This is a genomic window from Microbulbifer sp. A4B17 (genome assembly GCF_003076275.1).
GTDB lineage: Bacteria > Pseudomonadota > Gammaproteobacteria > Pseudomonadales > Cellvibrionaceae > Microbulbifer.
On record NZ_CP029064.1, the window covers coordinates 1,844,386 to 2,075,071 of the forward strand.

The window sequence follows — 230,686 nt, forward strand, 5'->3', positions numbered from 1 at the left end:
CCTTGAAATTTTCTCTTGCTTCTACACAGGGTGATATGCGGGCGGTAGGAGCTGCTTTCAGTCGATATGGATAGACTCTCTATGAGATATTTAACGGATAGCTGCAGGGTCAGCAATTGTTCCGTAGCTGCGAGTTCTGCAGCGATTAGCTGGGAGGAATTTCCGGGGAATGTGCCAAGTTTAAATAGGTTGGTTTCCAGCTCCGTGGTGCCTTGGGCTATAGAGGTCAAGCCGGTTTTTAGCGCTGGAATTATTTCAGTTGGGATTTGGCCGAGAAAGCAAAGGGTTATATGGCGGTTTTCTAGAGCTGTCCAGCGGACATTGGCAAATAATTTGGTGTTTTGCTCGCGCTTGATAAGGGTAGTTAACTTGTTTAAGTATTCTTGTGTCTTTTTATCGAGCTGGATGCCGATAAAACCTCTGAGACTAGACCTTTGAGGGTTTTTGGTAGTTTCTGGCATAAAATTTATCTTTTACCCTTGAATAAAAAAATCCTGCCCGCATCTCTTTTATACAGGCGGTAGCTTGATTGATAAGTGCCTCTGGAAAGCATCCGGTCATTTGACGGATACACTCTTAGATATTGCTCTGAATTGAGGATATGATAATGCGTAATTTTGATTTTTCTCCACTTTACCGTTCAGCAATCGGTTTTGACCGTATGGCCAGCCTTCTCGATGCGATGACAACCAGCGAGCAAAAGCAGCCTTCCTACCCCCCTTACGATATAGAATTAACTGGTGAGGATAGCTATCGAATCACCATGGCTGTCGCCGGTTTTGAGCAATCGGAACTCGATATTCAAGTGGAGCAGAATCGCTTGGTGGTTAGTGGTACGAAACCAGAAAGCAATAGTCAGGGAAATTATTTGCATCGTGGTATCGCTGCAAGAAATTTTGAGCGACGTTTTCAACTCGCAGACCATGTAAAAGTGACCGATGCAAAATTAGCTAATGGGCTGCTACATATAGAATTGGTGCGTGAAATACCTGAAGCGATGAAACCGAGAAAGATTTCGATCACGGAGGGTAATGTTCTGCAGCATGCAAAGGGTAATGCCGAGTCTGGTGCGGCAGTAGCGTAAATTGTCACTCCAGTGCCCCCTGTGCCGCCATCGTGCGGCACAGCTTTACCATAAGGATAAGTTTCGCAGTTATTACCAATGTGATAACTGCGACCTCGTTTTTGTTCCTTCGCAATTCCACTTGGCGCCCGATAAAGAGCGAGCCTACTACGACCTTCATGAGAATTCGATGGAAGATGAAGGTTATCGCCAATTCCTCAGTCGCTGCGCACAGCCCCTGCTCAAAGAATTGGAAAGCCCCTGTCATGGGTTGGACTTCGGTTGTGGTCCGGCCCCTCTGCTAGCTAAAATTCTGGCGGAAAACGGGCATAGAGTGGATTTATATGATTACTTTTACATGCCCGCCCGAAAGGCGCTGCATAGGAGTTACGATTTCATAGTTGCAACTGAGGTGATTGAACATCTCGTGCAGCCCGGGGTGGAAATTGAGAGTCTTTGGCAGAGGTTGCGCGCTGGAGGTGTAATGGCCCTGATGACGAAGCTGGTTATTTCTGCTGAGCGTTTTGCGAACTGGCATTACATCAGAGATCCGACACATATTTGCTTTTTTAGTGTGAATACTTTTGAGTGGTTGGCTCGATCTCTGGGGGCTGAGCTCCAGTTTGTCCACAGCGATGTTATTTTCTTGCGAAAAATAAGGGGCCTCTAATTAATTGCGCAATACTTGTGCGATCATTAAAGCCCCTCGTGCAGAATCTTAAGAATTATTCATAAGCGCCTTAAGTATTCACCCTGAATAGTTTGGCTCGCACTGTAGTGCGGTATTCACTGGGGGTTGTCGCCAGGAATTTTTTGAATAGCGCAGTAAAGTGCCCCATATCCTGGTAGCCGACTTTTTCAGCAATTTCATTAACTGAGAGATTGCTTGACTGAAGCAGTTCACGTGCCATATCAACCCTGACATTTTGCAAGTACTGTAAAGGTGTCTGCCCCGTGGCAAGTTTAAAGCGGCGATTGAAGGATCGAACGCTCATATCGAAAAGCTGTGCTACTTCGCTGAGGCGCACTTCGGTGTCGCAGTGCTCTTTGAGCCAGGCTTGGGCCTGTACAATATCTTCGTCTGGATGAAGGTGAACTGATCCTTCCGAGTATGCTATTTCTTCAAAAGGCCGGCGAATTTCGTGGGAGAAATTACGCTCCACATGGCTGGCAATAGCCGGCCCATACAGTTGGCGAATCATATGGACCGTAACATCAGCTAAGGCATTGACGCTGGCCGCACAGAACAGTTTGTCCGCCTGGGTAATAAAATACTGACGCTTTAGTTTCACCTCTGGGTAGTCTGAGCTGAATTGATCAAAGTAATGCCAGTGAGTGGTGGCGGGTTTGCCATTGAGAAGGCCCGCTTCTGCTAAGAAGCAGACCCCGGTACCCACTGCGCTGATAGCTGCTCCTTGTTGTTCCTGGCGGCGCAGCCATTCCAGTATCTTTCCGCTTCGCTTGAGAGCGGGGCGGGGGTTGCGCCACATGGTTGGGATATAGATCAGATCGCTATCTGGTGCATCGCTCAGGGCGACGTCTGGTTGAAGGGTAAATCCGCACCGAGTATTAACCGGCCCCCCATCTAAGCTTGCTGTCACCAGCTTTAGACTGCTCTTAATGCCCTCCACTCTGGCGCGGCTCTCTGCGCCACGAAGCATTTCAAGTGGGAGAACGGTACCGGTTGCCAGCATCTGGTCGATAAGTAGAAAAGTTACTATTCGCATTACACATCTGTGCGCACTTGCGCGATTGGCCAAAACACTCAATTTTGCTGGCCAGTATGCCCATAACTGGACAGATTCGCCACCCCCTACACTCCCATCTCTTATTTTTATAGTGTTAAGTACTTGGCTGGAGGTCAGGATGCAGCGCCTTCCCGTAATCACCGCATTCGGTGGATTCAACCCTGCTGGACGTAGTTCTTTCCATAGGGGGTACTCCCGCCTCGTGCTGGACAAGCTGGGCAAGGAGGAGCGGGATAGCACTCTTTCCGACCTGGCAGCCTTGATGGGCCTACGCTCCGGTGACGATGCTGGAGGCGCGTTGGAACCTGCCTTGGAGCAACAGGTATTGGACGGTACTCTGGTGCGCGAACTTGAGAGTCGCTATTACGATTACCGCAAATGCCACTTTCATCAGGCCGCCCATCTTGCTAACCCCCAGGGTTTGACATTCGAAATTTCCACTCGACAGCTTCCGCAGCCAGTACCTCCTCATTGGCAACTGGAGCCAGTTCAGGGTGGCAAGGTTCGCGTAACCACGACTGAACTCTCAGTTATGCTGGATAGTCACCGTGAAATTACCGTAGCGGCTGCCGGGCAGCTTCCGACGGGCTTTGAGCCGGGGACTAAATACAACTCTCGATTTCACCCGAGAGGCTTGCAGCTGGCTCTGTTGGGTGCCTCAGATGCGGTGCAGTCAATGGGCATTGACTGGGATACTGTTGTGTCTGCGGCTGGGCCGGGAAATATTTCGCTATATGCGGCCTCGGCCATGAGCCAGCTGGACCCATTCGGTAACGGCGGTTTATTGCAGTCTCGCCTGCGCGGTGGCCGTGTTAGCTCGAAGCAGTTGGCGTTGGGTTTAAACAGCATGCCTGCGGATTTTGTTAACGCCTATGTTCTCGGGAATGTTGGCTCTACCGGCGCTGTAGCGGGCGCTTGTGCGACCTTCCTGTATAACCTTCGCGCAGGGGTGGAAGATATTCGCTCGGGTAGGGCTAGAGTCGCAGTGATCGGTGCGGCAGAGGCGCCATTGGTTCCTGAGGTTGTTGATGGCTACTCGACGATGGGTGCTCTCGCCACCACTGAGAATTTGCGCAAGCTGTTTCCGGGAGAGGTTGATTACCGCCGTACCAGTCGCCCATTTGGCGAGAATTGTGGTTTTACTCTCGGTGAGGGCACCCAGTGGGTCATATTGATGGATGATGCTCTGGCTCTTGAGCTGGGCGCTTCGGTATATGGTTCTGTTGCCGGCGTGTTTACCAATGCCGATGGGACAAAAAAATCCATCTCCGCGCCCGGTCCCGGAAATTACCTGACGATGGCCAGAGCGATGGCGGAGGCTCGGGCAATTGTGGGTGAAGATAGTTTGCGACGTCGCAGTTTCATACAGGCCCATGGTTCCAGTACGCCGCAAAACAGAGTTACTGAATCCGCAATTTTCGATCGTTTAGCCGGCGTATTTGGCATAACAGAGTGGCCCATTTGTGCGGTTAAGGCATTTTTAGGGCATACCGTTGCCTCGGCTAGCGGGGATCAATTGGTCACGGCGCTGGGTGTGTTTGATCGGGGAATACTTCCCGGAGTAACCACTGTCGATCGTATCGCTGACGATGTTCATTGTAAGAATCTGGATATCTCCCTCGAGCATACCGACAGGGGGCGTGGGGCGCTGGATCTTGCGTTCCTGAACTCAAAAGGTTTTGGCGGCAATAATGCGACGGCAACAATCTTGTCTCCCCAGATTACAAAATCAATGATGGAAAAACGTCATGGCAAGCCCGCGATTACGGCGTCTCAAGTATTCAACGAGAAGGTTGTAGAGCAGAGTGAAAAATACAACGCCAAGGCTTCTCGTGGTGATCTTGATGTTATTTATCGATTTGGTGAGGGCATGATCAATGAAAGCGAGATTGCTATCTCAGAAGAAGAAATATGCCTGCCCGGAATGCCGCCGGTGAAACTGCCAAATGGAAATCCCTTTGAAGATATGGTGTGATTGGCTTTCAAATAACACCTCAATTGTGGTGATTTTTACCTGAGGGGAGATTGCACAAAAGGAGCTAATGGGGAACATGGATGATCCTGAAGGGGATGTTGGCGCCCGCTTGAAAGTGGTGCGCCACATTTACGGTATCTCACAGAGGGAGTTGGCAAGACGGGCTGGAGTAACCAACGCAACAATTTCTTTTATTGAACTGGGAAAGGTTAGTCCTTCTGTAAGCTCCCTAAAGAAAATATTAGGCGCCATTCCTATGTCGCTAACCGATTTTTTTTCCTTGGAAATATCGGGCGCAAAGCAAATTTTTTTTCGCGGAAGTGAGGTGCCTGATATCGGTCGCGGTGCTGTGTCCTGTCGTTTATTTGAAGGGGCAATGGCAAATTCCGGTATGTCGCTTTTGTGGAAGGTGTTTCCCGCTGGGGAGGACTCCGGTTTTTCTCTGGAGCCTGCCGAAGGGGAGATTGGCGGGGTGGTTGTCAGTGGCAACCTGGAGGTGACTGTCGGCTCTGACTTTGCTTTGCTAAGCGCAGGGGATGGATACTATTTTGATGCCCAGCGCCCTCATCGCTTCCGAAATTCTGGCAATTGTGACTGTGTGGTTATCAGTGCCATGACGCCGGCCTATAGGGCGGCCTCTGTAGATGAGTCCTCCTCCTGATCGGTTGGTAAAAAGAGGAAGTTTGTGCCAGATAGCTGATAAAGCGGCATAAACCGAGATAGACTAGCCCCGCTTCAATTTCTCGCTATTCGTCGATCTGGCGAATTTCTGTACTTCCGCACCTTTGGTGCCATTCCATTTGTAAGAAATAGTATTCAAACAATCGTTTGAATCTGGCTATACTACGGCTGACCATATTGGGCCAAAGTGTCACCGCACCTTGCGGTACGGCCCGTGGTTGCACAAAAATTCCGACCCCGGGCCCAGGATCACGGCCCAGAATAAAAGAGGTCAATCAATGTTATTTAGTGGCAAAGCGCTCACGGTACAGATGCTGGACAACGGCATCGCCGAGCTCAAATTCGACCTGCAAGGCGAATCCGTCAATAAATTTAACCGCCAGACGGTTTCTGAATTCTCCCAAGCGCTGGATGCTATCGAGGCAGCGGACGGTGTGAAAGGCGTACTGCTGACCAGTGGTAAAGGCGTCTTCATAGTTGGTGCTGATATCACTGAGTTTGGCGATGCTTTCTCTGCGGGTGCAGAGGGTGTTGCAGATCTGATGAATCAGAACAACGAAAATATTAACCGCCTGGAAGACCTGCCGGTTCCGACCGCGGTGGCCATCAATGGCTACGCACTCGGCGGTGGTTTTGAGGTGTGCCTGGGCTGTGACTTCCGCCTGATGGGTGAAGAAGCCAAAGTTGGCCTTCCCGAAGTTAAGCTGGGTCTGATCCCTGGGTGGGGCGGTACTGTTCGCCTGCCGCGAGTGGTGGGTGTTGACGTTGCCGCTGAGTGGATTGCAGCGGGTAAAGAGCAGAAGCCCGCCTCAGCGCTGGAGGCTCACGCAGTTGATGCTGTAGTTCCTACCGATAAGCTTAAAGATGCTGCGATCAAGTTGCTTGAGCGCGCCATCAATGGCGAACTGGATTACAAGGCCAGTCGCGAGACCAAGAAATCCCCGATTCCCTTGAATGACACTGAAGCGCTGATGGCCTTCTTTACCACCAAGGCTTTTGTGGGGCAGCAGGCGGGTAAAAACTACCCTTCCCCAGTAGCTGCGGTTGAGTCTATCGAGCAAGGTTATAAGCTGACCCGCGACGAAGCGCTGAAAATTGAGCAAGAGAAGTTCATTTTCTGTGCGCAGACTGGCACTGCAAAGTCTCTCGTAGGGCTGTTCCTGGCAGACCAGGCAATCAGCAAGGTTGCCAAGGGTTGGGAGAAGAAAGCCGATAAGCCGATTGAGCGTGCTGCAGTATTGGGTGCTGGCATCATGGGTGGCGGTATCGCCTACCAGTCCGCCTACAAAGGCACCCCAATTAAGATGAAGGATATCGACCAGAAGGGTATCGACCTCGGTCTGAATGAAGCGAATAAGCTGCTGTCCAAGCTGGTTGATCGCAAGCGCCTGACTCCGGTGAAAATGGGTGAAGTACTTAATCGCATCGAGCCGACCCTGAGTTACGACGGCTTCAACGATATCGACGTTGTTGTGGAAGCTGTAGTTGAAAACCCCAAGGTGAAGCACGCTGTACTGAAAGAAGTGGAAACCAAGGTAAGCGAAGATACCGTAATCGCTTCTAACACCTCCACCATCTCCATTAATCACCTGGCAGAGCCGCTTTCCCGCCCGGAAAACTTCCTCGGTATGCACTTCTTCAACCCAGTGCACAAAATGCCGCTGGTTGAAGTTATTCGTGGCGAAAAGACTTCCGACACCGCTGTAGCTCGCGTTGTCGCCTACGCTAACAAGATGGGCAAGAAGGCCATCGTTGTACGCGACTGCCCTGGATTCCTGGTTAACCGCGTTCTCTTCCCTTACTTTGCTGGTTTCTCCATGCTGGTGCGCGATGGTGCTGATTTCCAGGCCGTTGATAAGGTTATGGAGCGCTGGGGCTGGCCGATGGGCCCAGCTTACCTGATGGACGTTGTCGGTATTGATACCGGTGTTCACGCGGAAAGCGTAATGGCTGAAGGATTCCCTGATCGTATGGGTAAAAACTTCACTGCGGCTTCCGACGTAATGTATGAGGCGGGTCGCTACGGTCAGAAGAACAACAAAGGCTTCTACAACTACGAGCAGGACAAAAAAGGTCGCCCGAAGAAAGTGGCTACCGAAGAGTCCTACGAGCTGCTGAAACCGCATGTAGCTGAGCGTCGTGAGTTCGAAAAAGACGAAATTATTGAGCGCATGATGGTGCCTATGGCAACCGAGCTGGCTCGTTGCCTGGAAGAGGGTATCGTCGACTCCCCGGCTGAAGCCGATATGGCACTGATCTACGGCATTGGCTTCCCTCCATTCCGCGGTGGAATCTTTGCGTGGCTGGATAGCATCGGCTTGGATGAGTTCGTGAAGATTGCCGATAAGTACGCCGATCTGGGTGAGCTGTACAAGCCGACCGATCGCATGCGTGAAATGGCCGCAAGTGGCAAAACCTACTACGGCGACAAGTAAGGAGAATAGCGATGAGTTTAAATCCTAGAGATGCCGTAATCGTCGACTACGCGCGCACGGCCATGGGTCGCTCGAAGAATGGTGTATACCGCCATGTTCGCGCCGACGATATGTCTGCTGAGCTGCTGAAAAAATTCCTGCAGCGCAATGACAAGCTCGATCCCGCTGAGATCGATGACCTGATCTGGGGTTGCGTTATGCAGCGCGACGAGCAGGGCTTCAACGTAGCTCGTTTTATCCTGCTGCGCGCTGGCCTGCCGCATACCATCCCAGCCCAGACCGTCAATCGTCTGTGTGGCTCCTCTATGTCCTCCCTGCATACTGCAGCTGCCAACATCCAGGCTGGCGTTGGCGATGTGTACGTTGTGGGTGGTGTTGAGCACATGGGTCACCTGAACATGATGGAGCATGTCAGCCCCAACCCAATGCTGGGCCGCTATATGGCCAAAGCTGCCGGCTCCATGGGCATGACTGCTGAATACCTGGCAATGATGCACGGTATCCAGCGTCAGCAGATGGATGAGTTCGGCGCTCGCTCTCACCACCGTGCTGCCGAAGCTACCAAAGCTGGCAAATTCAATCGCGAGATTATTGCCATTGAAGGTCACGACGATGACGGCGTGCCTTTCCTGGTTGAGACTGATCAAACCATCCGTCCCGACACCACCGTCGAAGGTCTGGCCCAGCTGAAGCCGGCATTCGATCCCAAGCATGGCCAGGTGACTGCCGGTACTTCTTCCCAGATCACCGACGGTGCTTCAGTGATGCTGGTTATGTCCGCTGAGCGCGCTCAGGCTTTGGGTGTGACTCCTATTGCTCGAGTGAAAGAGATGGCGCTGGCTGGTGTTGATCCATCCATCATGGGTTACGGTCCGGTACCATCCACCAAGAAAGCGCTCAAGAGATCGGGCCTGACTGTCGGCGATATCGACAAGTTTGAGCTTAATGAGGCATTTGCGGCCCAGGCGTTGCCAGTGCTGAAGGATCTGGATCTGCTTGAACAGATGGATGAGAAGGTCAACCTGTACGGTGGCGCTATCGCTCTCGGCCACCCCTTTGGTTGCTCTGGTGTGCGTATTACCGGTACTTTGCTGAGTGTTATGCAAAATGAAGGTGGCAACCTGGGTGTATCCACTATGTGTATCGGTCTGGGGCAGGGTATTACCACTGTCGTAGAGCGAGTCTAACCTAGTTAGATCCCGAAAAAGGCGCCTTTGGGGCGCCTTTTTTTATTTTGTGAGGAAAGTGTTCAGTAAAGTGTTGAAGCCCTCAAAATGCTGTGGCACAATCTGCACCCCTTGTCGCGATAGGCTCTGAAAAAGTAGCGAAAGCGCTTAAATATCAAAGAGTTAGCGGCAGGTTCGATTTGGGGACGTGGTGAAATTGGTAGACACGCCAGATTTAGGTTCTGGTGCCGAAAGGTGTGGGAGTTCGAGTCTCCCCGTCCCCACCAAATTAAAAGCCTTGAAGTCCGTGTGACTTGCCCTGGAGGGGTGGGTGCGGGCTTCTTGTGTATTTGGCGGCAGCTCAAAATAATGTTTTGATGCTGCGCCCACGAGGTTGCTGGCTAAGTCTCGGCGACCCGGTATTCGTTGGCGCTGCGGCGCGATTACAGAGATAGTCTCACGAGGATAAACATGCAGGTTTCCATCGAAACTACTTCCGGTCTGGAGCGTCGCTTAACGGTCAACTTGCCGGCGGAAATCGTCGACAAAGAAGTGGACAAACGCCTCCAGCAGGCTGCTAAGACTGTTCGCATCAACGGCTTCCGCAAAGGCAAAGTGCCGATGAAAGTTGTTCGTCAGCGTTTTGGTGCTGGCGTTCGTCAGGAAGTTCTGGGTGAGGTAATGAGCCGTTCTTTCTACGAAGCTGTACAGAAGGAAGAGGTTAAGCCTGCTGGTCAGCCCAGCATCGAAGCTAAGCAGACTGCTGCTGGCGAAAATCTCGAATACGTAGCGACCTTCGAAGTTTACCCTGAAGTTGAACTCTCTGATCTTGCTGAGATTACTGTAGAGCGCCCTGTCGCAGAAGTTACTGATACAGACGTTAAGAACATGATCGATGTTCTGCGCAAGCAGCAGTCCTCCTGGAAAGACACCAAGCGTAAAGCGCAAAAAGGTGATCGTGTTGTTATCAATTTTGTTGGCCGCAAAGACGGTGAAGAGTTCGAAGGCGGTAAGGCCGAAGGGCACCAGTTGGTGCTGGGCTCCGGCCAGATGATCCCCGGATTTGAGGAAGGCATTCAGGGTATGAAGCCTGGTGAAGAGAAAGATCTCGATCTGACCTTCCCGGAAGATTACCAGGCAGAAGAGCTTCGCGGTGCTGCAGTTACCTTTAACATTAAAGTAACCTCCTCTGAGAAGCCTGAGCTCCCCGAGCTGAACGAAGATTTCTTCAAGGCTTACGGTGTTCAGGAAGGTGGCGAAGAGAAGTTCCGCGAGGAAGTTCGCAATAACATGCAGCGCGAGCTGAAGAATGCGGCTCTGAACAAAGTCAAGACCCAGATTATGGATCAGTTGTTCGAGAAGCATCCGGTAGAGCTGCCCTCCGCTCTGGTTGCCAGCGAAGTAACTACTCTGCGTGGTCAGATGGTTCAGCAGTTTGGTGGTCAGATTAAGGCTGAAGATGCAGAGCGTATGCTCCCTGACACTATGTTCGAAGAGCAGGCCAAGCGCCGCGTAGTTCTAGGCTTGGTGGTTGGTGAAATCGTTAAGCAGAACGAAATTTCTGTTGACGCAGATCGTGTAAAGGCAAAAGTTGAAGAGCTGGCCTCTACCTACCAGCAGCCACAAGAGGTTGTTGATTACTACTACAGCAATCGCGAACTGCTCTCTGGTGTTGAGTCTGTTGTGCTGGAAGATCAGGTTGTTGATCACGTACTGGCTTCAGCTAAAGTATCTGAAGTTGACAGCAGCTACGACGAAGTGATTAAGCCGCAAAAGCAAGGCTAATCTCTCACTTCAATCAGGTGTGGGGTGGCGTCTGCTCAAGCGTGACGCCCCTACATCTCCTTCCTTTTTACCGGCTGGCTTTCTCTCGCCTGACCGGTTAAGCTCTGAAAACCAAATTTTCAGCATGGGCAACGATGCCTATTCGCTGACCTGCCGAATACGCCACAAAAGGAAGCAATGGTACCTATGGCACGAATTGATTTTCCAAAAGGTTCAATAGAGCCCTCAGCATCCGGCTTAGTCCCCATGGTGGTAGAGCAAACCGCCAGGGGTGAGCGCTCATTTGATATTTATTCCCGTTTGTTGAAAGAGCGTGTGATCTTTCTGGTCGGGCCTGTAGAAGACCATATGGCCAACCTGGTTGTTGCTCAGCTGCTGTTCCTTGAAGCTGAGAATCCGGATAAAGATATTCACCTGTACATCAATTCACCGGGCGGTTCGGTAACTGCCGGCATGTCTATCTATGACACCATGCAGTTTATCAAGCCGGATGTCAGCACTATGTGTATCGGGCAGGCCTGTAGCATGGGTGCCTTTTTACTGACAGCAGGTGCTGAAGGTAAACGCTTCGTAACACCTAACTCCCGTGTAATGATTCACCAGCCCAGCGGTGGTGCTCAGGGGCAGGCGAGTGATATTCATATTCACGCCCAGGAAATTCTAAAGATTCGCCATCGCTTGAATGAATTGATGGCACACCATTCTGGACGTCCAGTCAGTGATATCGAGAGAGATACGGAGCGGGATAACTTTATGAGTGCCGATGAAGCCAAGGAATATGGCTTGGTCGATGATGTGCTGTCTCGCCGACAAGCTTTCGATAAGTAGATTTTTCTACGAAAAAAGCTTGCCAGAGGCGGATTTTTGCAAAAGCTGGTTTTTTTATAGACTGGCTTTCCGGGGGACTTGAAAATTACGCCAAAAGGCAGCATCTTGCTGAGTAAGCTGAATTTAAGGCCCTGGCCGGCCAGTGACGACGGAGTATTTTGATGACCGACAAAAGCAGCGGAGAAGACAGCGGAAAATTGCTGTACTGCTCTTTCTGTGGCAAGAGCCAGCAGGAAGTGCGGAAGTTAATCGCTGGGCCGTCAGTCTTTATCTGCGATGAGTGTGTCGAGTTGTGTACCGACATTATTCGTGAAGAAGTGCAAGAGACTGCGGAGGGGCCCGAAGGGCGCCTGCCGACACCCCGTGAGATTACTGAGATCCTCGATCAGTATGTGATTGGGCAGGAGAGAGCCAAGCGTGTATTGGCGGTCGCTGTTTACAATCACTATAAGCGTTTGCGCACCAAGTCTGGTGTGAAAGGAAAGGATGAAGTAGAGCTCAGTAAATCCAATATTTTGCTGGTTGGTCCTACCGGTAGTGGTAAAACCCTGCTTGCCGAGACCCTGGCTCGCCTGCTCAATGTTCCTTTCACAATTGCCGATGCAACCACTTTGACCGAAGCGGGTTACGTGGGTGAGGATGTTGAGAACATTATCCAAAAGCTTTTGCAAAAGTGTGATTACGATGTAGAAAAAGCCCAGCAGGGTATCGTCTACATCGATGAGATCGACAAGATTTCGCGTAAATCAGACAACCCTTCAATTACCCGCGATGTATCTGGAGAAGGTGTACAGCAGGCGTTGCTGAAACTGATCGAAGGCACTGTAGCATCGGTACCACCGCAAGGCGGACGCAAGCATCCGCAGCAGGAATTCCTGCAGGTCGACACCTCTAATATCCTGTTTATTTGTGGCGGAGCTTTTGCTGGCCTGGACAAAGTCATCCGCGATCGCTCAGAGAAAGGCGGTATTGGCTTTAGCGCTGAGGTTAAGTCGAAGGACGGCACCAGTAATTTCGGTGAGATCCTTCGTGACCTGGAGCCCGAAGATCTTGTCCGCTACGGCCTGATCCCCGAGTTTGTCGGACGCCTGCCGGTGACTGCCACTCTGGAGGAGCTGGATCGTGAGGCCCTGGTACAGATCCTGACTGAACCGCGCAACGCCCTGACCAAGCAGTACGCAAAACTGTTTGAGATGGAAGATGTTGAGTTGGACTTCCGCCCCGATGCACTGGATGCGGTTGCCACCAAGGCAATGGAGCGCAAGACTGGCGCCCGTGGCCTGCGCTCGATCATGGAATCTGTACTGTTAGAGACTATGTACGACATACCATCTACGGATAATGTAGTGAAAGTAGTCATCGACGAAGCGGTCATTAAAGGCGAGTCTGCTCCGCTTCTGGTCTATGAGAGTGAATCCCAGCCGCAGAAAGCGGCGCCGGAAGAGTAGCTCAAAGCCCACCTTAAAAAGCCCCAATATCGGGGCTTTTTTTATAGCATTTTCTGATTACGCAGGCACCTGATCGCTTATCTTGGCATTCCTGGCTTGATTCGCACTATGAACTCGGCACAAATTGGTCGCGAGATTAGACTTGTATTTCGGGCCCTTCCCCCCCATTACTAGCATCTGAAGGGCGGTGGCCCAGGTTAAGCTGTCATTTCCAACAGCAGCATGATGCCGCGCCAAATACCCAGTGATAGGGCCGAGAGGAGTTCTATGGATCAGTCATCCGACACCACACTTGAATATCCGTTGTTGCCATTGCGCGATGTTGTTGTTTACCCCCATATGGTGATCCCGTTGTTTGTGGGCAGGGAAAAGTCCATAGAGGCTCTGGAAGAAGCCATGCGCAGGGATAAGCAGGTATTGCTTGTGGCGCAGCGAAAGGCATCTGAGGATGACCCTGGCGCAGATGATATCTATCGCGTTGGCACCATTGCCAGTGTCCTGCAGTTGCTCAAGCTTCCCGACGGTACCGTGAAGGTACTGGTAGAGGGAGGTGAACGCGTAAATATCCACGAAGTGATGGAGAGGGATAATCACTTCGAAGCGACAGTGGAAGCGATGGAGACTCAGGAGTTACCTGAAGGCGAAGCAGATGCCCTGGTACGCTCTGTAATGTCCCAGTTTGAGCAGTATGTCTCTGTCAGTAAAAAAGTGCCCAATGAGGTAATAACCTCCCTGTCGGGAATCGATGAGCCCGGCCGCCTGGCGGATACCATTTCTGCTCATATGTCCCTCGAGCTGGCTCAGAAGCAAGAACTTCTGGAGACTGTTAGCGTAAAGGAACGCTTGGAGCATTTGCTGGGGCTGATGGATGCCGAAATCGACCTGATTCAGGTGGAAAAACGCATTCGCGGGCGCGTAAAGAAGCAAATGGAGAAAAGCCAGCGCGAGTATTATCTCAATGAGCAGATGAAAGCGATTCAAAAAGAGTTGGGCGAGATCACCGAAGAGCCCAATGAAATTGAAGAGTTGGAAAACAAGATTGCCGAATCCGGCATGAGTGCAGAAGCGGAGAAAAAAACCCGCGCCGAGCTGGCAAAATTAAAGATGATGTCGCCTATGTCTGCGGAAGCTTCGGTTTTGCGCAGCTACATCGACTGGATGTTAAGCCTGCCTTGGAAGAAAGCCAGTCGGGTAAGACACGACCTTATAAAAGCTGAGGAAATTCTTGAGAAAGAACACTACGGCCTGGAAGAAGTTAAAGAGCGGATTCTGGAATACCTTGCTGTTCAGAAGCGTGTGAAGAAAGTGAAGGGTCCGATCCTCTGTCTGGTCGGGCCGCCGGGAGTTGGTAAAACTTCACTTGGTCAATCCATTGCTCGAGCAACAAATCGCCAGTATATACGTATGGCTCTGGGTGGCGTGCGTGATGAGGCTGAAATCCGCGGGCATCGACGCACTTATATTGGCTCACTGCCGGGCAAGCTGATTCAGAAAATTTCGAAAGTTGGAGTGAAGAATCCCCTGTTCCTGCTCGACGAGGTCGACAAAATGGGGATGGATCAGCGCGGCGATCCCGCCTCAGCGCTTCTTGAGGTTTTGGATCCAGAGCAGAATAAAACCTTCAATGACCACTATTTGGAAGTGGACTATGACCTTTCCGATGTGATGTTTGTCTGCACCTCTAACTCGATGAATATTCCAGGTCCATTGCTGGACCGTATGGAAGTTATTCGAATCCCTGGTTATACCGAGGACGAAAAACTGAATATTGCACAGCGCTATCTTGTGCCGAAGCAGCGCAAAGCCAACGGTCTTAAAGATGATGAGCTGGATCTCTCCGATGACAGTATTCGAGATATTGTCCGCTACTACACCCGTGAAGCGGGTGTGCGTGGCCTGGACCGGGAGATTGCCAAGATCTGCCGCAAGGTAGTAACCGAGCACGTTCGCAATCCTTCAGAGAAGAAGGCTGTAATACAGCCAGAGCAACTTGAAGAGCTTCTCGGTGTTCGCAAGTTTGATTTTGGCCGTGCAGAGGAAGAGGACAAAATCGGAATTGTCACCGGTCTCGCCTGGACCGAGGTGGGTGGTGAGCTTCTTAACATTGAGGCGTCAGCTGTGCCGGGTAAAGGGCGCATGATCAAAACCGGCTCCCTCGGCGATGTTATGCAGGAGTCTATTCAAGCGGCCTTGACGGTAGTGCGTTCGCGCTCTCAAGCGCTGGGAATAGGTCCGGATTTCCACGAGACCCGTGATATTCATATCCACGTACCAGAAGGTGCCACCCCCAAGGATGGCCCATCGGCGGGTATTGCCATGTGCACCGCTTTGGTGTCTGTGTTAACGGATATTCCCGTGCGCTCAGATGTAGCGATGACCGGAGAAATTACTCTGCGTGGAGAAGTTTTAAGAATTGGTGGTCTTAAAGAAAAGTTGTTGGCAGCGCATCGGGGCGGTATAAAAACTGTACTGATTCCTGCTGATAACGAACGAGATCTGAAGGATATTCCCGATAATATTCTTCAGGACTTGGTAGTTAGGCCCGTCAAGTGGATCGATCAGGTACTTGAGCTGGCACTCGAGCACAAGCCTGAATCCCTGTCTGATGAAGAGTATTCCGCCTTACAGAAAAAGGCAGAGGAGCGCTCGCAGCGCGGAATCCAAACTCACTGACTCTTGTAAAGGGGTGACTTTTGTCGCCCCTTTACAACTTGCAAGGCCAAAACTTCGCCAATCAGGCTATATACGCTGCTTGAAAAGTGTGCATCTGCCCGGAAACCCGCATGGTTCCTTGACCCGCTTCTGGGCAGTTGGTATAAAACGGGGCTTATTGCCCGGCGCGTAAATTGCCGAAGGCTAAAAAATTTAAAGTATGGGTGTCTTTTGTAGACCACCCGAAGCATATTTAAAAAGAACAGAGGGATTAAGCGTGAATAAGTCCGAACTGATTGAAGCAATTGCCGCATCTGCAGATATTCCAAAAGCAGCAGCTGGCCGTGCTTTGGACGCAATGGTTGATAGCATCACTGATGCCCTGAAAAAGGGTGATCAGGTTGCTCTCGTAGGCTTCGGCACTTTTGCTGTTAAAGAGCGTGCAGCCCGTACTGGCCGCAATCCTCGCACTGGCGATCCTATTGAAATTGCAGCGGCAAAAATTCCTAACTTCAAGGCCGGTAAAGCCCTGAAAGACGCTGTAAACTAAGTTTTCAGCAGGCTTTGAGACTTTGTAAAAGAGTCTGATTGTCAAAGAGGCGTGTCAGTTGGGATACGCCTTTTTTGTATCTGATAGCAGTTAAAACAATTAATTTTCGGAGCTGAGCATGCTTCAGTCCATGCGTGACAACCTGAAAGGGACAGCCGCGATTATTGTCGCAGCCTTTTTCGGTTTTATTATGGTCATTGGGGGAATTGATTTCTTCACCGGTGCCAGTGGAGGTGCTGCCGATGCGGTAGCCGAGGTTAATGGCGAAAAAATTACAAACCTGGATTTGCAGCGCGCAATTCAAAATCGCCGCAATATGATCATTAGTCAGTACGGCGAAGATGTGCCCGCTGATTTAATCAGCGATGAGCAGTTGCGTGAGCCAGTTTTACGCCAGTTGGTTTCCAGTGCTGTAATGCGCCAAGCCGCCCAGGACAGCGGTATGGTGATGAGCTCTGCGGCGGTCGATAGAGCGATCGTGGGAATCCCGGCTTTTCAGGTGAATGGCAGTTTTGATCCGCAAATGTACCGCGATGCTTTGCGTCGTATGGGGTATAGCCCCGCAGGCTTCCGCCAGATTATGGAAAATGATATGGCGCTGGAGCAGTACGCAAACAGTGTGGTTGAAAGTGCTTTTACTACCCAGGCGGACGCAGAACAAATTGTTGCGGCCTCTATGGAAGAACGTGATTTTGATTACGTGGTGATGCCGGTTGAAGGCCTGTTAGCAGAGACTCAGGTTTCGGATGCTGAGATAGAACAGTACTATCAAGAGAATCAAGGGCAATACCAGCGTCCGGAGCAGGTGGCGGTTGAGTATATCGAGCTAACTCCTGAAGTATTTGCCGGTAACATTGATATTTCTGAAAGCGATATTCGCGCTCAGTACGAGCAAGAGCTGACAGGATTCGAATCGAAACTTCGTCGTCGCGCTGCACATATTTTGCTTGAAGAAGCTGACGCAGAAAAGATTGCTGAGATTCAGGGCAAACTGGATGCCGGCGAAGATTTTGCCGAGTTGGCAAAGACTTACTCCCAAGACGTAGGCTCTGCGGAGGAAGGTGGTGAGTTGGGTTACACCACGGGTGATGTATTCCCAGAGGCATTCGAGCAGGCCTTGGCCGCACTTGAAGTTGGGCAGGTTTCTGCTCCAGTGACCACTGATAGTGGAACTCACTTTATCAAACTGCTGGAAGTGGAACAGAGTGAGCCACCGAGCTTTGAAGAGCGACAGGTGGCGATTGAAAATCGACTGCGTGAATCTGTTGCCGAGCGCGAGTTTGTTGATGCCTTGTCCCGGCTTGCCGACCTGGCATACAACGCAGATAACCTGGCTGAGCCCGCTGAAGAGTTGGGTGTTCCCCTGAAGACTGCCAATCTGTTTTCTCGCGAGAGCGCATCTGGTGTGCTTTCTAACGGGCAGGTAATTGAAGCTGCTTTCTCTGCGGAAGTGAAAGAGGATGGCAATACTTCAGATGTGATCAATTTGAACAACGAGCACTCTGTCGTTTTGAGGGTCACCGACTCTAAGCCCGCGGGTACGTATCCTCTGGAAGAGGTTCGCCAGCAAATTGTTGACCGTTTGAAGCGTGATAAGGCCAGTGAGCAATTGGCTAAGCAAGCGGAAGAGCTAAAAGAGAAACTCGCTACTGGTACCAGTTTTGCAGAGCTGGCGGAAGCGCAAGGTTTAACCCTGGAGACCAGTGATAAAACTCGTCGCGGAGGTTTTGCTCAGCGCGGCGAGATTAATGCCAAGGCATTTGCATTGCCTGCACCATCTACAGGCAAAGATGAAGTGACCAGCTTCGCTACAAATAATGGTGACCTGGTAGTTCTCGACCTGCGCAGCGTGCGCCCGGGCGAACTGTCCAAGCAGAGCAAAGAGCAGCGTCAGGCACTGATGCAGCAATTGGCCTCTGTAAATGGCGGGGCCGAGTTAGCGGCTATCCAGCGCTACTTGTCCGATCAGGCAAAAATCGACCTGACCTCTTCTGCCGAGTAACGGTTGTTATCGAGCCATAAAAAAAACCCGGCAATTGCCGGGTTTTTTTATGGCTAACTCCCTGTAGGGAAGTGCGCGCTTTAAGTGTTGCTGGCACTATCCACAAATAAGGTTAAGCGCTGTCCGGGTTGTAAATACTTGGACTTGTTTATTTTATTCCAGCGGAGAATATCATCGATTTCGATACTGAATTTATTGGCTATCCGATATAGAGAGTCACCGCTACGTACCTGGTAAGAAACCTTGCGGGTAGTGCGGTTGTTCTCTGATGCTGCGGGGGAGCCGCTGTAAGCTACCAGGGTGCGCCCAGGGCGCAGGGTGTCTCCCGGTGCCATGCTGTTCCAGCTGGCCAGTTGCTTTACGGTCACATCCAGCTTGCGTGAAATCCCCCAAAGGCTGTCGCCAGGGCGTACAGTGTAATTAACTTTCTGGCCCTTGCCGGAAGACTGCTTGCGTTTAACTCGCTGATCGAGTGCGTAGGCATACTGTCCCGCAGGGCCCGATGCGCTGGGGATTAACAGTGTTTTACCGGCGCGAATATTATTGTTGCGCAGTTTGTTTGTCTCGCGTATCGCTCCCACGGTGGTCTGGTAGCGGCGAGCGATAGTGGAAAGAGTGTCGCCTCGGGCAATGGTGTAGCGCTGCCAGCTTACCCTCTCTTCCTTGGGAAGTTGTGCCAGGGCGCTCTCAAACTTTTCCTGGGTCTCTATTGGAATCAGTAGTTGGTGGTTTCCGTTGGGGTCGGTTGCCCAGCGGTTATAGCCTGGGTTCAGTAGGTACAGCTCTTCAATCTCAATTTCTGCAAGTTCTGCAGCTTGGGCCAGATCGATCTGACTGCCTACATCGACACGGGCGTAGTAGGGCTCATTGGAGACATCATGCAGTGGGATTTTGTAATGGTCCGGGCGGGATATAACCTCGGCCAGAGCCAGCAACTGGGGTACATAGCGCTTGGTTTCCCGCGGCAGTTTGAGATCCCAATAACTGGTGCCAAGCCCGTTGCGACGATTGCGCTCTACGGCTCTGCGAACCGTTCCCTCACCGGCGTTGTAAGCAGCGAGTGCCAGCTCCCAGTCCCCATCAAAGCGATCGTGCAGGTAGTTGAAATACTTTGCAGCAGCCTGGGTGGATTCATGGACATCGCGGCGTCCGTCATACCACCAGTTTTGCTCGAGTCCAAATGAGCGACCGGTAGCCGGGATAAACTGCCACATACCGGAAGCCCGGGCATGGGAATAGGCGAAGGGGTCGTAGGCGCTTTCAACAATAGGCAGCAATGCCAGTTCAAGGGGCAGGTTTGCCTGTTCCAGCTGTTCGGCAACATGGAAAATATAGCGACGGGAGCGCTCGGTTACCCGAGCCATATAGCCCTCATTGCGGGCGAAGTAGGCAATATATTCCTTTACCTTCGGATCACTGGTGTGATGATCCAAAGCGAACCCTTGGCGCAGTCGGGCCCAGATGTCCACGGGGGGAGGGGCGGCCTTTGTGGGTTCGTGTTTTTTAACAACAGGGTCACTCGCGACAGAGGTTTCCTCTGCAGGGATATTTTCAGTTGCGGGCGCAGAGCCCTGTTCCGGTAATTGCGAGCAGGCTCCTACCGCAGCAGCTAATAATGCTACGGCAAAATTCTTGTGAACCATGTGTGATATCCGCGAGTCTTTCTTGTAATTCATCCTGACGCATATCAGAACAATTATTGGTAAAGCGTCAGGCATTTGGTCGATTACTTTTGATTCTAATTAGGCAAATTAGTTTCGGTCAATATTGCCGGGTAAAAAGTATACGAATTGGTAGTTTATCATCCAGTCAGAGGGAGTTTAGGTGAAGTTGGGTGCTTAGAAGTTATCCTTCCAGCCGCGCAAGCGTGCAAAAACGTCAACCTCATCGTTTTCGTTAAATAAATCCGCTTTTGAATGGGCTGCTGCTTGCCTGACTTCTGGATACCTGCAGCGAAGAAACGGGTTTGTGTCCAGTTCGAGGGCGATGGTTGAGGGTAAAGTTGGTTTGTCGTTTGCTCGCAACGCTTTGCACTGGGAAACCCTTGTGGCAATGGCTTGGTTCTCAGGCTCTACCGTTTGGGCAAACCTCAGGTTGGCGAGTGTGTACTCATGTGCAGGATAAACGAAAGTTGCTGGAGGTAACTTGCTGAGTTTTTGTAGAGAGAGATACATCTGCTCAGGAGTGCCTTCGAATAACCTGCCACATCCAGCGGAAAAGAGAGTATCACCGCAAAAAAGGTGTATTTGTTCCCCGTCGGCAGCTGTGGTTTCATTCAAAACCAAAGCCAGGTGGTCTAGAGTGTGCCCTGGAACGGCGAGTACCTGGATGGGCATGTCGAGTATCTGTAAGGAAGTTCCGCCTGCGATTGGGTGGGTGACACCGGGCACGCTTTCGGGCCCATAGACAGGGCACTGGTGAAGGCGGTAGAGCTTTTCGATGCCGCCAGTATGGTCAAAATGATGATGGGTTATAAGAATGCCGGTGAGCTTATCCCCTCGCAAAGCCTTTACAACGGGCTCTGGATCGCCGGGATCGACTACCCAGTGTTCACCATCTTTTTGCAGGTGCCAGATATAGTTGTCATTGAAGGCTGGAATTGGCGAGATGGATAGCATAGTCGGGTCGTTTTCTCACTGAATAGAAGAACGATATCATGGAAGAGTGAAAGTGGTGAGAATTGTTGCATTAGGGCTGTTCTACTCAGTGTGAGGTCCTGGCAGGATCAACCGAGTGTAGAATGATAATAACGTAGTCGAATAGATCTATGGAGATATGATGACCGGTAAGTACAGACCTGGTAATGATGAGGAGCCATCCCCTCTTGGTAAGGTCTGCCCGGCGCTGTCCCATTGGTTTTCCAGTTCACTGGGTGAGGAAATTCTCTCTCAGCAACTTGCGTTAGCCCAACCTCTAGTGGAGGGCTTTTTTGGCTACCACCTTTTACAGGCTAGCGTGATTCAATCTGTTGACTTTGCGGCCTCCAGTCGTATCAATCACCGTTTTCGTCTAGGGGCAACAGCGGAGCAGGGAGGAGCCGCAGTAGTTGAGTTCGAGCAGCTTCCACTCCCATCCGATTCAATCGATGTAGTATTACTGCACCACCTACTGGATTTCTCCAGTCACCCCCATCAGGTATTGCGGGAAGCGGCCAGGGTATTGATACCCGGTGGTCATATGCTGCTGATCGGGTTCAATCCATTTTCCCTGCTAGGCCTGTCCCGCTTGTTGTTTTCCAGGGGAGCCTACCAGCGTGGAAATCAACTGAGAGCGGCGCGTGTTGCCGACTGGATGAACCTGCTGGACCTGCAAGCTGAAAGGGTAGATAGAGGATTCTTCCGCTTGCCGCTACAGCAAAAGGAGTTGCTATCCAAGACGGCCTGGATGGAGCGTGCCGGTTCCCGGATGCACTTGCCTTGGGGAGGCTTTTACATCATAGTCGCCCGCAAAGAAGTGGCACGTGTTCGCACTATTAAAATTAACTGGCGGGCCGAGAGAAAGCCCGCTCTGGTTGCCACCCCGTCGAGCCCTCGCGTCGCAGCGCGCGGGAAGCATCAAAAGCGCTGATTTCACTTAAGATCGGCCTCATTTCTACTTTTGGCGTAAGTTTTGAAACAAATTACTATCTATACGGATGGCGCTTGTCGCGGTAACCCCGGTCCTGGCGGTTGGGGAGCCTTGTTGGTTTACGGCGAGCGGGAGAAAGAATTGTTTGGTGGAGAGGCTCACACTACTAATAATCGCATGGAGTTGTTGGCTGCGATAAAAGCTTTGGAAGCTCTTAAGCAGCCTTGTAAAGTTGATTTGCACACCGATTCGCAGTACTTGCGGCAGGGAATTACCGGTTGGATAAATAACTGGAAGAAGAATGGCTGGAAGACGGCCAGTAAGAAGCCTGTAAAAAATGCGGACTTGTGGCGACAGTTGGATGACAGTGTTTCACAGCATGAGGTGCAGTGGCACTGGGTAAAAGGCCATGCGGGTCATCCAGGTAATGAGCGGGCTGACCAGTTGGCAAATCGCGGTGTCGATGAACTGGAGTCCTGAGGGAGAAAATAAAAATGCGTCAGGTGGTTCTTGATACTGAGACAACAGGTCTCGACCCAAAAAGCGGCCATAGAATTATTGAAATTGGTTGTGTAGAGCTGGTCAATCGAAAGTTGACTGGTCGTCACTACCACCAGTACATCAATCCTCAGCGCCAAGTGGAAGACGGGGCAATTGAGGTCCACGGAATCACTAATGAATTCCTGGCTGACAAACCCGTATTCGCTCAGGTCGCCGAAGAATTTATGACTTTCTGCGAAGGTGCAGAGCTGGTCATTCACAATGCACCCTTCGACGTAGGTTTTATCGATGCTGAGTTGAGACTTCTGGGTAATCCGCGCTGGCGCAATGTAAATGCGCACTGTGGGGTTTTGGATACCCTGACAATGGCCAGGGAAAAGCACCCTGGACAGAAGAATAACCTGGACGCCCTGTGTAAGCGTTACTTTGTCGACAACTCCCAACGGGATTTGCACGGCGCCTTGCTCGATGCGGAGATTCTCGCCGACGTCTATCTAATGATGACCGGCGGCCAGACTGATCTGGTATTGGCACAGGGAGGGGATTCTCAGGAGGGGGAGGAAGGCAAGCAGGTGGAGAAAGAGTCCCCCGGAGAAACTATCCGTCGTCTATCTGCCGATCGGGCGCCTTTGTTGGTTGCTCGAGCTACGCCACAGGAGGCGGAAGCCCATCAATCTATGCTGGGCCTGCTGGAAAAATCAGCGGGTAAACATTTCTGGTAAGAAGCCAGAGAGTAAGTACTCTCAATGGCCTTGATACTCTGCTGAGTGGGAGCGGACCAGCCGACTCCCATTCAGGTTCTCTCTATTGCGACCTTTCCTTAGATTGCGTAAATCACACAAATCAAAGCAACAATACTCAGTACGATGGTGTAGGGCAAAGCCATGATCACCATGCGGCCGTAAGACAGGCGTATTAGCGGAGCCAAGGCTGAAGTCAGCAGGAATAAAAACGCAGCTTGTCCATTCGGGGTGGCAACACTGGGCAGGTTTGTTCCGGTATTGATTGCAATGGCCAGCTTATCAAAATGCTCCCGGGTGATATCGCCTGCAGTGAGGGCTGCCTTAACTTCGTTGATATAAACCGTCGCCACAAAAACATTGTCGCTGATCATTGATAAGATGCCGTTTGCCAGGAAAAGTAATCCTGGTTGTTGCTCAGGTTTTTGTGCAAGCACAAAGTTGGTTACCGGCTCAAAGAGATGCTGCTGGTGGATCACTGCAACAATTGCGAAGAAAACCACGAGCAGTGCAGTAAAGGGAAGGGCTTCTTCAAATGCGTGACCAATCCGGGCTTCCTGGACGACGCCATTGAAAGACGTCAGTAAAACGATAATCATCAAGCCGATTATGCCAACTTCGGCTACATGAAATGCCAGGGCGAGTACCAGTAACACAGCGACAATACCCTGAATCCACAGCTCGGCAACCTGTGCAGAGGTACGTTTTTTCTCTTCCTCTTTAGAGAAGTTAACCAGTACTTCTCGCACAGCACTGGGGAGCTGGGCGCCATAACCAAATAGCTTCACTTTTTCCAGCAGAAAGCAGGTAATCAGGCCGGCAAAAAAAGTTGGGATGGTTACCGGAGCCATCTGCAAGAAAAACTGTACAAATTCCCATCCGGCTTTTTCCGCAATTAACAGGTTTTGTGGTTCACCTACCAGGGTACAAACACCACCTAAGGCCGTGCCCACCGCACCGTGCATGATAAGGCTGCGAAGATAGGCCCTGAACTGATCCAGGTCTTCGCGGTGATATTCCACCACGCCTTCATCATTGGAGTGGTCGTGATCATGGTGGTGGTGGGGTTGCTGGGAGGCAACTCTGTGATACACGGAGTAAAACCCTACGGCAACGGCGATAAGTACGGCAGTTACTGTCAAGGCGTCTAAAAATGCTGACAGAACCGCTGCGACGGCGCAGAAAAGTAGTGACAGCAGTGATTTTGAATTCACATTTATCAAAATTTTAGTGAATACAAATAGCAGCAGGCTTTTCATAAAGTAGATGCCGGCTACCATAAACATCAGCAATAGAATAACTTCAATATTTTCTACCACTTCGTGGTAAACGGCATCCGTACTTGTCATCCCCATTAATACCGCTTCAATTGCGAGTAGTCCGCCGGGTTGAAGCGGGTAACACTTCAGGGCCATTGCCAGGGTAAAAATAAATTCTCCAATCAGTACCCAGCCGGTTGCAAAGGGCCCCGACACATACAGTATTAATGGGTTGAGGAGCAAAAAGGCGGCTATCGTTAATTTGTACCAATCAGGAGCTTCACCGAGAAAATTTTCGGCAAAGGCGCGGCCAAATCCGCCGCCGGATGCCGCGATGGTATTGTTGTAAGTGTTCATCATTTACTTCCTTGGTTAACCCATTAGTGTGGGTCAAAATGGAATTTTTGGGGGCTGGCGGTGTATGCGAAATAGACACCTGGGCTCAATTATCGCTGTGGTGCTACCCCGGGTTTATTGTGTACTGATTGATTGGTTTTTGTTCTTTAACTCAAAAAAACGTACAGCTTTAAACTTGAAAGTAGCAAACGCTACTGGGTTTTCCGGAAAATTCAAGTAATTTAGGGGCTCCACCACAGGCACCAAGCGATTTGTCGATTATTCGGTGGAAATTGTTTGGCGAAAGGTGGACTCTTTTATTTATTGGGGTAAATTGCCCTTAATGAGGCCAGTATCATCCTGATCTGGTTGTTTTTTGTTCGATTATAGGAAGAATGCAGCGGTGCAGCCAAAGACTGAATTGCGCAAGATCAATATCACTTCTGTCAATGTAGTGAAGGATGAGTTGGTAGCGACCATCGATAATGCCGCCTCGCATTTAGATAAATTTGCTGCCGACACTTCCCAAAAGCAGGCTCTGGAACAGAGCCTGGCTGCGCTCAGGCAGGTCAGCGGGGTGCTGCAGATAGTGCAGCTCCAGGCCGCAGAACTCCTTGCCCAAGAGAAAATTAAAGCGCTTACCGGGGTCTTGGAGGGTAACCAGAAAGCCTCGGAAGAATTGATGGAAGCGCTTGGCACAGGCTTCTACGTCATGGGGCGCTACCTGGACTTTGTACAGAGCCGTGCCATTGCCCGCCCGGAATTACTGATTCCTTACATCAATAATTTACGCGCAGCTCGGTCCCAGCCCCCGGTGCCGGAAAGCCATTTCTTTCGCTGTAACCTTGAAGGCTCTGTGCCAGGCACAGGGGCATCTGCGGTGATGTCGGAAGATTTAAAGAGCTTTGTCCGTCGATTCCGTCATATGTACCAGGTCGGGCTGCTGGCACTGTTGCGCGGTAAGCCCCGAGGTCCGGCTTATACAATGATGTCAAGGGCCCTCGAGAGAATTGCGAGTATCACCACGGGACGCCCTAATGGACGTCTGTGGGTGGTAGCAGGTGCCGCACTTGCGGGCATGGCCTCCCAGGAAATGCGCATCAGTCGCTCCCGAGTGATGGTTTTCAGCATGTTTGATCGTTGGCTGAGGGCTCTGCAGAAAGAATGTGATACAGCTTTAGACCAGCCTGCGCCCCCGATTCTGTTAAAAGAGTGCCTGTACTGGCTGACCCTCTCCAAGCCAGGGGGCTTTGGTGGCAAGTTACTGGAGGCTTTCTCCGCTGAGGACCTGGATTACAGCGAAGAGGAGTTGGAGCGGGAGCGCGCTACTCTCGGTGGTCCCGGCGCCACAGCTATCACGGCAGTCGCTAATGCCTTGGAGGAAGAGCTGTCAGGAGTGCGTCGGATGCTGGATGACGCTGAGTTAATTGATTCTTCCACCCTGGATGCCGAAGATGGCCTCGCTACTTCTTTGCAGAGAGTTGCGGGTACATTGCAGATGCTTAACTTTAAGCGGGTAGGGGAGAGTCTGCGCAGTGCTGTAGCTGAATACCAGAGTGCTGCTGGTGCAGGGGGCTCCATTGCGGATAACGCACTGCAAAAACTGACAGGCCAGGTGCTGATGGTGGATAGCACGGTAAGGGCGCTCAAGCAGAGTACCTCTATTGATCTGGATGAATACGGCCATGCGGATATTGCTTTTGAGCATAGCCAGCTGGCAGAGGCGGAAGTGGCGGTACTTAAAGAGGCCGAGGCCGGTTTGGCGCTGATTAAGAGAGCGTTGGCAGCTTATGCAGAATCCGATTTTGATCATGGGCATATTCGCAACGTCTCCACCACTTTGAACTCAGTGCGCGGAGGTTTGATTGTTCTAAACCTGAGCCGAGCGGCAGGCGTAGTTGAAGGCCTGCTTAACTTTGTTGAGACTGTGATCGATCGCCATGACGCAGGCCCTGAAGTAGAGCAATCTCTGGATATTTTTGCCGATGCTATTATCAGCCTCGAATACTATCTGGGTGAGGTTAAATTGCACAGGCAAGCCGATATCCAATCCCTCAGTCTCGCCATAGAGAGCCTGACCGCCCTGGGTTATCCCGTTGAGGCCGCATAATTTAAGGAGGCCTCCTTGGCAGACAAGTTTGTCCCGGCAGGGAATGTGTGGGCAGTTCCGGAATTTACACAGCATATCCTGATTGCTGATGGACTGATTCTCTGCCGAGGTGATTATTTCCTTCATGATGCTCAGGTATTGGTAGCAGGGGCTGTTCAATCCAGTCATTACCTGGGAGAGTTGAGTGGCAGCGCCTGTGGTGTACACGTTTTGTCTCGCCAGGTCGAAATCGCTGGCTATGAGTGGCGAAATTTACGCAGTTTGCTGACTCTGGTTGATGAGCCGACGTTCGCATTGGCCGGACGGGCTCTGCAGATTTCACATTGGGATAGCCAGCATCGATTTTGTGGTCGTTGCGGCACGCCAACTATCTATCACTCCAATGATCGTGCTCGTACCTGTCCCGCTTGCGATCTGACTGTCTACCCCAGAATCTCCCCCTGTGTAATCATGCTGGTAACTCGGGGAGACGAGTGTCTTCTGGCTCGTCATGCCTCGCGCCGAAACGCTAACTACACAGCTCTTGCTGGTTTTATAGAGCCCGGCGAGAGCGCAGAGCAGGCGTTGGTGCGTGAAGTGTATGAGGAAGTGGGGCTCAAAGTAGGTGCGTTGGAGTATGTTGGCAGTCAATCCTGGCCCTTTCCGGGGCAGTTGATGATCGGATATTTGGCTGAGTGGCAAGGTGGAGGCCTGTGCTTGGACCCGAATGAAATCGAAGAGGCAGGCTGGTTTCATTATAGCTCCCTGCCTGCCATACCACCCATACAAACCCTGTCCGGCCGTTTGATTCACACTTTTGTCGAAAAGGCTACAGCGAAGAACTGCTAAAAAGGTGGTTTGATGGTGTTGCGCAGTATCAGGGAGAAGAAATCATAATGTACATAGCGATTACTTTTATTATTGCCGTTCTGGCTCTGTTATTTGTATTTTGGGGTGCGCGAATCCTTCTGGGAGGGAACTGGTTTCTGGGCTTTATACGTGGCTCTGTGGGGCTTTTTCTTTTTGCAATGGCCCTTTGGATTGTTCTTGTTGCTGCGGATGTGTACAGCTATAGAAACCTGGCTGAAGAGCACAGTGTTGGTATTGTTTCCTTTCGAAAAGTTGCCGAGCAGCAGTTTGAAGTAAAGTTCTCTGACGCAGATGGAATTGCACAAAAGTTCGAATTGCTTGGGGATCAATGGCAGCTGGATGCCCGTATGCTCAAATGGCAGGGGCCACTCGCTCGCTGGGGGATTAAGCCTGCCTACCGTTTGGATCGGTTAAGTGGTCGCTATCTTACCCTCCAGGATGAACGTGCTCGTGAGCGTTCGGTCCACGAAATAGAGGGAGCGAATTACGGTGTGGATGTTTGGCAGTTTGTTCGCGGCATTGATCGACAGCTGCCATTTGTTGATGCGGTATATGGCAGTGCCACTTTCCTTCCCATGGAAGACGGTGCTGTTTACGAGGTACGAATTAGTCATAGCGGCTTGTTGGCGCGCCCTCTCAATCAGCGTGCTACCTCTGCTTTGGAAGGTTGGCAGTAAATTTTTGAAAGTAAAAATCAGTTAAGACGGCAAATGGAGTCTAAGTGGAATTTCTAATTGAGTACGGCCTTTTTCTAGCCAAGATTGTTACGGTTGTCGTAGCTTTAATGGTATTGATAGGTTTTATATTTGCAAACCGTGAACAGCTGAAAGAGCGTGTTCAGGGACACATAACAGTTACGCACTTGAATGATCGCTATGAGCAGTTTAAGGAAACACTGCTTGAAGCGGTGATGGATAAGCATGAGTTTTCCCGTCGCAAAAAACAAATGGCGAAAGAGAAAAAGTCTCAAGAAAAAGCCCTGGCTAAAAAGCACAAAGCCGAAAGTAAGAAACGTTCGGAAAAAAGTATAGTTTCCTCTTCAGATGCTACTAAGGAGGAGGAAAAGAAAGAGTCTAAAAGTGTAGAGGGAGAATTGGTCGCCGAGCGCAAGCGCGTTTTTGTTATGCAGTTTAATGGGGATATTAAAGCGAGTGCGCTTTCCCATCTACGCGAAGAAGTGACGGCCATTCTTCAAGTAGCCGAATCAGGTGATGAGGTCCTTCTCTGCCTTGAAAGCCCCGGAGGCATGGTGGCGAACTATGGTTTAGCAGCCAGCCAGCTGACCAGAATTCGCAGTGCCGGTATCCATTTGACCATTGCTGTCGATAAAGTGGCTGCCAGTGGAGGCTATATGATGGCCTGTGTTGCTGACCGTATTTTGGCCGCTCCGTTTGCGATGCTTGGCTCCATTGGTGTTTTGGCGCAGTTACCGAATTTTAATCGTTTGCTCAAACGCAATGACATCGACTATGAGCTGTTTACTGCCGGCCAGTACAAGCGCACCGTAACCATGTTTGGTGAAAATACTGATGAGGGCAAGCAGAAATTCCAAGAGGATTTGGATGAGATCCACGTTCTTTTCCAACATTTTATTGGGGAATATCGTCCGGAACTCGACGTCGATAAAGTTGCCACGGGCGAGGTTTGGTTTGGACAAAAGGCGTTGTCCCTGGGCTTGGTTGATGAACTGAAAACTTCAGATGAGTACTTGACCAGCTGTGCGGGGGACTGCGATCTATACCAGGTAGAGTTTAAAGAGCGGAAAAATATTGCTAAAAAATTAGGCCTGGCTGCGGAAGCTGGAGTGGAATCAGCAGTCACTCGCCTGTTTTCACGTTTAGCAGCGCTCCGCCACCAGGCTCAATAATTGTAAAACCACTTATTGATAGTGCTGCGGGATATACCCCATGGAAATAGATAAGGATGAAAATTTTCGGGCAATTCAGGTTTCTGAGGTGGCTTCGGGAAAATTTGACCAGTCCATTATTGAGCGTCGACTGTCTGATCTTCCCGATAACCCATTGTTGTTGGCCGTAAATTATTCGTCCTTGAATTTCAAAGACTCTTTGTCCGCTTTTGGTAATCGTGGGATAACCAGCTCTTATCCTCATACCCCCGGTATAGATGCTGTGGGTAAGGTATTATTCGATCGGAGTAATACATTTTCTGTGGGTGCCGAATTGCTGGTCAATGGTTATGATTTGGGAATGAACACCGCTGGTGGACTGGCAGAGCGTATTGCTGTTCCTCCTCAGTGGGCATTGCCAGTTCCAGAAGGATTGACGGAATGGGAATCTATGGCACTGGGTACAGCTGGTTTTACTGCGGCGCTCTGCGTTGAAAAACTGTTGGAATCGGGCGCATCCCCTGAAGACGGTGAAATTCTTGTAACAGGTTCAACCGGAGGTGTTGGTTCGGTAGCGGTTGCATTACTGGCAAAGCTTGGTTTTCGTGTAGCTGCGGTTACGGGCAAACTGGAGTCTGCTGATTATCTGGCAGGCCTGGGGGCCTGGAAGGTACTAGACCGGGATACCCTGGCGCCGTTTGCAAATAAGGCGATGGCTAAACCGTTGTGGGCTTGGGCTGTTGATACAGTGGGTGGGGAGACATTATTCAATGTTATTAAATCCCTGCGCTATGGCGGTGGAGTCGCAGCCTGTGGGATGGCATCAGGTGCCCAGTTCCATGCCAATGTGTTTCCATTTATCCTGCGGGGTATTAGCTTGTTGGGCGTGGATAGTGCTGTTTTGCCTATCGAAAAGAAAGCCGGTGTGTGGGGAAGGCTGGCGGGTGAATGGTATATCGGCGATAAGCTGAAAAGTATCGCGGAGAACATTAGCCTTGAACAGGCGCCGGAGTTTCTCGCCCGCTTAAATAGAGGCCATGGAATTGGTCGCTATGTTGTAGATATGACTCTCTAATATATCTACCGATTTAGAATAATAACTTTATTTCAAAGACTCTAATTATCATACCAAGTGCCTCCTGCGACTCGGAAACTGAGTTGTGTATGGGCTTTTTTCTCAATAGCCTTTAAGCGGACTCTGTTGTTTAGAGGCTTGTTGTATTGGAAGAACACTTTGTCGACAAGTAGCAACGAAAGTAAGAAACATGACCAGCGTAACGCTCTGGTACTTTCTGGGGGAGGGGCGCGTGCCGCTTATCAAGCGGGTGTTTTAAGAGCGCTTGCTGAACTCGTTCCCGAAGATAATCCTCGACCGTTTCAAATAATCTGCGGGACTTCCGCGGGTGCTATGAACGCTATGCTTCTCGCTTCCCATACCGGTACCTTCAAAGAAGCCGTCGACAGGATGTGCTCGGTCTGGTTGCAGCTCAGCGTTGAGCAGGTTTATCGCACCAGTTGGAGCAGCTTACTTGGGAACCTGTTTTCTATCAGCCGTTCGCTGCTAAACCAAGGGGTCGGTAGGGAAAAGCCATTGGCGCTCCTGGACAATAGCCCGCTACGGGATTTGGTGAAGCGTGAAATTAATTTTGACAATATTCACAAGAATATAGCGGCAGGTCATTTGCATGCTACAAGCGTTAATGCACTTTCTTACAGTGAGGGACAGTCTGTAAGCTTCTTTCAGGGAGCGGAAAATGTTAAAGGGTGGCAACGATTTCGTCGTTTTGGGGTGCCCACCCAGTTAACTTCAGAGCACTTGTTAGCATCGGCGGCGATCCCTGCCATTTTTCCTGCGGTAAAACTGGATGGAGTTTATTTTTGCGATGGTGCCATTCGTCTAATGGCTCCGATTAGTCCGGCGCTGCATCTCGGTGCCAGGCGTGTTTTTGTGGTGGGGGTATCTGATAATCGCTCCCCAACCCACTGGGGGAGTCGCAACAGCCCCGCTAAGATGGACTCCCCTTCAATGGCACAAATAGCTGCTCAATTATTCAATGCTGCATTTATTGATAGTTTGGAGGCAGACTTGGAGCATCTGGATAGGGTAAATATGCTACTTGATTATGTAGATCCATCGGATCACTCTGACTTGAAATTGTTGCGTTCGGTAGAGTCAGTTGTAATTGAGCCCTCGCAAAGTTTGGGGGGGCTTAGCGGCAGAAAACTCGGTCATCTTCCTTCCGCACTGCGCTGGCTATTTCGCTCTACTGGTGCCACAAGTCCTGGTGGTGGGGTTTCTGCTGCCAGTTACCTTCTGTTTGAAAGACCTTATATCGAGGAGCTTATCGATCTCGGTTATCAGGATGCCATGTGGGAGAAAGATAAATTACGTAGTTTTTTGAAGCCCGAACTGGAAAGTAAAAATGAGCGTAAAGGTTTGTTTGGGATTCGTGGTCGATCACAAGAGGAGGCTTCCCACGGCAATTCAGAGCGATGACCTTTCTTTCTACAGCTAATTGACGTTTTTACTACCTTTCATATTCATCCACATTTCTATTGCAGTTTTCCTGATGGGCGTTAAACGCCCTTAAATTCAATTATATGCTGCCAAATCGACGTGAATGCCTGCGAGCCATTTTTGTTTTGGCTGCTGTTATCTTTTATATGTCTGGACTTTGTGTGATCTCTTTCATCAGAGCAGACAGCTTCTATATTTAATAATGATGTCAGTGCTGTCGGGTATTATTGAAGATGTTTTCTGTATTTTTACTCGTGACTCTTTTTTCATTTGGCTCAGGTGGTCAGGATTTTGCCCAAATGATGGGGCGGGTTGAGCGAGTCGAATACCTGGGGGGAGGTTTAGTTATTTCTGGGTGGGCCTGCCAGAAAGGCCTGTTTAAATCAGTTTCCGTAGGGCTTTATCTCGGAGCTTCTAGTAGAAGGGGGGCTCCAGTAAAAATGGCCAAGGCGGACCGGGAGTCGGCGGAAGGTATTGCCAAAATATGTGATACTCATAATGTTCCTCATAATTTCACGTTTTACTTGAATTATGAGGAAATGGAAAGATTTATACGAAAGAAAATTTATATATATGGGATTTCTTCGGCTATAGGTGGGTTTCGTGCGCTTTCCAATTCCGGGCGGCATCGGGTTGGAATTCCCTATATGAAATATACGGATGCAACCCTGCTGAGAAGGAATTTTGACTCGCGACCGATAGCCACTTTTGATGATCGGCACTTGAATTTAATAGCTATGCCAGATTTTGGATATGCCCTGGAGGCTAAATATATTCCTTTTGAGAAGGGTTCCGAGAGAATTACTAAGTTGATTCAGTTGACCAAATCAGTATCGGCGGCAACGCTAGCTTACGATGTTAAATTTCATCGCGACTTTGAATTTGTTAAAGGTGGAAAATTGCATGGGCTGGCTGGAGGTGTTAAGGCGTCTGGCTGCCAACCCGTCAATCCCAAAGGTTGGAGTGTGCGGGTTATGTTTGGAGCTGAAGGTAAAGTCAGTCTCTACACCTATCACCAAGATAGGGCTGGTCGCTGCGGCGATGAATATGAAGGGGATGCTGGCTTTAGGTTTGAGCGGGATACCTGGTATCGAGTTGAGCTCTTTGTTCAGTTGAATAGTGATGCTAATAATACTGATGGATATATTTTGTTATTTATTAACGGAGAGGGAGTGGTAGAGAAGCGGGGATTGCGACTATCCGGCATTGATAGGGTGGCTATTGATAAATTTCAGTTCAGTACTTTTCATGGGGGAAGTAATGCTAAGTGGTCACCTTCCAAAAAAGTCTATGCCTATTTTGATAATATTTCGGTGCGGGAAGGGCGAAAAATATACGGCCTTAAAGGGGCTGTGTGCGAAAATGAAAAAGGGGGTATTTATAGCGGAAACGGTGCCTGTTGTTCAAGTTTCTGTGGGGCCTGTGGTGGCCCTGGATGCGGCCAGTTAAATGGCGGAAGCAGGGCTTGCTGTACGCTGGAGATACTTAATTCAGCTCCATTGTGCTCCTACCCTGGACAAACTGCCCCATGCTCTATGTAAGATCTGGGTGACTTATGAATAATTCAGCTGCTTTTTAGGGCTTGCCAATCAAATTGCTCAATTAATTGTAAGAAGTGACCTTGGACCGCGCATTGGATTATTAGTTGAGAGTCGCTAACCGGATGCTGTAGCTTCAATTCGGTTGCATGCAATAGCAGTCGATGGCAGTTGAATTCATTGGCAAAAAAACGATTATGGATAGATTTTCCATACTTCGGGCAGCCAATTAGTGGATGATGGATATGCTTGAAGTGTCTTCTTATTTGATGTCGTCGGCCAGTTTTTAATTGGATCTCAACCAGGGAATAGCGACTAGTGGGGTAGCGGTCAACTTCATGGGGTAATTCAATTGTCTCTAACCGTCGATAAAGCGTAATCGCCTGTTGTCGTGGCAAGTCCGCTTTTGGACGTTTCCTTTGGTGCTTAAAGTCGGCAACCGGTGTCAGGGCATGGTCAATAATGCCATCTATTGGACTGTATCCTCTGCAGACAGCAATATATTTTTTTGATGATAGATCACTTTCAAGTTGCTGTTGCAGTTGTGCAGCAGTATCTCCACTTTTGGCAAAAATAATAACGCCAGAAGTGGGTTTATCTAACCGGTGTACTGGATAGAGAAAGTTACCACATAGATTCCTCAGGTATTGCAGGAGCACCCGCTGTTCTTGGCGGTCTATTTCTGATCTGTGAACAAGCCATCCTTCTGGTTTATAAGCGGCAAGAAGATAGTCGTCTTCAAAGAGAATGGTTGGTTCTTGAGTAGTCATCTTTGTGGGGGAGACTGGGCTATTACTGCGGTGGGCAGATTTTATGGCATGTCGAAGCCCTAAGCTATGCTGGGAAGCGAAAATAAATTGGCGGTATCAGGATAAAATTTTAGAGATTGGTAAAAAACAGGCTTGACATGGTACTAAATAATAATAAACTGCACCTGAATTCTATTGCTGATCTGGGTTAAAGGTTGGCATTCTAATTTGCAATATTTTTGAAGTGGATCGCACCACTAAGGAGCCGTGAAATGCGAAATGTTGATATCAAGAGTTTATTTGTTTAATCGCTTTTCACGCGCTTGAGCTTGGAAAGTGATATTGCTTTCCAAGCCAGACCTTCCAAAAGCCCTGGCAAATGCCGGGGCTTTTTTATTTTAGCTTGGATTGCCATTTCAGTTAAGTGGGTTAATCCAGGGATAAAATATGCCTGTAAAAACAGTACTAAATCGGAATGCACCACCTGGCACGGTACCGGTAAAAATCTATACCGATGATATCGAGCCCAAGGCGATGCAACAGTTAAAGAATATTGCCCAGCTTCCTATTGTGCATTCCCATGTTGCTGCTATGCCGGATGTGCATTTGGGAAAGGGGGCAACGGTAGGATCGGTGATTCCAACGGTAAGCGCGATAATTCCCGCTGCTGTTGGGGTGGATATTGGTTGTGGAATGAATGCGGTGCGAACTTCGCTACAGGTCCATCAGCTGCCAGACAATCTTAAAGCACTGCGGGATGCCATTGAGGTGAAAGTGCCGGTTGGTCAGGGACGACATAAACTGATCAGCGCCAGGGAATCTGCCTGCAAACTTTTAGCTCCCGGTGTAGATAGATTGTTTTCCAAGCATCCAGGGCTTCTGAAGAAACTGCATCAGCCACAAAAAACCTGGGTGACCCAAATGGGTACATTAGGGGGTGGCAATCACTTTATCGAAATTTGTGTTGATGAGAGTGGTGCTGTATGGGTGATGTTGCATTCGGGAAGTCGAGGGATTGGCAATGCTATTGGCCAGCATTTTATCCAGCTGGCCCGACGGGATATGGCTGGGCATATGCACAACCTTCCAGATAAGGATCTGGCCTATTTTTCAGAGGGCTGCCAGAATTTTGATGATTATATTGAGGCGGTCAATTGGGCGCAGGAATATGCTCGATGGAACAGGCAGGAAATGATGAAGCTAGTGCTCGGGTGTCTGAAGGCAAGCTTGCCAAAGTTTACTTTGACTACAGAGGCAATCAACTGTCATCACAATTATGTTGTTCGCGAGCGCCATTTTAATAGGGATGTGTTCGTAACACGCAAAGGGGCAATAAGTGCCCGGAATGATCAGCTGGGAATTATTCCCGGCTCAATGGGAGCTAAATCATTTATTGTCCGAGGGCTTGGAAACAAGGAATCATTTTGCTCCTGTGCCCATGGTGCCGGGCGTAAAATGAGCCGCTCAGCGGCTCGTCAGCGATTTTCCAGAAAGGATTTGGAGGATCAGACACGAGGTGTGCAGTGCCGTAAAGATAATGGTGTATTGGATGAGATCCCTGCAGCTTATAAGGACATTGATCAGGTGATGGAAAACCAGTCTGATCTGGTGGATGTAGTGCATACCCTGCGCCAGGTAATTTGTATTAAGGGATGACTGATGAGGTATCAATTTAGATGTTGGGTGGGGGTTTCCCTTCAAATGCAGATTTATTGTTGGATGTGAAAAGGTAAATCCAAATGAAAAAGAAAGAAAAAATACGTAGTTACGTTGCCCGTAACCCGCTGATGAGGAAAGGTGGCCCTCATGTAAAGGCTAAATCTTCGGGCCGTTTCGCTGGCAAGCAGAAGCTTCGTAAAGAGGTGCGGGAGTTAGATGACTCCCGTTCCCAGACTATTTCCTTTGCGGCCATTTGGGTAAGGCCTGCAAATATACCCAGCGCTTTTTATATAGTTTAAAAAGTGAAATTTCGTGGATTAGGTGTTCTTGGTCATTCTCTGTATACCAGGCCTTAAACTCCACGATTGACTTTTTTAGCCCCGCTTTACTTTTTACAACTTCCAAACGTGTCCATTGGGTTTCAATGTCCTCAGGTTGCAGCTCAGGGCAGGTGTCGGGGTGCCAGGTTTTAATCAGGTATGGAATATTTCCATCAGCAAAGGCCGAATATCGACTGCGCATAACCGCTTCTGCTGCGTTGGGGTAAGCCTTCCCCGACAGATAGAGTCCGCAGCATTTCTCAAAGGGCTTGCCCGATCCGCAAGGGCAGTGCCGATCTGTCATAAATTGTGTCTCCAGGGTGAGTTTAAAACTCTCGTAACACTTTTTAACCATGTTTTGTGGTGAGCGATCGTAGCATAGCTTGACCTTTCCAATGATGCCGCTAAGATACCGACCAACCGGTTGGTTTTGCTTGGTGATGTCCTGGAGGTCATGTGTCGAGAGTTGACAAGGCTGCCATTGTGCGAGCAGCAGAAGAAGTAGTTCGAGAGCGTGGTGCGCGCAAGTTGACCCTGGATGCAGTGGCTACGCAGTGTGGGCTGAGCAAGGGCGGCTTGATTCATCATTTCCGGACTAAGCAGTCTCTTCTTAAAGCCATGCTGGAGGCGGCGATTTCCCGTGAAGATGGCACTGTTTCCAGCTTTGTATCCTCTGGGGACAGCCTTTTGGTTTCCCGTCTGAAGAGTATTTTTGAATTGATGGACGACGACGAAGGCCTGCCACGGTCACTGATTGCTGCCGTGGCTGAAGATCCTATGTTGTTGGGCCCGGTAAAAGATAAAGAGGAGCAATGGCGTCGTGACATATGCGATGCGTATCGTGACCCGGAGATGGCGGAATTGCTAATCCTGGCAGCCCAAGGAATGTTCCTGGGGCGGGTGCTGGGTGTGGTTAATTCTGAAGACCCGATTATTGAACGTTTACAGGGACGTCTGCTGGCGCTCTCTGCCGATCTGACCTGAAAGTCGGCCCCAGTTAATACAGTTTGTGGATGATGAATATGAAAGTATCGCCGAGATCGCGTTTCTCACTGACTATCCTGATGGCTGCTGTTGCAGTTCTCGCAGGGTGCTCAGAGTCGAAAACAGAGCAACAGCAGGCAGAGCATCTCTGGCCAGTAAAAGTGACTACTGTTGCCAGTAACGATCAAGTCAAAGATCGACAGTTTGCCGGCCGGGTTAGGGCGGTGCAAAGTGTCGATCTGTCTTTCCAGGTGGGCGGTAAACTCGAAAAGCTCAATATCCGCGAGGGTGAAATTATCCCCAAAGGAACCCTGATTGCGGAGCTGGATGACCGGGATTACCGACGCAGGGTAAAAGAAGCTCGTGTAAATGTGGAGTTGCTGGAAAAAACCCTGAATCGTCAACGCTCTCTCGCAGGTTCTAAAGTAATCTCACAGCAGCAGCTGGATGAAACGAAAAGTAACTTTGACCTGGCCAAAGTGACCCTGGAAAGTGCGGAGCAGGACTTGGCTTATACCCAGCTTAAGGTTCCGTTCGATGCCCTGGCAACTCGCCAGCTGGTTGAGAACTACACCAATGTCCAGGCGGGCCAGGCAATTGTCCGCTTGCAGAATATCTCCGAAGTCCGAATTCAAATCTCGGTTCCTGAAAAATTGTTGGCAACGGTTAACGAGGAGCAGGTCAACTCCATGACCGCTGAGTTTGAATTCCTGCCAGGCAAACAGTTTCCGCTCACTTACCGAGAACATCAGGCTGAGGCAGACAGCGTTACTCAGACTTACATTGTAGAGTTTGGTATGCCGCGCCCAGAAAATGTACAAATCCTTCCAGGAATGACGGCTCGCGTTAATGTGAAACTGAACAAAGCGAGTGGAGATCTGTGGATTCCCCTTTCAGCAGTACAAACTGGCCCAGAGGGCAAGCCTTATGTTTGGCAGATAAATGCAGATCAGTCGGTGTCCAAGGCTCCTGTTACTCTTGGGCGTACCGATGGAGAGTCTGTGCAGATTACAGATGGCATTAGCTCCGCTATGAAGTTGGTAGCTACCGGTGGCCAGCACCTTTATGACGGTGCGAAAGTACGCAATTACGCACAGCACTAATTAGTGTGTCAGCTCTGGCCCTGTAAACAGTGGGGAAAATGTTGTGAAAATTTCTGACGTATTTATAGAAAAGCCGGTTTACAGCTGGCTGTTAATACTGATTTGCCTGATCGGTGGTCTTTGGGGGCTCTCAGATATTGGTCGCCTGGAAGACCCTGCGTTTACGATCAAGGAAGCTCGTGTGTACACCTTTTACCCGGGGGCCAGTGCCCAGCGTGTAGAAGAAGAGGTCACCGAAAAGCTTGAAGTAGCTATCCAGCAGATGGGGCAGCTCGATAAGGTGACTTCTACTTCAAGTCCAGGAATGTCCGAAATTCGAGTGGAAATAAAGGACCAATATGCCTCACAGGAACTCGCCCAGGTCTGGGATGAACTGCGGCGCAAAGTCAATGATGCTCAAAGTGATCTGCCCAGCGGTGCTTTGCCTTCCGTTGTGAATGATGATTTTGGTGAGGTTTACGGCATTTATTATGCGATTACCGGAGAAGGGTTTTCGCTGACCGAAATGCGTGAGATTACCAAAGCGATTCGCCGTGAGTTGCTGGGGGTAGAGGGTGTTGCCAAGGTATCCCGCTCGGGCATTATCGACGAAGTGGCTTACCTGGATATCGATGAGTCGCGCCTGGCCCAGTTTGGTTTCTCCTTGGATGATTTAGCTCAGGTGCTGCAATCAGAAAGCTCGACCCAGAAGGTCGGCGAGATTGGTGGCCAGGATTTGCGTACCCGCATACTGGTTGATAACCCTGCAAGTGATTTGGAATCCATTCGAAATATTCTCGTCGGTGTGCCCGGTTCAACAGCGATGCTGGCAGTCCGGGATATCGCAGATATTTCTCTCGGCTACGATGACAGTCCTGGTTTTATTGCCCGCTTTGACGGTAAGCAGGCCATCCTGCTCGGTGTGGCTGGTGCCGAAAATACCAATATCGTTAATGTCGGTAAGGCAGTAGAGGCCAGGCTTGAGCAGATTAAACAGGCACTGCCCTTAGGTGTAGAAGTTCATCCTGTCTATGAGCAGCATCAGGTGGTAGAGGAGAGCGTTGACGGCTTCCTGTTTAACCTGGTGTCTTCCGTCGTGATCGTTACTCTTGTACTTTGCGTATTTATGGGGTGGCGTTCCGGCGTTGTAGTTGGCACTGTCCTCGGCCTGACTGTGTTGGGTACGGTGTTAATCATGAACCTGTTCGGTTTGAACTTGCAGCGGATCTCCCTCGGTGCCCTGATTATTGCGATGGGTATGCTGGTTGATAATGCCATCGTGGTTGCCGAAGGGATGTTGATGGGGGTTCAGAGGAAAGAAGAGCCGAAGAGTGCTGCCAGGCGCGTAGTGCGTCAGACCTTCTGGCCATTACTGGGTGCGACTGTCATTGGCATTATGGCCTTCTCCGGAATCGGCCTGTCCGATGATGCCACTGGTGAATTCCTCTTCTCCCTGTTTGCAGTCATCGGTATCTCCCTGCTGCTCAGTTGGATCCTGGCGATTACCATTACGCCTTATCTGGGGTATCACCTGTTTAAGCCAGGAAAACAAGCTGATTCGGAAGACCCTTACAACGGTCGCTTCTACAATATGTATTCTGGCGCTCTATCTGGAGCATTAAAGCTTCGAGGTCTGACAATTGCGGTGCTTGTGGTGGTAACCCTGGCCAGCTACTTTGCTTTTGGGTTTGTTAAGCAAGGGTTTTTCCCGAATTCAAATGCGCCGCTTTTTTATGTCAACTACTTCATGCCTCAGGGCAGCGATATTAAACGTACCGACAAAGCACTCCAGGAAGCGACTGCATTCTTCAAGGAGCAGGGTGAGGTTGTCTCCGTAACGGCAGTGGCTGGTCGCGGAGCCGATCGCTTTATGCTGACCTATGCTCCCGAGCCCCCCAATGCCTCTTATGGTCAGTTGATCGTACGCACAGAAAATCGAGAGCAAATCCCCCAGTTGATCGAGAGGGCGAAGGCGCAATTGCGAGTTGCGCAGCCGGAAGCACTGATCACATTCAAGCGGCTGGTGTTTGGCCCCGGTGGTGGATCGGACGTTGAAGTGCGAATTTCAGGTCAGGATTACCAGACACTGCGTGCCTTGGCTGTTAGTGTGGAGCAAAAATTCCGCGAGAAAGGTCTGGAAGATATTCGCCACGACTGGCGTAGCAGGGAGCCCACTCTCCACGCCCACCTGGATGATGAGCGGGCGCGTGTTGCCGGTGTTACCAATGCCGATGTCAGTCGCATGATTCAGTTTGCCACTGCGGGCTATACCGTAGGTGACTTTGAAAGCGGTGATCGCATTATTCCCATTGTTGCCCGTATGCCAGAGGGGGATCGCAATCAGGTTGGTTCATTGGAGGATCGTCTGGTATGGAGTCCCAATGAGCAGGGATATATTCCGGCTGGACAGCTGATAACCGATTTTGAACTAACCGCTGATGAAGGCCTGATTCAAAGGCGTGACAGGGTGCCGACTATTACCATCAGTGCAGATGCGCCTGAAGGGGTGACGGCGATGACAGCCTTCGGCCGTATACGCCCCTGGGTTGAGGAGATGAAGTTACCACCTGGCTTCAAGGTTGAATTCGGTGGTGAGTACGAAAGTTCTACCGATGCGCAGAAGTCATTGGGTAAAGGGTTGCCCTTGGGCTTCCTGATTATGATCCTGGTATCGATACTGCTCTTTGGCACTGTTCGCGAGCCGGTGATTATCTGGCTGGTTGTACCAATGTGTCTGGTGGGTGTGGTTGTCGGTCTGCTGGCGACAGGATTGCCATTCGGGTTTATGTCCCTTCTCGGCGTACTCAGCCTATCTGGTATGTTGATTAAAAACGCTGTGGTTTTGGTGGATGAGATTGAGGTGCAGACCCATGCGGGCTTACCCAGATTGACAGCAATCCAGCGGGCGAGTGTCAGCCGTTTGCGTCCGGTATTCCTCGCAGCCGTTACCACTATTTTGGGGATGTCCCCACTTCTGTTCGATGCCTTCTTTGCGGATATGGCCGTGACAATTATGGGTGGGCTTGGATTTGCCACGGTACTTACCCTGATTGCAATTCCCGTGTTTTATGCCGTATTTCATAAGGTCAAGCCCAATGAAATTATCGATGGTGAAGTAGAATCCAATCATAAGCAAAAAGAGGTAGCTGCTAGCGAACCTGTATCTGCTTAGTACTTTTTTGCCCTGTTGCAGGGCAGGCCTAAGAATCCTGCACTGAGCTATACTGCGCTTGGTGCAGGATTTTTTTGTTAGATTTTGTGAGTTCTCCCAGACATTCCCCGCTAAAAGAAAGCTTTCCCTTCAAAAATATGAATTTTTTCTTTTGAAAAAAGAAAATTTATTGAGTTAAATTTTATTGCCTGTAATGAAACCTTATTAAGCCTGTCATTTTGCATTACTACTCTATGGCGCCTTTATAACTAGAACTACCTTTGGGTGGGAAACAAGCGCATTGGAGCAGCAATGAAAAATTATACGTTTTTCAAACGGGCAGTGTTGGCTATCGCCATACCGGCAGTTTTGGCAGGTTGTAGCGACGATAATGATAATGATAGTCCAGTGGTGGAAATTCCAGATCCAGAAGTTCCTGAGGAAGTCAGTCTGTTCGAGTCTGTTGCTGAGTCTGAGGAGGCAGCGCACGTCGGCCCCTCAACAATGCAGCAACCACATGTTGTTGCGATGGCTGAAAACGTCAAGGTAATTAATCTGCTCAGCAATGGTTACCTTCCCACCGACTATACCAATGAAGATGTTCCTCAATCGGACATGCTGCCTATCTTCGAGGAGCACCCGAGTCTCGATGCTGCAGATACCGATGGCCTATATGTATTATCTGGAGAGCCAGATGGTCTGGGTTACCTGGATAATGATGATGGCACATTTACCCTGTTTATGAATCAAGAGCATTACAACTTTGTTGGTGGTGATGGGGTTGTCCTGGAGAACTCAAATCGTAGTCTCAGATCAACCGGTACCTTTGTTTCAAAATGGGTGATTAATAAAACCACGGGTGAAATTGAAGGCGGTGAAGATCTGATTAAAGGAGTTTATGCCTGGCGACGTACCCTGTACGACACAGAGGGTGCAATAGCCGAATCTCCGGGGTATACCTATGTAACACAGATGAAACCCTATTTTGATGCAGATGGGGATCTTGTGAATACCGGTGCATTCGAACGTTTCTGTTCAGCGACCCTGCCAGCTGAAACAGCTTTTTACAACGCTGAGAGCGGCAAGGGCACTCAGGTGCGGATGTTCCTGACCGGGGAAGAGAGCGATGGTGGTGAAAGTCTTAAAACCTATTACGATGGTTTGGTTGAGAAGCGGGGCTATGAAGGCCTTCGATTCGATGCCTTTGGTAGCATCAGTGGCAAAGCGAAAGCCAAGAGTGAAATCGAATCTGTTTATGAGTACGATAAATCTGAAATTTATATTGGTCGTGGTATAGCCGTCTTAACGACTGGTGATAATGCTGGTGATGCTTACGAGTTGCCGCTTCTCGGTAAATCTCGCTTCGAAAATATCGTACCCAACTATAAAGCACAGGATAAAACTGTACTGCTATCTGTCGATGATGAAAGGCCGCGTAGTGATGAGGATGACGCTTATCGCAATGGAGGCTTCCTCACGGTCTATGTTGGCGAAAAAACCAATGAAGGCAGTGAAGTTGATAAGGCGGGTCTAACCAATGGTGAGCTGTATGCGGTGCGGGTAGTGGATAGTGATGGTGCACCGGTAGTTGATTTTAGCGATAGTGATAATCGAGTCCTATTTGACGATAGTGAATTGATGTTTGAGCTGGTGCAACTCTCCAGCCAGGATACAGATGGCGATGGAAAGTCAGAAGATATTCGCGATATGAGCCAGGAGGCCTTTCGTATTCATACCACTGGAATGGAAGTTTCTCAGTGGCGTTCTCCTGAAGACGGTGATTGGGATCCATTAGACCCGAACATCTTTTACTTCGGAGCCAAGTACGGTGTTTACCAGCTTGAGTTTGCGGATATCACCAAGCCAACGGATGGTGGCTTGATCAAACGGGTAGTGAGTAGTAAATCTGACGGTGATATCACTGATAACTATGAAAATTTCGACAATATGGCAGCGGTAGCTGGTGTCGATAATAAAACCCGCTTGGTGTTGCAGTTTGATAAATCTAATTACTATTCGCCAATCTACGTCCTGGACCCTGAATCTGGAGAGATGATTCGTGTTGCCGAATTCAATCCAGAAATTATTGGTGATAGCGAGGACGAACTGGATCTGAAAATCGAAAAACAATTGGCAAGCGGAGAGCTGGAAGCTGAGCCTACCGATGAGGAGTACCAGGTACTTCTGGAAGAGCAAGTGGCTAGCAAGCCCTATCGTCAGTATTACTCGCAATCCTCTAAAGTGCGCAGCGGATTGGATGATACTGGAGTAGAGGCTGCAATCTCCACTGATGCCGAAGCTTCGGGGGTTATTTATGTTGGGGATATTCTGGGTGACGGTTGGTTCTTGAGTTCAACCCAGTTTCACTATGATTTTGAAGGTCGAGTGGATAGTTACCTGAATTCATTTAATGTGCGTGACCAAAAAAATGGCCCCTCTACACAATTGATCCAGGAAATGATGGCCGGCGGACAGTTGCACGCAATTTATATTCCTCAAGCGGTAGGGCTGGACAAGTAGCAAAACCTCTTTCTAAAAAATTATGCCCTGTCTAGCGTTAATCAGGCAGGGCATTTTTATCTCAGATGTTAAAAAACTGACCGAAATATCCTGCTCCTCATTGCCTTTGTTATAGCCCTATTTTTTCATTTGGGGTGTTTTTTATAACCTTTGAATCATTTCCTATTGATTTGAACCGGCGCATACAACTGGTACGCACTTTCTTGTAATCTAGAGCTCTGGTTTGATTGGTAGTTGATGTATGAGTGTTTGGTCGGTTTCTAGGTTTTTCTCCTTTGCTTTTGTTTTCTCCTTCAGTTTGTCCGCTTTTGCTGCGCCTTATGACCGGGCTGAGTGGCTACCCAAGTGGTCTGATCTCGACCGGGATTGCCAGGATACTCGCCATGAGTTGCTGATTCGCTATTCGCTGTCTCCGGTCACCTTTACCCGCTCGAACCATTGTAAAGTTGACACTGGGTTGTGGCTGGACCCATACACGGGCGGCTTCTTTGTAAAGGCTTCAGATCTTGATGTAGAACATATTGTGCCGCTGAAGTGGGCGCACGATCATGGGGGATCCGATTGGACACGCAAGCGAAAGCAGCGGTTTGCTGAGGACATTGAGAATTTATGGCTGGTTGATGACGGCCGTAATCAAAGTAAAGGCCACAAAGGGCCGGACAAGTGGATGCCGCCCTATGGACCAGTCAAGCAAGTTTACCTCAAGCGGTTTATGGCAATCGTAAATAAGTATGGACTTCAGTTGAGTGCTGGTGAGCGCCGCAAATATCAATCACTCATGGCGGATGGCTAGGGGCAAGTAATCTCTTGGGGTATTACAAAGTTCCGGTATCCGCTAGAATTTTGTTGTCCTCCAGGAGTCATCTGTTATGCAGCGCCACCCCAATAAGTTAATCGAATACTTTCGGCGCTGCTATCAAGCTGACAGTTACGACCTCTCCCTCAACAATATTCTAAATCTCAAAGCAAGTCGGCGCCTGTTCGTAGATGGGCGAGACTATTTGGGATCTGATGAGTTACCACGTGTACCTGTCTCCGCCACTGCGGGAGCGAAACTGCTGGAACAAGTGGATGCTTACCGAAAGGAGCGGCGACTAATTTATGGGTCCCTGTTTATTTGTGGAAATATCTCACAACAGGCTGGGTTGACCGCAAAGCGCAAACTTTGTGCGCCACTACTTTATTTCCCTGCCAAACTACATTTTGACGAAGATTATTTTGTAGAAATCAACTCTGCAAATATTTGCGTTAACCTTCCGATTTTGCGCCAGCTTTTAAAGCCAGATGTCGAGTCCTCAGTAACAGATAGCTTCCCGGTGCTTGCTTCACTGTTGTCCTGGACACAGCTGGCTGATGTTGGTCGCTGGCTAGCCCGTTACACCGTGTTGGAAAATGTGGAGGAATTGGGGTGTTGGCCCAAGTTGAGAGGACAGGCTGCGATTGAAAGCGCTTCAATGAATGCTCAGTTATCCCTGGTCTCTGCAAGTGCGGTAATTCTCGCGGACAGATCCAGGGGCTCTCGGGGAGTGTTGCACGAGCTGCGGCTCTTACATCGGGAAAAACATTTACCCGCACCGCTACAGGCATTATTGGGAGAGTGCCGCTGGCAATTTCCACAGAAGGCTTCTGAACCCGATATGTTACCGGGGCTGTTGAGTGAGGCTCAGGAGAGCGCATTGGAGAATGCTGCCCGCTTTCCATTGAGTCTTGTTTCAGGGCCACCTGGCACTGGGAAGAGCTTTACGATTGCCGCTATGGCTATTGATCGAGTGCTACAGGGCGAAAGCGTCCTGGTGGTATCGAAAACCCCGCAAGCACTGGATGTAGTGCGGGATAAATTGCGAAGTGAATACGGGCTTACCCAGGGGTATGTGCGCCAGGGAGAAAGGGGTTTTATTCCCAGTTTAAAAGCCCACCTCGATAGGTTGTTGAAAGAGGGGGTGGAGTCTCCAGGAAGAAAGCCTTCTCAGGCCAGGAGTATGGTAAAGAAGGCCTATCGCGATTTGCGAAGCCATGAAAGGCACTTTTCCAAGGCGTTGCGGACAGTGCGCTTTGTTGGCGCAGGTCGGCTTACCCGATGGGCGGTAAGACATGCCTGGAAGCTCTTTGCAAGCCGCTTGAGTGTGAAAAGCCTGTGGGGATTTCAAAGTGCGATTGATGATTGTCGGCGCCGCTTTGAGAATCTGGCCAGCCAATACCTGAATATTTACCGTCAAGAGAAAATGCGCAAGCTCCTGGAAAAGGACAGGGGCACCCTGAGCCAGTTTAACCAGGCGTTGCGATCTCGAACTTCGAAGGTACAGGCGGAGCGCTTTGCCAAGACCGATATGGGGGTGGTATTGCAGGCGTTCCCCATATGGCTGGTGGAGGCAGATGAGCTTAATGAAGTACTGCCGCTATTGCCCGCCATGTTCGATATGGTGGTGTTCGATGAGGCAACTCAGTGTGATATCGCCAGTTCTCTGCCTGCTCTTTTTCGGGCGAAGCGGGCAGTGATTGTCGGGGATAGTAAACAGCTGCGGCATGTTTCATTTCTCTCCCGTAAGCGGCAGCTGGGTATCTGGCTGGGAGTGATGAACGATAATGACTTGCCGGTAACGTTGAGCTACAGGGATCAATCACTTTTAGATTTGGTTTCTGATGCAATACCTACTCAACAGGCTGTAGTAATGTTGGATGAGCACTTTCGCAGCCATCCAGAGCTCATCGCATTCAGCAACCACACTTTTTATTCCGACCGCCTGAAAATTATGCGGGCCAGGCCCAAGCCATTGCCAGAACCGGCACTGGAGTTTCATCAGCTATCCGGTCGCCGAAGAAAAAATGGTAGAAACTCTGTAGAGTGCGACTGGGTTATTCAGCAGTTGGAAGCGCACTTTGAACGCTATGCTAGTGCTGAAATTCAGCCGTCAGTGGGTGTTTTGTCTCCCTATCGGGATCAGGCAGATTATCTGGAGGGAGAGCTTACCAAGGCCTTCTCTTCGCAGCAGTTAGATAGTTTTTCAGTGCGCGTTGCTACTCCCTATGGTTTTCAGGGAGAGGAGCGAGATTTGATGCTTATCTCTATGGCGATTGATAGTCAGTCGTTGCGCGCGGCCAGCTACTTAAACCGTGAAGATATGTTTAATGTTGCAGTTACCCGGGCAAAAGAAAAGCAATTGGTTGCACTGTCGGTTGACCCCCAAATCCTTCCCTCGAACCATCTTTTACGCCGATATACCGAGTTTTCACACTCCATTGGTGGTCACTTGGAGAGTGAAGAGATTGTCTGTCGTTTTTCCAGTGACGTCAGCCGGTTATTGACACAATATGAAATTACTCACTGGGTGGGTTTTCCTGTGGCTGGGCAAGTTGTGGATGTGGTTTGTTCTGTGGGCGGGCGCTTTATAGGTGTTGACCTGATAGGTTATCCCGGCGATTTCGAGTCTTATTTCAGTGTGAAGGTGTACAAGGCACTGTATCGGGCGGGTATCCCAGTTTTTCCCTTGCCTTATGTGAACTGGCTGAGAGATCGGCAGGATTGTATTACACAGTTGCTGGCGGCCCTTCAGGAGGAGGCGGTTCCGCTGCCCCAGTTGGCAGTTTCGGGCAGTCAGTAAAGCTGTTCTTAGGGGGCAGAGATGAAAGTTGCGCCGTAACTGCTAATCTTCAAGGAGATTTGAGCAAAATCCAGAGTTAACTTATGAAATCCTGGTTGCTGATTCTCTCTCTGAGTGTGGTAGCAATTGCTGGAGTGCAAGTCTGTTTCGCTGATCCCCAGCAGGTGCAAGGGGTGCGAAGCCCCACTTTAAGTTTCTGCCAGTTGCGATTCTATGAGGAGGATGATGGACGCCTCTACTGTAACTGGGCAGTGAATTTCAGGTATGCCTGCTTTGTTTGGTGGCCGACGAATAAGATTATCCCCGCCGGAGCTAAGCTCTCAGAGCCAGAAGTTGTTGGCAAATGCGGTAATGGTGAGCCTGTAGTTAAGTTGCATCACTATTAACTCACCGGTAATAGGAGTGATGCAGGTGAGTTGTTAATGCCTCCTCCAGCCAGTGGGTACGCATCATGGCTGACGACACAGTCAAAGTGTGACCGCGTGTACTGGTGTCCAACAAGGTGGCGTGTTAGCTTTTCTCCTGCTCGGCATAGAGTCCTCGATCTTGCAGCTCACGGGCCTGCTTGAGGATTTCAAGCATGGCGCTGTCTTCTACCGACATGGCATCGATGATGGCTGCCAGCAGATCTGCTGAAAACATGCACTTGCTGACTTTGCTGCGCAGGTTTTCCGGTGTCATTGAAATTCCTCTCTCAGCCAGTGCTTGGGCGAGATCTCCGTAACGCATGCCCTTTAGCGCCATTGATGCGCGTACATAGCGAGCAATAGCCTGCTTGTAAGGGGTCAGTGCTTGCTGGTTGCTCAAGCTTTGCTTGTGGTCCATGGGCTCTACTCCGTCCTATTAACTATCACCAATGTGGTAAATATTATCTTTGTGTGTATTATTTGCAACATTAGTTTGTAATAAGTTATTGACCGCAGATTTTTTGGTGCTATATTTGTGACCAATATTCCACAGCGAGGGAGTTGAGATGACCTGGAACAATGAGAACCTGCGCCAATTGGCGGAAAACCACTCCGGATGGGTGGTTGAGTCTGAGGGGGATTGCCTCAGTATTTCCAACGATGAAGGCGTCGATGCGTTTGTCTATGTTGGTGAGAAGCAGATAGTTGTAGAGAGCATACTGTTTCCCGTGAGCCAGGTAGATGATGTGGCAGCGCTCAATGAAATGGTTCTGCAGACACATCAGCTGGTTCCACTGACCGCTATTGCGATCAAGAATATTGGTGGTGAGAACTACTACGTCGCTTTCGGCGCACTGTCAGTATCCAGTAAGGACGAAGTTGTTATTGAGGAGGTTGAGACCCTGTTTTCCAATGTGGGTGACTTCCTGGATTTATTTGCCGATCATTTTGAAACGGAGGGTGTAGCATGAGCCTTAAAAGAATCTGGACTGCTTTGAAAGGCGCAGTAAACGAGGGAACAGAAGCAGTAGCGGATAGCCAATCCATTCGTATTCTTGACCAAGAATTGCGCGAGGCGAAGGCAGAATTGAAAGCTTGCGACGAAAATCTGACCAAAATCATGGCGAAGCGCAAACTGACTGAAAGTAAGGTTCAAGCGCTGCAGGCCGATATTGAAACTTATAGCACTCACGCTATTAACGCGAGTGAAAAGGGCGATAACGAACTTGCTCTTGAGTGTGCAGAGCGTGTGACCGAGCTGGAAAGCCAACTGGAGACTGAGCGCAGTATCCTGGATGGATTCCTGAGTTCAGAGAGTACCCTGAAAGGTAACATTACTCAGGCAAAAACCAATGTACGCCGCATGGAGCAGCAGATCGACCAGATCAAAGCGACTGAGTCTGTTCAAAAAGCGCAGGTAGCGGTTTCTTCCCGCCACATGGGTGCTAACAGCAAAATCAAGACAGCGCTGGATAGCCTGGACCGCATCAAAAGCAAGCAGGAGCAGCGCGCTGCTGAGCTTGAAGCTGCGGAAGAGCTGGCCTCAGAGGAATCTGGCTCCAGCCTTGATGCTAAGCTGAAAGCAGCGGGGATCAAGCCCGGCGGCCAGACCAGTGGCAGCGATAAGTTGGCCCAGCTGTTAGCGGGCCGCGAAAAGGCTTAATACAGTGCTGCTTTATCGAGTGCGACGCCTTCTGGCGTCGCTTTTCATTCAGGCCAACGTAACCACGATTCTCGTAGCTGTGGCCGGCTATGTCTTTATTTCCTTTTGGCTGCTCAAAATTGCTGGTGAAGCTGATATTGTCGCGGGCGAGAATTTCTTTTACTGGTTGGTCGTTACCGCATCGACAGTGGGTTACGGCGATTTATCCCCGGAAAGCTCCGAAGGTAAAATTGTAGTTGCCGCCTGGGTGATCCCGGTGGGCCTCAGCTTGTTTGCCATGGTGGTTACCAGAATTGGTTTTGCAATTTCAGAATTTGTGCATCGCGGCAAGAAGGGCTTGCGTATGACAAAGCATATTGATCACACAGTAATTATCGGCTGGAATGGTACCAGGACCCTCCGCCTGATTGAGTTATTACTCTCCAAAACAAACGGCAGTGCCGCAGAGATTGTTCTTTGTGTCGAAGCTGATATCGAAAACCCGATGCCGGGTAAAATTGATTTTGTCCGAGTCGAATCTTTTTCCCATGGGGAGGGGATGCAGAGGGCAGGGTTGGCAGATGCCGCTCGCATTATTATTGATAACCCCCTGGACGATGTAACTCTCACTACCGCCTTGTTTTGCGACAAACTCAGCCCGAACAGCCATAAAACGGCTTATTTCCAAGATGAAAATGTGGGCGAGCTGCTGCGTTCCCACTGCCCCAACATTGAATGTATCCCATCTGTCGCTGTTGAGATGCTGGCGAAATCTTCACTTGATCCCGGTTCCGCAAGGTTGCACCGTCAGTTGCTCGACAGCACTTACGGAATGAACCAGTACAGTATTGAATATCGGGGTGAGAAACCCCTGCCAGTGGAGGGACTGTTTGACCATTTCAAACGGGATCTTTCCGCTACCTTAATCGCAGTGCGCAGAAAGGGAATGGTTAAAATTGATGTGAACCCCGGTTTGGCGGACCTGATCACTGAGGGTGACATGCTGTACTATATCTCTGCAAAACGGCTCGATGAAAAAAGCTGCTTCGATATAAAAAGTAATGAAGAAGGTGTTGGTACATGTTTACCAAGCTGATCAATAAGATAAAGGGAAATGACGCCCCCAAAGTCAAGACTCCAGAAATCATGGGCTTGCGAATGGGAGCGAGCTTTGAGTTGGACCCCTTGGCTATTCGTCTGATACTCGATGAATTGACCATTGAATCCTGCTCGCCTACCCAGATTATTAAGGCGGCCGGTGTTGTCGAATTGGATGGCACCTGGATTTATCGCTTTTACACCGATGATGATGCCTGGCTGCAAGTAATTGCCGAGGGCGGACAGCAGGATGAGCACGTTGTCGATGTAAAGCTGTTCCATTTTTACGACACCTTGGATGTCGGTTCGGAACAAGCTTGGAACAAGCTTTTAAAGAGCGATATTGGCGCGCCCAGGTATCAACTCCAGGATCGCTCCTATAGCCGTGTATGGACTGCAGCAGGGGACTACCACAACCCGGTGCATATGGCAGAAAAGACTTACGATGAAGATGGTGATTATTCTGTAACGGATCAATTCACCATGCTTTTCGAGCGCGAACTGTCTGATCAGCAAACCGAATCCCTTTTTCTCTCAGCCGAAGAGAAAGAAGAAGATGCAGGCTATTTAAGCCGCAGCCTGGTGATTAGCACAGGCATTACTCTGACCCCCTCACAAATAACAATACACGGATAATAAAAGGAGATATTTAATGGACCAGCCTTATGATTTACTGACTGGTATCTTGCATTTTGCGGCTTACTTTGGCCTGTCGCTGGTACTCTTGATCGCGTTTAAATTTTTATATGCACTGGTGACTCCTCACGATGAGTGGAAGTTAATCCGCGAAGAAAAAAATACCGCGGCGGCCATTGGTTTTGGTGGTGCAGTTTTGGGCTTTGCAATCGCCGTTGGCGGTGCAGCCAGTAACTCTATTTCTATTATCGATTTTGCCATCTGGGCCCTGGTTGCACTGATTGCCCAGTTAATTGCTTTCGCTATTATCCGCTTCGGATTTATGCCGCGTATCGTAGAGCGTATCGAAGATGGAGAAGTGAGCGCCGGTGTTATGTTGGCTGCAACTACAATTGCTGTTGGTGTACTGAATGCGGCTTGCATGAGCTACTGATTGGGGGTGGTAATGAAACGTACCAAGAATATTAACCTGGCAAGGATGCGCAAGGGTGTTGGCACCAGCTTTTTACTGCGCCCACTTGCCCTGGGAGTAGCGGCGGCATTGGTCGGTTGCTCCTCCGATGAGGAGGTTAAAGTTGTCTCCTCGGTAGACGACTGTGTAGCTAACACCCAGTTGGACGAAGCCCAATGCGAAGCCGCATACCAGCGTGCGCTCGAGGAAGCGGAGCGCACTGGGCCGAAATACTCCCGCCTATCTCAATGCGAGTCGGAGTTTGGCAGCTGTCATCAGACCAGCAGTGGCGTCTGGATGCCATTGATGACGGGCTTTATGGTTGCGTCCCTGCTCAATGACAGGGACCGCCACTATAACTACGGCTACTACAACCCGGTCTATCGCTATTCGGGCTCCCGCTACCGCGACAAGCTGATGACTGCTGACGGCGGAATCATTGGCGACTATGGCCGCTCATCTTATAAGGTGGATAAAAGCGCTACGGCGCCCAAGCCAAAAGTTACCAAAACCGTTTCCCGTGGAGGCTTTGGCGCTGTTGCATCGGCCAAATCCAACTGGGGTGGTGGTCGCTCCAGCAGTGGCGGTTCACGCAGCTGGGGAGGCTAGTTTGTGCTGAGGTTGCCGATTGGTGAACGCCCGCGATGGCAGGAGCGGGCACAGGAGTTTGGGTTCCACTTCCATACTATGTATGGCGAGCCCTATTGGGATGAAAGTGCCTACTATCAGTTCTCCCTGGAGCAGATAGAAAAGCATATTGAAGACCCCACTGAAGAAATTCACCAAATGTGCCTGGAAGTCGTCTCCCGTGTGCTCGAGGATGAGGAGCTGTTAAGACGCTTTTGTATCCCCGAACAACATTGGGACTTTGTACGAACCTCCTGGCGCAATGGTGACCCCAGTCTCTATTCCCGCCTGGACTTTGCCTACTCTGGCCAGGGGCCGGCGAAACTCTATGAGAACAATGCCGACACACCAACTTCACTTTATGAAACTGGATTCTGGCAGTGGCTTTGGTTGCAGGACAATGTCGACCGGAGGTCACTGCCGTTACAATCGGACCAGTTTAACAGCTTGCAGGAGAAGTTGGTCAATCGCTTCCATGATCTGCAGTTCCTGACCCCAGGAAGGGAATTACATTTCGCTTGCTGTAAAGATACGGAGGAGGATCGAGGCACAGTCCAGTATTTACAGGATTGTGCATCCGAAGCGGGTATAAAGAATCACTTCATCTTTATCGAAGATATTGGTCGGAATGAAGTTGGCGAGTTTACTGATTTGAATGATCAGGTAATTACCTGGATGTTCAAACTTTACCCTTGGGAGTTTATGCTCCGCGAGGAGTTCGGAGCTTTGCTGGCAGGAAGCAATGTCCGTTGGTTAGAGCCGCCCTGGAAGGCGATTATCTCCAATAAGGCGCTTCTGCCAATGTTGTGGAAACTGTTCCCCGAACACCCCAATCTATTACCCTCATTTTTTGAAGATGAGTTAGACAAGGCTGCGGGTTTCCCTGAGCTGGTAAAGAAGCCAATCTTTTCCAGGGAAGGGGCGAATATTTCGGTAGTAAAGGGGGCGGATACCACTTTGCTGTCCGATGGTCCCTATGGACAAGAAGGGTTTATCTACCAGGCTTTGCACCCACTTCCCAAGTTTGGAGAGAATCATACCCTGGTGGGCAGTTGGCTGGTTGATGATCTCGCGGCCGGGATGTCTATCCGTGAGGATTCAAACTTGATCACCCAGGATATGAGCCGCTATCTGCCGCATATCATTCTTTAGCCCGGTGCCAAGTGTTCGCGCCGAAACAAGCCGGCGCGAACCTGTTCCACTCTTTAAAAGCTATAGTGCAACCTCAGCTCAAAGAAATTGACCCCTGAATTCTCAGAACAAGTCCCGGCATTTGAGTAATGCAAGGCGTAAGTTGTGACTCCCCAGCGTCTCTCACTACCAAAGTCAGAGCCCAGTCCAATTCGATCCTCAAACTGAAAATGACACCCGAGAGTCGTGTGGTTGGTATTTTTACTCACGATATTGGAGTCGGTTATATAGCTGGCACCCACCGCAACTTCGAAGTAGGGAAAAATTGGGGTGTCCCATTGAGGTAAATATTCAAACCTCCATACGGGGCTCAGTGACATGCCGTGGACCAAATCTTCTCCACGTTTAGATACATCTGAATCACCGTCGTCCAGACTGGATCGCCATTCAAAGTAACTGGTTTCCAGCCTGGTTTTTAGTGTCCATTTGTCGCTGAGGGACCACTGCCAGGGCAGGTCCTTGGATAGGGCAAGGCGGTACTGGGTAAGCTCATTGCGACGATTTGAAAACCCTGGCCCGGCACCGACTATTGCGACCCAACGTTTATCCGGATTATTTGCCGGCTCAGCCACAGAGCAGACCGGAAATAATAGTGAAGAGAAAAACAGGTACAGGCCGAGCCTGCGGATCATCCAGTACAACATCATCCCTGTTCCTACCTTTCCTACTACAAATTGCGACTACAAGAAAATGATTGGTAAGGGAAAACTCAAAATCATCCGAGTTATTTTCCAGTGTAGACAGAGGTGATTAGGTATAGGCATTTTATCCCAGTATAAATCTGTAATTAGGAATAAGTTACCAGGCTTCGGATGCTTTTATTGCCAGGAAAATGCTTATTGTGACAGTTGAAGTAAGGGGGTGACGAATTAAATCCGGAGAGGGAGAAGTGCTTTCCCTTTATTAGTTGAATGAGGTGTTCTGGCGGTTGAAGTGCCTGCCACCAGTGGGTTCCGAATGGTAAATGCCTGAGAACAAGGTTATCTGACAGGTTGCTGATGTTTGGGGGGTAGATATTTATGCTGATTTTTTCGGCCTTGATGGTTGAAGCTTGGGATGGTCGGCGCTGTCGCCTAATGATAATTTGTATTCGCAGGTAGGTTTAGAGTTTGAATATCAGGGATTTATTGTTGTCGGCCTTAAAGATTTTTTCACTCTTTATTTTATTGAGCTTGGGTAATGGACTTCAATTTTCTGGATCTATTTTTTATTTTATTTGCTGATTCTTAAGAATATTTTTCTCGAAATAGATATGTGTAGGAAAGTATTTCTTTTTTAGATCTTTGAGAATTGTAAAGCGTTATAAATAATTGTCAGGAACCGTACTGATAAGTGACGGTCCATAACTCTGTCGCCAACGTTACGCATTGAATGTGTGTAGTCAGGATAAGGATTCTGGTTCAACTGGGGAAGGAAGTTGGGCTAAATTGAATAACAGGCAGAGATATGATTTTACGAAAGACCAAATTCGCATCTGTAATTAAGCAACCTATATTAAATCGTACATTAATGGCTATAGCACTAGCCGGAATGAGTTCCAACGCACTTAGCCATGGTTATGTAGAAGCTGCTGATGGTGGAGTTGCATCCGCTCGTGGGACTCTGTGTAAATACGCTCTCGATACGGGCGAAATGAATATTGACTGTGGTGCTGTTCAGTGGGAACCGCAAAGTATAGAAGGGGATGAGGGTTTCCCTGAAAGCGGACCAGCCGATGGGCAGATTGCCAGTGCGGGAGATAGCTCCTGGTCAGAACTAAATGAGCAGTCCTCTGATCGCTGGGTTAAAAACTATATCAGCTCTGGCTGGCAAACCTTCAAGTGGTACTTTACGGCAAATCATGTAACCCGTGATTGGAAATATTACATTACCAAAGAAGATTGGAACCCAAATGCGGTCTTGACCCGTGACCAATTTGATCTAGATCCATTCTGTGAAGTTGATGGTAACTATGAGCAGCCTGCTGTAAACACGACACATGAGTGTCAGGTGCCGGAACGTGAAGGTTACCACGTAATTCTTGCCGTCTGGGATGTGGGCGATACGGTTAATGCCTTCTATAACGTTATTGATGTCGAGTTTGATGGTGATAATGTTGTCAATACTGACTGGAGCGTTGGAGGCACGATTAATCCAACTCAAGACTTGAACGTGGGTGATAAAGTTTATACTCGTGTATTTGATAGCTCTGGTGAAAATTCCTCTTACTCTACTGTTTTGGAAATTTCCTCAGACGAACAGGGTATCGCTGAAAACTGGTCTCACGACCTGGCTGAACTGATTAACCAGGAGCAGAGCAGTATTCGTGCGGGCGATTATGATGGTAGCAGCAGCTTTGAGCCCCTGTATGGGATCAATAGTATTTATTTGCTAGAAAGTAGCGGCCTGGAAAGTGTTGAGATCGGGTACGAACTCGTCGCGGACCAGGATGATGACACTACCGATGATAACGATTCGGGTGATAGTGACGATGCGGATGATGGCGGAGATTCAGGTGATTCTGACAACTCTGGAAATTCCAGCTGTGAAGCATTTGTGCAGCAGTATGGTGGTGATCCGGGTTATTCAATTGGTGACGTAGTTATCTATGACGGAGTCGCTTACGAATCCACTCATGAGCCAAACTGGTGGTCTCCGGGCGCGGCGCCGCAACTGTGGAGCGAAACTACCTGCGATGACTCGGATAGTGGCTCAGACGATAGCTCTGATAGCGGCTCCGACAACAGCTCTGATGATAGCTCCGATAACAGCAGCGGTGATGACAGCTCTGCCGTTTCCTGTCCTGAGTTCCAGCAGCCCTACGCGGGTGATAGCGGTTACCAGGTTGGAGATCGCGTAACTTTCGATGGCCAGGTTTATATCTCAACCTACGGTCCAAACTGGTGGTCCCCGTCAGCTGCACCTCAATATTGGGAGGAGAGCTCCTGCCAGTAACTTGTGCACTCGCTCACCTATTACCTGGATGATGGTTGAGTTGAGCCCGGCCAAAGGATAAAGTTTCCTGAGGCCGGACGTAGCTGGTGTGCCGCTTATTGCGATACGCCAGCCACATTCCTCTCTGTTGCGCTAAATAGCAATCTTATTATTCCATTCGCAATCATCTCTTCGTTTTCTTCATAAATAGTCAGAGCTTAATAATTTCCAAATACAATCCTGTATTTCATCAGAAATTACTTCCTGTATCTTATTGTCGATCCTGTAGTCCGTGGGAAGAATAGCCTTCAACTCCGTGTTATTCCGGTTTAGACAATCGTCTACTCACTCATGCTCGGGATAACCACTTCTAGAAGAAACGAATCTACTTCATCGCATATTCTACGATAGTGGATTATTGCCTGTTCCATCTTTGCAGAAGGTAGCAGTAGTTTGGCTATTTATTTCAATTAGAATTTTGAATCTGGTGCAGATAATGGCTTCGTCATCTATAACCTTAATATGCAATTTACGCTTATCATCCAATTTATTGGTTTGATAGATATTTTTTTCACTTAGGGCTTGGTGATGATTTGAAATAACTGCCTGTGTCGAACCGACTCTAATATCGTGTATCGCTTTTATGTAAATTGACGATACCACGCACAGAGGAAAGCCCCAGTTATGTGTCATGTCTGCTTTGCTTGGTGCTAGAAAATTAATCAAATACTTGCCTGTGCACTTCAGTGGGTATACCTGTGCCATTATTGACTATTCTGATCAAAAATTACTGGCCAGCAATGAATCTTTAAATTAACGATACAAAATGAGTCTTCAATTTAGTTATTGATGTACTCAATTATATTAATAGTTACTCTCAATGAGTTTCAGTTGGGTGGATACTTCCGAGACAATGCTGGTTAAAATTGGGCATAAAATTTCCTTTCAAATTTGATTGCCGTGTCAAAGCTCTAACAGTTTTTAGAGCTGGATTGCTACCACCAGTGGAGGTTTTTCTACCTTGAAATCATCTCGTAGCCATCGTGGTCGATAGCTTTTCAATAGTAAAATAGTACTAAGTGAAGCCATGGTGAACATTCAATAAATATAGCTGATTCACCGTTTAAGTGGCCTGGAAGTGGGGCAAGCTCTTATAAGTTGAACCCTTGCGTAATCTCAAGAATATCTTTTTATGGTGGTGCGGCCCTGTTTTGTCGTCTATTGATAATTTGATGGTTTTTTAATGCTCAGGATTTTGGAATTGGTAAATTTATTTTTTTACGCTTCCACAAATTTTTTGGCTTAGATTTTAAGTATGCTTACGGATTGATTAATATTTTTTTAGGGATGGATTTTTATTTGGAAATTAGTTGTTTTGACTTTTCTTGTGGTGGAAAATTTCACCGATTTCAATTTTCTATGTGTGTAAATTTGTGAAAATAACTGTCAGGAACCGTATTGATAAGTGGCGGTCTATAATTTTGTAATAATTATTATATTCGAGGATTACCTCGTCAGGTATTAAGGACCTGTTTCAACTGGGGAAGAAAATTAGGCAAATTCGAATAACAGGCAGACAAATGATTTCACGAAGAACCAAGCTAGTACCTGTAGTTAACCAATCCGCATTAAGTCGCACATTTATGGCTGGGATATTGGCCAATATCAGATCAAGCGCACATAGATCGTGGATCTGCCGATGGGTAAATTTCCAGTGTGGGAGGTAGCTCCTGGCCAGGCTTGAATCAACGATCTTCTGATCGTTGAGTGAAAAATTATATTGATTCTGGTTGGCAAACCTTTAATTGGCACTTTACTAAAATTCAATTTAATCACGATTCATTGAGTAATCGCAATCCCTTTGGCAGCAGAAATTAGGAGAACGAGCCACATTTCGCTTTGTCCAGTGGCTGATAACAAAACCACTTTTGTGTTTGGCCTTCTTTTTACTATTGGCGTGATGAGTATATGGAAGTCTGGCGCGAAGCAATGTGAGGTGGTAAGGATCGCACTGGCAGCATAAGGGGGCAAGTTTGTAATTTGCAAGTAGAGGTTTGCTTGGAATATTACACGGCGCGATCTCCATAATTAGATGCAATCAATGATAGCCAACTTGAAAACAAACTTATGGCCCACTGATAGATTTACTGATTCAGCGCGCCCTTCAAAATCAAAGGACGTAATACAATGAACCACATCTTTTTAAAAACATCGGCCTGTTTTCTGGCGGCTGGCTTGTTACTGGCAACGGATATCGTGCATGCTCAGCAGGCAAAAGGTAAACAGCCCAAGAGGCAAACCAGCGCTTACCTAGGCGAAACGAGCAGGTCCACGCTGTCCAAAGGCGTACTTGATCGGCTCGAGCAGACGTCGGGGAAAGCTGACAAACTTAATAGACCAAGAGATCGTGTTTTATTCTGGTTCAACACCATGCTCGATTCATCGGCTATTGACCACACACCAGACCCTGACACTGGCGAAGTGGACTTCTACCAGGGGGGACCCACTCGCTCCAGCCGCGCATTCGCGATAGTGCAAACCGCCGTGTTTGATGCTGTGAACGCATTCGACGGTAAATACCAACCCTATAATGATCTTGGTACGTTTGATACCAGGGATGCATCTAAAGATGCTGCTATCGCCTATGCCGCTTACGATACCTTGCGCGCACTCTACCCCGATCAATCAGAACGCTTGCTGGAAATACTGGAATCAGACCTGGACCAGTTAAGAGATAGTGCGGACAGGATTGCTAATGGCCAGGCCATCGGCGAAGCCGCAGCAGCAGCCATGCTCGCAGCGCGCAGCAACGATAAGGCCGACCATTTGGAACCTGCTTACGGAGAGGGTGGCGCAGTCGCTGACGGCGATGGCACCTATCATTCCACATCGGTCAACACCGGTGCCACGGTGCCCGGAGAATGGCAGCCGGATCCCGTCGATCCAGAGGGCCATGACTCCGTGGCGTTAGGAGCTTACTGGGGCAGTGTGACCCCCTTTTCACTGACTTCAGGTGATCAATTCCGAAGCCCGACTCCACCTGAAATAACGTCTGAGGAATATGCTGAAGCCTATGAGGAAGTGGCCGCGCTTGGTGGATCTCCAGCCAATACCATTACTCCGTCAACGTCCACAGCAGAGACGCGATTCATTGGAAATTACTGGGGATATGACGGTGTACCGCTGCTAGGCATTCCGCCGCGCCTTTATAACCTCATTGCCCTGCAGGCGGCGATAGACAACAATGTCGAAAATGAATTGGAGCTGGCCCGCTATTTTGCGCTGATCAATGTGGGCCTGGCGGACTCCGGTATCGCCGCATGGGACAGCAAATACTATTACAACTACTGGCGACCGGTTACAGGGATTCGTGTCGACGACGACAACTCCTTGACCTTACAGGATGAACAATGGCTGCCGGTAGGGGTATCGGTTATCAACACCACAACCGCGATTAGGCCTACGCCGCCGTTTCCTTCTTATCCATCCGGTCATGCCACCTTCGGTGCTTCCACCTTCGAGATCATGCGCAGTATGTTTGGAGACCAGCCATTTACCTTTGTGTCGGAAGAATACAACGGAGAAGGCTTTGATCCTTTCACGCCGGATACACCGAGGCCATTGGTACCTGTCCGTTTTGAATCCTATACCAACGCTCAACAGGAAAATGGTATCAGCCGAATCTACAACGGCGTCCACTGGAGCTTTGACAATATCGCGGGCCAGGTCATGGGCGAGCAGATCGCGCAGAACTTAATGAATAACGTCGAAGCATTTAGCCTGATCAGTAGATCAAGGACTCGTAGGTAACTATTTCTGCACTATGAGCTAAACGAGCGAGACTCGCTCTTACCATCAGACGCCGCCCTGTAAGGGGCGGCCATGCCTAGGGTAACTTACCGTATGAACAGCAATCGATATATAACACTGGCAGTGTTCGGAATAATCGCTTTTGGGTTTTTAGCCACGCACACATTCTTAAAGCCAGTCGAAAACGAGCAGGTCTGGGTAAGTGAACCGAAGTCCGGTCCGGTTGTTGAAAGCGTTATCCAATCTGCAAAAACGCCGGCGTCGGTGGCGCTGGCCAGTAACGATATCAAGGCGGCCTTCGAGCGGGACACTGTTATTAAGTTAAACAGCATTGTTCGTCGCTCTCTGGTTACCATTCGTCAGTACGATGCTGAGATAAAGACTGTCCGGGAGAATAATCTTGTGATGACTCGGGATAGTGTAAATGAAGATCAAGTGGCAGCTGCCAGATCAAGTCTTGCCAAATTGCAGGAGTGGAATCTCGAGGCATCCCAGGCACTCAAGGATATGAATGCCGCAGTTGCAGAGCTTGAAGCAAGTGATGAGTACTATAACGCCGCGATTTTAGCAGGCATGGTGCGCTTCGTTGAGACGGTAGCAACTGAGATAGGTGACGAATACCTCAAGCTGATAAAGTTAGCAGGGCAGGACACCGTAGCAGCAAAGTCGTGACAATCCGTTGAGATAGTAGCGGTTTGGAAATTGTCGAGAATGGCAGCGAGCTTATTACTGGTAAGTGAGTTGATTAAAAATTGGATGAAATTGATTCTGGCGATACCTTAGTTACAGAAAACTCTGCTTTTACGAGACTTAAGCTGAGGTCTCTATCGGTTACGCTGGTGTCTTAAAAAGTACTGCCTGTGAATCCAGGCATAAGCCATGCTGGTGGCTTCTGAGCACCGCGCCGCAACTTTATAACGAAGCTACCTGCGATGATTCAGGTGGTAGTCTTTCTATTATTTCGGAAGCCTTATTTTTCCATTGGCAATCATTTCTTCAATTTTTTTGCTGAGATTCTCAAACGTAAAGGGTTTCTGAATACAATCCAGTACCCCGTCAGCAATAACTTCCTGAACCTTTTTGTCCACACTGTAGCCCGTGGACAAAATAGCTTTTACATCTGGGTTAATCCTTTTTAGATAAGCGAAGAGCTCCTGACCATCCATACCTGGCATAATCATATCCAGAAGGACCAAATCCACTTCATCGCTATGTTTACGATAGTGGGTTATTGCCTGTTCTGCCGTTGCAAAGACAACGACGCTATGGCCATTCATTTCGAAAAGGGCCTTAGAGTAGGTGCGGACAATGGCTTCGTCATCCACAACCATAATGCGCAACTTGCGTTCACGAGCCAATTTCTTGGCCTGGTAGGTTCTCTTTTTACTTGATGGTTTGGAAATTGGCAGGTACAGCTTGAAACAACTACCTTGCCCTTCACGGCTCTGGCAGTGTATAGCGCCTTTATGTAAATGAACGGTACCGTGTACTGCGGCAAGGCCCAATCCAGCTCCGCGCCCGCTTTCTTTGGTGGTGAAAAATGGCTCAAAGATTCGGCGGCGTACGTCGTCAGACATACCGGTGCCATTATCAGTAATTGTGATTAGAAGGTACTGGCCTGGATGGACCTCAAAATCAGCGATAGAGGTCGACTTTTCAATAGCGATATTTGCGGTAACGAAGCTCAGGGAACCACCAGAGGGCATAGCATCTTTGGCATTTATTCCAATATTCAGCAGTGCACTTTTGAGTTGAGCGGGGTCGCCCACAATATGTGGACGGTATGCATTTAATTGCTGATCAATTTCGATTCTACGGTCAATAGTGCGGGTCAACATTGCACAGACATCGCGAATGATTTCGTGAGTATTGCAGTCCTTGAGTTGATAATTTCCCTTGCGGGCAAAAGTCAGAAGCTGTTTGGTAAGCTCTGCTGCATGGCGGGCGGTGGTCAGTATATGGTTGGTATATTCATTGATCCTGGCATCGGTAGATATCTGCCGAATAACTTCTGCATAACCATTAATGCCGTGGATCATATTGTTGAAATCATGGGCAATACCACCGGCAAGCTCACCGATGGCTTGCATTTTTTGGGCTTGCCGAAGTTCCTCTTCCAATAATCGCTGCTTAGTTATGTCGGAGCCAATACTGAGAATTCCCGCTGGACTTCCCTTTTCATCGGAAATAATTTTATTGGTCCAGGCGATCCATATTCGCTTACCGCTTTTGGTAATGTTCTCATTAATATTGTAACGGTGTTCTTCTGGGAACTGGCAAATACGGTCTATCAGCTGCCGCAGATCTCGGCCGCTGGTTTCGCTGGCGGGGACAATTGTGCCAATTAAATGTCTACCAATAATCTCGGCTTCGGTATAGCCAAATAGCTGTTGAGCGTACTCGTTAAAGGAAGTGATACGGCCGTGTTGATCACAGCGCATAATAATCGAGTTGGCATGCTCCACCAGCTCTCGGTAACGCTCTTCACTTTTACGTAAGGCTTCATAGACCTGGGTTGAGTCTTGATCTGGAGAAGTCGCAATTGTTAATGAAGGGGGAAAAATGGGCATATTGCTTTCCTTGATCACCTATTTCTCCTCCTGAGTGCGGCTGCCTGTTTTTCCACCAGAAATTCCACCATGAAGACGTACAAAAGTATATAGGTAGGGCAGTGTATTTTGACCAGGTAGACATTCTTTGCTGACTGGCTGTTATTTTTAGTTCGGAATGTCATCGAGTGTACTCTGGCATTGCAACATCAACTCAGTTGGCGAATTCAGGTCCTACAGGGGGGTGCCTGTATATCTCTTACTAGTCGTTTATGACAATTTGGACAGTGGCGTTGTCGTTACAAACTGGTAGCATTCACCGCCATACTCAAAACGATTGGATGAATGACTATGCAGCTGCAATCCCGATTTCTCGGGCGCAGTATCGCGGCTCTGTTAGGTGCCTCGTTATTGCTGTCCGCCTGCGGTGAGAACCGTGTTGACAGTGAGCCGAGATCTCTCGATTTTGCTCGTGTGGATGCCTTCCCCTCCACTTACTCAGTAACTCAATCCCGCCCGGTACTTATCCAGGGAGCAACCCTCCTCACTGGTACTGGAGAGCAGCGAGTTAACACAGACCTTTTGTTTGAAAATGGCAAAATCAAGGAGATCGGCAAGGGTTTGCAGGCCCCGGAAGGTGCCCTGATTGTCAATGGCAAAGGTAAGTGGGTCACTCCCGGCATTATCGATGTTCACTCTCATCTGGGGGACTACCCGGCTCCGGGGATCGAATCTGCCCAGGATGGCAATGAGATGACCTCGCCTAACACTGCCCAGGTTTGGTCGGAGCACTCTGTCTGGACCCAGGACCCCCAGTTTCCCCTGGCCCTCGCTGGTGGTGTAACAACCCTGCAGATCCTGCCGGGCTCGGCCAATTTGTTTGGTGGCCGCAGCGTCACCCTGAAAAATGTACCCGGCCGCAGTGTTCAGGATATGAAATTTCCCGGTGCTCCCTACGGCTTGAAAATGGCCTGTGGTGAAAACCCCAAGCGCGTTTACGGTGGCAAAGGTAGCTCTCCCTCAACTCGAATGGGTAACGTTGCCGGCTATCGCGATGCCTGGATTAAGGCGAGTGCCTATAAGCAGGAGTGGGAGGATTACGTTGAGAACGGAGGGGATGAGCCCAAGCGCGACCTGCAGATGGAAACTCTGGCGGGCGTACTCAATGGCGATATTCTCGTTCATAACCATTGCTACCGCGGTGAGGAAATGGCGGTGATGATGGATGTTGCCAAGGAATTTGATTTCAAAATTTCCACTTTCCACCACGCAGTGGAAGCTTACAAAGTTGCTGACCTGCTGGCAGAAAACAATGTTTGTGCGGCAATGTGGGCTGATTGGTGGGGCTTTAAGCATGAGGCCTACGATATGACCGAGGCCAATATCGCCATTGTGGATCAAGCCAAAGCCTGCGCAATGATTCACTCGGACTCCGGTGTTGGCGTACAGCATTTGCACGAGGAGACCGCGAAGGCAATGACTGCGGGTCAGCGTGCGGGCTTCGATATTCAGCCCAAGGATGCGGTGGTTTGGATGACCTTGAACCCCGCCAAGGCTCTGGGTATTGCCGATCAAACTGGCAGCCTTGAGAGCGGCAAGATGGCGGATATCGTTGTCTGGTCCGGCAGCCCCTTTAGTGTTTACACCCATGTAGATCAAGTATTCATTGATGGGGAATTGATGTTCGATCGCGCGGACAAGAAACGTCAGCCACGCACCGATTTCGAGTTGGGTGTTCTCGATGCAGAGGGAGAGCGACTGTGAGAAAAGTAGCTGTTTATTGTGCGCTGGCCCTGGGGTTGATATCAGCCGCTGGCCAGGCGGAGACCATCCTGATCAAGGGTGGCAAGGTACACACCTTGGCGGGGCAGGGCAGCCTGGAGTCCGCAGATATTCTGGTTGTGGATGGCAAGGTCCAGCAGGTGGCCTCCTCACTGGAGGTGAATGCAGACCAGGTAATTGATGCGCGCAACAAGGTGGTCACGCCCGGTGTGATAGCGCCCATTTCTGAACTGGGGTTGGTCGAGATCAGTGCGGCCAGCGCCACCAATGATCATCAGGTGACCGGCGATAGTATTGGTAGTGCATTTAATCCGGTACCTGCTTACAACCCCAAGTCCACCCTGATCCCATTCAACCGGGCGGGTGGAGTCACCAGTGCCGTTGTTTCACCGGGAATCAGCACTTGGGACAGCGGTGCTATCGATGCTCAGCAGATATTTGCAGGGCGCAGTTTTGCCATCAAGTTGAATGGTGAATTTGATAGCGTCGAAGCAAAGAATGTTGCGCAAAAAGCTTATCTGGGAGAGTCCGGAGGCGAGCTGGCCGGTGGCAGCCGTGCCAATGCTTATGCCAAGGTGGAGAGCGCTCTGCGTGAAGCTCAGGAGTATCGTGATAATCGCGCGGCGATTCACCGTGGAGAATGGCGAGAGCTGGATTACGATCTGGCAGATCTGCAAGCTCTGCAGCCGGTGATCGATGGTAAGGAGCCTTTGATGGTAACTGCCAACCGGGCCAGTGATATCCTCGCAGTATTAGAACTGGGTGAAGCCTTTAAGGTGAAGCTCATTATAATCGGTGCAGCTGAGGGTTGGATGGTTGCCGATAAACTGGCGCAAGCACAAGTGCCTGTAGTGATCGATGCAATCAACAACATTCCTGCATCATTCTCAAGTTTGGGCGCACGCCTGGATAATGCTGCACTTCTGGCCAAGGCTGGGGTGACGGTAGCTATCAGTGGCCCAGATATGGTGGCTAGCCACAATGTATACCTCTCGCGCCAGTCGGCGGGCAACGCTGTAGCCCATGGTATGCCTTACGAGGAAGCGCTAAAGGCAATCAGTAGCAATGTTGCTGAGATTTTTAATCTTGAGGGCGGTACGTTGGAGCAGGGCGCGGCTGCGGATATTGTGATCTGGAGCGGTGATCCCTTGGAAGTTACCAGCTACGCTGAGCAGGTCCTGATTGAGGGTGAGAATCAATCCTTGGTAAATCGCTCAACGCGCCTCAGAGATCGACACCTCAAGCCCGCAAAGGGCCATGAGTTTGGCTATAAGGACTAAGATGCAAAGAGCGGGCTTCTAGCCCGCTTTTCTTTTTCCGCGTATTGGTCTGAAAGGTCCATCGGCTTGTACAGGATTTGTGTGGCGGAATACTTGCTTTCGGGGATATATTCCCTGGCCAGATTGATAATAACAAGGAAAAAACATGGCGAATATCACAGCACTCTACACCGGCCTTTGTGCGCTTCTGATTATTTACTTGGCATTCAGGGTAGTCGAGTTTCGTCGCACAAAGAAAGTGGGAATTGGAACCGGAGATGATCGTTTCAATGAGATTAGGGTGCGAGTTCACGCTAATGCGATTGAGTACACGCCGATAGCGTTGCTTTTGTTACTGGCTGCTGAGTTGGGTGGTTTGCCCGCTTTGTGGTTACATCTCTTTGGGGCGCTCTTTTTTATCTCACGGGTATTTCATGCCTATGGACTGACCAAGGGCAAAGGCGGGCTGCACTTTGGACGCTTCTGGGGAACTTTAATCAGCTGGGTCGTTATCGTTGTGTTAGCGGTCATTAACATTGTTAATGCCGTAATTAATCTTTGAGGTTTATTGGTGAGGCTCAGTATGAGCCCCACGCAAAAAAGCCCGGTAGAACCGGGCAGAGTACAGGGATGAATCTATAAGCGTTTACTGATTGGCGGCGAGCGGAGTTACGCGATCATCTTCGCTCTCCTGCACCATGTTTTCGTCTTCTTCGAGCAGTACTTCAGGCTTCCCTTTACAGGCTTTAGCCAGGGCATCGCGGCGTTTGGCCAACAGCAGGCCGATCTCTTCGCCTACCTGCTCATCAATGCTGTCGATGTGGCGCTCAATCAGCGAAGTGATATTAGCCGCGAGCTCCAGCATTTTATCGTGTTCTTCAGCGTCTTTTTTGTTGTCGAACATTGCTCCGTCTCTATCGCATTTCCAAACAGCTACTACGGCCATCGTGTGCCTCCCAGTTGTCTATTAGACATTCCACTTAGTTTTTGTATGCAGGTACATTAACTGTATAAATATTCAGTGTCAACGATTGAGGGAATAAAGGGGGTTATGCGGTCAAAAGACCAGCAGGCACGATGATCGGACCGCCAGTAAGTGTGAACGGTGTCATAATATGCGGGCAGTCAGCTGCATACCCCCCGGGGCAGCTGGTTGTCTTCACATCATTTTTACAGGCCCGCAAGCGGGCCTGTTTTTTTCGGGGTACAGCGAAAGTATGGGTGTGAAAATCCTGGAGGGGTGTGATTTTAGATGCTGAGGATGAGCCGGGCTGCGAGCCCGATCAGCAAGACTCCAAATACCTGTTGGATGCGATGGCCGATATGTTTACTCACTAACTGACGCTTGCGACTGGCGTGCACGGCCAGCGCCACTATGCAATACCAGATGGTATCCACTCCGGAAACCAGGGCGGCCATGCCCAGCTTAGTACTCAGAGCCTGTTGCTCTGACACAAACTGGCTGAACAGGGCAGTAAAGAACACGGCAATCTTGGGGTTGAAGAAAGCAACACCAAAACCCTGAGCGATAGAGCGCTTCAGACTCTGGTGAGGGGGCTCTACCGCTGCGGCACTGGCACCTGGCGACGATGCACTTAGGGCTTTCCAGCCCAGATAGACCAGCATTGCTGCACCTGCCCACTGAAGGATATTGAACAGAAGAGGCGAGCTGGTAATCAGTACCGCTAAGCCAAATGCGGTGAGGATTGCGTAAATCGCGACCCCGGCTCCGTGGGCAATGGCGCTGGCCAGCCCTTGCTGCAGGCCGGAGGAGGCGCTGCGCAATACAATAAGAAGACTCGGTCCTGGTGACATTGCACCGAGGGCACAGATCCCAGCGAGAGATAACCAACTAAGTAAATCCATTATTTAAAGCCGCCCCCTTGAGCCAGCCATTCTGTTTCTGCTTGAGTGGAAATACGACCCAATGCCGCGTTGCGGTGAGGGAAGCGCCCAAATCGTTCGATGACCTCTTGATGGGCAAGAGCGTATCGAAAGTGAGTGTCGAGATAGGGTGCGGCAATTTTGTCTTCTGCGAAGGTTTGCTGCAACTGTCGGAAGTAGTCTACTGAGCGTTGCTGGGTCACAAGGTCTTCGCTGTGCTCCAATGGCATGCCAACGAATACCTGTTGGTAGACCCCAAGGCTGGAGCCTACTCCGCGCTGAATCAGCTTTTCGGAAATTGATAAAGCCTGGGGGTCCCCAGCAAATGCCAGTTGGGTGCCCCGATAAATATTCCTGGATAATTGGTCGCAAATCAGTAGCAGGGCGAGCTCGCCTTCCAATGTCTTCAGCCAATGGTTCAATTCTCCCTGCTGAGCCGATGCGGTAATCGCTCCAAATCTCGCTTTGATATCGGCATCTACTTCAGAAGAGGCGGCAAACCACAGGTCTTGTTTCCCCGGTGCAGCCGTGCTGCTACGGATATCGGTAGTACCAAACCAAAAAAACAGGACATCATCGGGGGTTGTCATATTGAAGTACTCATTCTTCGTTGTGCTGCGAGTTTATCCGATCGTTCCAACTCTGTGGTTGCCTGTAGAAGAGGATTCCAGGTGTTGGCGTAAAAAAAATTATCCAACTGCATCCAAGTGGGCTCCCCGCGTCGTCATAGTGGCGTACAAGGGAAAAACGGGAGATCACAATGTTTACTGCGAGATCAACTAAGAAGGTACAATTTTGCGTCGCTTTATCACTGATAGTTGCGGCTCTGCAAGTGGGCCAGGTTAAAGCCTCCGAGCTAACGGTCTCCCAGGATGGGATTCACCGGGAGCTCACCCAAAAAATTGACCAGCAGATGCTTAAAAAGCTAAGTGAGTGTACCGGCAAGAGCATGAAGGTTAACCGACTACCTCCAGTGCGTATCGCTGAGGAAAAGGCGCCGCGAGGAGGAATGGCTTACCCCTACTCCAAGGCTCGAATGATGGTGATGTAGATCGCTATCCCCCCAACGACGGTTCACAACACTGATAACGAAAAGATTAGAGAGTATGTAATGAGAGCGAGAAACAAATATTCATTCCAGGCAGCCATCTGCTGCTGGGTTGCCATTGTGGTATCCAGTATAAGTGCGGGCAGCTGGGCCCAGGAGGAGGATTCGTTGATTCCCGATCCGCCTGCACCACCAGGAGTGGAATCCTCCGAGTCTGAAACCCGTGTGCGCATATTGCGGGAAAATGGTGTTCTCACGATCAAATCCGAAGGCGAGAATGGTGAGAAAAGTGAAGTGCGGGTTGACTTGGGGCAGGACTTTGGCGGCCCCCTAAGCCAGGAAATTATTGAACGGCTGAAAAGCAAGGGCATTCTGGATGTAGACGGAAAGGTTACCGAAGATACCCTGAATAGCGTACCGGACAATGTCAGGATAAGTCTTTCTGGTGACCGTAACTATCGGGGCAGGGACAGGCACTGGGATCACAACTACTCACACCACGATCACGATAACGAAGATCTCGTATCGGGAGTCACCACAGTTGTACCAGTAGTAGCGCTCCTCTGTGTATTTGGAATGCCGGTATTTATTGTGTGGCTAGTGACACGCAGCAGCTATCGCAAGAAACAACTGGTAATGAGCAATATCAACCAGATGGTTGCTGATGGTCGGGATGTGCCCCCGGAGCTAATAGATCTTTTGGATGAGAGAGAGCCAAATAGCTCCAATGATCGCGGTATCAACCTGATTGCAATAGGCGCTGCGGTATTCCTCTCCCTCTCGGCTCTTGCGGGTATTGGAGTAGGCAGTCTCGGCTTGATCCCTCTGTTTATCGGTGTGGCTCGCTATGTGAACTGGAAGCTCGATAATAAGCAGGTGTAGGAAAGGCGAGTATGGACCTCAATGACGAGGAATTAATCAGGCGGGCCGTCAAAGACGGGGACCAGCGGGCATACGCCCAGCTGGTTCGTCGCTATCAATCTCAGCTGCGATACTCGCTCCGTCAGCTGTGTGATGGCGACCAGGGTCTGGCAGACGATATGGCGCAGGAGGCCTTTATTAAGGCCTATAAGGCGTTGCCGGCGTTCAGGGGGGATGCCCGCTTCAGCACCTGGCTGTACCGTATCGCCTATAATCTCGTCATGAGCCACAAGCGTAAGAATATGCCCGATGTGGACCAGGATGCGGTGGATAGGGCCCAAGCCGATGAAACTATAGAGGAATCCCGACAGCTGGGAATGGCCCGGGACCTTACTGCCGCGATGGATACCCTGAGTGGCCCTCAGCGCCAGGCAATCCACCTGTGTATGCACAGAGGCTTTTCCCATGAGGAGGCGGCAAGTATTATGAAATTGCCGCTTGGTACGGTAAAATCCCATGTCAATCGTGCTCGGGCCAAGCTGCGTAGCTTGCTGCAACCCTGGCGTGAGGAGGTGGTAAATGGTTAACTTTGAACAGCAAAACACGAAAGGTAACGCCTTGAGTGAAATGGCATTAGAGGGCAATGACCAGGAGTTTGACGCCTGGCTGAGTGAACAGCTCCAGTTCAATGAGCCCCATTTGGATAACGATGGATTCTGTGATCGTGTAATGGCCTCGCTCCCTGCGCAGTCTAAGCGCTCGAAGCGTCGTTCCAGTTACTCTCAGTGCATCGCGGTGGCAGCTGCTTTGGGTATCATTGCCTGGCAATTCCCGTTTAGTGAGGTGGTTGCAGAGGTGGCCAGTCAATCCATTAGCCTATATAACTTGGTGGGTGTTGGATTACTCTCTTCACTGGCTGTTATGACCGGGGGCATTTTCGCCGCACGTCGCTAATGGTAGCCTGCTCTCATAGGAACCCACTCCTAAAGTATATTGGAGTGGGCATCTACCTTGTCTTACTTGTATCCTTTGTCTCGTTTTCTAAGGGGAGCTCTCTTCATCGGGTAAATCACTAAACTTAAAGCAATATCCTTGATGTAATTTTTCAGCCTTTGCAACGGGTATGATCTTTAGCCTGGTTGCACATTTCTTTTAGTATGATTTCCCCTGCCTCTGCATAGCCATTGTTCAGCAAATAGTCTGCGGTCTCGATGGTGGCATCGATCCCTGTTGAGATTTCTTCGAGGGTATATGCGATATGCATTTTCAGTTCATTAGCTGCGTTTTCAGACTTGGAAATAGCATAGTGGGCCATTAAGCGCTGCAAGGTATTAGTGGGGATCAGTACTTTGAAACCAAATTTTTCGGATAAGTTACGATAGTGATTTGTCAGCTCGTTAAACCCGCTGACTTTTAACTCGTAAGCTGGCTCCCAGCCATCAAAGGTATGTTGCAGGGCGAATTGCATGGAGTGATGCTTAGTCGTTCTGTGGGATTGCTCCGGGAATTTCTGGAAAGTAAAGCTCGTATCAGAGAGACCCGTGAGGGCCTGGCTCAAGTTGTCAAACGGGGTTTGCATATGCTCCCCCTCGTTAGCGATAGTAACCGTCAATGGGGGCATTACTTTGAGTTTTTTTGCCGCTAAATTGGAAACGCGTCCATTAATATAGCTATCCTCTAGAGATGGGCTGAAGGCATAGTACTGTGAGAATGGAGCTTTGTTATTTAACCAGTAGTCCAACACAAAGCGGCCAGCGTTGGAGTGCCCGGATAAGATACTGAAATCTGCGGTTCTATAGTTATTGTTAACATAGGGCACAACCTCCCTGCTTAAGAATTGTGAGAAGGCCGTTGGTTTCCCCTGGTCTGGACGCAGTTCCATTCCCATACCTTCCACACCAATTACAATAAAGTTGGGCACCTGCCCCTCAAGCAAATCGACCGTAGATAGGGTAGAAAGCATGTCCCACTGTGCGTGTAATACGTAGAGTACAGGGTATTTTTTGTCGCTAACATCATATTGCTCAGGCAGTTTCACCAGAATAGTTCTTTTCTCACCAAGAAAATCCGATTCAAATTTCAATTTTTGTGCAAGAACAAGCTCTGAAGCATTCACTGCAATCGAAAAAGTACTTACAAGAACCAAGAATAAAACTTTCATTTCCCACACTCCATGTCGGTGTTATTGGGGGGGTAAAGCTGGATGTAAGCGTTCAAACGAAGAGCTAAGAACGGTTTTAAAACACCATTTTTGATTATTTATTAGATATTCTTGATAGAGAGATACTTCTACCGGCGTATACAGGCATCCGTACCAGGTGAAGCTGTCAATTTGTTGTTATATGACTCTAATTTATTTTATTACTTCTCGGTATGTCAAGTACCGATTGTTAGGGCAAACTTTTGTTCGGGCGCAGTACGGGAAGTTCCTAAAGAAACTTTCTCATTTCTCAAATTTAGAAATATTTTGAGCAGGCAAGGCAGATCTGAAATTTGGACTTTCTAAGGGGGCTTGGGCCTGATTAGAATTTGCAGAAGAATTGCGAATTCTTAAATGAATAATTCAGGGCTGACAGGATTAACCTTGTCAGCCCCTAATGCAATAACAAAACAAATAATAAATACTACTTGGTTTCCATATTTTCCAGGAATTGATCAATCACCGCATTGAACTCGTCGGGTCTTTCCCAAAACATCATATGCCTTCCCATGTAAGCGGTAGTGGCAGAGGGGGTGTTGGCTTTGATCCATTTGTCAGCCACTTCTTTTGCTTCATTTCTCACCACGTATAAAAGGGGTATTTTTCCTTCAAGGGCCTTAAGATCGTCGCTGTAGTCGAGGTAAAAACCGGTAGCATTGGTAATTGCAGCAACGCTGCTAGAGGTTTGATTAGCGATATCGGATACCCAGGCAACATTTTCAGGTGTTGGATTCTCAAGCATCCATTTAACGAACTCTGAAATTACAGCATCGCGGTCCTCAATAATGCCCTCAGTGAATGAGCGCGAGTATCCGTCTGAATCATCATTCAGATACCAGACCCACTCGTCCCGGCTGGCTCCAGAAATATCCGGGCCGGTGTCGATCATAATCATGGCTTTTATCTTGTCAGTGCCGAACTGGTTCAGGTAAGCCAGTTGCTCGGTCACGCCATAGGACCAGCCCGCGAGAATCACGCTATCAAGCTCCAGTTTTTCAATCAGTAGAGCCAGGTCCCGTGCGTGTTGCTGATAGGTGTGACCTTCAACAGGCTTGGATGACTTGCCCTGGCCTCGAGGGTCATAAGTAAGTGCGCGATACTTGGTAGAGTCTTCGAAATAGGTAAGTTGATGTTCAAAAACTTTTGTGGACATCATCCAGCCGGGAATAAAGATAATCGTAGTATCCCCCCTTCCGGCCTGCTCGTAGTGAATGGTAAGGGAGTCGTCAATCCTGACTTCCTTTGCTGCCGTATAACCAGTAAAAAAAGACAGGCTGCCTAATAAAAATACTAAATTCAGAACCTTCATAGCGCTTCTTGACCCAGTAAAATATCTATAAATTTAATAAGGGGTTCGAGTTTATAGAATCCATTATTGGTTGTTGGATAACATATTCATTGTATAGTGGAATCATTGCGAAATCGCTATTCTTTCTTGCGAAGCTCGTTTTTGATTCAAATGTCTGTTGGATTGAGTATTTGCCTATGTAGTGCAGATCTGTTTTTCACAGCCGAAGTAGGTGCAAGATTAATGTGGCTGGTTGCGATGAGGTTCTTCAGGGAAGCTGCTATTGAACACCCTGTATTTATCCAGAACGATAATAATGTAAAGCAAAGGAACAGTTGATAGCGCAGTAAAGTGTAATGCAATAAATTTATTTTCTCTCGTTGTGGGGGTGACGGAGAATACAATTATTTCTATGATAAATAAGAAAACAAGTAAAAAATACTTGTCGAGCGCAGATATTGAATCAAATACTTTAGGACCCATCACCCAGTATTTCCACGATTTGCGCGCCATAGCCTCAAGTAAATAATAGAGGCCGCAGGTGAAGCTCACCAATGTTGTAAGTAGTAGCTCGAATACCCAGGCAGGGGGCTTTCCGGGGGCAGGGGGCCAAACATTGGTTATCCCAAACTCTGTAAAAGAAAGAATTGCAAATAGTCCGGTTGTCATCAGTACAATTGGGAAACGAAATATTAAAATCACCATGCAGATGGCGGCAAAAATTTCAAATACCCGCTGGATTGGCATAAAAATTTCGGCGTGATTCGCCACCCAGGTTAACATGCTTCGATACCAAGTAGGTGTATTGCCGTATTCGGCATAGGAGTTAACCAGTCCTCGATACCCCTCCACAGTAAACCAATTTAACAGCGCATCCTCAAAAACTTGAAAAATTAACATTACTCCAATCGTGATGGTAAAAAGATCAATCCAGCGTCCTAACAGCAGGGTTGAATTTTGTCGCGGTGGAACAATGCGATACCTGTCTAGGAACTTTGAGATTATTGATAAAGCGGCAATGAGGATGCTGGATAGGAAGCTTACGGTGAATACGTAATCGCCACCATTACGTGACATCACAAAGATCCCAAACAAAAGAGCAGATGCTATAAAAACCCAATAACTCCAAGTGAGCAGGCTTATTTTTGGAGCTAGCACTGTCCCTAAAATCTGAGAGCGTAAATCGTGTAGAGGATTTCTATGGAGTGTATAAACGCTAATCGCTAAGATTAATGCAAATAACGCGGGTGACAAAAATTCGAAGTACCAGCTATTTTCTGCCGTGTAGGTTAGCCCCCAAAGCAGGATAAACCCAAAAAACATAAGTATTGCGCCCAGAACAATAAAAATACGTAATATTAATAGGGCTCCGGCAAAAAATAATGCCAGGTGGAGTGTATAGGTTGCGACAGTTACGTGAGAGCTAAGGTAGCTAGCAAATGATTTGATAAGAGGAGGTGTATCTCCAATCTGTACGAGCTGTCGTAATGAGCCCGCGAAGACTTCCGGTGCCATTTGTCCATTGAAATAGCGCATGATAACCAGCTGGATACAGGCCGCGCCTAGAAACAGGCTGATTACAGCTAGCCAAGTAGTTTGGGATATAGCATTTTCTGCTTGTTCAGTACTCAAAAGTAGGCTGGATATACGCATGCATGTGATCTCAGGCCCTTTTAAGATTAACTGCCTTGTTACTGATTATGGCAAAATAGACAGGCAACTTGAAATTACAACTTACTATTTCCCGCACTGTTAATAATGACGTAGACTAAAAGCCATAGCCAGCCCTGTAATCGTATAGATTTATACAGAACTCAAAAGGACTTTTGGCGACAATCATATTTTATGAGCCTTCCTACTTTGCAGTAAGGCCAAATGTCTACTGTAAAACTGGCCAGCCTATGGGACTTTGCTGGTATTTAGCAGCTTGCCCACTTAATGAAATGCCATAGGTATATAGCCTATAAGCAAGTATTGCGTAAAAGGCATCCTCAGCCCTGGCGGAATCGAACATAAAGGTGATTTTCCTTTGAGAAAATTGCTTCAATACTTTTTAACTCAGCTTGAATCTCAGAGCTTTTATTCGGAGGGGAGTTACTTTTATTAAGTGTGAATGGATAGTTGCTTCTTAAAACCATGAAGCCAGAATGGAGCTCGGCACACAGGTTTCTAGATTGCGCTCGCTCAATATCTGAAGATGGGTACAGGCTGCCCGAGGGCAGCCTTTAAAATATCTAGTTACTCAGTCCCAATTCCCGCTCAATCTGAGCCTTCCGCCAAACTGAGTAACTCGCCGGTATCCTCGCCTCTTTGGTTCCGTCAGCAATAATGGCTCGGCCTAAATTGGGCCAGCATAGGACGGCGAGTACTCTGGGGGCGATTACCTGGAAGACTTTGGGTGGGCCCATTAGGGATTTGAGCTTTTGTATTAATGGCAGCCAGGATGCGGGCACTACCTGTTCTGCAATTATCCAGGAGGCTTGGGGTTCGCTGCCCAGTTGCTTTGCCAGGGATTCATAGCGCAGTGTGGCTGCCCTTAGTGAGGCTTGGGGTGGTGCGAGTATAATGGCGCGGGCCCGTCTTTCTGCGCAGAGCAGGCAGATCTCTTTGGGGAGGCCGCTGCGTTCGGCAAGTTCTTGGTTTAGTGCCCATCCGCTGGTTTTGATATCGCACTGGCAAATAGAGCAGTTGTATTTCGGATTTTCAGGTGTGAAAACAGAGCTAACTTTTTGGGGACGTTCGCCATTTTTCCAGACTAGGGAATGTCTCTTAAAAATATTACTGGCAAAGTATCGGGTGTAAGTTATCCAGTCGATATCGGTTACATTACCGAAGCGGTCTTTGTGTACTACATCGGGAATATTATGGCTGTAGAGGTGGCGCAGACAGTGGGGGCAAGGCTTTAGCTGATCCTGGGGGAATGCCTTACGTGCTGCTTTGTAGTCACTGCTGATCCAAACGGGACCCTGGTAGTTATTCACTACTGAACATTTGGGATAAATATGGACTTGGCCAAAGGAGTTTGAAATCTGCTCCAGGCCAAACAGAAAAACCGGAATACCACGATAGCGATAAGCTACAGGAACGCATTCCAGGTCCCTGGAATCGAGCTGTATTCCAGAGCGGATTGCAGTGGCCAGGCTATTCCGATCCGGCATTTCAGCCAGGCGTTGTGCTTGTGGGCGTATACCAGTGGGGAGCGAATCTCTGTCGTTAGTGGCGGAGAGGACTGAGGGTACCCACGAGGCAGTTGGTGCCCCTATAAGAGCCTGCCGGTTTTGAATAGGCTGGAAGTTTTTGAAGTTCACAGAGCTTCCTCAAGGATTTGCAGGATATGACTTTCAGAGTCCCTGACTACCCTGAAAGCTACCCTGCGGGAGCGATCCAGATCTTCCATGCCATTCTTATCCAATACTGGACGGGCCGAGGAATAACCGACAGCTGCCACTTTGGCTCGCACCAGGACGGCTTGCTGTGAAGGCAGTAATGAATGGGCATATTGCATTACGGCTCGGGATCGCTGCTGCGAAAGTCGCAGGTTGTGGAAATAACCCACTTCTGGTGCAGATTGATCTCCCCATTCAGAACTCGTGTGTCCTTCAATCTGGATTGCAGCGATGGAATCCATATACGGCGTAAGCGCTGAGATGTAGCGGGGCACAAAGGAGGACATAATCTCACGGGCATTGTCGCTCAGAGTGAAGTCCCCGGTCTTAAATAGCGCATCACTGTTGTTAAATGAAATGGCCAGGGTTTTCTTATCCAGGGTGGCGCCCCAGCGGTTTAAGTCATGGGCGAATTCCTGCTGCAGGGTTTGGTAGATAGCCAGCTGTGTGTCCCGATAAGACTCGGCAAGCTCACGAATTTTTGCGCGCTCGTCGATAAGGGAGCGCATCACGAAGACAGCAATACAGAGAAATACCATCATTAGACCAGCCATCATGTCCGATAAGCTTATCCATTGGCTATCGCTGGATTCACTACTGGCTTGCGTGTTGTCAAACATGCGCCTCTCCAGTGACTTTCTGAGCCTGGGCATCTATCCGCTTCATTTGCTGAATGAGCTGGCGGAAGTCTCGGGAGAATTCACCGCTTAAAGTACCCAGGGCGTCGCCCATCGCGGCCATAACACTCTCAACTTCATCGCGCAGACGTTCATCCAGCAGCTCGTATTGGCGCTTGATGCTGACATCGGCGTTACTCAGGTCGCGGCTTATAACCTGTGATAGTTCGGAGATCATCTGGTTGTGAGTCTTGGCGATTAACTGGGCAAGTTCGGCCATAGATTCGCGATGACTGATAGCCTGTTCGTGGATCGCTTTGGAAAAGTGGTTGGGGTCCATGCTGGTGACCACATCGGCCAGTGCCACGACCTTGCTGGTCCTTTGGTTGAAGACTTCCGCCTGGGTCTTGCTAAGGGAGATCAGGTTGGAAACCTGGGCGCCCAGCTGTTGGTGCGCTTGATCAATTCCGCGAGTGAGGGCTTCAAACTTGGGAGCAATATCGGGGATCGATTGCTGTAGTACTTCAATAGAAGCCTGCTGTTCATTCAGCATAATCGATATCTGTTCTGCATGATTGCGCTGTTGCTCTACCAGTGCGGGAATCACATTGAAGATTTCCGGTAGCTCGGTAATACGCTGGTGCAGCAGCAGAAGATTTTCCTGGGCGCCATTAATTTCATTGAGCAGGGTTGCGGTCTGGTCACGATAAACGGTTGCGAGTTCTGCGTGCTGTTGGTGCTGATCTATTAAGGCTTGCAGGGCAGGGGATACGGCTTCCAGCTGTTGGGTAAATTGCTGCAGATTCTCGCCCATTTGGGCGTTCAGGCCGCTGTTAAATTTCTCTACAACAGCGGTGAGTGATTGTAAAACTTCTTCACTGATTTGCTGCTGGAATTTTGTCAGGTCTTCGCGCTGACCATTGATGGCCTGCAGAATATCATCTGCCGTCGCCTTCGGGGGTTGCTCTTTGGTGAATATTTGAAAAATAGTTCGCAATATCAAGGATAGGAAAAGCCCCAGGATACTGGTCATAAAGGCCGTTTCCAGGCCCTGCATCAACTCTGAAATTGAGGTGTCAATATCGTTGAGGTCAAAACCATAGATGCCGATAATGATACCGATAAAGGTACCTAAAATACCGAGAGCGGTTAGTAGTGAAGGTGTTTCTTTTACAAAGCGGGGAAACTTGCCTAAAGGGTAGAGGATTATGGCTATAGCACCAATGGCAAGCATGACCATAAGAAAGGTGTCGGTAACCTGTTCCGCAGACAACTTGGTTAACCAGTGATAGAAAAACTGGGTCATTATTTATCCTTTACAACTTTTTGCATTGTTATTTCGTGATAAAAAGGTCCGTTGGGTATCCGCCCGGTTCCCTGGCTGAGTACTTTCATTTCCGGTAGAGATTTCACAACATCGGTGATGGTGCGGAGCTGAATTTGTTTGCTACCGGAAGGATGGATATAGGTTCCTACCTGACCTGACTTCTGAATTTCAAATACACCGCATTTAACAGGAAGCTTATTTTGCTTAAACAGCAAAAAGTGCATCACGCTACCGTCGCTGAGGTATTGGTACAAAGCCATAGTGATAGATTGTATCTGTTCGATAGAAAAAAAATTGAGCAGATCCCACAGTAGAATACAATCGAGGTCCTTTGGCAGGGTTGCCTGTCTCAATGCAGCTTGAACTGCCTCTTCGAAGGGCACCTTGCGGCTGGCTTGCCAAGCGAGCGATGAGTAAAAATCAGAAATAAACAGCTCGCCCACCTCTCGCTGGAGATGCTCCATATTTCGTCCCGCTTTCTGTCCAATATCGAGGGCTTTACTGACAGGCGAGCGCTTCACGTGGGTCAGGGCAGTATTGAGAGCTGTTAACGGGATATCAGTTAAGCGGTTTTTCTGGAAGGCAGATACCGCTGCCGAAGAGCCACTGGCCATCACTGACGTTGGCGATTTTACATTGCCATACTCGAACATTAATTCGATAAGGTCTTTTCGCATACCCTCTCTCTGCAGGAGGGATGAGCGCAGGGAGAAGTTGCCCATGGTTTTCATCAAGTTCAAAGATGAGTATCTATAGGTGGGCAGCGGTTCTTCCTGGCCGAGTGGCTCTGTATTGAACGTGAAGCCGGAAAGGCGCTTAAAGTCAGCAGGTCCCTTGGGCATAGTGCCGGTGTACAGCATTGTATGGAAAATGGTCCGCGGCTTTAAGTGGGGTCGGATTTCCTCAATGAGCTTAGTAATAAGCTCGGGCTCCATAAAGTTGAACAAATCCCAGCAGAGTACAACATCAAGCTTGATTCGCTGTGGCTTTTTGGTGAGGTATTCAGAAAGCTGGACTGCCCTGTTTTCCTTGTCAAGGTTAGCAGTATCCAAAAGCAGGCTGCGTAAATCTTCGATAAATGTCTGGCAGGAGCGCTCCAATAAAGGTTGTGTGGTGCCAAATGAGAGGCACCCCAAATCCAAAACTTTACTACCTGGCTGAATGACCTCATCCACCAAAGCGGCAATACCAAACGAGTGATGCTGCAACATATTTTCCACACCAAAACTAAAGCCCCGGCATTAGCCGGGGCCCATATCGAGGACTACCTGAGAGTGTTTTCTCAGCTTTCCTCGGCTTCTTCTTCAGTCTCTTTAGAGCCGAAGAGGTAGTCGCTGGTGTCGGACAGGCGAGAGGAATCACTCGTGCTCGTGGTGCTGGAGGAGTAAGTAGAGCTACCGCGAGTACGGGCTGCGGGCTTCTCTTCTGCCGCAGGCAGGTCTGGGTGTACCAGACGATCAGAGAACTCCTTGTGGCGCTCTTTCATTTCGGAATCAGTATCAACCATGTCCATGGAGCCACGGAATTTACCGCCGTCGTCCAGCTTGATTCTTGGTGCAATCAGGTTGCCATTAACTTGTGCGGTGTTGCGGATTTCGATCAACTCATCGGCAAGGGCATCGCCATCCAAGGTGCCTTCTACAACAATATTTTTTGCGTGGATATTGGCAGTAACTGCACCGCCAGTGCCAACAGAAAGATTGTGGCCAACCATGATCACGGTACCATCAACAGTACCTTCCACGTGCAGATCTTCGGTGCCGATCAGCTCGCCACGAAAGTTAATACCTTCACCCAGCACTGACTTGGAGCCTGAGCCCGAAAGAGATGATTGCTGCTCAACAGCGCTCATGCCCGCTAAAAATGGTGTGGAGTCATTGCTTTTGTCAGTGCTCATAGAAATAAGTCTCTCTGTTTAGAAAAGTCAGCTGTTGCGTCGATTGTACCGATAACCGTGGTTACAAGGTTGTCGATACGTTGGGTTTTTGTTAAATCGGAAAATCAAAATTTTCAAAAGTGATAAGGCACTTTTAATGGCGGGTACGGATTATTTTGATACTGAATAAAACCTATCAAAACAAACGGCCCTACATTTATGTCAAATTTTTTTCTTTGCTGTGAGTGTTTTACTAAAAAAGAAAATTAGACTATCCGTGCTTTTGGTCACCTAAAATATCCCTGTCTCTGCCTTTTCCCTATTGTGCACATACCTTAAGAACGACTTCCTTTGTCCTTTTACAGTTTTCGTCTCTCTCGTAGAGTTGCAATGCCCGTTTTCTCGTGCTTGCATCAAGGTGAAGAAGAGGCTCTTCTGGCCTTAAGCTACGATCGATTTTTGCGATTGCTGTTGATATCGCTATATTCTCGCTATTTACTTCAGGCTCGACCTGTAAGTAAATATTTACTTCCTTTTGTGGAGGGCATACTTTTCTAATTGTCTGCTGATGGGTATCGAGCCTATTGGCACAAAACAATATATGATTGGAATACTACCTACAGCGAGCTTACCAGCGTTTTCGGTCTGGCAATCAATCAAGCTGACCTCGACTTGAATGCGCTGAATTTAGCACGGATTGCATGCTAAAAGTGTGACTTGTAGCACCTTTTGGTCGTGATGATCGTCGTTTCCTGTTTTTTAATCCGCTAATGATTTACGGCTTAAAATATTGTTGCAATATGCGATGTATTCCTATGTAAAGAATTGTTTATGTTGGCATTTGGATTAATGTCTGAGCCTTGCATTCTTGCGCTTTCAAAATTCTATCCTAAGTGTAAGTGTGCACTTATTTGCAATGACTATTGGGTGTCCTCAGGAAGGCTGTTTTCACAGGGTGGAGCTGCAGGCAGTTTTTGCTAGGATATATGTCACTCACCGCATACCTCTCAGTCCCACCCACAAAAAGGTAGGCCCAAGAGATATTTTTGGTGGCGTTGGCAGGGGTGCCAGCCTTGCTGGGCTGGCTAAATTTCAGGGGTAATTTGGATTTTAAACGGAGTTCCGTTTGAAGTTTTAAACTCTACCTCTGCAGCTTGGTTGAATCCTGTCACCAGAATGGGACTTGCTATCTGCTTGTAACCACTAGAAGCCCCAAATTCATATATTTTTGTCTGCAATCGAATTTGGTTTTCAGAAACTTGTTCGGCAGACACCTCGAACCTAAGTGTGTTTTCGATTTGGATTTCGCTTTCATCTCCTTCGTTATTGAGGAGGCGGACGGAGGCTAGGTTCTCGTTTCTGGTGCTGGCATCTACCCTAAGCATTATTGGAGAAGCTGACGATAAGAAAGTATATAAGAGCAAAGTCGTACTCAGGGCCAATATTGCGGTGAGATATTTTCTGCCCTGCTTGGCCATCGATATTTTTGGGTTTTCCTGAAGGATTATATCTATGGGCTTCAGTGAAAATGCTGAAGATATTGCTTTTATTGAATCTTGAGAGGCATTTCCACTTTTTTCTATCCGTTGAATGGTTCTAAGGCTTAATGATGCAACATCGGCTAGTTGTTGTTGACTCCAAGCCCTAGTTGTTCTCAGTTTAATAATTTTCTTTGAGTTAACTTTCACTTCCATACTTCTGTCCTCTGAAAATTGAGCTCCATTTTCAGGGGGCAGTCCTTATTGGTTACGATGTTCTTGCGACACCTGTCTGACAGCTATATGACTTTGTCCAAATAATGGGCTATCTGTGCAACTTGCGGTCAATGGTGGGCGTGTTTGAAGGTTAGGTGGTTCACTGATGTACTACAAGAGGCGCACAATCTTTAACTATTGCCCTGGATCCACTTTCTGGATCGGGAAGACATCTATAGGCTCTAAGTTCTCACTTTGAGATAAGTAAAAGGCTAGAGAGTTGAGTCAGGTTGTAACTGGAGGTTCGGATAGTGGCTCTTCTGTTTTTTTGGGGGGGAAGGTTACCACTAAGCAGAGCCGAAGAGCTTTCAATGAGAACATGTAGCAAGATGACTTATGGAGCTTCTGAACAATTCCGTAATATCTCTGTGAGCCAGAAGCATCACGGATTTATTTAGAGGCTCCTTATATAAATTTAACTCTCCAAGCCATTAAATCTTAATACTGCCGTGAAGATAATTTACAGCGCCTCCCTTGAGAGAGACTCTGTTACTATGCAGTTCGCAGTGAATTAGTCCAGTCCGCTTGGAGAGTTGCTTAGCTAAAAGTACATCCTTTTTAAATTGTTGGCTCCAATATGGTGCCAGTTGACAGTGCGCTGACCCGGTCACAGGATCTTCGTTTACCCTTAATTTTGGATAGAAGCATCGGCTAACGAAATCAATATCATTACTCATCCCAGGAGCGGTAATGACAACTCCTCGTTTATCCAGCTGGGAAAGTTTTATAAAATTTGGATTTACAGATTTTAGATCGGTTTCGCTACCCAACACAGCTATATAATCATATGCACACAGAACTTCTCGCGGAGTGATGCCGAGGCCATCAATAAGAGCATCTGGTGCTTCTGTGGATACCGGAATGCTAGCCGGAAAGTCCATGCTATAGACAGCTCCCGATCTCTGGGCTAACAGTGGGCCGCTTTTTGTATCAAACTGGATGGTTTGGCCTGAGTATCTTAAATGAGTAAATAGAACGTGGGCAGCTGCGAGTGTGGCGTGGCCACATAAATCTACTTCTGCCTCAGGAGTAAACCATCTCAGAGAAAAGGAATCTTCATTTTTAACAAAGAATGCGGTTTCAGAGAGGTTGTTTTCCTCAGCTATTTTTTGCAGCGTCTCATCCGAAAGCCAGTTATTAAGAGGGCATACAGCAGCAGGATTACCTTCAAATGCTTCGGAGGCAAAAGCATCTACTTGATAAATTGCTAGTTCCATTAGTTTTTTCCTTGAGTAATAGATGCTACTTTCGGTCAGTATAAAGTTATTGTGATAGTTGGTGTGTTTATGCCAGATTGCTTTGTGGTACCAATTTCCTAAGGCGAAGGGAGGCTAGGATGCTCATACCATCAGTGCTCCATGGGGCGGGCCTTCAAAGTCCACAGAGATATAGTGAATTATTTACAGGCTCTCTAGCTGCGCAAAGCGACGTTCGTAATAAATCAAGCCGTTGGATATGCGCATAATCTCAAGAAGGTCTCCAGAAGAAAATCCAACAACAATCTTAATAGGTGCTTCTTCACTGTATTGGAGAAGTTGTTCGTTTTTGCAGAGTTCTTGCGCTAAGAGGGATGTATAGCATAAGCTGAAACCAATGTATCCGTCTCTATTTAGGTGTTTCGGCTTGTTAGCTCCTTTACACAAGGCTGCAATATTTCTCAAATATCTCGAGCCCAAATCAGATTTTGAATATATCCAATCCTGTCTGCTTTTAAATAGTTGAGGAAGTAGAGTTAAGCTGATATCTGGGAATTCCCGGCCGATACTATCTCTGAATTCACGCAGCTCGAAATATAGGACTGAAGGAGGAAGCGAGTCCCCAGCAGCTACCAGTTCTGTATCGAACCATGTTTGGGCTAGGTCAAGTTCATCCGTTCCTAGCATAGTGGACAGCTTTAGCCATGCCAAATTGGGGATTCGGCCATCAGCCCAAAAAGAAAGGTTTTCAAGGCCGTCTTGGATGGATTCGTTTTTTTCCAACGTATCGAAAATCACTTCATAGTATTCAGCTATAGACAAACCCCGAACTCCTGTCATATCCCATTTTTGCTTAGTATATCGATCAAGCAAGCCAGTGGGGACGTTTTTGGCTTTTCCTTCTGATTCAGCAGTATGTGCGCTGGGGCGCAATCTAAAACAACCATCCCGTTCGAAATGAAATTCCAACAAAAGCAAAGAGAACGGACAGCACTGTAACTGGGATAATATGGTATGCCAGTGCAGTGAGATTTTTTTCAGAAAGATTTGGAATGATTCGCAGCCTTGCGTCAATTGCCAGTAAGAAAGTGCATGCCAAAAGAATCAGCTTGAAGGATACCAGGCGAGAAATTGGATTGGTGAAGTTGAACCACTGAGATAAGTCAGGCAGTAGGGTATATGAGAGATATAGCCCGGAGAGTATTTGGATGACCAGGGCGGGGATGCCGATCTTTTCGTAGCTGCTTTCAAATCGGGAAAGAAAGGCTACATCCTTATCCCGTAAAACTTTGGGTAGTATTGTGCAGGCAAGTATCAGGTGCCCGCCGGTCCAAATTGTTGCACCTAGAAGGTGAAAAAAAAGTACTACGTTGTACATCCTGTCCCCCAGACAAATCCTTGTTGGGGGACTATAGCGCTAAAATCTACAGGTGTCTGCTGCCAAATAGGGGTAGAAAGTAGCGCTGTCTACTCCCTGGGTTCCGGCCGGGACCAAATCCAGTAGGCGCCGCAACTGATGCCGCCAATGGTGAAGCAAAGAAGGTAAATATTACTGATATGAAGAATGGCAAAAGCCAGGGATATAGCCATTGTCAGGCTGGCCAGTAACTTGGTTCTGCGACTTACATAACCACTGCGCCAAGTCCGCAATAGGTGCCCAAAGAGATGGTGTTCTTCGATCCATTGGTGCAGGCGCTGGGAGCTGCGTGATGCGGCCCAGGCACCGAGGACAATAAATACAGCCGACGGCAGTCCGGGAAGAATGGCTCCGATAATGCCAAGGGCGATAAAAAAGCAAGCAGCGGCGCCCCACAGCCAGCGCATCCAGCCCTTTGCCAGCGGCGGGGTGTAGGACATTACGCTGTCTTCAGTGGATTCTTTCATTCGGTACCTCTACCTTCTAGCTTATTGCAGTAGTCGTGCATCAAAAGTAACAATATTTGTCCGCTTGGTCTGCTTGCTCATAAGCAGTTTACCCAGCACCTAGTAAATAGAGTCAGCAGGCCGATAGGTCGCTAGTGCAGGGTAACGGATTATGTGGATGATTTCCTCTGTCCAGGGAGGTGACTTTCTGGTTTATGTAAAGCCAGGCCTCCCAGTTCTGAGAAAGCAATTTATTTTGGTTAACGAATAAAAAATTCGACCGGAACGGCCATTGTCAGAGGATCACCGGGTACCTCTTCCGGTGGTCTAGGCAGTGGTTCTGCCCTGCGCACCAAGGCCACGACTTCTCGGTCGAGAGACGATATGCCACTGGCTCGGTGCAGCTCAACCTTTAGTACTTTGCCTTTTCTGTCCATCGTGAATTGTACCCAGGGAATACCCTGCTGACGCCGTATTTGGGCGCTACGGGGGTAGCGTTTTCTTCGCTCAAGGTGAGCCTGTAATTGATTCTGCCAGGTTAATCTGGCTTGTGATTCCCTCTGGTTCAAGGCGCCCACTTCCGGTGCCGCAGCTTGCTCTGCTTCTGCTACATCTGCCGCGAGAGGGGCAGATGTTTCTTCAACAACAGTTTCTCCAGTAGCCTCTCCACTGGAGTCTTGTTGCTGTGCGATTTCCTTCTCTTCCACTGGCTCAGGGGTCTCTTCCTTTTCCTCCGTGGGGGGCTCCTCTTCGGGCTTCTCAATGGCAATTTCCGAGGGGGCTTCTGGCAAAATAACAGGCTCTGGCTGCGCAGAGGTTTTTTGTGGCTCGTTGCTCTGCTGGTTTGCGGGAGAGGATTCCTGTTGTTGAGGACCTACCGGTAGCGACGTGGGTGGTGCCACTGGAGCGGCTACCATACTGACTTCAAATACCTGTGGTGCTGCAGCAGGTGGCAGCGCCAGTTCGGATTTGGGCTGCCATAAAAAATAGACGGCAATAAGTCCGTGAAGGGCTAGGGCGCAGCAAAAGGCGCAGAGCGATAGAAAAAATCGCGGACGCTTCGCAGATTTTACCTTCGGGCCGGCCAAGAGGCTCATTGGTTTACGGTCGCCGGTTTATCCAGACCTACCAGAGCGATTTTCTGGTATCCGGCACTGGCAAGGCGGTTCATCAGGTCCATCAAATCCCCATATTCTACTTTGCTGTCGGCACGCAGCAGGATTTGCTGTTCTGTGCCAATTTCATTTGCCTGGAGTTCAGCAGCTAAGTTCTCCCGCACAATAACTTTGTCCTCACCGAGAGTCAGGGTGAGGTCCTTTTGCAGGGTGAGATATTTCGGATCTTCTGCCTGGGGCTGTTGTGGAGCTGTCGCCGAGGGTAGATTAACCGGCACGCTTACAGTGGCCAACGGAGCCGCAACCATAAAAATAATTAGCAATACCAGCATCACATCGATAAAAGGTGTGACATTGATATCGTGCTGTTCTGGTAGTTCTTCGCTATTGCTGCTGTTGAGATTGAATGCCATTAGTTGACGCCCTGAACCTGCGGTACTGCGCGCTTTTTGTTCGCGCTAACCAGTTCGGCGAGCGGGCGCGCATTTGGATGATGGCGATCCAGGTCCCGACTAATCAGTACCATTAAGGCGGTGACATTATCGGCCAATACCGCACGATAGTTGCCGATAGCGCGGGAGAAGTAGTTGTAAATTACTACCGCTGGAATTGCAGCAACCAGGCCGATCGCAGTTGCCAGCAGGGCTTCGGCAATACCTGGAGCCACAACGGCCAGGTTTGTGGTTTGGGTTTTTGCGATACCGATGAAACTGTTCATGATGCCCCAAACAGTTCCAAATAGACCGACAAAGGGGGCGACGGAACCGATGGTTGCCAGAATTCCGGTGCCACGGTTCATGTCGGTAGCGAGAGAAGCCTGGACTCTTTCCAGGCGAGCCAGAACACGTTCTTTTAAGCCGTCATCTGACACTGGGCCACCAGAAGATAAGTCGAGTTCGTGGCGACTCGCTTCTACCAATAACAGGGCACCGCCGGTTTGGCCTGAAAGCTTCGATTCGGCACTGGCGAACGTCTTGCTTTGGATCAGGGTTGCCAATAATTGTTTGGCCTTGCGACGTGTTATTACTAGCTGCACGGTTTTAAAAAGCCAAATCGCCCAGGTTAAAACAGAGGCCAACAGCAGGCCGATCATTACGCTTTTAACGACGATATCCGCTGCGTGATACATTCCCATCGGAGATAAATCATGTGCGCTGAAAGCGGTATCTCCGATGTTGGAGGTTGCAGTCGAGGTAGAGTTGTCTTGATTTTCTTGCAACCCCAGGGAGGCTTCCAGATCTCCTTCGAGAACTATTTCTGTATTACTTGGCTCGCTTGAGTTGGAATTATTTTCCTGCGCTAAAGCCGGTAATGGGCCCAATGTGCTGCCTAGCAGGCACAATAAAATTACAGTCCAGATTTTCATTACCGACTCCTGGCTTCAGGTGAAAAATAAATTAGGGTGTAGCGGGCGCTAATAATTGTTCGACATTTTGTCGTGCAAAAGCAAAGGCCTGTTTGGCCCCATTGAGGGCTACTTCTTTTTGCTCTTGGTTGAGTTCAAGAGCATCTAACGCAGTTTTGAATTGGCGCCAGTGTAACCCGCGACCGTCTTCATGTCCTGCCAAGTGGCGTGCGCCGAACTCTTCTGATAAATCCAGATGTTTGCGCGCGTACTTGAGAAGGAATGCCGCTCCTAAGTTGGAGCCTTCAACTACGTAGAGCCAGCCCAGTGCAGAGTGGAAATCACTAATTGTGACTTCTGCTGCGGCTTGCTGATCAGCTTTCAAATCACTCTCGGGCATTTCAAAATCAGCACAGTCCTGGAGGACTGCTTCAGAGCGGTCTCTCTCTTTCAGACCGGGCAAAAAATTATTTAATTCGTCACTTTGAAACCAATCAGACACTGCTTGATGCAATCGTGACTGCGTGCGAACAAACAGTGCATACCGCTCGCGATTGGAAAATGGTGACAGGGACATAATGCGTTTATCAAGACTCTCGTGGGTCGTATTAGTGCCTTCTTTCAGCCAAGCGGAAAAGGTGGGCTCTGTTGGTTCAACGGATTGGCATTCTGCTGGATTGCTCACGGGATTTTTCCAAAACAAATTAAACAATAACCGCCCGGTTATTCCGGTGGCTTTGTAATGGGTGACGGACCAAATTCAAATTAACCCATCCCGTTGATCAATATTTTTTGAAAAATTCACCGGGTTATTCCAAATTGATATAACATTCTCAGCTCAGCCACTTTAAATGAGAATAGATATCATTTACAGTCCCCGCCCTCAAAAGATTACAGCGTAAGGTCTGAGTTTTGGCCCCGGAAACCCCTTCAACCCCAGGATTTGATGAGCTTTACCAAGAGCACCACGAGTGGCTTGTCCGTTGGATAGCGCGCCGAACTTCCGGTGTTGATAATGCTCAGGATTTAGCTCAGGACACTTTTATTCGTCTGCTGGATAGGCCGAGCCTGCCTGCGGGAATTCGAAGCCCGAGGGCTTGGTTAACCAAAGTGGCCGGGAACCTGCTGATCGACCAAGCCCGTCGCCAAGTGCTGGAGAAAAATTATTTAGCGCTGCTGGAAAATTTGCCGGAACCGGAATGTCCCTCCCCAGAAGATAAGTGGGAGCTATTGGGACTTTTGGAGCAAATCGATCAATTGCTCAGTGGTCTGCGCCCGATAGAGAAAACGGTCTTTCTAATGGCGAGACTAGACGGCTTGACATACCGCCAGGTGGCCGAGCAGCAGGGGTTGAGCCTTTCCTCAGTAGAGAAATACATCGCAAAAGCCATGCTCAAATGCTATGCCGCTGTGTACGATAACGAATAATTTTCTATGGACTTGGAACTTACTCGCTGATGTCAAACGCCCCAGAAAAAAACAGAGAAAAAATTCCTGAAGCGGTGCTGTTGCAAGCCGTTAGCTGGCGCGTTCGCCTGGGTTCCGGCGAGGCGCTTGACTCAGAGCGCGATGCTTGCAGTCAATGGCGTTCGGCGGACCCCCTGCATGAACTGGCGTGGCAGCGTTTTGAGCGGATGGAGTCACCTCTAGATACGGTGGCTCGCCGAGCGCCGCGTTTGGCCCATTCCACCCTAAATCAAACCGATGCAGAAATTCGCCGTTTAAATCGCAGGGCTGCTCTTAAAACCATGGGTGGTGGTGTCCTTGGGGCTTTTGCCGTTGGCCTGGTGGGATATGACACCGGTTTACTGAAGTATATGTCTGCTGACTATTCCTCTGGTTCTAAGCCGGCCCAATATAATCTGGATGACAAGAGCCAAGTCTGGTTAAACACCAGTAGTGCCATTGAATGGGAATCGGGCGCAGCAATCCGTTCCCTTGTGCTGACTAAAGGTGAAATGCACTTGACCAGTGCCGCTGACCCGAGGCCAATGCAGGTATCGGTGCCTCAGGGGCAGCTGATTTCCCGTGACTCGCGCTTTTTTGTGCGCAATGGCGATGACCACACGATTTTGCAGGTTGTGGAAGGTGGGGTGCAGGTTCAGCCGAGTGCGGATATAGAGCCCTTTGCAGTTAAAGCGGGTGAGGCTTATCGCCTTACTGGAGCCGGTTCGCTCGCTCTGGACAGCAAGATGTTTGATTACAGCGGATGGATTGACGGGGTGCTTTCAGCTCGGAGTATGCCATTAGGAGCGCTGCTTGAAGAGTTATCTCGCTATCGTGTTGGTTTTTTACGCTGTGATCCGGCATTAAGAGATCACCAGGTTTCCGGGGTTTTCCAGCTTCACGATATCGATACCATCCTAAAAATATTGGCGCGTTCGGCGGGAGCTGAACTGAGCTATACCACGCGCTGGTGGGCAACGATTCAATTGCCGGGCTGATAGTAAGTCGCATCGCTCCCTGCCTTCCCCTGTTCGTCCGGGCCGACGGTTTTTTCGGGGGCGGGCAGCCTTTAATTTCTACTCTTTACCAGATGACCACAAAAAAGTTGTCTGGAGGTGTCATTTTTTATTTTTGATGACGCTTTTGATTAATAATTTTTCCTCCGAAGCAAAAAAACAAAATAATTCTCATTTAGATTACGGGTTTTTGATTTTCGTTCGGCTTCCTAGTTATACACCTGAGAATAGGAAGCCGCTTAAATGCAGTCCCGCGCTCCAAAACATATTTTGCCCACTTTGTTGGCACTGTTGTTGGCCGTAGTTCCCGTATCGAGTTTTGCGCAAGCCCAGCAGGGCAATACAGCATTGATCGAATTCAGTTTGCCTGCGGGCAATCTGGGAGATGTGCTCAATCTCTACTCGCGCCAGGCCGGGGTTACTCTCTCTTTCGATGAGAACCTGGTGGAAACTATTTCCGTACCGGCACTGTTTGGCAGCTACCGTGCAGAAGAAGCTCTGTTGAGCTTGCTGCGGGGCACCAACCTGCAAGCGGTTCCCGTTGGTAGCGGAGCCTGGTTGATCCAGTCTGCTGGAGAGCAGGATTTGATGGTACTGGACAGCATTCAGGTTGAGACTCGAGATGGTGGTGAGAAAGACCAGGCATTTCGCGAATCCGCCTCTGTAAATATCCTCACCCAGGAAAATATTGAGCGCTTTCGCGGTACCAGTGTTGGCGATATTTTCCAGGGTACCCCGGGCGTACTTATCAGTGAAAACCGTAATTCCGGTGGGCTGGATGTAAATATTCGCGGCATGCAGGGGCAGGGCAGGGTACCAGTATTAATTGATGGTAGTCGGCAGGAAACAACTATTTATCGCGGTTATGCCGGGGTTTCCAGTCGCAGTTATATTGACCCAGATCTGATTGGGTCTCTGCGTATTGATAAAGGGCCGGTAATGGGCGCTGAGGGCACTGGTGCTACCGGTGGCGTTGTCAGCGTAAATACCCTGCGAGCAGAAGATGTCGTAAAGCCCGGCGAATTGTCGGGTTTCCGTGTTCGTGTCAGTGGTATCGGAAATAATAGCGAGGCTCCAGAGCCTGGTACCTATGCAGGCTATTACCTTCCGCGAAATGCCTACCGTTCTGATTGTCGCTTTGCCAGCTATTGCACAGACGACTATGCAATGCCGGAGAGCTTTGCACCTGATTATGGTATGGACCGTCCCAGCCTATTGGACTTCGAGGGTTACGCGGCGAGTTTCGCCGGCGCCCAGCGTTTTGAGTGGGGTGATCTGGTAGTGGCTCACGCTCAGCGTGAGCAAGGAAATTACTATGCGGGCACCGATGGCCCCGCGCCGGAAGTGGTTATCGGAGAATCCCAGGAGCTGGCCTGGTATACCGAAACCCCAGTTGAGCTGGAGAGTGAGCTGGATGAAGGTATCCCTTACCGCGCCGGAGAGCGAATTCCGAACACTAATTTTTCCAGCGATTCCTGGTTGTTAAAAAGTAACTTCTACCTGCCGAAAGATCAAAGCTTTGAGCTGGGCTATATCCGCTATAAGAGCACATATGGAGAGATGATGCCCTCTCAGGTTCTTTCAACTTTTGGCCAGGCGCGCCAATGGCTCGACAGTGAGGTGCTCAACCAAACCTACACTGCACGCTACCGTTGGCAGCCGGTGGAATATGACTGGGCCGATTTACACATTAATTTCTGGCATACCGATGCGGTCACTGACCTGAATACGCCGTCGATATACTCTATCGACCTGGAAGACAATACTGCGCGAACCGACGATTATCAGCGCTTTGGTCTTGATATCACCAATAGTATGCGCTTCTACCCCATGGGTGAATTGCGCTGGGATTATGGTGTCTCTGCACAGTGGGAAGATTTGGATAGCGATACCCTGACTACTGAAGGGTTTTATGACGGTTCCCGTAGCGGTAGTCGTGATGAGTACAGCGTTTTTACCAGCATTGAGTGGCAACCGTGGCCGGAGTGGACTCTAGAATCAGGGGTTCGTTATACCCATTTCTCTTCGAAAGACAATAATCCCCTTCCGTTGAGTATCGATTCTGATTCTTGTATAGACGATGGTGAAGGGGGCTGTGAGGATGTCTATTACAATAATAGCCACTCTGGTACCGCACCAATGGTGGTTTTGACCTGGGAGCCGATCAAGGGTTTGCAATTCTATGCTCGCCATGCACAAGCCTTGCGTATGCCGAGTCTGTTTGAAGGTACCAGCGGTTTTTCAGTGAGTCCCGCACTGGATATTTCCCTAAAGCCTGAACATGCCAAAAATAATGAAGTTGGAATTAATTATCTCAATGGCCAGCTATTTGAGGCTAATCATCAGATTCAAGCGAAACTTGCCTATTTCGAAAACCAAGTTGACAACTATATAACTCGCACTAGGCGCAATTCATGGGAGGACGAGCAGGGTGGAGGTATCTTCGACTTATTCCGTATGCGTAACATCGAGAGCCTTGACCTTAAAGGTGTTGAGTTGAATCTTGGGTACGATGCCCACTGGTGGTTAGTTGAGCTGAGTGGGACCAAATACAGCCACATTGAAGCCTGCAATATTGGTAGCGGCGTGCGTTATTACTGCGCGGATTGGGGTGTTCCAGACAGTTATTTCAATAATATGGTCCCGCCAAACTGGCATGCTAGTGCCCATTTTGGTTTGCGGTTATTCCAGAAAAAATTGGAGTTGGGTCTGCGCGGTACTTTTGTGGGTGAGAGAAATGCTGTTTCCCAATACGGCGTAGACGCTGGATTTACTGTGCCGGTGGAATGGCCCAGCTACCAGCTGTTGGATGTTTATACCAGCTACCAATTTAACGATAGTTTTTCGGTGGATTTCACCGTCGACAACGTAACCGATAAATATTACGTCGATGCCTTGAGTCTAGGCTTGGTGCCTTCTCCGGGACGTACGGCAAGGCTCAGTCTCACTTATCAATATTAAACATTTGGAGTTCCACAGATGAAAAGAGCAGCAGCCCTTATCGGCATGCTATGTTTGTCTCTCGTGCTGGCCGCCTGTGGTGGCGGTGGTTCGAGCGACGGCTCAAATAATAAACCTACCGCCAGTATCAGTTTGTTGTCCCCTGTAGACACAACTTTCTCCTTGGCTGATGGTGATGTCACTGTTCAATTGAGCGGTACTGACAGTAGCAGCTCGCGAGATGCAAGCCTGACTTATCGTTGGGAGCTGATTGAGTGGCCTGAGCTTAGCCTGGCAGAGTTGGCCAGCACTGAGGATGCCTATACAGAGTTTACCGCTGACCTTCCTGGCGACTATGTTGTGAGCCTGATCGTGGATGACGGTACTGAAACCAGTGAAGCATCCCGTATAACGTTGACTGCAACCAGCCCGAATCCAGTGGCAATTACTGAGCCGGTGCACAGTGTTATCCTGGGTACTCAGACCCTGGGCCTTGATGGCAGCTTGAGTACTCCGCCAACGGGTGAGACTGGAGATCTGGAATATTTATGGACCCTGGTTGAAAAGCCTCTCGACAGTGCTGCGTACCTGACTAACAGTGACTCTAGCCAAGCTACATTGCACTTGGATATCGAAGGTGACTACAAGCTTGAATTAGTTGTTACTTATAATGGAGTTGCCAGTGAACCTGCGGAAGTTCTGGTAACAGTTTCCGCCGGTGATGCTCCACCTGTTGCCGTAACAGAAGACCAGACGATTACTCTTGGTGAAGAAGTTGTACTGGATGCGAGCGAGAGTTATGACCCTGAAGGTAACTCTCTGCAATACCGCTGGAAGTGGGCTTATAGCCCAGTGGAAACTGATGGTGTTCCGGTTCCCGAGTTAGAGGGAGAGACAACCTCTACCGTTAAATTTACTCCTATTGCGGCAGATACTTACAATTTAATTTTGTTTGTTTTTGATGGCGCAAGAAAGAGTGAGGAGCGTGAAGTTACTATCGTAGTTGAAGCCGATTCCGAAGCGGAAGTCAATGAAGCTCCGATTGGTGAGGTAGAAGCTACAGGTTACTACCCATCCTACAGTATTGGTGAGCAAGAGCTGGGTCTTCGCGCTGAATTTAATTTTGTTGGCTATGACCCTGAGGGTGATGCTCTGCAAATTATTGAAGCGGAGCTAATTGAAAAACCTGAAGGTAGTGTTGCCGAATTGGTTGATATTGGTTCTTGGAAACCGCTGGGTAAGAAAATCCAAGAGCTGGATGTGGTAGGTACCTATCGCGTAAGCATGACCGTATCTGACGGAACCAACCAGATAGACCTAGAAGCCACTATGGAAGCCAAGATTGGCAAGGTAAATGGTTATCCTTCTACCCGTAGTGTCGAAGCTCAGTCCAAGTCTGTACTCGTTGGCGATGCTTTGGTGTTCGATGCCTCCAGTAGCGACCCTAATAATGATGAAATGACCTTCCACTGGGAGCTGGTTGACCGGCCCGATGGGAGTGATGCAGTGATTGAACCGGTTACCGAACCGGAGAGTGGGGAGCTTCGCCGTGCTCAGGTAGTTACCGATGTACCGGGTTCCTATACTGCTCGCCTGATCGTCAGTGATGATCGTGGTCTATATGCCAAAACCTACTCTGAAGACGATGGTCTTGCCAAAGTTTCCAACACTGCACCAGAAATCCGCTCTGTAGTTTGGGCGCGCAACTGGGGTAGCTTATCCACTGGTGAAGATTATTACCAAATCCTGCCCTGTATGTCCCTGCTGCATCGCCCTGTGGTGGTAGATGCCGACGGTGATGAAGTATTTACTTATGAAGAGCTGATCAGCGCGCCGGAAGGTGGTGAATTTACCAGCTATCCAGATAGTGAAGATTGTGAAAATACAACTGGTACCGTATTTTCCAAAGCGGGCACCTACGTATTCCGCTACTACGCCACAGATTTGATTGACGATGCGCCGGAATACGATTTTGTTGTAGAAGTTGAGCCCATGAGCGAAGCCAAGGGTGTGCGTCTGCGTAATATCAACTCCTGGGAAGAGAGCCTTTGGCTGCCCATGCCGTACGAAAATATTCCAAGCTACGGTACCCCGTCAGATTTGCGGTGGGATACATCCCCTACCGAAGATGAATACCTACAATGGTCTCTGACTGCAGTTGATGCCGATTACACCATTGAGAATGTACAGGTGAAGCATATCAATGGCGATTTGGCTAGCCTTACACCATGGTTCGAGGGTGTTGTAGAGGGACAGATTATTAGCGAGGGAGAGTCTCTGGACTTCAAGACATGGGTACCCTCTGTCCCCTGTATGCGCACAGATGAAAAAATAGAAGGCTTCCATTTCTCATTTAATATTAAAGAAATCCCGGAGTTGACCTTCACCTACGAAACCTGGGTAGCCATCGATGATGGTATCTTTAGCGAGGGCTGGAGGCAGTGTGAAGCAGGGGAGTTGAATTAATCTTTCAGAGCTTATTTTTGCGATAATATATGTGATTGCAAAGGTTCTATAACACTGGGACCTCTACTAAAAAGGGCGCCTGCTAGGGCGCCCTTTTTTATTGAAATTAAAGCTTAAAAGCTACTCTGCCCCCAATCATTGACTGTTTCTAAAACAAACTGCTGGCTCTTATCGTTCTCATCACATTTGTAAACCTGAAGACGCTCACCCTGTTCTGTTGAGTTGCCTGGCGCATCTATACAGTAAGTCCAGTTTTCATCGCGATTCTGTATGATCCCGCTTTCCTGAATTTGCCATTTCTCAGAATTGCCGCCGTCACAATCCCACAAGTGCATTTTATCTCCGTTGTCGGCGGAGCCGGTATTGTAGTCAACACAGTACTTATTGTTGCCCTTAGGACGGAGCTGGCCTTCGGCAGTGTAGACAAACTGCTGTTCATCACTAGAGCCGCAACTGCTCATGTTTAAATTGGAACCATTGCTGTAGCCCTGGGATACCGTCATGCATAAATCGGTGTTTGAGCCAGAGCGCAGTCGTAGATATCCAGGCAGGCTTCTTCTGACTCCCACAAAAGGAATTGCACCGCCGGCATAGCTAGGGGTAGTGGCTACTGTATTTGGATCCATGCCGATAGCTGTGGCACCATGAGCTACTGCTATAAATGCGTAGCCGTAATCAGTGTTATTAAAGTCGCCTGAGTTATCCCATAGGTGCATCAACTGTTTGGTTTCTGCAGCGGCATTGGCTGTTACCTGGTAGTGATCCCCTGCCTGGACATTGCCGCAAAATATTCTTTGCGAACTACTGCTGTCTATTGAATCAATGGAGCCGGTAAATTCTTCTGGATCTGCGGTATCTATATCAGGACATAAAAATGCGCTCATCTCGTAGGAGTCTAATGCGGATTCCATTCGATTATTGACGTTGCCTGACTGTCCTCCGGTAAAAATAACGATTACTTTTTTGCCGTTATTTAATAAGTTGCCAACGCTAGGCCATCCCGTACTTTTAAGCGTGGTACGGTAATTTTCTGAGGAAGAAATTTGTTGTAAATATGCAAGCATATCCTGGTAGCTGTACTGGAGGTCGCCCAGCTCTTGTTGGATATACTGGTCAAGCAAATAAATTTCATCTGCATACCAGGCGTTAAACCAATCTAAATTAGTTTTCATATCGATATACAGCATTATTGGCGCTTCAATAGTGTTAACGGAGAGCCAGGATTTGATATCGTCCAGACAGTGTTCCAGACGATCATCGTCTCCGTTGCTATTGCACATGTGATTACCGATGTCGTTTTGTCCATGAGCAACATAGGGCCCATGGCTGCTACCTTGCCAGGCACCGTGATCTACGACATCGATTTCCAGTGATCGAAAGCCTTTGTCGAGCCAGTCAGTCAGTGTTTCACCGTTTTCTAGCCGCTCATAGCTGTTATGGGGCTGTAAGTAATAAAGCTCATCAATACGATGCTCACTGGTGGCCGCTTCTGCTTGGTAATCGGGCCAGTGAAAAGTGTCAGCTTTACTGATGCTGGGTATAGATATCCAAAGTGATAGACATAGAGCGCCTGTAGAGACTTTGAGGAAGGACATTGGGGTTCCTGTTATCATTTTAATAGTATATTTATTATTTGTTATATAAAAAGTGTGTTAATACTTTGTTACCAGAGCTCGATAATTTAAGCCTGTTAATTAACTGTTTTTTGTTAAACGGCCTGGGGTATGTAGATTTTTATTTAGATTACAGGTAATTGTTCGTGTTTGTAAGTAGGGAGGTGTTTGGAGTTTTTGCTTTGAAAGCGAGGGGCTTGGAGAGGAGTACTTTGGGGCAAGTACTCTCACATCTAAATCATATGCTTGTATTTGGTGTGCTCTATCGAGCACGATTTATTGCTATTTACGCCCCATTCTCTTATCTATCTGCTTTCTCTCCCAATCTTCACCAAAAAAATTAAACAAATTGAAGGTGCTAATTGCATGGGAGGCGAGTCCTATACCCCAGCCAAATGCCGCCCAAAGTGACCATAAGTATCCGGGAGCGAGTATTAAGTTGGCAATTACTAGTCCCGAGATAACTAATAAGTAGGTGATTAGGTGTTGGTAAAAGCTTTTCAGCTTTTTGACATGCTTAATGACTTCTTTTTCTTTGGAGGAGATCTGATCTTGGGAGTTCATATTGATGACCTCGGCTGATTAGCTACAGCAGTGGGGAATATTATTATTCGAGTTATTTTCAAGTTTGGACAGGGATATTAACCACAGCCAATGACATGTGGCAAGTAGTGAAATTTTCGAGTGTATGAAGGATGCCCGATGAGACCAGGCATCCATAAAAGAGTACTACACAATACAGTCTGGTTGTTCTGAAGGGTGGGCTTTAATAAAGGCCGGCAGTTCATTGCAAGCGTCTGTGATTTTCTGGATTTTGGGGTACTGGGTCATATCCAGGCCAAAGCGTTCCGCACTGTATACTTGCGGGAGTAAGCAACACTCGAACAACCCTGGATTGTCTCCAGCGGCGAAAGGCGAGGGTCTTAATTGCTTCTCCAGCGCGGAGAAGCCCAGGTGTATCCAGTGCTGAATCCATTGAATTTTTTGCTCATCACTGACTTTGAGTTCAGCCTGAAGGTACTGCAGAACCCTGAGGTTCTGTATAGGTTGAATATCGCTGGCAATACTTTGCGCGAGCGCGCGGATATGTGCGCGGGCCTCAGGGGCTTTTGGAAGTAGCGCTGGTTCTGGATGGGTTTCATCCAGCCATTCCAAAATGGCGAGGGATTGGGTGAGACTGGTTTCGCCATCATTCAGGGTTGGCAGTAGCCCGTGTGGATTCAACGCGCGGTAGTCGTCTCCGTGCTGGTCTCCCTTGAGCAGGTTTACCGGGTGATACTCGTATTCCAGGCCTTTCAAGTTGAGCCCGATACGCACTCGGTAGCTGGCGGATGAGCGGAAGTATCCGTAAAGGTCCATTCTCTTTCCTTTTCTTTATTTTGGCGTTTGGCTGTTTGATTGTCAGCCTTTTTGGTGTTGTCTGGATGCGCTGTATTCACTTTGGCTTCCAGGAGTTTACATAATCTGTTAGCTCCACGGCATGGGCATCCGGGAGAATATCCCAGGGGGTGCGGCTGTCGATCATTACAGCAACTTCATCGGTTTCCTTGCGTGCATGCCGGGCTCCGGTAGCAAATGCCTTGGGATGGGGGCCGTGGGTAAATCCCATAGGGTGGAGGGTAAGCATCCCCGGATGAATATTGTCGCGGCTAAAGAAGTCGCCACGGTGATAGAAGATGAGCTCATCAAAGTCATCATTGTTGTGAAAGAAGGGAACTTTGAGTGCGCCCGGGTCACTCTCAATCGGGCGCGGCACAAAAGTAGCCACTACAAAACCCTGTGCGACAAAGGTGGTGTGAGCCGAAGGGGGGAGATGGTAGCGGTGGCTCATCAGCGGGCGTATATCGCGCCAGTTGATGCGAACAGCCAGGTTGTCCCCAGTCCAACCACAGACGTCCAGTGGGTTGAAGGGGTAGGTGATAGTCGACAGTTGTTGCCGAGCCTTGACCACAACCCGCCACTCATCATCACCCTGTTGATCGAGAAAGGCTTTATCTATACGAGGCACATCCAGCATCGCCTGGTCAAAAATTGCATTGGGGCCAAGGATTCCTTTTTCGGGGAGCTGAAAATGGCTGCCTATTGCCTCTACCATCAAAAGCTCCAGGGGCTCATCCTCGGTGGGTGCAAGGCGCCATAAGGTGCCACGGGGTAGGAGGATATAGTCGCCATCGCGAACAGGGAGGTGGCCAAAATCACAAAATAAGTCGCCACTTCCGTTGTGCACGAACAGTAGCTGGTCTCCATCAGCGTTGCGCACCAGATGATCCATGGGCTCCCGGCAAGTCCATAGGGCGACTTGGCTATCCTGATTTCGCAGGACAGGTTTTTGGTCCCAGGGGCTTGTTCCCTTGTGTTTTATTTGCGTGCTATCAAAAGCGTGGGGGCGCAGCGGGCCCTCGAACTGGCTCCAGCCGGTGGGGGGGTGGCGGTGGTAAAAGTGTGTACAGGGCCCAAAAAATCCCTCTTTGCCCATTTCCCTTTCAAAACTGTTGGGAGGGAAATCTGCATGGGCCTGGCGGCTTGTATTTCCTTCTGTTCGCGGAAAGCTGATCCACTGTTTCATGGCGTGGCCTCGCTTCTGTACGGCTGGTTTGAAGAGAGTGGCGAAAAGTTGAGCAGCTTAGGGCCGCTTCCGCGCAAATTTCTTGCGCCGAAGACCCATTTAGCTCGCAAATATGGCGCAAAAAAACCTATACTGTCCGGCCATTTTTTCGTAGGGGCCGGTAACTTTTCCAGGAAGTATTTATACCGATAGTGGTTACATTTGAAACCAATGTTAGTTAAATTGAACATCAGGTACAACCGGGATTCCCGAGCAGGCAGGTTTGAGGGCAGCTATGACAATTGACCAAAACACGCGACCCGCCGTTGTTGAGAACGACGAGCTGCGCCTTGAAAAATTCTTACCCTACCGCCTCTCGGTGCTTTCCAACCGAGTGAGTAATGCTATTGCGCAAGCTTATGGTGCGCGCTTCCACCTCACCATTCCCGCTTGGCGGGTAATGGCGATTCTGGGTCGTTTTCCCGATTTATCCGCCGCTGAACTGGTTGAGCAGACTGCCATGGATAAGGTGGCCATCAGTCGAGCCGTCTCGTCCCTGATAAAGAATGACTACATTACACGCAGTGAAGATCCCGGTGATCGGCGCCGGCAAGTGCTGAACCTGTCGGAGCTGGGGCGCGATATATACGCTCGCATAGTACCGCTGGCGCATCAGTACGAGAATGACCTGATGGCCTCTCTCTCCACTGAGGAGCGGGAACAGCTGGATAGCATTATTGATAAGTTAATGGTGCGCGCAAAGGAATGGTCTGAGCGCGGCCTCGTTGATGAATAAATGAGATAACTAAGAGGAGTTTTCAGATGTTTGAGCATTTAAACAGCCTTCCGCCAGATCCGATTTTGGGCCTTTTGGCCAGCTACCGCGCGGATGAAAACCCCAGCAAAATTGATCTCGGTGTGGGCGTCTACAAAGATGAGGCCGGCCATACCGCTGTCTTGCAAGCCGTTAAGGAAGCCGAAACTCGCTTATTACAGGGTGAGGAAACCAAGGCCTATATCGGCCCGGCCGGAACTCCGGGTTTCAACACCGCTATGCAGGAGCTGGTACTGGGTACAGGCCACCCGGCGTTGGTGGGCGGTCGCGTGCGTTCGGCTCAAACCCCTGGTGGGTGTGGTGCATTGAGGGTTTTGGCTGAGCTGATCAATCGCGCCAAAGCTGGAGCAACCGTATGGGTGAGTGACCCTACATGGGCCAACCACGTTCCGCTTCTGGGGAATGCGGGCCTGGAGATCAAGAGCTACCCCTACTACGACCGAGCCACCAGTAGCTTGCAGTTCGACAAAATGGTCGAGACCCTGAAAGGTGTGGGTGAGGGCGATGTTGTACTGTTCCACGCCTGTTGCCATAACCCCTGTGGCGCGGACCTTTCCCGCGAGCAGTGGAAAGTGTTAGCGGAAATGGCGCAGAAGCAGGGCTTTACGCCGTTTATTGATATGGCTTACCAGGGCTTTGGAGAAAGCCTGGAAGATGACGCCTATGGGTTGCGTCTGATGGCTGAATCAGTGCCCGAAATGCTGGTTGCTGCTTCCTGCTCCAAAAATTTCGGTCTCTATCGCGAGCGTGTTGGCCTGGCAATGGTGATTTATGCGAATGGCGAAGCCGCGGATAAGGGACAGAGCCAGATGCTGAGTGCCATTCGTGGCAACTATTCCATGCCACCTTCCCACGGTGCAGCCATTGTAGAATCTATTCTTACTGATGCGGGACTGAAAGCGAACTGGGAAGCTGAGCTGACTGAAATGCGTGAGCGTATCAATGGTTTGCGTGCCGGGCTGGTAGAGGGACTCGTCGCAGCGGGTGCTGCCGGTGAGTTTGGCTTTATCCGCCAACAGAAAGGGATGTTCTCATTCCTGGGTATCAATCCCGAACAGGTTCAACAGCTACAAAAAGACTATTCCATTTATATGGTGGACTCCAGTCGCATCAGTATTGCGGGCCTGAGTTCCAGTAATATGGAATACTTTTGTAAGGCTGTTGCCAGCGTGCTGTAAATTCGGCACATTTGGGGGTGAGCGATGTGCTCACCCTTAAGATTTACCCTTTAGAAGTAAGAGTGAAAGATGGAAGTTGAGCTAGGAGTCCCAGTGCCCGAATCCCCCACCCAAATTTGGACCCCCCAGAGCTGGCGAAACTTCACCGCACATCAGCAGCCCCAATACAGCTCTGCCGAAGAAGTGGCTCAGGTAGCTAAACAGCTCTCAGGCCATCCACCGCTGGTATTTGCTGCAGAGGCCCGCGAGTTACGCCGCCAACTGGCCCAGGTTGCCGAGGGAAAAGCCTTCCTTTTACAAGGCGGTGATTGTGCTGAATCTTTTGCCGATTTTAATGCAAACCGCATTCGCGATACTTTCAAAGTGCTGCTGCAAATGGCAGTTGTGCTCACCTTCGCCGGTAACTTGCCGGTGGTAAAGGTAGCGAGAATGGCGGGCCAGTATGCCAAGCCTCGTTCGGCGAATACTGAGACGGTAGGCGGGGTTGAGTTGCCCAGTTATCGTGGCGATATCATTAACGGTATCGATTTTACCGCTGAGGCACGTATACCAGATCCTCAGCGGATGGTAACCGCCTATAACCAATCCGCTGCAACCCTGAACCTGTTGCGTGCTTTTGCCCAGGGCGGTTTGGCAGATCTTCATCAGGTGCACAAGTGGAATCTAAGCTTTCTGAAAAATAACCCGCAGCGGGAAAAATATGCCCAATTGGCGGAGCGTCTTCAGGAAGCTTTAGAATTTATGGCGGTATGTGGTGTTACCTCAGAGAACTCCCCGGCAATTCGTGAGACGGCTCTCTATACCTCTCATGAAGCGCTATTACTTGAATACGAGCAGGCTCTGACACGCACCGATAGCCTCACCGGCAAATGGTATGACTGCTCAGCACATATGCTGTGGATCGGCGAGCGTACCCGCCAGCTGGATGGAGCGCATGTGGAGTTTCTCTCCGGTGTTTGCAACCCGATTGGGGTGAAAGTTGGTCCAAAGATGCAACCGGATGAGCTGCTGCGTTTGATCGATAAGCTCAACCCCGAGAACGATGCAGGTCGCCTTACACTGATTACCCGTATGGGCGCCGATACTTTGGGAGAAAAATTGCCTGCATTGGTGCGCGCCATTCAAGCGGAGGGGCGCTCGGTGGTATGGAGCACTGATCCCATGCATGGCAATACCGTTAAAGCGGGTAACGGCTATAAAACTCGCGATTTTGAAAAAATCCTGCGGGAAATTCGCGACTTTTTCTCGGTACACTGGGCCGAGGGAAGCCATCCCGGCGGTATCCATCTGGAAATGACCGGGCAGCATGTCACTGAGTGCACCGGTGGAGCCTGGAAAATTTCTGAGGCAGATTTAGCCAGTTGCTACCGCACTCAATGTGATCCACGGTTGAATGCCGACCAGGTATTGGAATTGGCCTTTTGTGTTTCTGAGTGGTTGCGGGCCGGGCGAATTGCTTGATTTTTAGTCCACGTTAATCAGGCACCCCTTAATCAAAAACCTCTTACATTAAGTCTATGGCTTGAGTAAGAGGTTTTTTTGTTTCCAGTATGGATTTTTTATTTAAAGCTGAATTTCATTGCACTTTTCTAGCTACTTATAAAGAATAATTTCCTTTACATTAATGCTGGCTTTCCTTGGTGTGTTGGTAGTGGCACGATTGTCTAGTTATGACGGCGAGAATAGGGATAGTGACAGGTATGATAATGACTTAAGCAATTGTTTGAGCAGTAACTCGCGTTTGTCTGGATGTTCTATTGCACTGCCAATGTTAGCCGATTAGAATTCATTTCCTGTACAGGGGAGCCTTCATTTACATGATAATAGGCAGCTTTCCTTCTTTTTTTGGAATAGTTTTTCTCCTGCTGCACTTATTCTATTTATAAAATGAAAAATTTGGGGAAGTTATGACTAATCCGTATGTTGCGCCAAATTCGGATGTGAATGTTGATGCTGATAATAATTCTGGGCAGAAAAGTGATATTGTCCCAGAGGGAGTTAAAGGTTGGAGTTGGGGTGCCTTCTTTTTTAGCTGGATATGGGCCATCTTTAACAAAACCTATATAGGCTTGCTTGCTCTGGTTCCTTATATTGGTTTTATTTTTTCTATCTATTTGGGAATAAAGGGGCGGGAACTCGCCTGGAAGAATAAGCAGTGGGAAAGTATTGAGCACTTTAACTCTGTACAGAGAAAATGGTCCATCTGGGGTGTTTGTTTCTTACTCATTGCAATAGTGGGTATTGTTGCTGCTGTGGCATTACCAGCATATGTAGAATATAAGAATGCAGTTGGTGGTGTGTAATATAGTTGGCTAAACCCTCTAGTTATAAAATGAAGAGCAAGATAAGGAAGTAGCTTCTTGCTACTTCCTTATCTTGTAAGTTCCTCAACATCTCATCCCCGTACTTTCAGCAAACTTACCTATATTCTTCGGTGTGAATTCTTAAGCTTTACTTTTGCTATGTAGACAGTCGGGGAGGGTTGGACCTGATATCTTGTTTGTATCATTCTTCTGTCTGGCAATGCCGTATGACCGTTACTAACCGGAGAAGTGGCCAGAAGGTGAGGCTGACTTCCCGGCGCCTGATAATGAAAGATGGCGCTGTCTTTAAGGAATGTGAGGCCTTTGGAGGTGGGCAGGAGGTGAAAGGGGTGGCGTATCTGGAGCTTCCTCAAGGTTCAGAGGCAGATCTGGAAATAGTATTCTTTGAAGTGCCCGAGCAATATGGGGAAGTCTTGAACCTCGGTTTTAAAGCGGGGAGTAAAGAGTTTGGCTTCAAAAATATTGTGATCAGATAGTTGGATTTGCTAAATATTGATAGGAGTCGCTGGCTGTACGCCAGACTTTTAAATGGAATTGACGTTCCGTAGCCGCCTTGCAGAGCATCAGGGCTTTCTACCGTACAGGTGTTATTTGCAGTGTTATCAAGTGTAGATTTGAAACGATATATACGTGAATTCTGGCTGTTCGGCTTGAGGCAGGCTTACGCCTGCATGTTTGGCGGTTTCCTGCTGGGTATTATGATTGCGACCAATTATTGGTATCCGCTGGAGTCGATTCACCGCTACGACTTTATTTTCCTGGCTGCTATTGCCTTCCAGGTCTTTCTATTGACTACCAAGCTGGAAACTTTCAGGGAGTCGATTGTCATTGTCGTGTTCCATATCGTAGCCACGGTTATGGAGATATTTAAAACGTCTGATGCTATTGGCTCATGGAGTTACCCGGAAGAGTACTTCTTTGGGATTGGTAATGTGCCACTGTTTACGGGGTTTATGTATAGCGCGGTGGGTAGTTATATTGCCAGGGTTTGGCGAATCTTTGAGTTTGAATATTCTCACTACCCATCGAAAGCATTGACAGTTGTTCTAGTCGTACTTATCTATATCAACTTCTTTACACATCACTATATCTGGGATTTTCGCTGGGCGTTACTGGCGGGCACGGTTCTGCTGTTTTATCGAACCAATATTTACTTCAAGGTGGTTGAGAAACACCGTTATATGCCGTTGCTCCTGGGCTGGCTGCTTGTAGCGCTGTTTATCTGGTTTGCTGAAAACATTGCTACTTTTGCGAATATATGGATTTACCCTAATCAGTCCCACGAGTGGCAAATGGTTTCGCTGGCAAAGCTCAGCTCATGGTATCTGCTGATGCTACTGAGTTTTGTATTGGTCTCGCTGATTAATAATGTGAAGATCCGCGCCGTTGATGCTGGCAGCCTGAGTGGGGAGGGCAGGTCGCCTGCTTAAGGCGACCTGCCTGCTTAGTTGACAGGAGTTAGGACATGGTGGGGTAATTGGTATAGCCGTTTGCACCACCGGTGTAGAAGGTGTCCGGATCTGCATCGTTCAAACTGGCATCCGCTTTAAAACGTTCGAGCAGATCCGGGTTGGCCAGGAATGGAACACCGAAGGCAACCGCATCCACCTGTTGTTGCCCAATGGCTTGGTTGGCCTCATCCCTTCCATAGCCCATATTTCCTATCAGGTTGCCGTTGTATTGCTTCCTCGCCGGAGACAGTACATCGCCAAGTTGCTCGCCCAGGAAGTCCGCTCGCATCAGGTGCCAGTAAGCCAGATGAAACTTATTCAGTTTTGTCGCGAGCCAGCGAGTGTGTCCTTCTGGGTCGCTGTCACGCATGCTATTAAATCCGTTTAACGGTGAGGTTCTCAACCCGACTTTGCCTGAACCCCAAACTTCGATAACTGCTTCAAGAACTTCAAAGAGCAGGCGTGCGCGATTCTCGATGGAGCCGCCATACTCGTCTGTTCGAAGGTTTGAGCCGTCCCGTAAGAAGTTGTCCAATAGGTAGCCGTTCGCTCCGTGCACCTCTACTCCGTCGAAACCGGCTTCTTTAGCATTGATTGCTCCCTGTTTGAAAGCTGCGACAATTCCTGGAATCTCCGCGACTTCTAAGGATCTTGGAGTGGTATAAGGCTTTTTCCCATCCGGGGTGTGTACGGTGTCATCAATGGCGATCGGGCTTGCCGCTACAGCCATTGTGCCATTATTCAGTTCCGGGTGACTGGCTCGTCCGCCGTGCCATAGCTGCAGAAATATCTTGCCGCCTCTCTCATGAACGGCGTCGGTGACTCTTCTCCAGCCTTCGACCTGTTCCTGGGAGTAGATGCCGGGCTCAGAAATAAAGGCCGAAGTTCCCTCTGCTACCATGGTCGCCTCGGCAATAATCAGGCCGGCGCCTGCACGCTGTGCATAGTACTCTGCCATTAAAGGAGTAGGTACGTGGTTTTCAGCTCTTGAGCGGGTCAGGGGGGCCATTACGGCACGGTTAGCCAGTTTCACATCACCTAATTGAATGCTTGAAAACAAGTCCTGTGTTGCAGTCATCTTGTATGCCTCTTAAATGTTGTTACGAAATGCAGTTGTCTATCGATGACGCACAGACTAAGCTCATGGGAATATTGAAACAATGAGGCTTTCGGAAATTGATTGTTCGCGATTTGGAAACTATAGACTTTCGTACTCTGTCTATCTTTGTGACTACCTGCAGGCTGATGAGCTTAACTCAGTGCGCTGAAGAGTTAGGCCTGCCTAAGTCAACAGTGAGCAAAGCGATTTCAAAGCTGGAAGACCAGTTACAGGCCAGGTTGCTGGAGAGATCCACGAGGAAAATTGAGATCACCGACGCGGGTAGAGTTACCCTGCGCCGTGCTTCTCTGCTGGTAGAGGAGTTTAAATCCCTTCGTGAAGATGTGAGGGATATAGAGCAGCAGGTACAGGGTCTTTTGCGTATATCGGCGCCCTTTGCGATGGGAAGTTACTTGGCCCAGTATATTCTTCCCCCTTTTCTGCAACAGTGGCCTAAAGCCCAGGTATCCTTGGAACTCTCGAATGTTTTTGATGACCTCTTTATTCAAGGCATGGATTTGGCAATTCGGGTTGGGCAGATTGCAGATGACCGCCTGGTGGCGAAGGAAGTTGGATATGTAACCCAGGTGCTGGTTGCCAGCCCGGATTATTTAAGGAAGCATGGAATACCTGAATCACCGGAAGATATCAGACAGCATAACTGTATTACTGCTGGCGTTGCCCAGGAATCCTCCTTTTGGACCCTGGTTTCCAAAAACACAACGAAATCGATTGAAGTGCAAGGCAATTTCCACTGTGAAAACCCGGAAACGGCCAAAAAGGCTGCTACGGGAGGAGTGGGTATCGCTCAAATTCCAGTAAACAGCATGATATGTGAATTGGAAAAGCAGGAATTGATCCGGATACTCCCCGACTGGCATGCGACCTATAAGCCCATTTACCTTGTTTATCGGTCAGGAGTTAATAAACCAAAGAGAGTTTCGGCACTGTTGGACTATTTATTGAGTATCAAAGAGCACTTCGAGTTCGGTCCAGACCACCAGTTATGCCAGTACCAACAATGCCCTTTGGAACCGAATCAAAACAGACTTTAAACTGTATTAGTTTTATAGCTTAATTACTTTCATTAAAGGGAATAATTGAAGCCGCTAAAAAGAAAAGTGGAGTCCAGCTTCCCCCTAACTTTGCCTCTACCTGCTTTAGGTCTTCATGAAGGTGAATTAAATCATGATCTCTCATGTTACGTTAGGAACTAGTGATTTGCTTAGAGCGAGCCATTTTTATTCAGAGATCTTAAGCCCTATGGCCGCGGAAGAAATTTATCGCTCTGATACAGTTATATTTTGGCAATTTAACGGGTCACCAACAAAGTTGGCTATCACTATTCCTTACGATAGACAGCCCGCAAGCTTTGGCAATGGTACTATGTTAGCACTGGATGTTGGCGGTATTGAAAAAGTTGATGAAATTTTTTCCTTGGCTCTTAAGCTGGGGGGGATATCGGAAGGTGATCCGGGTTTTAGAAATTTAGATTCTTTTTACGGGGCTTATTTTAGGGATCTGGATGGGAATAAAATAGCCATTTTCACACGTCAGAATACAGGATAGTTTCAAATGAAAAAGCTGGTGAGCTCCGGCTCATACCTTGAAGAACCTATAGGCTTTTCCCGGGCTTGTAGGATAGGAAATCAAGTCGCAGTTTCTGGTACGGCACCCATACTGGATGGGAAAGCGGCCTATATTGGTAATGTTTATGGCCAGATGAAACTTTGTCTGGATATTGCCGTTACTGCGCTGAAGGAGGCTGGCGGAAACCTGTCTGACGTGATACGAACGCGTATAATGTTGGTTGATATTAAGTGCTGGGAGGAGGCCGCAAGAGCGCATGGAGAGTTATTTTCGAATATTCGACCTGCATGTACTTTTGTAGAAGTTAAGGGATTTATTGATCCTGACTGGCTGGTAGAGATTGAAATGGATACAGTTGTCTTTGGAGTTTCTTAATTTGGGTGGCCGTACAATTGATTCTGGTTTCCAGTCTCCTTTAAAAAACTTGTCTACCTTCTCTAGTTGGGGTTGTTACCCTAAATAACAGGATGGGTAATAGAAGTAACAACCCCGAGTTGCTTGATAAGGTAGTTATTCAAGGCAGCTTGGATCGGATGTCGAAAGGTGTTGCCTGACCACAGGTTATTGTTAACGCTACAATCATCACTTTCGAATAAATCGATAAGATCGAATACTCCATTTCCTGTTGCAGTATTAAAAACAATGCTATTGCCAGTAGCGTTATTGCTGGAAACAAAAATACCGAAATCGTCATTATCACTGCTAGTGTTTTGAGCGATACTATTGTTGGATGCTGAATTTTGTAATGTTATGCCTGAAGATCCATTATCGGTTACTGTATTATTTGAAACTGTACATGAGCTTCCTTCAATTACTAAGCCCATACTAATACTGTCTTGGATGGTGTTTGATATAAAAATTGAAAAATCTCCATTTAATTCAACCCCATCATCATCAGAACCAGTGATAGTATTTTGTATTATTGTATTGGCAATACCATCTACCTCCATCCCCTCATCACCTGACAGTTCAATAACATTTTGGGAGATAAAGTTGTAATTGCCATCAATATCAATGCCATTGTCTGAATCGTTCCCGTCACCTGAAGTAAAGTTGCCTATGACTGTATTGCTGTTACTATCCACAACAATGGCATCTTCCAGTGGAAGTAATATGTTCATACCGTATACGGTATGAAATCCATCCTCTGAAAGTAAAACCCCATCATTACAGCCATTTATGGTACCGGTGGATAGCTCGCCGGATGATGCAGCGAGATCTATGCCATTGGACGGATCTGATCCTAAGCAGGTTAGTGAGAATCCAGCCATGTAAAGGCTTCCACCCGGCCGCTGAATGGTTAAGGCTGAAGTGTTCGAGCCGCTGATTGAACAGATGAGATCTTCTGTTAGTGTGGTTGGTTCTGTAATAGTATCGCCGCATTCTACAGAAAAGGCATTGAATGGCAGTGAAGCCCCTAAAGTTAATAGGGCTGTAGATAGAATTTTAGGGTAGTGGTTTTGGTTCAACATGACTAACTCCTTTTAACAGATTTAATGAATGTAGATGTGTAAAGGGCGCTCTAAGTAAAGGATGCAATAGTAGATGCCTACAAAATTTTTAGTGAATACAGTGTGGCTGCTCTATTTGGAGAAAATTTAGAGATATATTAAATTGGCTGGCTATTGCCAGGGTTATTTTGAAGTATCTATGAAGTTGCGATTCTCTTTATGTGAAAAGAGAATCACTTTTACGCTTGTTGATCCCAAGGGCTTAGTTTATCTAGGCAGGCAGGATCAGAAGTAGAGAATGTATTATTTTGCCAGGTGTTACTGCCAGTGCAATCAGTGTCAAATGCATCAAACAAATCGTAGGTATGTCCCTCCGATACATTATTAGTGATGGTGTTATTGGTAGGCCCATCATCTAAAATAAATATTCCATAGGTGCCGTTATCAGTAACACTGTTGTTGGTGATAGCGTTGTTATCTCCTTGATCCAGGTCGATTCCACTATCATTGAATGAAATAGTATTAGTAGAGATGGTACCGTTGTTAGCATCTACTTCAATGCCACTGCCGCCATTGAAAGCGCTGGTGTTATTTACTACTACAGCAAAATCTCCATCAATTTCGATACCGTCAAAGGTGGAGAATGAAACCTCATTAGCAGTTACGGTATTAAAATCTCCCGCAACTTCAATACCCTCATCGCCGGCACCTTCGACATAATTTGCACTGATTAAGTTGTTGTTTCCCTGGATGTCAATGCCTTCATCGGAGTCTGAGCCGTCATTGATGATTTCCATAAAACTAACCACGTTGTTATTACTTTCAACATAAACACCATCATCGCCGAAGTCGGTAATATAGACGTCACTTGCAAAATGACTGCCATCCTCGCTTAAAGTAACGGCATCCCCACATCCAATTACACTACCCCCTGTGAGCCTTGCTCCACTCCCCAGTAGAATAATTCCAGTGCCAAACTCATTAGTAGAGCAAGTCAGGCTGTAGTCGCCCATTGAGAGTCTCCCAGATGGCCCTTCTATAGCTAAAGCGACAGAAAATTCATCGGCAATAGTACATACTAAATCGCTATCTAGAGTCGTTGGCGTGGTAATTGTATCACCGCAACTGACTTGCGCTTGAGCACCTGCAGTAATGCCCATTGATAAAACTGCGATGGCAGAGGCCAGCGGTAAAATAGTTTTCTTTTGCATGAGTCTGTCCCTAACTTCTAACCATTTGATTGAATTTTTTGATGCGTACAATAAAAGCCAGATTTCTGGAAAATTTTTTGTGCCTGAAAAGGACACCTGCTTTTTCGGTTAAATATTGCCGGACTTGGATCGATTAGATAAATATTGCTTTGAGGTGTTCATAGTATTTTTTAATGAAAATAATTTTAAAAAATCATATAGCTTGAAGGGTTTCTTGTAATGCTAAGCTCCCATATTACTGAATGGCATTTATGTGTTGTAAAAATGATTAGATGTTATGGTTGGTTGGCGTAAACTGCATTTTTCTATAGGTAGGTTTTTAGAATTATGTTGGCTTTTGTTGTGGGGTGAATTGCCTGAATTTTGCGGTAAATAAATTTGTTTTAATTATAAATGGTAATAGGGCGCTCTTACTTTATTTGAATTTTTAAAAGTGTCTATGGCTGGGTATTGATTTTTAGTTATTGGTGATCTGGAACGGATTCTGTTTGGCTGAAATCAAATTTGCAGGCAGAGAGTTACTGAATACCTCTGTTCTCAAGAGTGGGAAAATATATCTCCCACTTCAATAAACAAAACTAAGAAAAAGGGTATGGCTCTCAGTTGAGGGCTTTGCTTTGTTGGAAACGTTGAGGAGCTCTGGTTTTTGGCTGTCAAGCAGGCTGTGACTAACTTGGGGTCCATGGTCGCAAAGGTCAATTTGGTTGTTCCCGCAATTCTCTTCGGATGGCGATAGCCTCTGTGCCTGTCGCAACCAGACTATTTGGTCAGGAAATTGTGAAATCGTCGCGTATTTCTTTCACTCCGTCGCAGTCATACTCGTAAATGGCGGTAATATTGGCGGGCGCGGGGCAACTGGGGTTAAACTCTCGCTCTTAAAACTATTACAAAGCTCTATCCTAGAGGAGAAACCGATGCGTCAAACAATGATCGCACTTTCCGTGGCCGCAGCCCTTGCGGTAGTGGGCGGTTGTGGTGAAAAGGCACAGCAGGCTGAGGTGGTTAAAGATACCGTGAATGCCGAGAAGTCCATGGCTGTTAGTCCTGAACATGCCAGCAATATGCTGTTGGCGGAGTGGACTGGTCCCTTTGGTGGCGTTCCTGCGTTTGACAAGATGAATCTTGAAGATCTCAAGCCCGCGATTGAGAAGGGTATTGAGATGAACCTGGCAGAGCTGGACGCTATCGCTGCTGATCCCGCTAAGCCTACCTTCGCTAACACCTTTATTCCCATGGAACGGAGTGGCGCAGAGCTGGGTCGAGCATCTTCTTACTACGGTATCTGGGCCGGCAATATGTCCTCCCCGGAATTCCGCAAGATCCAGCGCGAGTTGGCACCTCTGTGGGCTGATTACGAGTCCAAGATCTACCAGAATAAAGCTCTCTTTAAGCGCATCAAATCTATCTATGATCAGCGCGAGTCGATGGACCTGGATGCAGAGCAGAAACGCGTAGTCGAGCTGGTGTACACTCAGTTCGCAACCAATGGCGCCACCCTGGAAGGGGAAAAGAAAGAGCGCTATGCAGAAATCAACAAGCGTTTGGCAGAGCTCTACACCAAGTTCTCCAACAATGTACTGGCTGATGAGGAAGGCTACGATATCTTCCTGACCAAAGATCAGCTGGGTGGCCTACCGGATTCCTTTGTTGCTGCAGCGGCAGCACTGGCGGAAGAGAAGGGCGAGAAAGGTAAGTACGCGATTACCAATACCCGTTCCTCCATGGATCCCTTCCTGACTTACTCTGATAATCGTGAGCTGCGTAAGCAGGTTTGGACCAACTACTACAGCCGTGGCGACAATGGTGATGAGCACGATAACAACGCCATCATCGCTGAGATCCTTAAACTGCGCGATGAGCGTGTGGGCCTGCAGGGCTTTGATAACTATGCCCAGTGGCGTTTGCGTGATCGTATGGCTAAATCGCCAGAGCGGGCCATGGAGCTGATGGAAGCGGTATGGCCGGCAGCAGTTGCCCGCGTGAATGAAGAAGTGGCCGATATGCAGGCGGTAGCTGATGCCGAGAAAGCCAATATCACCATTGAGCCCTGGGACTATCGTTACTATGCGGAAAAGGTTCGCAAGGCTAAGTACGACCTGAACTCTGACGAAGTTAAGCAGTACCTGCAGCTTGATAACCTGCGCGAGGCTATGTTCTATGTGGCTGGTGAGCTTTTCAACTTTGAATTCACCCCGGTAAAAGAAGGCTCAGTTCCGGTATTCCACGAAGATGTTAAAGTCTGGGAAGTTACCGATAAGACCAGTGGTGACCATATCGGTCTGTGGTATCTGGACCCATTTGCTCGCGCTGGAAAGCGTTCCGGGGCCTGGGCCACCATGTACCGAGACCACTCCACCTTCGATGGTAAAAAGAACGTTCTCTCTTCCAACAACTCCAACTTTATTAAAGGAGCTCCGGGTGAGCCTGTACTGGTAAGCTGGGATGATGCGGAGACTTTCTTCCACGAATTTGGCCATGCATTGCACTTCCTCGCGTCCAACGTCACTTATCCGACCCTGAACGGCGGTGTGCGAGACTACACCGAGTTCCAGTCCCAGTTGCTGGAGCGCTGGCTGTCTACTGATGCGGTTATCGACAATTACCTGGTGCACTACAAAACGGGTGAGCCGATTCCTGCGGATCTGGTGAAAAAGATTAAGAAAGCGGCTAAGTTCAATTCAGGCTTTGCCACTACCGAGTACCTGGCATCTGCACTGGTGGATATGAAGTTCCACACTGCTGATCCTGAAGGTATCGACCCGGACAAGTTTGAGCGTGAAACTTTGAAGAAACTAGGTATGCCGGGTGAGCTGGTTATGCGTCACCGCTCTCCGCACTTCGGCCATATCTTCTCTGGTGAAGGTTATGCAGCCAGCTACTACGGCTACATGTGGGCTGACGTGCTGACTTCCGATGCCTCTGAAGCATTCGCCGAGTCTAAAGGTGGCTTCTACGATAAGGAAGTAGCTGCAAGATTGGTGAAGTATTTGTTCGCACCGCGCAATGCTTTGGATCCGGCTGATGCTTATCGCTCTTTCCGTGGTCGCGACGCCAACATCGAAGCGCTGATGCGCGATCGTGGTTTCCCGATTCCGGAAAAGAAAAAGACTACTGTCGCTGTTAAGGACTAACCGATTGATTTAATCGCCAGTTCGAAAAGGCCGCATCATGTGATGTGGCCTTTTTTGTTGGCCTTCTGAAACTTCAAGAGTTCCCTTTCCCTTCGTTTCTTCCCTGCCTCATTAATTTATCCTTCTTAGGTGCTCAGGCCCTGAGTAGGTTTTAAGCCCCTCTGCAAGCTAAATTTTGATCTTGAAATATTAGATCCCAACAAATAACAGAGATCTATCGCTATGCCTATTCACCTTCAAATATACGCTTGGCTTCGCTTATAAGATTTTCATATTCAGCTTTGGTAATTTCCGAAGTGAGAGGAGCTTAAGTCGTATGCTAAGGGCTTATTGATAGGTATTTTGCTACTTATCGTTTCATTGTTGTCTATTTGTAAGATCTAGAGAAAGTCGCAGCATGTCTTTGTGCTGCACCCCATTTTCAATAATGGCTTGATCGTAGTTGTGTAAAAAATAATCTTTTATAACAGAATCAACCCTGAATCCATGACGTTGATAAAAGGCTAACTGGTAACCAAATGTTCCTGTACCCAGCTCTATTTTGTGAACCCCTTTTGTGGTGATTTCTGATAGAGTGAACTTTAACAGTTTTGATCCAATCCCTTGCTGCCTCATTTTGGGAGAAACTGAAATATTGAAAATCTCAGCGATAGCTGTATCGATTTCTTTTGCTACGCATATAGCTTCTACAACGCCTGCATCAATTGCCGCGAAACACCAGGATCCAGGTAAATAGGTGTCTATTTTCTTCTTAGAGGGATCTGCTTCGAGCAAAAGATATAATGGTGCATCACTTACGGGTATTTGGGTGTATTTCATAGCGCGATCTATAGGGTTTCTAGTTGAGGCATTAGCCCTTGCGCGCTTTACCTGTAAAGTTATCTCGCGTCCATCAAAATAGTATAGCAATACAGTAATACAAGATTCTCAACGAATTATTGAGGGCAGTCAGTGCTTATACGGATACCAGCTTTCACCGGTATCCGTAAGATCGAAGCCTGGAAATAAAGTGAAGAGCAGTATCTGGTTAAAGGGATTTGCGGTAGACCTGTTCCCCCTCAACCCAGGTCTCCAGAACCTGCACCTTCCAGATCTCCTGCGGATCTATCGCAAAAATATCTTTATCCAGCAGAATAAAATCAGCGAACTTGCCGGTTTCGAGATTGCCGATCACCTTTTCCTGGTGGCTGGCATAGGCGGCGTCCAGGGTGAAGGCGCGCAGGGCTTGCTCCAGAGTCATGGCTTCTTCAGTGCGCCAGCCTTTGCTTGGATTACCGTTGCGGTCACGGCGGGTAACGGCGGCGTGCAGGCCGAAAAGGGGGTTTGCAGGTTCTACTGGGAAGTCGGAGCCTGCGGCGATGGGTGTACCTTGCTCCAGCAGCGTCTTCCAGGCGTAGGCGCCGATCAGGCGTTCATTGCCCAGGCGGTCGCCGGCCATATTCTTATCGCTGGTAGCGTGAGTGGGCTGCATAGAGGCAATCAGTTTGAGTCGAGCAAAGCGGGGAATATCTTTTACCTCAATAACCTGAGCGTGCTCCACACGGTGGCGGTATTTGACCTGACTCTGCTCTTTATTCAGGGTTTCCAGGTGGTTCAGAACGATATGGTTGGCTCTATCGCCGATCGCATGCACATTGACTTGAAAGCTGTTGTCGGTGGCCAGCTTGAGCAGCGTCAGCATTTTATCTTCAGGGTAGAGGAGCAACCCTTTTTCCTGGGGGCGGTCGTGGTATGGTTCCAGCAGGGCTGCGCCACGGCTGCCCAGGGCGCCATCGGCGGAGAGTTTGATGCTGCGCATAAACAGCCGATCCGATGGTCCGCCAACATGGCCCGCTTGTAATAACTGGGTGTAGTTATGGCTTTCTACTGAAAGCATGGGGTAAATACGTAAGGGAATGGCTTGCTTTTGTGCCAGGTCCCGATAGGCGTTGAGAGTTTGTTCGCTGATACCTGCATCATGTACGCTGGTCAACCCCAGGGAGAGAGCGGTGGAGAATGCACTCTGTAGGCTCTTTTTCTCCTGGGCTAAAGTGGGTGCAGGAATAGCCTTGTACATCAGGTTCATGGCGTTATCGATAAGGATACCGGTGGGTTCTCCATTCTTGTCCCGCAGGATCTCGCCCCCATCTGGTGATTGGGTACCCTTGTCGATCCCCGCCAATTCCAGGGCCTTGGAATTGGCCCAGCCTGCATGGCCGTCGACCCGGCGCAACCAGATCGGTTGGTCTATTTCCAGTTCATCCAGCTGTTTGCGGGTAGGGAAGGCTTTGTTGGGCCAGGTAACCTGGTTCCAGCCCCGGCCAGACAGCCATTCATTGGGCTCCAGATCTTGTGCGTATAGCTTAATGGCTGCGAGTGATTCTGCGAGAGAGTGATCTCTTAAATCCAGTTCTCCGGTGAGCTGGCCTAGTCCCAGCATATGGCCATGGGCGTCGATCAGTCCAGGGAGAAGAGTTTTGCCCTGAGAGTTAATTTTATCTGCGTTTGGGTACCGTTTACTCAACTCATCAAAGTTGCCGATTGCCAGGACTTTGCCCTGGTCAAAGGCCATGGCGTCAAATGAGATTAATGCATCGTCTGTAGTGTGGTATCCATTAAAATTATGGATCAACATGGTTGCCTGGATGTTGACAGATGTAAAAGCAAGCAACGCTGTAGCGAGAATCTGAGTTAGCCGCATTATGAGGTGCCTTATGGTTTTGTTACAAGCTATTCTATGGTGCCTTTATACCCCGAGGAAAGAGAGGTGTTGATATAGTTCTTTGTGGTGCGCAAACTGCATAAATTCCAGTATACAGGGCGGAGGGATAGAAATGGTGGAGAATATTTGTAAAAGGCAAACTACTAAATTTCTCCAGCAATCGGATTAACTGTATAAAATTTAAAGTGTGGTTAAATTTGATACTGAATCGCCTATGTGTAGTCCTGATAAATTATAAAATGAACAGCGCTTTTCGGACTAATATTCTCTTATGGAAAGCTCTTCGAATCATAGTCGTGCTCAAGATTTACAAAGCTGTGTTTTCAGCTTTTGAGTACTTGCGAGTGAGACTCATAGAGATGTGATAGATCCACTGCTTTGCTAAAGTCTTCTGTACTCTTATGATTTAGCAATGTAGGCGGGGTGTTTTTTCCTGTTGCAGTGGATAATATACACCCTTTCCAGGATAGAGAGCGCCCAGGAGCAGAGAAGGCATGAGAACTATTTAGGTTTATATTGATAAATGTCATTTAAGAATGATTGAGTGCTATCAGGGGTCTTGATTAAAAGTCATTTTGGCGGCTCTGCTGATGGTTTGTTGGAATTATTTAAAATAGTTTATAGTGTGTCCTTCATAAAAGATAACTTGAAGTGAAATGATCCTGCTTCACTATTCCAATGGAATGTGAGATGCCAGCTTATTATATTTTGCAAAGTATAATACTTTTTTCTTACTTTTCATTTTTAGATTTTTCCGTGGATTTGATATTGGCAACTTGTCTTACTCCGAGGCCAAATCTTTTTGCAACCGTTGATCGTGAATCCCCGTTATGAAGGGCTAACAGAATTTCCTGATTACGCTTTTGAATGTTTATTTGTCTTGATGTTGGAAGGGTAAGGTAAGTGCCTCCATAGACAGTACTTAGTTTTTCCAGGGATTGTACGGGGAGAATATCAACAAGCTTGCTTCTAGATGGGTACTTTGGGATATATACATCCTGCCCGCCGAAAGTTGAAATTAGAGCGTACATATCCGCATAGCCTATTAGCTCGATAAGATCCTGCATCAAGTCTGGCAGTTTTGTATGATCGATAGCCTCATTGTGGGGGCTGCTGTGTTTTCCTTGCTGCATATTATCATCCTTAGTTGAGTAGAGCATGCAGCGAGAGTACGTTTAATTATATATCTTGGCGTAGAGTGAAACATTTCCCAATGTTAAATTAAGGAGCCAGGCCTTTTGGATTATTTCAACCTGGAGAGAATGGGAAGCTTCCAATGTCTGAAATAATTAGAGGGTTGTCCGGATGGGATCAGGATATGCAGAGAATGGCTCTGCTGAGGATGACGATATGTGTGTGAAATTTTCTGGTTAGGGATAAGTTCAAATAGTGGGCTTGGATAAAGGCTGCCAGTACAAGCAGTAAATAATCTTGATTGTATTTTGTGGGATTATAGAAGGATGAATTTATTTATTTGAAGGTTTTTATATGTGGCAGAGTTGTAAATTTATCGCCTATATTTTCTAGGCTTGGTGGCTTGATCTATTGGATCTCAATGGGTTCGGTGTTAAAGTGCCCGACTATTTAGTCGGGCGTGCCTGTTTTATTGCATATCAAATCTATTATACAGGGTGTCATCTGGCTTTAATAGTTTGTCATTATTACACCTTTTCTTTGCATTGGGGGCAAGTAGTAATTCTGCACATAGCCATATTGCCCCAATGCCTGGCAGGCTGACGAGTAACATACGGCGTGGTATGCCAGAGCTATGGAGGCGTTTGCAGCATATTGTTAGTGAAATCCAGATTAAGCTTAGTTGCAATGGTACACCGATTGCGATTAGCAATATTTCAGTAGTTTTCCAAATGTCGTCGCTAAAGTCAAAATTGCCATACTCTAGGACTAGACCTGTAGAAAATTGAATGAAGAGTAAGGGAATTATAAACAATAGCCAGAACTGCCGGCGTGTTACTGTGCCATAAAAATTAAAATAGAAATCCAGATAGCCTTGGTTCGTCATGGGTATTTCCTCGTCTAATTATCAGGGCTGATATGGTAGTTTTGATAGGTTTAATTATCGCCTTGACTTGGTTTTCCATTTTCCTGGTAAGCTGCTAGCTGGGATCGATAATTGGCCTCCTGCTGAAATATTCTTCGAACATACTGGCGAGTTTCTGTACCGCGACAATAGCCATATTTTACTGCTGGCTTATTATAAAATTCTGCTTTGCGCAATAAAACGATATAATCTTCAACCCCTTTGGCACTATTTGTTGAGAACCATTGGTTGGGGTTCTCACGATTTTGTACAGCTAGTCGCTGAGCATCCAGCACATGTCCAGCGCCAGCATTATAGGAGGCAAAAGTAAATGCGATAGCATCCCGTTCAGGTAAATCTTTCCAGCGTTTATATTGGTTTAGATTGTACTTGCTACCCCCCTGGATATTTTGCGCTGGGTTGAAGCTATCTATAACTCCCATTTCCTTTGCAGTTTCCGGCATTAATTGCATTAGTCCCCTTGCTCCTGTTCGAGACATTGCATTGGGCCGAAAGTTGGATTCTGTCGATGTTTGTGCGGCAAGCCATACCCAATCGAAAGGTTCACTGGCGTAGCGTTTGAAAAGGCTATCCCATGGGCTTAGTGTTCCTTTGGGTAGAGTATAGGTTTGTTGAATACCCTCATTTTGTTTAGTTAAACGATCCAAGAATGTCTGAATCATTGTTTGGGCATTTTCACTTTCCAGCCAATTATTTAAAGAGTTTACGAGGGAGTTGTCGCCATCCCTGGCCAGTGCAAAAGCTATTCTCCGGTTTTCTCCAAATATTAGCGAGGTATCCAGGTTCTTACTGTAACCATTGCTTCCATTTACGATATGCTCGTCGGCGATAGTAAAATCTATCTCCCCCATGCTAACTGCATCAATTAACTCAAGGATAGATACTTTTTCTTTTGCCGGTGCGATGGTTATCGCTGATTTTTTTTCAGGACTGTCGGGGAAGTTTAAGGAAATTTTTTGTGATTCAGCTTTAGCTTCAATTTCATCCAGATAGGCGCTGTCAGTATGGATGGTGACTGTTTTCCCTTTGAGATCCTGGAACCTTGTTACAGCATTTTGTTTGCGTTGTACTAGTACTTCACGTGTCTTGAATAGAGCATGGCTAAAGATAACCTGCTTTTCTCGACCAGGGGTGTGAGTGAGGTCTGAAGCTGCTATATCTGCCTTTCCTTCTTTTACCAGGTCCAAGGTTTCTTTAATAGAGGCTGCTTTTTTGAATGTAATATCCAGTTCCAGATATTCTGCGTAGGCTTGCAGTAAGTCGCATTCCAGCCCAGCTGGTTGATCGCGGTGATAATAACAGCCCACTCCGTTCATTCGCGTAGCGACTGTCAATGTACCTTTTTCCTGAAGATTATTGAGTTTATTTTTAGGTTCTGTAAATGCATAGGTGATGGCTCCCGCAAGAGTGACTGAGGATAGAAGAAAAATCCAGTGTTTAATTGATAGGTCCATGGTTGCTCCTTAATTTTGTTTGAACCATGGAGCCTATCGATGTCTTCGTAAGGCTGAAGCAGGAAATAGTTCACAGTTAACTGGTCTTAAAACTCTATTAAAGTTAAGAGGGCTATAAACCTGGCAACACATTAAAAAAAGGAAATGATATGTCTGATGAAGCTGATAGCAAAATGGAAGGAATTGATCCTGCACCTTATCGTGATCGGGTCGACCCCAAGGTGTCGGATCAAACCACCTCAAGTGCAGCAAAAAACATAAACCTTGACGGGCTACGCGATCTGTCGGCACTTTCGAAATTACAGGTGCGTGAATTTACCCATACCAGTTCTACCCAGATGCAGGCCACATCTAATGCGATGACTCAAATGGCAGCTGCAGGAGCTACTGCGGTGAATGCTATTTTGGGTAATGGCAGTAAAGAGGGAGGGCAGAATGATGGTGAGAGGCCATCCACTCGCTGATAGGGAAAGTCTTCCCGGTTATCAGTGAGTGGAATTACTCATACATTAATAGAACCCAACAAATGGGTTTTTTATTAACTGATTGAAAGGAAAATATTATGTCTGATGAAACCAATTCTGTAGATGGTATTGAGCCTTCACCTTACCGCGACCGTGTCGATCCAAAAGTGGCTGACCAGACAACCAGCTCTTCAGCACAGAGTCTGAACCTGGATGGCTTGCGTGACCTGTCGGCACTGTCCAAGTTGCAGGTTCGTGAGTTTACTCACACTGGCGCAACACAAATGCAAGCAACTTCTAATGCCATGACTCAAATGGCAGCGGCAGGTGCAAAGGCCGTCAATTACATTATGGATGGTGGTAAGTAAGGTCTGTGACCTGAAAGGGGCAGCGGTTTATCGCTGCCCCTTAACAAAAAGGAGCATGCAATGAAAGAAACTTTCCGAGATCGATTGGCTGCAAAAGTAACCGATCAATTGGCTACTTCTTCTGCACTGAGTCTTCACCTGGACAGTCTTCGAGATTTGTCGGCACTTTCTAAGTTGCAAGTGCGTGAATTCACTCATACGGGTGCGACACAAATGCAGGCAACGGCAAATTCAATCTTGCAGATGTCGGCAGTGAGTGTGCGCGCACTTAGGGAAGCTTTCTAGTTTACTGTCAGGAGGAATATGATGGCGAAGGATGACGATACACCAACTATTCGGGAGCTTTCCGCAGGGAAGGGGAGGCTTATTGATGTGATGTCAAGTGCTTACCTGCAACGGTCTATCAACAGTGCTGTGGAGACCACATTACAGGATCAGGTGAATGCGCGTAATCAGCGTATGCTACTGATGACTAAGCAACTGAATAAAATTGTCGATTTGTAATTTTCATGAAAGACGAGGGGGGGGCAGCAAAAGAAGGGAAGCGAATGTCTTCCTCTTTTTTGGTTCAATGTGCGGCCGACCACGTGAGAGATACGGCCCTGCAAACTTCTACGGTGGTGGGGAAAGCATTTCAAAAGTGGTTAGTACAACCATTCAATCTCATCTTTCTACTTATTATTATCATTGCACATATACAGTTGATTGTGGCTGTGATCCAGGGTTTCCTGATGTTGTTGCTTTCAATGTTCATGCGTTAAGGATTTCAACTTATGTCTGAAGATAAAACCGTTAGTGATAGCTATCTCCCATCAGATTTTAAAGAACAGCTAGATAAATTGATCAGTAGCCAAGGCACCGATATTGACTTGGGTAAGGAAGTGCAGGAGTCAATTATGGCCACCTGCCGTGAGGTTAATGATGCGTTGACCAGATCCTTCTCGGATCTATCAAGCACTGGTTTTGAGTTGAATGGTCAATTAACAAAAATAGGAGATGAAAATGAGTAATCAAACTAAGAACACCTTTCAGCCAGATGTTAGCAATATTTCGAAGCAAATAGTGCGAAATGCAGTAGAGTTGCAGGGAATTCACATTCTTCAAGGTAAATCAGATTCTTTACGGGATGAAAGATTAAGTAATATTATGTTAAAAAATAATGCAATGATGAAGTGGCTGAAAAATCCTGACGACACTAATTTTAAAGATATATTGACGAGTATCGGGGTTAATTCTCTAAAGGATGACGTAAAAGAAACTTATCGCTATGCTCTTGGGGTGGTTGGAGCAGAAGTTGACGAATAATTGCTCACGACAACAGTTGATTAATAACAACCTGTTCAGCTGATAAAAGTAAACCTATTTATAATTTTAAAGAATGGTTGATGTTGTTGAGGTCAATAGATTTGCTTGTGGGGAAATTTTTTAACTTTCCGCTCAAAGATCAGGTTGTCAGGAATTTTAATTATTGTTTCGCAGGATCAACGCGCAGTAAACGGCCTTTGGGGCCATCAGTCAATATATAAAGACTGCCATCCTGGCTAACTTCTGCGTCGCGTACGCGCTCCCCAACAGGAATTCTCAGCTCGCCAATGGCTGCGCCATCTTTTACTTGAATGATTCTTAAATCCTCGCTCACTAGCCCGGCAGAAAGGAGGCGCCCCTGCCACTCGGGGAAAGCGTTGCCAGTATAGAGTGTCAGTCCCCCGGGGGCGTGGGTGTCGAGCCAGGCCAGTACTGGTGAGCTGAATTCAGGATCTGTAATTTTAAAGGAAATATTGGAGCCATCCCTGTAGTCCCGACCAAAAGTGACCCTTGGCCAGCCGTAATTGCTGCCCACCTTGAGCAGGTTCAGTTCATCGCCACCGGCGGGACCGTGCTCCGAAGACCAGATCTCCCCACTTTTATAATCGATTACCAGCCCCTGGGGGTTCCGGTGACCAAAACTCCAGATTTGCGGTAGGGCATCTGCTTGGTTATTAAAGGGGTTGTCGTCGGGAATGGAGCCATCTCCATTAATGCGAATAATGGATCCGAAGTGGGTTTGTAGGTTTTGTGCCTGTTCCCGGGCAAAGATGTCGAGGAATTCTTGTGGGGGGTTGCCGCCGTCGCCAATGGTGGCCAGCAACGTTTTATCCGGTAGGAAGGCGAGACGGGAACCAAAGTGGGCGCCGTTATTTTTACTCTGCGCGGATTTAAATATTTCTTCAAAGTTTTCCAGTTTACCGTGATTCCATTTGGCCCGGCCAATGGCAAGCCGGTTGCTGTCCATATTGCCAGTTGCATAGCTGAAGTAGACCATTTGGTCCTGGGTAAAATTAGGGCTCACAGCAACATCTAGTAGGCCACCTTGTCCCAGGAATAATATCTCTGTAGGAAACTCAATGGACTCGGGTGATAGTTTCCCATCGCTTATAAGTCTGAGCTGCCCACTGCGCTGGGTGATAAGAAAACTTCCATCGGGCAGACTGGCGATTCCCCAAGGGTATTCAAGTGGGCCAGCTATTGAAGTGAGTGTTACTTCCTCGGCGAGGGGAATAGTTCCCCGGGAGATCATGGGGTTGCCCAGACAATTCGCGGAAGTGCTTAAAAGGATGCAGATCGCGACAGCTAAAATAGAGGTGTGTTTCACCGCAAAGTCCCTTTTGATTTGCTGGGGGTTTGAGCATAGATAGAGTATTCGCTAGGGGATGTCCAGGCATTGCGTCAGGGGGATTTTCTTCAAGTGTAGGGTAACGCTTAGGGCGTTTAATCACTCTATAAGAGGGTAGAAAAATATGTCCCGTTGGTTGATTGTCGCAGGAATAATTTTAGTGCTGGTCGGGGTCCTATTGCACTTTGCCCCAGGTCTATTCAGCTGGTTTGGGCGTTTGCCGGGGGATATTCGTGTGGAATCAGGGCGCACCCGGTTTTACTTCCCTATTGTGTCGATGATTATCATTAGTCTGGTGCTGAGTCTATTGGTAAATTTATTTCGGCGTTAATTAAAAACCACCAGGACAACATTGTCCTGGTGGTGAGAGGGGGTTATGGAGTGTAGCGAAAGCGCATCAGCTTGAAGGGTGGCTTCTGCAGCGGGTATTTAGCTGGTCCTTTCAAGTCAGCCTTCAGTTTTGTTATTTACACAAACTATAAGTAATTATTTTTCTACATCATGGTTAAAGTAGCTGGTGGACCGGGATACTGGTAGAAACAGTGTTATTTTAAAAAGTACTTAGTAACCCAGTTTATCAGCAGGTATACCCGTTCTATTTATTGCTATTCAGGTTGAATTGGGGATAGGTATTAATTGTATTTAACAGAATAAAGAAGTGATGGAGCTTATCTAGGTGAGTGAATAGCAGAAAAGTTTTTTGAGCGGCAAAATAAAAAAAGGCCGCATGGGAGTACGGCCATCAAGGGACTTATTTGCGAGATAGGAGAGTGTAAAACTCGTTAATTAAAAATCGTATCTGATTGACGCAGAGAAAGTACGCCCCGGCGCCGCATTGACAGAAAGATCGCTACCTTCATCCCAGCCTGCAACATTCAGGTAGGGAACGTAGTATTTATCCATCAGGTTGTTAACCGCCAGGTTCACAGACATGGAGTCCATTACCTGATAGCCCAGGGTCCAGTCCATAGTGCCATAACCGGCAGTTTCAGTAGCGCCGTCATTCACTTTTTCCATGCGGTCTGCCCAGCGCACCAGTACCTGGCTGGAGAGTTTGGCTCCGCTGTAGCTTGCACCGACCACGCCAGAAAGTGGGCTGATGCTGGTTAGGTATTCACCGGTGGTGTCGTTTTCGCCGCGCTGGTAACTGGCATTTGCAAACAATTCGATTGTTGGAGACAGGTACCAGCTGGCGCTCGCCTCTATACCTTTGATGGTGACAGATTCGATGTTCTGGTACTGGTACTGCTCAAATACATGAGAAAAACTACCGTCGTCATCGAATACGGTTTCGCTGTTAACAAGTGTGGTTTCCAGGAAATCATCGTATTCGGTATAAAACGCTGCAGTACTGAAAGCTACTGGGCCCAAGTGCCCTCGCAGGCCGAGCTCGAAGGTGTCACTGGTTTCTGGTGACAGATCGTCGGCGGGCAGAACCTCGTAGATGTAACTGGAGGTCGGCTGCAGGTAGTGCTCGATATAGGCTAAATCGTAGGCCGGCACTTTAAAGCCCTGTCCGTATTGGGCAAAGGCGGACAGTTTCGGATTGATTCGATACAGAGTGCCCAGGTTGAAGGAAACATTGCTTTCTTCAATGGTGGCAAATGGTGTGCCGTCAGTCTTCAATGCGCCGTTCGGGTCCATTTCGTACCAGTCGTAGCGCAGGCCCGGGGTTACGGTCAGCTGGCCATTGGCAAATGACATTTGGTCATTGATAAACAGGCCGGCGCGCGCCACTTCGTTTTCCGGGAATTTCTCGGTGGTGGAGTCCAGGGTGGAGCTACCCGCAACTTCACGGTATTGGTGAACGGTACGCTCGCTCTCGGTTTGCTCCAGGTCCAGGCCGTAACCCAGGGTGTGGGTTTCATTCAGGGTTTTGCTGGCGTTGGACAGCAGGCCGATAGTGTCCTGACGGTAGAGACCTGTCTCCCACATATCGCGGATTTCAATTACACCGAACATGGGGGCGTTGATGTCCAGTTGCCCGTACTGCTCGTCTTCCTGTTCAGACTTGTTGTTGTACAAGCTGATATTGACCTGATCGTAAATCGCAGTTGGAGTCTCACTGTGGTAGCGGAGCTGGTAAGCAGTGGTTTCTTTGTCGGAAACAGATTGTTCAGCGACGATGTTGTAGCCGTAGTCGGCCAGGCCGCGGAAGTAATACAGCAGGCCATCGGCACTGTCACCGACAGTTTCCTGGTTCCAGTGGTCAATGCTGAAACTGATAAAGTCTTCGCCACCCAGGTTGTACTTGCCTTTGTACAGGATGCTCTTCGATTCAATCTCGAAGGGGTCCTGGGTTTCGTCGTAGTTCTGCTGTTCTTCACCATCGCGGAAGGTGGTGTGCAGTAACTGCTCAAAATTGCCGGTGCGCAGGGCAAGGGTAGGGGAAACATTGTGCTGGCTGGTGATGCCGTTGTAGCCGGTCTTGATAGATCCGCCAAACTGCTCGCCATCTTCCAGGTAGTCGGAAGCATCTTTGGTGGTGAATACTACGATACCGGCAAGGGCGTCTGAACCGTACAGGGAAGAGGCTGCACCTTTGGCAACTTCAACCTGCTTTAAGGTGTCCACTTCAATAAAGCCGCGACCAATAATATCGTTTTGGCCATTGGCGCCATAACCCTCATTCACCCGCATACCGTCTTTGATAATCAGTACACGGTCGCCGCCCATGCCGCGCACCAGAATATTCTGTGCACCGCCAGCCTCGCCGGTTACTTCAACGCCAGGTTCGTATTGGAACAGCTGGTTCATATCATTGAGCTGAAGCTGCTCAATTTCTTCATTGGTCACCACGGAAACGCTGCCCGCAACGTCTTTCAGGGGTTTTTCTGCGCGCCCGCTGACGACGATCAGCTCGAGATCATTGCTGTACGGAGAGGTCGGGGTCTCTGCGTACAGGTTTGAAGCGGAGGCTAAGCCCAAAATGGCTGCTGCTAGTGGGCGACGTTTCATGGTGAATTCCTTGATGTCGTTGATTCGGTCTGCTCGTTAAGGGTCTCTGGTTGCCCTTTCGCTTGGTCTTGTCGACCAGTTCGGAGCGAGATTATATGGATACTTATTAAAATGTAAAGGTAAATGCGAATCAATATCAATTAGATTAAATTTGACCTTAAAAGTTTCTTTGGGTAGTTTCCGCTCAAATTTGTGAACGGCATCAATAGTGGGGCTTGGGAGGCTTGCAGTGAATATTCAATCAGTTGAGACCTTAATGGCGGATGTGGCCGACCTGTTTATGGCCCCAGTATTACTGGCGATCCTGGTACTTTTTATCTACTCGCTTTATGCCGCCGGGCGCTTTATTTCACTGTGGATGCTTCGCCGTAAAAATGCCGGAGCCTATCGGTTGGCATTGAAGCAAGGTCGGGTTGAGCGCCTGCCGGGCTACCAAGTGCACAATTTTTACGTGAATAACCCTTTGGCATGTGACGACGAATTGGAAGTTTTTGCGTTGAGAAAACTGGAACTTCTTCGTATGGCTACCCGGATCGCGCCCATGTTGGGTTTGATTGCCACCATGATTCCCATGGGGCCGGCACTTCGCGCCCTGGCCGATGGCAATATCCAGGGAATCAGTGAAAACCTGATTATTGCTTTCGCCGCTGTGATCTGGGGCTTGGTAATTTCCACGATTACCTTTTGGCCTGCCTCAGTGAAAAAACGCTGGTTTGCCTCTGAGCTGATCAATATCCGCAAGCTGAAGGAGGCCGACTGATGCGCTTCCTCGACGAAGATGAAGAACTGAATCCTATTCTGAGCGCGGTGAACCTGATCGATGTGTTTCTGGTCATTATCGCCGCGCTGCTGATTGCCATTGCGCAAAATCCCTTGAACGTTTTTTCCAATGAAAAGGTCACGGTGATTAAAAATGCCGGCGAACCCAATATGGAAGTGATCGTCAAGGACGGTAAGGAAATCAAACAATACAAATCCACCGGGGAAATTGGCTCAGGGGAGGGCACCCGTGCGGGAGTGGCTTACCAGATGGCCGATGGCAGCCTGGTTTATGTACCGGAAGGGGAAGATAAAGATGCTCCCGCCGGTGAAAAAGCTTCGGGGGGGAATTAGTGGTGCGTAATAAACTATGGGCACGTTTTATGTGCCTGTTGATGAGCTTGGCTTTTGCAACCTTTGCCCAGGCCAGCGATAAACCCAAAGTACTCTTGATGATGTCGAGCCACACGGCCAAGGCAAAAGGTACATTGCTGACTGATCTCTCTGCAGACCAACCCTTTGAGCTGGAGATCTTTAACAGCAAAGGTAAGAACGATGAGGAAATCGACCTGGCTTGGTCTTCCGCTGAACTGATAATGTTGGATGGCATCAACCCGGCGCTTTCTGCTTTTATGTTTGGCAAGTTCCAGCCAATGCTAGCCAAGCATCCGCAAGTTCCGGTGATTTCCCTGGGGGATGCAGATAATAAGTCCATGAACCAGGGGTTGGCAGAGTCCGAGCATCGAGCGATTGCCGCTTATTTTAATAATGCGGGCCGCAAAAACTACCGTCATATGATGCAGTTTTTGTCGGCAGAGGTATTTGACCTTTCCAGTGGCTCAGTACCGGAACCGATGATTGTGCCCAAGGTGGGTTTTTATCATCCCCGCCTGGAGCAGCTTGTCACCGACAAAGAGGAATTTTTCTTTGACTGGTTAAATCCCGCTGAGCAGCAACCAGTGATTGCCGTGGCTATCCATCGCTCCGTGGTGGATTACGAACAGCAGCAGGTTGTCGATACCCTGTTGAATGGTCTTGAGTCTAAAGGTGCCAAGGCTTTTGCCTTCTTCTTTGAAGGTGAAGACTTGCCGCTTTCCTATCCGGACCTATTGCAAACCGATAGCGGCAATACCCGTGTCGACTTGATGATTAATTACCGCTCCCTGCACTATGTCAGCAAACGTCGTGCTGAATTTGAGAAGCTGGGAGTGCCGGTTATTCATGCACTCAATTACACCGAGGGCAGCGAAGAAGAATTTTTTGCCGATAACAGCGGTGTATCTCCATCCCTGACACCATTCTTCCTGGTAATGCCTGAAGATACTGGCAGCATCGATCCGGTAATTATCGCTGCCAATAAAGACGGCAATAAAATAGTGATGGATGTACAGATGCAGGCCTTGATTGAGCGCGCTTGGAATCACGCCTCCCTCGCTTATCAAAGTAACACCAATAAAAAGGTGGCAACGTTTATTTGGAACTACCCGCCCGGGGAAAAAAATATCGGTGCGGCTTTCCTGGATGTACCCAGCTCGATTGAGTCGATTGCCCAGGCAATGCGCGAAAGAGGCTATGAGGTACATATCAGGGACTCAAAAACCCTTATCGATTGGGCCGGGCAGTTGTTGCGCCCCTATTATCGTCGCGAAGAGAGCGTAGCCTTGATCGATAAAGGGCTGGCTGATTGGATGCCGCTGTCCACCTATCAAGCCTGGTTTAACCAACTGCCTGCAACTGTGCGAGATCCTATTGTAGAGCGTTGGGGCAAGCCGGAAGACAATGCCATGTTGGCCGAACATAACGGCGAGCCTGCATTCGTTATTCCCCGGATGACCCTCGGCAATTTAATTGTGTTGCCGCAAGGGGTTCGCGCGGACAATGCCAAGGATCACTCCTCGCTCTACCACGATATGAAAACCCCGGTTAACCACGCCTACCTGGCGGTTTACCTCTATGCGCGGGAAACCTTTGGTGCCGATGCCTATATTCACCTTGGAACCCATGGCTCCCAGGAGTGGCTCACTGGCAAAGAGCGGGGCCTGTCGGTTTATGATGCACCCAGCTTGGCACTGGGAAATATCCCGGTGTTCTACCCCTACATTATCGATAATGTGGGAGAGGCCATGCAGGCCAAGCGCCGTGGCCGTGCCACCATGATCAGCCACTTAACCCCAGGCTTTGCGAAAGCGGGCCTGTATGCGGAAGTGGCTGAGTTGTCTGAGTTAATTGGCAATTACCTGGTATTGTCTGAGGGGCAGACCCGGGCCAATACCCAAGAGCGTATTATCGGTCTGGCCGAAGAGCTTAATATGCTCAAGGATCTGGAAATCAGTGCTGAAGCCTTAAGTGCGGATTTTGATGGCCAGCTGAGCCGCTTGCAGGATCATTTGGGTCAACTGGCAGAGATGAGCCAGCCATTGGGCATCCATCGTTTTGGTCAGCTGCCAAAAACCGAACACCTCACCAGCACCATGTTGCAAATGCTGGGTGAAGGGTTTATCACCGCAGCGGATGAATATGAGGCGGAGCACGGGTTGCGTTTGCCGGAAGAGCAAACCCGGGACGAGCGCAATGTTGTGGCTTTGGAAGCGCAGGCGGGGTTCCAGTTGCTGGATACCTTCCTGGAGGCCGGTGAGCTGGAGCAGGTTCCTGAGCCCTTGCAGGCCCAGTTGGATCAGGCCCGGGAATACTCCGATAACTTTGCCAAAATTGCCGAGCTGGAAAACCTGATGTCGGCACTCGATGGTAACTACATTCCTGTAAGCCATGGGGGTGACCCGATCCGCAACCCGCAGGCGGTGCCCACCGGCCGTAACCTGATTGGCTTTAACCCGGCTAAGGTGCCGTCGAAGGAAGCCTATGAAGCTGGTGTACAGCTGATGGACCAGACCATTGCTGACTACCATGCAAAGCACGGCCGCTTCCCGGACAAGTTGGCATTCTCCCTGTGGTCCCTGGAAACCATGCGCCACCAGGGAGCCCTGGAAGCCCAGATCCTGCACGCCCTGGGCCTAAAACCCAAGTGGAACCAGCAGGGCAATGTTACCGGTACAGAAGTTATTCCCCATTCGGAATTAAAGCGCCCGCGTATTGATGTCGTAATCTCTGCGACAGGCCTTTATCGGGATGCTTTCCCCAACGTGATACTGTGGTTGGCAGAAGCCATCGATAAAGTGGCGCAGATGAAAGAAGACAATAACTTTGTCTACCGCCACAGCCAGGCATTGCAACAGCAGCTGCTGGAAGACGGCAACAATGAAGAGGATTCACGTTATTTGTCATCGGTGCGTATCTTCTCCAATGAAAGCGGCAACTATGGAACGGGCCTTGCCGCCGCCAGCCTGGCCTCTGACAGTTGGGAGGGGGATGACAAGCTCGCTGACCTCTATATGCGCCGTATGGGCTTTGCCTATGGCAAAGATGAATCCCGCTGGAGCGAGGATCAGCGCAGTGTTGAGCTGTACGGCAAGGTGCTGTCTGGCACCGATGGGGTGATTTTCTCCCGCTCCACCAACCTCTACGCCATGATGACCAATGACGATCCCTTCCAATACTTTGGCGGTATCGGTCTGGCGGTTCGCAATCTGGATGGCGCAACGCCGGAAATGTATGTTTCCAATTTGCGTCGCAAAGATAACGTAAAAGCGCAAACCCTTGCGGAGTTCGTTAACCAGGAAATGCGCAGCCGTTACTTCCACCCCCGCTGGATTGAGGCGATGCAGGACTCCGGCTACGCCGGCGCTACCGCTATCCTGGATCGCGTCAACAATATGTGGGGCTGGGAAGTAATGACCCCGGAAACCATTCGCGACGACCAATGGCAGGAAATGTTTGAAGTCTACGTGGATGACAAATATGAAATGGATATGCGCGAATTCTTCGAAGAGCACAATGCTGAGGCCCTGGCCCAGATGTTGGAGCGAATGCTGGAAGCGGTGCGCAAGGGATATTGGGATGCGAAGCCTGAAACCCTGGAGAAAATGGTAGAGACTTACACTGAGCTGGCAAATCAGTTTGATGTGGCTGCCGACAATGACAAGTTTAAGGAATTCGTCAATCAGCAGGCATTAGGGTTCGGCCTCGCGGCCCTGGCCAATGCCCAGGCGTTGGATAACCCTCAGGTTAGCAGCGCCAATGCTGCGCAACAGGTCAGTGGCCAGAAGCTGGAGCAGGTTGCAGAGCCGACTCCCAGTGATAAGCCGGAAAAGCTCATATGGCTACTGTTGATGGCTATTGTGTTGGCAGGCTTTGTCAGCGGTTTCTTTGATCATAAGTGGGTGCGAACCAAGCCCGCTTAATGCCCTTCTTCAACGGCTCTCGGTCTATTTAAGATCGGGAGCCGGTAATCTCCCTGTGTTACCCCGCCCGTGTAAATAACCTTTAAGCTGTCTCGGCTACTGGGTTAAGAATTGTTGACCCCAGCAACCATTACTCTCTTACTGTGTTAGCTTTCTATTTATGGGGTTGAAAGTGCACTTTGACTATCTGGCAATTCGCTAAACCAGCTATTTACCAGGTTAATGAGTTTATAGATCTGTGCGTTTCCGACTAAAGCTGTCTCTTGAAGGAGGTTGGAGAAATGGGAAAACGATATCAAGCGGCCTTTCTGGGCCTGATCTCGATTACGGCAAATGCCTGGTCCCTGGAGAATAACTATTCAGGCTCTGGGATAGTTGTCGAGGGCGCTGCCAAGGTGAAAACGGAAAACCTGTTTTCCTGTGCGACAGGTCGCTCGCGGCTGTCACCAGTGGGTACCAAAGAGGCGGAAAGTAAAGAGTTTACAGTTCCGGCTGAAGTAAATTATTACAAGCAGTACTTTGCCACTGATCTCTATAATCAGTGCTCTGGAGTCGCCCCCTCTTCATTAAAGGATGTCAATCTTGCAACGGTGCCGGTGGTTGATATTGATCAAGAGGGTGAGGTGGTTACTGGCTATATTTTTGCCGACAATTATTTTGAACTGTATATCAATGGTAAGTTAGTGGCCGTTGATCCGGTTCCTTTTACCCCGTTTAACTCCAGCGTGGTTAAGTTCAGGGTAAATAAACCTTACGATATTGCCGTAAAGGCGGTTGATTGGGAAGAGAACTCGGGAGAGGGTACGGAGAGCAATCGCGGTGTGCAGTCTCACCCCGGTGATGGTGGTTTTATTGCCAGCTTTTCCGACGGCACCACGACGAGTTCCAAGTGGCATGCCCAAACTTTCTATACAGCCCCTATTTATGACCTGGGGTGTGTGAAAGAGAGAGGGGAGGAGCGAAGCTCATCAGATTGTGCGGAAAGCCCAAAAGACCCGGGTGCCCAAATTTATTCACTTCACTGGAATATCCCAGAAAACTGGAAAGTCGATAATAAATACCTGTCTTGGCCTTTCGCGACAGAGTATACGGAGCGGCAGATCGGTGTAGATAATAAAAACGCTTACATGAATTTCCGAGATCAGTTTTATGGAAGTGGTGCCAAATTTATCTGGTCTAAGAATATAGTGCTCGATAATTTGGTGTTGTTGCGTTATCGGGTTGAGTAGCTTTGTCGCCATTCGCCAAATAACTATTGTGCATGGAAAACTCTATGCACAATATTTTCCCCTCAATTACTGAGAAGTAAATCATTTAAATTTTCTGACCAGTTATGTTTTGTCAGCTTTGGTCCTAAAGTTAGGATTTTCTCAATAGTGAAAAATTGGCTTCTGTTTTGAAATTAGAAATAGAAGGGGTTTTTACAGTCCATCTTGCATTTAATTTCTCGCAGGTCTGCAGGGTTATTTTTACTATTAATTCAGTAATTTCGTTTCTAGTGAAACTATATGTTTGAGTTTTTAGGAAAATCCTAACCGCATCACTGATTATTTTTGCCTCAATAATTGCTCTGGCCTATTTTGGTGCAGATGACGTTTTCGTGAAATATGTCTGCTTTTATCCCGAAGTTCCCCCCGTTTTTGAAAAAGAGTTTAGGTTTTTTTCAATCTTTATGAAAATTTTGTGAAAAATTTCCAAAAAAAAAGCTGCGTGATAATTAGGATCGACCGTCTCAACTAAATATCGAATGTTAAGAAGCGTAAAGATCTTAACAGAAGGTGGGCTGGTGAAGCTGTCGATAGGATGTGCTTTTCCGATGTACGTAGCGCTATGTTTTGAGAGATAAAGCTTGTGAGAAAAATAATCCCTCTCGTCGCCATCGCAGTGGCTGTAGGTTATTTCGTCTGGGCCAAAAGCCAATCTGAAACCGAAAAAACAGTCGTAGAACTGGAAAAACCAAAGCCAGCTATCAGTAAAGTTGCTCAAAAGGTAGAGCCGGCTCAATCTGAGGAAGTTCAAGCTATTGAAGAAGAGATCCTTGAGGCTGATCAGGAACAGGCCCTATGGGTAGAGTCTGAACTGGCCAGGGAAGTATTGCATGAAAATGGCCGTTTGCCGGTAGACCTCAATGGTGAAACTTATCTTGAATTGGATGTCCAGGCTCTCCGGAATCTCACTGTAGGGGACTATGTCGATATTAACATGCCGGGAATTGTAGGCGATTACGATGCGCAAGTTGGCAGTATCGAGGAGCATGCCAGTGGCAATAAAAGCTTACAATTAAATTTACCCGGGATGACTCGCCTGCACGGTGCAACTTTTACACTCGGTGCAAATTCTGTTTATGCCCAGCTTAACCTGCCCTCCGGATCATATACGATGGAGGCGCAGGGAAATTATGCGTGGATAGCACCTAATGGAGCATTAATTAAAAACCACGTAGAGAAACATGATAAGGATATGTCCTCTGAAGCACCTCGAGAAAAAACCTGGTCGGATGAAGATGTGCCACTCAACGACTTCAAATAAGAAAAGATTGATTCAAGGTAACTGAGCTTTGAATTGATTATCAGGCAATGGAAGGCCCAAGTAAATCCTGCAGATACCGGGGGCTTGTCTCCTCAGGCGATTAAAAGGCCAAGGATAGTTTTTTGATCGAGTCAGGGTATTAAAGCGTATTGCTAACTCCTTTGGGCAGTAATTTTAATTAATTGCTGGGGGAGGAGTGTGCACTACTTATTATAATAAAAGGAGTCTTATAATGAACCTGAAAAAAAGCCTGGCCGCTGCTATTGCAGCGCTGACTGTTTCCGGCGCTGCTAGTGCGGATACTGTCGATATTGCAATTATGTATACCACCCCAGCGGCGGAATATACTGGTGATATCTCAGCCAAGATCGACAACTATATCAGTTATGCTAACAATTCTTTTTCAAGAAATGGCATTGATATTCAATTGAACCTGGTAGATACCTGGCAAGCCTCCAGCTCTGATCTCCGTGTTAACGAAGAGACCCTGGACCTGATTACCTTCCATAACACTGTGAATAACTGGCGTTCCTCTGAAAAGGCGGATATGGTGGTTTTCCTGGGTAAGGCCGAAGAGACTGTAATCGATGGCAGCACCTATATCACCTGTGGTATTGCCTGGGTCGGCCAGGGTAGCAATGGCACCATGTACTCCAGCGCACAAGAGCGTGCCTACAGTGTAACCGGTGTTGACTGTGGTTATAACACTTTCGTTCACGAGCTGGGCCACAATATGGGGCTCGTCCACTCGACTAAACAGGGTGATACCACTGGTGGTGTTTATACCTACGGTATGGGTCATGGCGTAGATAACAAGTTCTCTACCATTATGGCTTACCCCTGGAGATACGGCGAAAACGTTACCCAGTACGATTGGTTCTCTGATCCTGATTGGTACGAGTGTGGTGGTTTGGCCTGTGGTGAGCGCTCAAACGGCGTAGACGTATCTAACGCTTACCGCGCTCTTGGTCCTATTACCGATGATATCTCTGGTTACTACTAATCGGCAGATAACCTGTTCCTGGTAATTATAGGGATTTCTGGCTTTTAGCTAGAGCGAAGTCGGGAGGTGCTCTCCCGGCTTTCTAGGTGGAATAGCCATACCGATTCCGGTCGGCCATTCCATGTTCCTTGTGTATCAAGGAATTAAAACCCCGCCTAAGGCGGGGTTTTTTCGTTTGGGGGTTCACTGTTTGATGAGCTTGAGGTAGGTAATTCAATGTGATTGAAGATTTTAACGGAGTGTGAAATAGGCCAATATAATAGTCATGTTTACAGGTTGGACCGGAAACTAATATAAAGTCCATAGGCATAATGGCTCATACGGCATTTGCTTTTATTTAAATGCTCCGGCGAGTTTGTTTATGATAATAGTCTGTACACTTGTGCAAAGTAACTTTAGATTTTCAATTTGAGGTCTAGGCTGACCTAATCAGCCAGGGTAAACTGATAACCTATTCGCTAAGAAATAATAATGTTGGGCTAGGAGTCCTTTATGGAAGTTGGTGGGATCAGTATCTTGCAATTGATCATCCTGTTGGTACTTTTATTGCTATTTATTTTGCCGGCAGCGCATGTGCTTTTTTCCAGTCGCTCCCATGGAGGTGCCAAATTTGGTTGGATTATTGGTATCCTGTTATTTTCATGGCTAGCATACGCCGCTTTTTTGATTATTACTCAGCCGGTTAAGGATGCCCAGGCAGCTAATAAGTCAAATCATAGTTGACCGTCAGGCAGGTGGTAGTTAGGTCCTAATGTTGGCTGGTTTAATTTGATGTCTCAAATTATATAGTCACTATATATAAATATCCGTGGTAATTGTTGTGAGTCTAAAGGAACATAAAATATCAATAACAGTGGCTTTCATTCCAATGTTTGCTCTACTGGTTGTTTCCTGGTTGCTAGTGCCGACTTGGTTTTCTGGGATATTATCAATCATTACAGAGAGTTACCCGGAAGGTAACCCGGACAATATTAATTACTCCGATTTTATGATTCCAATAGCCATTGTATTCCTGGGAACTATAGGTATGTGGGGGCTATTTAACTTTCTTAGTGGGGCTGAACTTGAAGATTCAATAACTTGGCGTTCAAATGCAGCCTTTGTTGTTGTCTTTCTGTCTGGTTTTACTGCGAGTGCCTATGTAGCACTAAAGGGGCTGCCTGGATTTCTTGGAAATGTAGAATATATTTTCACCTTTTTTATTCCTGTAGGGTTTTCAATTTACTTTTCCTGGTTGAGGTTCTATACCGGGAGAGGTGATAGCTAGGTAATTGACTTGAAGTGGTTGCGTCCACTCCTATGCTGAATCTAGAAACAAAGATATATACATCTATATTTATAGCTTCAGGTTCAGTAACGGAGTCAGTGATAGTCTTATGTTAATCTAAGGGCTTATCAGTTTGTTTTAGTTTTCTTGATAGCGAGAGGGAAATTCTTATTGGGCTTTAATGTCTTTGGGTGGTCTGTGGGCTGGTAAGTATCTATGTTGTACTGGCCAGCTGATTTAACTTAATCTGTGTGCCTTGTGTTAGTTGATATTGATAAATCAGTAAAAATTCACCAGCTATTCCATTTTAGCTGGAAAGCCAGAGAAGCCGTCAATTTAGCCAAAAAAGCGAATGCTTAGAGGGTAACGCCAAAATAGACCTTCATTGGCCCTGATTGCACCAATGATAATAAATATCACATTGATAATCGCCAATATAATTAGTCCGAGAATGCCGATACCAATAACTATCAGGATTGCAAAAACAATTGAGTAGATAAACAAGCTTAGCATCCAATTGAATATCATCTTGCCGTGCTTATCAATTTCTTGCAATCGATCCTTTGTTGTTGCCCACATAATAATTGGCAAAATAAAGCCCGCACCGGGAATAATGACCCAGGCCAGCTGGCTTAGGTGCAACAACATCAGAAAGGTGTTTTTCTCCATATTCCAGGGGCGATAATCTTCCACGTAGTTACTTCCTTTTTGATTCATAATCTTTGAGGGGGGGTTAGCTGGCTCGTCCCGTAGATAGATAGAAACCCCAGTCTTCTCGCTTGCGTGCCACGGCGTCCCGGGCGGCGCTATCTGTATCGTAACTTACATTGAAGAACTCTACATTCCAGGTTCCCTCTTTGCTTCTATCCACTAAGGCGTAACTCGCATGAGGGCTGAAGGTTTCCATAGAATGTGGTTGTGGTTCACTATCGGCATAAGCTGGTAGTCCAACACTACCTGGGTTAACGATCAACTGGCCACTACTCACACAGACGCTGCGAGGGATATGTGTATGTCCACATAGAATTACTTTTGAGTGAATCGTTCCAAGCAGGCCCAGGATTTCATGATTGGGGCGCAGTTGGGGATGTCCGCTGCTGACATCTTCCAACAGATAAGTAAGGTCATCGTTGGGAGTTCCGTGACAAATAAATACTTCATCAGTGATCTGTAAGCTGGGAGCCAACTGCTTCATCCATTGTACGGGTTCAGTACCCAGATCTTGCAGAATAAATTGCAGGGTTGGGTTGCTGTCAATTTCAGTAGGTGCTGCTTCGTAAATTTGCCGATCCTGGTTGCCACGGATGGTGATGTAATCCTGTTCCATTAAACGCTCATAAGTTCTTCTTGGGGCAATAGGACCATACAAAATGTCACCCAGGTTCAGGGTCAGGTCTGCACCTCTCTTCCTAAGGTCATCAATAATGGCATCCAGGGCATAAATATTACTATGGATGTCAGAGAGTACCGCTATTCGCATGGAAGTCTCCATTAGGTTATAGGATGTGCTTGAATAGCTCGTATATTTTCACAGTTTACTTCCAGGCGTCCATATGAATGTCAAATATTAGTTAGCGATCAACCGCCAGGCGTGTGGCCAAACCGAGGAAAGTGATACCGAGGAAACCATCCAAATGCCTGTGGACATTGGCGCGGGTAGTAAGAGATCTTCCTAACATACTAAACGAGATGGATATCAGAGTATTAAAAGCCAGTGCCGTAATACTTAAGAGTGATCCTAAAATAAGGATTTGAGGCGTGATAGCCTGAGTTGATACGGTAAACTGGGGCAGGAAAAGACTAAAGAAGAGCAAGGCTTTGGGGTTCATCAAATTGTTGAGTAAGCCCCGAAATATCAGTTGCTTTGCTGATAGGGCTAAGGTATCTGGTAGGCTGCTTGGAGTCGTTTTATTTAAAAACCAGCCTCTAAGTAATGCTATTCCAAGCCAGGCTAAATATGTGGCGCCTATCAGTTTTATTGCCAGTGCAACCAGCGGCATCGTCTGCATGATATGACCGAGCCCGAGAGTAACTAAAGCTGTTTGTAGCATTCCGGCAGTAAAAATACCCAGTGAAATCATTATTCCAGCAGTCGATCCACGAGCCGAGGAGTAAGCAGATATTAATAGCAGATCTGGACCTGGAGAGATAGCGAGGATGGTCGCTGCGATCAAGAAAGCGGGTAAGATACTGAGATCGATCATAAAAGGACTTGCCCTGAAATCGAGATTTTACCATAGCTTATTGGTTGGCACCTACAGTGGTTGAGTTTCGTTTTCACCTGGAGTCGATTCATGTCGTCATTTTGGCCCTAATATGGGCTTCTACAATAGAAATGAGTTCTTTTGTGGATTTGTGAAAGTAAAAGTGAGCGATACATATCAAGTACTAGTGGTTGGAGCCGGCCCGACAGGGCTCGCAGCGGCCTGCGCTTTATCTTCCTATGGCATCCGCTGTAGAGTGGTTGAACGCCGAACTGAACCCAGCAAGCTTTCTCGGGCGGTTGGTATTTTTCCCTGTACAATTAAACGCCTTGTTAATGTTGGCGTTCCGAATATCTTTGAATCTGAAGCAATGCAGCTTTGCAAAGTTCAATATCTTCAGGCGGGTAGACCTCTGTTATTTCTAGATAATCGAGGCGCAGCGTACAAAGAGTATGTCGGCCTTGGGCTGCCACAAAATCGAACTGAGGAAATTCTGAGAGACTTTTTACTTGAAAAGGGAATTTCAGTTGAATATGGCATAGCTGCTGTTGAAATAGAATCTTCAAATTGTGGGGCTGCCGTAACACTTTCAGATGGTAGCGCCGATAATTTTGATTGGGTAATTGCTGCTGATGGCGTTCATTCTACGATCCGTGAGAAGCTCGGTATTTCATACCCTGGCAAAGATTTGCCGCAGCCATGGGGGGTTGCGGATGTAGATATAGAGGGAGGCTGGGATCCTGAATTGGTTAGCGTGGATGTTCAAAAACCGGGTAATCAATTTACTATTGTGCTACCCATGGAAAAACAGCGCTTAAGAGTGGTTGCGACTCAACCAGATGCTTTGGAGGCGCTGGAATATCCATTAAAAATCAGCAAGGTTCGAAGTACTGGCAGCTTTCAAATCTCGATTCGCCAAGCAGAGAGCTATCGATTCCAGCGTGTTCTCTTGATTGGGGATGCCGCACATTGTCATTCTCCAGTTGGTGCAAAAGGGATGAATCTGGGTATTGCGGATGCAATAGCTGCAATTGATGCAATTGTTGAGGGGAGAGTAGACAGCTATTCAGTCGAGAGGCATAAAATAGGTGCGGCGACTATCCGTAAAACAGAAATCATCAGGCGAATTTTCAGCTCAAACTCTTCCGTCAGTAAAGGGTTTGTTCGAATGTTGGCGAAACTAATTGTAACTTTTCCAGCGGCGCGACATGCTTATATCCAGAATCTGACAAAATTGTGACCAGCTGTTTATGGTTTAAGGTTATCGGCAAAGCTGCCATTCTATAGCTCCAGCTCCACTGGGAACGCTGTCTGGTATCTCCATTCACTTGATTGTAATTAGCCACCTAGTTTATTTACGAGGTTGATTAATGTTGATCTGGTAGCGAACACTTGATGTCAGGACATTTTACCGGAGTGTTGAAATCATCATGGCAGCACTCATCTTGTAAAAATTGAATAACCTCAATCAGGTGCTGATACTCGGCTACACAGTAAAGAGTACGGCTTTCCCGCCGCTGGAAGATCAATCCCGCTGAGATCAGGCTTGATATATGGTGGGAAAGGGTTGAGCCGGGGATATTTAGTTGCTCTTGAATATTGCCTACAGGAATACCTGGCAAACCGGCTTTGACAACCTTTTTGTAAATTAACAACCGGGTTGGATGTCCCAGCTCTTTAAGTGATTTGGCGACTTCATCAATTTCCATCATGGTTTGATCATAAATTCTAGATTTGTCGAAATATATACAGTTTAGCCCTAAAGATAAAGCTTTTCCTCTCCCGCCTGGTAAGGCACTACCATTAGTTTCTCAGGATATAGAGGGAAAACCTGATTACTTACATCGTTTCAAACTATATTACTAAACTCACCGAATTAACTGAGCTTACCTGTTGGAATGCTTTACTGACTGATCTTACAGCCCAAGGCAAAAAAAGCGATATTTATATCGAAACCGGATTATCTTTCAGGCTATTGTTGTAGCCATAGGAATCTTTGCCAAATACAGGGACGTTATCGACTTTAGGCAGTGTGAGTTCTATCAGTCCTCTGATGGTTGGGATACTGTCCTTTCCAAAGGAAGCAGTTTCTATATGATTTACTGTGTATTTACCAACAAATAAAAATCGAGACTTGTTTATTCAGTGCTGTCAGCGAGTGCGACTGCTGATAGCGGTTCTTTTGAAGAGCGCCTGATCCACTTTGTTTAAAAAAATAACTGATGAACATTGGACTACAGGCTGACAGTTGGCTGTTTGCTGTTTGCAATTGTCCAGGCCTGATAACGTTGTGATTTTTGTTTTTTCACATTGGGAGAATAAAAGAGTTGCACAGAAGAATATTTGCCACCAGGCCAATAGTTTCCAGGCGTTGGCCAATGTGCTTTGCTGACTTTTGGAAGCAGCTTTTATCCAGGCTGCTCAGTATTTTAAAATTTGGGGATCTCAAAAGCTTTGAGGTCTGCTGAATTGTTCAGAGCCTTTAGTCAGGTGTGGTTGAGCTTGCGATATAGACTAAATAGTTGCTAATCCCAGCCAGTAGCATCGAAGGTGTCTCCGATAATAAGGCTTTAGAAAAATTTTGGGTCTAGACTGAGCCTGGCTGAAACAGCTTAGCTCTAATGACCTTTAGTCAATTCAACCGGCCCATGATCATCACAGTGGTCACCGTGAACATGGTGTAGCCGGCCATTTACCAAGTAGTCAATATGGTCCCCGTGGGGTACCTGTTCATGTCCACAATTCTCGCCGTGAACATGCGAGTTATCATAGCCCCCAGCGATTGGATGGCATCCGTCTGGGTTACGAGTGCTGACCTCTAAGACATGCTCATCATAATGGTCTTGATGGGCACGGTGTAGGCGGCCGTCATGGAGATAGCAGATATGATCCCCGTGCTGGATCGCGGTATGGCCGCAGTGGCTACCGTGAGTATGTGAATGATGCTTCACCTGTTGGCACTTGCTTCTGTCCACGATAAACCTCCTGACTCATTGGTTCTTTTGTGAGCTATATGCGGCTAAATGCCTGTCTATTTGACATTATGGTCCCCGGCAGGGACCAGTCTCTTAAAAATTTAAGAACATCTGCGGGCAGTTTCCACATATGAATATTAAGTAGTGTTGAAAACTTGTCTGTTGCTGACTCTCAATCTTGATTCTTGGCATAAAAAGGGGATTTTGTGACTGTTTGTTCAAAAATGTCCATCAATTCAGTTTGCAATCGATTGCAATTGCGATTTATAGTTAAAAAGACGGTGTCTTAAGTAGGGTTTGCAGTCTTTTTGCAATCGATTGCATTCGCTTGATAACAATATTACCGCAGCATCAGAACAGATAAGAATGACGATGAGAGGGAAGAGTTGATGAGCAAGAAACCTTTGGCGCAGGCCGTATCCCTGGCCGCGCTCTCAGTTGGCTTTTGCGCATATGCCGCAGCCCAAGAGATTAGCCCTGAAAACGAAATGGTGATGGAAGAAGTTATCACCACGGGCACCCCCGGCGGTGCGGGCATGCGTAAGCTGGATGCCAGTTTTTCAATCACAACTTTAAGTGATGAGGAGATTAGCAAAGCCTCTCCTTCAAGTACTGCAGACCTGTTGAAGTCAGTTCCTGGCCTTTGGGTAGAGAGCTCCGGCGGTGTTTCTGGAGCTAATATTGATGTTCGGGGTTTTCCTGGCGGTAGTGATGCCCCCTTTGTAACGGTGTCCATGAATGGACTACCGCTATACCCAGCGCCGACACTCTCGTTCTTGGAAAACTCATCTCTATTCCGTGTAGATGAAACTATACAGCGAGTGGAGGCTTTGCGTGGTGGACCCAATCCGGTTTTCTCCAATGGACAACCTGGTCTGACCACCAACTTTATCTTGAAGGAAGGCACAGAAGAGACAGAGGGGCGCTTTAAGTACACCCTCTCTGACTATGATCTGCAGCGGACCGATGCCGTGATGACCGGTAAGGTTTCGGATGATGTTTACTATATGGTTGGAGGTTACGTATCTTCTTCTCCAGGTATTCGTGATGCGGGTTTCGATGCGGAGGAGGGACACCAGTTTACCCTGCACATCACTAAAGAGATGGATAATGGCAAAGCGGGTTTCTATATTCGGGATACAAAAGATACCGGTACCTGGTATTTGCCCAATGCTGCATTTTTAGCAACAGACTACACCCAGGTAGGCCCCAGTAATCGCAAAGTTTCAGTACCTATCACTCAGGCTGATGGTAATGGTGGCTCAGAAACCACCTGGGAAACTTTCGACATGGGGGAAGGACGCGGCTGGAATGGCAATGTAGCCGGTGCTTATCTGGAGCTGGATCTGGGGAACGGCTGGAGTCTCACCGAACGCTTTGGATTAACTGCGGGTAACGCTGATACTTTGGGTTTTGTTCCTAACGGTTCGCCTGTATCAGTAAGTTCCCTTACAGATCAAACTGTAGTTACTGCGTCTGGAAATGAACTCAGCAGCGATACTCTGGTACAGCAGTTTGGTGCCTGGGTGGTGCGTAAAGATATTGAGGCTACGACAAATGACATCAGCCTGGCAAAAGAGTGGGATAGTTTTAAAGTAACAGCTGGTTATTATACCTCAAGCTGGGAAGTGGACGAATGGTGGTCACTGGGTAACCAGAAATACTACGTATTGGGCCAAGATGGGGAGCTGATTACCGGAACTGCAGATGGTTCTGAGCTTACCGGCGACCTTGCCTGTAATACATCTGTAGATATCTCTACTTGTGATTGGAAGTATGATGTGGACGCCGTGGGCGATGCCCGTGAAAATGCTTTTTACCTCGCAGGCGAGTTCTACTTAGGAGACTTTACCTTCGACCTGGGAGTACGTTCCGCGAATCGCAAAACCAATTACTCTGTGGATCACGGTGAGCGTGACGGAAACTTCACCACCTATAAAGCCGATGAAGATGGCACTGCCTATACAGCGGCGGTGGACTGGGCATTTGCCGAAAATATGGGAACCTTCTTCCGTATCAATTCCGGCTTTAAATTTGCTGACTTTGACAATTATCGCGAGTTTGGTGACAGCTTCCTGGCGGGATCTGACCTTGTGATCGATATTGACCAGTACGAACTTGGATATAAGTTACAAGAACAGGATTACTCTCTCTTCGCGACCCTGTTCTACAACGAAACCCAGGGTATGCCTGACTGTATTATTGGCAGCAGTACCTGTACTCGCTTGGAGACTGAAGCGCTAGGTCTCGAATTGGACGGCAAAGTTCATTGGGGAGATTTCACCTTTGGGTTAAATACCACCCTGCAAAAGCCAGAAATCACGAGTGGTGAGTATGAAGGCAATCAGGTTATGCGCCAACCAGAGTATCAGGTACGCCTGAGCCAGAACTATGATTTCACGCTGAATAATATTGATATGGCTGTGTATACTGACGTGAGCCGGGTAGGTGATCGTTTCAACGGCAGCAGTAACGAAGTAACCTTGCCAGCCTACACCAAAGTTGACCTGGGTGCAGTGGCCTATATCAATGATATTACTGTGCAGTTGGCCGTGGACAACTTGACTGATGAAGATGGTATTACTGAAGGAGATCCTCGCGATCCTCTAGCTTCTAATGTCCGTTATATATTGCCGCGCAATATCAAGCTGAGCTTCGCATACGACTTTTAATCTCATGCCTCTCCCATAGGCTTCCAAGCTTTGCCGCACACTTCCCTAGTGTGCGGCTTTTTTATTGCCTGGAAATTTAGCCCTCAATCATTTTGCTTGAACATAAAAAATTTCACTGCTCACGATGGGGATTGTAGCCACTTAAATTAAATTTGGATTAAAACGAATAGTGGTTCTCATTGTTCAAGTCTAAATGTGAGTCATTACCTTTCCTGCTGCCGATAGTTGATCCTAGTAACTATGTAGGGGGGTAGGTAAGCTTTAAATCTATAAAAGATAGAGTCTTTTATATTTCTATCGTGAAATATTGCTGAGTATGTATTACACATGTAACTCCGTTTATTGGTATCTGGAGGTGTGTCGTGCCTGTCCGAAATAAGAAAATGGTAAAGCCATTTTTATGTTTATACTTTTTTTGACTATCTCGGATAAAGCACACAAGGTGTAGATAGATGCTTAAAAGCCGCGAAATGAAGGTCAATATATTACGAGTTTTTACACTCCCAGCTCTGAGTCAAAAAGTTAAAGTATATAAATTACAGTTGGCTGAAAAGTATCCATATCTGTAGCTCTACGAAAAGTTTATTGTTGCTATGTAAGTCCTCAGTGAGAAAGTCAGATGGATATAAGAATCGGAAGTCTTAAGTTTGAAGATATTAAAATGAGTATTACTTGCTAGATCGAAGATACTAGTAAAGCCTGTCGATTGATGTTGTTTAATATAATGACATTGCGCGAATATTCCGAGGAAGAAAGTTTCTGTTTGTAGGGAGATATTGCTACTTATATTTAAAGTTTTATGAGGTATCTATAATGAAGTGCAGTTGTACATGAACCCCATATCTTTACTGACGGATCATTGATAACAAATTCGATTTTATTGGAATTGTTGGGTCTGATTGTACTGAAACTAGCGGCTTTAGACTAATCAAAATGATGTATTAAGATACTTTCGACAATTTGGCACCTAATAGATCTTTCGCGCGTTGAAATTAAAGATCATGCCATGTTTAAGGAGCAAATTTATCCTTAATATCTGACAAGACAGTCGATATATTTTTCTATGAATATTTTTTTCTAGTATGAAGCGCCTATACAAGTACTGCAATGGGTAGTTTCTGAGCTCCTATGCGGCAAGCCTGACAGAGGTTAGACAGGTAAGGCGCTTGCCTAACTTTCAACTAAAAGAGGGTTGCTAATGTCTATTGAACGATTAAGAACTCCAGAGGAGCGCTTTTCTGTATTGCCAGGTTTTCCTTATTGTCCTAACTATGTTGATAGCCTGGAAGGTTATGATTCCATGCGCATGGCATATATCGATGAGGGGGAGCGGGATGCGGACACCACTTTTCTTTGCCTTCACGGAGAACCCAGCTGGAGTTACTTATACCGAAAAATGATCCCTGTATTCGTTGAGGCTGGGCACCGTGTAATTGCTCCGGATTTGTTTGGATTTGGTCGCTCTGACAAACCGGTGAGAGAAGATGTGTACACCTTTAACTTTCATCGCAATAGCCTGATGCGCCTGATTGAGCACTTGGACCTGAAAAACATCACTTTGGTTTGTCAGGACTGGGGTGGACTATTGGGATTGACCCTCCCAATGGATATGCCGGGTAGATTTACTCGACTGTTAGTTATGAATACGGCTATTGCAGCGGGAGATGGTGCATCTGAGGGATTCTATCATTGGAGAAATTTCTCTATTAGCGTACCGGAAATCCCTGTGGGAGGGTTAATTGCCAACGATGCGCGATCAGAGGTCAATCTGTTCGATATAGTAGCCTATGATGCCCCTTTTCCCGACAATCGATATAAGGCTGGAGTCCGTCGATTCCCTTCAATTGTACCGGTTGACCCTGAAATGGAGGGTGTAGAACTGGGGTTAAGGGCTCGAGAGTTCTGGTCAAAGACCTGGAGTGGAGAAAGCTTTATGGCGATTGGAATGAGAGACCTTGTCCTAGGTGAGAAAGTGATGGAGATGCTTAGAGGTATTATAAAAGGCTGTCCAGAACCACTCAAAATTGAGGAAGGTGGTCACTTCGTGCAGGAATACGGTAAAGAAATCGCTGAAAAAGCACTCTGTCACTTCAAGCTCTCTTTAGCAGTTACTGAAAAGTAAGGTTCAGCCAGTGCCGGGTCAGAATGGTCCCGGCATTTCTTTTTTTGTTAAATGACAAGTTGTATATTTGGAGGCGATATTTAATTTTAGTATTTATGAGTTCAACTAAATTATGATCAAAGGAAGTTGTCACTGTAAGAGTATTCAATTTGTAATTGACGAAGCGTCTTTGGATGTCCGTAGGTGCTATTGTGAAACGTGTAGGAAGTTGAGTGGAGCTGATTATTCAGTGGTAGCATTGGTTAGTAGAAGTCAGTTTGCAATGGTTGGCAAACGACAGAAACTTTCACAATATATTTCTAAGCCAGGGAAGACACAACATACATGCTTTGCACCGATCTTCGTTGAAGTAGAGTCGCAACCTGATCTTTGTCGTGTTCGACTGGGGTTACTTGATAACAGGCCCTCAGTAAATGTGTCTGGCCATATGTGGGTAAGTGAGATGCCTTCATGGTGTAAGATTGAAGATGAACTACCGATATACACTCATGATTACCCTGGGCGATAAGCAGAGGTTCGTCAGGGAATTAAGGTCTTCGGATAAGTGTTTGCCTACCGTATATTTACTTCCAGCCCCCTGAGATTCAATCCTTCAGTTATTTAAGCAGGTAGACCACTAAGATTTACCTGTAAGTATTTGCTAACCAGTATAATTGTATGCTGGTTGCATCTGGCCCAGGCAGAATTAATGATTAATGTTAATAGGGTATAGCAAGCGGCCGGATATATATTGCCTGGATGATAATTGGTATTATGAGCACTCATAGTGGACTTGTGTGAAGCCTGTTAGGCATAAAAGAGAGTATGAGTAATTGAGTATCCAGTTTCATGGGCAGGATTGTGGCGAGAGGACTATAAAGTGAGATTTTTTCTGGTTTTATTGTTGTTGCTTTCTGTTGAAGCGCTTAGTGAGGTAGAGCATTTCCATGTAAGCTCAGAAAATCTTGGGGAAGAAGTCACTGTTAGAGTATCACTACCAGATACCTATCACCACTCCAGTAGCTTTTCTTATCCTCTTTTGGTGATATTGGATGGTTCGACACAATTCAATCATATGGCATCTAGTGTGCATTTTTACAGCACATATGCGGTTATACCTGAAATGATTGTTGTAGGAATAAGCACTCAAAAGCGACTTGCGTATTTTACTCACACTGAGCCAAAAGCTTACGCTGGCCGCTCTGGGAAAGCTGATTTGTTGACTAGCTTCTTGCAGGAGGAGCTCTCAGAAATTTTAAATAAGAAGTTTCGAATTGCTCCTTATTCTATAATCTCAGGTCATTCACTTTCCGGACTATATACCAGTTACCTTGCCATTCATGGTAGATCTGATTTTGATGCAGCAATTTCTATTAGCCCTAGCTTATGGTGGGATAATTCTGTGCTTGTACAGGAGTATAAGGATAACCATTTAAGTAAAAGTGAGAGGCCTTTTAGATGGTTTTTGAGTATGGCAAGTGAGCCAAATGAAATGCCGGAAGCTTTTAATGCGATGATTCATGCCTTAAATGGCGAACCAAGACCGAAACTATATTTTTCTCATGCAGAATTCCCCGATGAGACGCATGACAGTACACCACTGATAGGGAATGCAAAAGGATTGCAAGCGATTTTTTCTGGTTGGAATGCCGTGCCTGAAGTTGATGTCATGCCCCTAATTGAATTAAAGGAGTTCTATAAATCCAAAGTTGACGAATACGGTTTCCTCTTCCCTTTGTCTGTACACCAGTATAATGTCTATGGGCTTAAGGCCGCCTATGAAGGGAAGCCTGATTGGGGGGTTGAGATTCTAGAACAGGGTACTAAGGATTTCCCCAATTCTGAGATTTTGTGGGATAGTCTGGCAACTGCATACAGGTTGAATAGTAAACTAAAGAACGCAATGGATGCCTCAGAGCGCTCACTCAAATTGGCAGAGGAAACAGATTCAATCTTTATCAATGAAATAAAAGCTCAGAATATACAGCTTAGGGCCTTACAGTAGGGTATTCTCTGCTCGATATATGATGTTTTCAGGGAATATATTAGCCAATGCCAGCACAAAATATTTGAGGGTGTGGAATTGCAACATACCTTATTTAAAAACTTCAATTCCTTTGTTTATGTAGAGTTGTAGCTTCTATTTGAGAGTTTAAATTGGATATTAAAGACAGTCACGGAATTGCCCTGACTATTTTAGCAATGCTTTGCCTGGCTGGTATGGATGCAACAGGCAAGATACTCGTACAAGACTACCCCATTGTTCAAATACTGGCGGTTCGTTTTGCTATATTTTTCTTCATTGTTTTAGTCATAGCGAGATTAAAGGGCGATTTGGGAAGCATTCGAAGTGGCATATTTGGCACTCAGTTACTGCGCTCTATCGTTTTGACTCTCGAGGTTTCAGTATTTATCTTTGCTTTTAGTATTATGCCTTTGGCCGATGTGCATGCTATCGCAGCGATGGCACCTTTAATTGCTATATTAATGGCCGGATGGTTCTTAGGGGAGGAGATAGATTCCAGGAGTTGGATGAGTGTTACAATTGGGTTTATAGGGGCTCTTATTATTATTCGGCCTGGGCTGGGAGTAATGAGTTGGCAAAGTTTGATACCAGTCTGTGGGGCCATCTTATGGGCTGCGTATCAAGTCCTTTCTCGTCGTGTGTCACACTTTGATAGTCCCGACACAACGGTTTTCTACACCGCTTCTATCGGCCTTATAATTTTTGGTGGGTTAACCCCTTTTTATTGGGTCGAGCCGTCAGTCACGGGTTGGCAATTATTGATCTTTAATGGGTTCTTAGGAGCTACGGGGCATTATTTACTGATTAAGGCGCTAGCACTTACTCCAGCTTCGATTTTACAGCCCTTTAGCTATGCTCTGCTATTTTGGGCCATCATTATTGGCTTTGTAATTTTTGATGAGTTACCTGACGGAATGACTTTATTTGGCGCTATCGTAATATTGGCGGCAGGAGTCTATGCTTCAGACCTAGGGCGTAAATTGATGGGTTCCTCACCCATTGACCCTGCAAAGGGAGAACGTGAGGTTGAACATTAGCAAAGTCGATGGTTTAAAATTCTTTTGTAAAGAGTATCCTATGGATATGTGATACTGATTTTGACTCTATAACTTAGTGGCGCAATAATTAAACGCCACTTTTAATTATATTGTTGGTTAAGTGTTAATTAAGATAGATGTAAAAAAAAGACCTAAACCGCTTTCTTCTTCAAGTGACCACTTTCAACCCAATTAACTATTAAATCTATATAGTCTTGACCCGCATCTTCTGAAGAGAAATGAGATGCATTGTCAAATATAACCAGTTTACTGTTGGGTATATGTTTAGATATGAGCTTCGCATTATCGACCAAAACAAATGGGTCCTGCTTACCCCAGGTGATTAATGTCGGAACTTTGATGTCTTTAAGTCTCTTCTCTATCCAAGGTAACTCTTTTGAGTATGTACCAAAGAAGCTAATTGCACATTTGTGGTTATGGCTGTTAAAGCAGATGTCATAGTATTCTTGAATGGCGCGCTTACTTGGCTTGTAGGTGTGATAACCATCTTTGATTGCTGTCAAGAAATTAGTTTTCATTACCGGTTTCCTGTTTAATCCTTTGGCTAGCCAGCGAATAAATGGTGACTTGATTACTGTCATCAGGATAGGCGAGAGTTTCGGTGGATAGGTGCCGGGGCCATCAAAGATATTTAAGCTCAAGAATCGTTGCGGGTGGTTAATAACAGCAGTCAACGCAATAGGTACTCCAACATCTGGACCTACCAGGTGGGCCTGCTCAATACTGAAGTAGTTCAATATTTGAACAAGGGCTTCACTCAAGTTACCTGGGGCCATATCTCCTTCTTCTGCTTTTGATAGACCAAAACCGGGAATATCGATGGCTAGTACATCAAACTTTTCACTAAACGCTTCGATGGAAGATTCCCACATCCTAATACTTTGTGGGAGGCCGTTGAGCAGTAACAGGGTTGGTACTTGTGGTTTTTCTTTGCGCAGAAAGCGAACACTGTATTTCCCAACAGAGACAAACTGAGGCGAAAATGGATCTTCAGTGGTCGTCGGATTGTCGGTAACGTACTGGGTGAGTGCTTTGTTCAAGAGGGCCTGTGTCATAAGTGGGTTTTTATCTATGTCAGTCTGTATGCGATGGAAGATTGGTTACTTATGTATACTAGATTACTTATTTGAGTATTGGCTTACAATAAGGCACTATTAAGTGATTAAGTTACCTTTTGATAACCTGGGTGGGCGAGTGATGGGATCGCAGAGCAATAACAATGAGAGACGCGTGTTTGTGAATGATGAGGAATGTCCCATTCGCAATGTGGTAGCCCAGATTGGTGACAAGTGGTCCATTCTGATTTTGTTTGCCCTTGTTGATGGCCCTGACCGCTTTAATTCCTTGAAGTCTCGCATTGAAGGGATTTCACAGCGGATGTTGACGCAAACACTACGTGATTTAGAGCGTGATGGTTTTGTGCTGCGTACGGTCTTCCCCCAAGTCCCAGTTAAAGTGGAATATGAGTTAACGGAGTTGGGAGAAGGGCTATCTGCAGCCGTGTGGAAATTGGTATCCTGGGCAGATGAGCATCATCTTGAAATTCGCAAAGCGCGCCTAAGATATGATGAGGCTAATGAAGGGTAGAGCTTTGTCCCTTTTCTAGCGTTTGCCCAATCAGAGAATATTCGAACAATTTTGTAATACCTCTGACTTTCAATGCTGTTGATAGCTAATATTCGGATTCTTAGGAGTATCTGATTCTTTCAGGAATTTGCTATGTGGAGTGTCAATTTCTAATTAATCCTGCTTGAAAAATATAAATTAAGCGGAATATTTTTAGGCTATTGCAAGTTTATAGAAAAGACAGGCTTGTACACCAGGGAGGTGACTTTTGGACTACTTTAAAATTAACAAAAACTCCTGGGACAAACGTGCCCGTATCCATTTAAAATCTGAATTTTATGATGTTGAGGGGTTTCTACAAGGTAAATCTACCTTAAATGATGTTGAGCTTTCTGACATTGGCGATGTGTCCGGAAAAACTTTACTCCATTTACAGTGTCACTTTGGTTTGGACTCCTTGTCCTGGGCTCGCTTGGGTGCGCGAGTTACTGGAGTAGATATTTCCTCAGTAGCTATTGCACAAGCGCAGACGCTCTCTGAGCGTTCCGGTTTACACGCAGAGTTTATCTGCTCTGATATCTATACTTTTGGACGTTCAGATATTCAAAAGTATGACATTGTCTTTACTTCTTATGGCGCACTTTGCTGGCTGCCAGATATAGAATTATGGGCATCAATAGTTTCTGAGAGGCTTAAACCCGGAGGTATTTTCTATATTGCTGAGTTCCATCCGTTCTATGATATTTTCTCAGGGTATTCTTACTTCCATCGAACTGAACCGGATATTGAAGAGCAGGGCACCTATACCGAGAATGACCCAGGTGAAAAATCTACCCTGGCCACTTGGTCGCATCCAATTAGCGACGTTGTTAACGCCTTATTGAAGCATGGTATCCATATCTCTCAAATTAAGGAATACCCATTTAGCCCATATAATTGTTTTGATGGGATGGAAGAGCGTGAAAGGGGTAAGTTCTATCTCTCATATAAAGGAAATGATATCCCTCTGATATATACCTTGAAGGGGGCAATATGATTCTCAACTGAAATCTTTTACGACAAAGTAGAATGCAGTAACCCCCACTGTTCTATGTCATTGCAAGGATTGCTATATCACACCTGATAATTTGATTGACCATCCTGAAGGCGGAAAATTTCTTCAGGTGTTTAAGTCGAATTCAATTATAACAAGGGAGGATGGCCAGAAGCGAAGCGCATTGACGCATATTTATTTCTCCTTGCAAAAAGGTGAAGTGATCCTGCCCATCAACAACGGACACACTACGTTGTCTGGTTCGACAATTATTTTACCACTTGGTGATAGTGGTGTGTTTATTGCCGGCAGTAATTCAACTGTGATAGATAACGAAATTATCAGTTCAGATGGGTTTGCAGATACTGGTATCTTTTTTGACCTTGGGGCAGATAATTCGACTGTGTTATCTAATAGAATATCCAGTTTTAGTAATTATGGTATGGAAATTTGTAGCGATGGTAATTTTTTTGCTCAAAATATTGTTGAACTCACTGGTTTATAAGCCCTATTCCCGGCACTTCGGTAGGGATATTGTTGTCCAGACCCTCAACCCCCAGCTGCTTTACCATGGATAGCCAATCCGGCAATGTAATTGTTGGCAATGTGGCAATAGATAACAATTCTACCGACCTTGAGGATGTTAACCCCACTCCTTGCTTAAATACCTGGTTTGGTAATACAGCAGATGTTGTCGTGGGGGCTTGTATTGATGAATAAAACTGTAAAATTATTTACTAGAAAGTTATCAATAATTTTATCTATTTATCTGATGTTTGGTAATAAAGCGTACGAGTCTTGAAGTAAATCCTGATCGCTTACTGAAAGATCACATCGGAATTCGCCGGTGTGATATAGCTTTAATCAACTTATATAGTTGTTCGCTGTACATTATAGCTTTCCCCTTGGATATCGGGGGCTGTATAGTATTAACCTGTTTTCTCGTTGGGCTGTTTGTCGAGGTTCTTGTTTTGACGAACGCCTGACTCTGCTAGAACAGATAAGAAAAAGTCATTTGGTGTGAATTCCAGCAGGGTTGCTAGGGGGTAGTCGGCATCTTTCAGCACCTCAGGACTACCTATGCCTACCGCAGTCATACCTTCGGCTGATTTAATTGCGCTGACTCCAGCGGCAGCATCTTCAAAAGCAATACAAAACTCGGGATCAACACCCAGGCCTTTAGCGGCGGCGAGAAATATATCTGGAGCAGGTTTAGGTGCTGACTTTTCTGGATCTGCGATAACGGAAAAGTAGCGGGATATTCCCAGGGCTTCCAGTACTGCCGCTGCATTTTTACTCGCCGAGGCGAGGCCGACAGGAATTTGCTGTGAATCTAACCATGTAAGCAGTTCGCCTGCGCCTGGCAACAGGTCTGCGGGGGACAGGCTGCGGATCAATTCCTGGTAGCGACTGTTTTTTCTAGCGGCAAGAGCGATTTTTGCCTCTTCACTGTACTCGCTGCTTTTATTCCCGAGTATAACTTCCAGGGAGGCCATTCTTTCGAGGCCCTTTAAGCGTTCTTCAGTATCCGCTGCCCAGGGGAGATTGAGCCCCTCAGCGAGCTGCCGCCATGCCAGTAAGTGGAGACGGGCGGTATCGGCAATAACGCCATCCAGGTCAAAAATTGCTGCACGATAGATCATCAGGATACCTCCTCCATCTGTGCCATTTGAATGGTTTCTGTATGCCCCGGTGTTTCCAGGAACAGGATTTTCTTGCCGTGATGGAGGCTGAGGGCTTCACCTTTCACCAGGGTGTATCTGGCTCTGTTTGAATCGATATCTACTGCGATTGTGCGGCCACGGAATTGCAGTCGGAAACGATAGCCGTCCATGCCATTAGGTAGGTACGGATTGAAATTGAGTTCATTGCCGTGCAGGCGCATGCCGGCAAATCCCTGGACCATACACATCCAAGTGCCCCCCATGCAGGCGGTGTGAATGCCGTGCTGGGTATTGTTGTGGTGGTTGTCCAGGTCCATTCTCGCTACTTGCTGGAAGTAGTTCAGGGCTTTTTCCGGGTAACCAACTTCACTGGCAATAATGCTATGAATGCAAGCGGACAAAGTGGAATCGTGAGTAGTGAGCGGTTCGTAGAAGTCGAAATCACGACGCTTCTGCTCGATGGAAAACTCTGAGCTTTCCAATAGTAAGCCGAGTACGACATCAGCCTGCTTACACACCTGGTGTCGGTAGATCACCAGGGGATGGTAGTGAAGTAATAGGGGATACTGGTCGGCCGGTGTTTCTGAAAAATTCCACCGGGGTTTGTTTAGAAAGCTATCGTCCTGGGGATGTATGCCCTGTTTTTCATCGTAGGGCAGGTACATGGTTTCTGCTGCTTTCGCCCAGTTATCGATTTCTGTTTTATCCAGCTGAATACGCAGGGCCAACTCATCGCAAGCTGTGGGATCGAATGTTTTCAGCCATTGAAATACTTCAACAGCATATTCAAGGTGAGCCTTGGCCATCAGGTTTGTGTAGAAATTATTATCTACCAGGGCTGTGTATTCGTCTGGACCGGTAACTTCATTAATGCAGAATCGGTTGTCGCGAAGAGCATTGAAGTGGCCAATCTCCATCCACATGCGGGCGCCTTCTATTACGACTTCTGCGCCCTTACTGCGAAGAAAGTCGATATCGCCGGTGACCCGGCAATAGTGTCGTACGGCGTAGGCAATATCAGCGTTGATATGATATTGCGCTGTGCCTGCGGGGTAATAGGCTGAACATTCCTCACCGCCGATGGTACGCCACGGAAACAGGGCACCCTTTTGAATCGACATCTCCCTCGCTCTTTTTCGAGCTGCGTCGAGAATTGAGTGGCGGTATTCCAGTAGGCCGCGGGCTAGTTCCGGCTGGGTGTAGAGGAAAAAGGGCAGCACATAGATTTCTGTATCCCAGAAGTAGTGACCGTCATAGCCGTCACCGGAAAGCCCCTTGGCTGCAATATTGGTATGGCCGTCCCGGCCCAGGGATTGGAACAAGTGGTACAGGTTGAAACGAATCCCCTGTTGCAGGGCATCGTTTCCGCTGACTTGAATATCGGATTGGAGCCAGAAATTGTCCATTTGTAAACGCTGGGTTTCGATATGCTCCGCAAAGCTTTTATCGGCACAGCGCTCCAGGTAGTGATGCAACTCGCTTGCTGATATGGGATCAGCATTTTGTTGTGCAAAGTAGGCGACATACTTTGTTAGGCGAATTGGGGTGTTGCGGCGGGCGTTAAAGCGGTAGTCCACCGAAACACAATCTTCACTGCGGAGATTGCTGGATGTGTAATCGCTGTCGCTCTTACAAACGTGCAGGGCAGCACAGCGTATAGAGAAGCCACTGCTCTTAACAGATAAGGGCAGAGCGAGATAACCATTATCAGCTGTATTTTCCTGCCACTCGATATCTCCCCGATCTATGGGGGAGGCCAGGCGCGGGTCATCACTGTGTTCTGCCTGGGCAAGGTCACCATCCAGGCAGGATTGCAGTCGTACCTCGCCCTCAAAATCGACAGGAGTGAGCTCCAATTGCAAAGCCAGCAGGTTCTTTTCACTGAGGGAAACCAGGCGCTGTACCTTGAGCTCAATCGTTTTGCCTTGAGGTGAGCGCCAGGTGAGTTTCCTTTCACTTATCCCTGCGGCCATATCCAGTCGGCGTTCGTAGTTGAGCAGCTCTCCTTGAGCGAGACTAAAGCGCTCTCCATCCAGGAAGATATAGATGGTCTTACCGTCGGGAACGGTCAACATTCGCTGGTTATTGCGCGCATAGCCGTAGGCGGATTCACCATAGGTGATGGGTTCACTGGCATAGACCCCGTTCAGGTAGCAGCCATCTGTAAAGGGCTCCGGGTCGTAGCCTTCTTCAAAGGCGCCGCGCAGCCCTATATAACCATTGCCAAGGGAGAAGAGGGTGGCATTGAGACAGTAGTCTTCAGGCTGGAAGCTACTCTCCACCAGGCCCCAGGGGTGGGTCTTATGTTTGATTTGTTGTTCTTGCTTCATACCACTTTCACTGGATTGGAGATTTGGTCCTACCGTCAGGCTCCCTGAGGGCCCCGGCTTTTGATTCCCAGTCTATCCGCAATCCAGGCATAATTGCAATCGATTGCAATTATGCCTGGAGGCAGCTGCTTTCTTTGATTAAAGGTTGACTACTTAATTTACTTTATTACATTTAACTTGTTGAAATTTATAGATTAATTTCATTTTCCCAGATCTGGATGCACACTTTTGTGACTATTTTTTATTGGCTGTTCTCTGCTGTGGTGCAATAATTATTGCAAACGATTGCATTAGCTGTCCGGGCTAGTACATACTGGGAGCGTTCGGGTAGTGGGTTGCAGTCGCATTTTTTCACATAGATCGAACAAAAAATGTACAATAACAGATTGGCACGGCTGAAAGCCTAAGCCATAGGTCCGGATAGAATCGACTATGAAGAATCAGCGCATACTCCTCTCCCTGTTTGCTATCTACTTTGTGTTTGCCATTTTGCTTAACAGTGTGGGTACCGTGATCCTCCAGGTAATTAATACCTATGGGGTGAGTAAATCTGCTGCGAGTGTGCTGGAAGGCTTCAAGGATATACCGATTGGTATTGTGTCCTTCCTGATTGCTTCCCAACTTCCCCGCTTGGGATTTAAACGAGCGATGCTGGTGGGATTGGCGATTGTCACTCTGGCATGTATAGCTATGCCACTATTGCCGGGGTTTTGGACCGCGAAGTTACTATTCCTGTCGGTGGGTGTTGCTTTTGCGCTGGTAAAGGTTGCCGCTTACTCTACAGTCGGGTTGCTTGCGCAGGGTCGCAACGCACATGCGAGCCTGCTGAACACCCTGGAGGGTGTTTTTATGGTGGGTGTCCTCAGTGGCTACTGGCTGTTTAGTGCCTTTATTGATTCATCTAATCAAAGTTCTACGGCTTGGCTCAATGTTTATTGGGTATTGGCTGTGATCTGTGCGATAGCCTTTGTATTGCTCTGGTGCACGGAGCTGGATGAATCGGGGGCTAGAGTTGAAGAGGCCAGCCCAAAACAGGACTTTATCGCGATGATAAAGCTGATGGCCGAACCCCTGGTGTATATCTACGTGATTTCCGTATTTTTCTACGTACTGATTGAGCAGGGAATAGGAAGCTGGCTGCCTACCTTTAACAATGAAATCCTCAAATTGCCGGCGGCAATGAGTGTTCAGGCCGCGAGTATCTTTGCTGCTGGCTTGGCACTAGGCCGTCTCGGTGCCGGAGTGATGATGCGTAAAGTGCACTGGTACCCGATGCTCAATGTGTGCCTGGTTGCGATGGCTCTGCTGGTTGTAGTGAGTTTACCGCTGGCGAGCAATATTGTGGCAAACCCTAATGTAGATTGGTTTAGTGCACCAGTTGCCGCTTTCGTTTTACCGTTGATTGGCTTGTTTATGGCGCCGGTGTACCCAGCTATCAATTCTGTGATGCTCAGTTCACTGCCCACTCATCAGCATTCTGCAATGACAGGGTTGCTGGTGATTTTTTCTGCGCTGGGCGGTACAACCGGCTCCCTGATCACCGGATCGGTTTTCGAGGCTTTTGATGGCCAGGTGGCTTTCTACCTGTCACTGGTGCCCATCACAGTAATTCTGATAACCCTGTTCTTTTTCCGCCGCGCCGTAGAGCGGGGGGATGAGAAGCTAGAGGCCTCAGCCCCCCTGGCAGGATAGTCCGGTGGTTTTACAAACCCGGAAGACGGGCCTAAGATGGCGTTTTTCCCGCGAACAAGGTGAAGTACGCCATGCCCAAGGGGTCCTCCTCTCCCATTTCCATGTCCGATATTGCTCGGCTGGCGGGAGTTTCTGAATCGACAGTTTCGCGTGCGCTGAACAACAATCCTTTGATTAATGAAAAGACTCGTGAGCGCATTCAAAAAATCGCGAGCTCCATGAATTACAAAATCAATGAGAGCGCGCGAAACTTACGCCTGCAACGTAGCCATACCATCTCAGTTGTTATCAACACCGGCCGTAGCGGTGGCCAGACATTTTCCGATCCATTTATGATCGACATGATCGGTTCTATTGCCGATCGCCTGGCGGTGCATAAATACGATCTGCTTTTCTCAAACAGTATTGCCAGTCGCTCCGATTGGCACTCTTACCTGATGAGTTCGCGCCGGGCTGACGGTGTCATTGTTATTGGACAGGGGGTGGATGATGCCCCGCTCCGTGACCTGCAAAAGCAGGGGGACCCCCTGGTTGTCTGGGGTGGTACCACACGAGAAGGGGCCGAATACTGTATCGTCAGCAGTGACAATCAGATGGGCGGGCGCCAGGCAACTGAGCATCTGTTGGGCTTGGGGCGGCGGCGTATTATTTTCCTCGGGGATACTGCACACCCAGAGGTCAATGGTCGTTTTGAAGGCTATTGTGCAGCCCTGGGTGGAGCTGGTCTGTGGGACTCGACCAGGCAATTGGCTGCAGCCTTCTCCAGTGAAAGTGGCTACCAATCCATTATTGAGCTGGTCGAGGGGGAAGGGCTCAGCTTTGACGGCATCTTTGCCGCTAGTGACAGTATCGCTATGGGAGCCATCAAAGCCCTTCAGGCCTGTGGCCATAAGGTGCCGGAGGAGGTTGCCATCGTTGGTTTTGACGATATCCCAATCGCGCCGTTTTACACGCCCCCCCTGACAACTGTCCGCCAGAACATTCACCGAGGCGGTGAATTAATGGTGGAGAAAATGATGGAGCTTCTCTCAGGGAAATCGGCGGAGCCTGAGGTGCTTCCCACTGAGCTGGTAGTGCGCGGTTCCTGTGGTGCTGACCCGGATTACCAGCCTGTACAGGAATTCTTTCAGAATTTACCAGGGGAGCACTAGTCGCTCCCTTGACCTCTTCTATATCTATTCTTTTTGACGATAGGGGTACAGCCAGTGCCCCTTCCATTTCCCAGGTTTGAGCCACACTTGTAAAACTGATTTCGGCGCTTGGACCTTTAGATAAAATGGCAGATGAGAGAATAAATCTGAGTAGAAACCAGATATTGGGCTTGTTTTCCTTGAGCCTGGCAATTTTCCTGATTGGGAATGACCTCACTGCGTTTTCTGTGGCAATTCCAGCCATTGAGAAGGAGTTCAGTTCCGATATCACCACAACCCAGTGGATAATCAACGGCTATACGCTGGCCTTCGGTGTTCTGTTGATTTCTGGCGGGCGCCTGGCAGATATGTTTGGCCGGCGTAGAGTCTTTTTTATCGGCATGGCTTCGTTTGCTTTTTTCTCCCTCCTCGGAGGTATAGCCACCAATATCCCAATGCTACTGGGGGCACGTGGACTGATGGGAATTGGTAGTGCTCTTATGTGGCCGGCAATCCTGGGATTAGTTTATGGCATGTTACCGGAAAATCGATCCGGCTTTGCCGGGGGCCTGGTGATGGCTATGTGTGCTGCATCTAATGCAATTGGCCCGGTTCTGGGTGGGATTCTCACCGACTTACTGAGCTGGCGTTGGATTTTCTTTATCAATTTACCTGTTGCTGCGCTGGCATTTTTTGTCTGTTGGAAAGTTATTCCAGATGATACCCCGGAAAATGTCGCTGAGCGCATTGATTACGGTGGAGTGATAACCCTGACCTCATCACTGTTTTGTTTGCTGTTGGCATTGGATCTGGTTGTGGATGTCGGTTTTAAAAACCCGTTAATTGTTGTCTTGGCACTGTCTACTTTACTGTTTATGGGGGCTTTTATACTGGTGGAGCGTCATGTGGGCAGGGATGCGTTGATCCCCAAAGATGTAGCAACAAATCACGGTTTCTTTGCTGCTGGTATTGCCACCTTATTGCTGTCCGTCGTGTTCTTCGCTGCTCTTGTGTACGTTCCCCAATATTTGAGTAAGGTCCATCATCACTCGGCGATGTATTCGGGAATGGGGCTACTCCCGATGATGGTCTCATTTGGCGTGATGTCATTTATTGCCGGTGGTCTCTACGAAACCCTTGGGGCAAAAACGATTGTCTCAGTCGGTACCATTGCTATGTGTATCGGTATGTTCATGCTCTCCCACTTGTATAAAGCAACGACGTTCGTGGAGATGATACCGGGGCTAGTTATTCTTGGGGCGGGTATCGGCCTTTTCTACTCCGCCATTACCACTGCAGCGATTACCGCTGTGGCATCGGAACGGGCAAGCCTGGCGGGAGCGATTCTGTATATGTTTCAGATTGGGGGAGGAGCAATAGGTTTGGGCATGAACACCACCATTGTGGCGATGGCTCCCGATATCTCCACAGGCATCGATCGCGCTTTTACGGTTAATGCCTATCTGGCTCTGGTGGGGTTGGTAGTGTGTCTTTTATTTGTTTCAGGGAAGCCCACGGAAAAGGCCCCCCGTTCAGCAGAATAGCTTACTGTTCGCTTAAGCTTTTATTGCCCAGCTCTGCAAAATCTATTTTCGTAATAATTCCATCTATGTTGTAGCTGAGAATCAATATTTTTTGATAAGAAGCTGGTTGGAAAATGGCCTTATTCGTTTGACTGTACATATACACTTTAGCTTTCTCTGCTTTATTGCTAATCAGCGGATATTGATATTCACCAGAGGGTTTGCCTAATAAATCCTGTGCCTCGCGAATACTGGTTTGGCCTTCACTAATAAGTGGTACTTTTGACTCATCAAAATCAGTGGAATCTTCCGCAAGAGAGCTGACGAAATCCTGTCCAACTAATTTGTTGTTAAAAAAATAGAAACCCTGGTTGCGTGCACCGCTGATATTTTCATTAACTGGTTTTTTACCAGTGGTGGGGTAGGCATAGGCAAGTGTCAAAATCTGCTGATCGTTTTTTACAAATACGCCTTTCTCATAGGGTTTTCCGAGCTTCTCCTTAATGGTTTGCTCGGTATCTACACCCAGCGCTAATTCGTTTTCTCCCAGAGGCTTGGTGCCAATACCGGTACATCCAGATAGCACTAATAGGGAAAAAGTAATCGTTATAAGTCCTTTCACAAAAACCTCCTGCACCCTGTCTCCCAGATTTTCCTTGCTCTGGAATATTCGGCGCATCCTACAGTTGGCATGAATTAATTACCAGTGATTTGTAAAACTGATCGATGACCCGGGATTACACTACACTTGCAGGCACTGAGTGGGTATGTAGAGATACACGGATTTAGCCGTGTCGTGTACTTTTTAAAACTATAGAGTATTGAATGACATCGGGACGAGAGCTCAGTTCCCAGGGTTATCGCACCTGTCCATTAATTCTTTAAATAAAATTGATAAGCATTTTCTACCAGGACTTTTTCCGCTTGTGCCTCATCGAGATTGTCGCGAATTAATAAAATATCCTCAGGTTTGAAGGGACGCGGCGCTCGGGTGGAGGGAAGGTCGGAACCGAACATGAGGCAATTGGGGTTGGCCTGGTAGAGGTCGAGAATTGCTTGTGCAGGATCGAAATCCACCCGCCCAAAGCCACTCGCCTTTACCTTGATACCTTTTTCGGCCAATTTCAGCAAGGTTGGGAAGCCTTGCTGACTCAGACCTAAATGGTCAATAGACACTGCCGGCAGGGCTAACAGCTTGTTGTATAAGGGCGGTAGATCGGAGGCATCTATATATAGCTCGATGTGCCAGCTTGCCAAGTCGAATACCCGCCTGGCAAGGGTGTCAATATTTTTGATCTCTTCAGAGCCGCCACGCTTCAGGTTAAAACGTATTGCTCTTACCCCCTGCTGGTGGAGGGACAGAATCGTGTCGTCAGGGGTGTCGGCTAGTAACTGTGTTACGCCGACATAATTTTTACCAAGCTTTGCCAAAGCGTCGACCAGATAAGTTTGGTCCTGTTTTTGGAAAGAGCCAGAAACTACGGCGCCCCCTACCAGCTGATAGTCCTCTAACTTACTGAGGTAGTCATTTACGGTAAAGGTGGGGGGGAGGTAGCCGTGATTGGGGAACAGGGGGAATTGGGGGTTGATAATATGGAAATGACTATCAAAAATTCGCAATTTTGGTGGCCTCATATTTCCTCCGTACTTTAGCTGTTCAGATTTGCTGTATGGCTCGCACACGATCCGAAAAAGCCCGTTGCGAGATAGGGATATCTGGAGCAAAGAGTTCCCAAGAGTGGATCACACCGGGTCGAACATGGAGCTCTGTGCTCACACCGGCATCGGTTAGTTGGCGGGCATATTGAATATCCTCATCGCGAAAAATATCCAGCTCTCCAACATCGATAAATGCCGGAGGTAAATCCCTGGCATCCTGCAGGCGTGCGGGCGCCGCGTGAGGGCTGACGGTGGGGCTACCCACCTGGTTGCCCAGGTAGGCGGTCCAGCCGGTGAGATTGTCTTCGTAAGTCCAGGTGATAAACGGCAGAAGTAGGGGGTCGGGGGTTATTGTCCGGTCATCCAGCATTGGATAGAGCAATATCTGTTGTGCCAGAGGTGGTCCCTTTTTGTCCCGTGCCATAATTGCCAGGGCTGCGGCCAGCCCACCTCCAGCGCTATCTCCCATGATGCCAATTCGTGTCGGCTCAATGGAGAGTTTCTGTGCGTGCTGAGCAAGCCAAATAAGCGCCCGGTAGCAATCATCGACCGGTATGGGGTAGGGGAATTCCGGCGCCTTTCGGTAGTTTACTGACAGGAAGGGGACGCCGCTTGTGGCCACATATCGGGCAACTACCAAATCGTAGCGCGATATATTGTGGCAGATTAGCCCGCCCCCATGAATGTAGAGAATGGCTGAGCCCGGTTTGCTATCTGCCTTTTGATACCAGCGGAGCTGGATCTCGTTATGATCAGCGCTTTCTAGTGCAAAGTCTCGGAAGGTGACATTTGGTGGAAATGTCCGCCCCTGAAACAGTGCCTGAGTGACCACAGCGCCATTCTTACGGCGAGTCTCTACGTCTCCAATGGGCGCCTCTGCAAGGGTATCCAGCAAGTCTCCGAACTTGCCAAGGGCTTTAGAAAAGTCCGGGTCCAGGGAGAAGCTCATTGGTGAGTATCCATATCTGGGTTCCTATCAACTTATGGCCCACTTCTACATCTAGTCCTGGGTCATAGCTAAATGTGGACCTTTGCCGGGCAATTGTCAGCAATCGCAGCAGGGTTCGGCGACACCACTTGCAGCTACCAGGTTTTGGATCTGTGTCATATTGCTTGCCTGCTCCTCTAATTTGTTTTCGCTATAGCGCTCGGTCAGATAGCCATCTTGCCCTCGCAACAGCATGGTAGTTTTAACCAGTTCTTCCAGAACATCGATAACCCGATCCCGGAATGAAGAGTCCCTGAGGCGCCCCTGTTTATCAAACTCCTGCCATGCTTTCGCAATGGACGATTGATTGGGAATGGTGAACATTCTCATCCAACGGCCCAGGACTCTCAGGCTATTAACGGTATTGAATGACTGGGAACCACCGGAAATCTGCATGACTGCCAGGGTTTTGCCCTGGGTTGCCCGGCTCGCAGACTGATCAAGAGGTATCCAGTCAATCTGATTCTTAAAAACAGCGGAGATATTCCCGTGTATCTCTGGGCTGATCCACACTTGCCCCTGGCTCCAGGCGGACCACTCACGTAGCTGCTGTACCTTTGGATGCTCCTGGTTGGCACCGTCATAAAGAGGAAGGTCTGCAGGGTCAAATAAGCGCACATTGGCACCAAAGTGATGCAATATTTCAACCACCTGGTTGGCCAGTAGGCGTGAATAGGAGCTGGGTCTAAGTGATCCGTACAAGACCAGGATCTTAGTGGGCTCGCCACTGGGGGGAGAGGCTTGCAAGCGATTTCGTATCTGGCCGGGAGTGTGGTTCGGTAGCATTGTGGGTTACCTCCAAATTTCTATATTTCTACAATAATGGAAATATAAGGGTAAGACAAAGTCAGACTGATTGAATATCGGAAAGGTAAAGCAGCCGGGACCAGCTGGTCGATTGATATCAGGGTGTTGTGAGTGAAACTGCTGAAGCGAACTCGAGTTCGACCCTGTCTCGCACTATCGAGACCCTGGTGCGGTACGGGATATACCCGGGGAGGGGGAGGTATCTCAGTCTAAAGGTGGCTGATCCTGATATTTTGATCGGCTCCCTAATTAGCCTCCTGTTTGATAGTCACAATATTGAACCCCTCAGATAAAGTCGGTGCTTCAAAGTATCTGGTAACGGCCTCAAAGGTCTCAGGGTTATCAAAGGCAGCTCGCTCAGGGTGTAGCTTTTGCCTTTGGGCTATGTGCTTTAAGCATAATTTATCATCGACCTTAAGGTAGATTAACTGATGGGCAAAGCGATTATCCAGAAGTATTTCTTTGAACCAGGATCTTTGTCTTTTTGTGTTGCCTGGGAAATCCAGCACTACAGAGACTCCGCGATTTAAAAGGTCTTGAACATGAGACTTGATTATGGGTTTTAACCTCGCGGAATACTCGATATAGGTTGAGAGTGAACAGATTTCATGGGGGTAAAGTTTGGAAAGCCATTCATCCTCGGAGATAAGGACAGCCCCCATAGTTTGTGCTGCTTCCACTGCCTTTGTACTTTTGCCTGCCCCCATCTTCCCGCAAAAAAAATAAGTGTTCCGTATTCTTTCACTGTTGTTCCATTCTGTATATCTAAGGGATAGCTTATCTCTGAGTGAGAATCATGACTGAGTCTTTCTGCTCTGTATACAGCTAAAAACGGCGTCTGTTGGAAGTTTTATTTTGCTGTGAGCTGAGTTGGGGAAATTTACAGGCAGGTAACTACCTGTGAAAGATACACAACAATACCTTTCCTTTTAATAGAAATTCAATTGTCGGTGTATCAAGCACTTCTACCGAGCTGAATTAAAAAGACTTATGCACTGGAATTTTACTGCATATAAAGAGTATCAGTCAGGTGCTGCACTTGATAAATACCATTGCTTTATACCAGCTTTCATTGGCATTAAAATCTTTAATCAGGGGTTCTTCGGTAGCGCCTGTGAACTTCCTCAATCCATGAGAAATCATATAGCTTGGTATATAGGATGGCGGCTCGGAAGATCTCAAATAAGTACATACCTCCAGCTTTCTTGCTCCGCCCTTATCGAGGGAATTAATGCTGGAGAATAGCTTGGCGCGTTCCTGGTCAGGCAGTGGGCCAAATTCTTTATTGAAAATTACTCTTAATACATTGTGTCCGGTTTTATCGCTAACTCTTTGTGTGTCGAAGTAAGCAAAGGCACTGGCAACCATTAAAAGCTCAGCGGCTTCATCAAATTTGGATTCATCTGCACATTTTTTTGCGGCAGCAGTAATATCTGTGGGTGTGTGAGTGGCTTTTACCGATGTTGCACTGATACATCCAATTGGAGGTGCTGCATTCTGGCTATCCCTGGCGACATAATTGCTGGATTTTGCGCCATGGGCACATACCAAGAATGCGAGAGCAAGGATTGAGGATAGAATTTTTCTCATGTGTCGAGGTTCCTTCACTAGGTGCCTCCATAATCATAGACATGGAAGTGCTTCCAGCATCCTAACTCTCTGAGAAAATTGTGTAATGGGAAGCGCAAGATAGCAGCATAGGATATTCAGGGATGAATATTCCGCTAATAGAGCGCTGTTAGGGGGTGCAATAGAGGCGTGTCGTTTTAACGCTGTTGGCTGAACACCTGCAACGCTGAGCGACACCCCCATCTATACAGGTGCGCTGGAAGACTGATGAGCTACTCTGCGCCGGACTGACTATCTTTCGATGTCTGGAGTAGCAGTTTCATCAGGTTTTGGGTGATTTCTCTCTGGTGTTCAGCCCTTAAACTCTTCATATATTCAGATTCATCGGGAACTGTTATTCCCGGCAATATCTCTTTTACGGCAGTGTCGCCATTCCATTTTACAGTTGCTCTACTGTCGAAGCTGGTCCTGAATTTTATGTATTTATCCTTTTCGATAAATACATAGCTATTTGAGAAGTATTCAGTATCGTTCATGCTGGTAAATGTGAACGATGATTTTTTACCGGTATAGGATTTTTCGCCGGCTTTAAAGCTGAAGTTTTCTAAGGTTTCTTTTGACCTGGATTTATAGTGGCCCTGCTCTATAGCTAAGTCAATTTCGGTCAGGATATCTTTCATCTCTACAGATATAATCTCCTCTGTATCCTCCCATGAGATACTGTCAATAGGATATACATAGACATTGATAATGTCGGTAGGATACTGCTTATTATCATATTTCAGGGCAATTCCCAGCATGGGCTCATCGAAGATACTGCTTTCTGTTAGTACGAAGTTGTTTGTTTCTTCGGGAGTAATAAGATCTTGTTGGTAATTGCTTGCATTGTGTGGCCGCATAGAACCACATGAGGCCATAATGATGCTGGTTAGTATGATAAAAATTTTGGTTTTCATTCTCTCTTCCTGATGAGGCTGTATTTGAGGGGTACTGTAAATTTTTGTTAGCTTCCCCAACATATTCCTTTTTTATAAGTATGAGTCCCTGGGGTTGCAGCTCATTGTTTACCCAGGCAGTTAATGGTCTGGAGTGAGTCAACACTTCTTTCTGGTCGCATATATGATTTTAAGTCCCTTTTTAGTGGGGTAGGGACATATGACACCTACATTTCGATTTATCTTTCTCAGGGCTGATTTTGACTTATTGATAGTTTGATTGCACGTCTTTTGAGATTTGAATTCATGTCGCGTAATTTTCTGTTGAGAATATGCTACTCCCATTTTTTGGGGGTGGAGTAGCTGTTTTCGATTGATCATTTATTTCTGATGGATGCATTAGGTGCCCAATTGATAGAGCACTGTCGCCACTCATAAATTGGCACTTAAAGCCTCTTATCCGCTTGGCGTATAGATTTGGTGATGGCGGTATCAGTTCGGTTCTCTTGATTTGATGATAAAGAGAAGGTGATTTTCAGGTCTGTTATTTATGCAGGATTTAATAAAAAAAGTAGATGTTTACAAAGTTGTCTTTGATTTGTAACTGAGTAGTCATGCCGTGCCTTTACCATCTTGCGCCCGTTCGAGTTGGGTGATTTTTAGTAGATCAAATCGTGAAGTAAATATTTGTCAGGATTGAAAAGAACGCAAATTGTGGAAATGTAAAGTAGGGTAAATAGCCAAAATAGACTGTACGGTACTGTTGTAGTTTAGCCGTTCGTGACAGTCGGGTACGCCTGTTCTAATTGGTCAATTCAACTGGGGGAAAAGATTAACTGAATTTTATATTTTTGAGGTAACTATCAAGATACTTATCAGGAAAAAAATAATGCATAAAACAATTGGTTTGGTATCAAGTCTATTTTTGGGTCTGTCACTTTCAGTTTCCGTCAACGGCGAAATCGATACTGGCGATGATAAAGTGAAGCGCCTTGACCTGCAGGGACAGATTGATACAAAGGCTCCTTTGTCAAAGACTCTATGGGCTGGGGCCCATAATGCCTATGCGTCCTTTCAGTGGGATCAGGGTGTTTATACTGATGTAAATCAGTGGTATGCCCCAGAAAAATTGTTCCGCCGCGGTATTCGCCTTGTTGAATACGATACGTACCCCGCTTCCAGTTTTAGTTCAACCCCACATCTGTGTCATATGGGCCTCGAAGAGGCCACCATGTGTATCTATATGTTCGGCACTGCCGCAACGCTGGGGGATGGACTGGATGAGATTAAGGATTTCCTGGAAGACAATAGTGACGAAGTGATATTCCTGAAGTTTGAGGCTTATGATTCTGACTACCACCAGAACTTTCGCAATAAGATTGGTGAGAAAATTGAAAGTAGGTTGGGGGATCTGGTATTTAAGCCCACAGACTGGGGCTATACGGAAGATGATTGTGCCTCCTTGCCGGCGCAAACACTGACTAAACAGGATGTGTTGGATGCTGGGCGAAATGTTATTTTGTTTATCCAGGTGCCCAGATCTTACCCGCACACCGGCGATAATAATCTCTGTGACTATCACGATGAATCAAACACCTCAAAATTCAGGCGTAATGTCTGGATTGGTGTGGATGAGATGGACGCATCTGGAAACCTAACCGCGAACGAACCACTTGCACAAAATTCCAGCCAGCTAACTGCCGATAGCGATGGCAATGCCAGTGCAACCACCCATTACAATAATGGGAACTTAAGTGTCGCCCTGGATGCAACAACGGAATACAGTAAGGACGATATCAAATATTCTGGTAGTGAAATCCTGGAGAAAGCGGTATCTGGATATAACATGCTTGAGCTGGCACTGGTTGAGGCCAATGCGACTACTATAGGGGCTTCTAAAGCGCCACAGATTGAGGACTTTACATGGTCTTGGCGGGACGATTCGCCCAGTGGTAACAACAGCTGCGCCTGGTTAAGCAATGATGGAGAAATTCGCGATTATAGCTGCAGTACAGAGCGGGTTTTTGCCTGTGTAGACGAAGAACGAAATTGGCATATAAGTAGCGCATCGGGGACCTGGAGTGAAGGATTTTCAGCTTGTGCCACTGATGGTTACAGCTTTGGTATGCCCTTTAATGCGCTTGAGAATGCCGCACTCTATGCCACAAGAAATTCTGAAGGTGTTACTACCTCAGTTTGGGTGAATTACTACGAACCATTTGATGGGTTCTGGATTGCCAACCAGGAGAGCTATTCGGATTTCGGTTATATCAAAAAAGACGCACTCGGAGGCACCGGTGGTGATGAGTTTGATTCGATCGACTTGGTGAAACGTAAACTGCTTGGCAGTGGCACTATGAATTTGAAATCTGTACAGATTCGTTCCGGTAGCCGAATTGATGGACTCAAGGCCTGCTATGAATTCAAGCAGTCACTAAGCCATGCCACAGCCAGTGACCATGAATATTGCATTGAGTATGGTGATGGCGATGGGGGCTCAATGGGTAGCGTACTGAGTTTCGATTCTGCCAGTGGAGACTATCTTGATGATGTTAAAATCTGCATCGATGATGAAAAGCATGAAACGGGCAGCGTTTATTACCTCAACTTGACCTCGAGCGATGGCTCATCTATTTCCGGAGGCACCGAGCAAGGGGCCTGCACGACCTATTCTTCCACCGCTTCCCAGCAGATTTTTGCATTTCATGGGCGCCATGGCGATGAAATTGATGCGTTAGGGGTACATAAGCTCTCTAACAGTCTGGTAAACCCAGGCTACTATGCCACTGAATGGCTGGACTTGGATGATCCCTCTACTGGTAGTATCGATTACGAGGGTTTCAATGAGCATAAGTCGGCTGGAAATATCGGCGATAGCTGTGAAGTCAGTGATGTCGCAGGTATTGAGGCAAGGGTTGTCGATACGAAACTGGATTATTCCTTAACAGGCGAAAGTATGCATATAGGCGATATCGGCACTAATTATCGCTTTTTCTGTGCAACTGAGGATTGTAGTGACTATGAAGTGAAGTATTTCTTCACTAACGCAGCCTGCCTACCTTAACGACCCACAAGATCCCGGCGGTGAATATGCTGCCGGGACTTCTCTTACTACTCACTATCTAAAGGAAGCTCCCTCGGCTGAATACGGGGATTTCGCCTATAGTCGAACTCAAGCAATGTGCGGTATCAATCGGCAGAGCGAAGCCCATGAAATATGATGAGATACATGAGGATCACGCTGATCCCCTGATCAACCAGTTGCATCGAGCAATAAAATATGCCGTTAAACTTCTCGCCATTCTTATGGTGATGGTCATATTCTGGACCATTGCCGATGTCATCTATGTGCTTTATGAGAGGCTTATGGAGACGCCATTCCTATTGCTGGATATGGAAGATATTCTCGAGACTTTTGGGGCCTTCCTCGCCGTTCTTATTGCCATTGAAATCTTTACCAATATCCGACTCTACCTGGGTACTAATGTGATACCGGTGCAACTGGTATTGGCTACAGCTTTAATGGCTGTAGCTCGGAAGGTCATTGTGCTCGACTTAAAATTTGTCAATGCGGAGCAAATAGTCGGTATTGCCCTGGTGACTATTGCTCTGGGGGTTTCCTACTGGCTGGTGAGGGAAAAAACCAGTAAACCTGGTTAGTATTTGTGATTTTTTGCCCTTGATAACGTTCACCCTATGACTTTATTTTTAGTATTTATACAGCTGGCTAAAATAGAATCATATCGTTACCTGTATAAATAGCTACTTGTAGAGTCAACCCGAACTAGGAGATCCGGGCATTTGGCTGAGTGCCAAACCCACGATAAACCTTATTAATGAATAGGTCTTTCTGCTTCAACCGCACGAGGTGGTTGCAGGTTGTTACTGCGAAAGGTAGCTGCACTAAACCTTGCTTCTGGCCGACGGGAATTAATGCCATTAACGGGCTTCGTTTATAGCTTTTGGTACTTTTTCCTTTTTCATTTCTGGCGATGGCCTTTGCCAGATATTCACCTTGTTGCGATGCGAGGTAGCCCAGTTTGGCCTCACCGACATCTGCAATGTCTCCCAGTGCATACAAGCTTGGTTCGTCAATAACTTGAAGCCTATTATCGACTTTCACAAATCCCTGCTCATTAAGGATATGCGCTAAGTGCGGTTTTAGGTAATCATTGTTGGGTAAAACACCGGTCGCTTCAAAAACCAGATCCGCACCGCTGGCTTGGCCGTTGTTGAGATCGATATAGCAGCCATTTTGATATTGGTAACGGCTGTTGAATTGAATTTCTACACCTAAATTCTCTAATTGCCTCTGGGCTTTGATCTGTGCTTTAGGCTTAAAGTTGTCCAATAAGACATCTTTATTGTGCGCCAGAATTACTTGAGTGATTGGCATGGCGTGCGCGATTTCTCCTGCCAATTCGACACCAACGACCCCTCCACCAATCACCATGACTTTCCTTGCTTGTTTCAGTCGCTGATGCACATCCAGCAGTTCTTGGTTCCTGGATTGAATATCCATCGCGGAAATGGATTTGGCCATCGACATGTTCGGATATCGGGTGCCGGAAGCGAGTATGGCACTGTCAAAATGTAACTCTGTTCCATCTGCCAAATGCGCTGACTTAGCAGACATTTCCACTACATCCCCCTGAATGAAGCGGCCACAGAAAAAGTCACGATAGTACTTGCGCGCTTGATTTTCGGTGCTGGATGGATCGGTTACATTACGCAAGGTGGCAAAAGTGACTTCGAAATAATCTTTTTTGTCTACCAGGATGGTATGGACCCCATGCCTTTCCAGTGCTTGCGCCACAGACACACCAGCGAAACCACCGCCGACTATCAATACTTCCGCTTTAATTACCATATTTTTCAACCATTAAAGAGCGTACAGGTCATTTGAACCCATCTTATGGTGTAGCGAATATGCTGTAAATGTGTGATTATGAGACTCTGATGTGCATATTTGCACATGCCGGGCGTGGATGGGCTTGAGGTAAATAATGGATAAATGGACTGAGTTAAGGACCGCTTACAAGCTGGCCAAGCTTGGCACTCTGAGTGCAACGGCCCAGGAGATTGGTATCCACAGGTCCACCGTGATGCGCCATATTAATGTATTGGAGGAGAGCCTTGGGGTTGTACTATTTCAGCGCAATGACAAAGGCTATATTCCAACGGAGGCGGGGCTGGATGTTATGCGGCTGGGAGAGGTGACGGACAGCCATTTTTCTCAGTTGTCATCGCGGTTACAAAGCAAAGAGCAGGATTTGCAAGGCAACCTCACCATTACTTCTGTTGGCGAAATGGTAGACCTGTTGATGCCGCTCATTAAGCAGTACCAGACCCAGCACCCAGGTATGCTTGTCAATTTAATCGGGGACCTGCGCAATTTTAACTTAGAGTACGGTGAAGCTGATATTGCGATTCGTGTCGGTGAGAAACCAACGACACCTGATAATATCGTGCTGCCATTTTTCACTACAGAGTTCGTTTTCTATGCTCACAAATCCTATATTGAAGAGTATGGGCTTCCCGATAAAAGTAATCTTCAAGAGCACAGGTTTTTGGCTCTAGGTGATCGCCCGTTACACTTTGACTGGAATGAATGGATTTATAATCATATTCCCGATCAAAATATTGTGCTGATTGCTTCCAGTCAGCAAATTCTTAACCAGGCAATGCTTTCTGGCTGTGGCATTGGCGCCATGCCGAGAATCCTGGCTTCAAAATTTGAAGACATTATTGAGATTTCTACGCCTGAAAATTGGCAAATCTCAACTTGGATACTTGTTCATCGTGATATGTTTAACATGCCAAAAATCCGTGAGTTTCTCAGCATCTTAAAGCTCTGGCGAAAATGAACAATACCAAGTGCCAGCCCAGAGAAAATCATAACAGCGGCCATTAACTTTTCTGAACCAATCGATTCGCCAGTTAATAACCAACTGAAAAAGAGTCCAAAAACGGGGCAGAGTAAACCTAAAGGTGCAACAGTAGACAGCGGGTACTTAACGATTAATCGGTTCCAGAACCAGTATCCAAGAAGAGTGGTTGGGTAGGCCTGAAACAATATGGAGAAAATTAACTTTCCACTAAGGTTGTTTTGTATTTCATAAAATATAGCCGCACCATTTTGAATATAGGTAGCAGCGAACAGTGGTAGCGGTGCAAAAAGTAGTCCCCAGACAATAAAGCTAAATACTTGCTGTGTGCCACTGGTCTTTACAATTAGCCCGCTGATGCTCCAGCTGGTAGCCGCTATTAAGATAAGTGCGATACTGATCAGGGGCACGGTGCCATCTTCAACCATCAAGCTTAGCAACAGCCCTCCCAGGGCAAGTAGAGCCCCAAGAGCTTTCTGCGGGATAATCTTTTCTTTCAGGAATACCCAGCCGAATAGTAAGCTAATTGCAACATTCACTTGCAAAAGAAGTGAGGCCATACCCGCAGAGAGCCCGCTAGAGATTGCCCAGGTGGCCATCCCCCAAACCCCACAGCCAAAAGTCAGACTGTAGGCCAGAATATACTTCCAGCTGACTGTCGGTCTGGAAACGAAAAGCACTGCCGGAAAGGCTGCCAGTGAAAAGCGCAAAGCCACCAGGAGGAGTGGGTTCAGATCTTCCGTTCCCATCTGAATAGCGATGAAGTTGAAGCCCCACATTGCCATTAGTAGCACGCCAAGTAATAAATCCGAGTACCGCATAAGCCCCTCCAATTTGTCTCGGGGCTAACTATCCAAGAAATGAAAAAAGGTATACAGATGCAATTTTTGTATAAAATAGGTATACAGTTTGAGCGGAGACAGAATCGGAGAGGGGAGAGGTGCGTTATAAAGAGCTTGCCGAGCGTTGTATAGAAGATATTCAGTCAGGGAGAATACCAAGCGGTCATAAACTACCGTCCCTCAGGCGGTTCGCAGCACAAAATGAAGTCAGCCTGACAACAGCCCAGAGTGCCTACTACCTGCTGGAGGAGCTCGGCTGGGTGAGTGTTCGGCCGCAATCTGGATTCTTTGCCTCAGTTCCTCCCAGCAGTAACCCGCCTCCCATAATGCCCGCATTCACCTGCCGAACAACAGATCCAGAAAGTCACAATTACAGTTTCCGTGGGTTGGAAACAGGGCCATTGGGTGTTGCGTCTTTATCCCCAGAACTATTGCCGTTAGATTCCCTGGAGCGCAGTATGCGGCGGGCAACCCGAGAGGCTGGCGCCAGTATGCATGGCTATCCGGTTTCTTCAGGTGAGCCGCTTCTACGCAGTGCGCTTAGCGCACACTTTGCCAGTTATGATTTGCATTTCTCAGCCAATGAATTAGTAGTGACGAACGGTTGCATGGATGCCGTCCGCACAGCAATTGCCATTACGACTAATCCCGGTGATGCGGTTGCAATCAGTTCTCCTTGCTACAACGGTCTTCTTAATCTGTTGGCGTTGATGGGAAGAAAAGTTGTTGAGATACCGACTGTTGAAAACGGCTTAGACCTCGCACAGCTAGAGCGCTATATGCAGCAGGGACTGGTCCAAGCGGGTCTTTTTAGCAGCAGTCATATGAACCCTACGGGCGTGTCCCTGAACTCGGAGCAGAAAGAGAATCTTGCCGTACTGGCTGGTAAATATCGGGTTCCAATTGTCGAGGATGATGTGTATTTGGAACTCGGATTTCAAAGGAGTCTGCCCATGCCCGTACGCTACTGGGACCGGAGCGGGTATGTGCTTTGGTGTGGCTCTATCTCCAAGACCCTGAGCGCAGGCTATCGCCTGGGATGGTGCTTACCGGGAAGGTATCGAAAACAATATGAACGCTATCGATTTACCGAAAGTTTCGGTGTGAACTTGCCCGTCCAATTAGCGGTAGCCGATTTCATCGGTACCAACCAATACTCCCGTCATCTGCAGGGGCTCAGGCAAAAGCTTGCCTTCCAGGTCGCATCCTATCGCAACTACTTAAGTTCAAACTTGCCCGATGAATCGCGCATCAGTGATCCCCATGGAGGAATGGTGATTTGGTTGCAGATCCCAGGGTTGGATAGCCGGAGTCTTTGCCGTATGGCTTCCGAAGAAAATATAGCCTTGTTGGGCGGTGCAGATTTCAGCACGCTTGATCTCTACGGTGATTGTGTGCGGGTGAATTGTGGTTGGCCGCTTAAAGGTAAAGATGGAGGGAAGACTGAGGCCGGATTTCAGTTAGAACGTTTTATTGAGTTAATTCACTCATGCCGATAATTAATATTATTCAGATATTCACAATCTTGGAAGAAAGTACCTGATCTTTCATATCGTTACATCGCTTTTGATAGTTTTTTTCCTCTGCTAGAATCCGCGTCCCTTTTAGGATGATTGTTCACGGAGGACATCTAATGAAAACCCTTGCCACTTTTACAGCAGCGATTGCTATTTCCGGTGCGGTTCCCGCTCAAGCAGAACAGACTTTTGAACTGCCTAAGTTTAGTCATTGTTCTGTAGCAGCTTCTGCAAGTAATACTAATGATCGCGAGGTTTATCGCATCTTTTCAGACTTCTATTATGAAATAGAAGACTCTCGAGAGTATGCAGTTAAGGCTGTACAAAACTGGGCTGAAAACTTTGCAGAAGACTGTGCCGGCGAGACAACTCAAGTCAGCCTTGATATGATTCAGTGTGATAATTTTATTGGCGGTGCGCCGGTTTGCAGAATAGAAAGTGATGAAGGTGATTACGTCATTGTGAAAGACTATGTTGATTCAACCAACGTAGTACTTTCCCAGCATGATCAGCAGACTTGGCCAGACATTTTTTCCTCTAACGATCAGGAAACTCTCTGGATGGCCAGGCCGGAGCTGTGTTACAGCGAGCTGCTTGAGTGGGGAGGGGACTCCCAGGCTTACTACCTAGACACTTATAACTACCGATATTTTGGCGACTATCGCTATGTGTTGGCAAGAAGCTCTCGTGACTTAGTGCAGAACCTGGAAGTTCAGTTTAGTCAGTGTGAATATGACACTGTAGGTGTTGAAGCCAACAAAATGCAGTGTTCAGAAACCACCCAGGGTACAAAAGTCTGTGCCTCTGCACATACTAATGGCGGTTATTTTGTATTCGTCAGTGATGACAACCATGGAATGCATGTTATTTTCAACCGTTGGGATTAAACTGGCAGGCCTGAATTGATGTCAGGGTGGGCCTCCTTTTCGGCGGTCCACAAGCGAATATTTACTGCCAGACTCGGATCTTCAATTCTAATTGTCATTGCTCTCCGTTATTTGGGGATTTATTTATATATCCTCATTCAGTTAGATGCTTCCATTAGATTATTGACGTGACTCATTAAATCCATTCATTTCAATTTGAGAAAAAATTCTCATCGAATATCTGCTGATAGAATACTAAGTTAGCTTTGTCAAATTTCTTGAGCCAGCTATTGGCAGGACATAAAAATGAGATTCAACTTTTTTTCTTTTAACAAAGCATTTGTCGCATTTGGTGCTCTATTAACAAGTCAGTTAATTCACGCTGTCGAATGTGGTGATACCATTACTACACAGGTGACATTAGAAGAAGACTTAACCTGCGGTAATGAGGCTGTAGTGCTGACCGTGGTTGGCCCAACAGGATCTTTGGATCTTAATGGGCATACAATTGACTGCGTTTCTCAGACCTCTGGTGTAGGTGTTTTACTATCTGGCAGGGCAGCATTTTTATCAGGTGGAGCACTAGAGAATGGCATAGTTAGCGGATGTATTGTGGGTGTAAGTGCTGAAGGTGAGGGCTTCCATAACATTCAAGGAGTTAATGTAATTGGCGGAAACCTGGGAATTGCGGTTTCTAGTAGTAACTCTTCAGTTTTTCAATCAAATGTGACTGGATCTGAATCAGTGGGTGTTGGGCTTGAAAGTGACAATAGTATTTTCATCAACAATACCATTACCGGTTGTCCGATCGGTTTAGCGCTTGACGAGTGTAGTAGCTGCCTGGTTTCAAATAATCATGTATTTCAAAATTTTCAGTTTGGTATTGTTGTTGATGGTAATACCGTAAATAACCTTATACTGCAGAACAGGGTTGAACTTAATGGCAACGAAAATGAAATGTCGGCTGGTATACTATTGGGTGTTAACAATGTAAATGGAAATATCATTGCGGGAAATATCGCTATTAATAATGTAGGCTTTGACCTCTATGACTCCAATGATGATGCATGTGATGGTGATAACTTCTGGTTCGGCAACACTTTTGACACGGCAAACCCCAGCTGTTTGGAATAAAGTGGCTATCACTGAGTTCAAAGGCTGCCCATAACATTAATTAGGGCAGCCTTTATAAAATACTGGTATTACTTCATTTTATGAAGTACGCACAATTTATTTCCCGCTGGGTCACGCAGGTAGGCAAGGTAAATTGGGCCTACCGGGCTCTCTCTAACACCTGGAGGCTCTTCACAACTGGTACCACCGTTGGCAACGCCAGCCGCATGCCAAGCATCAATTTCTTCAGTGCTATTAGCACTAAAGCCGATAGTACTGCCATTACCATGGCTTGCGGGTTCGCCATTAATTGGCTTGGTGATTGCAAAGATGCCAGTTTCATTAAAGTAGAAGCAGCGACCTCGATCGTCAATAACGCCTGATTTATAGCCAAGCACCTCGAATGTTGCATCATAAAACGCTTTTGACTCTTCAATCTCGTTCGCCCCAACCATGATATGGCTGTACATTATCGTCACCTTAAGTTGTTTGAGGGGGTATTAGGAGTCAATTATTGTATACAAATGCCGATAAACATCAATAAGTTACGGTATCTATATTTTGCTGTTTATATCTTGGTAAACATGTTGGGGGCTGTTGCTTCATATCTGTAAATGACTCTCCATTATGGTTCGATGTATTTGATGGTCTTAACCCGACACACCCTCAAAAATGACCGCAGCTCATAAATTTTCTATTTTCTTTTAGGTGGATATAAATAAACGGTTTGCGACTTTATTTAAAGGGATATTTTATATGGTTTTGTATTGTGGTTCAGGCAAGTAAATATTGGATTTTTTATTGATATTTAATTGTCTGACTGTCCGGTTTCTTTGGCGGTTGTGATGGAGTTAAAAATACTTAATATAATCATTGTTTTTAACTTGCCTTGTTGATGTTGGTGTATTCTACTGCAGGTGCGAATTTTCGCTGCTTATAAAGATTTTTATTTGGCGATAAATAAGAATAATAATGTATTTTTCGTTTAAATTTATATTTTCGATGTAATAAATGCCATTTCTATCTTAAGGCTATCTAACTCCATGGCCAGCTAAGGCTGTCGGCCGTAATTTTTAGGAATTAAAAATGAAGCGTCGAGAACTTTTGAAGGCTGCAGGTCTTCTATCCGCTGTACCCTTAACAGGTATACTTTCTGAAAAAGTACGTGCAAAAAATGCTTTGAGTGATTCTAGTTTTCCAGAATCAATTATGCAGGGTGACTTGAATGATTCGACTGGGATGCTGAATGTTATACAGGGGGCTCTCCCGGAAAATGTCACTGGTCATTTACTGATGGCAGAAGGTATTCCACTAGCGCCAAATCACCTTACGCCAAATGGCAAGGGAGCACTGACCCGATTGGATTTTAGTGGAAGGAGTGATAATAGCGGCATTACCTATACCCGCAAGATGATTCGCACTGCTTCTGCAATAATGCAAGAGCAGGATTTAAGCGGTTTTGATAAGTTTAACTTGATGGGGGGGACCATTTACTCCAGTCCTAATCTTGGCTTTATGAATTATTGCAATACGGCTCCAAACTATATGGGGGATAACCGTTTTGCTATGAGCTATGAGGGAGGCATGCCTTATGAGTTTGATGCCACCACATTAGAAATGGTGACCCCCATTGGAGAGGTTGATGAGTGGACTTCGAGTCTGCCTCCCTTACTTGATAACCTCATGCCCGATAAGTGGCTATTCCCTCAGATCCGCACTACCGGACATCCCTTCTTTGACTTGGAAACAGGTAATTGCATAACCATTAATTATGGTGGGAATATAGGTGATTCTGGAAATTCCGGATTTATACGGCTGATCTTGTGGGATCGTCAGGGTGCCTTTAAAAGTTGGAATATTCGTGATCGTCAGGGGAATAATGCTTATATCGCAGCCAGTTCCCATTCACTGGGTGTCACCCGCAATCATGTTATTGTATTTGAAACTGCTGCACGTGTTGAATCTACACGTATTCTTGGTACTCGAATCGTTATCCCACAGGAGCACAAAACCCGTTGTTGGGTGATGCGTAAGTCGGATATGGTGCCCGGCAATGAGAATATTGTTGCTGATTATCTGGAGCTAGGATTTGATACTTCAGACATTGTCTGTAACTACGATGATAGCTCAAATGAAATCACCCTCTATGGACAATATATGGGGGCAATGGATAAATCTGAGCAGTTGTTTCGTTATGAAATTCTGCAAAAAGGCGGTTTAGTGCCTAAATGGCTCTCTGGCTACCCAGCTGCACCAGTTGATGTTGGAGGGCTGGTACGAGCGAGAATCCAGGTTAATTCCGGTTCGGCACTAGAGATTAAGGATGATTACCAGGTTATACGTGATGGTGAACTTTTATGGGATATGAATGATCCAGCCTATCGCGGCCATTTCCAGTTTCCGGATACCTTTGAGCACCTCTACTGGGCTGCCGTTGGCTACAGGCCTGATTTGGTCTCGGCACGGGTGTCCTGGGCTTATCGTAACTATCCAGATCGATACTATGGATATTGGGATATGCCCGAGGAAAGTCGACCTTCTGCGTTGATCCATATGGATTGTAAGAATATGAAAATTGCAGATGCCTTCCAGTTCCCCGATGATTGTGTTATGCGTACGCCGCAATTTATGGCTCGCCCAGGTTCCACGGCACAAAATGATGGTTATGTAATTGCAGCAGTTGTGCGTAAATATCCAACCACAGCTGACTCTAATGGAAAAGAGTTTTGGCTATTTGATGCGGCGCGCCTTAGTAGCGGGCCTGTTTGTATCCTCGCCAGTCAGTCCCTGGAGTTCGCCACTACGAATCATGCATTGTGGGTGCCCTCTATCAGCCGTAGACCCTTAACAGCCTATCGCTCAAATTATGCCGATTTTCTCCGCAGTAAAGCGCCTGATCACAGTAGTAATGTTCGGGACCTGATCGACGAGGAGCTACTTCCCCGTTTTGGTTGATTCATCCATTCTAAATTAATGCAAGAAAAAGGGAGTTTAGGTATGTGCGCATCAATAACAGTCAAGCCTAGAAGGTTTTTTCGGCGATTTAAAGAAATACTTTGTGTGACAGGATTGATCTTTGCTGCTACAAGTGTTGCAGAGCAGTTGCCCCCTCCAATTGAAGTGCCTGAGGTTTTGAAAAACTACCAGGATACCCAGGATTGTTTCCCCGGTGTTATTTATGATCCATCAAGCGTTGCTGAAGTTCAGCAAATAGTACGCGACGCTGTGGATCAAGGTCGTAAAGTGATGACTGGGAGCCGTAGATTCAATAGTCAGATTGATGCTGCTTGTGCGGGTAATGGAGAGGTGCAAATTACCCTGGAAAATATGGATCAGGTAATCAGTCTGGACAAGGAAAATCTACAGGTTACCGTGCAGGCGGGCATGCGGTTCAGGGATTTAACAGCCTATCTACGTGATCATGAACTCAGTGTGCCCATGGTGACCGAGCTGGCCATATTTACAATAGGTGGAATGTTGGGTAGCGGCACCCACGGTTCAACATTCACTCAGAAAAGCAGCATGATTTCTGATTATGTCACCGAATTGAAGTTGGTTGATGGTAAAGGGGACTTACGAGTAATCAGTGGTGAGATGCTTAATGCCGCCAGGGTAAACCTGGGTGTTTTGGGCGTAGTTGTTGAAGTGACCATAGAGGTTGAGCCTGGCTATAAGGTACAGGCGAAAGTAAAGGGGTATCACAGCGATGACGAGCTGGAGGATGTTGTTCTTGATTTGGCTCGCGATAATCATTCAGCTAATGTTGCTTGGTTCCCGGGGTTAGGTCGCTATACCGTAACAACTTATAACAAGGTGCCCTTATCCACTAAGGGAAATGCCTACAATGCCCAGGCTGATGTATCGGACTTTTCAGAATATTTGTTTGGCTTGATTTTTGATAGCCTCCATGAAGCGGACAGCGCCACATTGCAGTGTTTTGCGGCTTCTTTACGTCATACTGCTCGTTCCAGTTCCTATTTCAGGGATGTAGATTCGGGGTTGAAAAAGTGGATTAAACCCACTGGGCATGCGGATTTGATGCAGCACTTTGTATGTAAAGAACCTGATAAATGTGTTTGGGATAACCTTCCAATTGCACTTCAGGAGGTCGCGATTCCATTTGAAGAATTGCCGAACTGGATTGCGGATGTCCGTCAGATTATTGCAAATAGTGAAAAAACCTGTTTTCCGCTGAATGGTATTTATTTCCGTTTTGGAAAGGCTTCCGATAGCTATTTAGGGATGACAGCAGGCCGTGACACAGCGTTTGTAGGGATTGAATATACCCTTCGTCAACGAGGTGAAGCTGTGCCAAAGAACTACTTTGTCAATTTGGAAATTGAGCAAATGTCTCTCCGGAAGTATGGAGCAAGGCCTCATTGGGGTAAGAATTCAGTCGCTATTTTTGAGGACATGGCTGAGCGTTTCCCCAAATGGTCCCAGTTTATGGATGTTAAAGAAGAGTTGGACCCAAACAATATATTTTCCAACCCCTTTTGGAGTCGGGTAAGTGGGGCTGATCCTTTGGAAAACTATTTAACTCCTGGCTGCAATCCCGATGGTCAGTGCTATTGTCAAACAGATGAACACTGTGAGGAGGGTGCTAGCTGCCAAGCGGGAGTTTGGTATTCAGACGCAAGGATTTGTAAAGCTGATTAGAGCACTTTGGGGGGTGATATTTCCACCCCCTGCGTTTAATTGGTAGTGAATAGCAATAAGAGGCTTTTAACTGCTGAGCGGGAAAGAATACTCGAGAGACTAAGCCTACAATCGGTATTCATGCCTTATAGGTATTCTTTCCCTGCTCTTTATTATTAAGCTACAGGTTGCTGGTCACAGCAATTGGTAATGCGCTCTCTCACAAGTTGGCAGAAGCGTGCAGGATCTTCCAGAGGTAGCATATGAGTTGCTGAGCTTACCTCTTGTGGATGGGTGTCTGGAATTAATGTTCCCGCCACAAGTGATACAGTTTTAAATAGCTGGCGAGTATTACTGCCATAGGCCACGGAAACTGGAATAGATATGCCTGAAAGGCTACTAGGGTTCAGTGCGGTTTGTTCAGTTTGATTAAGCTGTAGAGGCAGGGTGTAGGCATTATCCAGCTGCTGTACACGATATTTAAGGGGCTGCTGAGAGAAGTAACCAGCTTGATTGCCTGAGCCGTCGATTAGTAGCTTAACGGCAGTATCCAGCCCACCCTCAGCTGTTGTTTTGAAAATTTCTGCAAACATAGTTTCAGCATCTCGGCGATACTCTTCCATGTCATTGTTTTCAATGTATCCCGGATATCCAGGCTCATAAAGGTACAGACTTTTGATTAATTTAGGTGCCTTTATGGCAGCATTTAAGCTCACATCTGCACCATAGGACCATCCTACTAGGTGGACAGGACCTATATCTAGTGCCTCAATCAGCCCTTCTAGGTCTGCTGCATGGGTATCAATTCCAAAGGGGCCTTCTGAAGGGTTACCCGGGTTACCGAAATGCCTTTGGGTGAATGAAATCGCTCTAAATTCATTTGATAGAATTTTGCAGTGTTCTTGCCACATACGAGCATCGGCCAGTGCACCATGTACAAAAACAATGGGTTCTCCCTGTCCCTCCTGGAAATAAGAGATAGAGTGGTTGTTTACAGTGATAGAGTCTTTTGGATTTCCGTCCATGGGGCTAGCTTCCTGGGAGCCACTTTTTAGCGCTTATCATAGTCCATAGGAGCTTTATGCTTAACATTTTCTAGTTCAGTTGTTAGGAGAGAGAGACAGCTGCCCTAATGGCTCTCTTATGAGAGTAAACCGATAGGTCTCCTAAGGGTAATCAACGATTTTTTCGGGTATAGTTGATTTGTTTTGATGTAGCAGGTAGATGTATATGGAATCGCTGATAAAGGACCGCTTGAAATCACTGGAAGTAGAGAGAGATATTGAAATTATCTATGCCTGTGAGTCAGGAAGCCGCGCATGGGGATTTGAATCCCCTGATAGTGACTGGGATGTAAGGTTTATCTACAAACGTAATATTCAGCAATATCTCACTATAGGTACTCCCAGAGATGTTGTTGAGGTTCCATTTGATAAGAAACTTGGCGATGAACTGGACTTGGTCGGCTGGGATATCAAGAAGACTTTAACTTTAATGAGGGCAAGTAACCCCACTTTAATCGAGTGGCTATTTTCGCCAAAGGTCTATTTTAGAAATGAAGATATTTTGGAGTCATTGCAGGATTTGGCTTTAAAATGTTGGCAGCCGCGAGCATTGGCTCATCACTATGTCAGCATGGGATTTAATAATTACTCTAGCTTTATTCGCGAGGATGATCGAGGCTTTAAAGAGATTAAGGTCAAGAAGTTACTTTATGTGCTGCGTTCACTGCTTAATGCTCTGTATATAAAAGAGTTTACAAAAATTCCTCCTGTGGACTTTAGCCATATGTACAAGGAATTGTTGCCTTCTTCAGAAAATGAGTGGCTTCTGGATATTCTTTCCAGTTTGATTGTGAAAAAGAAGGTGCTTGAAGAAAGCGATATGATAGTCGTTGATGGCAAACTGGATAGCTGGATACAAGAAAATTTGGATAGATCTGGTGCCAATTCTATAGAGGAAAGGCCAAAATTGGATCTTCCAGAGTTTGACAGGCTTTTTCGTAAAGTGGTTGGTGTATAGTCTTTTAAATCAGGCGGATAGGGGGTCACTTAACATGCGAGTAGACAACCCAAAAAGTGCTGAGTAACTTGTAATACTGTCTAGTGAATAAACTCAAAGCTGAATAGACGCCTGCAAGAATGCAGGCGTCAAAAGAGGCTCAGCCTTGGCTTTCCAGCAACTGATCCAGCGGCAACTCAGTGCGGTAACGCACCTGCTTCAAAGAGAAGCTGCTTTTAATATGATCGATGCCTGGGAGTTCAGTGAGTTTTTTGTCCAGGAATTCCTGATAGGCCTGCAAATTGGGTACAACAACTCGCAGCAGGTAGTCAAAGTCACCGGTCATCAGGTAGCACTCCATCACCTCCGGCCACTGACCGATAACTGATTCGAAGTCCTGCAACTCTTTTTTCACCTGGTGGTTAAGAGTAACCTGAATAAAAACGCTTACCGGCAGCCCAACCTTTTCCGGCTCAAGCAGGGTAACTGCGCGCTTGATAAAGCCTTGTTCATTCAGGTTTTTAACCCGCCGTGAACAGGGGGAGGGGGAGAGGCAGACTTTTTCTGCAAGCTCAATATTTGGAATGGTGGCATCCTGTTGAAGGATTTCCAGAATTTTTTTGTCGATGGCATCCAGTAAATAGGCCATGGTTATATTCCGTATCTCATCTCTCTGAACGTACGCCGGTCTTGCCAGCTGCTAAACATCAACCTGCCATTGAAACTTAGCGTCCCAGCGCTCTCCGGTAAGTTGTGTGCATTGTGTACATGGTTTTTTTGGTTTGTTATGGCGGCAGCTTCCTATGCCGCGCATCTTTTGTGAGACCTTCTCGTTTTTTATTAATTTCCCGCTAGTGGGTGCTTTGCCCAACCTCTTGCTATCGGTCAGCAATAGATGGATGGAAACTGATATCCCCTGATCAGTCCCAGACCATTCCTTGTTAAAGCGGAACCTTTGGCGCCAATTTAGTCACACTCAGTGTGTGGGCCAGAGGCAAGCACCATAAGAGGGCAGGTCCTTTCCGTTGTATCCCCCAAAATACGTCATTTTGAGTGATTTGTTGCCGGTAGCTGGTCATCTTTAGCGAGTTATGGCGGTATTATGCCTGAGTTGGGCCAATTTTGGTATGACCTGCTCTGCCGGGCAGTGTTAATTTTAGCGCTATTAAACAGCTCTGGTCTGTTCTGCTGTGACTCGGGAGATGCCGTGAATATTTTTGCGACATGTTACTGGCGGCAAGAATCGGAGTGATGAAAGCAATAAAGATAAAATAGGTGGTACCCATGGCAATGGTCGAAGGCGATCAGGAATTGGGCTTTGACAGCGAGTATTCGTTGAAAGCGGCTTTTACCCGTGAATCCGGCCGTGTATTCCTGACCGGAATTGACGCCCTGGTTCGTTTGCCCTTAATGCAAAAGCGCATGGATGAGCTGGCGGGCTTCAATACAGCTGGCTTTGTTTCCGGTTATCGCGGCTCCCCATTGGGCGGTTACGACCAGGCCCTGTGGCGGCACAAGAAGCTGTTGGCCGAGCGGGAAATCCATTTTGAACCGGGCATCAATGAAGACCTGGGGGCGACCAATATTTGGGGCACCCAGTTACTAGATCACTATCGCCAGCAGGCAACGAAAGACGGCGTCTTTTCTATTTGGTATGGCAAGGGCCACGGTGTAGATCGCACCGCAGATGTATTCCGCCAAGCCAATATCCAGGGCACCTCAAAACTGGGTGGTGTTTTGGCGCTGTGTGGGGATGACCACACTGCAGAATCCTCCATGTTTTCCCACAATACCGACCAGATTTTTGAGTCGGTAATGATGCCGCTGATATTTCCGTCCTCCATTGATGAGTACCTGACCCTGGGCCTTGCGGGCATTGCCTTATCCCGTTTTTCGGGCTTGTGGGTGGGCTTCAAGGCAATTACTGAAACTGTAGAGGCCGGTGCTTCCTTGATTGTGCCGGAGTTGCCCCAGTTTACGATTCCAGCTGACTTCCCAATCCCGCCGCATGGCCTGAACTACGATCCCCACCTGAATTGGCCTGCCGAGCGCCTCGAATACGAGCGCCGTATGCTGGAGGAGCGTTTGCCCGCAGCCAAGGCATTCGCCTATGCCAACCGCCTGGATAAAACTACCCACATTGCGGAGCAAAAACGCTTCGGCATTGTAACGGTGGGTAAGGCCCACGGTGATTTGCTTGAGGCCTTGAAACTGCTCAACTTATCAGAGGCAGATCTGAACTCAGCCGGCATCTCCATCTATAAAGTGGCGATGTCCTGGCCGCTGGAGCCTAGGGGCATCAGCGAGTTCGCCAAGGGCATGGAGCGCTTGCTGGTAGTCGAGGAGAAGCGCCCTCTGGTGGAAGATCAGCTGAAAAACCTGCTCTACGGTTGGGAAGATAGTTATCGCCCGAAGGTAGTCGGCAAGAAAGACCTGGATGGTAGGGATCTGTTGCCGGCAGTGTGGGGCTTTGGCCCGGATCAGGTGGCCAAAGCCATTGCCCGCTGGCTGGTGGATACTGAACTGGCGGCACAGCTGATTCCCCTGGCAGAAAAACTGGGGGGCAATGTTGCTGCAAAGGCCCAGGGCTTGTTGGCTCGTGAACCCATTTTCTGTGCAGGTTGCCCTCATAACACTTCCACCAAATTGCCAGAAGGCAGTTTGGGGAGTGCCGGTATTGGCTGTCATATTATGGCTTTGGGTAAAGGCCTGCGCACTGATACCTATTCCCATATGGGAGGCGAGGGCGCCCAATGGGTGGGCCTGTACCGTTTCTCCAGCGCCGAGCATATTTTCCAGAATATGGGCGATGGAACCTACAACCACTCTGGGCTATTGGCCATTCGCCAGGCCGTGGCGAGCCAGGTGAATATCACCTACAAAATTCTTCTGAACGATGCGGTGGCCATGACCGGTGGCCAACCCGCCGATGGCGAAGTTAATGCTCCCTCCCTGGCTGCACAGTTGCTGGCCGAGGGAGTTGGCACCGTTATTCTTTTGACGGAGAACCCCGACCACTGGCGTGAACACCGCGGCCAACTGCCCGCTGCCGTAGAAGTTCTTCCCCGCTCTGAGCTGGACGCCGTGCAGCGTCGCCTGCGGGAAACTGCCGGTGTGACGGCGATTATTTATGAGCAGGTCTGTGCGGCCGAGAAACGCCGCCGCCGCAAGAAAAAACAGATGGTCGATCCATCCCAGCGATTGCTGATTAACCACCGGGTCTGCGAAGGCTGTGGCGATTGCAGTGTGCAGTCCAGCTGTATTGCCGTGGAGCCGCTGGAAACCCCGTTGGGGCGTAAGCGTCAGATCAATCAGTCCAGCTGCAACAAGGATATGCGCTGTGCCGATGGTTTCTGCCCGAGTTTTGTCACTGTGGAAGGGGGAGAACTGAAAAAGCCCCCGGTGCAGTCCCTGGCGGATGCCTTGGACGTGGCTATTGCCGGATTACCTTCTGCACCGGTCGCGACTCTGGCCCAGCCCCTCAGTATTTTGGTGGCCGGCATTGGTGGCAGTGGTGTGCTTACCGTGGCTGCACTGCTGGGTATGGCGGCGCACTTGGAAGAGAAGGGCAGTACAACTTTGTACTTTACCGGTCTCTCACAAAAAAATGGTGCCGTGGTGGCTCATGTGAAAGTGGGAGAAAACCCCGAGGCGATTACCACCGCTCGTATTCGCGATGGCGCGGCGCAGTTGTTACTGGGCTGCGATATGGTCACCGCCGCTGGCCAGCGGACCAAATTTGCCACCGGCGAAATGCGTGCCTTGGTAAATACTGCTGAAGTACCGGTAGCGGCCTTTGTTCGCGACAACGAGCTGGCATTCCCCGCCGATGCGACCCAACAGAGTATTGAGTCCCTGTGTGCGGAGTATTTTGCCTTTGATGCGAATAAATATGCCCAGGCACTGTTTGGCGATACCGTAGCCAGTAACTTGATGATTATGGGTTTTGCCTGTCAGAAAGGACTGCTGCCAATAGGTGAAGCGGCCCTGGAGCGGGCCATTGAACTCAATGGTGTGGCGGTAGAGAACAACCTGCGCGCTTTCCGCGCGGGCCGTTTGCTGGCGGAAAATCCTAAAGTGATCGAGCAATTGGCAGTCCCGGCCAAGCCGGTGAAATTGGTGGAGCCTGAGGAGTCGGTGGAGCAGTTGCTGGAGCGATTGGCAGCAGAGCTTCGCGACTATCAAAGCCCGGCCTATGCGGCAGAATTCCTTCGTCATATAGAGGCGCTGCGCAAAGCTGAATCCTCATTGCCTAGTGCTCGCGGCGATCTTACTCGCATGGGCGCACGCAGCCTTTATAAAGCGATGGCTTATAAAGATGAGTACGAAGTGGCGCGCCTCTACACCGGTGAAGATTTCAAGCGACAGCTACGTGAAACATTCAGCGGCGAGTACACCCTGAAGTTCCATATGGCGCCGCCACTTCTTGCGCGCCCCGATAGCAGTGGTCGCGTGCGTAAAATGCAGTTTGGCCCCTGGATGGGCAAGCTGATGCCGCTGTTGGCTAAGGGTAAAGTTCTTCGCGGTACTGCACTGGATGTCTTCGGTTACACCCAGGAGCGCCGTGCTGAACGGCGCTGGGCCCAACAGGTGGCCAAAGCAGTTGATAGTGTGGCCGCGCATCTGTCCGGCGAAAACCTGTCAGAGGCACAAGAGCTGCTCGAAATCCCCCTTCAAGTGCGCGGCTATGGCCATGTGCGCGAGGAAAAATTCGCGGCGGTCAGCGATCGTTGGGATGAGCTTTCTGCAGTATTTGTGGATGGGGAGCAAGAGCCGACTTCTCTGGCAGCGTCCTAGACGCCGCAGCTCTTTTAATCGGTGTCAGCCCGGACGAAACGGGATAAGGCGGTTTAGCAGCCAGCCACTGACACCGGTGATCGCCACTGGTGCCTGTACCGCAGAGAAGCACAGGTACTTTCATTTCTCTGCAATGTACCACTCAACATTCTTGGGTTTAAGCTCTTCTTGCCTCTCTTTATTATGTAGCGATTTAAATGTTGCTGTAAGGTTTGTTGGTAAGCGGTTATTGTGTTGGTGCTATGGATGAGCCTAGCTGAATCATATATACCGACGTACATCTTCATACCAAAATACCACTGATCACCTTTTTTTAGTTGATGCATTTAAGGGAAGCGCTCCTTTTTTATTTTTGGTCGGAGTTGGAACGGATATAATAGTGGCATCTATGATGCTATTTTCACGCGCTGCTATATCACATCTCAGCAAGATGTTTTACGAGCTGTACGGCGCTTTAGATTGTATTCTTCTTCGATAAAAGTGAATTGGTACATGATCTTTCGTAGTCTTGCCGAATAGTTGAATACTACCAAAATGAGTCTGAATTAATTAGGGGAGCTAGGTTTTTTTTGTGATTTCGATCTTGTTGCGTTAAGTGGTTTGAGTGGTGTTAAAAGCATCTGCTGTGTGATAATGTGAGATTAAAACCATCTAACAGGAAGTCTTATGAAGTTTCTACGTTCTATTATTTTCCCTTTAATGTGGATTCCTATTTCTTCAATTGCCTATGAAGTGAAATTGGAATTTAATCAAGAGGTTGAAGATTACTGCCCCATTGTAAATCAGCATGTAAATTCTGCGGTTGAATCAGGCGGGGGTGTTATTGAATTTGGTCCAGGCCGGTTTCCAATTAAATGTTCTATTAGGTTGGACTCAAATATAGCTATTTTAGGCTCTGGTCGTGGTATTACAACTATTGATCTGCAAGACTCCGTGAATGCATTTATTTCTCGAGACTTTACAGATTTCTATAGTGGTGGGGGTGATTTAAAGGATGCTCCAAAGTACATTTCAGTTAAAGATCTGACCATTGAGGGAAACTACTTGAGTTCCAGTTGGAATTCATCAGATTCTGCTGTAGTTAATGATTCTGGCTCAGGGATTGTGCTATTTGGTTCGCTATATGAAATTGATGTTGAAATTAATAATATCCCAAATCATGCTTTGTTTTTAGCGGGCTTTGGCGAAAGGGGGACGAGTGATGTCCGCTCAATAGTGCGTTTGAACGGTAGAGTTTCAGGTGGTGCGGCTATTAATTTTAAAGGTCCTGGGGATATTGTTTTTGAAAATGTAATATATGGTCTTACTAATCTTGATCCGATTTCAGGTTTGACGGGTGAGGAGAGTTCGGCAGCATTTGTGATAAATGGTCTGGATCAATATGAAGGGAATGTTGAGTTAGGCTTTGTGCATGTTTACGCGAACTATTTCGGTCCAGGTATTCAAACTTTTGGTAATGTAAGGCTTGAAGGAACTCATATAGTTTCAGAGAGTAATGCGAGTGGGGTAAAATTGTCTGAGGATACCTATGGTTCCATTTCGCTCTTAAGTGTTAGAAATAATGGGCGTCATCATCCAAACTACTCTGGTAGTTATACTGCTGCCCCGGGATTGGTTATTGACTCTCAATATGGATTTTCTATTGGACAATATACTTGTTTCAGAACAGTAATTACAAATTATGATGATGGCTGGCCTTGCGCTCAAGTAAATGGAAACTATATCAAAATGGATATTTTAAGCAGAAATACCACCAGTCCAGAAACTGGCGAGCGCTATGAAGGGCATGGAGTTGTATTGAAGGGTGATAAGAACTACATCACTGGGCGCTTCCATAATATTCATGATGACTACAGCGCCATTATTGATAATGGAGAAGGGAATTACGTTAACGTTATAGAGTGATTTTGGCATCATATATGAGCTGCATAGGAAGGCGGTAGCTTAAGAGTATCGCTAATAAGAAATAGAGTAGGGTAACGATTTAGGTTGCCCTTTTTCGGAAACTCATATATTTAACTCATGGGTTTTAGATAGATGTTAGCAAAGTTACCGGCAATTATTTGTAAGGCTACCTCTTTCTGGTTGATAGATAGGTGAGATGAAGTACTAAAGGTTTATGCTAGAGCTTAGGAAAACCGTGGTTTTGGATAAAAGTAGAAAATAGTATCTAGATAATTGATGAAACCTGTCAGGGTGTTGCAGGAAGGAAGCATCGGCAGTTGCCTATGCTTATTTATTAAATTGTATCCAAGTTTGCTGTACTGCCTTTGCTGAACTCAGCAGGCCTCTAAAGTGACTTTCAAAATTCCGATTGAGATAAAACCAGCGCTTAGGTGAAGTGCCCTTTCGTTTGAGGATAGGGATCATATTATTTGACAATCAAACACCATCTTCTGACGCCCAAAACTCGATCACTCTAATCGAATAATTCCAGATAGTTATCTAGTTAAAGGGGAATCTATTTGGTGTATTCAAGCGTTCATCACCTACAAACAGTAATAAGCTTTCGGGCCGCTCCGATGACGCTGCTGCACGAGTACGTTATTGAATTAAAGTGTGGTCAGGCGATTCGGGTGTTTATGTGAAGACTTTGTCGATATACCGAGCAAGACTTTGAGTAAATACTTAACTTAAATTTTGACCGCGTTATCCTCTGAAATTTGGCTGTGGGGGCATCAGTTCGTAGCACTCAGAGATCGTTGAGAGAGCTTTTGGCAGTGTTCGTGGATGGGGAGCAAGAGCCGACTTCTCTGGCAGCGTCCTAGACGCCGCAGCTCTTTTAATCGGTGTCAGCCTGGACGAAAAGGGATAAGGCGGTTTAGCAACCAGCCGCTGACACCGGTAATCGCCACCGGTGCTTGTACCGCAGAGAAGCACAGGCACTCTTGATCTTCTGTGACCGTCGGGCGGTGCACGTCGCCGGGTTCCCGCAACAGAAAGTCCCCTGGACTATAAACTCCATCACTGTCAGAGAAGCTGCCGTACAGAACCAGGGTGAGTTCGTAGCCCCGGTGATCGTGCTCTGCAACTTTGCCGCCACAACTCAGGCGATGAAAGCTCACTTCATATTGATCCTGCCCGGTTTTTAGTCGACACATTTTTAGGGCGGGCGCGATAGTTTTCCATTTGATCGGGGGATTTTTTTCCAGCAGCTTGTGCACGACTGGCGGCGCATCCGCCAGCATGGGCTCTGTGGATTTGGATCTCTCGGGAGTCACCTGTTGCTCCGGTTCAGCTGCCTGATCAATACGTCCCATCAGCCGGTGGAAAGCCTTATCGTTTACGGCCTGTGGTGCACAGGACTCCAGAATGGAGCCACCCAGGGTGTTCATGGTTCGATATTGAGCGCGACACTCGGCACACATTTGTATATGGGCGGAAACGACCAGGCTGGCGCCTTTGGGCAGGCTGCCGGAAGCGTATTCAAGGAGTAAATTTTTATCGGGGTGGTGGCGAATCATACTAAACCTACTTGGCCAACCTCGCTTGTAACTTCTTTAGGGCCAGTCGCACGCGGGACTTTACCGTGCCCAATGGTAATTCCAGCTCCTTGGATATCTCACTGTGGGATTTGCCTTCCATATACGCCTTTTCCAGGACGTGGCTTTGTTCTGCCGGCAGGCTGTGCAGGCCTTCCGCAACTTCCTTTTCGTTGCGTCTTCTCTGTAGAAATATCAACGGTTGGTGTTCGGGGGTTTCATCCCAAACATCCATGGCTTCAATAATCTCGGCGTTTTGATGACGCCCGTTACGGCGCAACATGTCGATACGAGTGTTGCGCATAATGGTGAATATCCAGGTGCTGGCAGAAGCCTTACTGGCATCGAAGCTGGGGGCCTTGCGCCAGACTTTAAACAGGGTCTCCTGAACTAGCTCATCGGCGGCTTCAGCGCTAATTGCCTGGGTGGTGCGGCTGTGATGGAAACCCTTAATTAGTGGGGCAAAGTGGTGAAAGAGCTGCTCAAAGGACTGGCGATCACGCTCAGTACCGACTCGCGTAAGCAGGGCACTCCAGTCCTGGTCCTCTCTTTGTGGCAGTTTCACCGGGCCTATTTCACTTTTTGCTTGGGGGCTATGCGCCATGTTAACGGTCTTTCTGTCGTTGTCGATACTCACGCAATCAAGCATGTCTGGAAATTAGTGTTGAGACCTGTTGTGGTACATCCGTGTACCACGTTCTGCAACAGGCTCTCAGGGGGAGACTTCCCAGTTGTCTGATAACTACTTACGCAGAGAGGACATAACTGGATCACTCTGGCCTACCTTTTATTGAGCGGTGATCCACCCGATGGGGTGTGGCGTATTTATCTGCAGCTAAAACAGTAAGGAATCCGATGATGAGCGCGTTGATTGAGGAGCTAGAGGAGTACTACAAAGACTTCCTGATGCAGGAAACTGGCAGCCTTGGATCACTATATAGCGACGATGTCATTTTCTGTGACCCGTTGCATCGGATAGAGGGGTTGCCTGCTTTAAAGAGCTACTTTGCGGGAATGAGCAGGGGGCTCACTCAGTGTCGCTTCCAATTTGATGATCTGCCGGTGGTGGGCGAGGGCAGCGCCTGCCTTTCGTGGACCATGCACTACCGACACCAGTCCCTCAAAGGTGGGCGCCCATTAAAACTTCGTGGCTGCAGCCTGTTGCGCTATACCGATAAGATTCACTACCACGAGGACTTTTACGATATGGGGGCCATGGTTTATGAGCAGGTGCCAGTGCTGGGTTCCTGTATCAACTTTATCAAGTCCCGTATGGAGCGAAATTAAGTGTCCCAGGGGATTCGTGACAAAGTACTCTGGATTACTGGCGCCAGCTCGGGTATTGGGCGTGCGCTTACATTGCGCCTGGTGGAACAGAATAATTTTGTGATTGCCAGCAGTCGCAGGCTGGATGCGCTGACGGAGCTACAGAAAATAGCCCCCAGTCGCCTTAGGGTTTTAGACTGTGACCTTAGTGATGATGCGGTGATGCCGGGTGTTGCTCGGCGATTAGCGGGCTTCACAGATCACCTGGATATGGTGATTGCTTGCGCTGGTACCTGTGAATATGACGACGACCTTCAATTGGATGTCACAATGTACCGGCGGGTTTTTGATGGCAATTTCTTTGCCTTGGTGAATACCTTGAAATGCGCGCAGCCACTGTTAGCCGCAAGCCGGTCTCCGGTATTTGCCGCGCTCGGCAGTCTCTCGTCAGTGGTGCCTTTTCCCCGCGCCGAAGCGTATGGCAGTTCCAAAGCGGCGGTGGCCTATTTTCTGGAGTCGGTGCGCGCCGATACCAGCCTTACTCCACTTCGGGTGGTCCACATTCGCCCGGGGTTTGTTGACACCCGCCTTACCCAGCGCAATGACTTTGACATGCCTTTTTTAATGACTCCAGATCAGGCTGCTGAGCGCATTGAACAGGGGCTCTGTGGTGTTGGGCATACAGTCGATTTTCCTAAACGGCTCAGCTGGCCTCTGCGGTTTCTGGGGTTTTTCAGCTCAATCTGGTTCCGTTTTTGCGTACCTAAAATGACAAGAATCCGCACACTAAGGAAGAATTGATGCGAATCGCTATTGTTGGCAGCGGCATTGCCGGTCTTACTGCCGCTTATCTATTGAATCGAAAGTACGATATCACCCTGTTTGAAGCACAGGCGCGCCTGGGAGGGCATACCGCTACGGTTGATATTGACGAGGGGGGACGCCGGTTAGCAGTGGATACCGGCTTTATTGTTTACAACGACTGGACCTATCCGAATTTTATTCGCTTGCTTAAAGAGCTGGGAGTTCAATCCCAACCCACCTCCATGGGCTTTAGTGTGCGCTGCGATCAGGAGGGATTTGAATATGCGGGTAACAATCTCAACAGCCTGTTTGCACAGCGCTCAAATATCGTCAGCGCTGGGCACTGGCGTATGCTCTGGGACATTGTGCGCTTTAACCGTAATGCCCTCCGCGACTGGCAGGAGGGGAGGCTGAGCGAGACATTGACCTTGGGTGAGTATCTACCTGCGAACGGTTACTCCGCGGAATTCGCCAATCGCTATTTGGTACCTATGGGCTCTGCTATCTGGTCTGCCAGTGTGGCGCAAATGCTGGAGTTTTCTGTCAGTTTCTTTGTCCGCTTTTTTGTCAATCACGGCCTGCTCAACTTGGTGCGCCGCCCACAGTGGCGAGTGATTAAGGGTGGGTCGCGTGAATATATTGATCCGTTAATACAATCTTTCGCAAATAAAATTCGCTTATCTACACCCATTGAGGCCGTGCAGCGCTGTCGGGAAGGTGTGAATGTTCGCACTGCTGCAGGGGAAAATCTGGAGTTTGATGCCGTTGTTTTCGCTTGCCACTCCGATCAGGCCCTTCAATGTTTGACCGACCCCAGCGGCAGCGAGCAAAAAATCCTGGGGGCTATACCCTATGCAAAAAATGCCGTGGTCCTGCATACAGACAGGACCTTGTTACCGCGTCACCGTCGCAGTTGGTCGAGTTGGAATTACCAATTGCGCAGTGAACAGGATACGCTGCCTGTTTTGACATACAACATGAATATACTTCAGGGATTGAATACCGAGAAAACCTATTGTGTCACCCTGAATGCCGAAGAGCTTATCGATCCCAAGTCTGTGCTCGGTCGTTTTGAATACTCCCATCCCCAGTTCTCTGTGGCCGGAACACGAGCGCAACAGCAGTGGGATAGTATTAATGGTGTTAACCGCACCTGGTTCTGCGGTGCTTATTGGGCAAATGGATTTCATGAAGACGGTGTAACGAGTGCGTTGCGAGTGGCTCGGGGGTTGGGTGTTGACTGGTAAGGAGGCCGGTATCATGGAAAGTGCGATTTATACCGGGTGGTTGGAGCACCGGCGCTTTGCGCCCAGAGCTCATCAGTTTCGCTACCAGGTTTTTATGATGTACGTCGATCTGGCAGAGGTGGAAGCCATTTGTCAGCTCTCACCTTTTTGGTCCTCCCAACGGCGCGCACCTGCGAGATTTTGTCGCAGTGATTTTTTTGGCGATGAATCCCTCAGTCTTGATAAGGCGGTTCGACAGCGGGTGGAGGAGGAAGCGGGGGAGCAGCCTGCGGGACCTATTCGCTTGCTGGCCAATTGGCGCTACTTTGGCTACAACATGAATCCACTCAGTGTTTACTATTGTTTCGATGCTGAGGGCCAAAATGTGGATTGGTTGCTCCTGGACGTGCACAACACACCCTGGAAAGAGCGTCACAGCTATGTTTTGGACTGTCGTAATAATACCAAACTGCAAAAAGCGACCTTCGCAAAAACGTTTCATGTCTCGCCTTTTATGCCCATGGCCCAAGGGTATCGATGGAGGGGGACAAAACCTGGAGAAAAGCTGACAGCCTACCTGCAAAATTTTGATGCGAGTGCCGAGGATGCAGAAGATGGCACTCGCCCAATGTTTGATGCAACTCTCAGCTTACAGCGCTGCGAAATTAGCGGCCGATCGCTTAATTCAATATTGATCCAGTACCCCTTGATGACCGTAAAAGTTATAGCCGCCATTTATTGGCAGGCACTGAAATTATGGGTCAAGCGTATCCCGGTATTTTCGCACCCTCGCGACGACGCTGAGGTTCAGGCAGGAGATAAACAACTATGAGAGCAGTTCAGGAAGTTGATCAGGCTTCGTCGTCAAAATCAGAATTATCAGCACAGTCCTGGCTCGTTCGCCTGGCGCGCAAGCTGGTGTTGGAAAAACTCAAGGGTATTGATCGTGGCTACTTGTTAATTGAAGAGGGGGAGCAGTGTTACCACTTTGGTCAGAGACAAGAAGATGCAGAGATCTCGGCACATATTTGCGTACATGATCCATCCAGCTATATACAGGTGCTTTTAAACGGAACCATTGGTTCTGGAGAAGCCTTTATGCAGGGCGCCTGGACTTCAACCAATACCGTGGACCTGATTCGCCTGATGGTGGACAACATGGAATTGGTGGAAGGTATCGATAGTCGTTGGAGCTATTTACCCCGATTAGGCCTGCGCTGGTTACATCAGTTGAATGCGAATAACCGCAATGGCTCACGTAAGAATATTTCTGCACACTATGACCTGGGCAATGAATTTTTCCGGTTATTTTTGGACAGGACCATGCTGTATTCATCTGCGGTCTACCCGTCTGAAAACGCAACCCTGTTTGAAGCCTCTAATCACAAACTGGAACTGATCTGCCGAAAGCTAAAGTTAAAGCCCTCCGATCACCTCCTTGAGATTGGTACTGGGTGGGGGGGATGGCCATTCATGCTGCCAAGTACTATGGCTGTAAAGTAACAACCACTACTATTTCCCAAGAGCAATATGACTACGCTCGTCAATGGGTGAAGCATGAGGGTTTAGAGGATCAGATAACCCTGCTATTACAGGACTATCGGGACCTGAAAGGTAAGTACGATAAAATTGTATCGATTGAAATGGTGGAGGCAGTAGGGCACGAATTTCACAAGACCTTCTTCGCTGGTTGTAGCGAATTACTCAAAGAAGATGGCTTGATGGTGATGCAGGCAATCACCATTCGCGACCAGCGCTACCACGAGTATCGTAAAGAGGTCGATTTTATTCAGCGATATATCTTCCCAGGTGGCTGCCTGCCGTCTAATCAGGTTATCGCGGACCATATTGCCAATTCAACAGATATGCAGATTGTTGGGCTCGAAGACATCACCGCCCACTACGCCCGTACATTAAGTGACTGGCGCAAAGCATTTTTTGAGCGAATTTCCAAAGTGCGTGAGTTAGGTTTTGATGAGCGATTTATCCGTATGTGGGAATTCTATTTATGCTATTGCGAAGGGGGATTTTTGCAGCGAGTGATTGGTACTGCCCAATTTGTGTTCGCTAAACCTCGGTTTCTGGGCAGGTTCTAAACTTCTCAAGTTAATCTTGTGAAGTGTTTGTCTTTCAGAATGGCTCAGGATCAAGGCGTGATTTCAGGGAGTTGTTCAAACCTTTTAAGAGTTTGCAACCCAAGGATATTACGGAATCAACCAGGGGCTCTCCTGCATGTGGCGTTTTGTCGCTAATGCCTTACTTTTCGATATCGCCTGGCCACTGTGCGTCATAGTGGCCAAGGTGTGGTTGGTGGTTCCCTTTACTCTGTTGAATCTATTTATACATTTGCGCTATATCGCCAATTTGCCCAGGGAACCGCTTTGGTTAGCGGGGGTGTTTATCTTTGGTGTGTCTATAGACTCTATCTTGTTTCATTTGGGGGTGATGCGAAATGACAGCGGCTCCTCCTGGCCTCCCTTATGGCTGATCTGCCTGTGGTTGAACTTTGCCATGACCTTACGATACAGTTTGGTCTTCTTACAGAAAAATCTATGGTTGGCGGTCATCCTGGGTGGTTTTTTTGGGCCATTCAGTTACTTTACTGGTGCATTCCTAAATGGCACTGTGGAATTGCACAGACCCCTGTGGCAATCCCTGGGAACACTAAGTGTAATCTGGGCCTGCATCCTGCCGTTGTTTGCCTATTTGGCAAGAAGGATTTGTCAAAAAGAGGCGAGCAATGCTTGAATTTATTGCGATGTCGGCTATTGCCGGAACTAACTGTCATTACCAAGGGCCTTACCTGGTAAAAGGGCTGGCTTATGATCCTGTCGATCGACAGCTTCAATATTGTGAATATTACACTTCAAAAGAGAATGACGAGATAATCGTTTTCTACTATTCGCCGGAAGGTGATTTAATAGCAGAGAAAACCCTGCAGGAGCGAGATGGCGCTGCAGCCAGTCGCAGTGCTTTGCCCAATGTTACTCAGGTTGATCGAAGGCATGGAGAAGTGCGAGAAGTTCTTTGGCAGGACAGTCAGTGGAAGATGCGCTACCGAGCCAATGAGGATAAAGACTGGAAAGTAAGTTTGCGAGATGCTCGAAGTATCGATGTTATCGATGCGGGCTTCGATACATACGTGCGTGACCACTGGGGCTCCCTGGCTTCAGGGGAAACCCTCAACTTTAACTTCGCCTCCCCAATGCATGGCCGGTCGATAAAGTTGCGAGCTCGGATGGTTTCCTGTAACCGGGAGGCCAGTGAAGATACCTGTATAAGGGTAGATGTTGCCCAGCCTCTTATTCGTCTATTCGTAAAAGATCTAAATCTCACTTACGATACTGCTAGTCGCCGATTAAAGAGTTTTAAGGGCATAGTGAATATCCTTGACTCCCAGGCGAACTCACAACAGCTGGAAGTGTTCTATCAGTATTCAATGCCGCCCAGTGGCACCTTGCCGGCCCATCCATAGATCAACGATACAGCCTTACTGACTGCTACAACACTATTTACGCCTATCAGACTCATTGTCTAACGGGTCATTCTTTTTTAGGCGCCTGACTGGCGCCAAGTTCAACCGCCAGCTAAACCTAAAGAAGAAAAGCGTGACAAGCTCACTATCCTGTGGCGAAAGCGATATGGGGTGATTGATGAAGACTGCTATTTCTGCAACTGCTGGAGTCATGATGGCACTGCTCTATGGTTGCGCTGCTCAGCCAGAGCAGGTTCCCGGTGCCGGTGGAATCGTTATCGATACCTGGGGCGTTAATATGAATCAGTATCAAGCGGACCTTGCAGAATGCAAGGGAATCGCTTACTCAACATACAGTGACCAAGGGCGCAGAACGGCTGCCGGTGCAGCTGGTGGAGCTGTAGTTGGTGGCGCACTCGGTGCGATAGTCGGTGATAGTGGACGTGCCGCAGTAGCTGGAGCCGGTGCCGGCGCACTTGTCGGAGGCTTATCAGGTGCGGGTAGCGCTAGCTCAGAGGCGACCTACATCATTAAGAATTGCCTGATTGGTCGCGGATATCGAGTGTTGAATTGATCTTCTGCATAAAACTGCTGTCCAATTTCTCATCAGTCCTCTGCTATTCAGCAACCTCACAGGACTTGGCACTGGCCGGGGGAAGTACCCCCGGCCTTTTTTCTATTTTACAGTTTTAACTCCAACATTTTACTTTTTAATGACTGGTTGCTTAAGTTGTTGTGCTAAATAGCAGGGCCATTAGTAAATCAAAAACAAAATTGTGAAAATGCAGCGGAGCCATTAACTGAATGGCGTCTAAACTTTTAAGGCCATTTTAGATTTCCTGTTTTTAGGAGCCTGCTATGTCCACTGCATCAACTATTAATGCCCATGCAGTTTTAGAAGCCGGTGGTCCTTTTAAAAATTATCAAATAGAAGCGGGAGAGCTAGGTGCTACAGAAGTTGAATTGGAAATTATGTACTGTGGTATTTGCCATAGTGACTTGAGTATGATTGAAGACGAGTGGGGGATAGGAAAATATCCAATGGTTGCTGGACACGAAGTCATTGGTCGTGTCACTGCGATGGGAGAGCAGGTCAATCATTTTAAAAAAGGCACTGTTGTCGGTTTAGGTTGGAATTCTGGTTACTGTGAAACGTGTCATACTTGTCGAATTGGTGATCTCAACCTGTGTAGAGAGGCACAATACACTATCCTGACTAATGGAGGCTTTGCCGATAAAGCCAGGGCTGATATGAGTGGCCTGGTTGTTATCCCTGACGGTGTGGATTATGCATCGGCCGGCCCCCTTTTATGTGCGGGTATTACCGTATTTAATCCACTGATTCAATTTGATATTAAGCCCACTGACAAAGTCGCAGTGATTGGTATTGGAGGCCTTGGCCATCTGGCTTTGAAGTTTTTCAATGCCTGGGGGTGTGAGGTTACCGCGTTTACGTCCAGTGAGGAAAAACGCAAAGAAGCCTTAGCTCTGGGTGCTCATAAAACACTGAACTCCCGTAATCCAGAAGAGATTCAAGTGGCAGCAATGAGCTTTGATTTTATTCTGTCAACGGTCAACGTCACTCTTGATTGGGATTTATATATCCAGTCCCTAAAACCCAAGGGGCGCTTACACTTTGTTGGAGCTGTAACTAACCCAATACAATTTACTCTATTTCCCTTGTTATTTGGACAGCGCTCAATTTCAGCATCTCCTGTCGGCAGTCCCGGCACTATCGAAACCATGCTTGAGTTTGTAGCGCACCATAAGATTAAACCTGAGATAGAGATTTTCCCAATGAGCCAGATAGAAGCGGCATTTGAGCATTTAAAATCTGGTAAGGCTAAGTACCGGATTGTTTTATCGCAGGAGGGGTAGAGTACTGTTGTGTTCAGATCACGATGTCAAAGAAAAGAGCGTCCAAAGCCCTATTGTTTTAAATCCTAAGCAAGTATCCACAAATCTAGATAGAAATAGATACAAGTAACAATAATAATCCAATTGCTAGGGAGCAGCGCCCATAAAAAACATAGCGGCAACAAGTGCGAGTTAAAAAGGAGTCTTCCAGCCTTAAATATTCTTTTTCTCTAATAAACTTATCAAAAAATTTGTGTTTCTTGATCTCGTTGATGTCAAAGGACTCAGACATGAGAAGTTGCTTGTACATGCCCTCGTGTTCAAATTTCAGGTGTTTTTTTACTGATGCTCTATATAAAAAAGTTTTCGCAGCAAAAAATAGAAATAAGATCGTGAGGGATACTAGTAAAGCAGCTTCGTACATAATTGGCACTATTTGATCTTGTAGATGTTAGATCATGAGTAGAAGATATCATCTTTAAGCGATTTTAGACAAGTTTGTATACCTTTAAGTTTCTGTTGAGCGATACTAGAAGCCATTAGCTGCAGGTAACCTTAGCCTCCCATACTGGAGGCTTAACTCTAATATATATACATTTACTGTCCAGCAGTTGTGGCTAGACTGTTTAATCATCAAAAAAAGATGACAAATGTCATATAGATTTGATGACAGAAATGACTTACCCAGATCTCACTATTGCCTGATATTACATATAAATATTATTTCTGCACCGATGTTGCGGTGTTTGTGGAGGCTTACATTGATCAAGACAGTTTCATTTATAGTTGGCGCGATAGTATTCCTTCTGGTGCTATCTTGTACTATTTGGGTCCTTACAACGCCCCCGCTACCCAAAGATGTCCAGAAAAAGCTAAACCTGAGCCTTGAAAAACCGCTACCTGAACTGATCTCAGGCCAGAGCGGATATGTTCGCTCAGGAAGCCTTAAAATTTGGTATCAGCTTAAAAGCCCAGAGGGGATACCTGTTCGTGGCACGGTGTTACTGATAAACGGTATGGGGTCTTCTTCTTTGTATTGGCCATCTGAAGTCTATGAGCCACTCTTAGCTGCTGGCTATCAGGTACTACTCACAGATCACCGTGGCTGCGGTGCCTCGAGTTGGGTTACCAACTGGACTAAGGAGACTGCTTACGACCTTTCCGACATGATGCGCGATAACCTTGCGGTTATGGACTCCCTGGGGATTAACCAAGTTCATGTTATGGGTGCCTCAATGGGAGGAATGATTGCGCAAGAAATGGCCCTGCAATACCCCCATCGCTTGAAAAGCCTTACCTCAATCATGTCCTCAGGTTTTCTCGAAGACCCCGAGTTACCCCAGGGAAAAACCTTCAGATACAATATGCTTCGGCTATTTCTTCGCTATGGACTCAGTGGCTCCGATGAGGGTATGGCTAAGTTGATGGTAAGTACTTATCACAGCCTTCAGGGGCAGGGAGGCTTTGATGTTGAACATATTGCACACACCACTCTCTACGAACTACGTCATAGGCAAGGATTTGATCATAATCTGCCAGTTCAGCAATTTACAGCAATCTCTCTTTCTGGCTCGCGATTAGAGCGATTGGAGGGCTTAGAGGTCCCCACCATGGTTATCCACGGTGACAGAGATCCCCTGTTAAATATTGCTCAAGCCAAAAAGTATGCAGCTCGCATTCCTGGTGCTAAAACATTGTGGGTAGAAGGTATGGGCCATGCCATGGCACCTGTATATGTGAAAGAATGGATGGAGCATGAAGTACAATTTTTAGAAGCTAATAACTAATGCCGGCATATCACTATTTACACTAAATGGGCTTACAAAAAGAAAAGGCCTCAGGATTACTGAGGCCTTTTTGTTAAAAGCTGGTAGTCGAAGTTTCTACCAGTTAATATTTTTGGTTGGTAGTGCTTAACTTAACGCCAAACACCCCATTGTCCAGTTGTACCTGGCTCCTCGCCCCTTGTCCACCATCCGGCAGTCCATGTTTCACCATTGTGGCTAACGATATCACCTGCGGTGTAGATTTCGTTGCTATCCCAAGCTTGAATACTGGGATCTGTGGGATCTGTGGGATCTGTGGGATCTGTGGGATCTGTGGGATCTGTGGGATCTGTGGGATCTGTGGGATCTGTGGGATCTGTGGGATCTGTGGTAGTTGATGGTTCAACAGTAAAAGAGTAGATCTCGTCATCAACAGCAGAGTCACTGCTTACGGTTAACTTGAAACTTAACTCATGCTGTTCATTTGTTAAGCTTGACGTGTCGATAACCAGTGCACCACTGGGCCCGGTTGCGGTTTCAACAGAGCTTCCACTTACCTGTGACCATTCCGTATTATTAATGTTTCCGGCGCTTTCTCCCGGTGAAAGTACCACTAAATCCCCGTGTGCTACTTTAGCTATATCAAGCGGTTTTAAAACCTTAGGTGTGATAGTAGCGATTAATTCACTTCCATTGCTTGTAATAGTGAATTGACCGGAGGCACGTGAGTCTTTGGAGTTGAAGTAGTTGCCATGTAAATCACCCTGGAAGTACATGTAATGGTTCATTTCTTCATGCCAGCGACCAATAAAAACATTTCCATTGTGGTTTGATTGGTACCAGCCAGTGACTTGAGAAGCTAAAAGCCTGTCCCAGTCATTCTTATTGTCCTCGGTAATTGCCAGCGAAAATGATGAGTGTTCCTCACCATTTTTATTGAATACCGTATAATTGACGGTGTCACCAACATTAATTGAGTCTATACTCACGTCTTCTGGAATAAAGGTGTTGCCCTGAATAAGGTATGGCTGTGTGGTGCCGGGATCAGGCTCTGTAGGCGGTTCAACATCAGTATTTACAATAGTGATATCACTACAGTTGTAGAAGCCCTCACCAACTGGGTCCACTCGCTGCCAACGTACAAATAAAATTGCATTACCTACCCTGTCTTCTGGAATGGTGACATTCATGCGATATTGACCATTGACGACAGGTACGTCCCCCTCCTCCTGGATAAGCTCAAGGTCATCCCATGCCAGTGGTTGTGACAGGTCTGCATCCGCTTTCGTAAGGTAAAACTCCCAAAAAGATGGGTTGTGTGGCGCTGTTGCCTGGAATACGTATTCGAATGTTCCAGCATTAACTTCTACACGGGTCCAGGCATCAGTTGCTGCTCCCATCCCTTTTTTCTGCTGATCATTTGCATAGCATAGAGTTCCATCGGGAATGGCACTTTTTACAGCGGCAGAATTATTGTAGTCAGGGATGTTAATCGAGAATTCGCTGTGTTGTTGGAAAGGATAAGATCCAGAAATGGATTTTGCCAGGGCACAGCCTGGATTGGATGGTGTTCCAGACCAGATATTGCCTTGATCATAGCAAATTTTTTGCCTGGCTTTTGGAAATTCAGACCAGCCGTGAGCGTGTACTTGTAAGCTGAAAGGTATCAGCAACATTGTCGCAAGCGCGCTTTTTTTTCTTAAAAGCATAAGGTTACTCCTGGTTTAAATTATTCTTGTCGATTTATTTAGAACGACTGGAATATTAAGTTCAATTTCCTGGTGAATACTGTGAAATAAGTTGGTGTTTGAGAATGCCGGCCATTCTTTCCTTGTCACCAGGATCAAAAAATGCAGTTAGTAAATAAATAATTACCCGTTAAAAATTGCTAATAAGACAGACCTTTCACGTGGACATGGGTTCCATGCCATACATGAATTAACATGTTTTAGTAAAATTTACGTTTCCATTAATCAATAGTTGCTTGAGCAGTGGGTAAAAAAAATGAAGTCATTTTTGGTGTTTTGTGACAATGTAATGACTGTCAAAGAAAATAAAGCATGAAGGGCGGTATAAAAGCTTGAAGTTTATGTGCTAAATACAGAGGGTACGGGTTAATGAAAACGCAAAATACATACCAGCCTTATGAGTTTGCCTAACTTGTATTGGAGCAGGAAGGTTTTCTTGGGGGCTGAAAAACCGCATTGTTGGGGGGAGGTTTGTCTTATAGCAGTATAGACTATTGCAAAGTAAATTTATTGCACTTTCGATGGTCTAGTCTCTATCTATTCTTTAAGTGAATGTTAATTTATTTGGGTGGAGCTGATAGGGGGTTAGACGAGAATAGGGGGAGTGACTATGACAAACCAATAATTGAGAAGCTTCGGCCTTCAATTATGTAGCGGGCAAAAATTGTACTGTAATTATTTTTTCAATCTATTTGCTTGTTGTATCAGATAAATCGGTAAGTAAGCAAATGCTTTTGATGTTGTAGGCATCAATAGATTCAGGTGCTAGAACTGGTTTGCACATGTCTTTGTACTTATTTTATAGGCATTGAGTCTCAGGTGGAGCTTATCAGCTTTAAGCGATTATCAATTAGCTTGTATACCTTTAAGTTGTTATTGAATGCCCCGAGAAACCATGAGCCACAGGCAATCCAATATTCAGCATTATGTTCTTTTAGAATAAAAATTTCTTGGACATCCGATGTCCTCCAGAACAGCTTTCCTTTTAGGAGATAGTAGTTTTTGAGTTCTACAATTTCTATATTTTTGCTTCTTGCCCAAGATCTTATCTCTCTCCTAAAATATCTGGATTTTGGCGGAAGTACCACATACGGAAGCCCTCCAAGTATTAAGAATAAAAGTAAAGGTAGATTCCCTCCCAATTCAGGACTGTACGTATGGACTAGATTATCCAGGCCAACTGCTACTATTAGAATCAGAATCAATCTCATTTAACAATCCTAGCGGTTTCAAGCCCTATGGAGAGAGCGGCAGAAAGTGAAATATTCACTGTAGGCTCATTTTTATATCTATCTTTAATTACCAGATCTAAAAAGCACCTAGATAAAAACTATTCATCTGCATCATCGAATAAATGCTCTCACCATTTTGGTTTGGTTGCTTCAGTCATTTTCTGACTGTCATTAACCCTTGAAGCCATTTTGATAAAAGAGTTTTTCACTCTTTAAATCGCAGTCCATCGGCTAATAGTGCGACCATACGTCCTACTTGCCCAGATGAGTCTTCAGAAGAGGACATCCCCAATCTTGCAATTCCTCCGAGTAACTCATCTGCAGTTATATCTGAACGAACGTCTCCCGATTCTATTGCTGCACCTAATACCATAGCGAGGACTGGCCTTAAGTGCTGGTCAAAATAGCTTGGAAGGGTTTCAAAGGCTGGATCGCCTGAGTGCAATACTTCGGATAGTCCTCGCTTAGTGGCAAAAAAGGTCGCAAATGTTTGCATGCAGCTGGCCAGGGCTTCAAAGGGGGGGAGGTGTTTAGCCTGTTCTATCACTTCCTCAGAGCAGCTATCGATCTCCCTGCGAAAAACTGCTGCGATCAGGTCTGCCCGCTTCGGGTAGTGCCGATAAAGAGTACCTACACCGACACCAGCCTTACCCGCTATTTCCCGCACTGGGGCATCTACGCCGGAGGAGGCGAAGACTTCCTTGGCTGCCTTGAGCAAGGCGTCATGGTTGCGCTTGCCGTCTGCTCGCTTACGTTGGCTCGAATTAGTGTCATCAGATTTTGGCATATCTACCCCTTGATAAACGGAACATTGTTCCGTATATTTAATCGGAACGCTGTTCCGATTTTGCCATAGCCATGTGCTGGAGCCAATGGCCCATGAGCTGTATCTATGTGGAGACTGATGATGCACGGTAGACCAATTGCATTGATAACTGGTGCTAATAGGGGGATAGGATTACAAGTCGCGAGGGACCTGAGTGCTAGAGGCGTTTCTGTCTTAGTTGGGGCTCGTGATTTGAAGCTGGGGCAAAAAGCCGCTGATTCCATAGGCGAAAGCGTTTGGCCTATTCAGCTAGATGTTACTGATGAGAGCAGTATCCGAGCTGCAGCCAACACTATTAGAAAAGACTTTGGCCGCCTTGATATATTGGTTAATAACGCGGCGATTAGCCATGCAGGGGAGGCTGGAGTAACTCTAGCAGAAATCGGCAAAAAGACTCAGGTTAGCGCTGTAACTTTGGCTGAATTACGAGAAATATTTGAAACTAATGTTTTCGGGGTTGTAGCGGTTACCCAGGCAATGCTGCCTCTTCTTAAACTCTCTCCTTCTGCCAAAGTGGTTAATGTTTCTAGCGGTGCTGGCTCGTTGATGAGCCATTCAAATCCCAACAATCCGGCACGAAAAATGTTTGGTGCTTACTCCATGTCAAAAACTGCGCTAAATGCTGTGACTATGGCTTTCTCAATTGATTTTGAAAAATCAAACATAAAGGTAAATGCCGTATGCCCTGGGTTTACTTGCACTGGCTTAAATAATTACGAAGGTGAGCAGACTGTAGCAGAGGGCGCGAGGGAAATTGTGCGTGTCGCACTTCTGGGCCGAGAAGGGGATTCTGGTACTTTCACGAGCTTTAACGGTTCTATGCCATGGTAATTCGGTGCTGATTGCGAATACCAGTGGCCACTTTACTGAGTTCTATTAACCCCATCGATCAAGTGGGAAATTAAAGTTGAAGGAGAACAATTTATGACAACATCAGATCACACATCAGTAAAAAAGCAAGGCCCTTTTGTTATACATCATGCTGTATTACTGCCTGACTCTGTCAGGGGGCAAGAGCTAAAGGTTCGTGTAATCGCACCGGTGAACGGTGAAAACTTACCAATCGTTATCTTCGCCCATGGATACAAATCACCACCTTATGGATACGCTCCAATAACTGAATTTCTCGCCTCTTTGGGTTTTGTAGTTCTGCAACCAGTTTTCCTGGATTCTGAGGTGCCAGATGATGACCCTAGAGTGCCTGAAATCTGGCAGTATCGAGTATCTGACATGAAGAGAGTTCTGGATGAGCTGGACAGTATCGAGAAAGCTGTTTCCATGTTGCGCGGCCGTCTAGATAAAGAAAAGGTAGTTGCTATTGGGCATTCCTATGGAGCACAAACTGTAGGTATGTTACTGGGGGCTCGGGTACTAAATGAAGACAATATCCCTGGCCCCGATTTATCAGATAAGCGGGTGAGTGGGGGTGTTTTACTTTGTGCAACTGGAACAGGTGGAGAGAATCTATCCCCTTTTGCGGCAAAGTTCTTTCCATTTATGAATCCAAGTTTTACGGAAATGACTGCTCCATGCTTAGTTGTTGCAGCGGATCAGGATAATTCCCCACTGAGTACCCGTGGACCAGATTGGTTTACTGATGCTTTTACTTTGGGAACTGGTGCAGAGTACTTGCTGACCCTTGTGGGGGCAAAGCATTTACTGGGTGGAATTAATGGCTATGGCGTTGTAAGTGAAGAAGAAAACAACCCTGCCCATGTATCAATTGTGCAGGCCGCAATTTCTGCGTACTTAAGTAAGCAGTTCTATGAGAAAAACTCCGATTGGGAGGCGTTACTAGGCACGCTAAAAAGCCAAGATCCATCTATTGGTTTTGTTGAAGAAAAGTCAGCCAACATTTTTATGGCTTTATAGTCTGGAAACCTGTTAATTCTTTCATTCAATTAATCAGTTTTTCTGGGCAGAAAGCGAAGCCTCCACTTTGCCTTTAATCACGTCAACCTTTAGTGAATGATCTGGTAGTGTGATGAGTATACTTATCCAGACTTTAATTGCATTGTAGTGAATACTATATCGAGTCTCTATATCGATAGAATATCTGATTCACACCCAGGAAAAGATATAACGATTGTAAGGCGTATTATTTAGAAAGCCAGGACTATAAATGGCAGGAATATTGGCTGTGTGTAATTTATACAATTTCATGGAGTTTGATTCCTTATTCTATTCTGTGTCAATATTTCTGACATGTATCGTTGTGGCTTTGTTGGGTGCCCTGCATTGCTAATACGGCTTGGAATTTTAAGGAAAGGGTTGTGTTGTGAACAATGCTATTTATTGTAGCTCTATATATTACCCGGGACTTAATCCATGAGAGTTACGATACTGGTTGTGTTATTGCTGGTTAGTGTTGCTTATCTAAGTAGGCCGGAGAAAGCGAGTGAGTTACTTGCTGAGTACTGTGAAGATTCTCATCCAGATAAATCATTAGCCGACTGCAGGCAGCAAATAAAGACGCCTAAAATTAGATGTGATGTATTGAAGGGCACTTTGGAAAAAGATGGTACTTGTGTTAGGTGGGGACCGCCAAAAGGGAGTAGGCGTGGGCTTGATAATGATATCAACTTGTAAACTTTCGCTGACTTAGTGAGCCTAAAATTATCCTTAGATCTTCTTGCCACAGCTCTAAATTAGGGTGAATAGCTAAGTGAGCTGATATCTACAGCATCACTGCCTATATCTTCAATCTATAAGTACTTAAGATCTAGCAGGGTTCCTATCTCAGCAAAAATCGCAGTATTCAGTTCTCTAATTTATGAGGCTGTCCCGAGAGCACTTTCACATTTGAAGTCAAAGCTCCTCTCCAAAATCGGTTGTAGTTTCTTATCCGAAACATAACCCCTTAGCCAGTTGAGTGGCTCTCCGCTGGAGGCTATAAGGAAGCTAAATGGAGTGCCGGGAGTTTCGCCCAGTACTTGTTGAAGCTGTGTGCTTGCCTGAAGCATGGGGAATTCCGGGCGTAGCTTTCGATATTCAGCCAGTAGGGCTTTTCGGGAGCCATTGATACCCAGGGCGATGGGCTGAAACTGTTGGGAGCACTCGCTAGTAAGCCGGTTGAGAGCTCGAACCTGGCGAAAGCACCAGGGGCAATCAGGTTCAACCAGTACTATCAAGCTGGGTTTCCCTTTGAATTGCTGCAAGTTGATACGCTCGGGTCCGGCGAGGCTGCGCAGTTCAAAATCGTAAAGGGAAATGGCAGCTTCTGTCGCGCCAGCAGGCGCGAACAGAAGTGTGATTAGTGCGAGCCAGGCTCGCATTACAGGTTCCAGTCGAAGCCCAGGTAATATTCACGCCCTCGTAGCGGGCCGTAGATATAGGCTACGTCGTAGGCACCACTGGCATCCCAGAATAGAGGGCTCTCACCTTCCTCAACCTGGGTGTAATCTGTCAGGTTGTTTCCGCCCAGATACAGGCTCAGATTTTCAGTGACGTCAAAGGTTAATTTAAGATCTATTGTCCAATAGGCGTCTGCGCTCGTACTTTTTAAAGTGGAGTCGCCCAACTGGTTGAAACCTTCGTAGCCAAATTCATCCAAGTCCCGGGAGCCTACCCAGGTAGCGCTAGCGTATAGCATCCAGTAGTCGGCTTTGTAATCCAGATTGAATAGTGCACGCTGCTCTACTGGAGCAATGGCAAAAGATTCCCGGAAAACATCGTCGTAATCATAGGTCTCCAGTGTGCCACCGATAGACAAATTTTCGGTGAGCGCGTAGCCGAGAGTGATATCGGCAGCACCTACGGAGGCGCTTTCCTGCATCTGGGTAAGCAGTGGTACTCCATCTTCGGTTTCGCTCAGTGCTGCGAGGTTATCGACTTCGGTAAATGCCAGTGACAGGGTGCTGTTGAGGCGTTCTCCCTCGAAGCTCAATGCATAAGTTGCGGATAGAGATTTTTCAAGGTTTTCGATCTCGATGGCAAAGCCATCACCGGCATCAAGAATGCCGTGATCTGTTTCGAAAAAGGATAGGGGGGCTCGGTATCCTCGTCCCAGCGCTACCCGGGAGGTCCACTGGTCGTCGTGCAGATAGCGGAGGTCTATCCGAGGGGCGACCACCGTTTCATCGATCTCTGTACCCGGTTTTTGCTCGGCGACAAAGTCGGCTTTGGCGTTGTCTACGCGTATGGCCAGTGCCACTTCGAGGTCCGGTGAAACGGTCCAGGTGTCCTGTATGTAGAGGCCGGTGGTCTGGTAGTCGAAACTATCTTCGATGTAATTATCGCTTTCCTCTCCTGCGACAGAGTCGGAACGCATGGATTCATCGCGAAGATCGACACCAAATGTGAGCATGTGCTGATCGTTAAGGATCAAATTGTTGCGCAGGTCGAAGTAGTTGAGTGTGTCTGTAGCGGTGTAATCGAATCCTTCGTAGAAGGAGTCCTGCTTGTGCTCAGACCAGGCGACAGTAAACAGCGTGTTATAGGATTCGCTGAATTCGTGGAGCCAACTTGAGGAAATTTCACTGCGAGTGGTGGAGATCCATTCGGTAGTTTCCCAGGGTTTACCAATGTATTGCTGCCGCACATCGTCGTTGACAAACAAGTGGTCAGATTCCACACCATCGTAGCCTTGCAGGACGGAACCAATGCTGTATCCCTGGGGGCCGCCAAAAATACTGGAGTCGGTATAGGCTGTGCGCAGTACCACGTTGTCCCGTTCACCCAGGTCATGGGAGAGGCGAACTACATAACTGGTGTTCTCTTGCAGCGGAGCTTCGCTAACACCGTTGTCATCATTGTCCATCTGGTGGTGTTTATCGTCCTGAATAACCAGCGATGTACGGGTGCGTTCATCATCGCTTACATAGCCGCCCATCATGCCTAGAAAGTAGCTGTCGTTGTCCTCCATGGAGGCATTGATGTTGAGGCCGGTTTCCTCGACTTCCTTGGAGATGACATTGATGGTTCCTCCGATCGCTTCGGGTGCGAGCAGCGATGCTCCCGCACCTCGGGCCACCTCGATACGCGAGACACCTGTTGTGGCCAGTGCATCCACTGCGTAATAGCCAGCCATCATGGTGTGAAGAGGAACGCCGTCGGTGAGGATGGTGGAGTGCTCACCGCGCATACCGTTCAGCATTATTCGTTTGACCCCGCACATGGAGCACTCATTGGAAACCCGAACACCGGGGGACTTTTCAATGGCGTCAGTGAGGTTAACTGCCTGCAGGGATTTGATCAGGCTTTCATCAACAACCTCAGTTTTCTGGATTGCATCCAGCAAGGCTCCGCGCTCATAGAGGCGCTGGCGCACACCGACTACTACGGTTTCCTCCATTACAATGGGCTGATCTGAAGGAGTTTCATTGGCGAGGGAGGCGGGTACTGTGGCTGCGAGTGCGGTAGCTAGCAGGGTTTTGCGAAACATGAGAGGACTTCCAGCAAGAAAACTGCCGAACATGATAATGATTCGTATTTGCGTGGCAAGTGAGCAAAGGTGGTAGTTTTAGTGACTTTGGATTTAGCGGGCCAGGATGTATGGGCGCTAACTTAGGGGGGATACTCAAGAAGCCTATGGATTTCTTTTGGGCTGGCTTAGTGAGTTGCTCTTTGTGAAAGAGTTGGAAAACCTTGGTCGATAGATTGTGGTTGAGGCCCGCTGTGGGCCCTCATTTAAGGGGAAGTTGATTCTCAGCGTTTTCTGTTACTGAGTTTCTGCTCCCTTTGAATACGTCTATAAATTTCTTCGCGGTGAACTGCTAGGGATTTGGGGGCATGGATCCCGATCTTTACTTGGTTACCCTTAACCTCCAGTACTTTGAGCGAGATGTCTGTTCCAATTCTTAGGTTTTCACCAGTCCGACGCTTCAAGATCAACATATTTTTTCCTACTGAATTTCAAGCTATTTTTTGGGCTCCGAAACCGGAAGGCTTAGAAAGTCGTGATTGCGGGAAGGGCGGGGGGGGAGCGCGAGAACGGTAAGCATAAAAGAAGAAAAGGCGGGCACTACGCTCCCAGAGCTTGGGATATCGCTCCAAGCTACTGGATCTTCTCGACTTTATTGAAGACGAGCGGGTTTCTAGCGTACTATGCATACAGCCATCTTGATAGGTGATTTATCAATTTGGTTAGCTGGCCCCTGGTGTTGGCGCACCTTGGGTCAGCGCCTTTTACTTACTTTTACGTCACGCTACTGTTCTCCTCTGAGAAATGAGTCTTGGATTTGTTTGGATCAACGATCCTTAAAAAACTGTTCAGTAAGACTCTAATTCCGATAAATATCCATCAATTTTACGCAGCTTTGACACTAAAACAAACTTAATAAAATCCAATAAGATCATTTTAGTGCCTATATTTTTTCGTATTTTCTTAAACTGTCCGCAATTGATAATTCTATTTCCAGTGAGGGTTAAATGCCTTTATTAACTTCTATATTGGATTTTTTAAATAATTAATACAGCTGGTAAGGCTGAGAGTAGTCTTAACTAATCGTACAAACCCCCTATATTGAACAACAAATAGCCTGGAAGCCATTGGGATACCTTGTTAGCCTCTCTTGCAAGCTAGCTAGGAATAGGTGGGGGTATGCAGGAGTCGGATGTTGCCAATCGGCTGATTGATGCTGCGCGAGAGTGCTTTTTGAACGATGAATATCATCGGGTTACAACTCGCCAGATTGCTGCAAAAGCTGGAGTGGCTGTGTCAATGATTCGATATTACTTTGGTAGTAAGGATGGACTCTATGAAGATATGATTCGCCAAACCCTCCTGCCACTGATTGATGCGGTAGAGCAACTCAGCCTTGATGGCGACTGGGATTTTGGGGATTTCTTTGATCTCTATTATTCCACGATGCAAAAGAATCCCAAGTTTCCGGCTTTGATCTTGAAAGTAATGGCTCTTAATCAGGGTCCTGGGAAAAATGTGATTCGTCAGCTCTTAGAGCGAGGGCGCCAGCGGGGATCTCGCCGGCTGGCAGAAATTAAAGGTGAAGAAGCTCTGCCTGACAACCCGAAGTATGATCTGCTCAGGATTTCATTTGTCAGTTTAGCGATGTTGCCGATGCTAGCCAAACCTGTCCTAGAAGAGCAAATGGGGCATGTAATGGACCCCGATTTCTTAAAGCAGCTTGCTGAGTTTAATGGCCGAATACTAAGGTCAGGATTGCAGAGCTTGTAGCGATAAGGCCCCGTAAATTGGGGTCGATCTCTTACATCTATATTTAATCAGATGTTATTTCTGAGGAGTTCTTATGCCCAAATCAATGCAAAGAAATAGAATTCTAAATTGGATATTTCAACGTGCTTCCAATACGATTTATAGCATTTGTAATATTCCTAATATTCTAGTGCCTCCGCCATTTCGAGTAATGCAAATTGGGTCGCTATTTTGGCAATCTCGATGTCTATATGCCGCAGCGCGATTAAATGTAGCTGATTATATTGAGAGTGGAGTCGTTCCTATAGAAAAACTGGCGAATGATTGTGGCGCGGATAAAGAGTATCTATATCGATTGATGAGGATGCTTTGCGCAATGGGTATTTTTAAGGAGGTAAAAGCCAGGCATTTTTCACACAATCGAAATTCTGAGGTGTTGCGCAGTGATGCCAGCAACAGTGTAAAAAGCATGGTGCTTATGCATAACTCCCCAGAATTTAGCATGCCCTGGTTTAACGAATTTGAAAAACATATTAAAGAGGGAAGCGTGCCTTTTGAAGGTATTTATGCTCAAGAGATGTTTGATTATATGAATGATAATCCATCCGTTAGTTCCCTTTTTTCGGATGCTATGGACACGGTCGATAATCTCACCGGGTTACAATATCTTCAAGATTTTGATTGGAGAATTTTCGATAGGATTATTGACCTGGGTGGGGCGAAAGGTAGCAAAAGTGCAAGTATTCTTTCTTTATACACGCACATAAGTGCGGTAGTGGTCGATAGGGGTAATGTGGAGGTGTCTGCGAGGGAGTACTGGAAAAATATGCTGAGTGATTCAGTAGAAGAGCGACTGGACTTCTTTTCGGCAGATATCATTAAAGATATGCTCCCGGTATCTATTAGTGACAAAGATGTTTACTTGTGTACAGCTGTTTTTCACTTGCTGAGTGATTGTAAGGCAAAGATACTCCTTGAAAATATCTATTCTTCGATGCAGGAATACCACGCTACCCTGATTATTGTTGACGCTGTATTACCCGAGAAAGGCACGGATCTCAATTTGGCCGCCATGGACATGCAGATGTTGATGGGGACTCGAGGTAGGGAGCGAACCGCCAGGGAGTGGGGGCAGCTATTTAGCGAGAGCCCCTTCTACTTGTTTGAGACGGTATGTGTACGCACTTTTGCAAAACTGATGGTATTAAGGAAGAAAAACCAGTCAACTAGCTCGTAAATAGAGGCACAGATTGTGCGCTGTAACTGATAAGAGGGGGTCTTTTAATTGTTCTGCTTGTTGTATTGGGGTCATAAACAGGTTGTTTGACACTGATAGGTACATAGGTATGCCAATTTCTATTTAAAGCCACTGTAGCTTAAAGTGCAGTATTGCCTGTATTGGTTTTATATACGCCTATATTTTACCTGTAACCTCTCTCCGTGAGTGGGAAAAAGTTTCCGATGCACAGCATCTATGAAACCCTGTAGGGCAGTCCTTGAGGGCAAAACTACAGCATTTGTGCGTCATCGGCAGTAGGAGTATCACGGAGTTGTTTAGAGGTCTTAAGCCAATATATTTGAAATTGCTGGATCTTTACCATGTATCTAGTGCCTCGTTTAATAGGCTTTATGGTGGTCTTTTCGCTCATTTATGCTGGGTACGCTTGGGCCGACCTGGAAGACAGGGAGCTCATTGCCGGGGTAACTTATGATATTCCCGGCTTGGCCTATAGAGATCCATCATCTGGCGCTATCGAAGGCTTTGAACCTGATCTGGTCAGGGCAATTGGAGAAAGATTATTTGGTGGCCCTGGTTATATCAAGCTTATCCGGGTTCTGGATGAGGATCGTGTACAGGCCCTTCAGGATGGAAGGGTGGATATGGTGGTATCCCAGTTTACTATCACGCCGGAACGGGAAGAAGAAGTAGATTTTACAATTCCTTATTACGTCACCGGAGAGGGGTTGCTGGTTCATGAAGATAGTGACATCGAGAGTTTTAGTGACCTGGAGGGTAAGCGAATTGCAGTAACTAAAGGGTCGCTTTCCCTTAAGCGAATGCGTGCTGTATTGCCTTCACTGAAAGGAGCAAAATTAATAGTCGCTCCCACAAGCTCGGCGACTTTGGAGGCCGTTCAAAGTGGAAATGCTGATGCAGCCTCCAATGATATTATTAATCTGATACTTTTGCGGAAGGCTTCGGCTTACCCAACGCTATATCGATTGGTAAATATTAGTGGAGATTTCCCGCCGAAACCCTTTGGTATCGGTGTCAAGAAGGGCAATAAAGAGTTGCTCGAGCGCCTAAATACAGTGCTGGAAAGCCTTAAGGCGAGTGGAGAAATTAGCAGGATATTGGACAAAGCCGTTTCCAGCGTGGGGCCAACAAGAGACCCCAGCGATAACCTTAGTGAGTCACCGTGAAGTGATTGTCCTGATCTTTGTATCGCTATAGTCATTATCTACTGAGGGGGCACGCCGGTGCAGGATACCCATTCGATCTTAGTGGAAACAGATGCGCATGAAGGTCTTGTTTACGTGCCTTCTCAAAATCGACTGTACTTCTCAAGCGTTCCGAATCTGGATTCTAAGACTCCTCAGATTGCCATTCGTTACTACGATTTTGCTACTGGTGAGGTTGTAACCTGGAAGACAAGAAGCAATATGGCGAATAGTATGTGGCTAAGTAATGATAGTGAGCATTTGTTGGTGGCAGAGCAGGGAATAGGAGGAAACCCTGGCGCTATCAGCCGTATACATCTTTCCGATGGACAACGTGAAGTACTGGTAGATAACTATAAAGGAAAACCCTTTAATTCACCGAATAAAGTTGTACAGTCACCCTCTGGCTGGATTTACTTTTCTGATCCGAATTACGGGCATAACCAGGGCTTCAAGCCTGAGCCAAAGTTGCCGCCAGCGTTCTATGCATTCAATATTTCAACAGAAAAACTAACCCGCTTGGCAAACGAATACATAATGCCCCATGGTTTGGCTATCTCACCAATGGGTACCAATATTTATTTTGGTGATACAGCGGCTATAGATGGAAAGAGCTCCTACGACCCGAGCAAAACAAAAGACATTTATGTTAGTGCTTTGCTATCCCCGGACCATTTGGGAGACAAGCATTGGGTGTTGTCAACTCCAGTGGGGATTCCTGATGGTTTTATTGTTGTTGGCCCGAGAAATGATCTTTGGGTTGCAGCAGGGGATGGGTTGCGCCACTATCGCAAAGATGGTTCTCTGGTATTCCTTTACCCTGTTCCCGGTGGGGTGTATAGCGTAGCAACTGATGGAGAAGCTTTTTACTCATCGAGTAATTCCGCTATATGGAAAACCGTACCGGGTGGGGAAGGATGATGAGAGAGTGGCCTACTTTTTGGGGGCTATTATCCTTTCGATCTCTCTCGCTATAGAGAGTAGTGCCAAGTCTGCACCGGGCGTCCCATCCAGCTCCAGACCCACAGGTAAGCCATTGGCGCCAGCCCCTATGGGAATACTGATACCCGGGGCGCCAGTGACTGGTGCTGCGACATTGTTATATATCAGTGTGTCCAGGGTGGGAAGTGTCTTGCCATTTAGCTCAAGTTGATTTGAGGATGTTTCTATAGGTTGTGCTTCTATAGGTGCTGTTGGAAAAACGATAGCGTCCAGCTGATGTTGTTTGATGATCTCCGAGTAGGTTTCTCGCACGACAGGCAATCTCCTCAAGGCCGTTTGATAGGTGGAAGCTGAGGGCGCCTCGGGGCCAAGTACCGATTCTTGATAGACCGCTTTTACATCATCACTTTTAATCATTGCTACCACCTCTTCCAATTGTGTTTGTGGTTGGTATTTCGATAAAAAGTGGGTCATGGCGGTTTCCATTTGATGAAAACCAATGGGGAATCCGACCTCGAGAGCGGCGGTGACTACTGGTGATAGATCGAATTCTACCAAGTTTACCCCCATATCACAGAGGGCTTTTAGTTGAGCAGTGAAAGACCTGTTGACCCCTGGGGAGAGATTGTCAAACAATGGATGGGCAAGCCCCAGGCGCAACTGATTGATTGGTTTGTATTTAGGTAGGGAGGTACCGGTCATCACCTCAAACAAGTATGCAGTATCTTCGACATTAGTTGTCATCGAGCCAACGGTGTCAAAGGCCGGCACAGAGGGTACTATCCCCTTACTACTGAGGCTTCCAGTTGAAGGCCTAAAGCCTACAACGCCAGTTAGGGCTGCTGGTAACCTGATGGAGCCTGCAGTATCGGTGCCAAGGCCTGCAGCCACGATTCCAGCAGCTACCGCTACGGCGGTGCCACCCGATGAACCGCCGGGGAAGCAAGAGATGTCCCAGGGATTCCTTACTGCACCGAATGCGGCATTGTTAGAAGTTACGCCGAAGGCGAGTTCATGTAGATTGGTCTTCCCGATCACTATGGCGCCACACTTCTCTAGTCGCTCAACGACTGGTGCTGAGTTTTCGGGCAAAAAGTTTATGCCAGGGGTCCCGGCAGTAGTTCGCATACCTTTTACATTGATATTGTCTTTAACTGCGATTGGGATACCTGCGAGAGGTTTCCGGTGACCATCCGATGCCAACTGCTTATCAATGGTTTTTGCTTTCTTAAGTGCACCATGCCGATCAAGACGGATAAATGCATTAAGCTCTGAATGAGCGACGGCATTGTCACAAGCTTCTTCAATCAGTGATACCGCAGAGATCTTTCTCGTGAGTACCATCTCGACAAGGTCATGAAGGGATGTGGTCATAGTTTGCTTACTAGCTTCTGATTGTACTTGGGATCTTAGATCATAGAGAGGAAGAAAGTGGGACGATAAGAATGATATTGGCTAATTTGATAGCACTAGCCTTGGTCTCTCCGAGAAGTACCTGATAGTGAAGAGTGCGTAGCTCGTTTCTGGGCGTTAAAGTATGAGGGTTATGGATTTTGAAAGTTGATGTATTACTGTTTGATCTCGGCGGCGTACTAATAGAGCTAAAAGGTCGCCCATTGCCAACCGGCAAAGCGCCTGTGACAGATGTCATTATTTCCGGTCCTGTAAGGCAGTTTGAGAGAGGAGAAATCACCACAGAAGAATTTGCAAACGCTTTAAAGTCTCAATTGGAAATAGAGGAATCGATAGAGACTATTATCGATCACTTCACAAACTGGCCAGCAGGATTCTATCCAGGAGCAATTGAATTACTCAGTTCTCTAGAGAAAAAGTACAGAGTGGCCGCATTGACAAATACCAATGAACTTCACTGGCCGCGCATCACCCATGAATTTAATGCACATAAATATTTGGGCCGAATATTCGCTTCCCACCTTATAGGCATGGCAAAGCCCGATGAAGAGTTTTTCAAACACGCGCTTGAACAGCTGGAAGTTGAAGCCAGTAGTGTTGTCTACATGGATGATATTCCTAGAAACGTAGATGTGGCGAATAAGGTGGGTATGAATGCGTTTCATACCAAGGGCTTTGAGTCGGTATTGGAAGTGTTAGAGCGTATTAATGTTCAAAAATAGGCTTTTGCTAGTAAGATAGGTTAGAGATCTAACAGACTATTTTGTAGAGGTAATTACCTGGCCTTTAAAATTTACTTAAACCATCCAGCCATGCCGGCCCTCAAGACGCTTACTCTTTCTAAATTGTAATTTTCAGGAGCTTGCTCACGGTTAAGTTCATTTGAATGTTTGTCGGACTATAATTTACACGCAGTTAGTAAGTGCCAGCTTAGTGAAATATGATCATGATGAGTGTTATTTCTGGGGTCGGCTGAAAATTTGTGAAAAACACTAATAAATTATGGGGTTACGTGAGTAGGGTGAAATTGAGATAGTAGTCATAGTGATCGTTTTTGTAGTTTGTTTAATCGTGCCATTTTAGTGTAACTAGCTGATTTCCAATGGGAAACTGTAGTGGTGGCGGCAGATTGATTATGAGATAGTAGTCAATATAATAGTGGTCAGAATGATTACTATATAAATGTTACATGCCATGAGTACACTGAAAGATTTATCAGGTAAAACAGTCACCGTTTCAAACGGTCACCTTAGCTACGAAATACTTGATGCTAAATCGGAGTTCGTTCCTGTATTAGGCGAGCTTCTGCAAAACCAATTTGGGTATTTGCCTGTTGGCTCACCAGCTATTGGGCTCAGTGAGGTAGTGGCTGAAATTGAGCTAAATGGCACTAAGTTAGGTTTAGGCTGGGACAACTGGTCTGGAGCTTATGTTATGGCCTATTGTGAGAGCGGAGATTCATTAATAAAAACAATCGCCAGCTATTTAAGTGATGAGCTAGAGCAACCAAAGTACCGAAAATATGCAAGCATGTAACAAGTTGCTCAAGTTCACTCCGGCCGCAAAAGGCGCGGCCTCCGCGGGACAGCCTACACTGCGTTTCGGCTGCCCCTTAGCAAGGCGTTAAACGTCACTATGAATAAAGCCTTCTTTCTATTACTAGCAATGTTTCTATCAGCGCCCTGTTTCTCTGAAAAGATTCGGTTGAAACCATACGATTGCGGCCCTCTGGCAAGGGGTGAATTAGGAGTAGTGTTTAGTACTGGCGAGCTTGGTAATGGTCAAACCTATTTTGTGAATGGCAAGGCTAGTGATCTTTGTCCTCAGTTAATGTCTGAAAAAAGTGTTTCTGGTTACGAGCCTAATTACTGTGCTAATTATGAACCAGTAAACCGAGAGGAATGCGGTGTAATCAAAATATTCACTATTACGAGGTATCAACATGCTCCCGACACTTAACAAAGTGGTGTTGTCGCCTTCGGCTGGGGCGCACGAAACCTTGGCGTTAAAAGGCAAAACATGATTACGCAGCAAGTCACAGCAATCGCATTAAGGCTATTTTCAATCTGGCTTTTAATTCAGCTCATCTTGAATTTGCCAAGCCTTGTAATGCTGTTCGCCAGCGTTGAGCAATATCAGCAGCAAGAAATACCTATGGAGGCATATGTTGGCCTCATAGGGGCATTTATCCTAGTCGGGCTCATCGCAGTATTCTTAATCAACAAAGCTGCCAACTCAGTTTTAAAGAGTGCCAAATCCAACTCCGAGGCAACACTGAGTAGTGACTCTCAAAAAGTATTGTTTCAGCTAGCAGGTTTATACTTTGTTGTTAATGCTCTAGCTTATTTACCTCGCTCACTGTCATTTATACCAAACACAGTGGAAATATCGTCATCAAGCATTTTATGGCCAGCTGGTTTGGTGTTCCAGTTAGCCATTGGCTTATGGCTTGTTAGCGTGTCTACCTTCTGGCTCAATCTATTTAATAAGCTGCGAGGCCGTACCTAATGCCTTTTAACAAGGTGTTCAACTACACTCCGGCCGCGAGCGGCCTTTGTCGGACAGCCCATGCTTCGCGCGGTCTGCCGGTTATTGAGGGCGTTATACCTTATGAAAGATTTAGCTAAGCTCGAAGACGAAGTACATAACGAAGAAACATTCATTCTATTCTTGGAAGCCCTTGCTGCTGACAGACTAGATGAGGAAGAACATGAGAAGGCCAGTCCAACTAATCCATATGGCCGAGGTCATAATGGATGGGAGCATGAGACTATTGGGCAGTATCTTGATGCGTCCGCTGCATGGGCAAACTCATCAATTAATGGTTCGCCAGTCCTGCCTAAAGAGGTTAATCCTTGGAAACGTATGGCCCAAATATTACACGCTGGAAAAATATACGAATGAGGTATAACATGTGACTATGGTTGCTCGTCAAGTTTTTAAGCCATACTTTCATCCCAGTAGGTGTTATTCTTTACCATCGTATTCAGGATCGTAATCTGCTTTCTCATACATGCAATCAGAGCGACCTTTTTAGGTTTACCAGCGTCGACTAGTCGCTTATACATCGGCTTTAATTTAGGATGATGTTGTATGGTCGACATGATGGAGACAAACAGAACTGTGCGTACACGATGCCTTCCACCTCGAATATATCGTTTGCCCTGGAAGCTGTCACTATCACGGTTCATCGGAGCGATACCGATAAGTGCAGCGATTTCTTTACGGTTCAATTTTCCTAGTTCTGGAAGTTCGCTCATCAACGTATAGGCCAATACATTTCCGACTCCTTTAGCGCTCAACAACAGGTCGCGCCTTTGCCGCCACTCAGACACACTGTTAACCAGTTTATCCAGTTGTTTGTCGATACCTTGTAGCTCTTTCTTGATGGTGTTTAGAATGGTCTGGATAGGTTTGTGCACTGATTTAGGCATCCTCTGAAGCCGATTCTTTTGCATTGTACTCATCTCTAAGCACTGACTTCTTACAGCCAGTAAGTCACTGATCTCCCTAAGCTTTTCTGGTTTTAGCACCGACAGTCTTGGCTTCATGGCCTCACCAAAATGTGCAATATCCATTGCATCTAGCTTGTCAGTTTTAGCGAGGCGTCCTGCGGATTTAGCGAAGTTTCTTATCTGCGAAGGGTTGCAAACAACAATAGGTAGCCCTGCTTTTTCTGCGGCGCAAACAAACTCTAATTCAAGTCTTCCTGTAGACTCTATTAGCACTCTTTGAGGTTTAAGAGGTTGTAGCTGTTTAATGGCATCCTTAATACCATTTTTATTATTGGTAACACTAGAGAATTGGCCAGTAGGTCTCACATAAATATCTAGTTGTTTACTACTAGTATCGATACCGACATTGATCTCTTGAGGTTCCATAAGATAAGCTATCTCCGCCTTGCTATTCGGGCTTGAGGCCCACATGACTATTCGAGTTATGCCTAGTGAGTGTCTGTCACGTTCCAACTTGTTAACGGTCTTTTTAAACCGGCGCAGCAACGAACTGTGACAAACAAGGCCTTCGGTGGCCGCCGAAGGTGGGTCTCAATTTACCCGTTAGCGAAAAGGGTTTTCAACATCAGAATCGGGCAAGAACAACCATACAAGCGCAGGTTGTCGGAACTCCTTTCCGCTCCTTCGGCGCTACAAGTCGTCCGCAACTGCGGGCGTATGGAGGGTGGGGAGCAGAGGTGAGGTTGAAAAAGTTAACCGCTTCAGTTTGGGGTATGGAAAAATACCATCAGAGCGAATTAAGATTTACTTTGTAATTATGCAAACCATCAGAGGAGTTGGCTTATGAGAATAAAAATAGTTCTTGTTTTTGCTGCGGCGATAACAGTAGCTTTCAAGGTTTTTGCGGAAGGCGGTCATGTCGCAGTTTCAGATGATGTCATTGCACATCAGCGTGAAAATTTAGAGAAAAATACCTCAGGGAGAGGTTTTGGGCCACAATCTCCAAGAGATATTGACTCGGTTGCCGGTAACAATAGTTTTTTTGGGGGAAGCGCGCCAAATTACACGTCCATGAACCTGTGCAACATTCACTTCCACAAGAATGCTGAGCACAAGGGTGGTGAATTTACAATCTATGCAGGGAATGGTGATGGGAGCGGTTATCAGTCAGGTTATAAATATTCTGGTAATCTGTCCAGGTCTGAGTTAGTTCCACTGGATCAGGAGGTGTGCGGGAGCCCACATGGCGGCCTTCAGTCAGGAGACACCATTGAGGTTCATTATGTTCACTCATCTGCCAGAATCAAACCCGGCCCTACCTTGGGTGCCTGTCTTCACGAGGATATCAAAAATCCACAATTACGTGTAGAAACGCAAGTTTATGTTTTGGTGAATGATTCCAATGCTTTGGATTTCACAAAGTTAACTGCACACGATGAAAGGGGTGGTTTTCAACAAGCCTTGGGAATTCCTAACAATACTGGAACGCCAATTCAGTATTCAGGTTCCACTACCGGTCCTGGTTACAATGAGAAAGGCTCACCTTTTTTAGTCACCTGGAGCGTCCGCCCTAAAGTTGCCAAAGTCAATGTTGCCTCTGTAGGAGAGTGGTGTAAAGGCAATGTCTTTAACGAAGATCATGCTCATGGTGTAAGGAACTTGATTCAAAACTTAAAGCTTCTTTCTAAGATTGAGAACTGATATTGATCTGAGGGAAATAATAAAGAGACTAATGCTGCCATCTAGCGGAGATAGTGTTTTTGCATCTGTTCCGTTAAAGGTGGCATTATGTTGGTTATAAATGCTAGTGATGGAATCTAAATGAGGGAAGGGAGGTGGATTTTAACGCTCGAAGGGTATTCTTGAGTGCTATTTTTTGTGAGCTTTAGAGATATAAATCTAACGTCTATACAGAATTATCAATTAATGATGCAGGCGATTATGAATATATAATTATGGCTATAAGGTGTTCTGTGATTTTGGGGGTTTAGAACGCGTTCCTCTTTTTCTACAGTCAATAAATGCTTTGTTGATCCCATGTTGGGAAAGGTAAAATAATCTTAATAGTCATCATTAAAAATAATCCTGAAGTTATGAAAAATTCAACTTGATTAAATCCAAGAAGGCTGGATATTGGTGGTGTCTATGGGGGCAGGAAAGTGAAGAGGATCTGAGAGATATATACTCAAAGCTCAAAATATAAGTTTTACAGTTATCTACCCTATAACTTTTAATCGCTATTTTAAGGCGCTGCACAATACGTGTGTATCAATGTGTATAATGAAAGTTGTTGTTACCAGAATAGAGGGCGAGTTTTTACTTGTGTAAATATCGCTATCAAAGAGTGTTTTTAATAATAAAGTTTTTCAGGTGATGGTAACAGTATGCTTGAATCAAGCGATATGTCTTAATTGAAAAGTAGATGTTGATCATAATAAATCAAAGAGAATATTCTGCAATATGATGTTTGGATGGAGGGGGTATAACTAATCTAGCTGTATATAATTGGATAAAGAAAATTCATTCGTCTGTTGGTTGGGTTGGCCGGCCTACGCTTAGCTTAGGCCGCCCTTGTTGGCAACGGTAACTCTTGGTATCAGGCGCTGAGAATAAGAGCCTGCTGAATTCACACTGTAATAGGTAATATCCCCAAAATAGCTCCCCTGATAGTAGAGCTGGTCAAGCTGCTAGTCATCGGAAGGTGGTGGTGGTGGTGGTGGAGGCGGAGGAGGTGGTGGCTCGCTAGGGCTGTGAGGTGCGAGGGCAATTAGCAAGGTAACAACACAGATTGCCTTCATTGTGAGCCCTCCAAGCAAGCAAAAAATCAATGCGAGAGATTCATCGTGAAGATAAGTCAAGATTGGGTAAAGTTGAGCCCTTTCGGGGGCGCGTCCTTCCTGAACCTGTTCAATAAAGTGTTTTCCTTCCTTGCTGATCTCTATTCTACTTACAAGTGCTTGCCGCAGTGTCAAAAGCCACTTCTCAGTTGTGCCGTACTTCTTGATTCCCTCTTTTAGAGCCATTGCCAATGTTTCATCAATTTCTGTATTGGCACGAATCATTTTTAAAAGAGAATCCGCATCAAGGGTTAAAACCTCTGAGAGAGTATCCTTGAGCTGATCAAGTGAATCAACGGCTGCTTGAGAAGCCTCAATCATACAGTCAAGAGATTGAAGCATGTACAAAGACCAAACATTCGATGCATTTGAAGAGGTTAGTAATTCGTCATAATATTTGGAATCTATGGCGAGACTATCTTCTATCCTCGTTGCAGCCAGGATTTTAACGCGGAATGATCGATAAGGCCTAAAATCCCTATTTGTGCTATCTGTTACAGTGCTCTTTGGCGCTGTAATTGTTTCCATTATATCTTCCATTGTCCATTTCCATTGTCCAATATGAGTTAATAATGCATTGTCGACAATAATTGCTTTACATGAGTCAATCAAGCTGCTGTATGCTATTGTAATTTTTGGCAGCTAGAACAGCTACAAGGTGTTCATCTTCCGCCATATCAATGTAATGAAGCTAAATGGCCTTTAAGTTAGAAATATTATCTATTTCCGATGTGAATTAAATTGTACGCTTAAAGCTATATTTTATATATGGTTATCTTGGTTGAGTCCCTCTGTAGCTTTAATTTGTAGGTGTAATTTTGAGAAGGTGGATTCTCCAGGCTGAAGTGAGTTAAGTTGGTTGATAACCTCGTTTTGAATCTGTGATATCTGAATGATTTGCGGGTAATTTGATAAAGCTGTGATAAGTGTGCTTATCTAATATTTTTCTTCCTGTTATTTTAATCGTTCTATTTTATGGGGTGGTTTATTGCTGGTTATTTCTAGGGTGTGATGATTTTTAATTTCCATTTATATTTTTTTAAAGTTATCTAAAATATTTTTATCTATTGGTGAATTGAAAAATTGTTTGTTTGAATGCTGGGCTTGAGTGGGGGTTTGAGGGGGTAAAAATAGCGTTTTTGTGGCATGCAAAATTTAAAGCTATTTATTTCAAGTTAATATATTAGTTTTTTTCTTAAGTTGGAATCGGATAATAAATATATAAATTTCACGGTAAGTAAATGGCTTTACTCAGCTTGTGTAATTTATCTGTTATATTTTTGATGTCAAACACAGTATTTGTTGTTATGGAAAGTTTGGGGGGATAAATGATAAGGATTTTTATAGGCGGTATTTATTGCATCCTAGCTACTTCCTGATAGACTGGCGTTGTGAAAATTCGGCCTATTTAATTGGTAAGCTAGGCTTAGCTTGCTAAGAATCTGTGTTTGATTTTGGCCTTCCAAGGATTGTTTTGTGATATGGAGTGTTCGGATGGATCGTATCCTTTCCTGTTTTCTATACGTAATTTTAATTGGTTTCTCTGCTAATAGTTTTTCTCAGGTAACGTTGTTTTCTGATGACTTTGAATCTGGTTTTGGTAACTGGATCAATGTGTCAAGTGGTGACAGCGATCAGTGGACCCTAGGTTCCTTGGGAACACCTTCAAGTAGCACCGGCCCCCATGGCGGTGCTAGCAGTAGCTATTATGTCTTTCTGGAAACCTCATCTGATGGTGCAAATGCCAGTGGTGATTCGGCAATACTACAAGGCCCGGTGATTTCTGGTTTTGGTATTAAATTGAGATTTGAGTACCACATGTATGGCAGTGATGTCGGTTCTCTAGCGGTGGATGTGTATTCAGATGGGAGCTGGATCAATGATGTTTGGTTGATTTCTGGACAGCAACAAAGTACTAGTTTAGCTTCATATATCTCAGCAGATGTTGACTTAAGTTCTTATGCTGTAACCCAGATACGCTTCCGTGCAACAGCGGTAGGAGGCTATATGGGTGATATAGCGATAGACAATGTCGTTATTGAGGAGGCGGTTACTGGTCCAGTTGCTCCGACTTTTTTGAAGGATGAAATTGAAAAGCCTGATGCCCGTGAGGGTTCAGTTTATACTGGCAGTATCCTAGACGATGTTATAGATGTTAATAGTGATCTCCTCAGTTTTCGTAAAGTGTCCGGCCCCGAGTGGCTATCGGTTGCTGCAGATGGCAGTCTGAGTGGCACACCTCTTGAAAGTGATGTCGCTGTAAATAGTTTTATTGTTGAGGTGTCCGATGGTAGTTTCACTGATAATGCAATGCTTAAAATTACTGTAAAGGATAAGGATGCACCTTTAGTACTTTACAGTAATGATTTCGAGCTTGGTTTCGGTGATTGGGTTAACATTTTATCAGAGGATAATAAGAACTGGAGCCGTCACACTGGCAGTACACCTTCGGTTAGTACTGGCCCCCCAGGCGGAGCGAGCGGCAGTAGTTATTATGTCTATTTGGAAACTTCTTCAGGAGGTGCAAACTCCAATGGAGACAGTGCAATTCTGCTAGGACCAGTACTACTTGATACTAATATCTATCTGGACTTCAGTTACCACATGTACGGTAGCGACATTGGGTCGCTTTCGGTAGATGGCTATTCAAACGGAGCCTGGACCAACAATGTTTGGACAGTTTCTGGTGAACAACATACCGGTGTTTCAACCACTTATACAAAGGTAAGTTTAGAGCTGAGTAGCTATGGGTTTACTCAGCTTCGATTCCGCGCAACAGCGGTAGGCGGGTATATGGGGGACATGGCGCTGGATGATATTAAAATTACCGCAATTAATCCTGCCACTTTGGATTCGGATAATGATGGGGTATTTAATCCAGATGATCTCTGCCCCGGTACAAATGATGGTGAATCTGTTAATAGTGAAGGCTGCTCCTTGTCTCAGATAGATACTGATAATGATGGTGCAGTTGATTCAGTAGATGAGTTCCCATTAGACCCCATGGAGTGGTTAGATACTGATAGGGATGGTATCGGTAATAACGCCGATGATGACGATGATAATGATGGGGTACTGGACGCGGTTGATACATTCCCGCTGGATGGTTCTGAGTGGGTTGATACAGATAACGATGGCATTGGTAATAATGGTGATAACGATGACGACGGAGATGGTGTATCGGATATAGAAGATGCATTTCCACTAGATGCCACTGAATCAGTTGATACGGATAGAGATGGCATTGGTAACAATATTGATGTCGATGACGATAATGACGGCGTACTGGACACTAACGATCAATTCCCATTGGATGCTGATGAGTCGATTGATACTGATGGTGATGGTATTGGTAACAATATGGATTTAGATGATGATAATGACCTTCTCACTGATCATGATGAGATTAATAGTTATCATACTAATCCATTGTCCGCCGATTCAGATTTTGATGGAATGACTGATGGTTGGGAGGTTCTGTACAATTTGCAGCCTAACGTAAATGATGCTGATGAGGATCTCGATAGTGATAGTTATACTAATCTTCAAGAATTCAATGCTTCTACAGATCCAGCTGATCCCAACAGTATTCCATATGTACCAATAGATGATCTCTCTTTGAGTACTTACTCTAGCTGTGCGTTAATAAACAATGAGATTACTTGCTGGGGACTTATTGATGAGCATCCGACCCCTGATAATCTTATTGCACCTAGCAGAGTTGCCCACAATCGTTCATCTGGAATTTGTGCGCTACAGGGTAATGACGTTTTATGCTGGGGCAATGAATCAACGATGATTACTGATTTGCAGATTAACCCCATAAACGATGCAGTTGCACTTCATGTTGCAACAATGACAAATACAGCTTGTGTTATTACGTTATCTGGCGATATCAACTGTTGGGGGGGGGGAGTTACGGACTTAATGTTCCACCAGCTAGTCTTAAGAATGCTCAGCAAATTGATATGTTTGATTACCATGCGTGTGGACATGACGGGACTAATGTTGCGTGTTGGGGAAATAATACGGTTAGTCAGACTGATGTACCAGGTGACCTAGGAACTCCCGTTCAAGTGGTAGTTGGAGGGTTACATACCTGTGTTTTACAAGATGATCAACAGGTAACATGTTGGGGTGATAACTCAAGAGGCCAGACAAATGTGCCTAGTGATTTAGGCAACGTCGTTAGCTTGGATAGTGGTTATTATCATACTTGTTCCTTAAATAATCTCGGTAAAGTAAATTGCTGGGGTGACAATAGTATAGCCGGGCAAGTTGACGTGCCCTCCGACTTATCCGATGTAACCAAATTGCATAGCGGGATCCATAACAACTGTGCTGAGACTACTTTTGGTGCTGTATGTTGGGGTAAAAATGATTATGGTCAATCTTCAATTTGGTATGATTTAGTCGACTACGATGTCGGTGACGATCATGTGTGTGGTTTTAATAAAGACAAAGTGATGTGCTTTGGAAAGGAGCATAATGAGCCTGAACTTCTTAATGTTCCTTCTGGTGTAAGTGGGCCGAAGGCAATTGGAGTTGGTAGATTTCACAGCTGTGTATGGGCTGATACGGGTATGCACTGTTGGGGCAGGGAGGGTGAGCATTTAATTTTTCCTGCGGACTTAACAGATGTTACGGAGATTGACGCGTCAACCTCACATACTTGCGCCATCGATAATGGAGCAGTTGTGTGCTGGGGGTCAAATACCAATGGTGTTTTAAATGTTCCAACCAATATTTTACAGCCACATAAATTAAATACCGGTACGAACCATAATTGCGTTTTGGATGGAGAAACCACTGCAAGATGTTGGGGAGCGAATTATCGAAACCAATCTAGTGATCGATATAACCTAACAAACCCAGTAGGTGTTGCTGCTGGAGGTAGTTTCCCTTATCCCCATAGCGAAGATGATGGCCACAGCTGTGTTGCTGATGATTATGGTGTAGATTGCTGGGGTAGTAGTTCTAATGGGGTGCTTAGTATTCCCTTCGGGCTCACTAACGTCGTTGATTTACATGCTGGCTGGAGAGCAACCTGTGCCCTTGAGGCGAATGGCGAAGTTACTTGTTGGGGGGATTCAATAAACGAGAATATAGTGGATACCCTGAATATAGGTAATGTAACCAAGATCGAAGGATATAATGGGGGTATTTGTGCGGAGAATAGACGTAAATTAAGTTGTAGTGGTCTTGGCGGGGCACTGTTAATCAATCGCTAGTAAAAAATAAAACTCCTATTCCCACAAACATACAGAGTATGAAGGGCTCTGTATGTTTGTGGGTAGTGTAAGTTAGCCATTTTAAATTGGAGGGCTGTTATATGTCCTTCAGGAATTGGCTGCGGGTAGGTTTAAATTGCCAGCCAATTGAGTGTGCACGAATTATCAAGGCCATTGATGTTGGCTAAACTCATTTATTAAGATTTTGTTGAGTTGCTTATTTTTTTAAGATCGTTAAATAAATACAGCTACCTGCCGATATTTAGTGTAATGATGGTTGCGGCTCGCGAATTTGATCTGTATTTACTGAAAGCTTAAATTTTTAAGGTGTTACAAGGCTAAAATTACGATCAAACTCATCAAATAGCCGACCAAACTTTATCAATGCAAGAGGGTTGCCGCTCACCTTAAGACGGCCATCTTTGATTAGGGTAGGGGCACCTACCAGACCGCTAAACATCAGACGCAAGTCTGCGCTACTAAGAGCGAGGCTGGCAGAAGGGTCATCGCTGTGTCGATCGGGATAGCCGTGAAGCACTCCATTTTGTACAACAACTAAGTACTTTTGTTCGGTGTCAGTCATATCGATATTCAGATGGATATTTGCATCAGCTGCTTTCTCACCATTCAAGCGTACCGCCATTGCATCGAACAGCAACTGTAGGGGGACTCGCGCTACTATATCTTCATCTGGAAGTACTTCTTCACGGTATTCGATACCATGACGTAATTCCATGGCGCCAGAGAGATAAAAGTTACGCCAAATACCTGATTCTGCCTGGTAGCCCAGCTGCTCGAGGCTGTCAGCTAATAGGTAGCGTGCTTGCTCGTTATCAGGCTCGGCAAAAACCAAATGCTTTAACACCATGGCAACCCAGCGGTAATTGCCACGAGCAAAATCCTGTCGAGCCCTCGTCATAATGGCTTCTTCTCCACCCATATAATCGACATAATATTCTGCAGCTTCTTCTTGAGGGACTGGGTGGAGATTTGCCGGGTTTCCATCGAAATAACCCAGATAGCGATTGTAAACAGCCTTGGCCCCAACATTGACTGTGCCGTAGTAACCCCGATTGGCCCAGGCCTGAGAGAGATTTTCGGGCAGTTCAAGGCGTTCTGCGACTTCAACCATATCGTAACCGTGATTGGCCAGGCGCAGGGTCTGGTCGTGAATATATTTATAGAGATCCCGTTGCTTAGCCAGGTAATCCATCGCTTCATTTTTACCCCAGGTAGGCCAGTGATGGCTACTGAAAACCACTTCAGTTTTGTCGCCAAATCTCTCCATAGCATACTCAATGTAGCGGCTCCAGGCTTTGGCATCGCGGGTTTTCGCGCCACGCAGGGTGTAAATGTTGTGGAGTGTATGGTTGGCGATCTC

Annotated in this window: 199 protein-coding genes, 1 tRNA gene and 2 pseudogenes (2 of these 202 running past the window's edge); 126 read left to right on the forward strand and 76 right to left on the reverse strand. The window is 47.3% G+C overall.

The window, feature by feature from the left end; all coding sequences use genetic code 11:
- A protein-coding gene (gene thpR, locus BTJ40_RS08390; protein ID WP_108732653.1) for an RNA 2',3'-cyclic phosphodiesterase crosses the window boundary here: on the reverse strand, window positions 1–461 show its 5' portion. It extends 124 nt beyond the left edge of the window; 461 of the gene's 585 nt are visible here — the first part of the coding sequence; it begins with the start codon at window positions 459–461; its stop codon lies beyond the left edge, outside the window.
- 146 nt (window positions 462–607) lie between these two features.
- On the opposite strand from thpR, the gene BTJ40_RS08395 reads away from it, so the two are divergent.
- Both BTJ40_RS08395 and BTJ40_RS08400 read left to right on the forward strand, forming a co-directional pair.
- On the forward strand, window positions 608–1,084 hold the full coding sequence (locus BTJ40_RS08395; protein WP_108732654.1) for an Hsp20 family protein: 477 nt from the start codon (window positions 608–610) through the stop codon (window positions 1,082–1,084).
- Between the two features lies 1 nt (window position 1,085).
- Entirely contained in the window at window positions 1,086–1,733 is a 648-nt protein-coding gene (locus tag BTJ40_RS08400) for a class I SAM-dependent methyltransferase (RefSeq protein ID WP_108732655.1), read from the forward strand.
- A 70-nt stretch (window positions 1,734–1,803) separates the two neighbouring features.
- On the opposite strand, the gene BTJ40_RS08405 is transcribed toward BTJ40_RS08400, so the two are convergent.
- Complete coding sequence (locus tag BTJ40_RS08405) at window positions 1,804–2,790, reverse strand: GlxA family transcriptional regulator (RefSeq protein ID WP_108732656.1); 987 nt, start codon at window positions 2,788–2,790, stop codon at window positions 1,804–1,806.
- A 139-nt stretch (window positions 2,791–2,929) separates the two neighbouring features.
- On the opposite strand from BTJ40_RS08405, the gene BTJ40_RS08410 reads away from it, so the two are divergent.
- The 11 genes from BTJ40_RS08410 to BTJ40_RS08460 all read left to right on the forward strand — a co-directional run bounded on the left by BTJ40_RS08410 (window position 2,930) and on the right by BTJ40_RS08460 (window position 18,333).
- Window positions 2,930–4,786 carry a beta-ketoacyl synthase gene (locus BTJ40_RS08410; RefSeq protein ID WP_108732657.1) on the forward strand — a complete coding sequence of 619 codons (1,857 nt, stop codon included), beginning with the start codon at window positions 2,930–2,932 and terminating at the stop codon, window positions 4,784–4,786.
- A 76-nt stretch (window positions 4,787–4,862) separates the two neighbouring features.
- Complete coding sequence (locus tag BTJ40_RS08415) at window positions 4,863–5,447, forward strand: helix-turn-helix domain-containing protein (RefSeq protein ID WP_108732658.1); 585 nt, start codon at window positions 4,863–4,865, stop codon at window positions 5,445–5,447.
- 298 nt (window positions 5,448–5,745) lie between these two features.
- Window positions 5,746–7,902 (forward strand): fatty acid oxidation complex subunit alpha FadB, encoded by a 2,157-nt coding sequence (fadB, locus tag BTJ40_RS08420; protein WP_108732659.1) that lies wholly within the window; start codon window positions 5,746–5,748, stop codon window positions 7,900–7,902.
- An 11-nt stretch (window positions 7,903–7,913) separates the two neighbouring features.
- Window positions 7,914–9,089: an acetyl-CoA C-acyltransferase FadA gene (gene fadA / locus BTJ40_RS08425; RefSeq protein WP_108732660.1), complete on the forward strand. Its 1,176-nt coding sequence runs from the start codon at window positions 7,914–7,916 to the stop codon at window positions 9,087–9,089.
- A gap of 181 nt (window positions 9,090–9,270) precedes the next feature.
- Window positions 9,271–9,355: transfer RNA gene (locus BTJ40_RS08430), tRNA-Leu, on the forward strand.
- 184 nt (window positions 9,356–9,539) lie between these two features.
- A complete protein-coding gene (tig, locus tag BTJ40_RS08435) occupies window positions 9,540–10,853 on the forward strand; it encodes a trigger factor (protein ID WP_108732661.1) in 1,314 nt (437 codons plus the stop codon).
- Window positions 10,854–11,039: 186 nt separating this feature from the next.
- A complete protein-coding gene (clpP, locus tag BTJ40_RS08440; protein WP_108732662.1) occupies window positions 11,040–11,681 on the forward strand; it encodes an ATP-dependent Clp endopeptidase proteolytic subunit ClpP in 642 nt (213 codons plus the stop codon).
- 161 nt (window positions 11,682–11,842) lie between these two features.
- A complete protein-coding gene (gene clpX, locus BTJ40_RS08445) occupies window positions 11,843–13,129 on the forward strand; it encodes an ATP-dependent Clp protease ATP-binding subunit ClpX (protein WP_108732663.1) in 1,287 nt (428 codons plus the stop codon).
- Between the two features lie 267 nt (window positions 13,130–13,396).
- Window positions 13,397–15,802, forward strand: coding sequence for an endopeptidase La (lon, locus tag BTJ40_RS08450; RefSeq protein ID WP_108732664.1), 2,406 nt, complete (start codon window positions 13,397–13,399; stop codon window positions 15,800–15,802).
- 199 nt (window positions 15,803–16,001) lie between these two features.
- Window positions 16,002–16,331: an HU family DNA-binding protein gene (locus BTJ40_RS08455; RefSeq protein ID WP_255422880.1), complete on the forward strand. Its 330-nt coding sequence runs from the start codon at window positions 16,002–16,004 to the stop codon at window positions 16,329–16,331.
- A 118-nt stretch (window positions 16,332–16,449) separates the two neighbouring features.
- Window positions 16,450–18,333, forward strand: a complete 1,884-nt coding sequence (locus BTJ40_RS08460; RefSeq protein ID WP_108732665.1) for a SurA N-terminal domain-containing protein — start codon at window positions 16,450–16,452, stop codon at window positions 18,331–18,333.
- Between the two features lie 80 nt (window positions 18,334–18,413).
- On the opposite strand, the gene BTJ40_RS08465 is transcribed toward BTJ40_RS08460, so the two are convergent.
- Together BTJ40_RS08465 and gloB are read right to left on the reverse strand one after the other, a co-directional pair.
- Window positions 18,414–19,976, reverse strand: a complete 1,563-nt coding sequence (locus BTJ40_RS08465) for a LysM peptidoglycan-binding domain-containing protein (protein WP_108732666.1) — start codon at window positions 19,974–19,976, stop codon at window positions 18,414–18,416.
- A 195-nt stretch (window positions 19,977–20,171) separates the two neighbouring features.
- On the reverse strand, window positions 20,172–20,951 hold the full coding sequence (gene gloB, locus BTJ40_RS08470) for a hydroxyacylglutathione hydrolase (RefSeq protein WP_108732667.1): 780 nt from the start codon (window positions 20,949–20,951) through the stop codon (window positions 20,172–20,174).
- Between the two features lie 160 nt (window positions 20,952–21,111).
- Between gloB and BTJ40_RS08475 the strand changes: the two genes are divergently transcribed.
- From BTJ40_RS08475 to dnaQ, 3 genes are read left to right on the forward strand one after another with little or no spacing between them, the layout of a single operon-like run.
- Window positions 21,112–21,900: a class I SAM-dependent methyltransferase gene (locus tag BTJ40_RS08475; RefSeq protein ID WP_108732668.1), complete on the forward strand. Its 789-nt coding sequence runs from the start codon at window positions 21,112–21,114 to the stop codon at window positions 21,898–21,900.
- A 42-nt stretch (window positions 21,901–21,942) separates the two neighbouring features.
- The gene (rnhA, locus tag BTJ40_RS08480) at window positions 21,943–22,380 is read left to right on the forward strand and encodes a ribonuclease HI (protein WP_108732669.1); all 438 of its coding nucleotides are present in this window, start codon (window positions 21,943–21,945) and stop codon (window positions 22,378–22,380) included.
- A 14-nt stretch (window positions 22,381–22,394) separates the two neighbouring features.
- On the forward strand, window positions 22,395–23,123 hold the full coding sequence (gene dnaQ, locus BTJ40_RS08485; protein WP_108732670.1) for a DNA polymerase III subunit epsilon: 729 nt from the start codon (window positions 22,395–22,397) through the stop codon (window positions 23,121–23,123).
- Window positions 23,124–23,221: 98 nt separating this feature from the next.
- Here the strand turns inward: dnaQ and nhaB are convergent, their stop codons facing one another.
- Window positions 23,222–24,757, reverse strand: coding sequence for a sodium/proton antiporter NhaB (gene nhaB, locus BTJ40_RS08490; RefSeq protein WP_108732671.1), 1,536 nt, complete (start codon window positions 24,755–24,757; stop codon window positions 23,222–23,224).
- Between the two features lie 382 nt (window positions 24,758–25,139).
- Between nhaB and BTJ40_RS08495 the strand changes: the two genes are divergently transcribed.
- From BTJ40_RS08495 to BTJ40_RS08525, 7 genes are all read left to right on the forward strand, one after another.
- Window positions 25,140–26,846, forward strand: a complete 1,707-nt coding sequence (locus BTJ40_RS08495) for a hypothetical protein (RefSeq protein WP_108732672.1) — start codon at window positions 25,140–25,142, stop codon at window positions 26,844–26,846.
- 15 nt (window positions 26,847–26,861) lie between these two features.
- Complete coding sequence (gene nudC, locus BTJ40_RS08500) at window positions 26,862–27,674, forward strand: NAD(+) diphosphatase (protein ID WP_108732673.1); 813 nt, start codon at window positions 26,862–26,864, stop codon at window positions 27,672–27,674.
- A 47-nt stretch (window positions 27,675–27,721) separates the two neighbouring features.
- Window positions 27,722–28,372 (forward strand): cation/multidrug efflux pump, encoded by a 651-nt coding sequence (locus BTJ40_RS08505; protein ID WP_108732674.1) that lies wholly within the window; start codon window positions 27,722–27,724, stop codon window positions 28,370–28,372.
- A gap of 44 nt (window positions 28,373–28,416) precedes the next feature.
- Window positions 28,417–29,562: a protease SohB gene (gene sohB, locus BTJ40_RS08510; protein WP_108732675.1), complete on the forward strand. Its 1,146-nt coding sequence runs from the start codon at window positions 28,417–28,419 to the stop codon at window positions 29,560–29,562.
- Between the two features lie 40 nt (window positions 29,563–29,602).
- Window positions 29,603–30,616 carry a YhdH/YhfP family quinone oxidoreductase gene (locus tag BTJ40_RS08515; RefSeq protein ID WP_108732676.1) on the forward strand — a complete coding sequence of 338 codons (1,014 nt, stop codon included), beginning with the start codon at window positions 29,603–29,605 and terminating at the stop codon, window positions 30,614–30,616.
- Between the two features lie 159 nt (window positions 30,617–30,775).
- Window positions 30,776–32,038, forward strand: coding sequence for a patatin-like phospholipase family protein (locus tag BTJ40_RS08520; RefSeq protein ID WP_108732677.1), 1,263 nt, complete (start codon window positions 30,776–30,778; stop codon window positions 32,036–32,038).
- A gap of 254 nt (window positions 32,039–32,292) precedes the next feature.
- Entirely contained in the window at window positions 32,293–33,600 is a 1,308-nt protein-coding gene (locus BTJ40_RS08525; RefSeq protein ID WP_108732678.1) for a polysaccharide lyase, read from the forward strand.
- Between the two features lie 23 nt (window positions 33,601–33,623).
- Here BTJ40_RS08525 and BTJ40_RS08530 read toward each other — a convergent pair whose 3' ends face one another.
- Complete coding sequence (locus BTJ40_RS08530; protein ID WP_108732679.1) at window positions 33,624–34,367, reverse strand: pseudouridine synthase; 744 nt, start codon at window positions 34,365–34,367, stop codon at window positions 33,624–33,626.
- Between the two features lie 426 nt (window positions 34,368–34,793).
- Between BTJ40_RS08530 and BTJ40_RS08535 the strand changes: the two genes are divergently transcribed.
- Window positions 34,794–36,002: an RtcB family protein gene (locus tag BTJ40_RS08535; protein WP_108732680.1), complete on the forward strand. Its 1,209-nt coding sequence runs from the start codon at window positions 34,794–34,796 to the stop codon at window positions 36,000–36,002.
- A gap of 237 nt (window positions 36,003–36,239) precedes the next feature.
- Here the strand turns inward: BTJ40_RS08535 and BTJ40_RS08540 are convergent, their stop codons facing one another.
- Window positions 36,240–36,629, reverse strand: coding sequence for a YchJ family protein (locus BTJ40_RS08540; RefSeq protein ID WP_108735221.1), 390 nt, complete (start codon window positions 36,627–36,629; stop codon window positions 36,240–36,242).
- A 152-nt stretch (window positions 36,630–36,781) separates the two neighbouring features.
- On the opposite strand from BTJ40_RS08540, the gene BTJ40_RS08545 reads away from it, so the two are divergent.
- The 7 genes from BTJ40_RS08545 to BTJ40_RS08575 all read left to right on the forward strand — a co-directional run bounded on the left by BTJ40_RS08545 (window position 36,782) and on the right by BTJ40_RS08575 (window position 48,047).
- Window positions 36,782–37,309 (forward strand): TetR/AcrR family transcriptional regulator, encoded by a 528-nt coding sequence (locus BTJ40_RS08545; RefSeq protein ID WP_108732681.1) that lies wholly within the window; start codon window positions 36,782–36,784, stop codon window positions 37,307–37,309.
- Window positions 37,310–37,347: 38 nt separating this feature from the next.
- On the forward strand, window positions 37,348–38,412 hold the full coding sequence (locus BTJ40_RS08550) for an efflux RND transporter periplasmic adaptor subunit (protein WP_157953971.1): 1,065 nt from the start codon (window positions 37,348–37,350) through the stop codon (window positions 38,410–38,412).
- A 43-nt stretch (window positions 38,413–38,455) separates the two neighbouring features.
- On the forward strand, window positions 38,456–41,563 hold the full coding sequence (locus BTJ40_RS08555; RefSeq protein ID WP_108732683.1) for an efflux RND transporter permease subunit: 3,108 nt from the start codon (window positions 38,456–38,458) through the stop codon (window positions 41,561–41,563).
- Between the two features lie 291 nt (window positions 41,564–41,854).
- Window positions 41,855–44,062, forward strand: coding sequence for a hypothetical protein (locus tag BTJ40_RS08560; protein ID WP_108732684.1), 2,208 nt, complete (start codon window positions 41,855–41,857; stop codon window positions 44,060–44,062).
- A gap of 241 nt (window positions 44,063–44,303) precedes the next feature.
- Window positions 44,304–44,855, forward strand: a complete 552-nt coding sequence (locus tag BTJ40_RS08565) for a DUF1524 domain-containing protein (protein ID WP_108732685.1) — start codon at window positions 44,304–44,306, stop codon at window positions 44,853–44,855.
- A 76-nt stretch (window positions 44,856–44,931) separates the two neighbouring features.
- Entirely contained in the window at window positions 44,932–47,661 is a 2,730-nt protein-coding gene (locus BTJ40_RS08570; protein WP_108732686.1) for a DEAD/DEAH box helicase, read from the forward strand.
- Between the two features lie 83 nt (window positions 47,662–47,744).
- Entirely contained in the window at window positions 47,745–48,047 is a 303-nt protein-coding gene (locus BTJ40_RS08575) for a hypothetical protein (RefSeq protein ID WP_108732687.1), read from the forward strand.
- Between the two features lie 124 nt (window positions 48,048–48,171).
- On the opposite strand, the gene BTJ40_RS08580 is transcribed toward BTJ40_RS08575, so the two are convergent.
- Window positions 48,172–48,486: a DUF6471 domain-containing protein gene (locus BTJ40_RS08580; RefSeq protein WP_108732688.1), complete on the reverse strand. Its 315-nt coding sequence runs from the start codon at window positions 48,484–48,486 to the stop codon at window positions 48,172–48,174.
- Window positions 48,487–48,634: 148 nt separating this feature from the next.
- Between BTJ40_RS08580 and BTJ40_RS08585 the strand changes: the two genes are divergently transcribed.
- The 7 genes from BTJ40_RS08585 to BTJ40_RS08615 are packed head-to-tail and all read left to right on the forward strand — an operon-like array spanning window position 48,635 to window position 53,674.
- Window positions 48,635–49,039 carry a DUF2170 family protein gene (locus BTJ40_RS08585; RefSeq protein ID WP_108732689.1) on the forward strand — a complete coding sequence of 135 codons (405 nt, stop codon included), beginning with the start codon at window positions 48,635–48,637 and terminating at the stop codon, window positions 49,037–49,039.
- Window positions 49,036–49,731 (forward strand): PspA/IM30 family protein, encoded by a 696-nt coding sequence (locus tag BTJ40_RS08590; protein ID WP_108732690.1) that lies wholly within the window; start codon window positions 49,036–49,038, stop codon window positions 49,729–49,731. Before BTJ40_RS08585 ends, BTJ40_RS08590 begins: the two co-directional genes overlap by 4 nt.
- A gap of 4 nt (window positions 49,732–49,735) precedes the next feature.
- The gene (locus BTJ40_RS08595) at window positions 49,736–50,806 is read left to right on the forward strand and encodes a potassium channel family protein (RefSeq protein ID WP_108732691.1); all 1,071 of its coding nucleotides are present in this window, start codon (window positions 49,736–49,738) and stop codon (window positions 50,804–50,806) included.
- Window positions 50,791–51,444, forward strand: coding sequence for a YjfK family protein (locus BTJ40_RS08600; protein ID WP_108732692.1), 654 nt, complete (start codon window positions 50,791–50,793; stop codon window positions 51,442–51,444). Before BTJ40_RS08595 ends, BTJ40_RS08600 begins: the two co-directional genes overlap by 16 nt.
- Before the next feature lie 16 nt (window positions 51,445–51,460).
- On the forward strand, window positions 51,461–51,877 hold the full coding sequence (locus tag BTJ40_RS08605) for a DUF350 domain-containing protein (protein WP_108732693.1): 417 nt from the start codon (window positions 51,461–51,463) through the stop codon (window positions 51,875–51,877).
- A gap of 12 nt (window positions 51,878–51,889) precedes the next feature.
- A complete protein-coding gene (locus BTJ40_RS08610) occupies window positions 51,890–52,504 on the forward strand; it encodes a DUF1190 domain-containing protein (RefSeq protein ID WP_108732694.1) in 615 nt (204 codons plus the stop codon).
- A 3-nt stretch (window positions 52,505–52,507) separates the two neighbouring features.
- Entirely contained in the window at window positions 52,508–53,674 is a 1,167-nt protein-coding gene (locus BTJ40_RS08615; RefSeq protein WP_108732695.1) for a glutathionylspermidine synthase family protein, read from the forward strand.
- Window positions 53,675–53,727: 53 nt separating this feature from the next.
- On the opposite strand, the gene BTJ40_RS08620 is transcribed toward BTJ40_RS08615, so the two are convergent.
- Window positions 53,728–54,360 (reverse strand): acyloxyacyl hydrolase, encoded by a 633-nt coding sequence (locus tag BTJ40_RS08620; RefSeq protein WP_157953972.1) that lies wholly within the window; start codon window positions 54,358–54,360, stop codon window positions 53,728–53,730.
- Window positions 54,361–55,243: 883 nt separating this feature from the next.
- Between BTJ40_RS08620 and BTJ40_RS08625 the strand changes: the two genes are divergently transcribed.
- Window positions 55,244–56,647 carry a lytic polysaccharide monooxygenase gene (locus BTJ40_RS08625; RefSeq protein ID WP_202862874.1) on the forward strand — a complete coding sequence of 468 codons (1,404 nt, stop codon included), beginning with the start codon at window positions 55,244–55,246 and terminating at the stop codon, window positions 56,645–56,647.
- Window positions 56,648–57,028: 381 nt separating this feature from the next.
- Here the strand turns inward: BTJ40_RS08625 and BTJ40_RS08630 are convergent, their stop codons facing one another.
- Window positions 57,029–57,391, reverse strand: coding sequence for a hypothetical protein (locus BTJ40_RS08630; protein ID WP_157953973.1), 363 nt, complete (start codon window positions 57,389–57,391; stop codon window positions 57,029–57,031).
- A 1,422-nt stretch (window positions 57,392–58,813) separates the two neighbouring features.
- On the opposite strand from BTJ40_RS08630, the gene BTJ40_RS08635 reads away from it, so the two are divergent.
- Together BTJ40_RS08635 and BTJ40_RS08640 are read left to right on the forward strand one after the other, a co-directional pair.
- Complete coding sequence (locus BTJ40_RS08635) at window positions 58,814–60,436, forward strand: vanadium-dependent haloperoxidase (RefSeq protein WP_108732698.1); 1,623 nt, start codon at window positions 58,814–58,816, stop codon at window positions 60,434–60,436.
- A 72-nt stretch (window positions 60,437–60,508) separates the two neighbouring features.
- Window positions 60,509–61,108: a hypothetical protein gene (locus tag BTJ40_RS08640; RefSeq protein WP_108732699.1), complete on the forward strand. Its 600-nt coding sequence runs from the start codon at window positions 60,509–60,511 to the stop codon at window positions 61,106–61,108.
- A 284-nt stretch (window positions 61,109–61,392) separates the two neighbouring features.
- Here BTJ40_RS08640 and BTJ40_RS08645 read toward each other — a convergent pair whose 3' ends face one another.
- The gene (locus tag BTJ40_RS08645) at window positions 61,393–63,024 is read right to left on the reverse strand and encodes a PAS domain-containing sensor histidine kinase (protein WP_108732700.1); all 1,632 of its coding nucleotides are present in this window, start codon (window positions 63,022–63,024) and stop codon (window positions 61,393–61,395) included.
- Window positions 63,025–63,336: 312 nt separating this feature from the next.
- Between BTJ40_RS08645 and BTJ40_RS08650 the strand changes: the two genes are divergently transcribed.
- The 3 genes from BTJ40_RS08650 (at window position 63,337) to BTJ40_RS08660 (ending at window position 66,588) form a co-directional block, all read left to right on the forward strand.
- Window positions 63,337–64,749, forward strand: coding sequence for an amidohydrolase (locus tag BTJ40_RS08650; protein ID WP_108732701.1), 1,413 nt, complete (start codon window positions 63,337–63,339; stop codon window positions 64,747–64,749).
- Complete coding sequence (locus tag BTJ40_RS08655; RefSeq protein ID WP_108732702.1) at window positions 64,746–66,047, forward strand: amidohydrolase family protein; 1,302 nt, start codon at window positions 64,746–64,748, stop codon at window positions 66,045–66,047. Before BTJ40_RS08650 ends, BTJ40_RS08655 begins: the two co-directional genes overlap by 4 nt.
- Window positions 66,048–66,192: 145 nt before the next feature.
- Window positions 66,193–66,588 carry an MAPEG family protein gene (locus tag BTJ40_RS08660; protein WP_108732703.1) on the forward strand — a complete coding sequence of 132 codons (396 nt, stop codon included), beginning with the start codon at window positions 66,193–66,195 and terminating at the stop codon, window positions 66,586–66,588.
- Window positions 66,589–66,672: 84 nt separating this feature from the next.
- Here the strand turns inward: BTJ40_RS08660 and BTJ40_RS08665 are convergent, their stop codons facing one another.
- The 3 genes from BTJ40_RS08665 to BTJ40_RS08675 all read right to left on the reverse strand — a co-directional run bounded on the left by BTJ40_RS08665 (window position 66,673) and on the right by BTJ40_RS08675 (window position 68,500).
- On the reverse strand, window positions 66,673–66,972 hold the full coding sequence (locus tag BTJ40_RS08665) for a YebG family protein (protein ID WP_108732704.1): 300 nt from the start codon (window positions 66,970–66,972) through the stop codon (window positions 66,673–66,675).
- 302 nt (window positions 66,973–67,274) lie between these two features.
- A complete protein-coding gene (locus BTJ40_RS08670) occupies window positions 67,275–67,892 on the reverse strand; it encodes a LysE family translocator (RefSeq protein WP_108732705.1) in 618 nt (205 codons plus the stop codon).
- Window positions 67,892–68,500: a DUF924 family protein gene (locus BTJ40_RS08675; protein WP_108732706.1), complete on the reverse strand. Its 609-nt coding sequence runs from the start codon at window positions 68,498–68,500 to the stop codon at window positions 67,892–67,894. The genes BTJ40_RS08670 and BTJ40_RS08675 overlap by 1 nt, the downstream gene beginning before the upstream one ends.
- 170 nt (window positions 68,501–68,670) lie before the next feature.
- Between BTJ40_RS08675 and BTJ40_RS08680 the strand changes: the two genes are divergently transcribed.
- From BTJ40_RS08680 to BTJ40_RS08695, 4 genes are read left to right on the forward strand one after another with little or no spacing between them, the layout of a single operon-like run.
- Window positions 68,671–68,961, forward strand: a complete 291-nt coding sequence (locus tag BTJ40_RS08680) for a hypothetical protein (protein ID WP_108732707.1) — start codon at window positions 68,671–68,673, stop codon at window positions 68,959–68,961.
- Window positions 68,962–69,021: 60 nt separating this feature from the next.
- Window positions 69,022–69,840 (forward strand): DUF6249 domain-containing protein, encoded by an 819-nt coding sequence (locus BTJ40_RS08685; RefSeq protein WP_108732708.1) that lies wholly within the window; start codon window positions 69,022–69,024, stop codon window positions 69,838–69,840.
- An 11-nt stretch (window positions 69,841–69,851) separates the two neighbouring features.
- On the forward strand, window positions 69,852–70,406 hold the full coding sequence (locus tag BTJ40_RS08690; RefSeq protein WP_108732709.1) for an RNA polymerase sigma factor: 555 nt from the start codon (window positions 69,852–69,854) through the stop codon (window positions 70,404–70,406).
- A complete protein-coding gene (locus BTJ40_RS08695; protein ID WP_108732710.1) occupies window positions 70,399–70,773 on the forward strand; it encodes a hypothetical protein in 375 nt (124 codons plus the stop codon). Before BTJ40_RS08690 ends, BTJ40_RS08695 begins: the two co-directional genes overlap by 8 nt.
- 151 nt (window positions 70,774–70,924) lie before the next feature.
- On the opposite strand, the gene BTJ40_RS08700 is transcribed toward BTJ40_RS08695, so the two are convergent.
- The 17 genes from BTJ40_RS08700 to BTJ40_RS08780 all read right to left on the reverse strand — a co-directional run bounded on the left by BTJ40_RS08700 (window position 70,925) and on the right by BTJ40_RS08780 (window position 88,471).
- Complete coding sequence (locus BTJ40_RS08700; protein ID WP_108732711.1) at window positions 70,925–71,980, reverse strand: alpha/beta hydrolase; 1,056 nt, start codon at window positions 71,978–71,980, stop codon at window positions 70,925–70,927.
- 463 nt (window positions 71,981–72,443) lie between these two features.
- Window positions 72,444–73,328, reverse strand: a complete 885-nt coding sequence (locus BTJ40_RS08705; RefSeq protein WP_108732712.1) for an alpha/beta fold hydrolase — start codon at window positions 73,326–73,328, stop codon at window positions 72,444–72,446.
- 219 nt (window positions 73,329–73,547) lie between these two features.
- Entirely contained in the window at window positions 73,548–74,960 is a 1,413-nt protein-coding gene (locus tag BTJ40_RS08710) for a hypothetical protein (RefSeq protein ID WP_108732713.1), read from the reverse strand.
- Between the two features lie 581 nt (window positions 74,961–75,541).
- Window positions 75,542–76,615, reverse strand: coding sequence for a hypothetical protein (locus BTJ40_RS08715; protein ID WP_108732714.1), 1,074 nt, complete (start codon window positions 76,613–76,615; stop codon window positions 75,542–75,544).
- The gene (locus BTJ40_RS08720; protein ID WP_108732715.1) at window positions 76,612–77,313 is read right to left on the reverse strand and encodes an OmpA family protein; all 702 of its coding nucleotides are present in this window, start codon (window positions 77,311–77,313) and stop codon (window positions 76,612–76,614) included. The genes BTJ40_RS08715 and BTJ40_RS08720 overlap by 4 nt, the downstream gene beginning before the upstream one ends.
- Window positions 77,306–78,616 carry a MotA/TolQ/ExbB proton channel family protein gene (locus BTJ40_RS08725; protein ID WP_108732716.1) on the reverse strand — a complete coding sequence of 437 codons (1,311 nt, stop codon included), beginning with the start codon at window positions 78,614–78,616 and terminating at the stop codon, window positions 77,306–77,308. The genes BTJ40_RS08720 and BTJ40_RS08725 overlap by 8 nt, the downstream gene beginning before the upstream one ends.
- Window positions 78,616–79,848 (reverse strand): hypothetical protein, encoded by a 1,233-nt coding sequence (locus tag BTJ40_RS08730; RefSeq protein ID WP_108732717.1) that lies wholly within the window; start codon window positions 79,846–79,848, stop codon window positions 78,616–78,618. Before BTJ40_RS08730 ends, BTJ40_RS08725 begins: the two co-directional genes overlap by 1 nt.
- A 71-nt stretch (window positions 79,849–79,919) precedes the next feature.
- On the reverse strand, window positions 79,920–80,534 hold the full coding sequence (locus tag BTJ40_RS08735; protein ID WP_108732718.1) for a polymer-forming cytoskeletal protein: 615 nt from the start codon (window positions 80,532–80,534) through the stop codon (window positions 79,920–79,922).
- Between the two features lie 1,064 nt (window positions 80,535–81,598).
- Complete coding sequence (locus tag BTJ40_RS08740) at window positions 81,599–82,207, reverse strand: helix-turn-helix transcriptional regulator (RefSeq protein WP_108732719.1); 609 nt, start codon at window positions 82,205–82,207, stop codon at window positions 81,599–81,601.
- A gap of 491 nt (window positions 82,208–82,698) precedes the next feature.
- The gene (locus BTJ40_RS08745; protein WP_108732720.1) at window positions 82,699–83,484 is read right to left on the reverse strand and encodes a PhzF family phenazine biosynthesis protein; all 786 of its coding nucleotides are present in this window, start codon (window positions 83,482–83,484) and stop codon (window positions 82,699–82,701) included.
- A 183-nt stretch (window positions 83,485–83,667) separates the two neighbouring features.
- Window positions 83,668–84,396 carry a hypothetical protein gene (locus tag BTJ40_RS08750; protein ID WP_108732721.1) on the reverse strand — a complete coding sequence of 243 codons (729 nt, stop codon included), beginning with the start codon at window positions 84,394–84,396 and terminating at the stop codon, window positions 83,668–83,670.
- Between the two features lies 1 nt (window position 84,397).
- Complete coding sequence (locus BTJ40_RS08755) at window positions 84,398–84,841, reverse strand: copper resistance protein CopD (RefSeq protein ID WP_108732722.1); 444 nt, start codon at window positions 84,839–84,841, stop codon at window positions 84,398–84,400.
- An 89-nt stretch (window positions 84,842–84,930) separates the two neighbouring features.
- Window positions 84,931–85,347: a YbaN family protein gene (locus tag BTJ40_RS08760; protein WP_108732723.1), complete on the reverse strand. Its 417-nt coding sequence runs from the start codon at window positions 85,345–85,347 to the stop codon at window positions 84,931–84,933.
- Window positions 85,348–85,586: 239 nt separating this feature from the next.
- On the reverse strand, window positions 85,587–86,423 hold the full coding sequence (locus BTJ40_RS08765) for an energy transducer TonB (protein WP_108732724.1): 837 nt from the start codon (window positions 86,421–86,423) through the stop codon (window positions 85,587–85,589).
- Window positions 86,420–86,854, reverse strand: a complete 435-nt coding sequence (gene exbD / locus BTJ40_RS08770) for a TonB system transport protein ExbD (protein WP_108732725.1) — start codon at window positions 86,852–86,854, stop codon at window positions 86,420–86,422. The genes BTJ40_RS08765 and exbD overlap by 4 nt, the downstream gene beginning before the upstream one ends.
- Window positions 86,854–87,807: a tonB-system energizer ExbB gene (gene exbB, locus BTJ40_RS08775; RefSeq protein WP_108732726.1), complete on the reverse strand. Its 954-nt coding sequence runs from the start codon at window positions 87,805–87,807 to the stop codon at window positions 86,854–86,856. Before exbB ends, exbD begins: the two co-directional genes overlap by 1 nt.
- A gap of 31 nt (window positions 87,808–87,838) precedes the next feature.
- Window positions 87,839–88,471 carry a biliverdin-producing heme oxygenase gene (locus BTJ40_RS08780; protein ID WP_108732727.1) on the reverse strand — a complete coding sequence of 211 codons (633 nt, stop codon included), beginning with the start codon at window positions 88,469–88,471 and terminating at the stop codon, window positions 87,839–87,841.
- 227 nt (window positions 88,472–88,698) lie between these two features.
- Here BTJ40_RS08780 and BTJ40_RS08785 point away from each other — a divergent pair, with 227 nt between their 5' ends.
- The 4 genes from BTJ40_RS08785 to BTJ40_RS08800 all read left to right on the forward strand — a co-directional run bounded on the left by BTJ40_RS08785 (window position 88,699) and on the right by BTJ40_RS08800 (window position 95,654).
- Window positions 88,699–89,214, forward strand: a complete 516-nt coding sequence (locus BTJ40_RS08785) for a sigma-70 family RNA polymerase sigma factor (protein ID WP_108732728.1) — start codon at window positions 88,699–88,701, stop codon at window positions 89,212–89,214.
- A gap of 29 nt (window positions 89,215–89,243) precedes the next feature.
- On the forward strand, window positions 89,244–90,230 hold the full coding sequence (locus tag BTJ40_RS08790; RefSeq protein WP_108732729.1) for a FecR domain-containing protein: 987 nt from the start codon (window positions 89,244–89,246) through the stop codon (window positions 90,228–90,230).
- Window positions 90,231–90,491: 261 nt separating this feature from the next.
- Window positions 90,492–93,209 carry a TonB-dependent receptor gene (locus BTJ40_RS08795; RefSeq protein ID WP_108732730.1) on the forward strand — a complete coding sequence of 906 codons (2,718 nt, stop codon included), beginning with the start codon at window positions 90,492–90,494 and terminating at the stop codon, window positions 93,207–93,209.
- 18 nt (window positions 93,210–93,227) lie between these two features.
- A complete protein-coding gene (locus BTJ40_RS08800) occupies window positions 93,228–95,654 on the forward strand; it encodes an REJ domain-containing protein (protein ID WP_108732731.1) in 2,427 nt (808 codons plus the stop codon).
- A gap of 113 nt (window positions 95,655–95,767) precedes the next feature.
- Here BTJ40_RS08800 and BTJ40_RS08805 read toward each other — a convergent pair whose 3' ends face one another.
- From BTJ40_RS08805 to BTJ40_RS08820, 4 genes are all read right to left on the reverse strand, one after another.
- A complete protein-coding gene (locus BTJ40_RS08805) occupies window positions 95,768–97,249 on the reverse strand; it encodes a ricin-type beta-trefoil lectin domain protein (protein WP_108732732.1) in 1,482 nt (493 codons plus the stop codon).
- A 300-nt stretch (window positions 97,250–97,549) separates the two neighbouring features.
- Window positions 97,550–97,831: a 2TM domain-containing protein gene (locus BTJ40_RS08810; RefSeq protein WP_108732733.1), complete on the reverse strand. Its 282-nt coding sequence runs from the start codon at window positions 97,829–97,831 to the stop codon at window positions 97,550–97,552.
- Between the two features lie 165 nt (window positions 97,832–97,996).
- The gene (maiA, locus tag BTJ40_RS08815) at window positions 97,997–98,626 is read right to left on the reverse strand and encodes a maleylacetoacetate isomerase (RefSeq protein ID WP_108732734.1); all 630 of its coding nucleotides are present in this window, start codon (window positions 98,624–98,626) and stop codon (window positions 97,997–97,999) included.
- 76 nt (window positions 98,627–98,702) lie between these two features.
- Window positions 98,703–99,833, reverse strand: a complete 1,131-nt coding sequence (locus tag BTJ40_RS08820; protein WP_108732735.1) for a homogentisate 1,2-dioxygenase — start codon at window positions 99,831–99,833, stop codon at window positions 98,703–98,705.
- Window positions 99,834–100,107: 274 nt separating this feature from the next.
- Between BTJ40_RS08820 and BTJ40_RS08825 the strand changes: the two genes are divergently transcribed.
- From BTJ40_RS08825 to BTJ40_RS08850, 6 genes are all read left to right on the forward strand, one after another.
- Window positions 100,108–100,608 carry a MarR family winged helix-turn-helix transcriptional regulator gene (locus tag BTJ40_RS08825; RefSeq protein WP_108732736.1) on the forward strand — a complete coding sequence of 167 codons (501 nt, stop codon included), beginning with the start codon at window positions 100,108–100,110 and terminating at the stop codon, window positions 100,606–100,608.
- 26 nt (window positions 100,609–100,634) lie between these two features.
- Window positions 100,635–101,825 carry an amino acid aminotransferase gene (locus BTJ40_RS08830; RefSeq protein ID WP_108732737.1) on the forward strand — a complete coding sequence of 397 codons (1,191 nt, stop codon included), beginning with the start codon at window positions 100,635–100,637 and terminating at the stop codon, window positions 101,823–101,825.
- Window positions 101,826–101,894: 69 nt separating this feature from the next.
- Window positions 101,895–103,286 (forward strand): class II 3-deoxy-7-phosphoheptulonate synthase, encoded by a 1,392-nt coding sequence (locus BTJ40_RS08835; RefSeq protein ID WP_108732738.1) that lies wholly within the window; start codon window positions 101,895–101,897, stop codon window positions 103,284–103,286.
- 446 nt (window positions 103,287–103,732) lie between these two features.
- Window positions 103,733–104,128: a hypothetical protein gene (locus tag BTJ40_RS08840; RefSeq protein WP_108732739.1), complete on the forward strand. Its 396-nt coding sequence runs from the start codon at window positions 103,733–103,735 to the stop codon at window positions 104,126–104,128.
- 287 nt (window positions 104,129–104,415) lie between these two features.
- Window positions 104,416–104,625, forward strand: a complete 210-nt coding sequence (locus BTJ40_RS08845) for a hypothetical protein (RefSeq protein WP_157953974.1) — start codon at window positions 104,416–104,418, stop codon at window positions 104,623–104,625.
- Between the two features lie 138 nt (window positions 104,626–104,763).
- Window positions 104,764–105,579, forward strand: coding sequence for a DUF817 domain-containing protein (locus tag BTJ40_RS08850; protein ID WP_192879393.1), 816 nt, complete (start codon window positions 104,764–104,766; stop codon window positions 105,577–105,579).
- Between the two features lie 28 nt (window positions 105,580–105,607).
- Here BTJ40_RS08850 and BTJ40_RS08855 read toward each other — a convergent pair whose 3' ends face one another.
- A complete protein-coding gene (locus BTJ40_RS08855; protein WP_108732742.1) occupies window positions 105,608–106,678 on the reverse strand; it encodes an alkene reductase in 1,071 nt (356 codons plus the stop codon).
- Between the two features lie 113 nt (window positions 106,679–106,791).
- On the opposite strand from BTJ40_RS08855, the gene BTJ40_RS08860 reads away from it, so the two are divergent.
- The 3 genes from BTJ40_RS08860 to BTJ40_RS08870 all read left to right on the forward strand — a co-directional run bounded on the left by BTJ40_RS08860 (window position 106,792) and on the right by BTJ40_RS08870 (window position 108,664).
- Complete coding sequence (locus BTJ40_RS08860; protein WP_255422907.1) at window positions 106,792–107,754, forward strand: LysR family transcriptional regulator; 963 nt, start codon at window positions 106,792–106,794, stop codon at window positions 107,752–107,754.
- 133 nt (window positions 107,755–107,887) lie between these two features.
- A complete protein-coding gene (locus BTJ40_RS08865) occupies window positions 107,888–108,268 on the forward strand; it encodes a VOC family protein (protein ID WP_108732744.1) in 381 nt (126 codons plus the stop codon).
- A 6-nt stretch (window positions 108,269–108,274) separates the two neighbouring features.
- On the forward strand, window positions 108,275–108,664 hold the full coding sequence (locus BTJ40_RS08870; protein ID WP_108732745.1) for a RidA family protein: 390 nt from the start codon (window positions 108,275–108,277) through the stop codon (window positions 108,662–108,664).
- Window positions 108,665–108,744: 80 nt separating this feature from the next.
- Here the strand turns inward: BTJ40_RS08870 and BTJ40_RS08875 are convergent, their stop codons facing one another.
- Together BTJ40_RS08875 and BTJ40_RS08880 are read right to left on the reverse strand one after the other, a co-directional pair.
- A complete protein-coding gene (locus tag BTJ40_RS08875; protein ID WP_108732746.1) occupies window positions 108,745–109,761 on the reverse strand; it encodes a right-handed parallel beta-helix repeat-containing protein in 1,017 nt (338 codons plus the stop codon).
- A 218-nt stretch (window positions 109,762–109,979) separates the two neighbouring features.
- Window positions 109,980–110,951, reverse strand: coding sequence for a right-handed parallel beta-helix repeat-containing protein (locus BTJ40_RS08880; protein ID WP_108732747.1), 972 nt, complete (start codon window positions 110,949–110,951; stop codon window positions 109,980–109,982).
- A 914-nt stretch (window positions 110,952–111,865) separates the two neighbouring features.
- Here BTJ40_RS08880 and BTJ40_RS08885 point away from each other — a divergent pair.
- Entirely contained in the window at window positions 111,866–114,082 is a 2,217-nt protein-coding gene (locus BTJ40_RS08885) for a M3 family metallopeptidase (protein WP_108732748.1), read from the forward strand.
- A 357-nt stretch (window positions 114,083–114,439) separates the two neighbouring features.
- Here the strand turns inward: BTJ40_RS08885 and BTJ40_RS08890 are convergent, their stop codons facing one another.
- From BTJ40_RS08890 to BTJ40_RS08910, 5 genes are all read right to left on the reverse strand, one after another.
- A complete protein-coding gene (locus BTJ40_RS08890; protein WP_108732749.1) occupies window positions 114,440–114,901 on the reverse strand; it encodes an N-acetyltransferase in 462 nt (153 codons plus the stop codon).
- A gap of 208 nt (window positions 114,902–115,109) precedes the next feature.
- On the reverse strand, window positions 115,110–116,762 hold the full coding sequence (locus BTJ40_RS08895; RefSeq protein ID WP_108732750.1) for an amidohydrolase: 1,653 nt from the start codon (window positions 116,760–116,762) through the stop codon (window positions 115,110–115,112).
- Between the two features lie 752 nt (window positions 116,763–117,514).
- A complete protein-coding gene (locus BTJ40_RS08900; RefSeq protein ID WP_108732751.1) occupies window positions 117,515–117,916 on the reverse strand; it encodes a transcriptional regulator in 402 nt (133 codons plus the stop codon).
- A 470-nt stretch (window positions 117,917–118,386) separates the two neighbouring features.
- Window positions 118,387–118,803: a DUF805 domain-containing protein gene (locus BTJ40_RS08905; protein ID WP_108732752.1), complete on the reverse strand. Its 417-nt coding sequence runs from the start codon at window positions 118,801–118,803 to the stop codon at window positions 118,387–118,389.
- A gap of 50 nt (window positions 118,804–118,853) precedes the next feature.
- The gene (locus tag BTJ40_RS08910) at window positions 118,854–120,296 is read right to left on the reverse strand and encodes a transporter substrate-binding domain-containing protein (RefSeq protein WP_108732753.1); all 1,443 of its coding nucleotides are present in this window, start codon (window positions 120,294–120,296) and stop codon (window positions 118,854–118,856) included.
- A 149-nt stretch (window positions 120,297–120,445) separates the two neighbouring features.
- Here BTJ40_RS08910 and BTJ40_RS08915 point away from each other — a divergent pair, with 149 nt between their 5' ends.
- The 7 genes from BTJ40_RS08915 to BTJ40_RS08945 all read left to right on the forward strand — a co-directional run bounded on the left by BTJ40_RS08915 (window position 120,446) and on the right by BTJ40_RS08945 (window position 122,433).
- A complete protein-coding gene (locus tag BTJ40_RS08915; RefSeq protein ID WP_108732754.1) occupies window positions 120,446–120,760 on the forward strand; it encodes a hypothetical protein in 315 nt (104 codons plus the stop codon).
- Window positions 120,761–120,858: 98 nt separating this feature from the next.
- The gene (locus BTJ40_RS08920) at window positions 120,859–121,128 is read left to right on the forward strand and encodes a hypothetical protein (protein WP_108732755.1); all 270 of its coding nucleotides are present in this window, start codon (window positions 120,859–120,861) and stop codon (window positions 121,126–121,128) included.
- A gap of 60 nt (window positions 121,129–121,188) precedes the next feature.
- Window positions 121,189–121,413 (forward strand): hypothetical protein, encoded by a 225-nt coding sequence (locus BTJ40_RS08925; RefSeq protein ID WP_108732756.1) that lies wholly within the window; start codon window positions 121,189–121,191, stop codon window positions 121,411–121,413.
- A 21-nt stretch (window positions 121,414–121,434) separates the two neighbouring features.
- The gene (locus BTJ40_RS08930; RefSeq protein WP_108732757.1) at window positions 121,435–121,632 is read left to right on the forward strand and encodes a hypothetical protein; all 198 of its coding nucleotides are present in this window, start codon (window positions 121,435–121,437) and stop codon (window positions 121,630–121,632) included.
- 5 nt (window positions 121,633–121,637) lie between these two features.
- Window positions 121,638–121,889 (forward strand): hypothetical protein, encoded by a 252-nt coding sequence (locus tag BTJ40_RS08935; protein ID WP_108732758.1) that lies wholly within the window; start codon window positions 121,638–121,640, stop codon window positions 121,887–121,889.
- A gap of 12 nt (window positions 121,890–121,901) precedes the next feature.
- Window positions 121,902–122,138 (forward strand): hypothetical protein, encoded by a 237-nt coding sequence (locus BTJ40_RS08940; protein ID WP_108732759.1) that lies wholly within the window; start codon window positions 121,902–121,904, stop codon window positions 122,136–122,138.
- Complete coding sequence (locus BTJ40_RS08945; protein WP_108732760.1) at window positions 122,131–122,433, forward strand: hypothetical protein; 303 nt, start codon at window positions 122,131–122,133, stop codon at window positions 122,431–122,433. Before BTJ40_RS08940 ends, BTJ40_RS08945 begins: the two co-directional genes overlap by 8 nt.
- 160 nt (window positions 122,434–122,593) lie before the next feature.
- Here the strand turns inward: BTJ40_RS08945 and BTJ40_RS08950 are convergent, their stop codons facing one another.
- A complete protein-coding gene (locus BTJ40_RS08950) occupies window positions 122,594–123,760 on the reverse strand; it encodes a PQQ-dependent sugar dehydrogenase (RefSeq protein ID WP_108732761.1) in 1,167 nt (388 codons plus the stop codon).
- 145 nt (window positions 123,761–123,905) lie between these two features.
- Here BTJ40_RS08950 and BTJ40_RS08955 point away from each other — a divergent pair, with 145 nt between their 5' ends.
- Window positions 123,906–124,112 (forward strand): DUF2905 domain-containing protein, encoded by a 207-nt coding sequence (locus tag BTJ40_RS08955; protein ID WP_108732762.1) that lies wholly within the window; start codon window positions 123,906–123,908, stop codon window positions 124,110–124,112.
- A 455-nt stretch (window positions 124,113–124,567) separates the two neighbouring features.
- Here BTJ40_RS08955 and BTJ40_RS08960 read toward each other — a convergent pair whose 3' ends face one another.
- Window positions 124,568–126,739, reverse strand: coding sequence for a TonB-dependent hemoglobin/transferrin/lactoferrin family receptor (locus BTJ40_RS08960; RefSeq protein ID WP_108732763.1), 2,172 nt, complete (start codon window positions 126,737–126,739; stop codon window positions 124,568–124,570).
- Window positions 126,740–126,968: 229 nt separating this feature from the next.
- Here BTJ40_RS08960 and BTJ40_RS08965 point away from each other — a divergent pair, with 229 nt between their 5' ends.
- From BTJ40_RS08965 to BTJ40_RS09000, 8 genes are all read left to right on the forward strand, one after another.
- Entirely contained in the window at window positions 126,969–127,499 is a 531-nt protein-coding gene (locus tag BTJ40_RS08965; protein WP_108732764.1) for a MotA/TolQ/ExbB proton channel family protein, read from the forward strand.
- Window positions 127,499–127,852, forward strand: coding sequence for a DUF2149 domain-containing protein (locus BTJ40_RS08970; RefSeq protein WP_108732765.1), 354 nt, complete (start codon window positions 127,499–127,501; stop codon window positions 127,850–127,852). Before BTJ40_RS08965 ends, BTJ40_RS08970 begins: the two co-directional genes overlap by 1 nt.
- Window positions 127,853–127,854: 2 nt before the next feature.
- Entirely contained in the window at window positions 127,855–131,796 is a 3,942-nt protein-coding gene (cobN, locus tag BTJ40_RS08975) for a cobaltochelatase subunit CobN (RefSeq protein ID WP_238152170.1), read from the forward strand.
- Between the two features lie 281 nt (window positions 131,797–132,077).
- Complete coding sequence (locus BTJ40_RS08980) at window positions 132,078–133,025, forward strand: hypothetical protein (RefSeq protein ID WP_108732766.1); 948 nt, start codon at window positions 132,078–132,080, stop codon at window positions 133,023–133,025.
- 622 nt (window positions 133,026–133,647) lie between these two features.
- Entirely contained in the window at window positions 133,648–134,325 is a 678-nt protein-coding gene (locus tag BTJ40_RS08985; protein WP_108732767.1) for a hypothetical protein, read from the forward strand.
- A gap of 232 nt (window positions 134,326–134,557) precedes the next feature.
- A complete protein-coding gene (locus tag BTJ40_RS08990; RefSeq protein WP_108732768.1) occupies window positions 134,558–135,328 on the forward strand; it encodes a reprolysin-like metallopeptidase in 771 nt (256 codons plus the stop codon).
- 492 nt (window positions 135,329–135,820) lie between these two features.
- Entirely contained in the window at window positions 135,821–136,051 is a 231-nt protein-coding gene (locus BTJ40_RS08995) for a hypothetical protein (RefSeq protein ID WP_108732769.1), read from the forward strand.
- 97 nt (window positions 136,052–136,148) lie between these two features.
- Window positions 136,149–136,595: a hypothetical protein gene (locus BTJ40_RS09000; protein ID WP_157953975.1), complete on the forward strand. Its 447-nt coding sequence runs from the start codon at window positions 136,149–136,151 to the stop codon at window positions 136,593–136,595.
- A gap of 336 nt (window positions 136,596–136,931) precedes the next feature.
- Here the strand turns inward: BTJ40_RS09000 and BTJ40_RS09005 are convergent, their stop codons facing one another.
- From BTJ40_RS09005 to BTJ40_RS09015, 3 genes are all read right to left on the reverse strand, one after another.
- Entirely contained in the window at window positions 136,932–137,288 is a 357-nt protein-coding gene (locus tag BTJ40_RS09005) for a DUF4870 domain-containing protein (RefSeq protein ID WP_238152171.1), read from the reverse strand.
- 40 nt (window positions 137,289–137,328) lie between these two features.
- Window positions 137,329–138,075: a metallophosphoesterase gene (locus tag BTJ40_RS09010; RefSeq protein WP_108732772.1), complete on the reverse strand. Its 747-nt coding sequence runs from the start codon at window positions 138,073–138,075 to the stop codon at window positions 137,329–137,331.
- Window positions 138,076–138,166: 91 nt separating this feature from the next.
- Window positions 138,167–138,799, reverse strand: a complete 633-nt coding sequence (locus tag BTJ40_RS09015; protein WP_108732773.1) for a LysE family translocator — start codon at window positions 138,797–138,799, stop codon at window positions 138,167–138,169.
- Between the two features lie 112 nt (window positions 138,800–138,911).
- Here BTJ40_RS09015 and BTJ40_RS09020 point away from each other — a divergent pair, with 112 nt between their 5' ends.
- Entirely contained in the window at window positions 138,912–140,039 is a 1,128-nt protein-coding gene (locus BTJ40_RS09020) for an NAD(P)/FAD-dependent oxidoreductase (protein WP_108732774.1), read from the forward strand.
- Window positions 140,040–140,166: 127 nt separating this feature from the next.
- Here BTJ40_RS09020 and BTJ40_RS09025 read toward each other — a convergent pair whose 3' ends face one another.
- Window positions 140,167–140,511 (reverse strand): ArsR/SmtB family transcription factor, encoded by a 345-nt coding sequence (locus BTJ40_RS09025; RefSeq protein ID WP_369974274.1) that lies wholly within the window; start codon window positions 140,509–140,511, stop codon window positions 140,167–140,169.
- A gap of 1,652 nt (window positions 140,512–142,163) precedes the next feature.
- Between BTJ40_RS09025 and BTJ40_RS09035 the strand changes: the two genes are divergently transcribed.
- The 5 genes from BTJ40_RS09035 to BTJ40_RS09055 all read left to right on the forward strand — a co-directional run bounded on the left by BTJ40_RS09035 (window position 142,164) and on the right by BTJ40_RS09055 (window position 149,610).
- On the forward strand, window positions 142,164–144,446 hold the full coding sequence (locus tag BTJ40_RS09035) for a TonB-dependent receptor (RefSeq protein ID WP_108732776.1): 2,283 nt from the start codon (window positions 142,164–142,166) through the stop codon (window positions 144,444–144,446).
- A 1,198-nt stretch (window positions 144,447–145,644) separates the two neighbouring features.
- Entirely contained in the window at window positions 145,645–146,568 is a 924-nt protein-coding gene (locus BTJ40_RS09040) for a haloalkane dehalogenase (protein ID WP_108732777.1), read from the forward strand.
- Between the two features lie 112 nt (window positions 146,569–146,680).
- The gene (locus BTJ40_RS23130; protein WP_108732778.1) at window positions 146,681–147,076 is read left to right on the forward strand and encodes a GFA family protein; all 396 of its coding nucleotides are present in this window, start codon (window positions 146,681–146,683) and stop codon (window positions 147,074–147,076) included.
- Between the two features lie 351 nt (window positions 147,077–147,427).
- Window positions 147,428–148,552, forward strand: coding sequence for an alpha/beta hydrolase (locus BTJ40_RS09050; protein WP_108732779.1), 1,125 nt, complete (start codon window positions 147,428–147,430; stop codon window positions 148,550–148,552).
- 152 nt (window positions 148,553–148,704) lie between these two features.
- Entirely contained in the window at window positions 148,705–149,610 is a 906-nt protein-coding gene (locus BTJ40_RS09055) for a DMT family transporter (RefSeq protein ID WP_108732780.1), read from the forward strand.
- A gap of 152 nt (window positions 149,611–149,762) precedes the next feature.
- Here BTJ40_RS09055 and BTJ40_RS09060 read toward each other — a convergent pair whose 3' ends face one another.
- Window positions 149,763–150,686, reverse strand: coding sequence for an alpha/beta fold hydrolase (locus BTJ40_RS09060; protein WP_108732781.1), 924 nt, complete (start codon window positions 150,684–150,686; stop codon window positions 149,763–149,765).
- A 103-nt stretch (window positions 150,687–150,789) separates the two neighbouring features.
- On the opposite strand from BTJ40_RS09060, the gene BTJ40_RS09065 reads away from it, so the two are divergent.
- The 4 genes from BTJ40_RS09065 to BTJ40_RS22265 all read left to right on the forward strand — a co-directional run bounded on the left by BTJ40_RS09065 (window position 150,790) and on the right by BTJ40_RS22265 (window position 152,950).
- The gene (locus BTJ40_RS09065) at window positions 150,790–151,218 is read left to right on the forward strand and encodes a helix-turn-helix domain-containing protein (protein WP_202862876.1); all 429 of its coding nucleotides are present in this window, start codon (window positions 150,790–150,792) and stop codon (window positions 151,216–151,218) included.
- A gap of 247 nt (window positions 151,219–151,465) precedes the next feature.
- Window positions 151,466–152,233: a bifunctional 2-polyprenyl-6-hydroxyphenol methylase/3-demethylubiquinol 3-O-methyltransferase UbiG gene (locus BTJ40_RS09070; protein WP_108732782.1), complete on the forward strand. Its 768-nt coding sequence runs from the start codon at window positions 151,466–151,468 to the stop codon at window positions 152,231–152,233.
- A 91-nt stretch (window positions 152,234–152,324) separates the two neighbouring features.
- Window positions 152,325–152,735, forward strand: a complete 411-nt coding sequence (locus tag BTJ40_RS09075; protein ID WP_255422882.1) for a cupin domain-containing protein — start codon at window positions 152,325–152,327, stop codon at window positions 152,733–152,735.
- A gap of 32 nt (window positions 152,736–152,767) precedes the next feature.
- The gene (locus tag BTJ40_RS22265; protein WP_157953977.1) at window positions 152,768–152,950 is read left to right on the forward strand and encodes a hypothetical protein; all 183 of its coding nucleotides are present in this window, start codon (window positions 152,768–152,770) and stop codon (window positions 152,948–152,950) included.
- A 209-nt stretch (window positions 152,951–153,159) separates the two neighbouring features.
- On the opposite strand, the gene pgmB is transcribed toward BTJ40_RS22265, so the two are convergent.
- Together pgmB and BTJ40_RS09085 are read right to left on the reverse strand one after the other, a co-directional pair.
- Complete coding sequence (gene pgmB / locus BTJ40_RS09080) at window positions 153,160–153,873, reverse strand: beta-phosphoglucomutase (RefSeq protein ID WP_192879394.1); 714 nt, start codon at window positions 153,871–153,873, stop codon at window positions 153,160–153,162.
- Entirely contained in the window at window positions 153,873–156,224 is a 2,352-nt protein-coding gene (locus BTJ40_RS09085; protein WP_108732785.1) for a glycoside hydrolase family 65 protein, read from the reverse strand. Before BTJ40_RS09085 ends, pgmB begins: the two co-directional genes overlap by 1 nt.
- Window positions 156,225–156,656: 432 nt before the next feature.
- On the opposite strand from BTJ40_RS09085, the gene BTJ40_RS09090 reads away from it, so the two are divergent.
- The 3 genes from BTJ40_RS09090 (at window position 156,657) to BTJ40_RS09100 (ending at window position 160,590) form a co-directional block, all read left to right on the forward strand.
- Entirely contained in the window at window positions 156,657–157,916 is a 1,260-nt protein-coding gene (locus BTJ40_RS09090) for a sugar MFS transporter (protein WP_108732786.1), read from the forward strand.
- A gap of 71 nt (window positions 157,917–157,987) precedes the next feature.
- Window positions 157,988–159,067 carry a LacI family DNA-binding transcriptional regulator gene (locus tag BTJ40_RS09095; protein ID WP_108732787.1) on the forward strand — a complete coding sequence of 360 codons (1,080 nt, stop codon included), beginning with the start codon at window positions 157,988–157,990 and terminating at the stop codon, window positions 159,065–159,067.
- A gap of 179 nt (window positions 159,068–159,246) precedes the next feature.
- On the forward strand, window positions 159,247–160,590 hold the full coding sequence (locus BTJ40_RS09100) for an MFS transporter (RefSeq protein ID WP_238152173.1): 1,344 nt from the start codon (window positions 159,247–159,249) through the stop codon (window positions 160,588–160,590).
- Between the two features lies 1 nt (window position 160,591).
- Here BTJ40_RS09100 and BTJ40_RS09105 read toward each other — a convergent pair whose 3' ends face one another.
- From BTJ40_RS09105 to BTJ40_RS09135, 7 genes are all read right to left on the reverse strand, one after another.
- Window positions 160,592–161,191, reverse strand: a complete 600-nt coding sequence (locus tag BTJ40_RS09105; protein WP_157953978.1) for a hypothetical protein — start codon at window positions 161,189–161,191, stop codon at window positions 160,592–160,594.
- Window positions 161,192–161,442: 251 nt separating this feature from the next.
- Window positions 161,443–162,204, reverse strand: a complete 762-nt coding sequence (locus BTJ40_RS09110) for an amidohydrolase family protein (RefSeq protein WP_192879395.1) — start codon at window positions 162,202–162,204, stop codon at window positions 161,443–161,445.
- Window positions 162,205–162,226: 22 nt separating this feature from the next.
- On the reverse strand, window positions 162,227–163,177 hold the full coding sequence (locus BTJ40_RS09115; protein ID WP_108732790.1) for an alpha/beta hydrolase: 951 nt from the start codon (window positions 163,175–163,177) through the stop codon (window positions 162,227–162,229).
- A gap of 96 nt (window positions 163,178–163,273) precedes the next feature.
- The gene (gene arsH / locus BTJ40_RS09120) at window positions 163,274–164,002 is read right to left on the reverse strand and encodes an arsenical resistance protein ArsH (protein ID WP_108732791.1); all 729 of its coding nucleotides are present in this window, start codon (window positions 164,000–164,002) and stop codon (window positions 163,274–163,276) included.
- A gap of 266 nt (window positions 164,003–164,268) precedes the next feature.
- Window positions 164,269–164,760 (reverse strand): ATP-binding protein, encoded by a 492-nt coding sequence (locus BTJ40_RS09125; RefSeq protein ID WP_255422908.1) that lies wholly within the window; start codon window positions 164,758–164,760, stop codon window positions 164,269–164,271.
- A 289-nt stretch (window positions 164,761–165,049) separates the two neighbouring features.
- Entirely contained in the window at window positions 165,050–165,613 is a 564-nt protein-coding gene (locus tag BTJ40_RS09130; RefSeq protein WP_108732793.1) for a hypothetical protein, read from the reverse strand.
- Between the two features lie 251 nt (window positions 165,614–165,864).
- Window positions 165,865–166,548, reverse strand: coding sequence for a hypothetical protein (locus BTJ40_RS09135; RefSeq protein WP_108732794.1), 684 nt, complete (start codon window positions 166,546–166,548; stop codon window positions 165,865–165,867).
- A gap of 868 nt (window positions 166,549–167,416) precedes the next feature.
- Here BTJ40_RS09135 and BTJ40_RS09140 point away from each other — a divergent pair.
- Together BTJ40_RS09140 and BTJ40_RS09145 are read left to right on the forward strand one after the other, a co-directional pair.
- A complete protein-coding gene (locus BTJ40_RS09140) occupies window positions 167,417–169,591 on the forward strand; it encodes a jacalin-like lectin (protein WP_108732795.1) in 2,175 nt (724 codons plus the stop codon).
- A gap of 146 nt (window positions 169,592–169,737) precedes the next feature.
- Window positions 169,738–170,187 carry a phosphate-starvation-inducible PsiE family protein gene (locus BTJ40_RS09145; protein WP_108732796.1) on the forward strand — a complete coding sequence of 150 codons (450 nt, stop codon included), beginning with the start codon at window positions 169,738–169,740 and terminating at the stop codon, window positions 170,185–170,187.
- A 124-nt stretch (window positions 170,188–170,311) separates the two neighbouring features.
- Here the strand turns inward: BTJ40_RS09145 and BTJ40_RS09150 are convergent, their stop codons facing one another.
- Window positions 170,312–171,397 carry an NAD(P)/FAD-dependent oxidoreductase gene (locus BTJ40_RS09150; RefSeq protein WP_108732797.1) on the reverse strand — a complete coding sequence of 362 codons (1,086 nt, stop codon included), beginning with the start codon at window positions 171,395–171,397 and terminating at the stop codon, window positions 170,312–170,314.
- Window positions 171,398–171,533: 136 nt separating this feature from the next.
- Here BTJ40_RS09150 and BTJ40_RS09155 point away from each other — a divergent pair, with 136 nt between their 5' ends.
- Window positions 171,534–172,394 (forward strand): LysR family transcriptional regulator, encoded by an 861-nt coding sequence (locus tag BTJ40_RS09155; protein ID WP_108732798.1) that lies wholly within the window; start codon window positions 171,534–171,536, stop codon window positions 172,392–172,394.
- Here the strand turns inward: BTJ40_RS09155 and BTJ40_RS09160 are convergent.
- On the reverse strand, window positions 172,325–173,236 hold the full coding sequence (locus BTJ40_RS09160) for an EamA family transporter (protein ID WP_108732799.1): 912 nt from the start codon (window positions 173,234–173,236) through the stop codon (window positions 172,325–172,327). The genes BTJ40_RS09155 and BTJ40_RS09160 overlap by 70 nt on opposite strands.
- A 119-nt stretch (window positions 173,237–173,355) precedes the next feature.
- Here BTJ40_RS09160 and BTJ40_RS09165 point away from each other — a divergent pair, with 119 nt between their 5' ends.
- The 3 genes from BTJ40_RS09165 (at window position 173,356) to BTJ40_RS09175 (ending at window position 176,774) form a co-directional block, all read left to right on the forward strand.
- Window positions 173,356–174,756: a PLP-dependent aminotransferase family protein gene (locus BTJ40_RS09165; RefSeq protein ID WP_108732800.1), complete on the forward strand. Its 1,401-nt coding sequence runs from the start codon at window positions 173,356–173,358 to the stop codon at window positions 174,754–174,756.
- Window positions 174,757–174,890: 134 nt separating this feature from the next.
- Window positions 174,891–175,661: a hypothetical protein gene (locus tag BTJ40_RS09170; protein WP_108732801.1), complete on the forward strand. Its 771-nt coding sequence runs from the start codon at window positions 174,891–174,893 to the stop codon at window positions 175,659–175,661.
- Between the two features lie 285 nt (window positions 175,662–175,946).
- A complete protein-coding gene (locus BTJ40_RS09175) occupies window positions 175,947–176,774 on the forward strand; it encodes a right-handed parallel beta-helix repeat-containing protein (RefSeq protein ID WP_108732802.1) in 828 nt (275 codons plus the stop codon).
- A 68-nt stretch (window positions 176,775–176,842) separates the two neighbouring features.
- On the opposite strand, the gene BTJ40_RS09180 is transcribed toward BTJ40_RS09175, so the two are convergent.
- Window positions 176,843–177,223, reverse strand: coding sequence for a VOC family protein (locus BTJ40_RS09180; protein ID WP_108732803.1), 381 nt, complete (start codon window positions 177,221–177,223; stop codon window positions 176,843–176,845).
- Window positions 177,224–177,839: 616 nt separating this feature from the next.
- Between BTJ40_RS09180 and BTJ40_RS09185 the strand changes: the two genes are divergently transcribed.
- Complete coding sequence (locus tag BTJ40_RS09185; protein WP_108732804.1) at window positions 177,840–179,708, forward strand: carotenoid oxygenase family protein; 1,869 nt, start codon at window positions 177,840–177,842, stop codon at window positions 179,706–179,708.
- A 105-nt stretch (window positions 179,709–179,813) separates the two neighbouring features.
- Window positions 179,814–181,412, forward strand: a complete 1,599-nt coding sequence (locus BTJ40_RS09190; RefSeq protein WP_238152175.1) for a D-arabinono-1,4-lactone oxidase — start codon at window positions 179,814–179,816, stop codon at window positions 181,410–181,412.
- Window positions 181,413–181,567: 155 nt separating this feature from the next.
- On the opposite strand, the gene BTJ40_RS09195 is transcribed toward BTJ40_RS09190, so the two are convergent.
- Entirely contained in the window at window positions 181,568–182,416 is an 849-nt protein-coding gene (locus BTJ40_RS09195; RefSeq protein WP_108732806.1) for an alpha/beta fold hydrolase, read from the reverse strand.
- 205 nt (window positions 182,417–182,621) lie between these two features.
- Here BTJ40_RS09195 and BTJ40_RS09200 point away from each other — a divergent pair, with 205 nt between their 5' ends.
- On the forward strand, window positions 182,622–183,413 hold the full coding sequence (locus BTJ40_RS09200; RefSeq protein WP_157953979.1) for a nucleotidyltransferase domain-containing protein: 792 nt from the start codon (window positions 182,622–182,624) through the stop codon (window positions 183,411–183,413).
- 139 nt (window positions 183,414–183,552) lie between these two features.
- On the opposite strand, the gene BTJ40_RS09205 is transcribed toward BTJ40_RS09200, so the two are convergent.
- Window positions 183,553–184,041 (reverse strand): Lrp/AsnC family transcriptional regulator, encoded by a 489-nt coding sequence (locus BTJ40_RS09205; protein ID WP_108732808.1) that lies wholly within the window; start codon window positions 184,039–184,041, stop codon window positions 183,553–183,555.
- Between the two features lie 635 nt (window positions 184,042–184,676).
- On the opposite strand from BTJ40_RS09205, the gene BTJ40_RS09210 reads away from it, so the two are divergent.
- Both BTJ40_RS09210 and BTJ40_RS09215 read left to right on the forward strand, forming a co-directional pair.
- Window positions 184,677–188,189 (forward strand): indolepyruvate ferredoxin oxidoreductase family protein, encoded by a 3,513-nt coding sequence (locus tag BTJ40_RS09210; RefSeq protein ID WP_108732809.1) that lies wholly within the window; start codon window positions 184,677–184,679, stop codon window positions 188,187–188,189.
- Between the two features lie 666 nt (window positions 188,190–188,855).
- The gene (locus BTJ40_RS09215; protein WP_108732810.1) at window positions 188,856–190,094 is read left to right on the forward strand and encodes a hypothetical protein; all 1,239 of its coding nucleotides are present in this window, start codon (window positions 188,856–188,858) and stop codon (window positions 190,092–190,094) included.
- Between the two features lie 887 nt (window positions 190,095–190,981).
- On the opposite strand, the gene BTJ40_RS09220 is transcribed toward BTJ40_RS09215, so the two are convergent.
- Both BTJ40_RS09220 and BTJ40_RS09225 read right to left on the reverse strand, forming a co-directional pair.
- On the reverse strand, window positions 190,982–191,653 hold the full coding sequence (locus BTJ40_RS09220) for a ChrR family anti-sigma-E factor (protein WP_108732811.1): 672 nt from the start codon (window positions 191,651–191,653) through the stop codon (window positions 190,982–190,984).
- Window positions 191,654–191,660: 7 nt separating this feature from the next.
- Complete coding sequence (locus BTJ40_RS09225; protein ID WP_108732812.1) at window positions 191,661–192,275, reverse strand: sigma-70 family RNA polymerase sigma factor; 615 nt, start codon at window positions 192,273–192,275, stop codon at window positions 191,661–191,663.
- Window positions 192,276–192,529: 254 nt separating this feature from the next.
- On the opposite strand from BTJ40_RS09225, the gene BTJ40_RS09230 reads away from it, so the two are divergent.
- The 10 genes and pseudogenes from BTJ40_RS09230 (at window position 192,530) to BTJ40_RS09280 (ending at window position 202,086) form a co-directional block, all read left to right on the forward strand.
- Window positions 192,530–192,958, forward strand: coding sequence for a nuclear transport factor 2 family protein (locus BTJ40_RS09230; protein ID WP_157953980.1), 429 nt, complete (start codon window positions 192,530–192,532; stop codon window positions 192,956–192,958).
- Entirely contained in the window at window positions 192,959–193,738 is a 780-nt protein-coding gene (locus BTJ40_RS09235; RefSeq protein ID WP_108732814.1) for an SDR family oxidoreductase, read from the forward strand. It abuts the gene before it with no gap.
- Window positions 193,738–194,988, forward strand: coding sequence for an NAD(P)/FAD-dependent oxidoreductase (locus tag BTJ40_RS09240; protein ID WP_108732815.1), 1,251 nt, complete (start codon window positions 193,738–193,740; stop codon window positions 194,986–194,988). Before BTJ40_RS09235 ends, BTJ40_RS09240 begins: the two co-directional genes overlap by 1 nt.
- Window positions 194,989–195,001: 13 nt before the next feature.
- Window positions 195,002–195,799, forward strand: a complete 798-nt coding sequence (locus BTJ40_RS09245) for a DUF1365 domain-containing protein (protein WP_108732816.1) — start codon at window positions 195,002–195,004, stop codon at window positions 195,797–195,799.
- 326 nt (window positions 195,800–196,125) lie between these two features.
- Window positions 196,126–197,063, forward strand: a pseudogene (locus tag BTJ40_RS09250) (class I SAM-dependent methyltransferase).
- Between the two features lie 136 nt (window positions 197,064–197,199).
- A complete protein-coding gene (locus tag BTJ40_RS09255; protein ID WP_108732817.1) occupies window positions 197,200–197,715 on the forward strand; it encodes a DUF2878 domain-containing protein in 516 nt (171 codons plus the stop codon).
- Window positions 197,708–198,442: a hypothetical protein gene (locus BTJ40_RS09260; RefSeq protein WP_108732818.1), complete on the forward strand. Its 735-nt coding sequence runs from the start codon at window positions 197,708–197,710 to the stop codon at window positions 198,440–198,442. Before BTJ40_RS09255 ends, BTJ40_RS09260 begins: the two co-directional genes overlap by 8 nt.
- Window positions 198,443–198,620: 178 nt before the next feature.
- Window positions 198,621–199,016 carry a glycine zipper family protein gene (locus BTJ40_RS09265; protein ID WP_108732819.1) on the forward strand — a complete coding sequence of 132 codons (396 nt, stop codon included), beginning with the start codon at window positions 198,621–198,623 and terminating at the stop codon, window positions 199,014–199,016.
- A gap of 284 nt (window positions 199,017–199,300) precedes the next feature.
- Complete coding sequence (locus BTJ40_RS09270; protein WP_108732820.1) at window positions 199,301–200,320, forward strand: NAD(P)-dependent alcohol dehydrogenase; 1,020 nt, start codon at window positions 199,301–199,303, stop codon at window positions 200,318–200,320.
- 740 nt (window positions 200,321–201,060) lie between these two features.
- Complete coding sequence (locus BTJ40_RS09280; protein ID WP_157953981.1) at window positions 201,061–202,086, forward strand: alpha/beta fold hydrolase; 1,026 nt, start codon at window positions 201,061–201,063, stop codon at window positions 202,084–202,086.
- A 131-nt stretch (window positions 202,087–202,217) separates the two neighbouring features.
- Here BTJ40_RS09280 and BTJ40_RS09285 read toward each other — a convergent pair whose 3' ends face one another.
- The 3 genes from BTJ40_RS09285 to BTJ40_RS09295 all read right to left on the reverse strand — a co-directional run bounded on the left by BTJ40_RS09285 (window position 202,218) and on the right by BTJ40_RS09295 (window position 205,832).
- Entirely contained in the window at window positions 202,218–203,774 is a 1,557-nt protein-coding gene (locus BTJ40_RS09285) for a lytic polysaccharide monooxygenase (protein ID WP_238152176.1), read from the reverse strand.
- Between the two features lie 854 nt (window positions 203,775–204,628).
- Entirely contained in the window at window positions 204,629–205,024 is a 396-nt protein-coding gene (locus tag BTJ40_RS09290; RefSeq protein WP_108732823.1) for a hypothetical protein, read from the reverse strand.
- Window positions 205,025–205,250: 226 nt separating this feature from the next.
- Entirely contained in the window at window positions 205,251–205,832 is a 582-nt protein-coding gene (locus BTJ40_RS09295) for a TetR/AcrR family transcriptional regulator (RefSeq protein WP_108732824.1), read from the reverse strand.
- Window positions 205,833–205,952: 120 nt separating this feature from the next.
- Between BTJ40_RS09295 and BTJ40_RS09300 the strand changes: the two genes are divergently transcribed.
- The gene (locus BTJ40_RS09300) at window positions 205,953–206,702 is read left to right on the forward strand and encodes an SDR family NAD(P)-dependent oxidoreductase (protein WP_108732825.1); all 750 of its coding nucleotides are present in this window, start codon (window positions 205,953–205,955) and stop codon (window positions 206,700–206,702) included.
- Window positions 206,703–206,795: 93 nt separating this feature from the next.
- The gene (locus BTJ40_RS09305) at window positions 206,796–207,743 is read left to right on the forward strand and encodes an alpha/beta fold hydrolase (RefSeq protein WP_108732826.1); all 948 of its coding nucleotides are present in this window, start codon (window positions 206,796–206,798) and stop codon (window positions 207,741–207,743) included.
- Between the two features lie 899 nt (window positions 207,744–208,642).
- On the opposite strand, the gene BTJ40_RS09310 is transcribed toward BTJ40_RS09305, so the two are convergent.
- The 3 genes from BTJ40_RS09310 to csrA form a co-directional block, all read right to left on the reverse strand.
- A complete protein-coding gene (locus tag BTJ40_RS09310) occupies window positions 208,643–209,146 on the reverse strand; it encodes a hypothetical protein (protein ID WP_108732827.1) in 504 nt (167 codons plus the stop codon).
- Window positions 209,146–211,254, reverse strand: a complete 2,109-nt coding sequence (locus BTJ40_RS09315; protein WP_108732828.1) for a TonB-dependent siderophore receptor — start codon at window positions 211,252–211,254, stop codon at window positions 209,146–209,148. Before BTJ40_RS09315 ends, BTJ40_RS09310 begins: the two co-directional genes overlap by 1 nt.
- 263 nt (window positions 211,255–211,517) lie before the next feature.
- On the reverse strand, window positions 211,518–211,706 hold the full coding sequence (gene csrA, locus BTJ40_RS09320) for a carbon storage regulator CsrA (protein ID WP_108732829.1): 189 nt from the start codon (window positions 211,704–211,706) through the stop codon (window positions 211,518–211,520).
- Window positions 211,707–212,412: 706 nt separating this feature from the next.
- Between csrA and BTJ40_RS09325 the strand changes: the two genes are divergently transcribed.
- The 4 genes from BTJ40_RS09325 (at window position 212,413) to BTJ40_RS09340 (ending at window position 216,348) form a co-directional block, all read left to right on the forward strand.
- Window positions 212,413–213,006 carry a TetR/AcrR family transcriptional regulator gene (locus BTJ40_RS09325; RefSeq protein ID WP_108732830.1) on the forward strand — a complete coding sequence of 198 codons (594 nt, stop codon included), beginning with the start codon at window positions 212,413–212,415 and terminating at the stop codon, window positions 213,004–213,006.
- A gap of 73 nt (window positions 213,007–213,079) precedes the next feature.
- Window positions 213,080–214,222 carry a methyltransferase gene (locus BTJ40_RS09330; protein ID WP_108732831.1) on the forward strand — a complete coding sequence of 381 codons (1,143 nt, stop codon included), beginning with the start codon at window positions 213,080–213,082 and terminating at the stop codon, window positions 214,220–214,222.
- Between the two features lie 362 nt (window positions 214,223–214,584).
- Window positions 214,585–215,409 carry a transporter substrate-binding domain-containing protein gene (locus BTJ40_RS09335; RefSeq protein WP_108732832.1) on the forward strand — a complete coding sequence of 275 codons (825 nt, stop codon included), beginning with the start codon at window positions 214,585–214,587 and terminating at the stop codon, window positions 215,407–215,409.
- A gap of 57 nt (window positions 215,410–215,466) precedes the next feature.
- Complete coding sequence (locus BTJ40_RS09340; RefSeq protein WP_108732833.1) at window positions 215,467–216,348, forward strand: SMP-30/gluconolactonase/LRE family protein; 882 nt, start codon at window positions 215,467–215,469, stop codon at window positions 216,346–216,348.
- 12 nt (window positions 216,349–216,360) lie between these two features.
- Here BTJ40_RS09340 and BTJ40_RS09345 read toward each other — a convergent pair whose 3' ends face one another.
- The gene (locus BTJ40_RS09345) at window positions 216,361–217,743 is read right to left on the reverse strand and encodes an amidase family protein (protein ID WP_108732834.1); all 1,383 of its coding nucleotides are present in this window, start codon (window positions 217,741–217,743) and stop codon (window positions 216,361–216,363) included.
- Window positions 217,744–217,922: 179 nt separating this feature from the next.
- Here BTJ40_RS09345 and BTJ40_RS09350 point away from each other — a divergent pair, with 179 nt between their 5' ends.
- From BTJ40_RS09350 to BTJ40_RS09370, 4 genes are all read left to right on the forward strand, one after another.
- Complete coding sequence (locus tag BTJ40_RS09350; RefSeq protein WP_157953982.1) at window positions 217,923–218,504, forward strand: HAD family phosphatase; 582 nt, start codon at window positions 217,923–217,925, stop codon at window positions 218,502–218,504.
- Between the two features lie 472 nt (window positions 218,505–218,976).
- Window positions 218,977–219,318 (forward strand): hypothetical protein, encoded by a 342-nt coding sequence (locus BTJ40_RS09355; RefSeq protein ID WP_108732836.1) that lies wholly within the window; start codon window positions 218,977–218,979, stop codon window positions 219,316–219,318.
- Between the two features lie 483 nt (window positions 219,319–219,801).
- The gene (locus tag BTJ40_RS09365; RefSeq protein WP_108732838.1) at window positions 219,802–220,290 is read left to right on the forward strand and encodes a hypothetical protein; all 489 of its coding nucleotides are present in this window, start codon (window positions 219,802–219,804) and stop codon (window positions 220,288–220,290) included.
- Between the two features lie 102 nt (window positions 220,291–220,392).
- Window positions 220,393–220,686 (forward strand): hypothetical protein, encoded by a 294-nt coding sequence (locus tag BTJ40_RS09370; RefSeq protein ID WP_108732839.1) that lies wholly within the window; start codon window positions 220,393–220,395, stop codon window positions 220,684–220,686.
- Between the two features lie 35 nt (window positions 220,687–220,721).
- On the opposite strand, the gene BTJ40_RS09375 is transcribed toward BTJ40_RS09370, so the two are convergent.
- Window positions 220,722–221,663 (reverse strand): IS110 family transposase, encoded by a 942-nt coding sequence (locus BTJ40_RS09375; protein WP_108732840.1) that lies wholly within the window; start codon window positions 221,661–221,663, stop codon window positions 220,722–220,724.
- Window positions 221,664–222,080: 417 nt separating this feature from the next.
- Between BTJ40_RS09375 and BTJ40_RS09380 the strand changes: the two genes are divergently transcribed.
- Window positions 222,081–222,938 (forward strand): delta-class carbonic anhydrase, encoded by an 858-nt coding sequence (locus tag BTJ40_RS09380; protein ID WP_108732841.1) that lies wholly within the window; start codon window positions 222,081–222,083, stop codon window positions 222,936–222,938.
- 986 nt (window positions 222,939–223,924) lie between these two features.
- Here the strand turns inward: BTJ40_RS09380 and BTJ40_RS22495 are convergent.
- The gene (locus tag BTJ40_RS22495) at window positions 223,925–224,614 is read right to left on the reverse strand and encodes a hypothetical protein (protein WP_192879396.1); all 690 of its coding nucleotides are present in this window, start codon (window positions 224,612–224,614) and stop codon (window positions 223,925–223,927) included.
- Window positions 224,615–225,568: 954 nt separating this feature from the next.
- Here BTJ40_RS22495 and BTJ40_RS09390 point away from each other — a divergent pair.
- The 3 genes and pseudogenes from BTJ40_RS09390 to BTJ40_RS09395 all read left to right on the forward strand — a co-directional run bounded on the left by BTJ40_RS09390 (window position 225,569) and on the right by BTJ40_RS09395 (window position 229,305).
- A complete protein-coding gene (locus BTJ40_RS09390; protein ID WP_108732842.1) occupies window positions 225,569–228,136 on the forward strand; it encodes a hypothetical protein in 2,568 nt (855 codons plus the stop codon).
- A 14-nt stretch (window positions 228,137–228,150) separates the two neighbouring features.
- Window positions 228,151–228,219, forward strand: a pseudogene (locus tag BTJ40_RS23135) (hypothetical protein); the annotation flags it as partial.
- Window positions 228,220–228,237: 18 nt separating this feature from the next.
- Window positions 228,238–229,305, forward strand: a complete 1,068-nt coding sequence (locus BTJ40_RS09395) for an RCC1 domain-containing protein (protein WP_238152177.1) — start codon at window positions 228,238–228,240, stop codon at window positions 229,303–229,305.
- A gap of 322 nt (window positions 229,306–229,627) precedes the next feature.
- Here BTJ40_RS09395 and BTJ40_RS09400 read toward each other — a convergent pair whose 3' ends face one another.
- On the reverse strand, window positions 229,628–230,686 hold the 3' portion of the coding sequence (locus BTJ40_RS09400; RefSeq protein WP_238152178.1) for an alkyl/aryl-sulfatase. It continues 921 nt past the right edge of the window; the window shows 1,059 of its 1,980 coding nt (coding positions 922–1,980); its start codon lies beyond the right edge, outside the window; its stop codon occupies window positions 229,628–229,630.

Bases quoted from the DNA above. Each gene is read 5' to 3' on its own strand.
- BTJ40_RS08395 (WP_108732654.1), top strand. From the start codon at position 608: ATGCGTAATTTTGATTTTTCTCCACTTTACCGTTCAGCAATCGGTTTT.
- BTJ40_RS08405 (WP_108732656.1), bottom strand. From the start codon at position 2,790: ATGCGAATAGTAACTTTTCTACTTATCGACCAGATGCTGGCAACCGGT.
- BTJ40_RS08410 (WP_108732657.1), top strand. From the start codon at position 2,930: ATGCAGCGCCTTCCCGTAATCACCGCATTCGGTGGATTCAACCCTGCT.
- BTJ40_RS08415 (WP_108732658.1), top strand. From the start codon at position 4,863: ATGGATGATCCTGAAGGGGATGTTGGCGCCCGCTTGAAAGTGGTGCGC.
- fadB (WP_108732659.1), top strand. From the start codon at position 5,746: ATGTTATTTAGTGGCAAAGCGCTCACGGTACAGATGCTGGACAACGGC.
- fadA (WP_108732660.1), top strand. From the start codon at position 7,914: ATGAGTTTAAATCCTAGAGATGCCGTAATCGTCGACTACGCGCGCACG.
- tig (WP_108732661.1), top strand. From the start codon at position 9,540: ATGCAGGTTTCCATCGAAACTACTTCCGGTCTGGAGCGTCGCTTAACG.
- clpP (WP_108732662.1), top strand. From the start codon at position 11,040: ATGGCACGAATTGATTTTCCAAAAGGTTCAATAGAGCCCTCAGCATCC.
- clpX (WP_108732663.1), top strand. From the start codon at position 11,843: ATGACCGACAAAAGCAGCGGAGAAGACAGCGGAAAATTGCTGTACTGC.
- lon (WP_108732664.1), top strand. From the start codon at position 13,397: ATGGATCAGTCATCCGACACCACACTTGAATATCCGTTGTTGCCATTG.
- BTJ40_RS08455 (WP_255422880.1), top strand. From the start codon at position 16,002: ATGGGTGTCTTTTGTAGACCACCCGAAGCATATTTAAAAAGAACAGAG.
- BTJ40_RS08460 (WP_108732665.1), top strand. From the start codon at position 16,450: ATGCTTCAGTCCATGCGTGACAACCTGAAAGGGACAGCCGCGATTATT.
- BTJ40_RS08465 (WP_108732666.1), bottom strand. From the start codon at position 19,976: ATGGTTCACAAGAATTTTGCCGTAGCATTATTAGCTGCTGCGGTAGGA.
- gloB (WP_108732667.1), bottom strand. From the start codon at position 20,951: ATGCTATCCATCTCGCCAATTCCAGCCTTCAATGACAACTATATCTGG.
- BTJ40_RS08475 (WP_108732668.1), top strand. From the start codon at position 21,112: ATGACCGGTAAGTACAGACCTGGTAATGATGAGGAGCCATCCCCTCTT.
- dnaQ (WP_108732670.1), top strand. From the start codon at position 22,395: ATGCGTCAGGTGGTTCTTGATACTGAGACAACAGGTCTCGACCCAAAA.
- nhaB (WP_108732671.1), bottom strand. From the start codon at position 24,757: ATGAACACTTACAACAATACCATCGCGGCATCCGGCGGCGGATTTGGC.
- BTJ40_RS08505 (WP_108732674.1), top strand. From the start codon at position 27,722: ATGTACATAGCGATTACTTTTATTATTGCCGTTCTGGCTCTGTTATTT.
- BTJ40_RS08515 (WP_108732676.1), top strand. From the start codon at position 29,603: ATGGAAATAGATAAGGATGAAAATTTTCGGGCAATTCAGGTTTCTGAG.
- BTJ40_RS08525 (WP_108732678.1), top strand. From the start codon at position 32,293: ATGTTTTCTGTATTTTTACTCGTGACTCTTTTTTCATTTGGCTCAGGT.
- BTJ40_RS08530 (WP_108732679.1), bottom strand. From the start codon at position 34,367: ATGACTACTCAAGAACCAACCATTCTCTTTGAAGACGACTATCTTCTT.
- BTJ40_RS08535 (WP_108732680.1), top strand. From the start codon at position 34,794: ATGCCTGTAAAAACAGTACTAAATCGGAATGCACCACCTGGCACGGTA.
- BTJ40_RS08540 (WP_108735221.1), bottom strand. From the start codon at position 36,629: ATGACAGATCGGCACTGCCCTTGCGGATCGGGCAAGCCCTTTGAGAAA.
- BTJ40_RS08550 (WP_157953971.1), top strand. From the start codon at position 37,348: ATGAAAGTATCGCCGAGATCGCGTTTCTCACTGACTATCCTGATGGCT.
- BTJ40_RS08560 (WP_108732684.1), top strand. From the start codon at position 41,855: ATGAAAAATTATACGTTTTTCAAACGGGCAGTGTTGGCTATCGCCATA.
- BTJ40_RS08565 (WP_108732685.1), top strand. From the start codon at position 44,304: ATGAGTGTTTGGTCGGTTTCTAGGTTTTTCTCCTTTGCTTTTGTTTTC.
- BTJ40_RS08570 (WP_108732686.1), top strand. From the start codon at position 44,932: ATGCAGCGCCACCCCAATAAGTTAATCGAATACTTTCGGCGCTGCTAT.
- BTJ40_RS08575 (WP_108732687.1), top strand. From the start codon at position 47,745: ATGAAATCCTGGTTGCTGATTCTCTCTCTGAGTGTGGTAGCAATTGCT.
- BTJ40_RS08580 (WP_108732688.1), bottom strand. From the start codon at position 48,486: ATGGACCACAAGCAAAGCTTGAGCAACCAGCAAGCACTGACCCCTTAC.
- BTJ40_RS08585 (WP_108732689.1), top strand. From the start codon at position 48,635: ATGACCTGGAACAATGAGAACCTGCGCCAATTGGCGGAAAACCACTCC.
- BTJ40_RS08590 (WP_108732690.1), top strand. From the start codon at position 49,036: ATGAGCCTTAAAAGAATCTGGACTGCTTTGAAAGGCGCAGTAAACGAG.
- BTJ40_RS08600 (WP_108732692.1), top strand. From the start codon at position 50,791: ATGTTTACCAAGCTGATCAATAAGATAAAGGGAAATGACGCCCCCAAA.
- BTJ40_RS08605 (WP_108732693.1), top strand. From the start codon at position 51,461: ATGGACCAGCCTTATGATTTACTGACTGGTATCTTGCATTTTGCGGCT.
- BTJ40_RS08610 (WP_108732694.1), top strand. From the start codon at position 51,890: ATGAAACGTACCAAGAATATTAACCTGGCAAGGATGCGCAAGGGTGTT.
- BTJ40_RS08620 (WP_157953972.1), bottom strand. From the start codon at position 54,360: ATGATGTTGTACTGGATGATCCGCAGGCTCGGCCTGTACCTGTTTTTC.
- BTJ40_RS08625 (WP_202862874.1), top strand. From the start codon at position 55,244: ATGAGTTCCAACGCACTTAGCCATGGTTATGTAGAAGCTGCTGATGGT.
- BTJ40_RS08630 (WP_157953973.1), bottom strand. From the start codon at position 57,391: ATGGCACAGGTATACCCACTGAAGTGCACAGGCAAGTATTTGATTAAT.
- BTJ40_RS08635 (WP_108732698.1), top strand. From the start codon at position 58,814: ATGAACCACATCTTTTTAAAAACATCGGCCTGTTTTCTGGCGGCTGGC.
- BTJ40_RS08640 (WP_108732699.1), top strand. From the start codon at position 60,509: ATGCCTAGGGTAACTTACCGTATGAACAGCAATCGATATATAACACTG.
- BTJ40_RS08650 (WP_108732701.1), top strand. From the start codon at position 63,337: ATGCAGCTGCAATCCCGATTTCTCGGGCGCAGTATCGCGGCTCTGTTA.
- BTJ40_RS08660 (WP_108732703.1), top strand. From the start codon at position 66,193: ATGGCGAATATCACAGCACTCTACACCGGCCTTTGTGCGCTTCTGATT.
- BTJ40_RS08665 (WP_108732704.1), bottom strand. From the start codon at position 66,972: ATGGCCGTAGTAGCTGTTTGGAAATGCGATAGAGACGGAGCAATGTTC.
- BTJ40_RS08670 (WP_108732705.1), bottom strand. From the start codon at position 67,892: ATGGATTTACTTAGTTGGTTATCTCTCGCTGGGATCTGTGCCCTCGGT.
- BTJ40_RS08675 (WP_108732706.1), bottom strand. From the start codon at position 68,500: ATGACAACCCCCGATGATGTCCTGTTTTTTTGGTTTGGTACTACCGAT.
- BTJ40_RS08680 (WP_108732707.1), top strand. From the start codon at position 68,671: ATGTTTACTGCGAGATCAACTAAGAAGGTACAATTTTGCGTCGCTTTA.
- BTJ40_RS08685 (WP_108732708.1), top strand. From the start codon at position 69,022: ATGAGAGCGAGAAACAAATATTCATTCCAGGCAGCCATCTGCTGCTGG.
- BTJ40_RS08690 (WP_108732709.1), top strand. From the start codon at position 69,852: ATGGACCTCAATGACGAGGAATTAATCAGGCGGGCCGTCAAAGACGGG.
- BTJ40_RS08695 (WP_108732710.1), top strand. From the start codon at position 70,399: ATGGTTAACTTTGAACAGCAAAACACGAAAGGTAACGCCTTGAGTGAA.
- BTJ40_RS08700 (WP_108732711.1), bottom strand. From the start codon at position 71,980: ATGAAAGTTTTATTCTTGGTTCTTGTAAGTACTTTTTCGATTGCAGTG.
- BTJ40_RS08705 (WP_108732712.1), bottom strand. From the start codon at position 73,328: ATGAAGGTTCTGAATTTAGTATTTTTATTAGGCAGCCTGTCTTTTTTT.
- BTJ40_RS08710 (WP_108732713.1), bottom strand. From the start codon at position 74,960: ATGCGTATATCCAGCCTACTTTTGAGTACTGAACAAGCAGAAAATGCT.
- BTJ40_RS08720 (WP_108732715.1), bottom strand. From the start codon at position 77,313: ATGTTTGACAACACGCAAGCCAGTAGTGAATCCAGCGATAGCCAATGG.
- BTJ40_RS08725 (WP_108732716.1), bottom strand. From the start codon at position 78,616: ATGACCCAGTTTTTCTATCACTGGTTAACCAAGTTGTCTGCGGAACAG.
- BTJ40_RS08730 (WP_108732717.1), bottom strand. From the start codon at position 79,848: ATGTTGCAGCATCACTCGTTTGGTATTGCCGCTTTGGTGGATGAGGTC.
- BTJ40_RS08735 (WP_108732718.1), bottom strand. From the start codon at position 80,534: ATGAGCACTGACAAAAGCAATGACTCCACACCATTTTTAGCGGGCATG.
- BTJ40_RS08740 (WP_108732719.1), bottom strand. From the start codon at position 82,207: ATGGAAGTGAAAGTTAACTCAAAGAAAATTATTAAACTGAGAACAACT.
- BTJ40_RS08745 (WP_108732720.1), bottom strand. From the start codon at position 83,484: ATGGAACTAGCAATTTATCAAGTAGATGCTTTTGCCTCCGAAGCATTT.
- BTJ40_RS08755 (WP_108732722.1), bottom strand. From the start codon at position 84,841: ATGTACAACGTAGTACTTTTTTTTCACCTTCTAGGTGCAACAATTTGG.
- BTJ40_RS08760 (WP_108732723.1), bottom strand. From the start codon at position 85,347: ATGAAAGAATCCACTGAAGACAGCGTAATGTCCTACACCCCGCCGCTG.
- BTJ40_RS08765 (WP_108732724.1), bottom strand. From the start codon at position 86,423: ATGAGCCTCTTGGCCGGCCCGAAGGTAAAATCTGCGAAGCGTCCGCGA.
- exbD (WP_108732725.1), bottom strand. From the start codon at position 86,854: ATGGCATTCAATCTCAACAGCAGCAATAGCGAAGAACTACCAGAACAG.
- exbB (WP_108732726.1), bottom strand. From the start codon at position 87,807: ATGAAAATCTGGACTGTAATTTTATTGTGCCTGCTAGGCAGCACATTG.
- BTJ40_RS08790 (WP_108732729.1), top strand. From the start codon at position 89,244: ATGTCAAACGCCCCAGAAAAAAACAGAGAAAAAATTCCTGAAGCGGTG.
- BTJ40_RS08795 (WP_108732730.1), top strand. From the start codon at position 90,492: ATGCAGTCCCGCGCTCCAAAACATATTTTGCCCACTTTGTTGGCACTG.
- BTJ40_RS08800 (WP_108732731.1), top strand. From the start codon at position 93,228: ATGAAAAGAGCAGCAGCCCTTATCGGCATGCTATGTTTGTCTCTCGTG.
- BTJ40_RS08805 (WP_108732732.1), bottom strand. From the start codon at position 97,249: ATGTCCTTCCTCAAAGTCTCTACAGGCGCTCTATGTCTATCACTTTGG.
- BTJ40_RS08810 (WP_108732733.1), bottom strand. From the start codon at position 97,831: ATGAACTCCCAAGATCAGATCTCCTCCAAAGAAAAAGAAGTCATTAAG.
- maiA (WP_108732734.1), bottom strand. From the start codon at position 98,626: ATGGACCTTTACGGATACTTCCGCTCATCCGCCAGCTACCGAGTGCGT.
- BTJ40_RS08820 (WP_108732735.1), bottom strand. From the start codon at position 99,833: ATGAAACAGTGGATCAGCTTTCCGCGAACAGAAGGAAATACAAGCCGC.
- BTJ40_RS08825 (WP_108732736.1), top strand. From the start codon at position 100,108: ATGACAATTGACCAAAACACGCGACCCGCCGTTGTTGAGAACGACGAG.
- BTJ40_RS08830 (WP_108732737.1), top strand. From the start codon at position 100,635: ATGTTTGAGCATTTAAACAGCCTTCCGCCAGATCCGATTTTGGGCCTT.
- BTJ40_RS08835 (WP_108732738.1), top strand. From the start codon at position 101,895: ATGGAAGTTGAGCTAGGAGTCCCAGTGCCCGAATCCCCCACCCAAATT.
- BTJ40_RS08840 (WP_108732739.1), top strand. From the start codon at position 103,733: ATGACTAATCCGTATGTTGCGCCAAATTCGGATGTGAATGTTGATGCT.
- BTJ40_RS08845 (WP_157953974.1), top strand. From the start codon at position 104,416: ATGAAAGATGGCGCTGTCTTTAAGGAATGTGAGGCCTTTGGAGGTGGG.
- BTJ40_RS08855 (WP_108732742.1), bottom strand. From the start codon at position 106,678: ATGACTGCAACACAGGACTTGTTTTCAAGCATTCAATTAGGTGATGTG.
- BTJ40_RS08865 (WP_108732744.1), top strand. From the start codon at position 107,888: ATGATCTCTCATGTTACGTTAGGAACTAGTGATTTGCTTAGAGCGAGC.
- BTJ40_RS08870 (WP_108732745.1), top strand. From the start codon at position 108,275: ATGAAAAAGCTGGTGAGCTCCGGCTCATACCTTGAAGAACCTATAGGC.
- BTJ40_RS08875 (WP_108732746.1), bottom strand. From the start codon at position 109,761: ATGTTGAACCAAAACCACTACCCTAAAATTCTATCTACAGCCCTATTA.
- BTJ40_RS08880 (WP_108732747.1), bottom strand. From the start codon at position 110,951: ATGCAAAAGAAAACTATTTTACCGCTGGCCTCTGCCATCGCAGTTTTA.
- BTJ40_RS08885 (WP_108732748.1), top strand. From the start codon at position 111,866: ATGCGTCAAACAATGATCGCACTTTCCGTGGCCGCAGCCCTTGCGGTA.
- BTJ40_RS08890 (WP_108732749.1), bottom strand. From the start codon at position 114,901: ATGAAATACACCCAAATACCCGTAAGTGATGCACCATTATATCTTTTG.
- BTJ40_RS08895 (WP_108732750.1), bottom strand. From the start codon at position 116,762: ATGCGGCTAACTCAGATTCTCGCTACAGCGTTGCTTGCTTTTACATCT.
- BTJ40_RS08900 (WP_108732751.1), bottom strand. From the start codon at position 117,916: ATGCAGCAAGGAAAACACAGCAGCCCCCACAATGAGGCTATCGATCAT.
- BTJ40_RS08905 (WP_108732752.1), bottom strand. From the start codon at position 118,803: ATGACGAACCAAGGCTATCTGGATTTCTATTTTAATTTTTATGGCACA.
- BTJ40_RS08910 (WP_108732753.1), bottom strand. From the start codon at position 120,296: ATGGACCTATCAATTAAACACTGGATTTTTCTTCTATCCTCAGTCACT.
- BTJ40_RS08915 (WP_108732754.1), top strand. From the start codon at position 120,446: ATGTCTGATGAAGCTGATAGCAAAATGGAAGGAATTGATCCTGCACCT.
- BTJ40_RS08920 (WP_108732755.1), top strand. From the start codon at position 120,859: ATGTCTGATGAAACCAATTCTGTAGATGGTATTGAGCCTTCACCTTAC.
- BTJ40_RS08925 (WP_108732756.1), top strand. From the start codon at position 121,189: ATGAAAGAAACTTTCCGAGATCGATTGGCTGCAAAAGTAACCGATCAA.
- BTJ40_RS08930 (WP_108732757.1), top strand. From the start codon at position 121,435: ATGGCGAAGGATGACGATACACCAACTATTCGGGAGCTTTCCGCAGGG.
- BTJ40_RS08935 (WP_108732758.1), top strand. From the start codon at position 121,638: ATGAAAGACGAGGGGGGGGCAGCAAAAGAAGGGAAGCGAATGTCTTCC.
- BTJ40_RS08940 (WP_108732759.1), top strand. From the start codon at position 121,902: ATGTCTGAAGATAAAACCGTTAGTGATAGCTATCTCCCATCAGATTTT.
- BTJ40_RS08945 (WP_108732760.1), top strand. From the start codon at position 122,131: ATGAGTAATCAAACTAAGAACACCTTTCAGCCAGATGTTAGCAATATT.
- BTJ40_RS08955 (WP_108732762.1), top strand. From the start codon at position 123,906: ATGTCCCGTTGGTTGATTGTCGCAGGAATAATTTTAGTGCTGGTCGGG.
- BTJ40_RS08960 (WP_108732763.1), bottom strand. From the start codon at position 126,739: ATGAAACGTCGCCCACTAGCAGCAGCCATTTTGGGCTTAGCCTCCGCT.
- BTJ40_RS08970 (WP_108732765.1), top strand. From the start codon at position 127,499: ATGCGCTTCCTCGACGAAGATGAAGAACTGAATCCTATTCTGAGCGCG.
- BTJ40_RS08980 (WP_108732766.1), top strand. From the start codon at position 132,078: ATGGGAAAACGATATCAAGCGGCCTTTCTGGGCCTGATCTCGATTACG.
- BTJ40_RS08990 (WP_108732768.1), top strand. From the start codon at position 134,558: ATGAACCTGAAAAAAAGCCTGGCCGCTGCTATTGCAGCGCTGACTGTT.
- BTJ40_RS08995 (WP_108732769.1), top strand. From the start codon at position 135,821: ATGGAAGTTGGTGGGATCAGTATCTTGCAATTGATCATCCTGTTGGTA.
- BTJ40_RS09010 (WP_108732772.1), bottom strand. From the start codon at position 138,075: ATGCGAATAGCGGTACTCTCTGACATCCATAGTAATATTTATGCCCTG.
- BTJ40_RS09015 (WP_108732773.1), bottom strand. From the start codon at position 138,799: ATGATCGATCTCAGTATCTTACCCGCTTTCTTGATCGCAGCGACCATC.
- BTJ40_RS09020 (WP_108732774.1), top strand. From the start codon at position 138,912: ATGGGCTTCTACAATAGAAATGAGTTCTTTTGTGGATTTGTGAAAGTA.
- BTJ40_RS09025 (WP_369974274.1), bottom strand. From the start codon at position 140,511: ATGATGGAAATTGATGAAGTCGCCAAATCACTTAAAGAGCTGGGACAT.
- BTJ40_RS09035 (WP_108732776.1), top strand. From the start codon at position 142,164: ATGAGCAAGAAACCTTTGGCGCAGGCCGTATCCCTGGCCGCGCTCTCA.
- BTJ40_RS09040 (WP_108732777.1), top strand. From the start codon at position 145,645: ATGTCTATTGAACGATTAAGAACTCCAGAGGAGCGCTTTTCTGTATTG.
- BTJ40_RS23130 (WP_108732778.1), top strand. From the start codon at position 146,681: ATGATCAAAGGAAGTTGTCACTGTAAGAGTATTCAATTTGTAATTGAC.
- BTJ40_RS09060 (WP_108732781.1), bottom strand. From the start codon at position 150,686: ATGACACAGGCCCTCTTGAACAAAGCACTCACCCAGTACGTTACCGAC.
- pgmB (WP_192879394.1), bottom strand. From the start codon at position 153,873: ATGATCTATCGTGCAGCAATTTTTGACCTGGATGGCGTTATTGCCGAT.
- BTJ40_RS09085 (WP_108732785.1), bottom strand. From the start codon at position 156,224: ATGAAGCAAGAACAACAAATCAAACATAAGACCCACCCCTGGGGCCTG.
- BTJ40_RS09090 (WP_108732786.1), top strand. From the start codon at position 156,657: ATGAAGAATCAGCGCATACTCCTCTCCCTGTTTGCTATCTACTTTGTG.
- BTJ40_RS09095 (WP_108732787.1), top strand. From the start codon at position 157,988: ATGCCCAAGGGGTCCTCCTCTCCCATTTCCATGTCCGATATTGCTCGG.
- BTJ40_RS09110 (WP_192879395.1), bottom strand. From the start codon at position 162,204: ATGAGGCCACCAAAATTGCGAATTTTTGATAGTCATTTCCATATTATC.
- BTJ40_RS09115 (WP_108732790.1), bottom strand. From the start codon at position 163,177: ATGAGCTTCTCCCTGGACCCGGACTTTTCTAAAGCCCTTGGCAAGTTC.
- arsH (WP_108732791.1), bottom strand. From the start codon at position 164,002: ATGCTACCGAACCACACTCCCGGCCAGATACGAAATCGCTTGCAAGCC.
- BTJ40_RS09130 (WP_108732793.1), bottom strand. From the start codon at position 165,613: ATGAGAAAAATTCTATCCTCAATCCTTGCTCTCGCATTCTTGGTATGT.
- BTJ40_RS09135 (WP_108732794.1), bottom strand. From the start codon at position 166,548: ATGAAAACCAAAATTTTTATCATACTAACCAGCATCATTATGGCCTCA.
- BTJ40_RS09140 (WP_108732795.1), top strand. From the start codon at position 167,417: ATGCATAAAACAATTGGTTTGGTATCAAGTCTATTTTTGGGTCTGTCA.
- BTJ40_RS09145 (WP_108732796.1), top strand. From the start codon at position 169,738: ATGAAATATGATGAGATACATGAGGATCACGCTGATCCCCTGATCAAC.
- BTJ40_RS09150 (WP_108732797.1), bottom strand. From the start codon at position 171,397: ATGGTAATTAAAGCGGAAGTATTGATAGTCGGCGGTGGTTTCGCTGGT.
- BTJ40_RS09155 (WP_108732798.1), top strand. From the start codon at position 171,534: ATGGATAAATGGACTGAGTTAAGGACCGCTTACAAGCTGGCCAAGCTT.
- BTJ40_RS09160 (WP_108732799.1), bottom strand. From the start codon at position 173,236: ATGCGGTACTCGGATTTATTACTTGGCGTGCTACTAATGGCAATGTGG.
- BTJ40_RS09170 (WP_108732801.1), top strand. From the start codon at position 174,891: ATGAAAACCCTTGCCACTTTTACAGCAGCGATTGCTATTTCCGGTGCG.
- BTJ40_RS09175 (WP_108732802.1), top strand. From the start codon at position 175,947: ATGAGATTCAACTTTTTTTCTTTTAACAAAGCATTTGTCGCATTTGGT.
- BTJ40_RS09180 (WP_108732803.1), bottom strand. From the start codon at position 177,223: ATGTACAGCCATATCATGGTTGGGGCGAACGAGATTGAAGAGTCAAAA.
- BTJ40_RS09185 (WP_108732804.1), top strand. From the start codon at position 177,840: ATGAAGCGTCGAGAACTTTTGAAGGCTGCAGGTCTTCTATCCGCTGTA.
- BTJ40_RS09195 (WP_108732806.1), bottom strand. From the start codon at position 182,416: ATGGACGGAAATCCAAAAGACTCTATCACTGTAAACAACCACTCTATC.
- BTJ40_RS09200 (WP_157953979.1), top strand. From the start codon at position 182,622: ATGGAATCGCTGATAAAGGACCGCTTGAAATCACTGGAAGTAGAGAGA.
- BTJ40_RS09205 (WP_108732808.1), bottom strand. From the start codon at position 184,041: ATGGCCTATTTACTGGATGCCATCGACAAAAAAATTCTGGAAATCCTT.
- BTJ40_RS09210 (WP_108732809.1), top strand. From the start codon at position 184,677: ATGGCAATGGTCGAAGGCGATCAGGAATTGGGCTTTGACAGCGAGTAT.
- BTJ40_RS09215 (WP_108732810.1), top strand. From the start codon at position 188,856: ATGAAGTTTCTACGTTCTATTATTTTCCCTTTAATGTGGATTCCTATT.
- BTJ40_RS09220 (WP_108732811.1), bottom strand. From the start codon at position 191,653: ATGATTCGCCACCACCCCGATAAAAATTTACTCCTTGAATACGCTTCC.
- BTJ40_RS09225 (WP_108732812.1), bottom strand. From the start codon at position 192,275: ATGGCGCATAGCCCCCAAGCAAAAAGTGAAATAGGCCCGGTGAAACTG.
- BTJ40_RS09230 (WP_157953980.1), top strand. From the start codon at position 192,530: ATGAGCGCGTTGATTGAGGAGCTAGAGGAGTACTACAAAGACTTCCTG.
- BTJ40_RS09240 (WP_108732815.1), top strand. From the start codon at position 193,738: ATGCGAATCGCTATTGTTGGCAGCGGCATTGCCGGTCTTACTGCCGCT.
- BTJ40_RS09245 (WP_108732816.1), top strand. From the start codon at position 195,002: ATGGAAAGTGCGATTTATACCGGGTGGTTGGAGCACCGGCGCTTTGCG.
- BTJ40_RS09255 (WP_108732817.1), top strand. From the start codon at position 197,200: ATGTGGCGTTTTGTCGCTAATGCCTTACTTTTCGATATCGCCTGGCCA.
- BTJ40_RS09260 (WP_108732818.1), top strand. From the start codon at position 197,708: ATGCTTGAATTTATTGCGATGTCGGCTATTGCCGGAACTAACTGTCAT.
- BTJ40_RS09265 (WP_108732819.1), top strand. From the start codon at position 198,621: ATGAAGACTGCTATTTCTGCAACTGCTGGAGTCATGATGGCACTGCTC.
- BTJ40_RS09270 (WP_108732820.1), top strand. From the start codon at position 199,301: ATGTCCACTGCATCAACTATTAATGCCCATGCAGTTTTAGAAGCCGGT.
- BTJ40_RS09285 (WP_238152176.1), bottom strand. From the start codon at position 203,774: ATGCTTTTAAGAAAAAAAAGCGCGCTTGCGACAATGTTGCTGATACCT.
- BTJ40_RS09290 (WP_108732823.1), bottom strand. From the start codon at position 205,024: ATGAGATTGATTCTGATTCTAATAGTAGCAGTTGGCCTGGATAATCTA.
- BTJ40_RS09295 (WP_108732824.1), bottom strand. From the start codon at position 205,832: ATGCCAAAATCTGATGACACTAATTCGAGCCAACGTAAGCGAGCAGAC.
- BTJ40_RS09300 (WP_108732825.1), top strand. From the start codon at position 205,953: ATGCACGGTAGACCAATTGCATTGATAACTGGTGCTAATAGGGGGATA.
- BTJ40_RS09305 (WP_108732826.1), top strand. From the start codon at position 206,796: ATGACAACATCAGATCACACATCAGTAAAAAAGCAAGGCCCTTTTGTT.
- BTJ40_RS09310 (WP_108732827.1), bottom strand. From the start codon at position 209,146: ATGCGAGCCTGGCTCGCACTAATCACACTTCTGTTCGCGCCTGCTGGC.
- BTJ40_RS09315 (WP_108732828.1), bottom strand. From the start codon at position 211,254: ATGTTTCGCAAAACCCTGCTAGCTACCGCACTCGCAGCCACAGTACCC.
- csrA (WP_108732829.1), bottom strand. From the start codon at position 211,706: ATGTTGATCTTGAAGCGTCGGACTGGTGAAAACCTAAGAATTGGAACA.
- BTJ40_RS09325 (WP_108732830.1), top strand. From the start codon at position 212,413: ATGCAGGAGTCGGATGTTGCCAATCGGCTGATTGATGCTGCGCGAGAG.
- BTJ40_RS09330 (WP_108732831.1), top strand. From the start codon at position 213,080: ATGCCCAAATCAATGCAAAGAAATAGAATTCTAAATTGGATATTTCAA.
- BTJ40_RS09335 (WP_108732832.1), top strand. From the start codon at position 214,585: ATGTATCTAGTGCCTCGTTTAATAGGCTTTATGGTGGTCTTTTCGCTC.
- BTJ40_RS09345 (WP_108732834.1), bottom strand. From the start codon at position 217,743: ATGACCACATCCCTTCATGACCTTGTCGAGATGGTACTCACGAGAAAG.
- BTJ40_RS09355 (WP_108732836.1), top strand. From the start codon at position 218,977: ATGAGTACACTGAAAGATTTATCAGGTAAAACAGTCACCGTTTCAAAC.
- BTJ40_RS09365 (WP_108732838.1), top strand. From the start codon at position 219,802: ATGATTACGCAGCAAGTCACAGCAATCGCATTAAGGCTATTTTCAATC.
- BTJ40_RS09370 (WP_108732839.1), top strand. From the start codon at position 220,393: ATGAAAGATTTAGCTAAGCTCGAAGACGAAGTACATAACGAAGAAACA.
- BTJ40_RS09375 (WP_108732840.1), bottom strand. From the start codon at position 221,663: ATGGAACCTCAAGAGATCAATGTCGGTATCGATACTAGTAGTAAACAA.
- BTJ40_RS09380 (WP_108732841.1), top strand. From the start codon at position 222,081: ATGAGAATAAAAATAGTTCTTGTTTTTGCTGCGGCGATAACAGTAGCT.
- BTJ40_RS22495 (WP_192879396.1), bottom strand. From the start codon at position 224,614: ATGGAAGATATAATGGAAACAATTACAGCGCCAAAGAGCACTGTAACA.
- BTJ40_RS09390 (WP_108732842.1), top strand. From the start codon at position 225,569: ATGGATCGTATCCTTTCCTGTTTTCTATACGTAATTTTAATTGGTTTC.